Below are 230,686 nucleotides of genomic sequence, written 5' to 3'. Positions count from 1 at the left end.
GGCCGGCGATCGTCAATCCGCTACGCCGGTCCGTGGCGATTTTCGCATCATAAGCCAGCAGAGCCGCTGCCATGGTTGAGGGATGCGGCGCGACGCAGTCTCCGAGATCGAAGGCAACGCCATAGAGATGATTGCCAGTCCGGGCAGGACAGGTGCTGCCACTTTTCTTCAGGCAATTGATGTCGGCACGGCGGAAATACCAGCAGCGTGAACGTTGCGCGAGATTGCCGCCGAGCGTTGCAACATGGCGTACCTGTGGCGTGGCGAGCCCTTGTGCGCTCGCCGCAATACCGGGATAAGCGGCGGCGATACGTGCGTCGGTCGCGATCGTGTCGATGGTGGACAGCGCGCCGATCTGAACGGCACCGTCGGCGTCCCAGGTGATCGTCTTGTCGCCGGTATTTGAGATATCGATCGGCATTCCCTGCGACACGCCGCTGCGACGGCGTTCGCTAAAGTCGGTACCTCCAGCGCGGAATTCAGGCGTGGGGTTGGTGGTGATGACGGCGGCACTCATGCTGCATCCCTCCCCTTCAGCGCGGCGACCAGACGATCCGGCCGGAACGGAATTTCGGTCAGTCTCACGCCGATCGCATCGCGGATGGCGTTGGCGATTGCGGGTGAGGTCGGCACAGTAGCGACTTCGCCGATGCCGACGCTGCCGCCCGGCACGTGCTCGAAACCGGCTTCGTCGAAATGCACCTCCAGTTTCGGCATGTCGGCAATCCCCGGAATGCGGTAATCCTCCATGCTGCCGCTCAGGATGTGGCCGCTCAAAGGATCGGTCTCCCGCGTCTCATAGAGTGCGTAGCCGATGCCCTGGATCACCGCGCCTGCTGCCTGGCTTCGCGCCAGCATCGGGGCGGCGAGCTTGCCGACTGCGAAGCCCGTATAGGCGTTGAGCACGCGCACGTGCCCAAGCCATGTATCGACCTCGACCTCCATCACCTGCACCGAGCTCGGTACGCCGGCGCCGACCACCATGTGGTTCATCAGACGCAGCACCCAACCGAACACCCGGCCCATGATTCCTGCCTCGTGCAGCGCGGGCCGGACGCCGGGCGGCGGCTTGCCGTCCTCCTGGCGTCTCGCCGACACAGCGATATCGGGAGAAGTCGCGATCATTTCGCGCCACGGCGCGTTCGAGCCCGGAGCGGGTGTTCGAGAAGCGGTGCGCTTGATTTCCGCTTTCAGCTTTTCGATGGCAAGCAACGTCGGCGGCACCACCGAGGCGGTGACACGACTGCCGCCGGAGCCTGGTCCGGGCGGCAGGTTGGAGCGGCCGATGCGAACTTCCACATCCCGCGGCTCGAGATCGAACGCCTTGGCGACGGTGTTCGCGATCACGCTGCGCGTGCCCGTGCCGATATCCTGCACCGCGCAGCTTGCCACGATACGGCCCCCCTCAACCGCGAGTTCGACCGAGGAGCCGGTCTGCCAGAGATAGAGCCAGTAGCCGGTGGCGACGCCGACCCCGCGCCTGAAGCGGCCTATCTGCGATGTGGCCGCCTTACGGCTCTTCCAGACGTCGAGGCCGGCAGCCCAGTCGTACAGGCGCTGACGGTTGGGATCGGGATCCCAAAGCTTGCGCAGGTGAATCGGATCGATCTTCATGCGCAGCGCCGCTTCGTCCACCGCCTGCTCCAACGCAAACGCCATCGGCGGACCGCCGGGGCCGCGGAACGGCGCGCCGGGCGGCAAATTGCTGAGCACGTCGAAGTCAACGAGCTCTTTTGCTTCGGCCGGATAGATCAGCCGGGCCAGACCGGCGATCAGCGAATTCACGGCGGCGCCGGTATCGGCATGGGCGGTCAGCGACAGCGCCTTGAGGCGGCCTTCTGCCGAAGGCAGCAACGACAGCTTCAGCTCGGCGGCCGGACGATAGCCCGTGACGGAAAGTTCCTCCTCACGATCGAAGGCGACACGCACCGGCGCCTTCACCGCGCGCGCAAGCTCGATCGCGGCGATGGTCTCCAGCCCAACGCTGCCCTTGGAGCCGAACCCGCCACCGACATGATCGGCGATGACACGCACCTTGTCGTGCGGAAGGCGGAAACGCTTGGCGATCTTCTCCATGCTTTCGTGAATGGCCTGCGTCGAGATGTGCACGGTGAGCTGATCGCCATCGAACCTGGCCACGGCGGCATGTGGTTCGAGGCTTGCGTGCTGTTGCGTCGAGACGCGGAAGGTCTCCTCGACCAGCAGCGGATTGCGTTGCTGGCGCGCCTCGTCAAGCCAGCTCTTGGCCTGCTTAGCTTTTTGCGAGAACGGCGCCGAAGGTCCGCGCACATTTCCCTTCCACGACACCGGAGCGCCGCCGGCGCCCTCGGACACGTTGCCGGCACGCTTGCGATCCTTCTTTTCGAACACGACTGGCGCATCGTCGCGTCGCGCTGCATCGAGCCCGATCACGGCGGGTAGAGGCGATGCCTTGAAGCTGATCGCGGCGATCGCCTTCAGTGCGGTGCGGCGATCCTTGGCCGCGACGGCTGCAATCGGGGCGCCCACGAAGCGGACCATATTGTCGTCGTCGAGTAGCGGAACGACCGCGGCAACGCCGGTAATGGCGCGCGCCGGCGCCAGATCAAGCCCGGTGATCCTCGCATGCGCGATGTGCGCGCGCAGGATGACGCCTTCGAGCTGACCGTCATGGTGGATGTCGACGGTGTAGCGGGCCAGCCCCGTCACCTTGTCGCGGGCTTCCAGTCGCGGCGCGATGGGATCGATGCCGTCGAAGCGGCCCGAGCATGCTTCGGTGACGGCGCGATAGATGCCTTCATAGGCGCCGCAGCGGCAGAGATGTCCCGATAGCGCGGCGGCGATCTCCTCGCGCGAGGGTGTCGCCGTGCCCTTGGTCGCGCGCCAGCTATCGTGGAACGCGGTGGCTTCGACGACAAAGCCGGGCGTGCAGAAGCCGCATTGTAGGGCGTCGTGCGCCATGAAAGCCTTCTGCACCGGATGCAACCCGGCTGCTCCGACGCCCTCGATGGTCGTCAGCGATTTGTCGGCGGCCGCCTGCGCCGGCAAAAGGCAGCTCACGACGGGCGTGCCGTCGAGCAGCACGGTGCAGGCGCCGCAGACGCCGGAGCCGCAGACGAGTTTGGTGCCCGTGAGGCCGCCATCGCGGATCACGTCGATCAAGAGCGCATCCGGATCATCGGGCAGCACCAGAGGCCGTCCATTGATAGTCGTGGTGGTCATTTCCGAACTCCCGTTTTGCGTAGGGACTTCTTTGCGGACGGCGCCATCGCGCCGGCAATCAGCATGCGCAGCATGGTCTGAAGCTGTTTCAGGAACGCGTCGACCGGCTGCATGGAAGGGAAAGCCGATTTTGTGCCGTGAATCGCCATCTCGACGCAGCGCGCGAGCTCCCGCACGCTGACACCGCTTTCAAGCGTGAGCTTTCGCTTGCGGCACACCCGCGCGATCGTGGTTGCAATTTCGTCGGCGAAACGGATGGAATAGCTCTGATAGAGGTCGCGCGCCTGCGCGAGGTGCTCGGAAAACAGCTCCTCGGTATGAGGCGAGTCGTTGAGCGAAGCGAGCATCGACTGCATTCGCGCACCGATCTCGGCAACGAGGATGTCGGCAAGCTCGAAGCCCGCTTCCTCTGCCGCCTTCGCCGCCGCGATTTCGGCAGCGAGCCCTTGCTCGTAGAGCCGCTCGATCACTGCGCGAAACAGCGCCTCCTTGGAGGCGAAGTGATGATAGAGCGCCTGCCGCGTCAGTCCAGCTTCCTCAGCCGCCTGCTCGATCGAGGACCGGCGGAAGCCGTGGCGCCGGAACACGCGCATGGCGGCGTCGAGGATCCGGTCCTGGGGAGGGGCCTTGGCCTGCATTTTGTCAGATTTGACAAATACGAACGAACTGTCAAATCACGGATTGATGACAGTGTTCTTCGGGCAAGAGTCAAAGTCGCTTCCGCGCGGGCGGGGACATCGCCGAATTTCCGTTGGCTGGCCTCATCCAATCGGCTCGTAGCCGCGGTCCGCCGGCAGCATCGACCTCCGGATCTCAAAGGCGAGGGCAGAGCGGCTCTATTTGCCCGAATTAGGCTGCCTAATGTGCACAGGCGCGTGCGCCATTTTGCAGATCGCCTCTATGAGGAGACGTATCGCTCGCCCCTGCCACTCGATTTGATCAATCGGAGCTTCCCAATACTCCGACAGCACGTAGGCCAAATGGCGCGCCTTTATGCTCAGGCCTTTCAAAGTGTTGGCAGGCGTTTCCATGATCGCCCGTTCGATGGGATCAAGGCGGGCCAGCAACGCCTCGTCATGGGCCGTAACGTACTCGTCAGCTCGCTCCGATAGGTCGGAAACGCTGCGATCGAGTTCTGCCGCCAGCGCAATAAGCTGTTGCTCAAGAGCCGTGAGACCAGCGTCTTGGTCCGACGACGTCACAGAATCAAGATTGTTAAACGATATTCGCGTGTCCATTTGAGCTCCGAGAAAGCCGCGGGCGGCGCACCGCCTCACAGCCGTGTATTGCCCCTAGCCGCGTGGCCGTGCGATTCCGATGGTGATTAAGATTCGCCCGCGCTGGTGTTGCCTGTTGTTGCAGGGCCGTTGTGCCGGCCCTCGGTCTCCTCGAGAGGCTGACTTTTTGAGTTTCGCGCCTCTGCATCATCGCTCTGTCTCCGAACTCCAGGGGCATACCCCCAATTCGGAATCCGCCCGACAACTCTAAAAGGAGGTGGCGGTATTTTCGTATTATAGGTTATAACCTATAGAATTTCCAGCCCTGCTTTGGTCCTACCGTCCAGATGAACTGGTCGGACCCAAAGGCGGCGCGCAGCGTTCTCGGGGAGAATGTTAGGCGGCTTCGCAAAGCAAAACGGTTTAGCCAAGAACGCTTGGCCGAGCTCACCGAGCTCGACCAGCCGCACATCAGCGAAATTGAGGCAGGGGTGATCAATCTCACACTCGATAACGTCCAAGCGCTGGCTGTAGCGCTGGGCGTTGAGCCCTCTGATCTGCTGAAGCCGCCATGCTGAACGCTTTGGAATTGCGATTGGCGAGCCGGCAAGGCAGTAAGTCGATCCCTCTCCGAGCAGTACGCGCGCCGTAGTTTGAAGCTCGGCCGGCCACCGACGCGGCTGTTGGTCTGCCCGCTCACCTTCTACGCACCGGCCTCGTTCCGGCTACCTTCAATCTGGCTGATGCTGTTCATATCCCTCGGTTGGACGTGGACATCCCGAACGCATAGTGGCGTAGCACAGCGAAGATTCGGCGATATACCAGCCCGCAATGGCTATGGCACAATGGCCTATGTTGCCGTGCGGCCAATGCAGGAGTGAGTTGCGCAGAACGGCGAATGCGAGATCCGGCAAACTCCTGAACGAGGCGAATACTCATGTGAGCCTCGCGCGTCATCCTGCAGGGAGAGTGGGGTGCCCCCGGCTGGCTGAAGCTTGCAAGGATCTGGACGGACACCCCTGGATGGTCGGCCGCCAGTGACGATCGTCCGTCGCGAGCACAGAGCGCAATTCACCATCGTCCCGAACGCTGTCTTCGCGGATCCCCGCCTATCTGTCGAGGCGAAGGGCGTGCTCGGCTATCTGCTGTCGCGTCCCCACAAATGGCACGTCCGCCTGGATCACGTCGGGCGGACCCTGGTTGTTGGCCGCAAGAAGCTGCAGCGCATCTTTCGAGAGTTAATCGCCGCCGGCTATGTCGCCCGCGAAGCGCAAAGATTCGTCGACGGACACCGGTTCGGCGAGCTCGACTATGTCGTCCATGACGTGCCTGTGCCTGTGGATAAGTCGTTGCGTCCGCGGGGTCGAAAGGGACCTGCGGCTCCGCGGGTCCAAAAGGGACCTGCGTATAAAGACTCGCCGCGGGGCCCTAAGGGACCTGCCTATAAAGAACTAGATAAAAACAGACCCTCTCCACCAGCGGCCTATGCACCTGATGGTTGGTCGAACGCCATCGGCGTGACGCAAGATCGGCTTAACCAGCTCCAGGACGACGAGGCTCGGCTGGATCCGGCGATCGTGGGGCTTTTCGACGACGTCGCTGAAGGTTGGGAATTGGTAGCCGCGCTTCCGGATCAAGAACGGGCTGAGCTGCGCCAACGCTTCAGACGGGGTGAGCTCGATCGGTCGGCGATCATTGAGCTCCGGAATCGATACCTGCATGTGCTGGGTGGCCGTCGGGGTAAGAGGTGATCGCGGCTGTCGGGCTCCAGAGCCTCCTGACCGGTTCTGACCGGTGCGGGGTCGGCAGATGATCCACGCCAGGCAGAGCGCGGGGCGAGGCCGTCGAGTCTCAAACGAAATTTCATCCGACTTGGCGTCTCGCCTCAATGCTCTTGACCATATCCCTAAGGCCGTAGCGCGGGCCTAGGAGACTGGAGCGGCTTCGGCGGGTGTATCTGGTCGCCAAACTCCGTTGAAGCCTCCAGAGGCGCCGGAAGGGCTCAAGAGCCATGGATCCGACAGGAGGGCTGAGGGCACAGCAGTCTGCTGAGATCCGCTGCGTCGCAGGCTGCCTGCGCCTGGGCCGGAGTTGCGGCAAACCGGGTGAGATCGCCGAGCGAATCTGTTTGCCATTCGCCAAAATAGTCGTTGTGGCTCAGTGGCGGAACTCATGGCTGGAAAATTGGCAAACGCCTTGAATTGTTGGCTTTTTCACTCTTCCCTAGGGAGCGCCAGTTCTGCCTTACCCCCGCTGATTTTATTGGCTTTTTGGTCGGTTTTCCCAAACCGGCAGATTGCGTTTGGGGAAAGTCGTTCGCCTTGTGTCCTTCAAGGCGCGCCAGAGCATCGACCGCAAGGCTCGCCTGATCAGCCTCCTCAGTGTATCGTTCAGCCTCTGCAAGAGTGGTGTGGCCAAGGACGGACATGATCATCTTTGCCGTCGCGCCAGCCTCGGCCAGGCGGCGACCGGTCGCCTTGCGCAGGCCGTGTGGCTGACAACCAAGCGGCAGGCCCGCGTCAGTAATGGCATCGCGCATCCATTGGCTAAAGCCATCAACGCTGAAGGACTGGCCGTAAGCGGTCGTGATGATCGAAACGTGGTCACGCTTTGCGACGGACAAGGCCGAAAGCAGGTCACGGTGGAGCGGAATCAACAATCGTCGTCCTGTCTTCTGCTGCGCGACGGCGATTCTGTTTTCGGGCGTGATGTGGGACCACGCCATGCGGACCACGTCCGATCGTCGTTGGCCCGTGTTCAAGAACAGTTCGAACGCCAGCCGCTGTTTGGTCTCCAAAGCCCACTTCTTGCGGAAAAGCTCGATCTCATCCTCGGTCCAAGATCTGATACGCTGAAGCTTGGGTCGCTTTATTCCTATCGATGGGTCGTGCTTGATCCATCCGATGTTGATCGCGTGACGGATCAGAATGCGAAGTTTCTTGAGAGTATCGAGAGCCGCGCCGGGCCGGTCGGCGAACGGCTGAAGAATGCCGGTGATGATGCGCTCGCGAGAAAGTCCAGCGACTGTCCGATGCCCGTGGTCGATTCTGAGGGCCTCGAGGCGCCTGCCGTACCCCTCCTTGCTGGTCTTTCGGAGACCGATGTATTCCGAGCTTCGCATGTAAGAGGCGATCAGCGCAGAAATTGTGCCCTGGACGGGAGAGCGAAGTTCGGGTCTCGATGATGTCACCTGACCGAAAAGGGCGCTTTGGTAGGCCGACATGAACTCAGGGCTGTTCGGGTCATCTGGCAGGCGAATGCGCCCACCCTTGCCGCGTCGAAATGACAGGTACGTGTGCCCCTTAACGTGATTGCGCTCAACGTATGGCGGCAATCTTCGAGGCATCGACATCACTCCACGTCTCGTCAAGGCTAAGATCATTGCCATCCGAAGGCAGCAGATCAATGGCAGTATCTAGTTCTCGGACGTCCCATGCTTTCCGGCGCTCACTGAGGATTTTGGGCCTTGGCATAGTGCCTGCACGCACCATCTGATCGAAGACGTTGGCGGAAACGCAGATGTAGGCGGCTGCCGCCTCGCGAGTAATGAGCCGCGGCTTTAGTGATGACGGGAGAGCCGTCTGCCTTGGCATCGATCGGATACCCTTTCCGAAGCCCTGTGCACCTGCCGGAAAAACGCCGGCCGACGTGTCTAGGCTCTGGATCAGGTAAGAGTGAAGGCTTTTGCGTCTTTCGGAAGTGTCATCGCGCTATCGGAAGCAAAAGGGTCGGGTTTACGGGTTCTATCGCGGGTGCTCATCGTCTGTTTGCGAGGCGTCATCCTGCTCGGACACGAGGATCTCGGAGACGCGAGACACAGCGTCCGAGTGACTGCGAATCATCCCGCTCCACGTTCTGCTCTCCCGCGTCTCGCCGCGAAGTGGACCACCCATAATCGTGGTGATGAAGCCGCAGACCGGGGCGGCGGACACGATGCGCTCGCACGCTAAGCTTGCGACTGTAATGACCACGTTGCCATGTTCAATCGCAGTCACTGCCACGGCACGACCCTGCGGATTTGGTTCGGCGAAACGACGTTGCGACACAAAACCTCCTCTTAGGCCGATCAGGCGTTACATACTTTAGTGGATACATATTATAGTTGATAAAAACCAAGCGCGCAATGGGCTGACGTCTGCCCATGGACATGCGTAGATTGGTTGGCCGCAACGTTCTGCGGATCCGAAAAAGCAAAGAAATGACTCAGGAGCGGCTGGCGGAAGTCTCTGGCTTCAGTCAACAGTACATCAGCGGTTTGGAGAAGGGTCAGCGAAACCCGACCGTCGTCACGATTTACGAGCTATCGGTCGCACTTGATGTGGACTATCTCGACTTACTGAAGCCCGACGCTCAGTCGAAGAGAGAAAAGGAATAGCGATCTCTGCAACAGCTCGCGAACGCCGAGAATGCGAAAGCACGGCGTAAGTGTTCCATTGGACGCCGTTTCCTGACCACGGCACGGCCGGGTATTGGCTTGAACGAGAAAGGGGATCGCAATATCGAGCAGCGCGGTAGGTTCGCCGGCGGCACGACGATTTACCCCTATCCTGACTTGTGCCGTCTGCCCGCGTTCGAAAGGATCGCCTATCCTGGGCATATAGAATGCCTCGTCCGTACCACGACCAAGTTCAGAGATGATTGCGTGCCTCGACAGTCTCTTTGCAGACATCAGTTACGTCAATCCATGTGATTGCAGATTCTGCAGATCTTAGCTCTCGGCCCTTCCACCATCGCTCCTAACGGCGCCTGGCTTGCTGGCCGGCCTGGTCTTTCCCCGCCGAAGAGAAACGATCGAAGGAGGCAAATAACCTTTTGGATAGATCTCGATCCGCGCTGCTCGCCGGCGCCGACGCTTTCCCATCGCGAATGCGCCCATATCGCGCTCCTGCGACAACAGAAATTTCAGAAAGCTTATGTCCATAACTCGACACGACTGAAAAAGACTAAGTAAGACCAGATACTCTGATAGACCTGCTGCTTTAATGCTTCGTCGAACGTTATCTCTGTAGGTGCTGACGTGCTTAATGGCATTCTCGGCCAAATTGTTGTTCCAGGAAACGTCATCATGGCGCAGGAAGGTGAATAGGCGTTCGCGGTTTCGCAGGAGTCTTTGCTGCAGGGCCTTGGATGCCTCCGATTCGTAAACTCGCTCCGCAACTGCACCAAAAAATTCATCTGCGGCCTTTGTATGCTTCTGCAGATGACGCTGTTTGAGACCGTGCTGGTCGATGGTAGTGACAATTGATCTCAATAGGACACCGAATGGCGCTGTGATGGATTGGACCTCCTGGTCGAATGGATTGTCGAGAATGGCCCGGTTCAAATCCCGCATCAGGTGAATAAGGCAACGCTGCTGCAGGCAGGGGAGTCCGTCGTAGGCAGAAAAGAAGTCGGAGACCAGCACGCCTCTGAAATCTCGAAGCATCTGCCGCAGGAAGCCACCCTCGCGCGAGGGGCGGAACATGTATATCGTCGCTGAGTTGCTTGCGAGTACCCATACGTAGCCTTCGCCGTCCTTCAGCTTGATCTCGGTCTCGTCGATGTACAAGACCGGCCCATCGAGGATCTGCTTGAGAAGCCTGTTGTAGGTTTCACTGTACTTGCAAACGAGAAGATGCCGGAAGTCGGCGAACTCCCAGAAATTTATCCGGACACCGAATGTCTCGTAAAATAGTGCCGCCAGCGATTTGATCCCAAGCCTGTGGGTAATGTGCTGATATGCAAACCAGCACATTAGGCCATGAAAGTACCGCTTCAAGCGATCGTAGCGCTCTGGGACGAAACACTGCTGACAGCACTCGCAGCGATAGGCTGCGGTTTTGAACTCGATCACCTTCCGGCGAATTGCTCCCGGTGAAAAGACGAGATCGATTGCGCGCTTCCTTCTTCTTTGTAGGCCCTTTGGCTGCTGCCTCGGAGAGAGCGACGTGATGCGCGTGCTCTTGCAATGCGGGCAGCGGGTGGCCGAAATTCGAATCCGATGCGTAACTCGTAAGTCTCGGTTCTGCCAGCGCCGTCGCTTTTCACCCGAGCCCCGCTTGCGCAAGCTTTTGTGTTTTGTTCGGACGAATACGTGGCGTTGCTGGTAGTCGAAGTAAGCACGCTTGTTCACGAACTCAAAGTCCGGATTTACAAGCTTCGACCAGTTTGTCGTGCGTGATAGCTTGTCGAGCTCTGCAACCGACCTAACCCGATATTCCCCGCCAGACCGGTGTTCTAGTTCGGAGTGTGGCGGCTGACTAATAAAGTCGCAAACTCGGCGCAGCCATTCGCAGTCTTCCAGATTATATTGGATCAGCCTCGACTTCCATGACGCGTCACCCGTCATCTCCCAATTTCTGCGCCAGACCATACTCATGATGCCCGATGCATCGGGATCGCTCCAGTGGCAGCCCAGGTAAACCCCGATCTCTTTTAGGCCGTTCGAGTAGGTTGGGAAGTAAAAGTGCGGGTAAATGATCTTAAGAACGTTGGTGAGCGCCGACAGAACTGTGTCGATAGGTTTCTTGCGTCGAGCTTTGCGTCTCATGCGTTCGAAAAACGTTCGCTCGAAATGTCCGTAGGAGTAAAGGCAGGGGGCGCTATACCGGGAAACGACCTCCAAAAAACGCGCAAAGATTTCGTCTTCTGCCTTCTCGCTATCTGCCCAAAATGAGTGCCGCTCAACGCGCTCGCGTTCGGAAACAATTAAGCCAATCAGGTAGATGAATTGTCTATCCGGATCACCTTCCATATCGATGAAGATGCGCACCTCGGCCGTTCTAACTTCCGGTGAGCCCAGAACGTAGATCGTCTTGTCACGAATCGCGAGTGCGTGCAGTGCATGATCTCGCTGTGTGAGAGGGAGGTCGGCGCGTTTACCGCGGCGCCGTGGTCGGAAGGTGTGCGCCAACTGCGTGAGCGTGAGTATCCCGCTGCGGGCACACCGCTTGATGGTCTTTTCCCCGAGGCCGCGCAAAAGAGTCAAATTGTCTTCACGAACGGCTTGATCGTGGCAGCGGTCGCGAAACGCGCAAATGCGACAATGATCGTTCAACATTAGCTTCGGTGGGTCTTCGGCACGCTGCAGCCGTTCGGCATCTCGGAGGAGGGCCTCCGCTTTGGCCAGCATCGATCCGAACCGAATGCTCGTCCTTGAGCAGCCGGGTCCGACGTAAGCGGTTCCCCCATTTGGGAAGGCGCCCTGAACTCTTGCCAATAGAACTGCACGCGCTGCAAGCCGTTGGCGATCGAAGGCGGTGACTCGCGATGTTGCGCAGAAGAATACTGGCTCATACCGGAATGAACCAAGGGCCGACGGTTTATCTATCTTGCGAAGAGCGTCGAAGTGGACGGCGAAGCGGTCATCTACTTGGGAGGCGCCAAGGATGAATGCGGCACCTTTCCGTAGATCGGCAGATGTGATTCGAAGGTCGGTGAGTAGTTCTGTTTCGCCGCAGTGGCTTCGAACTCTTTCGATGGCCTTAGGCAACAAGCGAGCCCGCTGCTCGATCAGCAGCTTCTCATACTCCGACGGGGCTCCTTGCTCACCACGCAGTTGAAAGTGGGCTTTCAACCGGCAGTGCTGCAGTGCGTCGATGGTGTCGTCAGTGATCCTGGAGGACATCGCGTCCAACCTTTGTCACCGAAAGTACGTACAACATACGCCTGCCGTGAAAGTTGGGCAAGTCTGCTGGGAGGGCTGGGAACGAGACCTCGTACTCGACCAGTTCGCTCAGAAGAACCGAGCGTTTTGGCAACACCGGCTAAGGCCATGGTGGGGAGAAACTGGCAGTCTGGCTTCGTCGCTCCCATGGAGGTTTCTGGGGCGGTTGTATCGGGAAAGACGAGAGTAGTCTTCATAGCCAGTTGATATGGCTATTGGCTATGGCAGCCTCGAACCTGCACCCCGACCGTTATGAGCGGGAGGATATCGGACGGCTTCGTTGATATTGCTGAGTTTTCCTCCGGATTTGATGGCGTTCGTGACCGTTCGCTCGTAACGTTTCTGGCGCGAAACTGGTGCGGTTGAATCGTGCCACGCGACTTGGTTGGGGTTGATAGCTACCAAACCATGATCGATGAGCTCATGGCGCCGGATGTTAGTTCTCGCATCTGAGAATAAAACACGTCACATGCAACGCGGCAGACTCGCGCCGGCCTATGTCAAGCCCCGCAAACTTACCTTACATCTTCGGTGACACATTAGTCATTGTTGGAATTGCCGTCTGACCGTCCGCACAGCGTTGAGTCATAGCGGGAAATAGCCGTGTACCAATCAAAGCAGCGGCTTCAAAAAAGCCGCCGCTGCTGATCTGCCTCACTCTGTTTGTGCGAAAGTTCCGATGGCTGATTATCGAACCGGCTCGATCTCACTCGGCCGCCAGGTCTTGTTGAACCACGGTTCGAGCGGGCCGTAGAGACGCAGAAGCGTGTTCCAACCTTTGCCCGGGACGGTCTGCACCCAATTGTGCTCCTTGCCAGCCGGGGCCTTCGGTCCGAAATAGACATCCACCGAACCGTCTGAGTTGATCAGGATATCCTTGTCCTGGCTACTCACCATCGGGAATCGCTGGTCTGTCTGGAGCATCGAACGCGTCTGGTTGTCGTACAGAATCACCGACCAGAACTCCTTCGCTGGAATGTTCGGCGGCAGGTGTAACCTGTAATTCTTGCTCCCATCCAGGGGCGCGCCCTTGGAGTCCACCAAGCCAACTGCATATTGTGAACCCTGGCCGACCATTTTGGCTTCCATCGCGGGGGTCACGCCGGTTGCATAGAAATAGAAGAACGATGCAGCATCCAGGAACCGCACGCCAGGTTGCGACTCGAATTGGTAGCCGCCGAGCCACTGACGCCAAGTGCTGTTCGGATAGTAGAAGGCTTCCGGTATACGGCTTTTGAAGAGTAGGGCGCGCGCCGTAGCATCACCCACTGCGGCCGCCTCGGTCAGAATCGTCTTCATGCGGGCATCGGGGGCGAACGGCTTGCCCTTCTCGATGCCGATCGAAGCGAAGTAGCCAAGCGTAACCGGATCAAGCGACTCGATTGGCTCGCTCTGAACGACCTGATTGAGATAGTCCCAGACCTTGTTGTCTGCCCGTGCCACCGTGTTGAATGCCCTGCCAGACACGTTTACGAAGGTGTTGGCTGGAGGATTGGCGGCTTTGGACAAGGGATAGATGCGCGTAAGCTTCCTCAGGTTTTCGATGGCCGGCGTCATGTCCCCGTTCACGGCGAAGTTACGCCAGACAAGGATCGATTCGTAGGTAGGAACACGCACGACGAGGTACCCGTCGGGCACGTCTCCCTTGTATCCGGGTGGCAGCAGCAGATACTTGCCTCCTTTGCCTTTGTCGGGGCCGACTACTCCTATGTCTGTGACATAACGAAACCAGAAGTCGTCGATCATGCCCAGCACCATGGGAGGGACCTCGGCGACCAATGGGCCGTCGTGCAGGTTGATCCATATCCACGTGTAGGCAACATTGGCGTTGGCCGTCAAAAACAGCGAACGGGCGTCCATCAGCGTTTCGAAGGTCGGGATCGTCGAGTTGGCAGGCCCAACCTGGAGCAATCCGTCACGCAATCCGGCCATGTTCGCCGCCGGCAACGCCAGCAGATAAGCCTGCACCGCCCGCTGGAAGTCGAGATTGTCGTAGAGCTTTTCGACCGTGGCCTTGTCGGGGAATCCGTCAAAGAATTTCAGCGTGCCGAGGCGCGTCTCTATTCTGTCTGGCGCGGCGATGCCTGGCGGAATAGGAGTTTGCATCTTGTATTGCTGGGCGTTCGCCGGAATTGCCGAAAACACCATCAGAGACAGAGCCGAAACTGCCAATGCTATTGATTTCATGATGCGCACCTCCACTTCAAGCGGCACCTTGTTCCATCTTCAGCGAAATTCTGTTGACCTGCCTCAAAGTACAGATGGCGTCATTGGGGTGGTGGACGGGGAGCCGGGAACGGAGGAAGCCCCAAAATGAACTTCTCGGTCGCAAGCATCTGCCGTTGCTGACAATCAGGTGCAGCTGCAACCACGGGCCAGTGCCGGTGAGCAGTCCTGTCTCGACGTATCAGGAAGCCATCCCTCCTGCAGTGTGTTGGTCCGGAAGTGGCGCGAACTGCTCCAGTCGAGTCAGGCTTGTGAAGCCCGTTGAATTGGGCGGCCAGAAGTCGCCAGCTGAACGGCGAGCCGCTTCTTCAGGCGCATCCGGATGGACATCTGGTCAGAGACAACCTTGATGGAGGCCCCAAGTAAGCCAGCGAAACGGAATCCAGTTGCTATTGCGCGCGCGGCTGGGCAGTTCGGCGAAGTTCTTCAATCAGCGTCGCCAGGCCGTGGTCGGGTGGTCCGATCGTCGCGAGCCGCTCGGCGTAACCGAGCGCCGCCGCAGCATCGCCGGCCATTCGGCTGAACGCGATGAGCGCCTGAAGCACGTCGCGGTCGCTCGGATGGTCGCGCAGGGCTTGCTTCAGGACTGTCATGGCTTCCGCGTAACGGCCGCCGGAATGCAGTGCGACGGCATAGACGTAGGCGTAGCGCGGTTGCTTCGGTTCCAGTTCTGCGGCTTGACGCAATTGGTCGAGCGCGTCCTCAGACCGTCTCAGCCTCGTCAGTGTCAGGCCGAGCGCATGATGCAGGGCCGCGTCGCGCGGTGAAATCGCAAGGGCAGCGCGAAGGACGTCTTCCCCTTCGGCGTCGCGGCCGCGTTGTCGGTCGAGATCGGCGAGATTGATCGCGGCCGTGGCATATTGAGGGCTGAGCATGAGGGCAGCCCTGTATTCCTCTTCCGCCTCCTGCACCTGTCCGCGCTGCGCGAAAAAATTTCCAAGTGCGGTGCGGGCCTCCGGCCTCTCTGCGTTGGCGCGTTGGGCGGCGATGAATTCAGCTGCCGCGCGATCGAAGCGTGCACGATCCGCTGGCGGCTGGCTCACGGATGGGACGCCCGCGAGCAGCGAGGCCGCCCTGATGCGGACGCCGCGGACGGGATCGGACAGCAGCGGGGACCCAAAGGACCAGACCTGATCGGCTGGCACGTTCTCCAGCATGTCGAGGGCGCCTATCCTCACCATCGGATCGAGATCGCTGAGCGTGGCGCGGGCCGTCGCGACATCCTGCCGTGTCACGCGCGACGCCAGTTCGTCGAGCGCGCTGGCGCGCGCCACGGCGGGTGCACCGCGATCCGCGGCAAGGGCGGAAAGCAGCGCGGCGGCATCTGCCTGGTCGGTGCGGGCGGCATGGAATGCCGGACCGTAAGTTTGGAAACCTTTGCGGCCTGGACCGAACCATCGCTCGACGGCCGCAGCCGACCACTGCGGCGGCTTATCACGATGACAGTCATTGCAGGCGTTCGGCGTTCCCAGAGTGACGGAAAGATCGGGGCGCGGGACCCTGAAGGTGTGATCGTGCCTGGCGTCGATCACCATGTAAGTCCGGACCGGCATGTGGCAGGACATGCAGGTCGGTGCCGGGTCGATCCCGGCGTGATGGCGATGTTTCTCGTCGGCATATTGGTCGGACGCATGACATTGCAGGCACACGCCTTCGCCTGGCAGACGAAGCTTTGCGCCGTGCGGCTCGTGGCAGTCGCTGCAGGTGACACCCGCTGCGAACATCTTGCCCTGTTTGAACGGCGTATAGTTATACGGCTCCTCGACATCGCGGATCTGCCCGTCGGCATGATAGGTGTTGCGCGCGAGCGGCTCGACGACATGGGTCTGCGACAGCGATTGACCTGGTATCCAGTCCTCGTGGAAGCCGGACCGCCGTGCGTGACAGAGGCCACAGGTCTCGGCGTCCTTGCGTAGCGTTGCGGGGGGCGCGGACCGTTTTGCGTTTCCGGTCTGAGGATCGATTGGCCAGGTGACGCCGTGGCGCTCGTCGAACCGCACCAGCAATCCCTTGCTGGCGTCCTGGTGCTTTCCAAACGGCCACCAGCTCTGTTGCGCGCGCGCCCAGGCGTCGTGGCGCGAACCCTGGCCATGACAGGCCTCGCAGCCGACGCTGATCTCGGCCCATGTCGTCGCAAAGCGATCTTTCGTGGCGTCGTAGTTCTTGCGCAGACCGGTGGAGTGGCACTCCGCGCACATGAAATTCCAGTTCTGGTTTAATTTGGTCCAGTGCAGGATATCGTCGTGCTTGATCGCTTCATTGGGCGAGAGATGAAACCAGCGCTGCCCGCCCTTGTCCTGGGGCCGGCTGTCCCAAGCGATCGGCAGTGCCTGAATGCGCCCGTCGGGAAAGACGACCAGATATTGCTGCAGCGGATCGACACCGAACGTATATTTCACTTCGAACACGGCGAGCTTGCCGTCAGCGCCGTCGGTCTCGACCAGGAACTTGCCGTCCTTTCGAAAGAAGCGTGAATGCACGCCGTAATAGTCGAAACCGGCATCGTTGAAATTTCCGAGCATGGTCTCGTCCGTGGCGTGCTGCATCGCGGCCTTGTGCTGTGAGACGCTCCACAATCTCGCTTCGGCCTGGTGGCAGCCCGCACAGGTTTCGCTACCGACGTAAGCCGCGGCGGACGGAGATTGGGTCTGCGAATCCGGTCTACTGAGGAACTGGAAGGCGACACCGAAAGCGAAGACGGCGGCTGCAGCGATCACAATCGCGATCCAGATGCGGCGCATCGGCGATTGCGCGGCACCGTGTCCGGTGGGCTTCGGCGACTGCGAAGCCGGTAACGGGGCTCGGACAGGTGCCCTCGGTGTACCTCGATCCGATTTGCGCCGCTTGCGTGCCAACGACTGCCCTTATGCCTCGCGATCATCCAGTGGCCACCCTCGATCAAGATGGCCACACCCATCCTCGGCCACAGCTCTATCAAGTCAAGGCGCTATGGCTCTGAGAGCGATGTCGAAACTGGCGCCTTGCCCGTGCCAGTTGATCAGCCACGGCAGCGATGCCCCGCCTACCTCAGAACTTCAGCTCGATTTCTCCAGGTCTCCGAGCCGGAGCGTCATCTCAGCCAAGGTAACATTAGAAGGGGATCACATAATTGAGGTATGCGCTCATGCGGATCATGACGCGTCGAATTATATGCGTCGGCCTGACGCTGTTGGTATAGATCGCTGCCTCGCCCGTTGCGCCAGCTGGGAGGCGATCAGCGATGGATCGATCATCCATTTGAATACGTACGGCAAACGGTGCGGGCTGAATGTCTAACGGGCGTGCTGCCGTGCCGCTGGTCTGTTGTTGCCCTAGTGCGGTCGCCGGGAGCAAGGCAACCACGCGCCCAGTGTATATTCTTCCCGGCAGAAATTTGAACGCAAGCTCGACCGGCTGCCCCGGGGAGATATGCCGTGCGTAGATCTGCTGCACTTGTACGCCAACGGCAGTGTCTTCCGTTTCGATAAAGGCCATGACGGCACTCACCGGAAACGCAGCTACACGAGCGCCCTTCCGGAGACCGACATTTGTCACGAAGCCGTCCGAGGGCGCCCGTATGGTCGTCTTGTCAAGATTCCAATTAGCCGAGTCGAGTTGCGCACGTACCGTATCGCGTTCGGCCTCACGTTGCTGCACGGCTGCGAGCGTTCCCGACTGCCGTTGTTCCAACGTACCCGCGCGTTCGAGATTTATTTCAGCAAGTTTGAGTTGGGCCTCGAGTTGCCGGACTTGCGCTTCGTAAGGCGCCGGATCGATCCTGAACAAGACGTCCCCGGCTTTGAGTGGCGTATTTGCCTGCGCAGGCACATCGATGACTTCGCCAGCAACGTTCGGCACTATTGCCACGGATTGCCTGAGAACGACGATATCGCCGGATGGCGCGCCCCAATTCATCGGAATGAACAGCATTACGAACAGCAGAACCACCCAGATAGCGGGGGAGATTTTCCAGAACGTGTTCCACGGCACGATCTTGAACCGGACGAGCACAAACAGGAGACCAATGTAAAGGAGTGCGAGAAAGGCAATCACGATGTGCGATCCTTGCGTTCCTGACTAGCACTCCGCGTGTACGCCCAAATCATCAATGCCGGCCACAAGACACCTCCAAAGATCAGACTAAGCCAGCCACCGACTGCGATTGCGTCCGCTTGTGGATGCCCACGGGTGCGCGCGACGCGGCCCGGCAATGCCCCAAGTATCGCGATCATCACAATAGCGGCCAGCAAAAGGACCGTCAGAATGACCAGGGCAAAAACATCGAGAACGGGCATTCGAGTTCCTCCCAGCCAACCAAAGCACGGCTAAAGGACGCAAAATCACGGTGCCACGTTAAGCGGAGCTCGCGATCGCGCTTTTGATGCATCGCAAGGTCGCGGCAGCAGACGCCGGCGAGACTGCCCCTTGTCGTCCCCCGTTGATCCACGTCAACAGGCAGAACGCTCGATCTTGCTATATTTGTCAAATAACGGAGGACGCCAAATGAAGCTATCGATCGCATTATCGGCGCTGCTGACGACGGGCCTCGTCGCCGGCTTCGTTGCCGCAAGCACAGAAAAAGCCAGCGCAGTAGTATACTGCCAATATGTCGAATATCCCGTCGGATGCATCGTCAGACCCGGGGTCGTGCTGCGGCCGCGCCCGGTCGCGCGCGCTGTGGTGACCCCCAGAGTTGGGGTGGTGGGCAGGCCAATGAATCGCGGTGGCCCGGTCAATCGCGTCGGCCGGCGTTGATCTAGCCGTCAGTTGGCGTCGCCGATTCCTGGGATGCGCGAGTGCGCATTCCGGCATTCAACAGTCGATTTCCCGATTTCCTGTTTTCCCTTTCCTTGAGGTGGTTGACATGAGACGTATGATGACGGCGGTCGCCGCGCTGTCCTTGGTCGTGTTGCTGCCGATTCCGGCGAATGCCCAGCAGGTCGCACCGCCCGAGGTCGTGCTCCCGACCGATCGCACTGTGCTGCCGATTCCCGAGCCCGCACATCCGCATAGCACCGTGTTCGATGCGCGCAATGCAACGCCGCCGCCGCGCTTCGAGGTCAAGGCGCCTGCCAGTGCACCCAACGTGCTCATTGTTCTCATCGACGACATGGGCTTCGGTCAGTCTAGCGCCTTCGGTGGGCCTATCCGTATGCCCACGGTGGAGAAACTGGCGAACGAGGGCCTGCGCTACAACGAATTCCATACGACGGCGCTCTGTTCTCCGACGCGATCGGCGCTGCTCAGCGGCCGCAATCATCACATGAACAATTTCGGCTCGATCGCGGAAACCGCGACGACTTTCCCAGGGCAGACCGGACAGCGGCCCAACAGCGTGGCCACGGTCGCCGAGATGCTGCGTTTGAATGGCTATAGCACCGCCCATTTCGGCAAGAACCACGAGACCGCGGCCTGGGAAGTGAGCCCCTCCGGCCCGACCGATCGCTGGCCGACCCGCCAGGGCTTCGACAAGTTCTACGGCTTCATGGGTGGCGAGACCAACCAATGGGCTCCGCTGATCTATGACGGGATGACCCAGGTCGAGCCATCGAAGGATCCGAACTACAATTTCATGACGGACATGACCGATAAGGCGATCGACTGGATGCAGTACCAGAAGTCGCTGACACCCGATAAGCCGTTTTTCATGTACTTCGCGCCAGGCGCCACCCACGCGCCGCACCACGTGCCGAAGGAATGGATCGCCAAGTACAAGGGCAAGTTCGACCAGGGCTGGGACAAGCTTCGCGAGGAGACGCTCGCCCGCCAGATCAAGCTCGGTGTGGTGCCCGCCGGGACGAAGCTCGCTCCCAAGCCGGAGGCCATCAAGGATTGGGCGGCGCTGGATCCTGACGAAAAGAAGCTATTCGCTCGCCAGATGGAGGTGTTTGCTGGCTTTGGCGAATATGCAGACACCGAGATAGGCCGTCTCATCGACGCCATCAAAGCGACCGGTCAGCTCGACAACACCCTGGTCTTCTACATCGTCGGGGACAACGGCGCGAGTGCGGAAGGCGGCATGAACGGGTTGTTCAACGAGATGACCTACTTCAACGGCGTTCAGGAGAGCGTTCAGGACATCCTCAATCATTACGATGACCTCGGCAGCCGGATGACATACAGCCACTATGCTGCCGGGTGGGCTGTTGCAGGCGATACGCCCTTCACGTGGACGAAGCAGGTGGCTTCGAGCTACGGCGGCACGCGTAACGGCATGGTGATTCATTGGCCCAACGGCATTGCGGCGAAGGGCGAAGTGCGATCGCAATGGCATCACGTCATCGATATCGTGCCGACGATCCTCGAAGCCACGAAGATTCCCGAACCGAAGAGCGTGAACGGGACGGTGCAGACGCCGATCGAGGGCGTGAGCATGGCCTACAGCTTTGCCAACGCCACCGCTCCAAGCCCCCATACGACGCAATATTTCGAGATCTTCGGCAACCGCGCGATCTATAGCGACGGCTGGCTGGCCGGTACGATTCACCGGGCGGCGTGGGAAACCAAGAATCGCAGGCCGCTCGAACAGGACATCTGGGAGCTCTACGATACGCGGACAGACTTCAGCCTGGCGAACGATCTGGCCGCGAAGAACCCCGACAAGCTAAAAGAGCTTCAGGACCTCTTTCTCAAGGAAGCAGTCAAGTATTCGGTGCTGCCGCTCGACGATAGAACCCTGGAGCGCCTGAATGCGGCTCTCGTGGGACGGCCCGACCTGATGGCCGGCCGCACCTCGCTGACGGTTCACGAGGGCATGCTCGGGATGTCAGAGAATGTCTTCATCAATGTGAAGAACCGTTCGCACACGATCACCGCCGACGTGGATATCCCAAAGGCCGGAGCCAACGGCGCGATCCTCGCCCAGGCCGGCCGGTTCGGCGGCTGGAGCCTGTACCTGAAGGATGGCAAGCCGACTTACACCTATAACTTCCTCGGTTTGCAGCGGTTTACGATCGCCGCCCAGCAGGCGTTGACCGCCGGAAAATCCACGATCCGCTTCGAGTTCCTCTACGACGGCGGAGGTATCGGCAAGGGCGGCGTGGGCACGCTGCTCGTCAATGGCAAGACTGTTGCCAGTGGCCGGATCGATCGCACTCAATGCTGCGGCTTCTCCGCGGACGAAGGCGCGGATGTCGGCGCTGACGAGGGGACGCCGGTCACCGAGGCCTACAAGGTGCCGTTCAAGTTCTCTGGCAAGATCGGCCAAGTGACGATCGAGTTGAAGGACATGAAGAGGGCCGACAGCGAGGAGGCTGTAGAGGCCCGCAAGGCGGCCGCGTTAAAAAAGGGGTTGTCCGATTGACCAATCACAGCCAAGGATAGGTCTCGTTACTGACTGGTGGAATCAACCGACAATCGATTGCGTTGGGGGCAACGATGATGAAGCGCGGCACAATATCCGGCCACCGGCTCAGCGGCGCTGTCGCTGCCACCGCAATTGCCTTGCTCTGTCCGCAAATGGCCGTCGCCGACGAAAGCGGCATTTCGTTCTGGCTGCCCGGCCTATACGGCAGTCTCTCTGCTACTCCGGGCACACCGGGCTGGTCGATCGCTGCGATCTATTACCATGCGAACGTAGGTGCATCGGGCGCGGCTGCTGCGTCACGGGAATTTCAGGTTGGACGCTTCTCGCGGAACGTCAACCTCGATCTTAATTTGTCTGTGCACGGCCAAGCTGACCTGATGCTCGTCGCGCCGACCTATACTTTCGCGACGCCGGTGCTCGGTGGGCAGTTGTCGGCGACGCTGGCCAGCGTCTACGGCAGAAATTCCGCGAGCCTCGCCGGCACGTTGACAACGGCGGCTGGGCCGATCGTCACCACGCGCAATGGATTTCTCGAGGATGCGCTGGTCTCTTATGGCGACCTCTATCCGACCTTCAGGCTGAAATGGAACAGCGGTGTTCACAACTATATGGTCTATGGCGCGGGCGATATTCCGGTCGGTGACTACAGTCCGAACCGGCTCGCCAATGTCGGTCTCGGCCACGGCGTCATCGATCTGGGTGGTGGCTATACCTACCTGAATCCCGTGACCGGCACGGAGTTTTCCGGCGTCGGCGGTTTCACCTACAACTTCAAGAATCCTGATACGCAGTATCAGAGCGGCATTGATTTCCATTTTGATTGGGGCGTGTCGCAATTCCTGTCGAAGCAGGTCTTTGTTGGTTTCGTCGGTTACGCCTATCAGCAGATTACGGATGACTCGGGCCAACCGGCCGTCCTCGGCGGCTTCCGGTCGCGCGTTCTCGGAGTAGGCCCCCAGATCGGCTATATTTTCCAGATCGGGGACAATCATGCGTTTCTCGGTCTCAAGGGATATGGCGAGTTCGACGCCGCCAACCGGCCGTCCGGTTGGAATACTTGGCTGACGTTCTCGATTTCCGAGGCTGTTGCCGCCAGCGCGACGATGCCGACAAAGCATCTGGGACGAAGATAGTCGCGCGATTGTCATCGGTCTTCCGCTGCAGTGCGTCGCGTAGGTACGTGTAAGGTTCGACTGCGCCGTGGTGATCACCGCACCGCCGCCGTTGCCGCCGACGATCATATCGTTCTTGCGACCAAGTGCGACGGGACGGATCACGCGTTCGACAGGATTGGTGTCCAGCTCGACACGGCCGTCGTTCAGGAAGCGCGTCAGGCAGTGCCTGCGCGACAGTACATATCGGATCGCCTCGGCGAGCGTGCTGCGGCCGGAGACCAGGCGGAGCTGCGCATCGAGCCAGGCGTTCAGAGCGTCGATGATTGGCTTGGAGAAGGTACAGCGTTCGGCAAGACGGAGGGCGGGCGATTTGTCCGCGGCGCGCGCTTCGACGGCGTAGAGTTCGCCAATGCGGCGGAGGGCTTCTGTTGCCACCGGCGATCCGGTGGCCTCGGCCACGCTGTAGAACTTGCGCCGCGAGTGGCTCCAGCACGCTGCGAGCGTGATGCTCCTCCTTGTCAGCAAAATGCTCGAAACGGCACAGATCGATACCGTGACGGTTGAAGATCTGCGACTGCCGATACAGCGGAAGGTGATCGTATGACCAGAGAACGGATCCTTCTTCAGCGTGTCCCGCACCAGCGCCGCAAGCCCATCCATGCCTTTGCGCATGTCGGTGTAGCCAAGCGCCAGGTGCACCTTTACGCCTGCTGGAACGAACATCATGATGCTGTGTCTCCGCTTTCGACTGGCGCTCGGACTGCGTCAGGATTGCTGCCGGCAGGAGCGAACACGCGCCGTCCATCGGGGAGGTCGACGGCCATCATGCCATCCGGTGGACGCAGGAGATCGCGCAGGGCGCGCGCGGCGGGCATGTCGTCGGGCAGCACGACACGGGCGAGCTTGGAGCACTTCTTTTGCGCGATGCCGAACTGCGCGTGACGGCAGAGACCTTGGCGCCTGGTAGCTCGGTTTCCCCGGCGATCGCGAGCTTTTCCTCGTCGCTGAAGAAGCGCCGAACCGGTGCCGGCGGCGCGGCCGGATCGCCGATTTCGGCGGCTGTCAGCGGCGTTCGGGCTGTGAGTTCCTAGCACTAGTGCTAACGGCTGGACGTGCGGAGGGGTGAAGATGGGCGATCCGCTGTCGCGTCACAAATGGCACGTCCGCCTTGATCACGTCGGGCGGACCCTCGTTGTCGGCCGCAAGAAGCTGCAGCGCATCTCTCGAGAGTTGATCGCCGTCGGCTATGTCGCCCGCGAAGCCCAACGAATCGTCGACGGACATCGGTTCGGCGAGCTCGACTATGTCGTCCGTGACGTGCCTGTGCCTGTGGATAAATCTTTGCGTCCGCGGGTCCAAAAAGGACCTGCGTGAAATCCTCAAATTGTCCGAGTGGCCGCAGGGTTGTCATTTTCTCCGAGTGGCTGCGGATGAGCGTTGCCCAGGGGGGCTCAGGCGGGCTCCAGCTTATCGGGGCCTGCATTGCTTCAGAGGCGTCTTCCTTCGCCAATGGAGGCGTGCTTTACGCCGAACGCCGACGGCGGCATCACGGCCGGGCTCCGTGCGGCGCTGGCGCCCAGGTCGGTATCGGGCTGCCATGGTACGCCGACTGGCTTGATTGCGCACGCGGGTAGGATAGGTTCGGTGCCGTTCTACAGCGTTTCGCGTTCACTTAGTGATTGTGAACGGGAAACTTCGTAGATTCCATAGTTGACACATGTCCTTGTCGGCGAACAACGGTTCGCCTTTGCGAACCGGACTCCACTTCGCCGGGACATGCTTTAGAATGGGGAGATGTAACTGCGTCCGACAGTGCATGACGTAGCGCGAAAGGCCCGTGTGAGCCTCGCTACAGTGGATCGAGTACTCAATCAGCGCCCCGGCGTGCGCCAAGAGACGATTGCAAGGGTCGAAGCGGCGATTTCGAAGCTTGGCTATGTCCGAGATCTTTCTGCCGCCAACTTGGCAAAGCGTCAGGCGTATCGCTTCGCCTTCGTCATCCCCGAAGGGGCCAACAGCTTCATGCGCGGCCTGGAGGCCGAGGTCGAAGCGGTCAAGCAGCACTCCGCCGCCGATCGCACGGAAATCTCGATCTACAAGGTCCCGCCCTTCGACGGTCCCGCGCTGGCTGCCACTTTGGATACCCTCGATGCCGCGGACTGTTCCGGTGTCGCGGTGGTTGCAACCGAATCCGTTGCCGTTCGTAATGCCCTGGCCAGGTTGCGCCAGGACAATGTACCTGTCGTGACGCTGGTCTCCGACGTTCCAGCGTTTCAGCGTGATGCATATGTCGGCATCGACAATGTCGCGGCCGGGCGTACCGCCGCGAGATTGATGGGCAACTTCCTGGGTGGCAGGTCCGGCAAGATCGCCCTGGTGGCCGGCTCCATGCTGGTCCGCGACCATGTGGAGCGCCGCATGGGATTCGAGCAAGTGATCCGCATCGACTATCCCCGTCTGCAATGCCTGCCGGTCATCGAGGCAAAGGACGACAATCGGCTCGTCCAGGAATTACTCAGCGAGTGCCTGGAGGCCCACGGCGATGTGGTCGGCGTCTACAATATGGGCGCCGGCAACCGCGGCCTCATTGCAGCCCTGTCCGGCGCCCGTAAGGAACGCGTCGTCGTCGCCCACGAACTGACCGAACACACGCGCCGGGCGCTCATTGCCGGCGCCGTCGACGCCATCATCCACCAAGACGCCGGTCATGAAGTGCGGAGCGCCTTGCGGATCCTGAAGGCGCATATCGACAGGACGGCCCTCGTCGCCGGTCAGGAAACGATCCGCATCGAGATCTACCTGAACGAGAATCTGCCGTAGCGTTGCTCGGCAACCGCCGCTAGCGCCAACCCAGTCGAGGCGAAGAACGTCCGGCGGCCCAGATCGGGGAACGTCAAGCTTCGTGTAGGCTTGAGTGACGTACCGCATTTAGTCGGACCAAATGGCTACTCAGCTAGTCAAATGTGCTCAGGTCGGCCGGGTGGCAAATCGTTCGGCTCCGCCACGAGGCGAGCGCGCATCGTCCGCCTCCAATGCCATCCCCACCATGGATTGCTCCGCCGCGCTATAATATTTGCGGTCTGGCGTTAGGCGACCAATCCGCAGGCCCCGGTGCCTTGCTCAACGCAGCTGCCCCTGCCGCCCGAAGATCTGCAACCAGACAGAGTCTATAACATAGTTGACAACCAAGATCGAAATGAGGTACGTACCGCATATCAGGCTGCGCGTCGCTGATTGTACAGCGTTGGTTCGGTCGCCTTGGGGAATGGCGTCCAGCCGTGCCGATGCGAAGTTTCAGTGTTCGCCTGTGTTGAGCCGACGTTGTCGGAGCCTTCTCGCGGTCCGATCGGACCGAAGACGAGGGCGGCTGGCATCGTCGGGTCGGGGAACGCTGTGTGAATTCGGGCGGCAACAGGCCGAAGCTCTCGATTGTCACATCGCCGCATCAGTGACCGGCGGTCCGGCTTCGCGCCGGCTTGCGGGTGAGCATGCCGTTTGCGTCGGCGCATGGTCGCGCCGGCTCTCGAGTGTCACGCGATCTGCAAAAAATCAAAAAAATCGGGGAGAGCACCAATGGTCAAAATTATCTCGATGCTCACGAACAACGATCTGACCGTCGAAAACGCCAGGGAGATGTTCGAGGCATCCAATCATGCTCCGACCCAGTTCTGGGGTTTCAAGGACACCGGCATCTCGGCTGATCGTGCCGGCGAGCTGGCGAAGCTGATTGCCGACAAGGGCAAGACGATCGTCTTCGAATCGTTCGGCGAAACGGAGGACGACTGTCTGCGTGCAGCCGAATTCGCTATCCGCAACAAGTGCAAATATCTCATCGGCTGCCAATTCCACCCCGCCGTGGTCGCCATTCTGCAGGGCTCGCCCGTGGTCTACTTCCCGACGATCGGGCGTCGTGCGGGAGTGCCGCGCTATCTCTATGGCAGCACCGAGGAAGTCGTTGAGGACGGTCAGCGCGTCCTGGCGAGTGGCGCAGACGGCATCTGCCTGTCGATGTACCGCTACAAGGATGGCGATCCTCATGACCTTGGGGTGGCGGTGCTGAAGTCTGTCGGCCCCCACGCGACCATCGTCAGCGGCAGCATCAACACCTTCGAGCGCCTCAAGCAGGTGCGGAAACTGAGGCCCTGGGGCTTCACCATCGGCTCTGCCCTGTTCGACGAGGCTTTCGGCAAGGGGCTGACCTGGCCCGAGCAGATCTCGGTTCTCGATGCCGTGCTGACCTGCGACGTCGGCGCAGCGCTGAGCGCATGAACCCAGGCGGATCGGTCCCACCCGACCGCATCCGCACTTCGAACACGCCAGAGACCATCGCTCGTGCGCAGCAGATCGATGGCGCCGGCGCAAAAGGTTGGAAGCATCAAAATGAAGTCCATGAAATTCGGCATCATCGTTGGAAGTCGCGGTTTCTTTCCGGGCCATCTCGCGGCGACCGGCCGCGAGCACATGATCAGCGCGCTCGAGCGGGCTGGCCACGGTTGCGTGGTTCTCAGCCCGGCCGATACCGAACATGGCGCGGTGCAGTCCTTCGAGGATGCCCGCAAATGCGCCGCCCTGTTCAAGAGCCGCGCTGGCGACATCGACGGCATCATCGTCACGCTTCCCAATTTCGGTGAGGAACGGCCGATCGCCGACACCTTGCGCCTGTCCGGCCTGAAAGTGCCCGTCCTGATCCAGGCGACGCCCGACGATCCGTCCAAGATGTCGATCCAGTGGCGCCGCGACAGCTTCTGCGGCAAGATGTCGGCCTGCAACAACCTGCGTCAGTACGGCATCTGCTATTCGCTGACCAAGTCTCACTGCGTGGATCCGCTCAGCGACGAGTTTCAGGAGGATCTCGCGCGCTTCTCGGCGATCTGCCGCGTCGTCGGGGGATTGCGCGGGCTGCGCATCGGCGCCATCGGCGCGCGGCCGCAGGCTTTCAACACCGTCCGCTACAGCGAAAAGCTGCTCGAGAGGGCGGGGATTTCCGTAGTAACGCTGGACCTGTCGGAAATCCTCGGCCGCGTGTCGCGACTGGCCGACGACCACGCGATCGTCACCGAAAAGCTCGATGCGATTCGAAACTACATCGATATCAAGGGCGTGCCCCACGCCGCCATCCTCAGGCAGGCAAAGCTTGCAGCTGTCACCGAAGAGTGGATGCGGGAGGCCGATGTTTCCATCAGCGCGATCCAATGCTGGACCTCGCTGGAGGAAAACTATGGCGTCGTCCCCTGCACGATGATGAGCATGATGAGCTCGAAGCTGATGTCGAGCGCTTGCGAAGTCGACGTCTGTGGGCTGATCGGCATGCACATGCTGGCCCTGGCATCCGGGACGCCGAGCGCACTGCTCGACTGGAACAACAACTACGGCTCGAACGCCAACAAGGCCGTGTGCTTCCACTGCAGCAACTTGCCCAAGGAGTTTTTCAAGAACTACCGGATGGACTTCCAGGAAATCATTGCCGGCACCGTCGGCAAGGACAACACCTACGGAACGGTCGACGGCTCGATCAAGTCCGGCCACATGACCTTCATCCGCGTGAGCACCGACGACACGTCCGGGCGGATCTGCGGATATGTCGGGGAAGGCAAGTTCACCGAGGATCCATTGGAGACCTTCGGCGGCGCCGGTGTGGTCGAGATCCCCGACATGCAGAAACTGCTGCGCTATATCTGTGAGAATGGCTTCGAGCATCACGTCGCCGCGAACTTCTGCTCGGCCAGCGATGTCATCGTCGACGCGACGCGCAACTATCTCGGCTGGGATTTCCACCTGCACGAAGGCAAGGCCTGACGCCGGCTCCAGGGGGCCGGCCCCGGCCGGCTTCGATGTCCGCCATCCTCTTTCGGAAAACCGCTGGAGCGGCAGGCGCTGCTCGGGATGAGGTGCCGATGATACAACCGATGCTCAACATGCCGTCGGAGACGACGGACCGCTGGAGTGTGATGCCGGAGCGCATCGCCGTCATCGGCACCGGGCCGCGCGGAATTTCCGTGATCGAGAGGCTCGCCGGCAGGCTAGCGGAGCGCTCAACGCTTCGGTCCCTGGTGGTCTATGCGATCGACAGCGTGGAGGTCGGTTGCGGCCGCCTGTGGCGCACCGATCAGCCCGACTGGTTGCTGATGAACACCCGCTGCAAGAACGTGACCATGTTCCCGAACCCGCCAGACGGAGCGGCCTGGCGTGCGGGATATGGACCGACATTCATGGAATGGTGGCGGCAGATCGACGTCAACTATCCCGGTCCTGCGGGACTGGCACCCCGGGGGCTCTACGGGAAGTACCTGAAGTTCGTCCTCGACGTGGTCGAACTGAACCTGCCCGAGCAGATGCACATCGAACGGGTGCGGGACAGGGTCACTGACATCGCCGAGCTTGCCGGCGAGTATGTGCTGACCTTCGAATCCGGGCGCGACAGTCTCCGTGTCGACCGTCTCGTCGTCTGTTCAGGCTATCCTCTCAGCAAGGCGACATCGGCGAGTCGGGACTCAACGCCATCATCACGGCACCTGACCGCCTTCGACGTGCTCGAGACCTTTCAAAGCGGTTTGTCTCTCCCGCCGGACTTGTCGGGGCAGACCATCGGCCTCAGGGGGCTCGGCCTTTCCTTTTATGACGTGTTGTCGGAACTAACACTCGGTCGTGGCGGCCGGTTTGTTCGTGGCGACGATGGGAATGTCCGATACGTGCGAAGCGGCCGCGAGCCGCGGCTGATCGTGGCCGGATCGCGCAGCGGTTTCCCCTTGCCCATGCGCGGCAGGGACGATCGTCCCGCAGGGCTCGGCTTTGCGCCGCGGTTCTTCACCGAGACACGCATTGCGAAGATTCGTGCCGAGGGTCCGGCATGCTTCCGCACCAGCTACCTGCCCTGGCTCACGGCCGAAGTGAACTTCGCCTATATGGAAAAGACGCTCGAGCCCGATCGCTTCGACAGCTTCTGCAAGCAGCTTGACGCGGGCGACGTCTCCACCGCGACCATCATGCCGTTGATGTCGGAGCTGGCTCACGCCTTCGGTGTGGAAGGTCTGCTCGACCTCGAAGCGATCGCCGCGCCGTTCAGGGGCATGTCGTTCCCGAGCCAGGACGCGTTCAGGCGGGCGGTCGTTGCACTGGTTCGCGAGGACGTCGCCCGCTCCGAGACGGGTGAGTTCACCGATCCGGTCAAGGCCGCTCTCAATGTTCTGCGTTTCATCAGGCCGCATATCCGCAAGGCCGTGGATTTGGGCGGGCTGACCCACACGTCCCACCACGAATTCATCACCCGGATCGGCCCGACCATCGCCTTCCTCTCGACCGGGCCTTCCCTGACACGGGCCAAGCAACTGCTCGCGCTGATCGAAAGCGGTCTGGTGGAATTGCTTGGTCCAGGTGCGAGCTTTCGCGCGAAGGATGGGGCAGGCTTCGTCGCCGCGTCGGATGCAGTCGCGAACTACACTGCGGACATCGATGTCCTCATCGACGCGTATGTGCCGGCGCCGAATGTCGACGTCGACGACAATCCCGCCATTCGCAGCCTGGCCGATGCCGGACTGCTGAGGAGCTTCATGGGAACCGGCGGCGTCCAAGTCACCGCCAAGCCGTTCCATCCGGTCACCAGGGACGGCGAGGTCAAAGACCGCATCCACGTGCTCGGAATACCGACCGAGGCTGCCAGGTGGTTCCTCCATGTCGGCGTGATCGAGCCGGGCGTTTGGGACGAATTCATCGACGACGCCGACGCGATCGCGACGGTCGCCATCGAAAAACTCGTCCCGAGCAATCCGGGGCCGGATGAGCGGGGCAGCGAAAAGACCAGAGGGGGCGCTACGCGGAGCCCGAACAAGTATCTGAGCTGACGCAAACAGCGCTGACGGCGAAGCAACAACAGGGGTGGAGGAGATGCAGAATCGGGTTTTTGGACACGTCGACGGGGGCGACATCCACGAGATCACTCTGCGCTCGGACAATGGCATCGAGGCCAGGATCCTGACATGGGGTGCGGTCGTACGGGACCTGTCGATTCCCACAGCCCGGGGCCGGCAAAGGGTGGTGGTCGGTTACGACACGCTGGAAGATTATGTCGCCGACACGGCCTATGCCGGCGCGATTGCGGGGCGCTTCGCCAACAGGATCAGGAACGGCCGTTTCGACCTCGATGGCCGGGTCTGCCAACTGCCTCTCAATCAGGACGGCAAGCATACGCTGCATGGAGGTGGCGACGGTCAGAGCTTCAGCCGGAGGCCCTGGACGCTCGAAGCCCATGATCCATCGTCGGTGGCGATGTCGCTGCGCTCTCCGGATGGCGACGCCGGTTTTCCTGGCAATCTCGACGTTCGCTGCGTCTATCGTCTGCTTGGTCCGGCGACCCTGCAGGTTGAACTGGCCGCAACGACCGATGCCCCGACGCTCTGCAACCTCGCGAGCCATGGCTACTTCAACCTCGAACTGCCGGCCGGCTTTGCCGACGCTGCTGTGCCGAACGCCATCGACCATGAATTCGTGGCGGAGGCGGATTTCTACACGCCGGTCGACGACGACCTCATTCCGACCGGCGAAATCCGTTTGACCTCCGGTACGCCATTCGACTTCCACCGGCAAAGACCGCTGCGCAATCCGGAAAACGTCACCTATGACATTGGCTTTGTGTTGCGGCGGCAACCCTTGCCGGGAAACGATCTGGTCCACGCCGGAACGCTGTTCGGGCCACGAACGGGAATGGCCCTCGACGTTTTCACGACCGAGCCTCACCTCCAACTCTACGATGGCGGCAGCTTCAAGGGGCCGGCCGTCGGCCTCGACGGCGCGCGTTACGGCAAGCATTGCGGCATCTGCCTCGAGCCGCAACGCTACCCTGACAGCCCCAACCATCGACACTTCTCCGACGCCGTGCTGCGACCCGGCGACACCTATCGGCAGGTGACGGAGTATCGTTTCCGCGCATCGTGACACGTAACGAAGGGCGAGCAAGATGGGATTTTCCTTCACGAACCAGGATCAGCAGACCCTTGTACTGATGCAGGCTGTTGCGGAAGCAACAGCACAGGCGGCCGGCCGCCTGGCTCTGTCATATCTGCGTCAGAACAAGCCGCTCGAGATCGAAACCAAGGGCCCGCAAGACTTCGTCACGGCGGTCGACAAGGCCGTCGAACTGCTGATTCGGAAGCGCCTGGAGGAAGCCTTCCCCTATCACGCCATCCTTGGCGAGGAGTTCGGGCTCGACAGGGAGGGCGAACGGATCGTCTGGGTGCTTGATCCGATCGATGGCACCTCGAACTTCATGCGCGATCGCCCGAGCTGGTGCGTCTCGATCGGGGCTGCGATCGAGGGCCAGCCGGTGCTGGGCGTCATCTACGATCCGGTCAAGGACGAACTCTACAGCGCTGCGGCGGGTCGGGGCGCGACGCGCAACGGCGAGCCCATCACCGTGAACATGGAGAGCTCGGCCGGCAAGTCCGTATTCGGCGTGGGCTTCACCCGCGGCAAGAGCGTTGCAGCACACGCTCGGCAGATCAATCACATCCTCGAACATGGCTGCGAGTACCGGCGGTTCGGTTCATCGGCCATGATGCTCGCCCAGGTCGCTGATGGTCGGCTGGACGGCTATGCCGACGCTCGTACCAGCGTCTGGGACGTGATCGCCGGGCTGGTCCTGGTGCGCGAGGCGGGCGGGGTGATCGAAAGCTTCATTGAAAGCGGCGCGCAGGACGGGGCGATCCTGGCTGCCGCGCCAGCTGCCGCCGAAACGGCGTCACGTCTGCTTGCCATCGACCTTCAACACGACCTGTGGCAACCCGCCTGAAGGTCAGCGGCGGAGACGCCGCAATCGCCAATGCACGGGCAATCGCCTGGAGGAGACATGCAAGGTCAGCAGAGAACCGGTCTGCACAAGCCGGAGACGGCTGCGGAAGCGCTTGCCGCGCTTTCGGACCTGGGTGGCGGCGGGGCGGTCATGGCCGGAGCCACATGGATCATGCGGGCGCCATTCCGTCAGGAACCGATGAAGCCGGCCTATGTCTCGCTTGCGCAGATTCCCGAACTGCATCGCATCGAGGTCACCCAAGCCCATGTGAGGATCGGTAGTGCCGTCACCCACGCCCGGCTCGTACGCGAACTACAGGCGATTCCGGAATTGGGCGGACTGGTGTCGGCGGCCGGAGATTCGGCCAACCCTGCCGTCCGTCAGGCAGCAACCGTAGGCGGCAACTTGTGTACGGCAGATTTCGCTGCCGCCGACCTGGTCCCGGCACTGCTTTGCCTGGATGCCGAAGTCGAGATATTGACGACCGAAGGTCGCCAGCTCCTGAGCCTCGATGCCTTCCTTGCCCTTCGGGAGATGCTCGAACGGGCCTATCTGCTCGTGTCCGTGCTGGTCCCGCGGCGCCCTCTTGCATCCGCCCATGCGCGCTTGCCGCTCAGGAAGGCCGGCGATTATCCAGTGGCGATCGTCAGTGTTGCCGTTGAAAGTCGGCCAGACGGTCACATGCGAGGCGCCGCCATCGCCGTCGGATCGGTCGACGCCGTCGCCCGGCGATGGCGCGGCCTGGAACGGGCGGTTGCGGGCCTGCCGCTCGATGCGTCGCGCATCCACCAGCTTGCCCTCGATCTGGCCGACGAGTTTGTCGGTCGGGACGGGCCCGAGGTGCCCGGATGGTATCGCGTCAAGGTGCTGCCGACCCTGGTGCGTCGCGCCTTCGCAACGCTGCAACAACACTAGCCGGAGCGGAGAGACATGGCGGTGCGCATCAAGGTGAACGGCGAAGAGCGCAGTTTCGACGGAGACGCGGTGACGCCGCTCCTGGATGTTCTGCGCGACAGCTTCTTCCTGACCGGCGCCAAGGACGTCTGCCGGGAAGGCTTCTGTGGCGCCTGCATGGTCCACGTCGACGGGGTGCCCGTGAACTCCTGCCTGACCCCGGTGGGACTGGTCGACGCCAAGAGCGTATTGACCATCGAAGGGCTGGGCGATGGAGGCGAGCTCGTTCCCCTGCAGCGGGCCCTCGAGGAGGGAGACGCGGTCCAGTGCGGCATGTGCTTTCCCGGCATCGTCATGAGCCTCACGAACCTGCTCGCACAGCAGCCTTTGGCCACGCGCGACGACATCAAGCGTGGCCTCTGCGGCAACGTTTGTCGCTGCACCGGCTACGAACGCATCGTCGATGCCGCGCTGAGGCTTGCGGGGAACGAGAGGCGCGCAAATGTCTGAGGCAGAAACCCTGGCTGCGGTGGTCAATTTCGCGAGGCGTGACGCCCGGGACAAGTTGCGTGGACGCACCCGCTACATGGTGGATCAGGTACGGCCAGGGATGCTGCACGGCTTCGTGCTGCGCGCAACCATGCCGTCGGCGCGGATCGTGAACATCGACACGTCCGTCGCGCGCAGGATGCCCGGCGTGAGGGCTATCGTCACCGCAGAGGACGCGCCCGGCAGGTTCGGTATCGGCATTGCCGACCAGCCTCTCTTTGCGAGCGACGTTGTACGCTATCACGGTGAGCCGATCGCCGCCGTTGCGGCGGATACGCTTTTGCAAGCGCGGGAAGCGGCGGCTGCCATCGACGTCAGGCTCGAGGCGATGCCTGCGGTCCTGACCTTGGCCGAGGCTCTGTCCAACCATGCGCACCTCGTACACCGGGATTGGAAACGCTACGAAGTGCTGCTCGAGGCTGAGGGCGGCAGGCGGGGCGGCAATATCGCCTGGGAGGCGACGGTTGCACGCGGAGATGCAGCAGCGGCCTTCGCCCGCAGCGACGTTGAAGTCATCGAAAGCAGCTTCCGGGTCGGCCGGCAGAGCCACATGCAGTTGGAGCCGCGCGGGGCTATCGCCTCCTATGAGGACGGAAGGCTTCACCTAGTCGCCTCGACGCAGGCGCCCTGGACCGTCAAGAACGTGACAGCGCGTGCACTCGGTCTTCCTCCCTCCCGGGTTCGTGTCACCGTGCCGCCCGTCGGTGGTGGCTTCGGAGTGAAGTACGGCTGTTCGATCGAGCCCTATGCGGCCGCGCTTGCGCGCGCGGCGGGGAGGTCCGTCGCCCTCATCAACTCACGACAGGAAGAACTGCAGACCTGCCCGTGCCGGGAAAACGCCGACATCCACATCCGTTCAGCAGTAACCCCGGCGGGAGATATCGTCGGCCGCGAGGCTACGGTGCTGATGGATTGTGGCGCCTATGGCGGCGAGCAAATCTATCTGACGACGATGACCGCGCATACGCTTGGATCGGCCTATCGGCTCGGCGCCGTCAAGATGACCAGCCGCGCCGTCTATACGAACACCGCCCCCAATGGGGCGTTCCGCGCCTGCAACGGGGTCTACAACGTCTTCGCACTCGAACGTCATACGGACGAAATCTGCAGCGCCATAGGCATGGACCCGCTGGAGTTCAGGCAACGCAACGTGCTTGGCGACGGGGACATCGGATCGACGGGGCAGGTCTTCGAGGGAAATGTCCTCGGGCCGATGCTGGACCGCATGGAAGCAATGTCCCGCTCCCAGCCATCCAAGCGAGCCGAGGTCGGGGAGCGCCTCTACGGCAAGGCGACCACGGTGGGAACTTGGTTCGTCTTTGTCGGGCCCTCCGCGGCCACCGTCAACCTCAATCCCGATGGCAGCGCCACGCTGGTGACGGCCGGGGTGGAGATCGGGCAGGGCACCATGATGCAATCCCTGCCGCAGATCGTTGCGGCCAAGCTAGGCATCCGCCCCGAAGATGTCGTGGTCAATGCCGCCGATACCGATGCGGCGGGCTTCGACGTGGGCGTAGGGGGCGGGCGGACCACGGTGTCACTCGGTGCGGCCGCCTCAGTCGCATGCGACGAGGTGCGTCGGAAGCTGCTCGAGGTCGCGAGCAAGATGCTCCAGACGAGCCCCAAACACCTGGTGCTCAAGAATGGCCATGTGGAAATTGTCGGGAGGGCTGGCGGGGGCATCTCGGTCGCCAGGATCGCCGAGCATGCCCAAGCGGTAAGCGGCCCGATCTCCGGCAGCGGCTCGTTCACTCGCGCAGGAGTTCCCGCCATGATGGGTTGCGCGGCGGGTCACTTCCTGGATTCTGTCGACATTCCCGTATTTGCCGTCCACGAATGTGAAATCGCGATCGATCCGGATACCGGGCATGTCGAGGTCCTTGGTTATCGGGTGGTGCAGGACGTCGGACGGGCGCTCAACTCGAGCGCTATTCACGGCCAGATTCAGGGTGGCGTGACACAGGGACTCGGCTACGCGCTGCACGAAGAGGTGACCATCAATCCCGAAGGGCAGATCGCCGAGTCGGGCTTTGGAAGCTACAGGGTCCCGCTAGCGCAGGACGTCGTCCCCGTGGAGATTGCGCTGCACGAAGGCGCCCCTTCGATGGGGCCGTTCGGGACAAAGGGAGCGGGCGAAGTGCCAATCCTGAATGTCGGCGGCACCATCGCCTGCGCCGTCGCCAACGCCACCGGCAAGAGGGTCCAGGAACTGCCGCTGACCCCGCCACGTGTCCTGAGCCTCATGCTCGACAGGACGGAAGAACTCGATCTGCGGCACGCGCCGTTCTAGTCGCCCTTCGCACAGCACATCGAGCAATCGCGATGGATCGCCGGATTGGAGTGTAGAACTGACATGGCCGCGACAAAGACCGCCAAGATCGTGCCGGACAATGATTATGTCGTCCGGTTCCTGAGCTCCTGGACCTATCGCGCCAACGCATTCCGCGTTGCCGATCTGCTGGTAGCCGAAAATATCACAGACCGGACATCCATCCTCGGCGTCGCCAAAGGCGACGAAGTGCTCGCCGAACTCGTCGCCTTCCTGGCGGAGGCGCGGCGCTTCATCCAGACCATCGACCGGAAGCTCAGCATCGGCATCGTCTTTGCGGTGTGGAAGGAGGTTCGGCGCCTCCAGCCGTATTCCGCAGACAATCCGACCGGCGAAGACGCCTTGCGCGCCAAGGTGGCGGAGCTGGAGTGGCTGTTCCGCGACACGCCGGTGACCTGGAGCATCTACATCGTCGACGACGAGTGTCCCGACGGAAGCCTCGAGGTCGCACAGGCCATCGTCGACGAGGCAGGATGGAAGAATATCTTCCTGCTCAAGCTCCGCAACGCCCTGCCGTCCCCGGAGCTGCCCCTGTCCAAGCTCGACGGCGCGACGTCCTCGACGAAGGGCGGGGCGATCCTCCATGGCATGCAGCAGGCCGCGAAGGACGGGCACGACTATGTCATGTACACCGACTGCGACAACAGTAATCATCTGGGCCAGATCGGGCTCTTCCTGCACGAACTGGTGGGCAAAGGGAAAAAGGCGGCGATCGGCGACCGCCGGGCCACGCGCATTTCCGAATGGCAGACGACGCGCGAGAGCGAATCTTACGCCAACTACATCTTGAAGCGCGTCCACGCACTGCTGGATTTCGACCTGCTTCTCGGGGACGTCACCTGCCCGTTCAAGATGTTCGAACGGGAATATCTCTTCGGCCTGCTCGAACGCATGGACGTTTTCGACTTCTGCGTCGATTTTGACATCGTCGGCTATCTAAAGACCAGCGGCGCGCCGGTTGCGATTGTCCCCATCGTTTCGGTAGACTCCGACAGCGAGACGACTTGGATCGCGCTCACCAATGTCAACGTGTGGTGGCAGAAGCTGCACGGCTTCGTCTATGTGATCGAAAAGTACAAGCTGGCTCACAATGAACACGTCGCCAGCCTGGTCCGGGAAAAGCTTTGGACGCAGGAAAACATCAGGAAGGTCCTCGAGGTCGCTGCCGGTGGTGTGACCTCCAATGGCCGCCGCCTAACCGCAGAGGAACAGCTCAAGATGCCTTTCGAGGAGGTCGACGGCTGGATTCGGTCTGCACTGGCAACGATGGTCACAGCCTCCAAAGTGCGAGCCACACAAGCTCAATCAAGCGGTTGTGCCAAGATCGTGTGAGATATCCGGCCAGCGGTGCGCCTGGCCGCATCGGCAGCCCGCCAACAGGCTGATGACGCCCATCAGAACGGCCACGCCGATATAGACCGCCGCAAGGCCGAACTGTCCGCCGACGAAGCCGGTGATCGAGGGCGCCAGCTAAATGCCCGAATCCGATCGAACAAGTCTTTGCCAAGCTCAAGCACCTTCTCCGCAAAGCTGCAGCGCGAACCGTCGATGCTGTTTGCGACGCGATTGCCGAAGCTCTCGACGCCTTCACCGCTGAAGAATGCTTCAATTACCTCAAAAATTCAGCCTACCAAACTCAATGCCATCATGCTTTAGGCTCGGCCTTGGGTCCTCACCAATCTCCTTTGAAGCACTTCAGAGGCGTCCGGAAGGGCTGGAGAGCGATGGAACCGAGGGCGCGGCCAAGGCGCGACAGTCTGAGCATCGTCCGGAGACAGTCAGGACCTGAGCCGGATCTGCCGGCAGCGGTTCGCAGCGAAAATTGCTGATCTGTGCGGAGCGCGCCTGTTTGCCAATCGTCGAAATAGTCATTGTGGCTCCGTGCCAGATTTCAGGGTTAGAAAACTGGCAAACACCTTGATTCGTTAGTCTTTTTTCTCTTCCCTAGGGAGCGCCAATAAATCAACGATTTAGCGTGCTGATCGCCAAGGTCGTCGAATATCCGTCGAATAAGCATTGACGGACGGCAGCGGGCTATCCAGGACAGGCGTCGTTCTCCGGCCTAACGTTCCTCCACAAGTTCCAGCCACTGGGCGACTTCGCGTGCTCGGCCCTCGGACTACGAATCTGAGGGGCGGACGTTCGAATCGTTTCGGGCGCGCCATTCAAATCAAGCACTTAAGGCTGCGTGCTGTATACGCGCCGCGGCTGAAACCGAAGATGAAGATCTCGTCGCCGTCGTCGAAATTCTGGATCAGCCTAGCGTAGGCTTCGATAATCTCATCATCGATGCCCCACCCGGTGACGCGCCTCGCGCAAAATTCGCCGCGTCGGGTGCCAACCCCCTGAGAATAGTAGACGCGCTGGTCGGCGGTATCGGAGGTCGGAGACTTCAGCCGCAGACGTTCGTGTTGTTGTTCAGCGTATTCCAGGTGCCGTCGAGGAAGATCGCAAGACGTTTCATTTGTCCTCCTTGCCGCAGCAGGATCAGTCAACGATCGTCGAAGGCTGATAGCTCTTGTTACCGCGTCGGTCGAAATCGTATTCGTAACTGATGCAGGGAGCGATCGCCTGGTGCTGCTGGCCAAGATAGAAGACCAGCGCATTCGGCGCAGCTGCGAAGACGTGCGTGATGACGTCGATCTCGTTTCGCTTGATCGAGTGCAGATGGTTCGCCACGGATTCCGCGAGCGCCGCAGCGTGCCCGCCCCCAAGCACGGCGCGTTGGCTCGGTCCGAGCGCGAAAACCACTAGGCGACCGACGTTCGGTAGCGACGCCGCGCAGTAGGAGCGGGCGGCGGCTTCTACGGATTGAGCGATGCTGATGGCGACCGCGATCTCCGGTCCGTCGCCGAGCTTGTGCTCCGCGAGTTCGAACGCCTGCGCTTCGCGTTCGGAACCGTCGTCCGCACGCCACACGCGAGATCCGACTCTGCCCTTCTGCACCAGTTCAATCGAAACGCCGGATTTTACATCCAACGTGGCGCCAGCGATGAAGGCGACCGATACGTGGGCGTCCAGTATCAGGCGCAGCAACGAGCTTTGGGGGACTTTGGCACGCAGGAAATCTTCGACTTGCGGGCGGAGGTCACGTTGCCAGTCAACGTCGTCGCGGAGATAGCGCTGCCGGAATGAATCGGTCAGCATCAGCGTGTTCTCGGGCGTTGTGCCCACGATGTCTGATGCCGGCCCCAGGAACGAGCGGATGGCCACAGGCAGGTAGGGGGCCGCCGCCGCGGCGATCTCGGCGAGGATCGATTCATCTTTGCAAAGCTGCCTGAAGGTCTCGCGGATACACGCAATTGCGGCACCGCGCGTGGCTGCATCGCCGGAGCGTGATGCCATGACGAGGCGGCTGCCGATTGTCGTCGCCATGTTTGCCGGTGCGTCGCTCTTGATCGGAGCTGGACTGTTCAGACCTCGTCCGCTGCTTATGTGGAACGCGTCCGATAGCGTGCCGCTAGGGCTCTATGCGGTGCAGCAGGTCCGTCAATGGTACGTCACCGAGCTCGTCGTGGTTCTGCCGCGGGGGGCACTCGCGGAATGGCTGGCTGATGGCGGCTATCTGCCGAATGGCGTGCCGATGTTGAAGCGCATTCTCGCTCTTCTCGGCCAGACCGTTTGCCGAAGCCATCATGCAATCGCGGTCGATGGCGTCGAGGTCGGCGTCGCGCGAGGGAGCGACAGCCGCGGCCGGCCGTTGCCGGACTGGCGGCGCTGCCGGATCATTGGCGATGGCGAGCTCTTCCTCATGAACTGGCAGTCGGACAGCTCGTTGGACGGCCGATATTTTGGTCTAACTGCGACGTCGGACGTCATCGGACGTGCAGTTCCGGTGCGGACCAGGAAGCCATGATGACGCACTCGATCTGCGCTCGGTTTGCCAAGGAACCGTTCGATCTGGAGCATCGCTGCCACGGCGCACGGGCGCTTGGCAGCGCTGACCAGTGTTAGCACGAGTGCTAACGCTTGCTCCGGCGTGGCTTCGGGCGCGACTGACACCGCCGCATGTCAAGTCGCGGTCGATTGGCGGGCCGGGCAACCCAACCCTCGAAGCGCTTGTGCCTTGCACCGTGGGCGCACGCCGGGCGTCGGATTTGATCATGAAACGAGTCGTTGGCCGATCGACGTAGATCGCGGAATCGTGTTCCGCCACGGTCATATCGAGCGAGCTGGAAAACAACTCGCGCGGCGGAATTTTGCTCCCGTTCCGGCTATTTGTTTGCAGCCAATTCAGCTGGTCATAAAATCAGTTGGACGTTGTTGTCCTATCAATCACGACCTTTGGTGGCGAACCACACCGCGACATTTTCCATACCGGTCAGTTGGGCTTCGTGGCGGCTGCCAACCTGCCGTTCCGTCGGACGCCGCGCGCATTGATGGCAGCAAACGTTCTCGGCTTGTTTCGCGATCGCCGTTTCTTCTCCAGAACCGCCTGGAGTACGACATGACGCGCGAATGTGCGAACTAATAGGGTTGTAGAGAGCCAGTCGGAATCTGGCGACGTTTCGGGGCAAGATAAAAGAGCATCGCCGTGCGAACGCCAAGCCATGGACATGGCTTGGGCTCTCCGGTGCTGGCCGGTCAGGGCGCGTGCCGCGCTTTTGCTCGCGGCGAAAACTTAGTGGGCAAATTTACTTGACGTAGTATCGAGCGTCGTTTACAACCTTCGCGACTTTATCGTCGGTGGCCGGAAGATCCCCGATGTCGCAAGTTTGTTTCGCTCCGTCGCTGCCAGATGGCAGGCCTTCAAAGTATGATGTCATCGTCGGCGGGCAATCAGTGTGATGTCCGCTAGCCATGACGTTCAGGGCGTCGGTAAGTGAACGATGAAATCCAGTCTATCGCGGTCGCCGCGATCTTGTGCGCTATAGCTATTTCAGCCAGCGCTCCGCCGACATCGACCGCTGGGGATGTCACACGTGTAGTCGCCTCAAGCGCCAATCTCTTTTTTGGGACCAACCATTGTAGAAACAATACTTAACCTAAGGAGGGTGTCAATTGGCCAAGACAGCAACAATCCTGGGACGGAAATGGCAGCTGATTACCCATTTCATTCTTACCCCGAAAGGTGCACCCTGCGGGACAGATCTTCTGAATCTCGAAGAAATACACAGTCGATTTAACGGCGAGAGTAGCGTGTATGGAAGTGTCGCTGGTGGCCCGGAAGTATTATGGATCTTTCCTTTCGATAGCGCCGCAGCGCTCGACTCTTTCAAACACCCGCTTCAGACAGGAGAAACAGCGAAGCTGGATCTTCACGAACTTGTCGGTTCGGTGACAACCAGCCTCCATACCTTCAAACCGGGAGCAAGTAAGGTTCACGCCAAAGAGCCTGCCGCAGCCCCGGCCTTCCTGTACAACATCAATCTGAAACTTTCGACCTATGGTGTCTTGAGCACTGATCTGGATCTGCTTGGCAAGCTGGGCGGGCTGCATAAACATGAGGTGTATGTTTACGCCAGTACGATCGGAGGCGGGAAGGGCCCGGTCGTAACCTTGCAATTCCCGCTGAAGTCACTGGGAGACCTGCAAAAGATCGATGATCCGCTGGGGACCGTTCTGGCCAATGCCGGCCCTGAGCTGGCGAAGACGTTCACGGCCTCAATTGCCAGCATATCGACGGTGCTATACCGGAAGCTCGTCTAGGAGGTCGCCGAGAAAGCCTCAAGATGCACACGTGGATGGCGGTCATCAGGCAGACGCGAGTGCTGTCAGCCGGTCCTTGGCGCGGCGTTCGTAGCTTCCTGTCAGGATTACAGGTGGAGTTGACATCAGGGAGGGAAGTTGCAGCCTTTCTGCTGATTCCACTTTCTCCATCGTGCTCGTCTCGTCCTGTCCGTCATCCGGCGAATGGGTAATACACCTGTTCCCATCAGTAGCGATCGGCCGGCGCTAACGCTGCCGGACATCGTGCTTTTAAATGCGCAGCGCCAACCCGCGGCTCTCGCATTGCGTTATCTCAATCGCAAAGGAGCCGTAGTTGCCGAATGGTCGGCGGCGGAGTTGTCCCAACGAATAGTGCAGCTTGCCAGGCGCTTGTCCCGCGAAATCAATCCGGGCGCTCGTGTACTTGTTGTCGGTCCCCATAGCCAGTATTTTGCCCTTGCTGTATTGGCCTCAATGGCTGCCGGTCTCGTTCCGGTTCCTGCCGTAACGCCGTCCTCGGAAAGTGCCCTTGGCCACGTCGAGAGAATCGCCAGCGATTGTGAGGCCTCGGCTGTTGTTTCGGCGGGGTTCCGGAGGGAAGGGCTCCCTGGTGGCTTGGCTGGCAGCGTGCTCTCGTCAATGGCATGGGTCGATGCTGACTCTGAAAGCGCACTTGATATCGCCGTACTTCCTGCTTTCAATTCCACAAGCCAAGGCGCCGACATCGCGCTGCTCCAGTACTCTTCCGGTTCTACACGCTTTCCCCGCGGAGTCGTAGTCACGCATCAACAGTTGTTGGTGTGTTTGCAGCAGACGCGGACGAGGCTCAGTACCACGCCCGGTCAAAGCTACCTCGGTTGGCTTCCGCTGTATCACGACATGGGGCTGATCGGCCTTGTGTTCCAGCCTCTCTTTGAGGGGATCCCGCTAACCTTGATGCCGTCGACCGCTTTTTTGGCGAATCCAGGTCTGTGGATGGAGGCAATCAGCGAGTATCGCGCAACCGTAACCCTGGCGCCGAATTTTGCCTACGATTTGTGCGCCCGCCAGCGGCACGCTCGACCACTGGACCTGACATGTCTGCAAACGGCTCTTACCGGAGCGGAGCCAGTACGCGAGCACACTCTGCAACAATTCAATGCTGTTTTTGCACCTTATGGGCTGAGCCCCAACGCGTTGACACCGGCCTATGGTCTGGCCGAAGCGACACTGGCAGTGACGATAGATGCTCCATCGATGCTGTGGAGAACGCATGCAGCGCCAGGCGACGAAAGACAGGTCGTTTCTTGCGGAACGCCGCTGCCAGATTTGCTGCTGAGAATCATTGACCGCGAGCGCAGACTTCCGCTGCCCGATGGCCGTGAAGGAGAAATATGGGTAAGAGGACTCAGCATATCCACGCGTTACTGGAATGATGATCAGGCCAGCCAGCACAGTTTTGGTGGGATATTAGCGGATGGTACTGGACCATTTTTATGTACCGGCGATCTGGGGTTTTTGCACGATGGACAGCTGTTCGTTACTGGGCGCCTCAGCGACATCATCAATATTCGAGGCCGCAACATTCATCCGAATGACATCGAGACAACGATTTCGCTGTCTCACCAGTGTCTTGGTTCGACGGGCGCCGTGGTGGGCAGGCAGGAGGCAGACAGTACAGAAGCGGTAGTGGCGCTGCATGAGCTGGTACCAGGCGCAAGCCTGCATGCGATCGAATCGGCGGAGCAGTGCGCCAGGGCGGCAGTGCGGGAAAATCATGGAATTCTTCTTGCTGACCTGATTCTGGTTAAACGCGGCACCATTCCGAAAACGACCAGTGGCAAGGTCAAAAGGAAGGCCTGTCAAGGGATGCTGTTACGCGGTGAATTCGAATCTTCGCGCCAGAATGTTCCGCCACGGCAAATCGATGCTGAAATACCAGTGCCGGCACCTGCCATTGAAGCGACCGTGGCCGATATGGAAGCATTCCTGCTGAAATGGTTGGCGGACAATGGAAAACACGCAGTGCCAAGTCCGGATGCTCCTATTTCCATCGCAACACTTGGAATGGATTCCTTGAAAGGAGCAATACTGGCAAATGTGCTAGGCGAGCGGGTGAACCGAGACATTCCGCTCAGGCTGATCTGGCAAGCCCGTTCCGTCAGACAACTTGCTCGCGCCATTGCCGATCTGCCCTTGTCAGAGCCGCTTTAACGCCCACCAGGCCGCGACTTTCTCAATCGGGGGCGTCGACAAATCGTGGTCCCCCCATGAATTTGCTGAAGGGGGAAAACAGATCGCGCATTTTTGTCCGTTGGATTTTGCCGGTGAAGGTTTTTTCGATCGGCGAGTTCTTCAGGATCACTACAGAAGGCCGTATGGACGCATGCATGGCCTGGATAAATGCAGTGAAGCTGTCCTTGTTCGTAGTCGTGGCTGCAAACAGCCGGGTGTCTATGCACAGCCCGATATCCTCGCCGGTCAAATCATGCGGGTAACCGACGATGGCGACATAGCCGGCTACGTCAGGGAATGACTGGTAAATCTCGTCTTCTATCGCGGATGGGGAAAATTTGTCGGCATTCTTGATGATGACTTCCTTGTTTCTGCCCGCAATGAAATAGTACCGAGTGCCATGGATGAGTTTGTAAAACCCAGAATCGCCGGATCTCAAGCCCCGTGCACTGAGAGTCGCTGCCGTCACTGCGGGCAAGTTTAGGTATTCCAACATCAGGTACTTTCCGCCTATGACGATCTCACCGGTTGCTCCTTCGCCGAGCTCCTCGTCATCGGGGCCGAGTATTTTCATGTCGACACCGGGCAACGCATGGCCGATGCTCCTGCATTGATCCTGGAACTCATCGCGCCAATGCTGCAACGTGCAACAGGTTGCCCAGCACGTACACTCCGTCATGCCATACGCCTGGATGAGCGGAATACCTGAATGTTTTTCAAACAATCCCGCTGCCTTTTCATTGAGTGGCGCGGAGGAAACGAACACCCCCTTGAGTGTCGGCGCCACCTCACGACTCACTCCCGTCATTCGAAGCAGCGGGAGCAGGCTTGGCACTATGCTTGTCCAGTCGATCTTTTCCCTGGTTACCAATTCCCGCCACTGTTGTGGTTTGAAGGATTCAAGCACATGCAAATGCCCGCCGGTGGTAAGACTGCTGAACAGACCAAAGGTCAAGGCATGTACATGATAGAGAGGGAGTGTAGTTAGCTGATTGCTGCGTGAGAAATTGAAATGATTGGCAATCAACTGGCCGTTATCCAGCAGGGAACCTTGTGGCAGCACGACTCCCTTGGGCTTGCTCGTGGTGCCGGACGTATGAATTATCAGCGAGGGTTGGGTGCCGGCGATGTCCGGCATATCCGCGATATTCAACGTCCCTGGCCCGCCCTCCACCCAGCTTTCTGCAGTGCTGATTTCGACGCCCGGCCCCAGCGAATCGATAGCGAACGTTGGCGAAGACGTGCCGGCAATAATGTACTTAACGCCGGAACTGGTGACGATATAGCGGACGTCAGCCGGGTTGGTGTTGGGATTGATGGGGACGGTCACGGCGCCGGCGGCCATCAGCCCCAGCAGAATTGCAGGAAATTCGGCGCTGTTTTCCATGAATAGCGCCACAACCGGTTGCTCTTCGTTGCAAGACCTTGCCTTCGTCATAACGGCAAGAATCCTTTGTACTAGTATGTTGACGGTTGATTTGGCAACCGAACCATCCGCTCGATGGAAGGAGTAAATTACTTCATCGCCTGGCTGCTGCGCAATTTGGGCCACTAATTTGGAAACAGTCCAGTTGAACGCTGTCATTGATCAGAGTGCCTTTCATAAGGTCGGTCTGACATTTGCAATTCAGCCACACCGCTGAACAGACTCTCCAGGATGCGTTTTTTCTGCACATCCGGCGTTCCCGACGGTGGCTGCGTCAGGATGCTGTCGAGCAACAATTGGCTGATTTCGAACTCTTCGGAACACGCCCTCGCGCCATAGATTGCAGTAGCGGTCAACGCGGACTTGCACGCAAGGTCACTACAAACGTATTTCGCCAACGCTATGGCCCGACAAGCATCCATTCTCCGGTCAAGCAAGCTGGCGGCGTTGTAGGCCGCCATTCTTGCGAGTTCGAGGTTATGGTAGATCTCAAAGATTCTTGACTGCACATCCGGCAACGCCGCGATGCTTTTTCCATAGAGCTTTCTCTCAAGAGAAAACCGGAAGGATTGGGTATATATCCGGTTGTGAATGCCCAGCGCCAACGCCATGAGGCTTGGCCTGCCGTGATTGGCGATGATCTGATGAGCGATTTCCAAGCCCTGACCGAGGTTCCCGATCAGGTTTTCCTCAGGCACGACGCAATTATCGAATTTCAAAGAGCCAAGTGGAAACGCTCGTAAGGCCTGCGTGTGATAGCTGTGTGAGTTGTCAACCTTGCTTTCCAGCGCATCGACGATGAAGGCGGAAATGTCCTGCGGATTGGTTGCTGACCTGGCGTAGACGACATGGAGGTCGGCAATAGGCGCATTACCTATGTAGTTTTTTTCACCACGGAGTACAAAGCCGTTGGTCGTTCTTGTATAGTTCGTTTGAATCGCCCTTATGTGAGATCCGGATGCTTCCTCGGTAATGGCGATCGTGCAGATTCGGTCACCATTGCAAAGTAGCGGCAGCCATTTGCGCTTTTGCTCTTCGCTGGCTCTTTCGATCAAGGCTGCTGTACCCAGTTGCGCTATCTGCAGGACGGCACCCAGATCGGAGCATTCTTTTGCCAAGCCTTCGACGTTCAGGATTCTGGACAGACAATCCAGGCCCTTGCCGCCATAGCGTGTCGGTATCAGTAATCCAAACCAACCTGTCGCTTTCAGGCGGCCCAGCAGGTCGACCGGAATCGTATGCGTCTTTCGTGCGTCGGCGATTGCAGCGGAGTTCGTTTCGCAAAAATCAGCTGTTTCTGCCAGAATATTCCTGTGAGCCTGCTGGAACAGGGGTGAATCGTTTACTTTTGGGCCTGTCCAGGCTTCTTTCATTTTGCACTCTGGCTCAGCGCGAAATGAGGGGGCAGTTCTTGTTGCGACAGGATGCGCAGTCCTATGCAGTTGAGGCAGCTCTTTTCGAAGCAGGAAAAGCGCTTTGAGTTACGGAAATTGGTTATGTCGTTCAGGCTGAACGCACCGCCCTTCATGACACGGTGATGCTTCAGAACCGGATTGTCATGAGGATTGAAGGAAAAACGGTACTCGTCCTCACACCATTCGAAAATATTGCCGGTAATGCACTTCAGTCCGTATTTGGACTCTTCGCCGAAGTCGACCGGCGAAGGGCCTTCGTGCTGGCTGATGACGTACTCGTCCTTGTCGAACCGATTGCCAAGCCCCCACTTCAGGTGTTTCCCACCGCATGCCGCATACTGCCATTCGAGTTCGGTTGGCAGTCGCACTGCACAGCCGAGTCTGGAACTCAGCCAACGACAGTAGTTAGTGGCACCATGCCAGGACAGATACCTGACGGGATGGCGCCCGGCTGTCTGACTGTGTCGATAAGCGCCATCGGCAAAAACGATTGTCGAAGCAGGATCACCGCTCCTGAGATCCAGGATCATGTTGCCGTCATCGTCGACGTTCTTCCCGATGTCATTCAGGAAAATTACAAACTCCTCGTTCGTAATCGGATATCTGCCAAAATAGAAATCGCTCACTTCGCATGCAAAGACAGGCAGCTCGTCAGACAGGCCGTCGCCCCATACGTCGCCCATCGTGAAAGCGCCCCCTGGGACAAAGATCATTTCAGGCGTTGCCGCTCTATTTAGCATTGATGTAGCGACCTACCAGATCCGCGATGGTCGATATCGTACGGAAATTCTCCAGATGCATATCGTTGTTGGAGATGTCCTCGATCTGGTAATGGTCCTGCAGGAATGCGAGCAAACGGATGACGAACATGGAATTCAGCAATCCCGAATCGATCAGCTCCGACGCTGGCGACAAGACGACGCCCTTCCCCTCAAGGAGCTCGTCCTTTATAAACCCGATTATCGTGACGGTGATTTCATCGAGAGACATCGTTGCAACAGTGTTGTCAATCAGACTGAATTCAGTGCAATGCGGAATCCCAGGACTTCACATTTCGCTTCAGGATGGACGCCTGACCGATAGCTTCTCCTCAGGTTGGTAAGGGCATCGGCAAAATGACCGCCGCGCACGACACGGATCGTTCCTTTTGCGGGGCCGCATGGATTCTGCTTGCGCCCGTTCGTATAAGAACCATAACGGTCATGGCACCATTCATTGACGTTGCCGAGCATTTCGTAAAGGCCGAACTTGTTGGGTGTCAGCGTGCCAACCGGCAACGGCGAGGCGTATCGGCTGCTTTCGATGCCGGGAGTTCCCTGAGCGTCCTTGTTGGAGGGTGCAAACCTGCAGCCAAAGCCGCCGATGTTTCGTGCCGCTGCCCGCAGCGTTTTATGAGCACCATCGTAAGCAACAAAATTTACTGTTTCTTCCGCGCCCTGATCGGTTGCTGTAGGAACGCAGGCATATTCCCATTCCGCTTCCGTTGGCAGCCGAAATCCGCTTTTCGACAAATCGGCGTCCAATGTCCGGAGATCGTAGATGTAATCGAAGCCCTGCCGGAGTGAACACCAATTGCAGTATGCAACCGCCCCGTAATAATTAACTTCGTGCATGGGATAGTTTTCGGCTCCCGCCGCAATCTCAAATCGATCGCCGGATTTCAGGATGAAAGTGGGGTCTATGTACTCGCACCACTGTTCCTGAAACCCGCCGTCTGGATCGACAATGAAGTCGTAGTATTCCCGAACAGTAACGCAATATCTACCAAGATGGTAATCACTCACGGTCACTGCCGACGCCGGTCTTTCGTGAACGCGTCCTGTGCCATCCGCGTCACCCATGACAAATGAACCGCCTTTAATCTTAACCAGGTTGTAGGTAGACAAGCAGGTTGCGGTTGCGGTGGTCATCGGTTGTCCTTCTTGGATCTTATACGTTCTTCACCCGCATCGCGGAGGCTCCCAAACTGCGAAGGAAGATGGGATATTCCTGGTCCTTGCGACACGTTCCGCATGACGTGAAGGACAGCAGGTCCTTGGGGACGCTGTCGTACATCCGGTTCAGATCGAGGCCTTGAAATACATTGCCAAGGATCATCGGATGTCCCAATTCACAGATCATGACGCTGCCGTCGTGGTGCAGATGTAATTGTTTCTTTCCCTCGATGCAGGATGGGAAGAAGACATTGTCCTGCTTGCCATCGATACGTTTGTGGAAGTCCATTTTGTCGAAGGGCAAACAGCTGAAATACATCTTCATGTCCGGCTTCTTGTGGACGACTAATTCCACCATCACGTCCTGTAAGGCCTCCTTGCTGATAGTTTCATTCCAGCCGGTGTGGGGCACATAAACACCGTACTGTACTTCATGGTGACGGGCGCCTGCTTCGTAGATGCAATCGGCTATCGCCACAGCCTTGTCCACGGTCTCCTTGAACATGATGGTTTCCACCACTGTGGTGATCTGGTGAGACTGCGCAGACAGTTGGATGGTATCGATCACTTTGTGGAAGAATCTCTCCGCTTTGCGGTAGTAACGCGCGTAGTCGCTGGCGTTGTAGGCATCGAGCGAAACGTGCAGGCAGTCAAGACCGACATCTTCCAGCACGCGAATCTTCCCTGCATCCAGCAAGGTGCCATTGGTATTGATCTGTACTTTTATTCCCTTCGACGAGCAGAACTCGATTACTTTTATACATTCGTCCAAGTGGACCGTCACCTCGCCGCCGGAAAGCTTGACACGCTTGAGGTGTTCGAGATCCTTGATTTTGTCGATGATTGTTTCAGCGGGAAGCAGGCTCTTGCCCAGGACAACATTGCAGTAGTCACACGCGAAATTACAGACGGACGTCAGTCCTATCTCAAGGCTTTCCAGTTTGAAGTCTTCGGCGCGGTGGAGTTCGATATCCTTGAAGCTCATCGTGGCGCTCCCTGTTACGTGAAGTGGTCGCGATTATCGATTGCTTACATACTCTCCAGATTGAAATGGCTGTGTTTTCTTTCTGATCTTGTTCAGTGCGCTTTCAACAATCTCTGCAGGCAGAATGTACTCGTTGGAGTGCAGTACTGGAGCCTGAAATCCCAACTGTTTCAATGTACTCAAACGGTAGCTGCTGTCGTCGACGCGCACGGTACCAATGGTTCTTCCCACGCCGGGCATGTGCTGCTGGATCAACCCAGCGATCACGCAACTGGCTATCTGACCATGAACGGTTGTTGGAACGCCGGCCAGATTGTGATCGGAAAAGACGGTTCTTCCAACGGGGCAAGGCAAGCGTAGTTCCCCTCCTTCAGTGAACAGGATGTCCTGCTGAATCTCAAAGCGGGAAATGGCTTGTTTGTTATCGTAGCAATGCGGGCCGGAATCGTCGATGACGATTGTGTTGGCTTCCAGTTGATCGATATCCAGTACGTTCGGCGCGTTGGTTGCGCCGATGATGATGTGAGCTCGATAGAATTCGGGCGGCACTCTGCCCTCTGTCTGAAGAGTCGTTATCTCTCCAGCATATCCAAAACCTGTTTGCAGTTGTTTCTTTATGAACTCCAGATGATCCCGCTTTTGGTAGACATCGCACAGAATCAGCCGGCGGGGATGTGGGAGATTGGCAAGCAGCAATTCGAGTACGGAAGTGCCGATCGAGCCGATTCCCAGAACTCCGACCGTTTCCTGCCTCAAATCCATGGCGCAGCGTTCAATCAGTGATTTCAGATTGATAGCAACGGCAGCGGCGGTGGTCTCATGCCCAGTGGTCAATATCAACGGATTGGGAACGAAATGCTCGACCGCAGTGCCATTCTTGGTGGCGGATGCCAACAATCCGGTAAGAGATACCGTACCCGCTCCTAGTTCCACGGCCAGCGCAAATGCGTTCTCCAACAGCGCATGAAGTCGCTCCCGCTCGAGAAACAGTTCAGACGCAAATATCGGCATGACGACTATCGCCACCCTGCCGAACTCGCAGTCGATTATTTCGTCCACCAGTGGGGCACCCCGGAAAAAGCCATCAATGAGCCGTTCGCGTGGCAGGTCGATGCGATCCGCAATCTCGTCACGTATGTAGTCGAGCGCAACGGCATCGACGGGTTTCAGGCGACCTGATTTGATAAGGGGGGCCAGGGGAACGGATTCGCAACGAACATCACCTGCCAGATCAGCCGACGGCCCCTGAGGACGCTGCGGAGGCAGCGACGACATCTTGTCTATCCTTATCGTCCTGACATAGCCCGCCAGCGCCTCGATGGTTTGAAGACTAAAGAGGGTTTGCAGTGAGATTGGCGCTGCCAGTTCCTTTGTCAACTTATGCGTCAGCATGATGCTCTTGAGAGAATCGCCGCCCACCTCGAAGAAATTGGAACGGGGTGACAGAGTCGTCTGATCGACACCAAGAACTTCGGCAAATACTTTGGCTACTTCTTCTTGATGTGCGTCGAAGCCAACGGAGTTTGATTTGTCGGCGTCTGGTTGCGGTTTGGGAAGCGCCCTGTGGTCGATTTTCCCATTGCTGTTGAGGGGAATCGCCGCGAGCCATATATAGTGCTGCGGAACCATGTAGCTGGGTAGCTCATCTCTCAGGTGCCGCTCCAGTGCAGCGGCGTCCAGAGCGCAATCCGATACATAGTAGGCGCACAGCTGGTTACTCGTTGAAGCCCGGGCGTCGTAGGTAAGCGCAACTTCACGAATGTGCTGGAAGGCGAGCAGCCTGAGCTCGATCTCCTTCAGTTCCACACGAACGCCGCGGATCTTTACCTGCTGGTCCAGCCTGCCCAGATACTCGATATTTCCATCAGGCAGAAAGCGCGCCAAATCACCGGTTTGATAGTAGCGCTCGGGTGTCAGGTCCAGGAATTGAAGTTCCGGGAACACTGTATCCGTGAGCGCGGCGTTCGCTACGTAGCCTGATCCCAGGCAGACGCCTCCCAGGTACAACTCTCCAGGCACGCCGATCGGTACGGGTCGTCTGTTGGTGTCCAGGATCACAGCCTTGACGTTATCGATCGGCTTTCCTATGGGCAGAAGATCCGTGCGGGCAGCCGGCACTTCGTAGAACACGGTTCCGATCGACGCTTCGGACGGACCATAGGTATTGGTGATGCCGACCTGAGGCAGCATTTCCTTCAAGCGATACACATGATGCGGTGAAATGGCTTCGCCGCCGACCAGCAAGTGGCGCAGTGACCGGATTTGCCGGTGCAGCGCGTGGTTTGCACTCAGCAGATCCACCATTAGGTTGAAAACCGCGGGTACGAAGTCGGTAATGGTCACCCGATGGCGCTCTATCAGGCCGACAAGCTCATGCAAATCGAACTTGTCCCGCTGGACGGGAATGACCACCTGTATGCCATTGATCAGGGGCCAGAAAATCTGCCATACGGCGGCGTCAAAGGCATGATTACTGGTAAGCAACACCACGTCCGTCGGCATGCAGCCATAACGCTTGTTCATGTACAGGAAGCGATTGGTGATCCCTTGATGACGGTTGACGACGCCCTTGGGTTGTCCCGTAGTGCCCGATGTGTAGATGACATAGATAGGACCTTCCATCGAAATCTCTGGCGTCGATGGCTTGCCGGCACGTGCAAGTCCTTCTTTTCGTACTACCAATGCAGCGGCATTGCTAAAACGGTGTTTCTCCGCAGTTGCCTCATTCAGCAAGACGAGCGGATTGCCGAGCTCTGCAAGAATCCGATCCAGCCTGGCAGGGGGAAGTTGAACGTCGAGGGGGACAAAGGCGGCGCCGGCCTTCAAGATCGCCAGCAGGGCAATGCAAAGCTCCGGGCCACGCGTCATCAGGACCGGAATGAAATCGCCTTGCCTGGCGCCCTTCGCCATCAATATCGCGGCAAGTGAATTCGCCTTCCCGTCAAGGTCGCCGTACGTAGTCGCCTTTAAGTCGCAAAAGAGGGCGATCCTGTCCGGATCCAGGGCGGCTTGCCGTTCTATCAACTCATGAATTGGACGCGTATGCCCGTAGTCCACGGCCGTGTCGTTGAAATCATGCAGAACACGCGTCTTTTCAGCCACGGTCATGATGTCGATGTCAGCAATCGACCGTTCGGGACTGCTTACTGCCTGTCGGCAAATGGCGCTCAAGTATTCGAGATACCGCGTTGCAGTATCGACACCGAATAGTTCCGAGTTGAACGTAAGTGCCAGATCGATGGATGTGCCATCGAGAGTGACATCCAGCACCAGGTCAAACTTCGTGGTGTTGCCGTAATACGTCTTGCGATCAATGACATCGACCGAGAGAGGGGTGCTGGCAGAGCGGTCATCAAAGTTGAGTAGGACAGAAAACAACGGATTGTGGTCCGTGCTTCGCTCCGGGTTGGTTTGTCGGACCAACGTTTCAAACGGGTAATCCCTGTGTTCCAGCGCATCATTGACGAGCTGCCATATTTCTCCCAGGTAACCGTCGAAGCTGTTGTCCGCGTGTGGATGACAGCGTAGCGCCAGCGTGTTGATAAACAGGCCGGTGGTTTCCTGGAAGCGGGGCTCTCCCCGCGTCGAGACCGGCACACCTATCACGAGATCATGTTGCCTGGTCAGTTTCTGCAAAAGGATGGAAAAGCAACCCAGGAATAATGCAAAAGCTGTCACGCCCTTTTCGATGGCAAGTGCCGACAAGCCGGAGCAAACACCGGCGTCTAGTGTGAGAAACACCGTCTTACCCTCGAATCGGGAACGCGAACTGCGGGGATAATCGGTGTGGATGTTGAGTGCTTCCGGCACGGTACTGAACTGACCGAGCCAGTACTCTTCCTGTCGCGCAATGTTGTCCTGGTTATATGGCGAGAAATACCAGCTGCAGTAGTCGTAATACGAGAAAGCCTCGCGCGCCGGTTGCTTGTCTTCATACAGGGCGAACAGGGCTCTCACCAGCACGGACATGGAGTGTCCGTCGGCAACGATGTGATGCACGTCTATCGCCAACCAGTACCGTTCTTTCGTGACGATAAGTGCTGCCCGCAGCAAGGGTGCTTCCTGCAGATCGAAAGGCCGCACAACCTTTTCCAGTGCCTGCAACGGTTCGAGGTCGTAAAATGTGTCGAGCTTGAATCTGACGCTCTTGCGTATCCACTGTATTGGCTCATCGCGATCCACCCGAAACGCCGTTCGCAGTATTTCGTATTGCTCGATCAACCTGTTGAAGGCAGCTTCAAGTCTTGCCTCGTTAGGCAGTCCCGCCAACTCAAAATACTCGGTGATGTGGTATTGCGGCGATTGCGGATTCAGGTGACAGAAAAAGAAGATGCTTCGTTGCGCCGGCAACAGGGGCGCCGTGGTGAGCGTCGACCTTATGGGCGAGCGATCGGGAGGTACAGGCAGGCTCTTTTCGATGAGGTGGCGCAGTTCCACCAGATTTGCCGCATTAAAGATATCTTGCATGCGCAATTTGACGCCGAAGCTGCGCTGCACCGCCACGTTCAATGAAATGGCTTTCAGAGAGGTGCCACCCAGGCTGCAGAAGGACCGTTGCCAGTCGATGCTGGAAATTCCCAGATTGTCGATCAGGATGGTTTGAAAGGCGTCGTCGTTCTCATTACGTGCGATGGCTGTTCCGGCGGCTTCCAACGGCAGGCTCTGCAAACTATTTCTGTCGATTTTCCCAGTGGCGGTCAAAGGCAAGCGCGGGACTCTGACGAAGGATGCCGGCACCATGTAGTCCGGCAAACGTTGTCGCAGATAATTCTTGATGCCGTCGTCGGAAAGGTTTTCAGTACCGGAATAATAAGCGCCCAGAAACTCATCATTGGCCTTGTCGACCAACTTGAGTACTGCGCATTGGCTGATGCCTGGCATGCTGTGGAGCTGATGTTCGATTTCCTCCAGTTCGATGCGGTATCCCCTCAGTTTGATCTGGTTGTCCCTGCGCCCGAGAAAGGCCAGGTTTCCATCCTGCTGCCACTTTGCCCTGTCGCCGGTTCGATAGAAGGTCTGTCCCGGCGCTTGTGGATGGCTGACAAACTTCGCGCCGTTCAAATCTCCCCTGGTATAACCGCGAGAAAGCCCCGTGCCGCCGATCCAGAGTTCTCCCGGCTCGTCGACGGAACATAATTCGCCGTCATCCCTCACGACGCGGGCCGTGTATCCCGGCAGAGGTTTGCCGATCGGCATGTCGGACTGCGGGTGTTTGGCGTCAACTGGGTAACGAGTGGCAAATACCGTCGTTTCGGTGGGACCGTACAAATTCTCCAGCGAAGGCAGATTGTCGGAAAGGCGATAGTATCGGGCCGCCAGCGAAACAGTGAGCGCCTCGCCGGCGAGGAAGATGCTGCGCAGCTGGGCAAAGTGCGTGCATTTGCCGAATTCCAGATACTCGATGAACCTGCTGAAAAGGGAAGGCACGAAATTGACGATGGTGACCTTGCTCTCGACAATCGCGCGGTAGATTCGTTCGGGATCCTTTTCGGCCTCCGATTCCAGCACCGACAGTTGCCCGCCGCAGAAAAACCAGCTGAACAATTCGACGGTGGAGACATCGAACACGACGGGTGTCTTCAACAGGAAATGTTCAGTCGCCACGAAGTCGAAAGTCGCCCTAAGGCACTCGAGCAGACTGACGATGGCGTGGTTCTCAACCAGTACTCCCTTCGGTTGGCCGGTCGAGCCCGAGCGTTAAGCGAGGTCGGACGGCGAGCCGACAACTTCTGTTGAATCCTCGTCTGCGCAGAGTGCGACGTCGGCGACGTCGAGCGTAATGTTGCCTGCAGCGCCAAGCCCGTGCAAAAGACCGTTTTCGGTTATCAACAAATCCAGCTTGCAGTCTTCGATAATGAACTTGTTGCGGTCTGCCGGCGCATGGGGGTCGAGCGGTACATAGGCCGAACCCGTTCGCAGCACTGCGAGTACGGCGATGACCAACTCGGCAGAGCGGTTCAGACAAATGCCAACGCGGCCTTTGTGCACGGCGTATCCGGTCTGCAGCACGTTGCCCAGTCGCGTGACTTTTGTTGCCAGTTCGGCGTAGGTCAGGGTTTCGCCGGCGCAATTGATGGCCACGGCGTTTGGAGTGGCTCGTGCCTGGTTGTCAAATACTTGATAGAGTGTCCTGGCGGACGGTTGAGTCGCGTTCCACCGGGTCTGTTGCGGCAACTGACGAGGAATCGTTGGGGGCGCCAATGACATTCAATAATTCCTCTTTTCAAAGGTCCTTTATGAGCCTTTGGCCACTCTCAGCAATCTGGTCGATGATGTTCAGCAACAGTGCAACGGCTGCCTCGATGGTTTCTTGCCTGAATAAATCCAGATAATAGAACTGGTTAATTTCGATGCCGTTCGCATAAGCGTAAATGTAAGTCGAGAACGGATAGAGGGCGTCGCGCACGTCCGCGGTGTGGTAAGTGGAGCTGTCCTTGATCAGGTCGTCTTCACCAAACAGCTGTGTCATGTTCAGCCATGCCGCCAGAATGTCCTTGTGGCTGGCGATGCCGACGTCTTCCAGGCAAAGGCTGAACGGATAGCTTTGGTGCTGGAGAATCTCGACTTCTTTCCGGTAAAGCCTGTCCAACAAGGTATCGACTGTTTCCAGCGGATCCAGAATCGTTCTGAAAATCACGGCATTGGCAAAATAGCCAACGATGCGGTTCAAGTCCTGGTGGCCACGCCCAAGCACCGGACCGCCGAAGGCGATGTCCATATGTCCTGTCATTTTCGCCAGCAGGACGTTATAAGCCGCCAGGAAGATGATGAACAAAGGCAGGTCTTTTTCCTGCGCGCGCTGTTTCAGGGCCTGAGTTTTGTGTTCATCGATCACCACTCGCACTTTGGCACTTCTGGCACTGAAGTCCTTGACGGGGAAATCGTACTTGAACGGTACCCTGGCCGGTGTCCCCCGTAGTTGCTCGCGCCAGAAATCCTGAGGAACGCGCCGCGTTGCTTCGTTGCGCAACAGTGCATTGTGCCATGCTGCAAAATCCTGGTATTGCAGACTGGCGCCGAGCGCAGGCGTCCTGCACTCCTCGTATGCCTGGGACAGTTCCGCGATTTCCTCGGACAGGACTTTCAGCGACAGGCCATCGAAGAAGATGTGGTGGATGGAGAAGAACAACTCATACCGCTTGTCGTCGTACTGCAGCAGGCAACCCCACCATTGCGCGTGCGGTTCGAACAACTTGAACGGCTGCGTGTTTTGCTGCCAAAGCAGTTGTTCCCTGAGTTTTCTTTGTTCGTGCTCGTCCTTGTCCGTCAGCCTGATGAAATCGAGAGTGCGATCGCACGTCTCCAGCACCACCATGCGCATCTCGTCGTCGACAAACCTGAAGTAGGCGCGCAGGCTGGCGTGGCGGTTCACCACTGCTGTAAACGCCCGGATAAACAATTCCGCGCTGAAATTCGCGCCTCCCAATTCGTAATTGACGTTGAAGTTGTATTTGGACGAGGTGGGATCCATCTTGATCATGTCCCAGTGAGCCTTCTGCAGCTCGGATACCGCATAGTGCTCCTGCACGGGCTGGGAAGGGATTGACTCCTGGACCAGCTGCTGTCCCCGCGAGAGTGTCTGCTCGGTGCACTGGGCTATGCCGGCTATCGTGGATTTCTCCATGATGTCCATTAGCGATATCTGGATACCGAAATCGTCCTGTATGGCAGCCTGCATGGAAATTGCCTTCAGTGAATGGCCGCCAAGCCTGAAGAAATTGGCTGACGTGCCGATATCAGCGGCACTCAGTCCCAGTAGTTTTGCCCATATTTGCGCCAGTCGCTTTTCGGTTGGCGTCCGCGGTGCCACGTAGGTGTCTTTTACGTAGGCTGCGGCATCCGGTGGCGGCAATGCCTTGCGGTCCACCTTCCCGCTCGGCATCATCGGTAGAGTTTCCAGCACGACAAAAGCAGCGGGAACCATGTAGTCGGGCAGGAAGCGGCGCAAATGCTGTCGCAATTCCGCGTGATATTCCGCGGCACTGCTGATGCGCGTGAGCAACACGTACGCCACGAGTTGTTGTTCACCCCCACGCTCATGGACTCGCACCGCGCAGGCCTGCACCCACGGATGCCGCGCCAGATGGCTTTCTATTTCGCCGAGCTCCACGCGGAAACCGCGTAACTTGATCTGATCGTCCATGCGGCCGACGTACTCGAGCACGCCGTCGGCGCGCCAGCGCGCATAATCGCCCGTCCTGTACAGCCGCGACCCCGCCTGATCGCTGAAAGGGTTGCGAATGAACTTCGCCGCCGTCAGCTCCGCATTGCGCCAGTACCCGCGCGCCAGCCCGACACCGCCGATATGCAACTCGCCCTTGACCCCGCGGGGCACGGGTTGTCCGTTCTCATCGAGCACGTACAGCGCCGTATTCTGGATGGGGCGGCCGATCGGAATCGTATCCGGCGTCGTGCCTTCATCAGGACAGTGCCAGTAACTCACTTCGATGGCAGCTTCGGTGGGACCATAGAGATTGTGCAAAGGCGCCTTGTTCAAGGCGTAGTGCCGGGCCGGCAGTTCGCTGGGTAGAGCTTCGCCGCTGCAGAACACGTGACGCAACGACGTGCAGTGGCGCCAGCCGTCCTGTTGCAGCATGAGACTGAACATGGACGGGACGAAGTGCACGATCGTCACGGCCTGCTGCTGAATCAGCTCTATCAGATAGTGGGCATCCAGATGGCCCTGCGGTCTGGCGATCACCAGCCGGGCGCCGCTCATCAGCGGCCAGATGAATTCCCATACCGACACGTCGAACGTGAACGGTGTTTTCTGCAGCACCGCATCGCTGCCGGCGAGCGGGTATTGCCGTTGCATCCAGTCGATGCGATTGACCAGGGCGCGATGCTCGGTCATGACGCCCTTGGGCAGGCCGGTGGAGCCCGAGGTGTAGATGACGTAGGCCAGATGCGTCGGCTCGAGTCCGGTGAGCGTTCGGGCAAGCGGCGTGGTGGGCTGGTCGGCCAAAGTGGCGGTTGTCGTGGTGCTGGTCCCGGTGTCGAGGTACAGCACCTGTCGTCCATCGAGCGGCAGGACAGGCGCGAGTTGCGACTGGCTGAGCACCCACGTCACGGCTGCATCCTCGAGCATGTAGCGAATGCGTTGTTCGGGAGTGGCGGGATCGATCGGGACGTAGGCGGCGCCGGCCTTGAGAATGCCGAGCAGACCAATGACCATGTCGAGCGAACGTTCGCAGAATAGCCCGACGAGCATATCGGGTTTGATGCCCTGGCGGTGCAGGTAGTGGGCGACCTGGTTGGCCCGTTGATCGAGCGCTGCATAGCTCAGGCGCTGCTGTTCAAATACCAGCGCAATCGCGGTTGGTGTTCTGGAGGCCTGTGCTTCGATCAATTCATGGATGCAACTGTCGCCAGGATACGGACGCGTCGTGGCATTCCAGCCAGCCAACAGCTGGGTACGTTCTGATGCGCCGAGAATGTCGAGCGCCGCCAGTTGCAGGTCGGGCCGGGCAATGACTTGCCGCAAGCTGTTTTCATAATGCCCGATAAACGCGCTTATCGTTTCCGCTGCGAAGATGTCGGAATTGTATTCCACGACTCCCTGCAGTCCCGTGGAGGTTTCCTGCAGATTGAGTGTCAGATCGAATTTGGCGTGTGTGGTTTCGAATTCCACCGGCGCGATGGACAAATCGCCGAAATCGAGTTCGGGCAGCGCGCCCTGCAAGACAAACAGCACCTGAAACAACGGCGATTGATTAAGACGACGCTGCGGCTGCAGGGCCTCCACCACATGTTCAAACGGAACGTCCTGATGTTCATAAGCAGCTATTGCTGTAGCTTTTATCCGCAACATCAATTCCCGGATAGACGGGTTGCCGGTGAGATCGATACGCAGCACGAGCGTATTCACGAACAAGCCGATCAGGTTTTCGATTTCCTGGCGATTACGATTCGCGACCGGCGTACCAATGGCAATATCCGTTTTCTGGCTGTAACGGTGCATGATGACTGCGAAAGCCGTGAGCAGCGTCATGTAGACCGTAACGCCTTCACGTCGGGAGAAGTCCTGCAGCTGTGCCGTCAATGTGTGAGAAAGAGCGAACCTTGCCGTTGCCCCATTGTGCGCGTTGACCTTCGCCCGCGGTCGATCCAATGGCAGGCCCATTTCTTCCGGCGGATCACTGAGCTGACGTTTCCAATAAGCCAGTTGCGCGTCCAACCGGCCCTCTTTGTGCCACTGGCGTTGCCACCAGGCAAAATCCGCATACTGCAGTGGAAGGTGGGGGAAGGCGGGAGTTCTTTCGTGGCGCAAAGCACTGTAGCCGGATTCCAGCTCATGGAAGAAGATGTCGAATGACCAGCCATCTGAAATGCTGTGATGCAGGTTGAGCAACAACACATGTTCGTCGGGTGACTTTGCCAGCAGATGAATGCGTATCAAGCATTCCGCCGCCAGATCAAAGTTGTGGTTTGCCTCGTGCTCGCAAAGGGATACTATTTCATGGTTTGAGCGAACATTCTTCGTGATTACGGCAAATGTACCGGCGTCATCGACGATCTGGAAAAGTTCGCCGTTTTTCTCCGTGAAACGTGTGCGCAGCGACTCGTGGCGGGCAACGATGGTAGCCAGAGTTTGAATCAGGGCTGACCTGTGCAGCGCGCCCTTGATGCGATAGGCAACTACGAGGTTGTAGTGACTGCTACTGCCTTCCAGGCGGGACAAGATCCAGAAACGCTGCTGGGCGAAGGAAGCCAGTAGTCGTGCGTGGCGGGCAACAGGTTCCAGTTTAAGCGTATCGATGCCTGACTGTCGCGCCGCCAGCAGCGCCGCCAGCGACGAGACAGCGGGATTTTCAAATATGGTGCGCAGCGTCAACGTCACACCGAACTGCTGCTGGATTGCATTCACCAGGCGCATGGCCAGTAGTGAATGCCCGCCCAGTGCGAAGAAAGAGGCATTGACACTGATTTGATCCTGCTCGAGACGCAAAAGCCTTGCCCATATTTGCGCCAGTCGCTTTTCGGTTGGCGTCCGCGGCGCCACGTAGGTGTCTTTTACGTAGGCCGCGGCATCCGGTGGCGGCAACGCCTTGCGGTCCACCTTCCCGCTCGGCGTCATCGGTAGACGTTCCAGCACGACAAAAGCAGCGGGAACCATATAGTCGGGCAGGAAGCGGCGCAAATGCTGCCGCAATTCCGCGTGATATTCCGCGGCACTGCTGATGCGCGTGAGCAGCACGTACGCCACGAGTTGTTGTTCACCCCCACGCTCATGGACTCGCACCGCGCAGGCCTGCACCCACGGATGCCGCGCCAGATGGCTTTCTATTTCGCCGAGCTCCACGCGGAAACCGCGTAACTTGATCTGATCGTCCATGCGGCCGACGTACTCGAGCACGCCGTCGGCGCGCCAGCGCGCATAATCGCCCGTCCTGTACAGCCGCGACCCCGCCTGATCGCTGAAAGGGTTGCGAATGAACTTCGCCGCCGTCAGCTCCGCATTGCGCCAGTACCCGCGCGCCAGCCCGACACCGCCGATGTGCAACTCGCCCTTGACCCCGCGGGGCACGGGTTGTCCGTTCTCATCGAGCACGTACAGCGCCGTATTCTGGATGGGGCGGCCGATCGGAATCGTATCCGGCGTCGTGCCTTCATCAGGACAGTGCCAGCAGCTCACATCGATGGCAGCTTCGGTGGGACCATAGAGATTGTGCAAAGGCGCCTTGTTCAAGGCGTAGTGCCGGGCCGGCAGTTCGCTGGGTAGAGCTTCGCCGCTGCAGAACACGTGACGCAACGACGTGCAGTGGCGCCAGCCGTCCTGTTGCAGCATGAGACTGAACATGGACGGGACGAAGTGCACGATCGTCACGGCCTGCTGCTGAATCAGCTCTATCAGATAGTGGGCATCCAGATGGCCCTGCGGTCTGGCGATCACCAGCCGGGCGCCGCTCATCAGCGGCCAGATGAATTCCCATACCGACACGTCGAACGTGAACGGTGTTTTCTGCAGCACCGCATCGCTGCCGGCGAGCGGGTATTGCCGTTGCATCCAGTCGATGCGATTGACCAGGGCGCGATGCTCGGTCATGACGCCCTTGGGCAGGCCGGTGGAGCCCGAGGTGTAGATGACGTAGGCCAGATGCGTCGGCTCGAGTCCGGTGAGCGTTCGGGCAAGCGGCGTGGTGGGCTGGTCGGCCAAAGTGGCGGTTGTCGTGGTGCTGGTCCCGGTGTCGAGGTACAGCACCTGTCGTCCATCGAGCGGCAGGACAGGCGCGAGTTGCGACTGGCTGAGCACCCACGTCACGGCTGCATCCTCGAGCATGTAGCGAATGCGTTGTTCGGGAGTGGCGGGATCGATCGGGACGTAGGCGGCGCCGGCCTTGAGAATGCCGAGCAGACCAATGACCATGTCGAGCGAACGTTCGCAGAACAGCCCGACGAGCATATCGGGTTTGATGCCCTGGCGGTGCAGGTAGTGGGCGACCTGGTTGGCCCGTTGATCGAGCGCTGCATAGCTCAGGCGCTGCTGTTCAAATACCAGCGCAATCGCGGTTGGCGTTCTGGAGGCCTGTGCTTCGATCAATTCATGGATGCAACTGTCGCCAGGATACGGACGCGTCGTGGCATTCCATTGCACGAGCAAGCGATGACGCTCGGTATCCGATAAGCAGGGGTACTCATCAATTTTCTTTGTCGGATCGTTTATCAGTGCCCGCAGGAGGGCCGTGTAGTGATCCAGCATCACCGCAATGTCTTCGGCGGCAAAGCGGTGGGGATCGTACTTGAGGCTTATTGCAAGGCTGTCCTGTCCTTCAAAAACCTCAAGCTCTAGCTTGAAGCCGGCTTCCTCACGGACATCCTGCGACAATTCGATGTAATTCTTCAGACTGTCGGAGTATTTTCCCACTGCGTCCTGCAGCATCGAACGGTTATGGAAAGCGTACCAAACCTGGAATATCGGAAAGTCATTCTGCTTGCCTGAGAGTTTGAGATCGTTAACCAGCAACGGAAACGGGTAGGCTCCATGGTCGATGCCGTCGACAACGGTGAGGCCCAGTTCCATCAAATGGGAATCGAAGGTTTGGGTCTCATCGACAAAACTTTGGATCGGGATCATGTCAATGAAGTAACCGATCACGTCATGGAACGACAGCTTGGGACGCCCCAGCGCCGGCATGCCGATGATGATGTGTCGCTGCTGGCTGTATTGCTTGAGCAGCAATTGGTAGACCGCAAGAAAAAAGACTGCCGGAGTGGTGTTTTGGCGCGCGCAAAAACCGCTTACCTGCGCAGACTCCGACGCTGACAGGATTTTCTTGCTGCTGACGCTTGCCTGCGGCGCTGCGGCGGTACGGCGGCGCTCTATATCGAGTTCCAGTGCCGGCAAGGGGCCTGGAAACTGCCGCATCCAGTAGTCTCTGGCAATGCGGCTCCTGGCACTCTTCAAATAGTTCTGCTCCCACTCCACGAAATCACGATAGTTGGCCACGGCCGTGGGGGCATCCGGCTGCTGTCCACGCAGCAAGGCATCGTAGGCAGAAAACAGCCGGTCTAGCAATACGGGCACCGAGGCGCCGTCGAAGACGATGTGGTTTATCGCGATGAGAACGGCGTAGAAATCGGGTCGTACCGAATAGATGTGAAAGCGTACTAGCGCATCCTCTGACAATCCGAAGGCAATCCTGGCCTGCTGTCGCAAGGCAGCGTCTACTTCTTCAGGCGACGCACCAGGCATTTCCTGGCATGCAAAGTAGAGCGGACTGTCCGGATAGCGCAGCAGGAACGGTTCGCCATGCTCTTCTACCAGAACACTTGAAAGCAGCGGGGAGTGTTTAAGGACGAACTCGCATGCCTGCCTGAAGAGTGAGATGTCGACAACGGTCTTGATTGTGAAACAGATTGGAAGAGTCTGGGAAACGCCGGCCTTCAGGTCCAGCTTGTGAAATAGCCACAGACCTTTTTGTCCCTCCGACAACGGTTCCAGTTCCAACTGTTTCATCTAGTCAATCTCGGTGACGTTAAGTTGTGAACTTGCGTTGTAAAGCCTCACGCAACGGCATGTCGCGTGGTCAACAAGGACGCAAGAGTGGTCAACAAGGACGCAAGAGATGATAGGAAACATTAGCGGGTCCCGGTTGACGGAACGCCCTTGGACTAAACAGCTTCGCGGAGAGAGAACTACGGCGGGTCTTGTGCTTCCGGTGCTCCTCGCTGACTCGCGCGCCGGACCGACACCGGCGCAGCCCGCTATGTTCGTCTCTCAGTCCTATCGTTGGCGTGCCGGACAGCGAATCCCCCGTCCGCGTTCAGAGGAGCGTTCGATCACGCCACTTCGCCAACAACGCCTCCTCGGGGACCTATGCGGGAGGTCAGACCGCTCCGCCGCGTGCCAAATACTCCCGAAGTCGGGAGCTTTCTCTTAAGTCCCAACCGGCCAGACCAGGTTCAGGTAAAAAGTGTGTCCCAGCTGGAATTCATGTTGACTTCCATCTGCCATCCTAAGGTTGCAATAAAGCACGAATATCACTTCAGCGCAACCTGTGGAGAGCTTTGTCCTCCGTGATTCGGGAAGCGCGTCGCAGGATCACCCAGAGGTCGGCGCCCGTCACCGGATCGCTTTCGATCTTGATGACCCGGTTCGGATCGCCGGTCGCGCGCAGCAGCCGCTGCTTGCTTTCGGACATCGGCGAGGGGGATCCCCGGTCTTTTCTGCAGGTGGACTATCGTCGGAAGAGATTGCGGATGCTCAGGCCTGCGTTCTTGGCTCTATAGATCAGGAAATGCCAGCGTCCAACCAGAGCGTTCTTATCCGGCGGCCGCCTGTAGGGCGGCGCCAGCGTTCGGTCCTGCGACGCCCGATCGACAGCGTGATCGATGCGGTATTGCCAGTCCTTCGCGACGGCGAACAGACGGGCGTAGTAATATTCGACGACGGCGAGGTTGATGCTCGGCCAATCCTTCAGATGCTGATCGTATTTGATCGACTCCGGATATCTGAACGTCTGGCCGGCCGGGTCGACCTCTTCGATATGTCCAATCACCTCTTCGAAGAGCGCGGCATCTTCGGCGGCATGGTCGATGGCCTTCAACAGCTTCTTGGCCTTCTTCCAGTTCCGGAGCAGCGAGTGGCCGGCCTGGTACTGCCGGCCGGTCCCCTGCACCCTACTCAGGTCGGCGATTATGTACTTGACGTAGAGTTCGACGGCGTGCCGGAAATTGAAGCAGATCGGATACACCAGGACGTCGATGGTCGCGCCCGGGGCTTTCGCCGATCTGGTGCGGCTGAAGGCTGGGCCGACGTGCTGCATGAGGCCATTGTCCGCGTTCTTGACGGATCGCGTGTCTGGCCGTTTGGGGGGGGCGATCCGGGCTTTTTTGTCCGGCGTCATGCGCAGCATCTACGACGACTATTGGCGGCGAGTCTGGAGCGAACAACGGTTGCTGGTCAGCCGCGATGATCCGGGCCAGTATGGCGTTCCGAACGATCCCGTTGATGAACTGGCCGATCCCGAACGCGTGGCTGTCGCGGTCGCAGGGTTCGCTGAGGTGTTCCGGCTGTTTGCAGGAGATCCGGTCGTGTTGCAGATCATCGACGGGTTGGCAAAAAATCAATCGGCGTGGATAATCGCCATCTCACCAGACCGGTCATGGTGGACCCGCCACCGTGCAAGCTGCGGAAGATGGGCGACTGATGCGTACGTTTTGCGTTATGACGGCGGCGGCAAGGCGAAGTGTGTCGCCAGCATTTGGTCCGCCGTTTGCAGGGCGCCTTCGACCCAACCTTGCTGATGCGAGTAGGCCTCGCCGCAAATGAAGACAGGCAGGGACGGTTTCGGTTGCAGGATGTCGCGCCCGACCTGCTCGCTGTCGACGTGCAGATGCCAGAAATTGGCGCCACCGCCGAAAGGATCTTCGCTCCAATCGCGGTAGGCGGCTGCATAGGGGAACGGAATGTCCTTACGATGGTCAACCCCGTGGATCTCAAGGAGCTGACGATGCACCTCGTTTACCATCAATTCCGGCGCCTTGTGACTATTCCACTCCGCATCGCCTCCCTCAGTCACCCTCTGTGAATAGGCAGGGCTTTCACGACGCTCTCGTAGTCCGGCCCAATACTCGAGATCGCGCCCGTCGTCATAGATCAACACCACCGCATTGCCGGTGTCCGGGTCGGTAGCCCAGTAATAACATTGCCGCAGCGGAAGATCGGTGATCGAAACGCCCTTGCGGATCGGACGCCATTGCGTACCCTGGTCGGTCACGACGGCCACGGGATCGATGGTCTCCCACCAGGGGAAGCGGTAGCCGAGCGCCAGCTTGAACAGGGGAATCGGCGTCACGGAGCGGATCAAGTTCCGGACACGATCGTTTTCAGGCGCGCGCCCGAGAACCGCGCCGCTCTCGGCAATGAGCTCGAGCGATCTGCGCGGCATGGCCAGGATCAGCTTTCGCGCCTTGATCGTGCATCTCTTGTCGCCATCGACCGCGAATTGCATCTCGATCAGATCCCGATCGCCCTCCCAGCCGACATCAAAGCTTTCCAGCCGATGCTTGAACAGGATTTGGCCGCCCGCATCCTCGAAGCCCTTGGCCAGCTTGGTCGGCAGGGAGGCGAAGCCGGGGGTGATGCCGAAATATTTCACATCGCGGCCGAAATCGTCGAGATTCCATGGAAACCCGTCGGCGGCATTCCACGTATAGAGAATGCTGTTGTATCCGCTGACATCATCGGCGAAGCGCAGCGCTTCGTCGCTCACATTGCGCTGAAGCAGATAATGCAGCGGTAGATCGCGCAGCCTGACGCCGTCATAAAGATATCTCTCGGCCAGATCCTTCCAATCGACCTTTGCGAGATCGACACATCGCTTTTGCATCGACCGCAGCACACGCTCGGCGGAAACCGCAACGAAACCGACATCCAGCGACCGCGGCGTCTGCTCGTCCGACAACAGATTGTAGGGAATGAGAGCCGGCGTCTTCAGATCCTGGTGCCGTAGCCTGTGACCGCGGACATAGCAGATGTTTTGCGGCTCTCGCACGGGAAACGGATGCGTCGGGATGCCGAACTGCTCCAGCAGGACTTTGACACGCGTGTGACTCGAGGTGAAACGCATCCCTCCGAGTTCCACGCGCGTGCCCGGAATGCCCGGCGGGGTGACCGAGAGTAGGCGGCCGCCGACTCTGCCGCTCGTCTCGAACACCTTGGCCTTGAGAGGCGTCCCGCCGCCTTTGCACGATGCCAGGCGCCAAGCACTATAGACGCCGGAAACTCCTGCACCAATCACGGCGACATCGAGAATTTCGGAATCGGAATCTTTGGATGACATCCGTGACTTCCTCGTTACGTCCGTCCTAGTGACGCAGTCACGCGCCGCGCCGCATGCCGGCACTGTGGATCGGCTTCACCTGTGGGTCGTCAGCCAGGTATCGACAGCGGGCAATAGTCGCCCGATGACCTGCAGCCGGAAGGTCAGATCGGCGACGTACCGTTCGGCCGACTTGCGCGAATTCGGTCGCACTTTCTCGGTGATGTAACGTTGCAGCTCCTCGAGCACCTGCGGGCTTCGCGACGCCGCTGTCAAGCTCGGCACGAAGCTGAGCTGCTGCAGTTCGTCCAGTCGCTCGTTGATCTTCGGCAGGTTCGTCAGGGCGAAATGCCAGGCGAGATCGGCGTGGGTGACAGCAACACGCTGTATCATCTTGGGTCCGGTCGTCTTGGCTGGGTCGTCGCCGAGGGCGATATCAAGCGAGCGTTGCGCCAGCGCGGCATCCTCCGTCGAGGCGAGCGCGAGGAACAGCTGGTCCTTTCCAAACGAATCCGTGGTGCTTTTCGCCAGGTCGTACAAGCGGCCGTACAGATTGGTGTCGGCGCTGATCGCTGCCGCCACGAGGGCAGGCCGCCTGATCGCGGCCGGAAGCGTCGACGGATCGACAGGCGGGCCGGCATAGGCGGCGAACCGCCTCTGTGCTTCCAGCTTGACATCGAGATCATCCAGTTGCGCCAGGCCGGTGATGAGAAACTCGCGCAGCACTGTCTCGTTGTCTGTTTCCGTCGTTTTGCGTCCCCATCCAATGCCGGCGAAGACGGCTTGCAGACAGCTCCGTGCGAACGCGCGGAACGCGTTGCGCCGCGCGCCGGGATCATAGAGCGAGTCGATAGCGAGCAGCGTCTCGATCGCCTGCCGCCACACCACGCGATCAGTGGAAGGCGTGAGCTTCAGTGTCAGGTCGAGATAGTTGCTGATGGTAACGGCGCCAGCCTCGCCGATGGCCCAGGCATCATTCAGCAGCCCGAGCTGATCGGCGGGCGCCAGCCGGTCGAGCGCATTCACCAGCTCGCTATATCCGCTGTCGTACTTGACCCGGTAGTAGACCGTCTGGCCGGAATTGAGCTTGATCGGAACCGCGCCAGGGACCAGTAGCTTCGTCTGGTCTCCGTGCACGAGCGTCAGAACCGGATCCCTCGCGCCAATGGCGGACGCATAGACCGGGACGGTCCACGTAGCCGGTTCATCGGCGCTGTCGTCCACGGCAAACCGTCGCTCTCGAACGCAAATCTCGACGCCCCCGGTGCCGGTCGTCTCGCTTTCAACCAGGATCAGCGGAATGCCCGGCTTGGTGGTGAAATCCGCGGCGATCTGCTTGATCTTCTTGCCGGAAGCCTTCTCGAGCTCATCCCACAGGTTGTCGGTGACCGTGTTCTTGTAGCCGTATCGCTTCATGTAAGCCTGCACGCCGCTGCGGAACGCCTCTGGGCCGACGAAGTTCTCGATCATGCGGATGACTGCGCGGCCCTTGCGGTAGGTGATGTCGTCGAACGCTGCCTGCTCGACGCTCACGACCGGCTGCACCACCGGGTGCGTGGTGTGTTTGGCATCCTGACGCATCGCCCGCTGTAGATCGAATTCCGATTGCAGCCAATTCATCCAATCGGGGTGGAATTGATCCGTGGCCTTGCTCTCCATCCAGGACGCGAAGCCTTCGTTGAGCCAGAGATTGTCCCACCACTCCATCGTCACCAGGTTGCCGAACCATTGATGTGCCATCTCGTGCGCGATGACCACAAACACGCGCTGGCGATTCGATTCCGTCGACCATTCCGGGTTCAGCAACAGCTGGTCTTCGAAATAGAGGATTGCGCCCCAGTTCTCCATCGCCGAGAAGCCGCCTGCGCCGGGCGCCGCGATCATGTCGAGCTTGGGCAGCGGGTAAGGTACGCCGAAATAGTCGTTGTAGAACTCCAGCAGCCTAGCCGCGCTATCGAGCGCGAAGCGGCCATCCTCGGCGCTCCCCGCCTTGGCGACGAGGGAGATGACGGTTGCGCCGCTGACGGTGCTGATCCGCTCCAGATCGCCAATGCACAGGAACAGGAGATAGGTCGACATTCTCGGTGTTTTCCGAAACCGGACGTACTGACGATCGTCGTCCAGCGTCGACACGGTTTCGATCGGCATGTTGGAAACGGTCAGCTTGTTGCTTGGCGCTGCCACGGCAACGGTGAAGGTCGCCTTTCGCGCCGGCTCGTCCCAACAGGGCACGAAGCGCCGCGCGTCTCCTGCCTCAAACTGCGTCACCAGGAGACGCTTGCGGCCAGTCGGAGTGTCGTATTCGGAGACGAACAGTCCCTGGGCGCCGAGCGCGATCTTGCCGGTATAGTCGATCGACAAGACGTGCGTGCCGACAGGGATAGTCTGCCCGAATACCAAGGTGGCCGTCTGGTCGACGTCGTTGGTCACGATCGCCGCGCTGTCCTCCCCGTCCAGCAGGGCGCGGTGAAGGGTCAGTTCGGTGGCGTTAAGCATCACCTCGGAGGTCGCCTCAACAACCTCGATCTTGATCTGCACCGCGCCTTCAAATCGTAGCCGCAGGTCGGACTGGACGAAGAATCCAGGGTCGGGTCGAATGTAGATATCGTAGTGCGTAGGGTGAATATTGGATGGGAGTTGGTTCCGCTCCATGTCAGCGCTCCTTCGCGAAGTTCTCAATAAAAGTTGCGTGTGCTCATCTATACGTCTGACGGACCGGCGAGCCGAAGGGAGTACGCGGGTATGCTGTGGTCTTATAGATTTGGTCCCGTTCCAATTTCAGCCAAATCTGAGATGCACCCATGCTCCCGTGAAGCGTTGTCGGGAACAGCTTCTTTTCACGTTCCGACAGAGCTATCTTTCGTAATTCACGTGTCTGCTACCGTCAGCTCCTAATTCATGCCCCGCCATCAGCTTGCGACGGTATCGAAGATGTATCCGCGGATGGCGAGCTTCGTTCCCGGCGGGCGGGACGATGCCGTGCCTCGCCGCTTGAGCAAGATCGGGCTCAGGCGAAAGCGCAAAGAGGCTTCGCGCGATGTCTATTCGTCGACGTCGATCCCGTTTACCTGTATGCGGGTGCAGGAGCGGATTCTGAAAGCGTCCGCCTGCACCTTATCTTGAGGAATATTCGACCGTTGTAGAAGGCTATGCCATCGCGCCCCTCACCGGAACTCTCAATTTATGCGCGACGCATGAGAAGAATCGCACAGCCGACGCAGACTGGGAGATATCCGCTACTTTGTGGCGCTGGCGCACCATCGCTCGCTTTTGGACCACCGCGCGTGCCCTTGACGTCAACCACGCAAAAGTATCCAGGTGCCTGGCCAGCCTCGAAGTTTTTCGTGGCCGCAGATTATTCGAGCCAAGGGCCGAAGTTTGCATAATGCAGACGGCAACGCCGTATTCGACGAAGCGAATGCGATGGCCCGTACAGCGCTTTCAGTGCTGCGCAGGCGGCGGGATCACGGAAGGACACAATCAGCTATCGTGCGCAAGCGCCCTCTTGTTGTGGCGGTTCGGATATAGCTGTGCATTTCTGATCAAGCACCGCGAATTTATAACGAGTTCCCAAGCGGACGACGCGAGCTAACTTGAGCTGTACTGGAAGTAGGCGGGAGATCATATCGTCGCTAGGCTTTGGCGGATGGGGGTGCAGCTCACGCAATTGAAGCGCCGATGCTCGGCTTGACGACAAATGTCGTGCAAGCGATGGACCTTCGCCCGCATGTTCACCAGGACAACACCGGGCGGCGTGTTCAGAACGACCAGCCCTACTGAAATTAATACTGAACGAAACGAATTGGCGACGCCGATGGCCCCGGGGCTATCGGCAAGTTTCGGCTTTCTTTGCCCGAGAGTCACGAAGCGAATTTGGAATGCGAATTGGACAATGAACCTGCAAAACGAGGATTGCGAAATGTCGAACAGGAAGATGTTTCCGAACTCCGTGATCCCGATTCCGGCGTCGGGCGTAACAGCGCGCGGCCTGATCGCGAGCGGCTCAGATGCACGGCACCGCGACGAGAAGATGGATGTGAGTTTCTCGCTCGGCGTTCCGCCGAACCTACAGAAGGAGCTGCAGGCGCGCGTCAACAAGGGGGAGACGATTTCGGCAGAGGAGCTGAAGACGAAATACGCCGCGGATCCGGCCGCCGCAGGCGCGCTGGAGACCTGGCTAAAGAACGAAGGTTTCACGATCACCCAGGTGTCGCCCGATCGCACCACGATCTACGCCAACGCGTCTGCCTCGCAGGTTGAAGCGAGCCTCGGTGTGCACATGGTGCGGGTGACACGGGAGGGGCAGACCTACACCGCGGCGTCCGACGTGCCGAGCCTGCCGGAGAGCATCGCCGGTGCGGTGGTACATATCGGCGGGCTGCAACCCTACCGCCAAGCGCGCAAACATCTTCGCTCGCGCATGCGGTGAGGGCGGAGGCGGCCGTGGAGCCGGCGATCGCCAACGCCCCGCCTTACCTGGGTCCGGAAATCCTGAAGGCCTATGGCGGTGCGGGGCTCGGCCTGAGCGGGAAGGGGCAGGAGATCGCCATCCTGATCGACGCGGTCCCGCTGGACAGCGATATGACGGCGTTTTGGACTGCCAATAACCTGGCTGGCAATCTGGGGCGCATCGCCAAGATCAACGTCAAGGGTGGAACGTTGCCCGCCCCCTCGGGCGAGGAGACGCTGGACGCACAATGGGCCAGCGCCATCGCTCGCCCAGGCGAACGTGCGAATCTATGCTAGCGGCTCGCTCTCATTCATCGATCTCGACCGCGCTCTCGACCGCATCTATGCCGACGCGCTGGCGCAGCCGACGTTGCGGGTCGTGTCGATCAGCCTCGGCCTCAGCGAGGCCTTTATGGCGGAAGGCGAGGTGCACGCCGAGGAGGCCCGCTTTGCCCGGTTTGCTGCACTCGGCGTCAACGTGTTCGTCTCGACCGGCGATGCCGGATCAAATCCGGGGCCGGACGGACACCATGCGAACGGCCCGCTGGCGGCCGAGTGGATGTCGACCAGCCCGCACGTCGTGGCGGTGGGGGGCACGTCGCTGCGGCTGGCGCCGAACGGACAGGTGGCATCCGAGACCGGGTGGCCCGGCAGCGGCGGCGGCAAGAGCAAGTTCTTCCCGCGACGGGCCTGGCAGCAGGGCCCTGGCGTGCCGGCCGGAAATCAGCGGATGGTGCCCGATGTCGGCGCTACCGCAGACCCGAATGAAGGGGGGGCTGGTCATCCTAAACGGCCAACGCCTGCAATATGGCGACACCAGCTGGAGCGCGCCTGTCTGGGCCGCCTTGTGCGCCCTGATCAACGAGGCGCGGGCCAACAACCACCAGCCGCCGCTTCCCTATCTCAATCCGCTGATCTACCCGCTGATTGGCAGCAATTGCTTCCGCGACGTGTTGACCGAAAGTAACGGCGCCTACAGCTGCGGGCCGGGTTTCGACCTGGTCACCGGGATTGGCACGCCGGATTTGAAGCAACTCATGACGAGACTCGCCGGCGTGAGCGCGTAACTCATCGTCGGGCTGATGATGGTGGCTGGCCATTCAGCGGCATGATTGAGGAGGCCCCGGGGCTCATGCCTTCGGGGTCTCTTCTGGCTGCGCGTCCATCGCTTCGAGCGCGGAAGCGTGGGAATGGCCCGCGAAGTGTTGCCGTTCGCGACGGAATATCTCCACGAGATAATCGGCGACCGCGCGGACGCGAGGCACCTTCGTCAGGTCGGGGCGGATCAGAAGCCAGAGCTCGCGCTCCAGCATCGGCCGGTCGCAGTCGATCTCGGCAAGCTTCCGATCGTTATCGGCGAGATAGCGCGGCAGCAGTGCGATTCCGAAGCCTGCTCGCGTCGCCGCAGCTTGCGCGATCTGGCTGTTGGCGCGGAAGGCGAACCGGCGTCCCGGAAAATGCTGCTCGACCCATTCGGCTTCGGCGATGGAGTCGCCATCCCTGTCGAATCCGACAAGCGGCAATCGCGCAAGCGTGTCCGCTTCGGAGTGCATGCCCGCCGCGACGTACAAGCCAAAGTAGATCGTTCCGACGCGTCGCGCGGCAAGCTCGCTGCCCTTGGGGTCACCGAAACGCAAGGCGATATCGGCCTCTCGCCGGGCAAGGCTCAGGAGTCTGACATCTCCAATTAGCTCGAGATCGATCCCCGGATGACGTCGATGGAGTCCGTCCAGCCGGTCGATCAGGAATCCTTCGGCCAGGCTGCGTCCGGCCGTCAGTCGCACGAGGCCGCTGAGCTCTGCACTCGCATCAAGGCGTCGAAGAACCGATAGCGCCGCGCTATCCATTATTTTCGCTTCTTCCAGCACAGCCGTTCCGTCGGCTGTCAGCACATAGCCCTCGGCGCGGCGCTCGAACAAGGGGCATCCCAGAAGTGTCTCGAGGTGGGCAACCCTGCGGGACACCGTTGCATGATTGACGCGCAGCGCGCGTGCGGTTGCGGACAGCGAACGATGCCGCGCAAGCGCCGCGAAATAGCGCAAATCTTCCCAGTCAATGTCGCCTGTGCATTTCTTATCAAGCATAGAGAATTTATAGCGAGTTCCCAACACAGCAGCGAGAGCTAAACTCGCGCAATGGTAGAAAAAATGAAGGTAGGAAGCAAGCGATGCGCCGTCACCTCGCGCGCACGCTTCCTCGTTTATTGCAGGGCGGAATTGCTCCTTTTTCATCTTGCGGCCCGGCCACCTCCCGGCCTGTGCCGCCCGGCGGTGGCACATGATCAATCATCGATTGCTGACGGCCTTCGCGCCGTCCGGTCATGGCCGATGCACATGGCCCGAGACGGCGGACATCGTTCAGCCCCAGGCCTCTGAGCGGCACCGAGTGCGCCGATCGGGGAACGTCTCGCCGCGGTGCTCGTCTCTCCGCAGAGTCCAGATGTCATCGACAGTCCGGCGTACATCTGTCACGCGACTTCGGGTGAGTATCCCGGCAAGGCAGGACCTTGAGCCGGCGTTGGAGGTCGATCGCCATGCGTGAAAAGCCGCGTAACGGCACGGTGGCATCCTATCTGGTGACCCGGCTGGAGGAGCTTGGCATCGAACATCTGTTCAACGTGCCGGGGAGCTATTGCAGTGGATTGCTTGCCTCGCTGACCGGCAACTCCCGGCTGAAGGCTATCTTCACGACGTATGAGATGGAGGCTGCATACGCGGCCGACGCCTATGCTCGCCTCAGGGGCTATGGTGCGATGTGTGGGACATATGGCGTCGGGGCGTTGAGTGCGCTGAACGGTGTGGTCGGGGCTTTTGTCGAGCGATGTCCGGTTGTCGTCATCAATGGCGGTCCTTCCGCAAAGCAGCTCGAACTTGAGGTCGACTATGGCATCATGTTCCTGCACTCGACCGGCCGCCTTAAGACGGACCTGACGATCTATTCGCAGGTGACGGCGGCAACAGCGGTGATCGAGCGGGCGGAGGAAGCGCCGGACAAGATCGACGAAGTTCTGATCGCCTGTATGACCCACCGGCGTCCGGTGTATATCGAAATCAGCCAGGAGTTGTGGGGGCAATCCTGCCCTTTGCCGGTGGGGAAGCTCAGTGCCTCGCTGACGCCCGTCAATACGGACGCGCTGTCGGAATGCCTCGACGATACCGTGGCGCGGATTGCTGGCGCGCAGCGGCCTGTGTTGTGGGCCGGTGAAGAGCTCGACCGCTGGCAATTGCATGACGAGTTCGCCGAATTGTTGCGCGTGAGCGGGATTTCCTACGTCACGACGCTGGCCGGAAAATCGGTATTGGCCGAAACCACGAAGGGTTTCCTCGGCGTCTATGACGGACGGTTCGCCCCGCCCGACCTTCAGGAGTTCGTCGAGAAGGCCGATCTCGTCCTTGCGCTCGGCACAGTGATCACGGATTTCGTCGGCGAAATTGTCGCGAAAGATTACGATAACATGATACTTGCGTCGCAAGGTGGCATCCGCATAGGACATCACGTCTACCCCAATGTCAGGATCAGGGAGTTCGTGGTCGGTCTGACACGCCGGCTCGCAAGCCATGCCGCAGCGCCACACCCGTGGGGCGGAACGGCATTTCAGCGACCCGGCTCCGCCCTTCCTTCCGGCGATTCACTGCTGACGTTCGATCTTCTGTTCGCGCGAATGTCGGATTTCGTGAGCGACAAGCTTGTGATCGCCGACACCGGCCTGTCGCTCTTCGCCTCCGCCGGGCTGCCGATCCTTGCCCAGCAAGGATATGTGTCGTAATCCATCTGGATGTCGATTGGGTACAGTCTTGGCGCATCGCTCGGCGCGGCCTGCGCTGGCGCCAGGCGGCCGGTCGCGTTCGTGGGAGATGCCGCCTTCCGGGAGGGGCCGCAGGTGCTCTCTACCCTGGTTCAGTACAAGCTGCCCGCGGTTATCTGCGTGATGAACAACGGAATTATGGGAATCCAGCAGTTCATGGGTCATCCTCAGTACTACGACAACGCGCAATGTCAGCCGGATTACTACAACACGCTCATGCGCTGGGATTACCGCGCCCTGGCGCAAGCCTTTGGCGCACGGCATGCACGGGCCAAGACGCTGAGCGAGCTCGACGAAGCGTTACGACAGGCGGCCGAGTTGACCGCGTCTCCGATCCTGATCGACGTCGTCCTCGACGAAAGAGACATCCCGAGCGTGATCCGCCACACCGCCGGGCGCGCGGCTCCCGGGGCGGTTCAGGCAAATTCCGAGGCACCGCTATTGCGACGCATCGTGCCTTGAGGTGGCGAGAGCGGCCCGACCGCCAATCATAGCCTGGCCGCAAGGTTGCGCTGTGCGATTCTTATCATTCGTTGAGAAATTATTGCGGGTTCCTCGCGCGCCATTTGCGGCATAGCGTCCTGAGATCAGATCGTGGAAGGCTCGATGGCGCCTGTCGGCGCGCGCGACCGACCACGACTGCTGCGAAGATACTGAATATTGGGACGAGCTAGTTGGCACGCGGACGGGAACGGCCAACATCAGATTTCAACGAGGTCATTCATGAGCATGATGTCTTCCGAAGAATTGTCATCAGACCAACTGTTTATCGACACCGTCGTCTACGGTTCGCGCAAGAATGACTCGATCACGGACGTCACGGAGACTTCGGTCGCCACCCAGCATCAGCTCAAGATCGGTGACAAGACGTACAAGTACACCGCTCGGGCCGGCCATCTGGTCATCGCCGATCTCTACAACGGGCGGCCGGCGGCGAAGATATTCTACGTGGCGTTCCCGGCCAATGTGAAAAGCTCGAAGGAACGTCCCGTCACGTTCTTCTACAACGGCGGGCCTGGCTCGTCGCCCGTGTACCTGCTCGGAGCGGGTATTCGACGGCGCATGGGTCGGACGCCCTACTGATCGTTTCGCAAGAACTTAAACCTGTTTTCCACATCGGGGCTTGTCAGCGCAAGCGAGCTGAGGGCCTTGAGCATCATACGGGCCGCGGAATTATGACTACATTCAGAGTTCATCCAGCCATTGGTATCGCGCGCGTCGGCAACTCCGAGGACTATGTGATCGCGCCGGAGACCATGGCGGGCAGCCCACCCCCCCAGGGAGGTAATCTGACGGGCGGACTTCCGATCCGGCGCGGAACGGAGAGTGACGCCATTCGCAGCAGCGATCTCCGCGATGCGTCGGGTGCGCTGAAGCGTCACGCCGCGCGGTTTCGCCTTTTTGCCTACGACGATGTCATTCCCGAAAGCTGGCCCCGCGGCGATGGCCGCGAGGTGCGGGTCGGCGACGAGATCGACGGGCGAAAGATCGCCGACATCATCTGGACCGTGCATGTCGCGAACAAGAAGACAAACTGGTTCATTCTGGCTGAGAGCGATCCGCAGGGAATCGCGAGCTACGAAGGCGATAATCTCCCGGACATCCGAAATCCGTTCATGGCGCAGACCGGCGTTTCCCAACCTGTCAACAACGAGAAGCTGCGAACGCTCGCTACTCCGGATCGCTTGCGCAAGCTCGTGATCGATCCCGGTCCGCGTGTGGTGTCCGGAGTGTCTGCAGCGCCCGTTCGTTTCGATGCCCAGACGCCCGCAAGATATTTCGACGGCGCTCGCGGCGCGGTCGTCGATATGCCCGACTACCCCAAATCGTTTCCATCCAGCGAGCTCGGGCAACTCGACTGCCCATCTGGCCCGATCGACAGCCTCGGCGAGATCGAGACCGATTCCTGCGGCCGGCTTCTCGTGCTCGGCGGCCGCGGCCGTGCAGTTGCGTGGAAGATTGAGGGAAAATCGCCGCTCGACGACGACGTCAACAACAACCAATGGTTCGACGACACGTCGGACGGGCCGGTCAGTGCGACGATTGTCTTCGAGAAAGGCGAGCCCGCAACCGCGCACGGCGCCTGGGTGACGGCGACCGATCCCTCCTTCGCGCCGCAGACCCTCAATGTCGTCTCGATGTGGGATGACGTCTACGACGTCTGGGTCCGGCAGCTCGCGCTCGCTCCTGACCTCTTCGACCAGGCGACCCAAGCCTACAACGACGCCTACCAGCCTACGTTCGTCGACCAGGTTGCGCCCATTCTCAAGAGCGCGAGCCAGCAGCACCGGGTTGCCAATCTCAGCCAGGCCGGCATCTCCGCGCATGCTTTGCTGGCGAAAATCACGGAAATGACTGATCCGACGCAGACGGCGCTGGCCGGCTTGTCCGCGGTTTTCAGGGATCCGTCGAAGCAGGAGCAGCAGAAATGCAACACCACCTTGATGCCGCTGCACCTCGGCGACGCAGACCAGTCACTATCCTCAACATCGTCGACGACGTTACCAAGGAGTGCCTGGGCGCGATCGCCGACACTTCGCTCTCGGGATGGCGGGTGGCGCGGGAGCTGACCACGATCATCGCCCGGCGCGGCAAGCCGGGCTCGATCGTCTCGGACAACGGCACTGAGTTCACCAGCAACGCGATGCTGGCCTGGTGCAACGACAACGCGATCGACTGGCACTCCATCACACCGGGCAAGCCGATCCAGAACGCGTTCGTCGAGAGCTTCAACGGTCGGATGCGCGACGAGGTCTTGAATGAAACACTGTTCTTCGGCCTCGATGACACCAGGCGCAGGCTCGCTGCATGGGTCGCCGACTACAACAATGAGCGGCCGCACTCCTCGCTGAAATACCAAACCCCTGCGGCCTATGCCGCCACCCTCACCGCAACGGGCGATCGGCTGCGCAACCCCGACCAGCTCCGCCAATCGCTCGTTGCTCCACCCGCGCCACTCGGCGTAAAACCCACTCGGACTCTAAACGCTGCTGGATGAAACTTCGGTGGCAGGTCACGTATTCATGCCCTGGTTCATCGCCTCCGGCAGCCGCACGGATAAAGGCTCGATCAGCCCCACGCGCAGGAGGCCCGTGAGCCCGCGCATCGCAGCCAAGGCTGACGACGACGGATCCTTCACCACATAGCTGATCGTGCTGGTGTCCGGATCGAAGAGCCCGGCCACCTTAGGCTGCACGCGGAGATCGATCGGATAGGGGTATGGTTGCTGCTCCACAATGCCGGCGATCGTCCGCCGCGGGAGGATCGGGAGGCTTGATGCGCGAGTCTCGCGCACACCTCAACTCATAGGCGGTGAAATGCCACTGCTGTGAGGTGGACAACTTGCGGTGGTGGTGCTCTCACTTCTGTTTCCGCGATCATTGCGCGACGATGCGCGCCTTCGCGGTGTTCAACTGCACTCATTAGTAACAATTCGGATCTAATCAGAGAGGACCGGTGCGTTCGGATGTGGCATCGTGAGGTAACGACGGCCATTCCATGTCGCACGGCTCGGAGGAAGGTGACAACTACTGGCCTGGATACGTCGATGCGTTGACGTCCATGGTCCAGGTGCTGGCCTTCGTGATGATGATGCTGGCGATGGCCGTGTTCGTGCTGTCGCAGAGCGTGTCCAAGAAGGCGGTCGAGGCGATCGCGAAAGCCGTCAATGCCGACGTCAAGCCTGGCGCCGACGTCAAGCAGCTCACGCAAGCCGTCGTTGCGCAGATCGACCGGCTGCAGAAGTCTGCGCCGCCGGTGAACGAGACGGAGCAGAGCCCGGCCGCCAAGTCGCAGCCGATCAGCGAGGGCGCGGCGCGCGCCGACAACGATCGCGTGACGACGCTGCGGGTCAGCGGCGCGCAGGTCCAACCCTCGCAGGTCCCCGTCGAGGCGCCGGCGGACGCGCCGCGGCTGACGGTCGATTTCGCCGACCGGAGCTTCAAGATTGCGGTCGATCAGGCGCAAGCGATCGCGAGCTTCCTCGGCGCGCATCAGGTCGGCGGGCAGCACACGATCATCGTCAATGCCTATGCCTATTCCGGCGAAGGCGCCGTCTCGGAAGCGCGGCGGCTCGCCTACTATCGCGGCATGATGGCCCGCAAGCAGCTGGTCGATGCCAAGGTGAAGCCCGAGAACATCCGCATCAACGTCAACGACACCGCCGACAAGTCCAAGGGAATGACGGTCGAGCTGATCGTCGCAGGCAGCGCCCGCTAGTTCAACGTCGGGCGAAGGACCAGGGTCATGGAAAAGCAGATCGCGCAGATCCGGAACAAGATGATCGGCTTGATTGCGATCATCGCACTGGGCAGCGCCTGGCAGTGGGACTTCATCGCCGAGGGCGTCATGGCCCACGTCTACACCACGGGCTCGATCCTCAGCGCCTTCGGCTTCTCGATCGTGATGTCGTTCATCTTCGTATCGAAGCTGAAGAACGAGGTGATCGCCTTCAACGCGCTGAGGGAGATGTGGGACGACATCCGCAAGGGACCCGTCGAGCAGGCCGCCGATCCGCTGTGGCGTCACTACCGCTGCTCGCGGCCGGGGCGGCTGTTTCGCAGGCCGCGGCTGTTGGGACACGCCTACGACCTCGTCACCGAGGAGCTCGCGCGCACCAAGAAGATCCGCATCTCCGTCGAGACCATGAACACGCTGGTTCACAAGATCAGCCAGACGATCGACGACGAGAAGTCGCTGCTCGGCTACATGTCCGGCCTGCTGGTGTTCATGGGCCTGATCGGCACCTTCATCGGCCTCTTGCACATGGTCGGATCGATGGGCGGCATCATCGGCACGCTGGCGAGCTCGACCGGCGGCGGGGGGGCCGGCGCGGATGCGTTCCAGCAGCTGCTGGGGGCGTTGCAGGAGCCGCTCAAGGGCATGGCATCGGGCTTCGCGGCGTCGCTGTTCGGTCTGTTCAGCTCGCTGATCGTCGGCCTGCTCAACCGCATGGCCGGCCAGGCTGGCGGCGTCCTGAAGCACGGATTCGAATCCTGGCTCGCCGGCGTCGTGCAGATCGGCGACCAGGAGCGCGAGGAGGCCATGGGACGCAAGGGCGCCACGAAGCCGCTCGACGGCGCGGTCGCTCAGGCGACCACTAACATGATGGTGGACTACGCCAAGGTGAGCTCGGGCTTCGATGACGCGGTCCGGATGCTGCACGGCCTGCAGACCAGGCAGGACGATCATGCCAGGCTGATGCAGGCGATGATGCAGGCGCTCTCGAAGGTCAGCGCCGGGCTGGACGCGCTGACCGAGGGCGTGACCCGAGGCGTCGCTGACGAATTGTCGGTGACACGGGACATGTTGAGCGAGCTCGCCGGAGCTCACAGGGAGCTCGCCAAGCGGCATGCGGCAAGCTCAGCTCAGCTGGCATCCGCGATCGAGCAGAATGGCCGGACGTCGGAGGCCACGTCCGCGCGGCTACGCGACGACATCGGCGGCCGCATCGAGAAGGAAGTGAGAGAGGCCATCGGCCCGGTCGGACTATCGGTCGCCGAGCAGATGGCCGCGCTGGAGCAGGCGGTCGCGCAGTTCGCGCAGAATGGGCTGGCCGGACATCGCGGCGTCGACGCCATGGATGATGAGCCGCCAGCGCCTCACATCGACGCCGGGATGGAGATTTCGGATGATCTCGGCCGCCTCGATCTCGATGAGGGCGCACCGAACGCCTATTCGGACATTCGGAGGGAGGTGGCTTCGGCGCTCGCCGCGTCCGCGCATGGCGTGCCGTTCGACGGCGGCCGGCGGACGACGCGCGCGGGAATGGTCGTGAGCCACTGACGCCGGACGGCGAGAGAGAAGCAGGAGCCTATCCATGAACCATGCAGCCCGCAAAGGCGCGATCGCGCTGCCCCGGTTCTCGCTGCCGAAGCTGAGGCGCAGCAAGGCTCCGGCCTTCTCCAGGCGCCATAGCCGTCACGCCTGCGTTCTCATCGGGACCATGAAGGTCATCGAGATCGGGGCGGAGTTCGACGGTGCATTGCTCGAGGTCTCACGCGGTGGTTGCACGTTCCGGCAAGCCAGCATGTTCCTGCTCGACCGCGTGAACGAGGTCGTGCTCGTCCATACCGAGTTCTTCGAGATCGAGGGCAGGATCCGCGCGGTCCGCCCCGACGGCTACGGCATCCAGTTCTTCGGCGAGATCGAAGAGAGTGTGGTCGATCGCATCGTGGACGCGTACGGCTTCAATGTCGCCGATTCGTTTCTGGCGAAACGCAACTGACGCGCGATTAGTTCTTTCATTGCTAAAGACGAGACGTGTTTTGCAACTCGCGATACTGTCGCGCGTGCAAACTCGTCTTCGGATATCTAAAAAAATATACGTCATCGGAACAATTGCTGCATCGTGCGGTCGGAATTTTTAGTCGGCATTAAGGGTAATAGAGCACTAACAGCGGGTGGATGGTGTAACCCGTGTCGTGCAGTATGAATGCAGCGTTTTATCTTCTGCGATTGAGTCACGATGCACGCCTGCGCAGTGCTCGCGACGCCCGCAGTCTCTCGATCGTTCGGGTAGACGAATGGGGTGCGTGAGCTCATCGCGTGTCGAGACGCGCAGCCATCGTGCCCACATCGTGCGGCTCGCGGCGATCTGCCTTCTGGCTCTCCAGCTCGCGGCCTGCGTGACGACGTCCTCGGTGCCGAACAGTCCGTTCCTGACGGCCGTGGTCCGCCTCAATCCGCTGGCGCGCCCGCCGGAGTCGGTTGCCAACGCCAACGCCGCGGTCATCGAGGCGCCGAAGGCCCAGCCGGCCGAGGTGCAGAGCGGCACAACAAGGCCAGCCGTGGCGACCGCCGACGTCGAGACGACCTCCGCTGTCCCAAGCACAGAGCGCAGGGAAGTCTATCCTCAGGTCGCGAGCGCTTCGAGCAGACTGGCGACGATCGCAGCTCCCGCTGCGCCTGAGATCGCCAGGGCCAGCGTGACCGGCGGCGCGAGGCCTGCGCTGAAAGGACGAGGAATCCTGCTGGGCGAAGCCGTCGGCGCCGCCGTGCTCAGCCATCCGCTGATGGGCGCGCAGGCGGCCAAGGTGAGCGGCTCGCTCGCGGACGTCCGCACGGCGCAAGGCTCGCTCAAGCCGCAGCTCCAGGTCTATGCGGGCTCCGGCGGCTCGTATCTCGGATCCTACGTGAACTATCCGCGCCAGTTCGGCGACGTCGCCATACCCGGCAGCTCGCGATCGGATGCGGGATTCACGCTGCGGCAGCTCATCTATGATTTCGGTGCGGCAAAGGCGGACATTGCGCGCAGCAAGTCGCTGGTCGATGCCGAGCGCCTGCGTCTGGCGGATCAGGCCGAAGACATCGCGCTTCGCACCGCCAATGCGTATTTCAATCTGCTCGAGCAGAGTGAATTGGTCGCGCTGATCGACAAGGTGGTGGCTGACGACAACAACTTCGCCCAGCTGGTGATGCTCAACGAGAAGCAGGGCAACGGCACCGTCGCCGACGTCAACCGGATCAAGTCCAAGGTGATCGAGGTGGAGGCTGTGCGCACCGACGTCATGACGGCGCTTCGCACCGCCGAGGACGAGTTCTTCCGGCTGACGAAGCTCGACCCTGCCCAGGTTCGGCGGTCGCCGTCGCCGCTCCCCCGCATCCCGTCGTCCTTCGAGCCGGCGCTGGCGGCGGCCAAGCAGTCCAATCCGTCGCTGCTGGCCTTGAGCGCGAACGGCAGCTCGCTCGAACATCAACTGACCTCGCAGAAGGCGCAGCAACTGCCGCGCGTCGACCTGCAGGGCGACGGCCTCGTGAAGCACTACATCGGCAATCAGGCGGCGAGCCAAGGTGTGGTCGATTCGCGCCTGATGGTGATGGTGTCCTACAAGCTGTTCGACGGCGGAATCATGGCCTCGCAGGTCGATCGGATCCGCGAAGACAAGAAGGCGAACGACTTCAGAACGCTCGATGAAAAGGAGAGCATCGAGCTCAATCTGAGGCGGCTGTACCAGGCGCTGTCCGCCAATCGTACCAAGGAGACCTCGGCCATCCAGGGCATCGCCACGGCGCAGAAAGCCAACACGCTCTATCTGGAGCAATTCAAGGCCGGCAAGCGCACGGTGTTCGAGGTTCTGGACAGCCGCATGGTCGTCTTCACCATGCAGAAGACCGCGGTCAATGGAAAATATGAGCAGCTCCGGGCTGCCTACGGAATCCTGCGCAATGTCGGAACGCTGGTGGAAACGGCGGTGCGGTCGCCGGCCGGATCATGAAAGCGGCCCGCGGCGATTCCCGTTTTGATTGTGCATGCTCGCTGCACACGTCGAAGCACGAGAGCTATCAGAAGTCGTAAGTAGCACGCGCTGCTCGCTTTTGGCAGTGCGGCTTAAATATGGATTAAACCAGCCAGCGATCAGCTCGATCTCCGAGTTCCTCGCCGTCCTTAGAAGAAGATTACCTTAATGAAGCACGCGGATGGTGAATGGAATGAGTGACTGCTTCCGTGTCGCCAATTAGTTCCGGTGCTGCTCCCATGGACGTTGCTGAAGTGACATCGAACGGCGCCAAGCCCGCCGCTTCTTCGCAGCCCTCGCATGACGAGAAGGCCGCCGCGTTGGCGCCTGCGCAGGCCGGCGAGGTCATCGTCACCTCGATTCACCGGCCGGCGCCGGGCTCGATCAGCGTCGTCGAAGTGCCTCCAGGCGCGCATCTCAAGCTCGACTTCGCCTCGACCGAAGTCAAAGTTGCGGTGCTCGATGTCGACCTGGTGCTGCTGTTTCCCGACGGCGCCAAGGTCATCCTGCCGGGCTACGCCTTCAGCCTGGTCGCGCCTGACAGCGCGGACGCCAACTTTTCCGACAAGGTCTTCTCCCCCCAGCAGCTGCTTGCTGCGGTTGACGATCTGCATCTGCTGAACGACGAGAGCGCGGCGCTGCTCGGCTCGGGCACGAAGCTTGATCGGCAGAACCAGGACCAGAACCAGGATCAGAAAGACGCCAAGCAGGCCGCAGAGGAGGCGCCGCCCGCGCCGCCACCGCAGCCGGCAACGCCACCGGCGAAGCTCACGGGCGTTGCGGATTTCGACAAGCCGCCGGAGCCGCCCGCCGATCGGTCGTTCAAGCGGCCGCCGTCGGATGATGCGATCGCCGCCTCGTCGGGAGCGCCGCCGTCCTCGCGTCATACGGCCGATGCGGTGGCCAATCCGAACACCAGCACGGACACGGGCAATGGCGATGGCAATGTCAGCGCCGCCCATCTCTCCATCACGTTGTTGGGTGCCTCCGGCGACAAGGTCATGCCGCTGGCGTCGGGCGGAGCGCAGATTCTCGGCGCTGCCTCCGAGATCCCGGCGACCACCGATCCGACTTTCTCCGTTCAGCAGCAGATGCGAACGCTGACGGGAACGGCGCAGAACGACATCATCTATGCGGCGGATCCCAACCGCATGCCGTCGGGAACGACCGAACGCCTGATCGACGTGCACGTCACCTTTCCCGATGCCGGCGTCACGGCGAAGACCGCCACGATCACCAACCTGCCTGCCGGCTATGCGATCCTCAACGGCGTCCAGAACGGCTCGAACTGGACCGTCCAGCTCGATCCGCTCGACCCCACGCATCTGCAGCTCGAGCTTCGCTATGTCCTGCCGACATCGGCGACGCATGCCGATGCCAACGGCTTTCTGGGCAGCTTCAACCTCAACATCCTGTTCGGCACCGTCGATGCCAACGGGGCGACCCGGCTGTATTCCGGCAGCCAGGCCTTCGTCATCCGCGACATCACCAGCGCCGGTGACGTCGAGATCGTTTCGGCGGACGGCCAGTCGACGATCTTCGGGCTGAACGCCACGCCGCCAGGTGCAAACATCGCTGCCGGCGCCGGTGACGATTGGGTCTATGCCGGCCCGGGCCATGACAATCTGGATGGTGGCACCGGCACCAACACGTTGTCCTACAAGTATTCCAACGAAGGCGTCACGGTGGATCTGTCCACCGGTGCGACGCATGGAGGTTATGCTGAAGGCGACGTCGTCAAGAACTTCACCAACATCGAGGGCTCGGCGTTCGCGGACAAGCTGACGGGCACCGCCGGTGACAACATCTTCTATGGCAGTGGCGGCGGCGACATCATCATCGGCAACGGTGGCAACGACACCGTCGACTACAGCGCGTCCAAGACCGGCGTCTCGGTCAATCTGACGACCGGCGCTGGCTCCGGCGGACTTGCGGATCACGACGCGCTGATCGGGATCAGCAACCTGATCGGCTCGGCGACCGGCAACAACACGCTGATCGGAAACAGCGGGGCGAACGTCATCACGGGCGGTGCCGGCAACGATGTCATCGACGGTGCCGGCGGTTCTGACACGCTGATCGGCGGTGGCGGCGCCGACACGATGACCTATCATGGGTCCGAAATCTCGATTGACGGCGGCACGGGGACGAATACGCTCGCTCTCGCCGCGGCCGTGGCCGTCAAGCTCGCCAATGCCGACCAGACCACCGGCGACAGCGTCAACGTCAGCAACTTCCAGAATGTCGACGCCTCCGTGCTGAGCACGGGCGTCTCGATCATCGGGTCGGCCGGGGTGAACGTCCTCACCGGCGGCTCCGGCGCTGATGCCATCGACGGCGCTGGTGGAGCTGATGTCATCCACGCCGGCGCCGGCGACGATACCGTGATCTACCACGGCACGGAGGCCGTGGCCGATGGCGGCGCGGACAACAACACGCTGGTGATGCTGGCGCAGGCCACGGTCAATCTCACCGTCAGCGACCAGACCAGCGGCGATACCACGACGGTCACCAATTTCCAGAACGTCGATGCCTCGGCGCTCATATCTTCGCAAGCCGTCTCGATCACCGGATCGGCCGTCGGCAACGTGCTGATCGGCGGTGCCGGCAACGACACCATCGACGGCGACGGCGGCAGCGATACCATCCGGGGTGGCGCGGGCGACGATACGATCGCCTATCACGGCACCGAGAATACGATCGACGGCGGCAGCGGCAACAACACGCTCTTGATGCTGGCCGCGGCGATCGTCGAGCTCCACAACGCCGATCAGACCGCCGGCGATAGCGCCAACGTCGCCAACTTCGTCAATGTCGACGCCTCGCAGCTGAGCACGAGCGTCAGCATCACCGGTTCGACCGGCGCCAACATCATCAAGGGCGGATCGGGTGATGACGTCATCGACGGCGACGGCGGTGCCGACACGATCAGCGCCGGCGCAGGCAACGACACCGTGATCTATCACGGCTCCGAAACGTCCATCGACGGCGGCGCGGGCACCGATACGCTGGTGCTGGCGGCCTCCGGCGGCATCACCCAGGTGAATTTCGCCGCCGCGGCCGGCGCCGATCAGACCGTCGGCGACACCGTGAACGTGGTGCGCTTCGAGAATCTCGACGCCAGCGCGCTCGCCTCCGATCTCATCGTAACCGGATCGGCGGCGGCCAACGCGATCATCACCGGCGGCGGCAACGACGTCATCGACGGCGGCGGCGGCGTGGACGTGATCCAGAGCGGTGCGGGCGACGATACGGTCGCCTATCACGGCAGCGAAGCCAGCATCGATGGTGGCACCGGCACCAATACGATCCGCCTGTTGGACGCGACCGACATCAATCTCGGGCATTCCGATCAGTCGATCGGCGATTCCGTGCTGGTCTCGAATTTCCAGAATGTGGACGCGAGCGCGCTCGGGAGCGGGCAGGGCGTCTCGATCGTCGGATCGTCCGCCGCCAACGTCATCGCCGGCGGCGCCGGGGCCGACGTGATCAATGGCGCCGGTGGCGCCGACATCATCAATGCGGGCGCTGGCAACGACTCCGTCTCCTATTGGGGGACGGAAATCTCGCTCGATGGCGGCAGCGGCACCAACACACTGGTGTTGCGCGCGGCCGCGGCCGTCAATCTTGCCAATGCCGACCAGACCAGCGGTGACGCCACCAGCGTTTCCAACTTCCAGAACGTCGATGCCTCGGCACTGACGTCGGGCGCGACGATCACCGGATCGACGGGCGCGAACACGATCATCGGCGGCGCCGGGAACGATACGATCGATGGTGGCGGCGGCGCCGATACCATCAATGCCGGCGCCGGCAACGATATCGTTTACGTTCACGGCAACGAGGTCTCGATCGACGGCGGCGACGGCAACGACACGCTGGTGCTGCCGGCCGCGAGCACGGTCACATCGGTCAATTTCGCCGTCGCCGCCGGTCTCGATCAGACCGCTGGCGATACCGCGGTGGTGACGAATTTCGAGAACGTCGACGCCACCGCGATGACGACGGCGCTGACGGTCACGGGATCGCTCCTCGCCAACACGATCCGGATAGGCTCGGGCAACGACATCATCCATGGCGGCGGGGGCGGCGACGTGATCGATGCCGGCGCCGGCAACGATGCGGTGGACTACACCGGCACCGAGATCTCGATCGATGGCGGGACCGGCAGCAACACGCTGGTCATGCGCGCCTCCGCGGACGTCGATCTGTCTGTCTCGGACCAGACCACCAACGATTCGACCGTGGTCTCGAACTTCGTCAACGTCAATGCGAGCGCAGTCTCGACCGGCGTGTCGGTCATGGGTTCGGCTGCCGCCAACATCATCACCGGTGGCAGCGGCGCGGATACGCTCGACGGCGGCGGCGGTGCCGACACCATCAATGCGGGCGCCGGCAACGACATTGTCACGATCCACGGCACCGAGGTCGCGGTCGATGGTGGCGCGGGCTCGGACACGCTGGTGGTCGGCGCGGGCTCGGCCATCTCCGCGGTCGACTTTTCGGTCGCCGTCGGCGCGGACCAGACCTCCGGCGACACGGTTCTGGTTGCCAATTTCGAAAATCTCGATGCAGGCGCCCTGACCACGGCGCTGACCGTCACCGGTTCGGGCGCCGCTAACAGCATCATCACGGGGGCCGGAAACGACATCGTCGACGGCCGCGGCGGCGCCGACGTCATCTCCACCGGCGCGGGTGACGACACGGTCACCTATTACGGCACCGAAGCGTCGATCGACGCCGGCACGGGCCTGAATACGCTCGTGATGAAGACGGCGACCGACATCAACCTAGGTCACGTCGATCAGACCGTTGGCGACGCCGCCACGGTCTCGAACTTCCAAAACGTCGATGCCGGCGCGCTCGGCTCCGCGCAGGGCATCAACATCATCGGCAGCGCCGTTGCGAGTATCATTACCGGCGGCGCGGGCAACGATACGATCGATGGCGGCGGCGGCGCCGACATCATCGACGCCGGTGCGGGCGACGACATCGTGGCCTATCGCGGCACCGAAAACGCGATTGCCGGCGGTGCCGGCAACAACACGCTGCAGCTCAAGGTGGCGACGACGGTCGATCTGGCAAACGCCGATCAGACCAGCGGTGACGCCGTCAATGTCACGGCATTCGAGAATGTCGATGCCAGTGCACTGGGCGTGGCGCAGGGTGTCTCCATCCGCGGCGATGCGCGAGCCAACATCATCACCGGCGGTGCGGGCAACGACGTGATCGACGGCCGTGGCGGCGCTGACGTCATCGATGCCGGCAGCGGCAACGATACCGTGCATTATCACGGCACCGAGGTTCTGATCGACGGCGGCTTCGGCTCGAATACGCTGGTCATCGATGATCCCGGCGGCATTACCCATGTCGATCTCAGCGTTGCGCCAGGCTCCGACCAGACCACCGGCGATGCCGTCGACGTGGCCGACTTCCAGAATATCGATGCGTCGATCCTGACGACGGGCCTCGTCGTCACGGGATCGTCCTCCGCCAACGCGATCACGACCGGCTCGGGCAATGACGCGATCGACGGCGGCGGCGGCGCCGACGCCATCAAGTCCGGCGCCGGCAACGACACGGTCACCTATTACGGCACGGAAGTCTCGATCGACGGCGGCACCGGGAGCAACACGCTGGTGCTGCGCGCGGCGGCTACCGTCGATCTCGGCGCTGCGGACCAGACCACGGGCGACTCCGTCCTTGTCGCCGATTTCAACAGTGTCGATGCGTCTGCGCTCGCTGTCGGCGCGACAATCACCGGCTCGGCGGCCGCCAACACCATCACCGGCGGGGCCGGCAACGATACGATTGATGGCGGCGGCGGCGCTGACATCATCAACGCTGCCGGCGGCGACGACACCGTCGTGGTCCGCGGCACCGAGGCGTCGATCGACGGCGGGACGGGCTCCGACACGCTGGTGCTCGGGGCCTCGAGCACGGTCACGAGCGTCAACTTCTCGGTGGCGCCGGGGACCGACCAGACCACCGGCGATGCCGTCAACATCGTCAATTTCGAGAACCTGAACGCCGGCGCGATGACTACTGCGCTGAACGTCACGGGCTCCTCGGGCGCCAACGTGATCACGACGGGCTCCGCCAATGACACGATTCACGGCGGCGGCGGCGCCGACATCGTCAGCGCGGGCGGCGGTAACGACGCCGTCGACTACTGGGGCACCGAGGTCTCGATCGACGGCGGTACCGGGACCAATACGCTGGTGGTGCGCGCCTCCGCAACGCTCGACCTCTCGGCGGCCGACCAGTCCGCCGGCGATCTCGCCACCGTCACGAATTTCCAGAACGTCGATGCGTCAGGGTTGACGGCGACCCAGGTGGTTTCCGTCAAGGGCTCGTCGGGGACCAACATCATCACCGGCGGCGCAGGCGCCGACATCATCGACGGCAATGGCGGCGCTGATGTCATCAGCGCGGGCGCCGGCAACGACATTGTCACCTTCCATGGCACTGAAGCTTCGGTGGACGGCGGCGCGGGTTCGGACGCGCTGGTCCTGATCGCAGGATCCACCATCACGGCGGTGGATTTTTCCGTGGCGGCGGGCGGCGACCAGACCAGCGGCGACACCACCAGCGTCACCAATTTCGAGAACCTGGACGGCAGCGCGCTGGGCACAGCGCTGATCGTGACAGGCTCGTCCGGCGTCAACACGATCCTGACCGGCGCGGGCAACGACGTCGTCGACGGTGGCGGCGGTCTCGATGTCATCAGCACCGGCGCAGGCAACGATACCGTCTCCTATCGCGGCACCGAGTTGTCGATCGACGGCGGCACCGGCAGCAACACGCTGATCCTGCACGCGGCCACGGACGTCAATCTGGCTCGCGTCGACCAGACCGTCGGCGATGCCGTCACGGTCATGAACTTCCAGAACGTCGACGCCAGCGCCCTCAGCGCGACCGAGGGCGTCAACTTGATGGGAAGCTCGGCCGCTAACGGCATCACAGGCGGCCTCGGCAGCGACGTAATCGACGGCGCCGGCGGCGCCGATGCGATCAGCGGCGGCGGTGGTGACGACATCATCACCTATCGTGGCTCGGAGGTCTCGCTCGACGGCGGTAGCGGCAGCAACACGCTGCAGCTCAAGACGGCGGTGACCGTGAATCTCCTCAACGCCGACCAGACATCGGGCGACGCCGTCAACGTCGCGAACTTTCAGAATGTCGATGCCAGCGCCCTGAACGCGGCGCAAGGCATATCGATCACGGGAACCAACGCGGCCAACAGCATCACCGGCGGTGCGGGGGCTGATACGATCGACGGCGGCGGCGGCACCGACCTGATCCTGGCCGCCGGCGGCAACGATGTCGTCAGGTATTATGGATCCGAGATCGCGATCGACGCCGGTAGCGGCAACGACACGCTCGTGATGACCGCATCCGGCGGCACCAGCCTGGTCAATCTCGGTGTGCCGGCGAATGTCGACCAGACCTCCGGCGACGGCGTCGACGTCTTCAACTTCGAGAACGTCGATGCCTCGGCGCTTTCGACCGCGATCGCGGTCACCGGTTCGGCCTCGGCCAATGTGATCACGACGGGCGGCGGAAGCGATACGATCGACGGCGGTGGCGGCGCGGATGTCGTCTCGGCCGGCGCCGGCGACGATGCCGTGAGCTACTATGGCAGCGAGGTCTCGATCGAGGGCGGCAGCGGCATCAACACGCTGGTGCTCAAGGCGGCCGTTGGCAGCATCAATCTCGGCAATGCCGACCAGACCTCGGGCGATGCGACCGTCGTCACGAACTTCCAGAATGTCGATGCCTCGGCGTTGACGGCGGGCGCGACGATTACCGGCTCGGCCGGCGCGAACGTCATCACTGGCGGCGGAGGATCGGACACCATCGACGGCGGCGGTGGTGCCGACGTGATCAATGCGGCTGCCGGCGACGACACCGTCGTCTATCGCGGTTCGGAATCTGCGATCGACGGCGGTGCGGGCTCGGACACGCTGGTGATCGGTGCCGGCGCGTCCGTCACGTCGGTCAATTTCGCCGTTGCCGCCGGCGTCGACCAGACGACGGGCGACTCCGTCCTGGTGAAGAACTTCGAGAACCTCAACGCGAGTGCGACGACCACGGCGCTGAGCGTCACCGGCTCTGCATCAGCCAACGTCATCGCCACCGGCTCCGGCGACGACGTGATCCAGGGCGGCGGCGGCGCCGACGTCATCACCGCCGGCGCTGGCGCCGACACCGTCGACTTCTGGGGCAGCGAGATCTCGATCGATGGCGGCAGCGGCCACAATACGCTGGTGGTGCACACCTCTGCGATCATCGATCTGACTGCGGCCGACCAGACATCGGGCGATCTGACCACTGTCAGCAATTTCCAGGACATCGATGCGTCCGCGCTCAACGCCACGCAGTCGGTCTCGGTGCTCGGTACGTCGGGAGTCAACACGATCACGGGCGGCGCGGGCGTCGACGTCATCGACGGCGGTGGCGGTGCCGATGTGATCCACGCCGGCGGCGGCAATGATACCGTCACCATGCACGGCACCGAAGCCTCGGTGGACGGCGGAGCGGGCTCCGACACGCTCGTCCTGACCGCAGGCACCAGCGTCACGGCGGTCGATTTCGGCGTGGTAGCCGGCAACGACCAGACCAGCGGCGATTCGGTCTCGGTCACGAACTTCGAGAATCTGCTCGCCGGCGCGGTGACAACGGCGCTGTCGGTGACGGGGTCGGCGGCTGCAAACGTCATCACCACGGGCTCGGGCAACGACACCATCGATTCGAGCGGTGGCGCCGACATCATCGACACCGGTGCCGGCAACGACACGGTTTCGTACCGCGGCACCGAAGTGTCCATCGATGGCGGTAGCGGCACCGACACGCTGGTGCTGAAATCATCGGGCGGCATCTCCACCATTGATCTGAGCGGCGCGCCCGGCGCCGACCAGACCTATGGCGACAACGTCGCTGTCTCGAATTTCGAGAACGTCGATGCTTCCGTGCTGCTCTCGGCGCAGGGCATCACCATCATCGGATCCACCGGCGCGAACATCATCACCGGCGGTGCAGGCGCAGACGTCATCGATGGCAACGGCGGCGCTGACGTCGTCAGCGGCGGTGGCGGCAACGATTCGATCAGGTTCTATGGCACGGAAACGTTGATTGACGGCGGTTCTGGAACGGACACGCTGGTCCTCGCTGCGTCCGGAGGCATGACTGCGGTTGATTTCTCCGTGTCCGGCGGCGTGGATCAGACCGCGGGCGACGCGGTCAACGTCACGAATTTCGAGAATCTCGACGCCTCGGTGGTGGCGACCGCGCTGACCGTGACCGGTTCGGGCGGCGCCAACGTGATCACGACCGGCTCCGGCAACGACCTCATCGACGGGGGCGGCGGTGCCGACGTGATCAACGCCGGTGCCGGCAACGACACGGTGTCCTACTACAACTCCGAAGTGTCGATCGATGGCGGTGTCGGCAACAACACGCTGCTGCTGCGTGCGGTGACGACCGTCAATCTGGGCAATCTCGACCAGACCTCGGGCGACGCCGTCACGGTCAGCAATTTCCAGAACGTCGACGCCTCGGCGCTCTCATCCGGCATATCGATAGCAGGCTCGGCCGGAACCAACATCATCACCGGCGGCAGCGGCAACGACACCATCGACGGCGCCGGGGGCGCGGACACGATCAACGCAGGTGCCGGCAACGACACCGTCACCTTCCACGGCACGGAGACCGCCATCGACGGCGGCGCGGGCGCGGACACGCTGGTGATCACCAGCGGCGCCACCGTGAGCGCGATCGACTTCTCGGTCGCGGCCGGCGCCGACCAGACCACCGGCGACTCGTCGCTCATCAGGAATTTCGAGAACCTCGACGCTTCGGCCGTCACAGCGGGCCTGACGATCACCGGATCGTCGGCGGCAAATATCATCACCACGGGCAGTGGCAATGATACGATCGACGGTGGCGGCGGGGCCGACGTCATCAACGCCGGCACCGGCAACGACACCGTGTCCTACTACGGCTCGGAGGGCGTGATCGATGGCGGCACCGGCAGCAACACGCTTGTGCTCAAGGCGGTGACCACCGTCAACCTGGGCAATGTCGACCAGACCACCGGCGACGCCACCAGTGTCGCGAATTTCCAGAATGTTGATGCAGCGGCACTGTCGTCATCGGTGTCGATCACCGGCTCGACCGCCGCCAACATCATTACGGCTGGTTCGGGCAACGACACCATTGACGGTGCCGGCGGTGCCGACGTGATCATCGCCGGCGCGGGCGACGACACCGTGTCCTACTACGGTGGAGAAGCCTCGATCGACGGCGGCGCCGGCACCAACACGCTGGTGATGCGGGCCGCCGCGACCGTCAACCTAGCCAATGCGGACCAGACCGTCGGCGATAGCGCAGGTGTCGCCAATTTCCAGAATGTCGACGCGTCCGCGCTGTCCTCGTCGCTCTCGATCACGGGCTCGTCCGGCGTCAACGTCCTGACCGGCGGCTCCGGGAATGACACGATCGACGGCGGCGGCGGCGCGGATATCATCAAGGCCGGCGCCGGCGACGACTCCGTCACCTATCACGGCGGCGAAACCGCCATCGACGGCGGCACCGGAACCGACACGCTGATCCTTGCGGCGTCGGGAGGCACCACTGCGGTCAATTTCGCCGTTGCGACCAATGTCGACCAGACGGCGGGCGATAACGTCAACGTCACCAATTTCGAGAACCTGGACGCGTCCGCGGTCGGCTCGGCACTCTCGGTCACGGGCTCGGTGTTTGCCAATACCATCACCACCGGCGCGGGCAACGACACCATCGATGGCGCCAGCGGCGCCGACGTCATCAGCGCGGGCGCAGGCAACGATACGGTCTCGTACTACGGCACCGAGATCTCGATCGACGGCGGCACCGGCACCAACACGCTGGCTCTGAAGACCGCGGCGACCGTCAATCTGGCCGCCGTCGACCAGACATCGGGCGATTCCACTGTTGTCAGCAATTTCCAGAGCATCGATGCCTCGGCGCTGTCGACCGGCGTCACGCTGACCGGCTCGGCGACGGCGAACGTCATCACGGGTGGCTCCGGCAATGATACGATCGATGGCGGCGGCGGTGCCGACGTCATTTCGGCGGGCCTCGGCGACGACACGGTCACCTATCACGGCACCGAGGCGTCGATCGACGCCGGCGCCGGCAACGACACCTTGGTGGTCAGCACAGGTTCTTCCGTCTCCGCGGTCAATTTCTCGGTTGCTTCAGGCGTCGACCAGACCATCGGCGACGCGGTGCTCGTCACCAACTTCGAAAATCTCGATGCCAGCGCGCTCAACTCCGCGCTGACAGTGACCGGCGCGAGCGCGGCGAATGTGCTGACCACCGGCGGCGGCAATGACATCATCGACGGCGGCGGAGGCGGTGACGTCATCAGCGCCGGCGCGGGCAACGACACCGTGTCATACTACGGGACCGAGATCGCGATCGATGGCGGCGCCGGCACCAACACGCTGGTCATGCGCGGCGTGGCTACGGTCAATCTCGGCAACGTCGACCAGACCACGGGCGATTCGAGCGCTGTCGGCAATTTCCAGAACGTCGACGCGTCCGCACTGACCGCCGGCGTATCGATCACCGGTTCGACCGGCGCCAACGTGCTGACCGGCGGCTCCGGAGCCGACGCGATCGACGGCGCAGGCGGAGCCGATTCGATCCTTGCCGGCGCCGGCGACGACACCGTCGTCTATCACGGCACCGAGACCTCGATCGATGGCGGCAGCGGTTCGGACACGCTGGTGCTGGCAGCATCCAGCGGCATCACCGCCGTGAATTTCACAGTCGCCGCCGGCAACGACCAGACCGCCGGCGACACGGCCATTGTCGCAAATTTTGAGAACATCGACGCGTCGGTGATGATTTCGGCCCTGACGGTCACGGGCTCGTCGTCTGCGAACGTCATCACGACCGGATCGGGCAACGACACGATCGATGGTGGCGCCGGGGCCGACGTCATCCGCGCCGGCGCGGGCGACGACACCGTGTCCTACTATAATTCGGAAATCTCGATCGACGGCGGCACCGGCACCAACACGCTGCTGCTTCGCGCGGCGGCGACGGTCGATCTGGCGAGCGCCGACCAGACTGTCGGCGATGCCGTGGTGGTGGCCAATTTCCAGAACGTCAACGCGTCGTCGCTGTCGACCGGCATCTCGATCACGGGCACCACGGATGCCAACACCATCATCGGCGGTGCGGGGGCCGATGCGATCGACGGGGCCGGTGGCGCCGACGTCATCAGCGCCGGTGGCGGCAACGACACCGTCCAATATCACGGAACGGAGACCTCGATCGACGGCGGCACCGGCTCGGACACGCTGATCCTGGCCGCGTCAGGCGGCATCACGGCGGTGAATTTCGCGGTCGCCGCCGGCAACGACCAGACCACCGGCGACGCCGTGGCCGTCACCAACTTCGAGAACCTCGATGCTTCCGTGATGTCGACGGCATTGTCGGTCACGGGGTCCTCCTCGGCGAACGCGATCACGACGGGCGCCGGTAGTGATACGATCGACGGCGGCGGCGGCGCAGATGTCATCAGCGCCGGGGCGGGAGACGATACCGTCTCCTATTACAATTCCGAGGTTTCGATCGACGGCGGTAGCGGCACCAATACGCTGATCATGCGGGCGGCCGTCACCGTCAACCTCAACAATTCCGACCAGACCACCGGCGATACGACGACGGTCTCGAACTTCCAGAACGTCGACGCCTCCGCGCTGAACGCGGCGGTCTCGATCCAGGGTAGCTCGAGCGCGAACGTCATCACGGGCGGCGCCGGCAACGATGTCATCGACGGCGGCGGCGGCGGCGATACCATTGCAGCCGGCGCGGGCAATGATTCCGTCGCCTATTATGGTACCGAGCTTTCCATCGACGGTGGCAGCGGCAACAACACCCTCGTGATGAAGGCGGTTGCGACCGTCAACCTCGCCAATCTCGACCAGACCACGGCCGATGCGACCAATGTCGCCAACTTCCAGAACGTCGATGCGTCGTCGCTGTCGTCCGGCGTTTCGATTACCGGATCGAGCGTGGCCAACACCATCACCGGCGGCTCGGGCAACGATACGATCGATGGCGGCGGCGGAGCCGATATCATCAACACCGGCGCCGGCGACGACACTGTGCTGTATCGCGGCAGCGAGGTGTCGATCGACGGCAATACCGGCACCGACACCCTGATCGTGGCGGCCGGCTCGGCGCTGACCGCCGTCAACTTCGCCGTTGCCTCGGGCTCCGACCAGACCACCGGCGACAGCGTCAGCGTCACCAACTTCGAAAATCTCGATGCGAGCGCGCTCAATTCGGCGCTGATCGTAACCGGGTCGGCATTCGGCAACACCATCACGACCGGCTCGGGCAACGATACGATCGACGGCGGCGGCGGCACCGATGTGATCGCGGCGGGCGCCGGTGACGACACGGTCGCCTATCGTGGCAGCGAAACCGCGATCGACGGCGGCGCCGGCAACAACACGCTGCTGCTCAAGGCTGCGACCACGGTCGTGCTCGGCGCTGCCGATCAGACCAGCGGCGATGCGACCGCCGTCACCAATTTCCAGAACGTTGACGCCTCGGCGCTGTCCTCCGGCGTCTCGATCACCGGCTCGTCCGGCGTCAATACGATCACCGGCAGCTTCGGCGATGACACCATCGACGGTGCCGGCGGCGCCGACGTCATCAACGCCAGCGGCGGTGACGACACCGTCACCTATCAAGGCACCGAGACGTCGATCGATGGCGGCACCGGATCGGACACGTTGGTGCTGGCCGCGACCGGCGGCATTACGGCGGTCAACTTCGCCGTCGCAGCGGGCGCGGATCAGACTACGGGCGACAGCGTCGTGGTCGCGAATTTCGAGAACCTCGATGCTGCCGTTGCGACCACAGCCTTGTCGGTGCAGGGGTCGTCAGCGATCAACATCATCACCACCGGCTCCGGCAACGATATTATCGATGGCGGCGGCGGCGCCGACATCATCAGCGCCGGCGCCGGCGACGACACCGTCTCCTACCGCGGCACCGAGTTCTCGATCGACGGCGGCACTGGCAGCAACACGCTGCTGCTGCGCGCGGCGACGACGGTCGATCTCGGCAGCGCCGATCAGACGCTGGGTGACCTGGTCACCATCTCCAATTTCCAGAACGTCGACGCATCACAGCTGGTATCCGGTGTCTCGATCACCGGAAGCGCCGCGGCCAACTTGCTCACCGGTGGCGTCGGCAACGATACGATCGACGGCGCGGGCGGCGCTGACGTCATTGCAGCCGGCGCCGGTGCCGATACCGTCATCTATCACGGCACCGAGGCCTCGATCGACGGCGGCAGTGGCTCCGACACCTTGCTCATGGCTGCGTCGGGCGGCACGACCGCGGTGAATCTCGCGGTCGCCGCCGGGGCCGACCAGACGACTGGCGACGTCGTCGGCGTGAGCAATTTCGAGAACGTCGATGCGAGCGCGCTTTCGACCGCACTCGCAGTGACGGGATCGAGCTCTGCCAATACGATCAAGACCGGCTCGGGCAACGACACGATCGACGGCGGGGGCGGCGCCGACATCATCGCCGCCGGCGCCGGCGACGATTCGGTCGTCTATCACGGCACCGAGGCGTCGATTGACGGCGGCACCGGCACCAACACGCTGGTGATGAACGCCGCGACCACGATCAACCTCGGCAACATCGATCAGTCCACTGGCGACATCACTGCCGTCACCAATTTCCAGAACGTGGATGCCTCGGCACTGTCCACGGCGATATCGATCACCGGCGATGCCAACGCCAACACCATCATCGGCGGCTCGGGTGCCGATACGATCGACGGCAGCGGCGGCGCGGACATCATCTCGGCAGGTGCGGGCGACGATACCGTGTCCTACCGCGGCACCGAGATCTCGATCGACGGGCAGGCCGGCACCAACACGCTGCTGCTTCGCGCCGCGGCCAGCGTCAATCTCACGAATGCCGACCAGACGACCGGCGACAGCACCGCTGTCGCGAACTTCCAGAATGTCGACGCCTCGATGTTGTCCACCGGCGTCAGCATCACCGGTTCGAACGGCATCAACCAGCTCACCGGCTCCTCCGGCGACGACACGATCGACGGTGGCGGCGGCGCCGATACGATCCTGGCGAGCGCCGGCAACGACACCGTCATCTTCCACGGCAGTGAGGCGACCATCGATGGGGGCAGTGGCTCCGACACGCTGGTGCTGTCGACGGCAGCCGGAATCACCTCGGTCAATTTCGCGGTCGCGGCCGGCACGGACCAGACCAGCGGCGATACCGTCAAGGTATTCAATTTCGAGAACCTCGATGCCAGCGCGCTGAGCTCGGCCTTGCTTGTGACCGGCTCGGCGGCGGCGAACACGATCATGACGGGCTCCGGCAACGATACGATCGATGGCGGTGGCGGCGGCGACGTGATCAGCGCCGGCGATGGCAATGACACCGTCACCTACTACGGCACGGAAAGCGCGATCGACGGCGGCAACGGCACCAACACGCTGATTCTGCATGCGGCGACCACGGTCAACCTCGCCAACACCGATCAGACGTCGGGGGATACGACAGCGGTCGCGAACTTCCAGAACGTGGATGCCTCCTCGCTCGCGGTCGGCGTCTCGCTCACCGGCTCGGCCGCTGCTAATACCCTGACCGGCGGTGCTGGCAACGATACCATCGACGGCGGCGGCGGCGCCGACGTGATTGCCGCCGGCGGCGGCGACGACAGGGTGACCTATCACGGCACCGAAGCGTCGATCGATGCCGGCAGCGGTGTCGACACGCTCGTCATGGTGGCAAGCGGCGGCACGAGCGTCGTGAACTTGACGGCCGCTGATCAGACCACCGGCGACGGCACAGTCGTGGCCAATTTCGAGAACCTGGACGCCAGCGCGCTGACCACAGCCATCTCCGTCATTGGCTCGACATCCGCGAACGTCATCACGACCGGGGCCGGCGACGATATCATCAACGGCAATGGCGGCGGGGATACGATCAGCGCCGGCGCTGGCAACGACATCGTTGCCTATTGGGGCTCGGAGACATCGCTCGACGGTGGCTCCGGTACCAACACGCTGCAGATGAGGGTCTCCGGCACCGTCAACTTGGGCGCCGCGGACCAGACCTCGGGCGACGTCACGACCGTCACCAACTTCCAGAACGTCGATGCATCCGCTCTGGCGGGCGGTGCGTCGATCACCGGTTCGTCGGGCGTCAACATCATCACCGGCGGCGGTGGCAACGATGTCATCAATGGCGCTGGTGGCGCCGACGTGATCGCCGCCGGCGGCGCCGCCGACACTGTCGTGTATCAAGGGACCGAAGTCTCGATCGATGGCGGCTCAGACAACGATACGTTGTCGCTTGCAGTGCTCGGCGGCATCACCGCGGTCGACTTCTCGGTCGCTTCCGGAACCGATCAGACCATCGGCGATACTGTCAAGGTCATCAATTTCGAGAACCTCAACGCCTTTGTCGCCACCACGGCGTTGACCGTGACCGGCTCCGGCGGCTCCAACCAGATCCTGACGGGTTCGGGCGACGACGTGATCGACGGCAAAGGCGGCCTTGACTCCATCTCCGCCCAGGCCGGCAACGATACCGTCAGCTATTACGGCACCGAAAGCGGGGTTGACGGCGGCAGCGGCACCAACACGCTGATCATGCACGCCGCGGTTACGATCAACCTGGCCAATACCGACCAGACCACCGGCGACCTCACCACCGTCACGAATTTCCAGAACGTCGACGCCAGCGCGGTGTCGAACGGGATGGGCATCTCCGGCTCTTCCGGCGCCAATACCATCACCGGCGGCTCCGGCGATGACGTCATCGATGGCGTCGGCGGGGCCGACATCATCGCCGGCGGCGCCGGAAACGATACCATCTTCTATCGCGCCGGCGCGACATCGTATGATGGCGGCACCGGCACCAACACACTGGTCCTGAGGAGCGCCGTCACCGTCAATCTGGCCAACGCCGCCGATCAGACCAGCGGCGACTCGACGACGACTGTCACCAATTTCCAGAACATCGATGCGGGCCAGGTCTCCGGGCCGGTGTCCATCACCGGCTCGTCTGGCGCCAACATCATCACCGGCTCGGTCGGCAATGATACGATCGATGGCGGCGGCGGCGCCGATGTGATCGATGCCGGCACCGGCAACGACACTGTCACCTATCGCGGTACGGAAGTCTCCATCGACGGCAATGGCGGCTTGGACAAGCTCGTGCTGGCCGCATCCGGCGGCATCACGGCGATCGACCTGTCAACCACCGGCGACCAGACGACCGGTGACAACGTCGTGGTGTCAAATTTCGAGAGCGTCGACGCCGGCGTCATGACCACGGCGGTCACGGTGACAGGCTCGTCCTCGGCGAACACCATCACCACGGGCTCCGGCGATGACATCATTCACGGCGGCGCCGGCGCCGATGTGATATTGGCGGGGGCGGGCAACGACACCGTTGACTATTGGGGCTCGGAGACCACGATCGACGGCGGCGCCGGCAACAACACGCTGGTCGTCAAAGCGATCTCAGGCCTGTCGGTGGTCGATCTGTCGGCCGCGGCCGGTTCCGACATCACGACCGGTGACGCGGTGTCGGTGAAGAATTTCCAGAACCTGGATTCGAGCGCGGTCAGCGCGGTTCTGACGGTGACGGGATCGTCTGCGGCGAATTCCATCGTAACAGGCAGCGGCGTTGACACCATCGACGGTGGTGGCGGCGCTGATACCATCAACTCGGGTGGGGGCGACGACGTCGTCACCTATCACGGCACGGAAGTATCCATCAACGGCGGCGCCGGCAATGACACGCTGGTGCTGGCGGCGAACGGCGGCATCACCGCGGTCAATCTCGGCGCCAGCGCAGGGACCGACCAGACCACGAGCGACAGCGTCACCGTCCTCAACTTCGAACGTGTCGATGCCAGCGCAACGTCGGCCGGCATAGCCATCACCGGCTCGTCCGGCATCAACTTCATCACCGGTGGCTCCGGTGCCGACACGATCGATGGCGCAGGCGGTGCCGACACTATCGCGGCCGGTGGCGGCAACGATACGGTGATCTATCACGGCTCCGAAACGACGGTCGACGGCGGCACTGGCGTGAACACGCTGGTGCTGCAGGCTGCCGCGACGGTGAACTTGACGAATGCGGACCAGACCACCGGCGATCTCGTGACGGTCACGAATTTCCAGAACGTCGATGCTTCGGCGCTGTCGACCGGTATCGCGATCACTGGCACGTCCTCGGTTAATACGATCACCGGCGGCTCGGGCAACGACGTCATCGACGGCGGCGGCGGCGCCGACGTCATCGCCGCGGGCGGCGGCGATGATCTCGTCCACTACTACGGTGCGGAAAGCTCGATTGACGGCGGGGCCGGCAACAACACGCTGAATTTGCGCGCTGCAGTGACGGTCAATCTGGTCAATACCGACGTTACCAGCGGCGACGGCATCTCGGTCACCAATTTCGCCAACGTCAATGCGTCGATGCTCGGGACCGGCGTGACCGTCACCGGCTCGTCAGGCGCGAATACGATCGTGGGTGGCGCGGGCAATGACACGATCGATGGCGGCGGCGGCGCCGACATCATCAGCGCGGGTGGTGGTGACGACACCGTCACTTATCGGGGGGGCGAGAGCTCGATCGATGGCGGCGCCGGGAGCGACACGCTCACCTTCGCCGTGGCCGGCAGCATCACTGCCGTTACCCTCGCGGCGGGTGACCAGACCGTGGGCGACAGCGTCACTGTCGCCAATTTCGAGAGCGTCAATGCATCGATATTCACGACAGCATTGACCGTCACCGGCTCGTCGTCTGCCAATACGATCACGACCGGTTCGGGCAATGACATCATCGATGGCGCCGGCGGCGCGGACGCGATCAACGCCGGCGGTGGCAACGATACCGTCTCCTACTACGGCACGGAAACGTCGGTCGACGGCGGTACCGGCACCAACACGCTGATCCTGAACACCTCCGCAGTGCTGAACCTCGCCAATGCGAACCAGCTGTCGTTCGGCGCCGGTACGATCAGCAACTTCCAGAATGTCGATGCATCCGCCGTGTCGTCAGCGGTGTCGATCACGGGCTCGTCAGGCGTCAATGTCATTACCGGCGGCGGCGGCAACGACACGATCGACGGCGGCGGCGGCGGCGATACCCTTGCGGGTGGTGCCGGCAACGACACAATGTCCTACTACGGAACGGAAGTGTCGGTCGACGGCGGCACCGGCACCAATACGCTGATCATGAAGGCGGCCGCGACCGTCAACATCGGCGCCGGCGACCAGACCGCTGGCGACTCCGTCAGCGTCAAAAATTTCCAGAATGTCGACGGCTCAGCGGTGTCGACGGCGATGTCGATGACCGGCTCATCGTCCGCCAACACCATCATCGGCGGCTCCGGCGACGATACGATCGACGGCGCCGGTGGCACTGATGTCATCAATGCCGGAGGCGGCAACGATACGGTCACCGATCGCGGCAACGAGACCTCGATCGATGGCGGCGCCGGATCCGACAGGCTCGTGCTGGCCGCCGGCACCAGCGTCAGCTCTGTCAATTTCGCCGTATCGTCCGGTGCCGATCAGACCACCGGCGATTCGACCACGATCATGAACTTCGAGAGCATCGACGCCAGCGTGCTCTCCACCTCAGTCATTGTCACCGGCTCGTCTTCGGCCAATATGATCATCACCGGTTCAGGCGACGATGCCATCGACGGTGGCGGCGGCGCCGATGTGGTATCAGCGGGTGCCGGCAACGACCTGGTGTTCTACTACGGCAATGAGACCTCGATCGACGGCGGCGCCGGCACCAACACACTGGTGATGCGTGGGGCCAACACCGTCAATCTTGGCAATGCCGATCAGACATCAGGCGATGCCGCCAACGTCATCAATTTCCAGAATATCGACGCGTCGGCACTGTCGTCAGGCGCGTCTCTGACCGGTTCGTCGGGCACGAACACGATCACAGGCGGGGCGGGCAACGACGTGATCGACGGTGCCGGCGGTGCCGATATCATCAGCGCCGGAGCAGGTAACGACAGCGTTACCTATCGCGGCTCCGAGGCTTCGATCGACGGCGGATCCGGCACCGACACGCTGGTGCTGCCCACCTCGGGTGGCATCACGGCCATCAATTTCTCGGTAGCGGGCGGTACCGACCAGACGATCGGCGACAGCGTCGGCGTGACGAATTTCGAGAGCGTCGATGCTTCGGCACTCGGCTCTGCGCTGACCGTCACAGGTTCGTCGTTGGCGAACACGATCACCACCGGGGCGGGCAACGACATCATCGACGGCGGTGGCGGCGCCGACGTGATCAGCGCCGGGGGCGGCAACGACACCGTCACCTACCGCGGCTCGGAAGCCTCGATCGACGGCGGTTCCGGCACCAACACGCTGGTGATGAGCGCGGCAGCCTCGGTCAACCTCGCGAACGGTGATCAGACCTCCGGCGATTCAACTATCGTCAGCAACTTCCAGAACGTCGATGCCTCCGCGTTGTCGACGGCAATTGCCATTACTGGCTCGTCGGCGGCCAATACGATCACCGGCGGCGGGGGGAACGACACCATCGATGGCGGTGGCGGCGCCGATGTCATAGCGGCAGGCGCCGGCAACGACAGCGTCGCCTATTACGGCACCGAGGCATCGATCGATGGTGGCACCGGCACCAATACGTTGCTGCTGAAGACGGCAGTGACCGTGAATCTGGCCAATGCCGATGTCACCTCGGGCGATTCTATCAATGCGATCAACTTCCAGAACGTGGATGCGTCGGCGCTGTCCTCCGCGCTGACGCTGACCGGCTCATCGTCCATCAACACGATCATCGGCGGCTCCGGCGACGACACCATCGATGGTGCTGGCGGCGCCGACGTGATCAGCGCCGGTGGCGGCAACGACGTCGTCGCCTACCGCGGCTCGGAAAGCTCGATGGATGGCGGCAGTGGCAGCGACACGCTGGTGCTGGCTGCCGGCGGCGGCATTACCGCCGTCAATTTCGCCGTGAGCGCGGGATCGGACCAGACCACCGGCGATGGTGTCACGATCAGCAATTTCGAGAACCTCAACGCCAACATCCTGTCGACTGCGGTCAGCGTCACCGGCTCGTCGGTCGCCAACGCGATCACGACGGGTTCTGGGAACGACACGATCGACGGCGGCGGCGGCGCCGACGTGATTGCGGCCGGTGCCGGCGACGACACCGTCTCCTACTATGGCTCGGAGACGTCGATCGACGGCGGCTCCGGCAGCAACACCCTGCTGCTCAAGGCGGCGGCGACGGTGAACCTCGCCAATACCGATGTCACTTCGGGCGACGGGATCAACGTCCTCAATTTTCAGAACGTCGATGCCTCGGCCGTGTCATCGGTTGTCACGCTGTCCGGCTCGTCGTCGGCGAATTCCATGATCGGCGGTTTGGGAGCGGACACGATCGATGGCGGCGGCGGTGCCGACATCATCAACGCCGGCGGCGGCAATGACACCGTCACCGAGCGCGGCGCGGAAGCCTCCATCGACGGCGGATCCGGCAGCGATATGCTGGTGCTGGCGGCCGGCGTCGCCATCGCAGCGATCAATTTCTCGGTCGCGGGCGGATCAGACCAGACCACGGGGGACAGCGTCAGCGTCACCAATTTCGAGAGCGTCGATGCCAGCGTGCTGTCCACGGCCACGACAGTCACTGGTTCGGCATCGGTCAACACGATCACCACCGGCTCCGGCAACGATACGATCGACGGCGGTGGCGGCGCTGACGTCATCAACGCCGGTGGCGGCAATGACACCGTCACCTGTCACGGGTCGGAAAGCGCGATCGATGGCGGTAGCGGTACCGATACGCTGCTGATGAGTGCCGCAGCGACCGTCAATCTCGGCAATGGCGACCAAACCTCCGGCGATGGTGTTGCGGTCACCAACTTCGAGAATGTCGACGCCTCGTCCCTGTCGGCGGCACTGTCGATCACTGGTTCCTCCGCCGCCAACACTATTACGGGCGGTTCAGGCGACGACATGATCGACGGCGCCGGCGGGACCGATGTGATCGCGGCCGGTGCCGGCAACGATACCGTGTCCTACTATGGCACGGAGACATCGATCGACGGCGGCACCGGCAGCAACACGTTGCTGCTGAAGGCGGCGGCGACGGTGAACCTTGGCAATGCGGATGTCACCTCGGGTGACGCGGTCAACGTCACCAACTTCCAGAACGTCGATGCCTCGGCGGTGTCAGCGGCGGTCACGCTGAGCGGCTCGTCATCGGTTAATTCCATCATCGGCGGTTCGGGAGCGGACACGATCGATGGCGCCGGCGGCGCTGACGTGATCAACGCCGGCGGCGGCAACGACACCGTCACCGACCACGGCACGGAAGCCTCCATCGACGGTGGGTCCGGCAACGACACGCTGGTGCTGGCGGTCGGTGCCGCCATCACGGCCATCAATTTCTCTGTCACGGGGGGATCCGACCAGACCACGGGGGATAGCGTCAGCGTCAGCAACTTCGAGAGCATCGACGCCAGCGTGCTGTCCACGGCCGCGACAGTCACCGGCTCGTCGTCGGTCAACACGATCATCACCGGCTCCGGCAACGATACGATCGACGGTGGTGGCGGCGCTGACGTCATCAACGCCGGTAGCGGCAATGACACTGTCACTTATCGCGGGTCGGAAAGCTCGATCGATGGTGGCACCGGTACCGATACGCTGCTGATGAGTGTCGCTGCCACGGTCAATCTCGGCAATGCCGACCAAACCGCCAGCGATGGTGTCGCGGTCAGCAACTTCGAGAATGTCGACGCCTCTGCGCTGTCGGCGGCATTGTCGATCACAGGATCCTCCGGCGTCAACGCCATCACCGGCGGCTCGGGGAACGACACGATCGACGGCGCGGGCGGGGCCGATGTCATTCGGGCCGGCGGCGGCGATGACGGCGTGACCTATCACGGCACCGAGACGACGATCGACGGCGGCGCTGGAAATGACACTCTGGTGCTGGCGGCGTCCGGCGGCATCACAGCGGTGAATTTGTCGGTTGCGGCCGGTTCGGACCAGACAACCGGCGACACAGTCAGTGTTACCAATTTCGAGCATCTCGATGCGTCATCGGTCAGCTCGGCCCTGACCGTCACAGGATCGTCCTCCGCCAACATCATCACCACGGGCTCGGGTAACGAAACGATCGATGGGGGCGGTGGCACTGATACGATCAACGCAGGCGCCGGGGACGACACGGTCACCTATCACGGCACCGAGACCTCAATCGACGGCGGCAGTGGCACCAACACGCTGGTGCTCGACGCAGCGGCAACGGTCAATCTCGGCAATGCCGATCAGACCGCCGGCGATTCGACGGTGGTCAGTAACTTCCAGAACGTCGACGGCGTTGCGATGTCCTCGGCGCTGAGCATCACCGGCTCCTCGGGGAACAATACCCTGGCGGGCGGTTCCGGCAACGACACCATCTCGGGCGGCGGCGGCACGGACCACCTGTTCGGCAATGGCGGCGACGACATCTTCATCATCGACCATACGTCGCTGGCGGCGGGCTCGACCATCGATGGTGGCAGCGGCAACAACACGGTCAACATCTCCGCCAATTCGGGAACGATCAGCGACACCGAGCTGCTCGCCGCATTGACGAACATCGAGACCATCGATTTCACCGCCACCAACGTCAACGCCTCGGTCAGTCTGTCAGCCAGTCAGATCAGCCAGATGGATGGCGGTTCCGCCAATACGCTGACCATGATGGTCAATGCCGGCGACACGGTGAACATCGCCGATCCGGCATCGCACTACACGACCTCGGTCGCCGGCAACACGACGACCTACACGATCTACGACGATGCCGCGCATACCAACGTCATCGCGCATCTGTCGCTGGTGGCGTGATGGTCACGAGAAGCCCGTGAGACGATGTTGCCGGCGCCGAGCCGGCACTCGACGGCTTGCCGCTATTGCCTCAGCGCGTTGTCCTTGATCCGGCGCAGCGGCCGCAGCAGGGCGCCGAGCACGCTCTGTCGGTGTCCGATGACATCGACGTCGGCCAGCATGCCCGGCAGCACCGGATGGTCCGGCCCCAGCGCTGCCGCGTCGGCTTCGAGGCGCACCTTGAAATAGGGTACGCCGCGCTCGTCCTGATGCGCGTCGGGTGAAATGTCGGAAACCCGCGCACTCAATCCGCCATAGACGGAGAACTCGTAGGCACTGATCTTGACGATTGCGCGCTGGCCCGGCCAGACATCGGCGCGGTCGGCCGGCGAAAGCTTCATCTCGACATCGATCAAGCCATCCGACGGAACGATTTCGGCGAGCGGCTCTCCGGGTTTGACCACGCCGCCGATAGTTGTCACGTTCAGCTTGTTGATGATGCCGCTGACGGGTGCGCTGACGTCGGACCGGCTCATGCGGTCCTGCAGCGCCTCGATGCTCTTGGTGAGCTTCTCCAGCTCCGTCGATGTCTGTGCCCGTTCCTTTTCGGCGTCGGCCTGGAAGCGGGAGGTGACCTCGGCTTTGCGCTTCTCGAGCTCCGACAACGCGGCTTCCGCGCGCGGGATCTCGTGTGCAAGGTCGGAGAGGCGTGCGACCGCCTGCTGCAGCACCCGCTCGGCTTCGAGCTGCTCATTGTTCGAGGCTGCGCCTGCGGCGGTGAGCTTGCGCAAGGACGCCAGGCGCTCGTCGGAGATCTGCCGCTCGCGGGTGACGGAAGGCAGGCGTGAGCGTAGCTCCGACAGCTCGATCTCCTTTTGCCGCTGCTGCTGGGTGACGATCGAGAGCTGCTCGTTCAGGTTGGCGCGACGGCGTTGAAACAGTGATAGCTCGTTGTCGATCACCTGCTGGCTGATATTCAGGGCCGCCGGCGGAAACGACACCTCGCTCGCCCCGGTGGTCTCCGCCCCCAGTCTTTTCAGGCGGATTCGCTTCGCGGCCTGCTCGATCGCAGCCTGCGCCAGCTCCGATTTGAAGAAGCTGTTCTCCACGCGCATCAGCGGCTGGCCCGTGACCACCCGGTCGCCCGGCTTGACCATGATCTCGGCGATGATGCCGCCTTCGAGATGCTGCACCTCCTGCTTCATCTGCTGGGTGACGATGCGCCCCGAACCGCGCGTCACCTTGTCGATCTGGACGATCGCCGACCAGAGCAACGCTGCAAGCGTGCACAACCCGACGATCACAACGAAGCGCCCCTGGGCCTCGGTGGCGATGCGATCGATGCGGCGAGGAAATACTGCCAGTTGCCCTGTGGCAGAAGTACTCGCATCGATGGCAGGCGAACGCAGTGCCGCCGTTTCAACACCTGCAGGGATCTGATGGGCGCGGAGGGGATGCAATGCCGTCTCGGTCCGGATGAGCTGATTCACATAAACCGAAAGCGGTGCACGAACAATTAAGGCTAATGAATTAGTACGAGAGTCCTTCCGCCTTGCGGGTGCATTGCAGATCCCATGTTCCAGAGCAGCATCAAGTCTGAGCGTCACGCCGCGGTCGTCGACGCGGCGGTCGGGCGCCTTGCAACAATCGGCCTTGCGCAACGACCCGATCCGGAGCGGCTCGACGTGTCGCAGCTGCCCCCGCCGGATCACCTTGCGAGGCTTCTGGCGGAGATCGCCTCGATCTGGGATCGCCAGCGCGGCGAGCCGGTACGCGCCGGCGCGAGTGCAACTGATGACATCGACAGCCCTGAGACGCTGATCTCGTTCGCCGCGACCAACGGCATCGACGTCGTGTTCGAAAACCGCCTGGTGGCCTCGCTTTCGGCAGAAGATCTTCCCGCGGTCATGCTGACCAACGAGGGCATGGGGCGCATGCTCCTCGCGCGTCGCGGTCGTGAATTCATTGCCCAGCACGGCAGCCGGAACTATTCGATCGACAAGGATGCGCTCGCGGCCGAAGAGGCCGGCACGCTGTTTCTGGTGCGGCCGCGCGGCATCGTGCCGCCGGACAATCCCGTCGAGACCGTGGCGGAGCCGGCGTCTTCGGAGAGCAGCGATCCGGTTCGCGGAATCCTCGCGTTCATGACCGGCCGGCATCGCAAGATGCTGATCGAACTTCTGGTCGCGGCGGCTTTTTCGAACCTGATGCTGCTGGCGCTGCCGGTCTATTCGGGCCTGGTATTCGATCGGGTGATCCCGCACTCCGCGTTCGACACGTTGTGGGCGATTTCGATTGGCGTCACCATGGCGTTGCTGGCGGACCTCGCCGTTCGCTGGGTTCGCATGAAGATCCAGGATTCGCTTTCGAGCTCGGCCAGCGCCGCCATTCAGGGCTCGGTCATCAGGCGGCTGCTGCAGGCGAAAATGGGCGAGGCGCCGCGCTCGTCCGGCGCGATTACGCTCCGCTTGCGCAATCTCGATGCAATGACGCAGCTGATCCCGCAGCTCGTCACCGGCGTGCTGATCGACGTTCCCTTCCTGTTGATCGTCTTCACGCTGCTCTGGCTGAACGGTGGTGCGGTCGTGCTGGCGCCGTTGCTGGGCATCGGCGCGCTGGCAGCGCTGCATCACTGGACGAGCCTCGGCTCCGAGGCCGAGCAGAAGCGCTCGACCACATTGATGCAGCTTCAGACCAATCGCCTGAATGAAGCGGTGGAGGTGCTCGAGACGATCAAGTCGACTCGGACCGAGCTCCGCGTCCTGAACCGCTTCGAGCGGATCTTCGACGAGTACGCCTATTCGACCCATGTGTCGCGGCTGTATCAGGGGTTCGCGGCCTATGCGAACGTCACGATCGGGCAGATGATGGTCGCGGTCGTGCTGGTGATCGGCGTCTATGAGGTCTCCGCCGGAGACATGACGATCGGCGGTCTCTCCACCTGCTCGCTCTTGATCGGACGCGTCATCAGTCCGATCGGTCAGCTGATTGCGGTCTTGCATCGGACGTTGCAGAGTCGCGCGCTGCTGAGGTCGCTGGCGAACGAAACCCGACATCAGAGCGAGACCGCCGGCGACGAAAGCGGCGCGCTGCATCAGCCCGCGCAATGCGCGTTGCGCCTGCAGAGCGTTGCCTTCTCCTATCCAGGCCAGAGCACGCGGCAGATCGACAATCTGACCACGACGATCAAGCCGGGCGAGCGCGTGGCCATCGTCGGCCGGTCGGGGTCGGGAAAGTCGACGCTGCTGCGGCTGATCGCCAGGTTCGCCGAGCCTGATCGCGGCTCGATCCTGCTCGACGGGTTCGAGGTGCGCCAGTATGAGCCGTCGGAGCTCCGCAAAGCGCTGGGCTATATGGGCCAGGGCCCGGGTATCGTCGAGGACACCCTGATGAGAAACCTGATGCTGGGCCAGCAGCAGGTCGATCCGGAGCATTTTCATGAGGTCATGAAGCTGACCGGAATCGCCGATTTCGCAGCGACGCATCCGCAGGGCTTCGGCATGAACGTCGGCCCTCGTGGCGAGCGGCTGTCCGGCGGCGAGCGCCAGTCGGTGGCGCTGGCGCGAATCCTGCTCTCTGATCCCAAGGTGCTGCTGCTCGACGAGCCGACCGCGTCGATGGACACGATGCTCGAGGCGCGGCTGGTCAAGAACATCGGAAAATTCATCGGCGACCGGACGCTGATCGTCGCGACCCATCGCGCGCCGGTGCTGCAACTGGTCGATCGCCTGATCTGGCTGGACGGCGGCAAGGTCGTCGCCGACGGGCCGAAAGGCGAGGTGTTGAAGCGCATGTCCGGCGCGGCTGCCTGACGCGCCTCGGCAGAGCGAAGTGGGTAGAGCGGTCCGACGGCTCACCAGCTTGTTAACCCCTTCGCGTCAAATCGCGCGCTGCGTTATCCGGTCGCAAGCACCACGCGCCAGACTGAGGCGGTTTGTCTCGGAGGTCGCGAATGAGGCGCTTCACGCCGGAACAAACATTCCTGGCCGGCAAGATTGTCTTCAATATCGGCCAATCGTCGCTCGATCGCGTCGTACGCCGGATGTCGGAGGAGGGAACGACGCTCCAGCTCGAGACCGGTCTTGGCGGCTTTTCCCTCTTCCCTAGGGAGCGCCATTCCCGGCGCTTCCTCTTATCTCTGGCCTGGCGGCGCGGCTTCGCAGCCTCGCGGCGCGTTTTCGCGTCCGAGCTTTGCTCTTCGGGGCCCCCTTCATAGAGAAGGGCGCAGGGAAGGCCGGGTGCAGGCCGCACCCATGGCCCGCCTGCAGAAAAAAAGCAGGCGGCAGTCACCACAGGCTTGGCCGAACATCCGGCCTTCCCTGCGCGGCGGGCTTAACGGCTGCTCCGTGCTCTCCCAGGGGACCGGGCTTGCTTGCCCCCGTCATCGGGATGTCGCCGACCAAGACACCAGCGTCGGGGTGTCGGGACCACACGTCTTGACCGTCCGCCTCGGGTTCGTTCGTCCGCACGCGAAACGCGCACTGCGAGCCCAAAGCGGCCACCGCATCCCACGCTCCACGGTCCGTGACGATCGCGAAACGCCCCTTCAGTGAGCGCGAGACGGCGAAGTACATAACACAATTTCCGGAAAAAAGAAATAGTAATCTTGCTAAGCTGGACAGGCCGATCCACATTTCGTTTGGCGTGACAAAAAAACAGACCGAAAAGCTCGCTACTGATCAATTGTCGTGGATCAAATCCCCGGAATTGGCATTCGACTTGCCGGAGTGAGGGAGCCCGTCTAAGTTGAGCAACTCACGGAGGGGGTGGGCATGTGGAGCCGCCAAAGGACGGCTACGGCGATTCATATCTGTTTATGAACGGGGCAGCTATGGCTCTTATTGAGTGTCCTGAGTGCGGCGCTCGTGTGAGCGACCGCGCAGCCGCCTGCCCGCAATGCGGCCAGCCGATCGCTGAATATCCGTCGTCCGATCCACTGACTGCCGCACGTGCTCAGCGATGGCTCAAGAGCGAATCTGCTCACGGGGCCGAACGCCCGTTACCCAAGAAGGCCAACCGAGGATGCGCCAGTGTTTTCGTGCTCTTGCTCGTTTTTATCGGTATCGGCGCGATCATGGGAGGTCGCGACGACGAAAAAGAGAGTGCCAATCCTTCTTGCAAATCAGATTGGCGCCGATGTTCAGACAATGCTGATCTCGTGAATAACTTCCGAGACATTTCGTTCGGTCAGGCGTCATGCAAGATCGAGGCACAGAAGCTTGCAAAGTTCGGCGAACCAAAATTTCCATTCCTCGCTTTCAGCACGTTCTACAAGGGAGACAACTACGTGAAGAGCGGCATTGTGACCCTGGTCGAGAAGGAAGCCCAGTTCCAAAATGGATTCGGTGCGATGGTGCACAGTACGGTCGTCTGCAAATATGACCTTAATATCAAGCAAGCTGTAGAGGTTAAAGTGAGCGGCAATTGACGTCATGAAGATGGTTGCGGCGATCTTTCCGCATTGTCTTGTCCGCTGGACTGATTAACCGGTGAGGAAGCGTTTCTGACGCCATCAGCGTCTTGACAGTGACGTTTTTTGTTGTGTTCGGAGGTGGGGGAGCAGGGGGGGAGGTATGTCGGAAGGTCCGATTGTGGCGCCTACTTTATCTTCTAAGGAAGAGTTAGAGCTCGAAAAGCTGCGACTTGATATCCGCTTTGCTCGTCGTAGTTTTGCTCTGCAGCTAGCCAACTTCATTTCGCTCGTCTGCATGGCGCTGGTCGTATTTTACTTTTTTCAAAGGCCGCAGGTGCAAACGATGGAGGCTACGCGGGTCGCGAGTGAAAAGCATCAGGTGGCGCAACTTGTGATCGCAGCGCAGGCGATCTCGAATGAGCCGGAGCGGCTTCGTGTTCTCGACATGCTCGCCGAGCAATATCCGAGTCACACGTTCGTTGTGCGGATTGCCCGAAGTGTGAAGTCGATTGCTGAAGCGAGCACCCAAACGCCTAGTCAGCGTGATTCGCCAGCTCCCATGCAGGCAGGTCCTCAGTTTTCTGGAGGTGGAATGCGCTTGGGAGGGGATGGAAGTGTAGTGAGTACAGTAATCGCAGACTGCGGGTGGGCGCCAGCTATACAAGCGTCCCTCTCGGGTCATCTGCGGAGCCTGACCGGGCAGCTCGAAGACGAGCGGTCGCGTTCGAATGGCTCACCGGGCGACGTTGCGACGATAGGTGCCCTGCAAATCGCAATAGCTAACGTAGAGTCAAGGATCAAAAGCAGATCTGGCAGGTGTGCGGAAACTGCAAAGGAGATTCCAAGAATGCGTGGAACGTCTCCGCCGGCGTCATCGACAACCAAGCTCTTGCCCACTCCAACTCAAATGCCGCCCACTGTGGCCCTCGACTAAGACGTCATGACGTGAGCATTCTAGCGTTTCTCGGCCGGCGCGGGGAGCGATGAAATTGGTGCTGACGCGGCACTACCAATGTCAGCTGATCGTCGCTACTAAGAGTCTTCGGGTTGAAACTCTCGACCGATAGGAGCAATCGCGCGAGTTGCAGTGCGGCAGGAGCTGCGGTGGATAGACCGCAAGCGTCGCGATTTCCAGTACTCTCCCTGGTGGCTGGGCCTGCTTGCCTCCGCCATCGGCATCTGGATACAGTAATCATCAAGTTGGCGTAAATCGCCGCTAGAGCGCCGCCATTCCTACTGTTTTGGTAGTCTCGTATGAGGCTAGTAACTCCTCTATGCCGACCGGAATCTCACGAATGTTTTGGAGGATTCGGTGGACTGCGCATTGCCGCTTTGGCCAAAATCAGTCTGATTGGTCCGTAGTCGTCATCGGCGGACTTTCTGCAGTCCGAATCGTTCCTCGGAGGCTGATTGCGCCGACCCCATGCGTTCCTGGGGTGGCCGGTGGGCTGTGCGCCCGCTCAGCAGAAAGGAGGCAAACCATTGAGCATGGCAGGGGCCCAAAAGAGTACGTTTGTCCGAGTGTATTGGCGGTGGTGCAATGGGCGGCACGAGCGCGTCTGCAGTGCAACGCGTGGATCGTGGCGCCCCTTAAGTCAGCGGCAATCATCGGATCAACTCGATTTTGAGTTTTGATGGCCGGAAGCAGGGCTTCTCGGTCATTGGCGGATGATGGCTACTCAGTTTAGTGTTCGGGCTGCGGAGTCGGGTTTTGATGTCTCTTCAGGCGAGCTAGGTGATGCAATCAGCCAAAATGACCGCGGGGAGGGAGACCGTTCTTCGGAAAGCCAAGCTATTGGTCGATGTCTCGCACGAGAATCGACTTGTGATGACGATCTTGCAGTATGCGCGAAGCGGTCACGCGACAGATTTGATGGTTGAGCAGGCGATAGCGTTGGTGAACGGACAAGTCTCTGCTGCTCAAGAAGAAGGAGACGATGGTTGGCTCCGGTCAGCTCTTGAATTGAAGTTTGAACTTGAGAAGGCCCTCAAACTAAGCGTTAAATCACTGCGCCAGACGCAGGGGGGCTGGTGATGAGATGATAAGGGTGGAGACACCTTTGGCCCGAGCCCGTATTGCGCTTGGCCACCAGATTCGTCGTCAACCTCGCTGCTCTGGTGGAGTTGTCGATATTTTCGACTTGACGACTGATGAATTGATTGAATGCAAGGCTAAGGGGTCAAGCTCTGCTCTGGGCGAGGCGGCTGGACAGCTGAAGCGATATGCAAAGTCATTCCCGGGCACTAAATTGAGTGTCGCGGTTCCCGTTATCCAACTGGAGGCTGGTTGGCTGGCTGGCATCCTACGCCGGGAGGGCATCGATATAATTGAGGTTGAGAACTGAGTTGAGCGATTGAAAAGCTATAATCTTGGGCTACTCAGTTCGGGATGGATCATGCAAGGGTGCGCCTTCTGCTGTGCTCCGTTCGACTCCTATGCCAGCACGTGCCTAACCTTAATGATGGTGCCAATTTCATCTCATGTCCATCTCCGTCAAGACACTGAAGATGCTTTGGGGGTGAGCCGCAGGGCGATGCTCATTTCCTAATTGTAAGATGGATCTTTATCAGGATGAGACTCAAGCGGACGATCCAACGCTAGTTGGAGAAAATTGTCATATAGTGGCAGAGAGCGACGAAGGTCCTCGAGGGTCTTCATTAATGTCACTGGACCAGCGCGATAGCTACAAAAACGTGATCCTTCTTTGTCGTAATCATCATAAAATAATAGATGCGCAAGAGGGAAAGTACACAGTTCAGTACCTTCTCGATATGAAATCGGTCCATTAAAAGTGGGTTAGTTAGCAGTTGGGATTTGATGCCAAGAAGCAAAAGGACGATGAGTACTATGCTGATATAGTTGATAAGTGGGAGAAGGCCGCCAATTTGGATCATTGGCATGCTTGGACGAGTTTTGTTCTTGGTGGCGGTCAGCCTTCGATCGATCAATCAATAGATCGGCAATTGACGCAACTTAGCAAGTGGCTCCTCAGTCGCGTTTGGCCAGAGTGCTACACAGAGTTAGAGAGTGCGTTCTCTAATTTCCTTCGCGTGGCTAACGATTTTTGCAATGTTTTTCATAAGCATACGGAAACGAGTTCGTCGGACCACGTATACACTCGAAAATTTTACCAGATTGAGGAATGGAATCCGCAGCTGTACTCGAAGTTGTCAAAACAATACGATCATCACGTCGATCTAGTACAGGATTTGCTTCTTGAACTCACTCGGGCGGCAAATTTGGTTTGTGATCGGGTCAGGAAGGATTTGATGCCGAGTTATCGGTTGGAGGAAGGTAGGCTTTTGGTTTCAAGTGGTCCGACAATGGACCTCAAAATTCATACGTTCAGCCCGCAGTATAGTCGGGAGGAGAAAGAGCTGGAGCGCCCGTATCCCGGGCTTGAGAAGTTTATGGATGTACGTGAGCGACGGGACATCAGGTTTGGCAAAGGGCCGGCACCCTCCTAGCGCGAGGGCTTTACTGCAGGTAATTAGTCGCCGTTGGGAGCGTGCCCCCATCAAGCTGCGACCGAGTCGATTGCAATAGTCCGATACGCAACAGAACCTCATCCTACTGCAACCTCATCGGCAAATTCAGCGGCCCCCTGAATCCAAATCCATGCCACCGCACGCTGGCCGCATCCGGCAGGGTCATCCTCGGAAATCGCTCGAACAGCATCGGCAGCAGGATGGCGCCGACGGTGCGGCGGGAGAGGTGGGCGCCGGCGCAATGGTGTGGGCCGTTGCCGAAGGCCTGGTGGGGATTGGGGTCGCGCAGCGCGTTGTAGGTCTCGCCGTCGTCGAAGAGGTCCTCGTCGCGGTTCGCCGAGGCCTGGATCGTCATCACGGTGTCGCCCTTCGGGATCAGGCAGCCGCGGATCTCGGTGTCCACCATCACGAGGCGTGAGCTCGCCTGGATCGGCGCCACCCAGCGCACCCCTTCCTCGAAGGCGGAGCGCCACTTGTCCTCTGCGCGCACGGCGGCAAGCTGCTCCGGGTTGGTCAGGAGGCCGTAGAGGATCGTCAGGAGCGCGTCGCGCGGCTCGTTGATGCCGCCGCCGATCGCGATCTTGATGTTGGCGATGATCTGGCTGTCCGCAATCGGGGTCTTCGCGTTCACCATGAAGGAGAGCGCGGACGAATCCGGTTCAGTGCGCACGCGCTCCATATTGGCGCGGATGCAGCGGTCCATCTCCGCGTTCGCAAGGTCGGTCGCGTCGAACGGCCCTGGCGTCCAGCCGAAATTTCCGGCGCCGTCGATCAGGGCCTGCGACCAGCGCTGCATGTCGGCATCGCTGGCATTGGGAATGCCCATCACATGCGCGAGGATGCGCGCGGCCAGCGGGCCGGCAAGCGCAGGGAAGAGATCGACCACCTCGCCGCGCGGCAGCCGGTCGAGATAGTCAGCGGCGAATTTCGTGTAGAGCGGCTCCCAGACGGCTTCGATCGTCTTCGGCATCAGGGCCGGCATCATCGCCATGCGCTCGGCCCGGTGCTCGTCGTGATCCTTGCGCATCAGCGTATGCGCGAGGAAGGCGCGCTTCATCGGCGTGTTCGGATCGTTGGACGAGAACAGAGCCGCATTGTCCTTCACGTATTTGGTATCAGCCGCCTTGGTGAGGAACGTCCGGCCCACCGACTTGACCCGCAAGACGGGAGCTTCGCGCCGCAGGCGCTGGTAGATCGGATAGGGATCGCGCGTCAGCTCCGCGATCTCGATGGTCTCGTCCAGGGGAGCCAAGCTCGCGGTCGGCATGAGGCGCTCCTGTTGGATGCGGGCCAGCGCGTGTCGTGCCTGAGGATAGTGGCAGGGACGAAGCAGTCAATGCTGGTCCGATGCCCCGAGCAAGGACAGGCGTCTCTTCTGACCAAGGTCTGACCTCGCCAGTTCCGCGATGTGCGATTCCGCGGTTTACGGTGGCAGTGCACCAAATGCGCGACCGGAGACCGGCGCAGGGGAGAACGATCCCGATCGTGTCTCCGTCTTGAAGTCGTTCCGCTCCGACCACCTCTCCCCCCTCGCACCGGCGTCATCGCAGATGGCGGCTTGAGGTCTTCGCGGATCTGTTTCCGGGGCACAACGCCGTCGTATCGGTTTCAGCGGTAGCGCGATGTCATCGCGGGCGAAATCGTCGCGTAGCCGGTTTCTCCTATCCCACTGCATGCGCGTGTTCGCAATGTCACCGCGAGAGGAGAATGATGATGTCAATCAGACCTGGTGTGACCACCGTCGTAGCCACGTTGTTGTTCTGGCCGGCTTCGAGTCTCAGGGCAGGAGAGAACAAGGGCCCCCTCACGACGTTTGCCTCGCCCGCTCATCCTGATCCAACACGGTTCGCGGACGTTTTCCGGCAAGCGCCTATTGGGCACCGGCAGCCGCGGCCCGGCGGCATGTCTGATCCCCTGCAGGTCTCACCCGTCGACGTCACGCAGCGACGGGTCGACGCCGAAATCGATCGCAAGCTGATCATCTGCCGTGGCTGCTGATCATGCCGACAAGCGGCGGGCCTGTGCCTGGCCCGCCGCTTGTACGCGCGTGAGAGAAACATCCGCTACGTTGGCGTTCAACACCCTGGCTTCGACTCCCTTACAGGAACAGCCATGCCGAGCCATCAGTTCGCGCGAAACAGTAACAGCAATTGCCGTGGCGCGGGTCGGGTTACCCGCTAAGCCGCGGAATCAGCCGGAGTGCAGTGCCGTTGCCGATCGCCTTGAGGTCGGAGGTGGTCAGCCCCAATCGCTCCAGGTCGCGCATCTGATCCAGCCGGAAGTACGGATAGTCCGAGCCGTAGGTCACCTGCGACGTCGGGACCAGCTTCAACAACGCCCCGATCGATGGCGCGCTGGTCGCATTGGCCGTGTCGTAGTAAAGGCGCCGCAGTTCGCCCGTAATGCCGTCGGGCGCGAATTGATGCAGATCGGGCCGCGCCCCATAGAAGGATTCGATGCGGCCCGCCATCATCGGCATCGTGCCGCCCGCATGTGAGAACAGCCACCTGATGTTGCGCCAGCGCGCGAAGCCGCCCGACAGAAGCAGGCTCGTGATCGTGCGCGTGGTGTCGTGCGGCACCTCGATCACCGCCGGGAAAGTGCCCACGCTCAAAGCCGCGCAGCAATTCGCGACCAGCGGATGCACATAGACCAAGGCTGCGCGCCGGTTCAATTCCTCGAACACCGGCCGGTAACGCGCATCGCCCAGCCAGGTGTCGCCGTAATTGGTTTGCAGACCGACGCCATCGGCCTTGAGCGTGTCGAATACGTAGTCGATCTCGCGGAGCGTCCGGTCGGCATCGAGCATCGACAAGGTCGCAAGCAGCCCGAACCGGCCGGGACTATCCCGCATCATCTCGGCGGCGAAGTCGTTGCACTCGCGCGCCAGTTCGCTGGCCTTGTCCGGCCCGAGGTCGAACCAGACGCCGGGCGTCGACGCCAGCGACAGGATGGCGGTGCGGATTCCGGCCGCGTCCATATCCTCGATCTGCTTCTGTCGCGTCCAGGCGACCTGACCGGGAAAATGCGGCAGCTTGCGCGCGTCTTCCCAGTCCAGCCAGAGCTTCTGGTAGCGCGGTGGATAGAAATGGTGGTGGGTGTCGATCAGGCTGCGGTCTTGCGCAAGAGCGCGCCTGCCGGTCATGACGGCCGTCGCTCCCACCGCAGCCGTTCCGGCGATGAAGCTGCGGCGCGACAGCGCCCCCGGTGCTGCACAGCAGCCGCAACCCGGGCGGTGACGTCCATCCCAAGATCCAAGCATCGCGTCCTCTCCTCTGTTCGTCGCTTGACCACGCGCATTTCGAACTTGTCCGGCGCGGGCCTGTCGCTCAATGCAGCGGCGATCTCCGCGGCGTCAGGTAACGCTCCGCAGCCGGTGGACCGACGTTGTTGCGCTCCGACCCGCTCGCGAGCGTGATCGCAATTTCTTCGGCTACCAGTGGCCAGCGCACGACATCGAAAATGCCGGCCGCTACCAGGGTATCGGCGCCGATCTCGATCGCCGCTTTGGTGGCGAGGACGATCGGCACCCGTGGCAGCGCATCATGCAGGGCGGCAGCCGTCTGCAGCGAGGCTGAGCCGGAGTCGCAATGGCCGACCACGATCATGTCGAAGCAGTCCGCTCGGACACGGGCGGCTGCCAGCGCGGCTTCCGGACTGGAGAAGCCGACCGGCTCGTAACCGAGGGCTGCGAGCAGCTCTTCGTCGCGCAGCACGCTCGGATTGCTATGGGCGACGAGCAAGACAGTCTCGCCATTGCCCTTGGGAAGCCCGATATGCCGCGTCGACGCCGGCGCGGCCGCGGACACGCGTGGCAACCAGATCTCGAAGCGGGTTCCTTCGCCTGCCGTGCTTTGCACATTGAGCCCTCCGCCGTGCTCCCGGACGATTTCGCGCACCGTCGCGAGCCCAAGCCCGTTTCCGGACGGTCGTGTGGTGAAGAATGGCTCGAAGATCCGTTCCAGCAGGTGGGACTCGATGCCGTGGCCGGTATCGGTTATCGCGATGCAGACGTAGGGTCCGGGGGGGACGCTTTCTTGACTGAAAGTGCGTTGGGTCGTGACCTCGTGCAGCTCTGTTGCGATCTCGATGCGGCCGCCATCCGGCATCGCGTTGGCCGCATTCCTGCAGAGATTGAGAATGACCTGCTGCAGGGTGACGTGCTCGCCGGCGACGATCGCGGCGGTCGATGGTTGCCTGATGACGAGGTCGATATCATCCGGCAGCGAGACCTCGAGCAGCAAGGCTGATTCGGCGACCAGCGCGCCGATGCTCAAGGCCTTGCTGCCGGCGTTGCGGGCGCGTCCGAACAGGAGAATCTGGTCGATCAGATCCCTGGCGCGCTCGGCATTGCGCCTGATCGCGCCGAGATTGCGCACGAGCTTCGCATCTGAGCCGACATGCTCCTCGATGACCTCGGAATGCCCGAGGATTCCGCCGAGAATGTTGTTGAAGTTATGAGCGATGCCGCTGGTGAAGAAACCGATCTGCTCCATCCGTTGCGCCTGTTGCAGGCGCACTTCGAGCCGCGAGCGCTCTTGCTCCATGGACTGCCGCTCGACGGCGAGCACGATCGAATCGAGGGCCATGCGCAGGAGCGGAAGCTCGCCCTGCTTGGCCTGGCAGGGACGGCCGACGGCATCGAATCCGAGCGCTGCCGTGATGCCGTCATCGGCCTCCCGCGTGGCGCAGGCCCATCCGCCGAGACCGAGGCTCATGCACAGCGTTTTGGCCTCTCCCATCGGCATCCGCCCTACGCGCGGGATCTGCACCGTTCCGTTTGTATCAACTCCGAGCTGCATGGCAAGTTCGGGCGCCCGCGCTGGCCAGTCGGGCGGAAATTCGATGCCGGGTCTCTGCCATACCCGCACCCGCGGCGTCGGGCTGGTCATGACGAAATAGGCGCGGTCGGGCCCGATGAAGCCGCACATGTCGGCGAGGGCACCGTCGATCTCGCCGCCGAGTTCTTGCGGTGCGGCATTGATGAAGCGCATCGAGATGCGGGCGATGATGTGCTCGAACTCCGCGCGGCGCCGCAACGCCCTTGCGTGCGACTTCAGGAGCAGGCCGAGATAGACCAGGAACGCGACGATCACGAGCGAGGTGACGTAGAGCAAGACACGATATCGGCGCGCGGATGCGCGTGACGCCGTCTGCTGGTTGAGAAGCGTTGCACGAAGCTGATCCTGCTGCCAAGTCTGCGACAATCCATGCAGGCTCTTCAGAATGTTGTCGACGGATGGAAGAAGCCGGTTGAGCAGCCGTCCATGTGCAAGAAGCGCATCCGTGGAATCTGAAAGATCCGCTTCGCGCGCCTGTCGCTCCAGCTCATCGAGGCGATCGCGAACATTGCTGACCGTCGGTGGCGATGTATCGAGTGCCAGGCGCAGGACGGCCGCGACGGCGCTACTGATCGCCGGATCCAGTTCCGAGGTGTGAGGCTGCCCGCCGAACCGGCCGAAGAAGGCCAGCGAATTCTGCAGCAGCGCATTTTGGGTCTTGAAGTGTTCGACCAGCTCTTCCTGGCTCTCGACAGAGGCCACGAGCCGGTTGACGATCGCCGCCGCGGCGGCATCGGTGGATTGCGTCTCCTGCAGCTTCTGCAGCGAATCGTGCAGCGCATTTATGTCGTCGACCAGCGGATCGTAGTTGCGCAAGACGCCGACGCGCGCGGTGAAGACGTGCCGGTACAGCGCATTTTCGATCATGCCGAACCGGTTGAGTTCGGTGAATGCCCGGTCGAACCGCTCTGCTTGCGGATTCAAGGCCTGTAGCGACAGCCAAGTCAGCACGTACAAGAGAACGGCGACGATGGCAGCCGCCCAGCCCGGTCTCATGGTCTTGCTCCGGCGACAACGGGTGAGCCGCGGTAATTTCCCGTCAGCGTCTTGAGGAATGCCACGATCACGGCGATCTGCTTGTCCGTCAGCGTGCGGTCCAGCTGGGCTTTCGCCATCCTGCCGACAGCCTCTTCGAGGGTGGCAGCGCTGCCGTCGTGAAAATAGGGCGCGGTGGTCGCGACGTTGCGCAGGCTCGGCACCCGCACCACCTGCGGGCCGGTCGAGACCAGCGGCTCGAACACGCCTTGGCGCTGGAAGAGATTGCCGCCGACATTCACACCCTGATGGCAGGAAATGCAGCCGTATGATTTGAACAGGAGGTAGCCCTGGTGTTCATCCGTCGAAAGCGCCGATTTGTCGCCCCTGAGCCAGAGATCGAAGCGGCTGTCGGGCGTCAGCAGCGAGTGTTCGAACGTGACGAGGGCATCCAGCAGGCTGTCTCGATCCGCCTCGTGTCCATAGGCGGCGCGAAATTGCTGGACCATGTCCGGATCGGAATTGAGCTTGCGCACCACCTCGCTCGCTCTGCTCCGCATGCCGTGGGGGCTTTCGATCGTGGCATCGGCCTGTGCCGCCAGGGTGCGGAAATTGCCTTGCCAGCCGAACCGGAAGCTCAGCGCGGCATTGAACACGGTGAGGACATCCAGCTTGGCGGACAGATCCGGTGCGCAGCTCGATTGCTGATGCCCGGCGTCGGCGGCACCATTGCTGCGGATGTCGTGGCACGATTGGCACGAGAGATCGCCATTGGCCGAGAGGCGCGCATCCTGGAACAGCCGCTCGCCGAGCCGCAGCTTGCGGGGATCGGCCGGCGGCGGCTGCGGGATAGGTGTGATCGGCGCCTGACCCTCGACCGGACTGATCTCTGCCCAGGCGGGATCAGCCGAGGGCTGTGCCATCGCCGGCGTCCCAAGGCGGTCGGAGAGACCGATCCCGAGCCCGCACGCAGCAAGCAGAGCGCTCGTGATGATGGTCAGGGCGGATGGGCGCATCATGCTGGCCGGGGCTTGGGCTCTTCGACTGTGCAGCCGGAGCTCGCATTGCTGGCCACCGGGACCAGCTTGGGCGCGCGGGCGCGCCGCGCGCGGAGGTCATGGTCTTGTTCGGCAATGCCCTCTTGCTGAAGCTCGTCCTGCGGATCGGCCGGGATCTGAATCGGATGCATTGCCTGGGCGTAGGCGGCGCAGCCTTGAAGGAATTCCGAGATCACGAAGGATATGATCGCAGGCAGCAGATGCGGACAGGCGTCCTGGACGTCGAAGGCCACGCGTCCGACTGCATGCCAACTGCGTTCGATCCTCGCCCGAACAGAACGGGCAGGCTTACTACGACCGCCGGCGTGCTCGGCAGCGCGTGCAGGCACAATAGGTGCAGGTGCATGCGGCGTTGCGCGAAGTTGGACTAAGGGGTTCACGGACGACATGGATTTCTCCCGAGCGATGATCGGCAGAATGATCCTATGGCGTGCATGTTTCAGCGGCATTCCCGTTCGCCGCGTTCGGGTTACCGTTGCAACGCGAACGGTCGCGCGTGCGGAGGCGCGGCTGCAGCGCAGCGCGGCGATATCGCCTGCGCTCGATCGCTGCGCCACTACAGCGGCTCGACCGGAAGCGTGAAGACATAGCCCACGCCGCGCTCGGTTCTGATGACCGAGGGCGCGCTCGGATCGGTTTCCAGCTTGCGGCGCAGGCGCAGCACCTGCACATCGATGCTGCGGTCGAACACGTCCTCATGGATGCGCGTGGCCTGAAGCAGATGCTCGCGCGAGAGCGGCCGCTGCGGGGCGTCGAGGAACGCGACCAGCAGCGTATATTCACCCTTGCTGAGCGCGACCGGCTCGCCCTGAGCATTCGTCAGGCGCCGGTTCCTGCGATCAAGCTGCCAACTGCCGAACCGGCAGCGTCCCTTTTCGATCTCGCGCTGCGCCGCGACCCGGCCCGCCTCGCGGCGTCTCAGCACCGCACGGATGCGCGCCAGCAGTTCGCGCAGCCCGAACGGCTTGGTGATGTAGTCGTCGGCGCCGAGCTCAAGGCCGACCACGCGATCGATCTCGTCGCGGCGGTGGCCGGTCGCGATGATGATGGGCACATCCGAGCTGGCGCGAATCTCGCGCAACAGATCGAGCCCATCGTCCTGTCCCAGCCGCAGATCGAGCACCACCAGGTCGGGATTGGCGCGCGTCAGCAGGGCCGCCACCTCGTCGCGCCGTGTCGCCGAAACCGCCCTGATGTCGTGATCTTCGAGATAACTGGTCACGAGGTGACGCATGGTGCTGTCATCCTCGACCACCAGGCAAAGGGGGAGGCGCCGCTCCTGATGTCCCGGCGGTGTCGATTCGGCGAGAGCCGCGCCCCCCTTTCTCTCGACGTGGTTGCTGGGGTCAGTGCAGCTCGCCGGACCTTCGGTCCTTTCGCTCATCTACTATCTCCGTCGCCCCGGTACTGGCATACTAGGTGCAATTTTGCGTTGCAGCACAATTTTCGGAGAGGACGCCGCTGTTGTTACGGCTGTAACGCAAAAGAGAGAATCGAAAATCCATTTGAATGGCGCGGCGGCCGACCTCTGGTTGTGGCGGGCTGTCGCCTCTGAGCGGCAGTGAACGGCCATGGTTCCACCCAAGCCGATCTCGCGGACAGCCTCCTCCTCGTTGCTCGATCGTTACGCAAATGCGGCATTCGAGGGCGCCTTGGCCGACGCGCCGAGGCGGTCCCTACGTGAATCGCGTGTATTGGTGTGTCGCCGTTGTGTTGCAATCGTAACCATCTGGCGCAGCCGCGAAATGACGGGGTAACGCCATCCCTCCATTCCTGATTGCCGCCGGATGGTCGCTGACAGCCCGCAGCTCCTCGGCCATCAGAGGAATGGATCCATTCGCGCGCGTTCGCGAACCCGCTTGCGGCGGTGTGAGTTTCGGCATCATCATTCCGGGGTGGCCCGCAGAGCCGAGACCGGAATGACGTCGCTTGCCCGTTACTTCTTCGTGGCCTTGGCGCGCGCGATGCTCTTGTTCTAGTTGCTTTCGGCCTCGTCTCGAATCCCGATCTCCCGCCCGAGACGAACAACCTCGCGCACCAGGAGACTGAGATCGGAGCGCCGTGTGCGATGATTGTTGATCGCGACCCTCAGGCAGTGCTTGCCACGAACGGTCGTGTCTGAAACCGCGGCGATACCGTCTTCTTGCAGTCGGATCATGATTTCGACATTGAGACGCTTCAAGGCAACTTCGTCGAGGCCAGGCGGACGATAACGAAAGCAAACAATATTGATCGTCGCCGGCGCGACACTTTCGAGCAGTGGCTCTAAGGCAATCAAACCGTCGAGGTAATGACCCTGGGCGATATTCTGATCGATGAGCCGCCCGAATTTCTCCACGCCGTGCTCCTTCAGCGCCATCCAGACCTTCAAGGCGCGAAAACCGCGGCTCGTCTGTAACCCGTACTCATAGAGCCACTCGGCGGACGCGATCCCACGCGTCGTCTTCTCCAGATACTCCTGCGCCACTGAGAAGCTCGCAAGATGAGCAGCGGCGTCGCGAACCAGGACGCATCCGACTTCGAAGGGAGCATGCAGCCATTTGTGCGGGTCTAGTGCGACGGAATCAGCATGCTCCAGACCTCGAACACGATGGGCGTTCTTCGGTGCAATGGCGATGAGAGCCCCAATGCAGCCGTCAACATGGAACCAGAGATTCTCCTTCTTTGCCAGATCGGCAAGAGCTTGAAGATCATCGATCGCCCCGGTGTTGACCGTCCCGGCGTTGCCGATCACGCAAGCCGGTTGAAAGCCGGCCATTCGGTCCTGCGCGATCGATGCCCCGAGCGCATTGAGGTCGATGCGGAGATCGCTCCCTGTCGCAATCCGTTGAAGCGCGCCGTTTCCCAGCCCCATCGCTTCGATAGCCTTGCGATGACAACTATGGATCTGGTCCGAGCCGTAGAATCGAAGTGGCTTCTCGATGGCCGCAACCCCGAGTTCACGCACGTCGATACCCGCCTTGACATTGCGGGCGACGATCAGGGCTACGGTATTGGCCATCGATCCACCGCTGACAAGCGTGCCGCTCGCCGAACGTGGAAAGCCGATCATCTCCTTGCACCAGTTGACAACCTGTTCGTCCACCTTGGCCGCGGCGTGATCCCCGCCGCCAAGGTTTGATCCCTGAACTGCCGCCAGAAAGTCCGCCAGTGCTCCCGTGAAGTTGCTCGACCCCATATACCAGGCCCAGAACCGCGGATGGATGTTGCCCATTGGATAGGGCATCACCGTTTCGGCGACTTCGCGGTAGACGTCCGACAGCGGCATGGACAAACGGGGGAGGGGCGTCTCGAAGGAGCTCCTGACCTCGCGAGGCATATCCCGCCATACCGGACGATCCCGAATATCGCGCAGATAGGCGATCGAGTCGTCTACAGCGCGATGTGCGAGCGCTCGCGCATCGGCCCAGTCCCGGGGATCGAGCGTTTCTTCGTGCGCACGGTTTGCGGGCGGAGGCTGTACTTTCATTTTCAGATCTCAGGCCGCCGCGAACCGGCAACTCGGGGTCGAACGGGAGAGCGCGAGTTCCTCCTCATTCATTTCCGCTGCAATGGAATCGAACAGCGGCGTGCTGAGGTATCTTTCCCCGGTATCCGGCAACATGCATAGGATCACCGATCCGGCCGATGAACGTTCGGCTATCCGGCGCGCGACTGCAAAGGTCGATCCACCTGAAATTCCTGTGAAGATGCCCTCCTTGTGGGCGAGCTGCCTGGTCCAGGCTATGCCGTCAGCGCCGGCGACCGAATGGATTTCGTCATAAAAGCTGGAATCGATGCTCTCTTGCAGCACGGCAGGAATGAAGTCCGGGGTCCAACCCTGGATCGGATGCGATTCCCAGGCCGGATGGCTGCCCGACGGTGCTCCGTCCGCAGTACGCCGTTGCACAGCAGCGCTGCCAACCAATTGAGCGTTCGCAGGTTCGCACAGCACGATACGAGTCTCGGGTCGTGCGCGCCTCAGCACGCGAGCAACGCCCGTGATCGTTCCCCCGGTCCCGTAGCCGGTGACAAAGACGTCCAGGCGCTGACCAGCAAAGTCATTGATGATTTCCCGACCGGTCGTGCTCTCATGGATGTCGGCGTTTGCCTTCGTCTCAAATTGCCGAGCGAGGAACCAGCCGTGGGTTTCGGCCAACTCGACCGCCTTCTGATACATGCCGAACCCCTTCTCGGCCCGCGGCGTCAGCACCACTTTGGCACCGAGCATGCGCATAAGCTTCCGTCGTTCGACCGAGAAGCTGTCTGCCATCGTCACCACGAGAGGATAGCCTTTCTGGGCGCACACCATCGCCAGCCCGATGCCGGTGTTGCCGCTGGTGGCCTCGACAACAGTCTGGCCGGGCTTGAGAGCGCCGGCGTGCTCGGCCGCCTCGATCACGTTCAGCGCGAGCCGATCCTTGACGGACGAGGCCGGATTGAAGAATTCCGCCTTGACGTAAATTTTCCTGCCGTCGACACCGAGATTGTTCACTCGGATGACGGGGGTGTCGCCGACCGTGTCAAGGATGCTGTCGAAAAGACGGCCACGGCCCTGCGTGCTTCTGATGGGTGTTGCAGCCGGCATAGTTGTCTCCTGTCTGGCTGGCGAGGCAGCCGGCGCAATGCCGGGTGCGGCCGAACGAATTCAATGATACAAGCTCCTGGCGTTCTCCGCCGTGGGAGCGACCGTGGAAATGACTATGGAATTGGGTTTGTTAGGAGATCATCGCGAGATCGTCGACATTCGGATCCGCATGCTGGGCCCGCTCGCAATTGAGCGCAGGGACAGGCCGCTGGAACTACCAGCCTCACGCAAGACGTGCGGCCTCCTCGCTTATCTCGCGCTGACAGGCCGCCCGGCGCAGCGTGGCCGGCTGTGCGAATTGCTGTGGGATGAAGCAGCCAACGATCCGAGGGGCGAGCTACGTTGGTGCCTCAGCAAGCTGAGGGGCCTGTTCGGAGACCCGGGCGGAAAGATCGTCGTGACCGCCGGTGACGCGGTCGCGCTGCAACTCGACGGTTGGTTCGTTGACGCCATCGAAGTCGCTTCCGCTATGGAAAGCGGGGTGGAGAGGTTGAGCGTCGAGCAACTGCAGGCTCTGTCGGAACTGTACAGGGGCGAACTGGTCGAAGGGCTCGCCATCGAGCGGTGCCCCGAATTCAACCTGTGGCTGACTGGGCAGCAAAGCCGATACGCCGCATTCCGCGCTACGCTCCTTCAACGGCTGGTCGAGGGCCTGCCTGCAGATTCCACCGAGGGCCTCGCCGCGGTTGAAAAATGGGTCGTTGTCGCTCCGTTCGACCCCAAGGCGCAGATCGAATTGCTGCGCCGCCTTGCTCTGCGCGGTCGCATCGATGCGTGCAAGCGGCAGCTGGCCGCGGCGGCGCGGCTGTACGAATCCGAGGCTCTCGATTTTGAGCCGGTCCGGAAAGGGTGGCGGGAGGTATCGGACGCGCCTGCTGCGGCTCCGAGCACCGTCATCGCGGTCTCATCTGCAGCTCCGGCGGTTGGCACAGGGGCCGACAACGGCTCGAGAGCGGCGCGCCGACCGTCGCTGGCTGTGATGCCTTTCCATGCGCTGCCAGACCGGCGGGAAGGTTCCGGCGAAACGGCTGACGGCCTGACGCATGACATCATTACGCGTCTCGCCAAGCTGCGGAACTTCTTCGTCATTGCCGAGGGGTCCGTCTTTGCGCTCGGCGGCCGACGCATCGGACCAGAAGAAGCTGGCCGACGGCTCAATGTCGACTACGTGGCCAGCGGATCGGTTCGCCGGCGGCTCGGCCGGCTTAGCGTAAGTGTAGAATTGATAGAGACCGCCACGGCGAGAATCCTCTGGACGGAGGATTTCGATTGCAAGCAGGACGACGTCTTTTCGGTCATCGACGACATCGGCAACCGGATTGTCGCGTTGATCGCGAGCGAGATCGAAACAGTTGAGCGCAATCGCGCGGTGCTGAGGCCACCGGACTCGCTCGATGCGTGGCAGGCTTATCACCGCGGCCTTTGGCATATGTACCGCTTCACCCAGAGGGAGAACGAAACCGCCAGGCAGTTCTTCGAGATGGCTGTGCGGCTCGATCCAACGTTCTCACGTGCCCATGCCGGCCTTTCGTTCACCCATTGGCAGAGCGCATTCCAGCATTGGGGCGATCGCGAACAGCAAACGATCCACGCCTTGGAGACCGCGGGGCGCGGCCTGATCGTTGACGAACACGATCCCGCGGTGCATTGGGCGATGGGGCGGGCACTTTGGCTCAGCGGCCGGCACGACGACGCGATCGGCGAGTTGCAGCACACCGTAGACCTCAGTCCGAATTTCGCGCTCGGTCACTACGCGCTCGCTTTCGTACATTCGCAGTCAGGCGATCCGCTTGCCGCGATCAAGGCTGCCGACCACTCGCGCCTTCTGAGTCCATTCGATCCACTTCTGTTCGGCATGCTGGGAAGCAAGGCGATGGCCCATGTGCGGCTCGAGCAGTTTGACGAGGCCGCCGCCTGGTCGGCGAGGGCGGCGATGCAACCGAACGCGCATGTTCTGATCCTCGCGATCGCCGCCTTCTGTCACGCGCTCACAGGCCAGATCGAGCAGGCGCGTGCTTACGCGAGCGCAATCCGCAAAGTGCGGCCTCTGTTCACCGTCGATGATTATTTGAACGCGTTCCAGTTCTCCGCCGATGCGGCCTTGCTGTTTCGCAAGGCCGCCGAAACAATCGGTTTAGCTTGAGGCCCGCTATACTGGCGCGCTCAATGGGCGATCGAAAATACCTGACGGCGGATGAAGTCTCGGTGCGCTACCGTGGCGTCGTAAGCGTCGGGACGCTGCGTAACCGGCGAGTACTGCGGGTGGGCCCGGCATTCGTCAAGATCGGAAAAGCAGTCCTTTATCCGCTTGATGAACTCGACGGGAGCGCCAGTACCGGCGCTTGGAGGTGTCCTTGTCGGAGGTGGTCACACCTGTGTGGGGCGAGGACCCGCTTCAACTCGTGCGCTACAACGGCTATCCCGCGGCGCCCTGTCTCGCATCATCGTCTCGCCGGCGGGGAACCGCGTCCATGGTCCATGGCCTGCGCCTTCAGCCAGGCGCGCGTTTGATCGAGCACTTCGTCGGACAGCACCGGGTCATCAATCGCGCACGCCAGGATCATCGCCCCGACCATCGCCGCTGGCGCATTTGGCGCGCATGTCGTCCAATCGTGACTTTCCAATACTATTGCGCCAACGTTGTCAGACGCGGAGTTCTGGCGTGCCAACGCGCGCACCTGGGAGAGCGCTGTCGTGACCTCATCCTGGTGACGCTCCACAACGGAGCGAAGTCAGGCGGCTATGCGAAGCGGCGCGGCAGCGGGACCGTTGCTCGCGCCACCATGCCGCCCGGCAACACCGCCGACCACGCTATTTCATGAGAGGTCGGAGGTTGCAGTCGCCGGAGCCGTCCCATTCTCGAGCGTTTGTGCGGAGCCCGGCGACGCCGAGCAGGTTGATGGCGCGGCAGGCGATTTGCTCCACGACGTCATCGAGCGACTGCGGCCTCAGGTAAAATGCCGGCAGTGGGGGCGCGATGATTGCACCAATCTCGGAGGCCTGCGTCATCGCTCGCAGATGGCCGAGATGCAGCGGGCTCTCGCGCACCAGCAGGATCAGCCGGCGCCGCTCCTTGAGCTGGACATCGGCGGCGCGGACCAGGAGATTGTCGAGCTGGCCCCAGGCGATCGCCGACAGGGTGCGGATTGAGCAGGGCGCCACGATCATGCCGGCTGCGGAAAACGAGCCGCTGGCGATGCAAGCACCGATGTCGGTGACGTCATGAACATGCGTCGCGAGATCGCGCAGCCGCGCCAGGCTGTCCGGGCCGACCTCCGCGTGCAAGGTGCGCGCGGCAGCGCCCGACACCACGAGATGGACCGCGCATTGCGGCTGCTCAGCGAGCCGTTCGACGATGCGCGCGCCGATCGCGGCTCCCGAGGCGCCGCTGATGCCGACGATGATGTGGCGCTGCCCGCTCATGCCGAGGCCGCTCGACCGGCTCCGGCCTCGGTGAGGCCGAGGCTCGGCCACATCGCGTCGACCCGCGCCGCCACGCCGGGGTCCATCGCCAGCACCTCGCCCCAGGCGCGCTCGGTCTCGGCGCCGAGCTTGGTCGTGGCGTCGATGCCGAGCTTCCCGCCGAGGCCCGATTTCGGCGAGGCGAAATCGAGGTAGTCGATCGGCGTGTTTGCAAGCGGCAGCAGGTCGCGCGAGGAGTCGCTGCGCGTCGCCACGGCCCACATCACTGCGCGCCAGTCGCGGACGTCGATGTCGTGGTCGACCACGATGAGGAGCTTGGTGTAGCTGAACTGCGGCAGCATCGACCATAGGCCGAGCATGATGCGCCGCGCCTGGCCCGGATAGCGCTTTTGGATCGCCACGATAGCGATCCTGTAGGAACAGGCCTCCGGCGGCAGATAGCAGTCGACGACTTCCGGGAATTGTTGTCGGATCAACGGAACGAACAACGTATTCAGCGCCTCGCCGATCCGAGACGGCTCGTCCGGAGCGCGCCCCGTGAATGTCGAAAGATACAATGGGCTACGACGCGTTGTGATCGCGGTGACCCGAAGCACCGGAAAGCTCTCGACAGCATTGTAGTAGCCGGTGTGGTCGCCATAAGGGCCTTCAGGTTCAGTTTCGGTTGCTGAGACGAATCCTTCGAGCACGATCTCAGCCGTCGCTGGGACCGATAGCGGCACCGTGAGGCACGCGACGAGCTCGGGTCGTTCGCCGCGCAATATGCCCGCGAAGCGCAACTCGGAGACGGTCTCGGGTAACGGCAGCACGGCGCTGAGGATGGTGGCGGGATCGGCGCCGATCACGATCGCGATCGGCATGTCGCGCCCCTGCGCCTGCCATTGCTGATGGTGGCGGGCGCCCCCGCGATGCGCGAGCCAGCGCATGATGGCGCGGTCCCGGCCGAGCACCTGCATGCGGTAGACGCCGACGTTTTCCTGCTCGCCGGCGGACGCGTCCGGTGGGACGGTGATGACGAGCGGCCACGTCAATAGCGGCGCCGGCTCCCCGGGCCAGCAGATCTGGGCCGGCAGCGTGGTCAGATCGATGTCATCACCCATCGTGACACATTCATGCACCGGCGCGGCTGAGCGCAGCCTCGGCCGGGTTGACAGCGCTGCGCGCGCCAGCGGCAGCTTTTGCAGCGCCTGCCTGAGGTCGCGCGGCGGCTGCGGGGCGCGCAGCTCTGCCATCATCTCGCCGAGCTCCGCCAATCGTTCCGGCTCCACGCCCATCCCCCAGGCCACCCGCTCCACGGTGCCGAACAGGTTGGTGACGAGCGGCATCGTCGAGAGCGAACCGCACGCCTTGATCGGCCGTTCGAACAGCAGCACCGGTCCTTCGGCCGAGATGACGCGGCGATGGATCTCGGTGATCTCGTGGACGACCGAGACGCGATCGCGAATGCGTCGCAGCTGCCCCCGCTCGTCGAGAAAGCGCAGGAAATCCGATAGCTCGCGGAAGCGAGGGACATCACGTCGCACCGAAAGGGCTCCGTTCAAAAAGCACCTCGTAGCTGGAACAATCGCGGTGATCTTTGTTCCGGGTCAAATACTTCCGCCACCGATCCGGCCAGAGCTTGCACCATGAGCTCTCTTCAGGACGCGTCCTCGACGTCATTGCCACTCTTGCCGCCGCTGCTCAGGCAGGTGCTGCGGCCGTTGCCGTTGCTGCCCCTGCAGATCGCGCTCGGCGCCGTCCTGCGCGGGATTCTGCGCCGCCATCCGCATCTGTTTGACCGGCTCGGGTCTCATCGCGGAAAGCGCTTTGGCATCAAGCCGACCGATTTGCCGTTCGCCTTCGTGATTCAGGCAGGGCCAGGGCAGCCGCAACTCGCGGCGGTGCGCGAGCTGCCCACCGACGTCGATGCTGCCATCTCGGCCTCGATCGTGAGTCTGCTGGCGCTGGTCGAGGGCCGGCTCGACGGCGATGCTCTGATGTTCGCGCGCCAGCTCGTGATCGAGGGCGATATCGAGGCGGTGCTGGCGCTGCGCAACGCGATTGATGATGCAGGTCTGGACTTGGTCGGTGAGATCGCGGCGCTTTCGGGTCCGTTCGGCGAACCCGCGCAGCGCCTGCTCGCGGCCGCGCGCGACTCGCTCCTGAAATCGACGACGAACGAAGGCGGGATGCGACGATGGAGCTGATCTGTCCGGCAGGGACGCCAGCGGCGCTGAAGAGCGCGGTCGAGGCCGGCGCTGATGCTGTCTATTGTGGATTCGCCGACGAGACCAATGCACGCAACTTTCCGGGGCTGAATTTCAGCCGCGAGCAGCTGCGCGATGGGATCGCGTTCGCGCATCGGCGTGGCGCCAAGGTGCTGGTCGCGATCAATACTTTCCCGCGTGCCGGCGCCGTCGACGTGTGGCGCCGCGCGGTCGACGATGCCGCGGAGGCGGGAGCCGACGCCCTGATCCTCGCCGATGTCGGGCTGATGGACTATGCCGCGCGGCGTCATCCGGAACAGCGACTGCATGTCTCGGTGCAAGCGGCGGCGGCGAACGTCGATGCGATCGCGTTCTATGCCGAGAATTTCGGCGCCCGCCGCGTCGTGCTGCCGCGCGTGCTGAGCGTGCCCGAGATCGCCGAGATCACCCGTGAGACAGCTTGTGAGACCGAGGTGTTCGTGTTTGGCGGACTGTGCGTGATGGCCGAAGGACGCTGCTCGCTGTCATCCTACGCCACCGGCAAGTCGCCGAACATGCAGGGCGTGTGCTCGCCGCCCAGCCACGTCGCCTATCAGGAGACGCCACAGGGAACGACCTCGCGGCTCGGCGGCTTCACCATCAACCGCTTCGGACGCAACGAGCCGGCGGGCTATCCAACGCTGTGCAAGGGCCGCTTCTCGACCGCGCAGGGCGCTGGCTACATCTTCGAGGATCCGGTCAGTCTCGATGCCACGACCTTGCTCGCCGGCCTGCGCGAGGCCGGCGTCACCGCGCTCAAGATCGAGGGACGGCAGCGCGGCCGCGCCTATGTCGATGGCGTGGTGCGGCATTTCCGCAGCGTGCTCGCCGCGCTCGATGCCGGCCGGTCCGCCGACGGGCCCGATCTCACGGCGTTCACCGAAGGGCAGGCCACCACGCAGGGCGCCTACCGCAAGACCTGGCGTTAGGACCAAATGACAGCGGCGGATCAAAGCGTGCAGCAAATACAACTCACTTTGGGGCCTGTGCTCTACAACTGGCAGCCGGAGCGCTGGCGGGACTTCTACTTTCGTATCGCCGACGAGGCGCCGGTCGACCACGTCGTGGTCGGCGAGGTCGTCTGCTCGAAACGCGCGTCGTTCTTCGAGCCCTATTTGCCTGAAGTCATCGAGCGGCTTACGGCGGCCGGCAAGCAGGTGCTGCTGGGATCGCTGGCCCTCGTGTCGTTGCGGCGCGAGCGCCGGCAGACGGCAGGACTCGCCGAGTTCGGCGGCGGTCTGGTCGAGGTCAACGACCTCACCTGCCTCAAATCGATCGCCGGCCGGCCACACGCCATCGGTCCCTTCGTCAACATCTACAACGAGGCCAGCGCCGCGTTTCATGCCGCCAAGGGCGCCACCCGGATCTGCCTCCCGCCGGAACTGCCGCTGTCCTCGGTGGCCGCCATTGCCGGCGCCTTGCCGCAGGTGGCGATCGAAGTGTTCGCCTTCGGCCGTGTGCCGCTGGCGATTTCCGCGCGCTGCTATCACGCCCGCTTGCACAAGCTCGCCAAGGACAATTGCCGCTTCGTGTGCGAGCAGGACCCGGACGGGCTCGTCGTGACGACGCTGGAGAATCAGGCTTTCCTCAACATGAACGGCGTGCAGACGCTGTCACACAGTTGCGCCAACCTGCTCGGGGATCTCGATCGTCTGAAGCAGAGCGGCGTGAGATCGCTGAGGCTGTCACCTCAGGCTTGCGACATGGTCGCGGTGTCCAAGCAATTCCAAGCGGTCCTGGCGGGCCGATTGGAAACCGAAGCAGCAACGGACCGCTTGCGCGAGATCTATCCGGACGTTCCATTCAGCAACGGATTCTTGTACGGCGCCCCCGGTGCGTCATACGTCTCGGGGTAGGTACTGTCGTGTTCCAATGGTGGCGGTCCAGACGACGGAATGCACGCTGCTACAACGCCGGAGGCTTCGCGGATCTTCGCAGATGTTCGGATGGCAGGAGATGCGACCGATTCCTCGCGTCATGCGTCATTGGGGCGCGCATCTATATTGTGTTGCGCGAGTCTCCGCTATCGCTGCTGAAGGCAACGACTGCGACCTTCTCCCACGCGTTGACCATTTGTTTGCCCGCGGCGACGACACGGCTCCTCGGCGCCGCTCCGACCCGATCCGCCTTGCGCACTGGATGACGGTGACGCGTCAGTGTCATCAGCGACTGCATGATGCTTGTGACGCCGGCGGGGCTCTATTGCGCAGGTAGGCCGGCGTCGACCATGAGCTGAATGATCTGCGCGGCCACCTCGCGATATACTGGACTGGTGTTCTTCATCGGCGGCGCAATGTTGAGCGCCGTCGTGCCGGGGCGCATCTTCAGTCCTTTCTGGATCGCCGCTTTCGCCTCCTCGGTCTGGCCGGCCTTTTGGTAGGCTGCGGCCAACAGCATGTAGGGACGTCCGGTCGCAGCCGTGATGGCGATCGAGCGCTGCAGCCACGGCAGGGCGTCGTCGGCGCGATCCATCATCAGGTATGCCCATCCGACGCCGAGCAGCCAGGTCCACCGCGAGACCGGTGGCGTGTCATAGCGGTCGGCCTGCTGGAAGGTCGCGAGCGCATCCTCGAAGCGGCCAAGATGCAGCTGTCCGAGACCGACGAGATACAGCGCGAGCCCGTCCCAGGGATCGAGGCCCAGGGTTCGGGCGCAGATAACGAGGCTTTCGACGAAACGGTTGGTCGCACTGAGGAAGCGGCAATAGGTCTCGAGCGCCGCAATCGAGTTCGGCTTGGCGCGCAAGGCGCGCTCCAGATTCGCGGCTGCCTGGGCCTCGGCGGCGACGGCGGCATCGGGATTGTACCAGACCATCTGGATGCCGCGCATCTGCAGCGCTGCAAGCGCGACCGCCGCGTCGATATTGTCGGGCTGGTCGGCGAGCGCATTCTGCAGCATCGTCTGCGCCATGCCGAAGCGCTCCTGCGTGACACTGTTGATCGACGCGGTTGCCTGCTCGATGGCGGCCTTGGCGCCGCCCGCCGTGATGCCGCCATCTGCTGCAGCGGTTCCGGTCTCGGTCAGCTGGTTGAGACGGCGCGCCAGCACATCGCCAACGCCCGCGGCGAGCCGCGTCTGCTGCAGCCGCGGATCACGGTCGTCGGCGTCGACGGAAATGGTCGCGACCGCCTGAACCTTGCCGGTGGCGATCTGGACCAGGCGGGCTCGCAAGATCCAGGATGGCCCGCTGCGCTGCAGCTCACCGCGAATCTCGAAATCGGGCGATGCCGCGGGCGCGGCAGCCTGCTCCGGGTGCGGTGCCGGCGGTCGCGGTGCGACCACGCTGATCGTGTCGATCCTGGCGAAGCCGTCGGTCAGCCGGCCGGCGATCTCCGCCGCCATCGCCGCTCCGCGCGGATCGTCGCTGGCATCGGTTATCGCCATCACCTCGACCACCGGCGGCGGGCGCTTGAAAATGAGGTCCGATCTCAACAGCGGCGCGGCGGCCGCAAACCCGACGATGGCGCAAAGTCCGGCGACGGTTGTGATCGCCTTCCGCCCGCCCAGGGCCGAGAACCATGATGATCTCACCGGCTCAGTCGCCGGTTCGGCCGGAGCGACGACGTCGAGGTCGGAGGCGACCGCCGGCGCGCCCTCCGGACAGTTCACATCGCGCGATATGGCCGAGATCTCGACCGTAAAGATGTATCCACCTCCGGACGCCAATTTGATTGTCTGCCGCCGGTCGTCGCCGAGCGCGGTACGGATCTCCCGGATGCATTGAAAGAGGCTGTCTTCGCCGACATGGACGTCCGGCCAGACCGCCTCCATCAGCTCCTGCTTGCTGAGCAGGCGTCCAGGGTTGGCGACGAACAGCCGCAGCATTTCGAACGTCTTCGGGCGCAATTTGACCGGCGCGCCGTCAGGTCCGCGCAGTTCGGCGCGCGGCAGGTCCAACTCGAATCCGGCAAAGCGGAATTTCATTCATCTACTCCCAGATCGCCGGCTGTCCGGGCAGCATCGAGGTACCAATAAGTCGCCAGACCATGGACCGAAATCGTGTTGAGGCGAAAATTTCAGAAAACCTCAGAAACGAAAACCTTATCTAAATACCACACTTTCGATAACGTTAAACGACTTGGGCGTTTGTCCGGCGGCTCCTGCACGGCGACCGCGTGTCGTCGCTCGCAAGCCGCCTGTCGTGAAGCCGCCCGCCCTGCAAGCCGGCTGCGGAGCAGGTTCGTCTGGCGAGAGCGTAGCGTTGGCGCGGCATCCGTCGACAGCGAAGCGTTGCCGGCCGCGCACCGAGGTCCGTGTTCTCCGCAGTCAGGCCGGGCCCGCCGTGCCCATGTCGCTGTGACGCCGCCTCGCATGGCGGGTGTGCTCCGGTCACGGGTGGATCGGAAGGCTCACGCGGCGGGCATCAGACAATTTGAGAAAATTTCAGAATCCAGCTGCCGGCCTCATCAGGACTTCCCGTCGTCCAAATGAGACACGAATGCCGGAAGGAAGCGCTCGACAGTCCCGGCGATAAATGACCTGGACAGGTTTGGTGAGGCCTTCGCCGACGCAACGACGACTGCAGAAGCATGGCGCTGACCACAGACGAGATTCTTGATCATCCTGCCCCGGAGCCGAGCGTTCGCGGCCAGACGCAAGTCCTGCTCGCGAAGCACGTGGCCGCTTCCGCCATGGCATCGCTCCTTGCGACCCGGCGGCGCGGGCTGGTGGCGCATTCTGCGCTCGCGCGCATGAGATCGGATTCCGCGTCTGCCCCCTCTTGGAGACGCGGGCCGCGCGGCCTGCCCGGCGCTGAGGGCGCTCGCTGCCGCTCACATACGTCCTGGACGCACCGTCTCACGAGGAAATTTTGATGTCGGAAACGACGATCGGGACAGCTTATCATTTTTCGTCGGATACGTCGCAGATCTCATCGATTGCGGATTCAACAGCCGTTGGAGCGAGCGCGCTGACGGATCCGCGCTCCGTGCTTGAGGCCGGACATGCGGGCGCGAACCAGCATCCTGCGATTCCGGTTGGCAGAGCCGACGTCACCGGCCGACATCTGCCGCCAGACCATCCTTCCGCCCGGCCGTCTACCTACGTAGCGCGGAGCGACGATCGCTTCATCACCATCGCTGGCTTCCAGGAAGCCGCTGGACAGGCCACAGCGAATGCGCCGCAACAGGCCACGCAAGTCATCGGACGCGTGGTCAACACCAAAGGTCACGCGGTGGTCGTCCGCAATGGCGTCGCGGTTACGCTCAATGATGGGGACGCGTTGCGGAAGGGCGACATCGTTCAGACCGATCGCGATGGCGGGGTCAGCCTCATCTTCAAAGACGGCAGCGTGTTTCAGCTCGGGCACGATTCGCACCTCGTGCTGGCCGAGTTCAGCTACGGCCAGCATGGCGCGGCCAACCTGGAAGTCTTCAGCCTGCTCCAAGGATCTTTGAGCTTCGCCTCCGGCGCGATTGCGCGCACGGGGGACATGCGCGTTGGCGTAGCGTCCGCTTGGGCCAAGATCCTGGGCGGCATTGGTGATGCCGACATTGCAAAGCATGACGGGGTCGTCACGCTGTCCATTTTCCATCAGGATCGCGGCCTAAACCAAGCAACCGTCTACGACCGGAACGGTGATCCTATCACGGCGATCAGCGGTGACGGCGGCAAGCTGACGCTGACGCCGATCAGTTCGTCGCATCTCGTGACCGACGAGCAGGCCAAGTCGGATGCCGATAGGGCCTTCGAGTTCGACGCGCTCAACAGCATCCTGCAGATCAAGACTCTCGCGGGAGAGTTCGTCGACTCCGGTCGAATCGGGGCGCACGGCTCGTCATTTGCACCGATTGGCGCCGATGGTCGCGGCCAGAGTGAATCCTGGTTTCCTCATTCGTCTTTCGAAAACGCTCCGCCCGTAAATTTTCCAGGTGCCGACAGCTTCCCGCATGGCGGAGACGGCTTCCCCGGAAATCAGCCCGCAAGCCCGCCCGCCACGTTCGGGCCGATCAACCACGCTCCGGTGCTCGACCTCCACGCCGGAGCGATCCCGGTGGCGGCTTTCGAGCAGGTGCCGATTGCTGTCTTGCCGCACCTGACGTTGACCGATGACGACAGCGCGACGTTGCTGCAGGCGACGGTCAAGATCTCCGGCCATTTCGAGCCCGGCAAAGACACCCTGTCCTTTACCGGCACGCCCTCGATCGAAGGCAGCTTCGATGCTGGCACCGGGACTCTGACGCTCCGCGCCGTGCCGGGCCACGCGCCGAGCCTGGCCGACTTTCAGGCTGCGCTTCGCACGGTCAGCTACACCTATGCCGGCGACGCGCCTTCGACGTCGCCGCGCACGCTTACCATCACCGTGCAGGATCCCGACGGCACGGCGCATGGCGGCCACGATCTCGCGTCCGATTCCATCACGCTGACGGTCACCGGGGTCAACGACGCGCCGACGCTGACGTTGGGCGAGGTCTCATTCGTCGCCGCCGAGCAGACCGCGACCGCCGTGGCACCGCGCTTGTCGCTGTCGGACGTCGACAGCACGACGCTCGATCATGCCTCGATCCGGATCACCGGCAACTATCTGCACGGCGAGGACGTGCTGTCGTTCGTCGACACGGCGCGCATTCACGGCGCCTTCGATCCGGTCTCGGGAACGCTGACCTTGACCGCGCACGCCGGTCAGTCACCGACGGTTGCCGATTTCGAAGCCGCGCTTCGTTCGGTCGCCTATACCGACACCAGCGATAATCCGTCGCCGCTGCCCCGCACGCTGACCATCACCGTGCAGGATGTCGATGGCACTGCCAATGGCGGGCACGACACGACAGTGCGCACCGTCACCCTGACGGTGACACCGGTCAACGATCCGCCTGCAATCACCGGCGAGACCGATCCGGCCGCGGTCGCTGAACTCTCGGATGCGCATGCGCAACTGCTCGGGCCGATCACGGGCACGCTGTCGGCGAGCGACCGCGATATCGGCGACGTCCTGACCGGGCACGTGGCGGCGTCCGCCACGGTCAGCTACAGCGCTGGCGCGCTGCCGGCCGGCGTCGATCTCGACGCGTTGCGCGATGCGGCAGCGATCTCGTTCGACAGCGCCACGACCACGATCAGCGGCGGCGCCAACACGCTGACATGGACCTATCATCCGGCCGCGGCCAACCTGGACTGGCTGGCCTCCGGCGAGACGCTGACCATCACCTATCTCGCAGACGTCACCGACGGGACGGCAGGCGTCGGCAGCCAGCCGCTCACCATCACCATTACCGGCACCAACGACGCGCCCACCATCGGCGCGGCACAGACCGCGGCCTCGGTGACGCAGGATGTCGCTGTTGATGCGCAGGGACAGGTGCATGCTGGCGGCAGCTTCGATTTCGTCGACCTCGATTACTCCGATGCGCATTCCACCTCGGCCACGCTGCTGAACACGACCGCTTCCGGCGGCGTGGCGCTCGGAACCATGAGCGCACTGATCGCCACCGATACGGTCAATGGCGTCGGTGGCGAGGCGGCGTGGAGCTACCACGTCGACAACAGCGCGGTGCAGTTCCTGGCCGCGGGCGAGAGCGTGGTCGAGACCTACCGGGTCACGGTGCGCGATGGCCATGGCGGAACGGTGAGCCGCGACGTCAGCGTCACCATCACTGGCGCCAACGACGCCCCCGTGATCACCGCCGCTCAGACGACGGGCGCAGTGACCGAGGACAGCGCTGTCGATGCGCACGGACAGCTGCAGGCCGGCGGCGTCATCGGCTTCGGCGATGTCGATCTGACCGACACGTACAGCGTCTCGGTCGCCCTCGTCAGCTCCAGCAACGCTGGAGGCGTTGCGCTGGGGACGATGAGCCCGCAACTGACCGCCGAGACGAGCCATGGTCTTGGTGGCGAGGTCGCGTGGACCTACCAGGTCGACGACAACAGCGTTCAGTTCTTGCGAGCCGGCCAGACCGTCACCGAGGTCTATGCCGTGACGGTCAGCGACGGTCATGGCGGACAGGCGACGCAGAACGTGACGGTTACGGTCACCGGCACCGAGGATGCGCCGGTGTTGACGGCCGGTGGCTCGGGCGCCGTGACCGAAGCTGCCGATGCCTCCGCACAGGACATCGCGCCGATCACCGGCTCGCTCGGTGTGACCGACCGCGACGTCGGGGACGCGCTGGCAGCCTCCGTCATCGGCTCCCCCGCCGTCACGCTCGACGGCCACGCCTTTTCACTGCCGGCGGGGGCCGCCGCGCTGATCGATCACGCGCTGTCGTTCCAGAATGGAGTTGCATCGAACGGCGGCGCAGCGAGCATCGGCTGGAGCTACGATCCCTCGGCTGCCAATCTCGATTTCCTGCGGGAAGGACAGCAGCTCGTGCTGACTTACACCGTCGCGGTCAACGACGGGCTCACCGGCAGCGGCACGCAGACCATCGCGATCACCATCACCGGCACCAATGACCTGCCGAGCATCACCGGCGGCGCGGCCGCGGTCGACGAAGCAGGCGATGCCCACGCCCAGACGATCTCGCTGGGCGGCACGATTGCGGTCACCGATCGCGACGTCGGCGACACGCTGACCGCGTCGGTCGCGGGCGCGCCGACCGTCGCGCTGGACGGCCACGTCTTCACGCTGCCGGCCGGAGCGGCTGCGCTGATCGACAGCGCGGCTTTGTCGTTCGACAATGCCGGACACCTGTCGAATGGCGGCACCACCGGCATCGCCTGGACCTACCAGCCCGGCGCCGCGGATCTGGACTTCCTGAAGCAGGGCCAGACGTTGACGCTCACCTATGCCGTCGACGTCAGTGACGGCACCGGGACCAGCGCGCCGCAGACCGTGACCATCACGATCAACGGCACCAACGACGCGCCGGTGGCGGTCGCTGACAGCTACACGACGGCCGAGGACACTGCGCTAACGATCCAGAACGCAGGCGTGCTCGGCAACGACCACGATGCCGAGGGCGACGCGCTCAGCGCCATCCTGGTCGATGGCCCCACCCATGGCACGCTTGCGCTGAATCAAGACGGCTCGTTCACCTACACGCCGTTTGCCGACTACAACGGCGTCGACAGCTTCACCTACAAGGCCAATGACGGCCTCGCCGATTCCGGCACCGCGACCGTCAGCATCACGGTCACGGCGGTGAACGACCCGGCCGTGATCTCGGGCGTCAGCAGCGGCTCGGTCGCCGAGGCCGGCGGCGTCAACAATGCGATCGCGGGAACAGCGACCGCGACCGGCGTGCTCACCGATACCGACGTCGACAATCCCGCCAATACTTTCAGCGCGGTCGCGACGCCTGTGGCGAGCGCCGGCGGCTACGGCACCTACACCATGACCGCAGGCGGGGCATGGACCTACCATCTCGATGACGGCAACAGCGCGGTTCAGGCGCTCAACGCCGGCGCTGTTCTGACCGACACGTTCACGGTCACGACCATCGACGGCACGGCGCAGGTGGTGACGATCACCATCAACGGCGCCAACGACGCCGCGGCGGTGTCGGGCAGCACCAGCGGTTCGGTGACCGAGGCGGACGGCATCAACAACGGCGCGCCGGGAACACCGACCGCGACCGGCATGCTGACCGACAGCGACGTCGACAATCCCGCCGACACGTTCACGGCGGTCGGGACGGCAACGGCGAGCGCCGGCGGCTACGGCACCTACACCATGACCTCGGGTGGCGTGTGGACGTATGCGCTCGACAATAGCAATCCTGCGGTGCAGGCGCTCAACGCCGGCGCTGTTCTGACCGACACGTTCACGGTGACGACCATCGATGGCACCGCGCAGGTGGTGACGGTCACCATCAATGGCGCCAACGACACGGCCGTGGTGTCCGGCACCATCAGCGGTTCGGTGATCGAGGCAGGCGGCATCAACAACGGCACGCCGGGAACGCCGACCGCGACCGGCACGCTGACCGATACCGATGTCGACAATCCGGCCAACATTTTCGCGGCGGTCGGGACGGCAACGGCCAGCGCCGGCGGCTACGGCACCTACACCATGACCTCGGGTGGCGTGTGGACGTATGTGCTCGACAACAGCAATCCCACGGTGCAGGCGCTCGACGTCGGTGCGACGCTGACCGATACGTTCACGGTGACGACCATCGACGGCACCGCGCAGGTGGTGACGATCACCATCAACGGCGCCCACGATACGGCCGTGGTGACGGGCGCGATCAGCGGCGCGGTGACCGAGGCCGGCGGCGTCAACAACGGCACGCCGGGGACGCCGGTTGCCACCGGAACGCTGACGGTCGCAGAGGGCGCTTTCGTCGCCGTCGCTGCCGCCACGGCCAGCGCCGGCGGTTATGGCACCTACACTCTGGGGTCATCCGGGGTCTGGACCTACACGCTGAACAACAGCAATTCGGCGGTCCAGGCGCTCAATGCGGGCGCGGTTCTCACCGACACCTTCACGGTCACCACGACCGGCGGCAGCACGCAGGTCGTCACGATCACCATCGCCGGCACCGATGATGCGCCGGTGCTCTCCGGCGATGCGTCAGTCGCGCTGCTGCAGGGAACGTCGACGGCGATCACCACTGCCGACCTGAACGTCACTGATATCGACAATACGGTCAGCCAGCTCACGTTCAACGTCAGCAGCACCGTGCACGGCTACGTCGCGCTGTCGGGCGCGCCCAGTGTCGCCGTCACCAGCTTCACCCAGACCCAGCTCGCGTCGGGGCAGGTGATCTTCGTTCACGACGCGACGCAAAACCCCGCCGCGAGCTTTACGGTCACCGCGACCGACGGCAGCCTGACCACGGCCGGGATGGCCGTCAACGTCGCCGTCAGCAGCGACTTCGTCATCACCAGCAATCTCGATCTCGGCGTCGTCTCCGAGACCATCCACAGCCTGAGCCAGTCCGCCGGCACGCTGTCCGGCACGGGGGCGCTGACCGACGCCAACGGCGCGACGTTCACCGGCGGCACCGAGAGCGGCAGCGGCACCACGGTCGTCAATGGCCTGGCGACGTTCTTCGATGCCAGCAACGAGACCTTCACGCTCGACGGCCGGACGCTCGAGCTGCATGGCTCCGCGCAGAGCGGGGCGTTTTCCGGCGATACGCTGCGTCTCAACAATGGCGCGGTGCTCAAGATCGACGCCGGCGTCACCTTTACCGATGCGTCCGCCAGCGGCACCGCCTTCAACATTTCCTCCAGCGCCGGCACCGGCACGGTCAATGTCGCCGGCAGCTATGAGAAGACCGGCGGCGGCACCACGGCGATCTCGACGGCGCTGACCAACACCGGAATGATCGACGCCAAGGCCGGCACGCTCGATCTCGCCGGCAACGTCACCAATTCCGGCACGCTGAAGGCGGAGGGCGGCGGCACGCTGCTGGTGGCCGGCAACGTCACCGGGTCGGGCGCCGTGATCGTCGACAGCAACGGCACGGTCGAGTTCGGCGGCAATGTCGGCACCGGGCAGACGATCACGTTCAGCGGCTCGTCGGGCACGCTGAAGATCGATCATCCCGCCAGCTTCGCCGGCACCATCACCGGCTTCAGCGGCGCGACCGATACGATCGACCTCGCGGGTATCAACCACAATTCCGCGCAGTATTCGCAATCGTTCAACGCGTCCACCGGCATCCTGACGGTGACCGACGGCGTCAACACCGCGACGCTGCATTTCGGCGGCGCCACCTATGGCTTCGCGGCTACGAGTGACGGCGCCGGCGGCACCCTGATCAAGCCGGCCAACGTCTACACCGTCCACAACGCGGCCGAGCTCAATGCGGCGCTGCTGGCCGTCAGCCAGGGCGGCTCGGCGGCCGCCGCCAACACCAGCTACTCGATCGAGCTCGCCGCCGACATTTCGATTGCCTCGCTCGGCGCCGATCTGACTGCGATCAATCTGGCGAGCGGCAGCTCGCTCGTCATCCACGGCGGAGGACACACGCTGGATGGCGGCAACGCCTATCGCGGCCTGTTCGTGTACGGTGGCAATGTCACCATCGACCATCTCGCCATCAATCACACGCTGGCGCAGGGTGGCGCCGGCGGGACACAGGGTGGTGGCGGTGGCGCCGGATTGGGTGGCGGCCTGTTCGTTGCAACCGGCGCCACGGTGTCGATCAGCGACGTCAGCTTCAGCGGCGACAGGGCGGTCGGCGGCAAGGGCGGTGGCCTCGATGGTGGCGCTAACTGGGGGGCCGGCGGCGGCGGCATGGGATCGGCCGCCAGTGCCAACGCCGGACAATATCGGCACGACTACTCGGCCCCGAACGGCCATGGCTACGTCGCAACAGCGGTGAACGGCACCTCCGGGGGCGGTATCGGGCTCAACGTTCCCGGACAGCCAGGTCTCGTGCATGGCGGTGCCGGCGGCGCGTGGACCGGCGGAAGCCTTCGCAGCTACACGGCGGCCGGGATGGGCGGGTTCGGCGGCGGCGGCGGCGGCGGCTTCTATGCCTATGCAAACAGCAGGGAGAGCACCCCCCAAGGTTCGGTCGATCATATCTCGAGGGTGGGCTCCAACGGCGGCAATGGCGGCTTCGGCGGCGGCGGCGGTGGCGGGGCGAGCGGCTCGGCCCAATTGCACAGCACCGGCGGCGCCGGTGGGTTCGGCGGCGGTGGCGGCGGCGGATATTCTGGCGGTGCCGGCGGCTATGGCGGCGGCGCTGGTGGTGGCAAGGTCAACTCCGTCCTGCTCGGCTCCGGTGGCGGCGGCCTCGGCGCCGGCGGCGATATCTTCGTCCAGGAAGGCGGACACCTCATTGTCGGCGGTGGCTCGCTGTCCGGAGGAACCGTTGCCGGCGGTGCCGCAGGGAACGTCGGTACGTCGGCGCAAAACGGGCAGGCGCTCGGCTCCGGCATCTTCATCCAGGGCAACCAGACGGTCACCTTCGCGCCGGCGTCTGGCGACGATCTGACGATCGCCGACGTCATCGCCGATCAGCATGGCAATGGCGGCACCGGCAATGTCGAGATCTCCGGTGCCGGCAACGTGCATTTCACCGCTGCCAACAGCTATGTCGGCGCGACCATCGTCGATGCCGGCGCCACGCTCGACATCGATGCCGCCGGCGGCCTGGGAACGGGCGCGGTCACCGACAACGGCATCCTCAACGTCAATGCGGCGACGACGTTTGCCAGCACGGTCAGCGACGGCGGCGTTCTTAACGTCAACGCGGCAACGACCTTTGCCGGCGCGGTCACCGACAGCGGCGTTCTCAACGTCAATGCGGTCACCACCTTCGCGAGCACGGTCACCGACAACGCCACGTTGAACGTCAACGCCGCGACGACGTTCGCGAACGGAGTCACCGACAACGGCGCGCTGAACATCAACGCGTCCGCGATCTTCCAGGGCACGGTCGTCAACAACGGCACCGTCACCATCAATGCCGCGAACGCCGATTTCGCCGGATCGATCACCGGCAACGGCACGATCAATTTCGGGACCTCGGGCGGGACGGCCGTGTTCGAGCATGGCGTGCCGACCCAGACCATCACGGGCTTCGCCAATGGCGACGTCATCGACCTCCGGTCGGTGGTAGCGACAACGGCCGTGGTCGGTGCGAACAATGTCGTGACGTTGAAGGACGCCGGCGGCACTGCGGTCGCGACCCTGCATTTCGATCCGGCGCAGACGCTCGGGCCGTTCGGCGTGACCAGCGACGGCCAGGGCGGCACCAAGGTCGTCGCCATCCAGACCAGCTTCAACGTCAGCTCCGCCGCAGATCTCAACGCAGCGCTGACCGCGATCAGCCAGGGCGGCACGTCCTACGCGAAGAACGTCGCCTATACGATCCACTTCGCCAGCGACATTTCCCTCGCCTCGCTCTCGGCCTCCGCGCAACTCGCCGCGATCAACCTCGACACCGGCAGCTCGCTGCTGATCGACGGCGCCGGCTTCACGCTCGACGGCGCCAATGCCCATCGCGGCTTCTTCGACTATGCCGGCAATGTGAGAATTCAGAACCTCGCGATCGCGCACACGCTGGCGCAGGGCGGCGACGGCGGCATTGGCGGTGGTGGCGGCGGCGCCGGGCTCGGCGGCGGCCTGTTCGTCGCGGCCGGCGCGTCGGCGACCATCGCCAACGTGACCTTCCTCGACAACGCCGCCCACGGCGGCGACGGCGGCGGCGTGAACCCGGCCGGCCGGATTTATCAAGGTGGTGCGGGCGGCGGCGGCATGGGCATCGATGGCGCCGCTGGCTCCACGACCGGGGTGTACCATCTCAATCACTACAGCGTCTTTTCCGGCTGGGGCTATGCGGGCGGCGCCGGCGGCGGCCCAGGCCTGTCGAATCTTCCGGACGGCGGCGGCGCAGGAGGGACGTCGTATCGCGGATCGTCCCCGGCCTCCGGCGCATTTGGTGGTGGCGGCGGCGGCGGCAGCGCCTTTAAGGCCCCCGCGGAAGCCGGAACCACCGGTGCACAGGGCGGCTTCGGCGGCGGCGGCGGGGCTGGTGGCGGCTTCAACACGAACACTGCCAGCTACGGCAACGGCGAGAACGCTGCCGGCGGAAATGGCGGCTTCGGCGGCGGCGGCGGCGGCGGCGGGCTCCGCGGTCACGATGGCCTCGGAGGATTTGGTGCCGGCAACGGCGGCGTCTCCTTCGCCTATCGTGCCGGCGGGTATTATCAGTCAAAGATCGGCAATGTTGGCGGCGGCGGGCTCGGTGCCGGCGGCGGGGTCTTCGTCCAGGAAGGCGGCACCCTGATCCTCGAGAGCGGGTCGCTGTCCGGCGGCGCCGTGGCCGGAGGCGCCGCGGGCGCCATCCAGGCGGCCCATCAGTTGTACGACATGCCCGGCGCCGGCCAGGGCCTCGGCAGCGGCATCTTCCTCCAGGGCAACGAAACGCTGACGTTCGCGCCGCTTTCCGGCGCGACGGTGACGGTCGCCGACGTGATCGCCGATCAGGGCGGCAATGGCGGGCGCGGTGCGGTCGACATCAAAGGGGCGGGCATCGTCGAGTTCGACGCGGCCAATACCTATTCCGGCGGCACCACGATCGAAGCCGGCGCGACCCTCAAGCTCGCGGGCCATGGCAATGTTAGCAGCGGGCCGGTCACGGACAATGGCGACCTGCTCCTTGCATATTCCGTCACGCTGTCCGGCACGATCAACGATAACGGCACGATCCATCTTGGTTTCCATGACGGCACGGCCGTCTTCAGCGGCGCTGTCACGCTGAGCGGCTCGTTCAACTTTGGCGACGGGACCAATGAGGCCGACTTCAACGGCGGTTTGAACGGCACGGGATCGATCAATTTCGGCACTGGCGATCAGACGCTGAAGATCACCGGTGCGATGCCGAGCGCCGTCATCCACGGTTTCGGAGCCGGCGATGCGATCGACCTTGCCTCGATCTCCGCAACGGCTGTCGGCAGCTTCAGCAATGGTCTGCTCTCGCTGGTCGGAGCCGACGGCATCACCGTCGTCGCCACGATCCATTTCGATCCGTCGCTGCAGGCGCCCGATGGATTCGCCGTGGTATCCGATAACAGCGGCGGCACGATCGTCGTGCTCGACGAAGTGCCGGTGTTCCATGTCGCATCGGCAGCCCAGCTCGCGCGCGTGATCAACGAGATCAGCGTTGGCGGTGCGCTGTCCCGGACCAACCAGCACTACGAGATCGACATCAGCACTGATTTCTCGATCGATCTGGTGCTGCCCGCGATCAAGCTGGCGTCCGGCGACACCCTGACCATCCAGGGCCAGCACCACACGATCAGCGGTGCGGTCAACGGCGTTCCCACCTATGCCGGATTGGATCTGGAATCGGGCAGCGCCGAGATCGATGACCTCACCATCGCCGATTTCGTCGCGCGCGGCGGCGATGGCAGCTCGCCAGGTTTCACCTCGCTCCAAGGCGGCAATGGCGGCGGCCTCGGCGCCGGCGGCGGCTTGTTCATCGGGTCTAGCGCGTCAGTGACCCTCAGCGGCGTGGCGTTCAGGCACGATCAAGCCGTCGGCGGCAATGGCAGCAGCGGCGGCTCCTACCAACAGGCCAACGCCACCAGTTTTCCGGGCCGCTATCACCTCTATGGCCCTGACGACCCGCATCGCGGAACTCCAAGCCACGCTCCGCAGACGTTCGGTTATGGTGGCTATGGCGGCCGGAAGGGCTCGGTCGGCGGCGCCGCTGGTATTGGCGGTGCCGCTGGTTTTGGTGGCGGCGGTGGCGGCGGCGGCGCCGGTTACTTCAATGGTGGCTTTCTCAAAGCGGGCGGCTCCGGTGGGGCGGGCGGCTATGGCGGCGGCGCCGGCGGTCATGGCTCGCTCGACGCCTTCAATGGAAACACCACCGGAGGTGGCGGCGGCGGCGCGGGCCTCGGCGGCGCTGTCTACGTTGCGTCCGGCGGTCACCTCTATGTCAGCGACTGGAATTTCTCGAACAACACCGCGACCGGCGGCGCGGGTGGCCTCGGCGGCAGCGCAGGCCAGGGCATCGGCAACGATCTGTTCAGCCATGGCGGCACCGTCACCCTGACCGCCACGCTGGGCCAGACCGTCACCGTCAATCAGCTCATCGCGGGCACCAACGCGCAACTCGCCGCAGGTGTCACGGACACGTTCAACGTCGGTGGTGCGGGCACCGTCGTGTTGGGGCAAGGCATCACGGCCGATGTCCTGAACATCGCTGGCTCGGGCAATGTTTCGGTGCTGACCCACATCGACGTTGCCAACATCAACGTCTCGGGATCCGGCAACGTCGTGCTCGAAGGGGGATTCTTCGGCCACGAGGTCATTACGCATACCGGCACCGGCAGCCTCACGGTCAAGCCGATCTACAACGTGTCGACCACGGCCGAGCTTGCGGCAGCCATTCAGGCGATCGACGCCAATCCGATTTCCGGCACGGCCGTCAACTATGTGATCAACCTGACCGCCGATATCGCGCTGAGTGCGCTGCTCCCGATCCTCACCATTGCAGCGGGCGATACCCTGACCCTCCAGGGCAACGGCCACGTCATCGACGGCGGCAACAATTTCGGCGGGTTCTATCTCCGGTCGGGCAATGCCTCGTTCTCTGATTTGACGATGCGGCATATGGTCGAGCGCGGCCAGGATGGCGGCTTTAGCGTGACCGGCTATGTCGTGACGGGCAAAGGCGGTGGTGGCGGCGGCGGTCTCGGGGCAGGCGGTGCCCTGTTCATCGGCAGTGGGGCCTCGGCCACGATCAAGGACGTCAATGTCACCGGAAATGGCGCGGTCGGCGGCAATGGCGGAAACACCTACGGGCACAGCGGGCGTTATGCCTTTGCCGGCGGTGGTGGCGTCCTCAATGGAAATGGATATCAATCTGGCGGCGCCGGTGGCGGCGTGTCGGGTGGAATCCATGGGCAGAACGGCGGTTTTGGCGGCGGCGGTGGCGGCGGCTACGGCGCTCATCGATTAGGAAGGGTCGCTTTCCTCTATGGCAACACGTCTCGCTACGGCGCTGGTTCGGGCGGGTACGGCGCCGGCAACGGCGGTAACCCGGTTTTTGTCGGCTATGATCCGGGTAGTGGCCAGCCGATCGTCTTTGGAGGCGGTGGTGGCGGCGGTGCCGGGCTCGGTGGCGGCATCTTCGTCGCCACGGGCGGATCGCTGACGATCGCTGGAGGCGAGACATTTTCCGGAAACTACTCTCGCGGCGGCAGCGGTGGCCTGAGCGGCGGCGGAAATGACGGCGGCAACGGGCAGGGCCTTGGGGCCGGCCTGTTCGCCGCGTCGAACAATGTCACGCTGGCGCCCGATGCCGGCAAGACGCTGACCATCTCCGATTCGATCGCCGGCGCCATGACCGGCGTCCTCCACATCGCCGGCGCCGGCAGCGTCGTGCTTGGCGATGTCAGGGCGACGACGATCGCCCTCGACGGCGGCACGCTGACGATCAATGGGACACTCATCAACGACTCGCTGACGGTGTCCGGCTCGGCTGCGTACACGCTGACGACGAGCCTGCAGGGCAGCGGTTATGCCGGCGTCTCGAACTATGGGTTCCTGCTGCTCGACGCCGCCAGCACGATCGATGGCGGTGTGCAGCTCGCAGATCATGGCGTCATCGAGCTCGGTGCCGTCGGTGCGGTCGGCAGCGGACATATCACCTTCGCGCAAGGCGCCATGGCCACGCTGATCATCGATCAGGGCGATACGCCGGCCAATCAGATCGACGGCTTCCTTCCCGGCGACACCATCAAGCTCGCAGGCTTCGCCGCAAATGCGACCGTGACGCTCGGCGCCGGCAACGTGCTCACGGTGAGCGACGGCACGAACACGGCCCAGCTTCATCTCAATCCGAATCTTGATTACTCGACCGCCCAGTTCGGCGTCGTTGCCTATAACGGTGGCGTCGCCGTGACTGAGACGATTGCGCCGAAGATCACTCTCGTCGGTCAGCCGCAGAACGGCAATCAGGTTCTGCTCAGCGGCACTGGAATGCCGGGCAGCACCATTGCGATCTTCATCGACGGCAACCAGGTCGGCACCGCCACGCCCAATGCCAGCGGACATTTCAGCTTTACCACGGCGGCGCTTCCCGATGGCGAGTACAGCGTAATGGCGACGCAGGTCGGCGGAGGCCAGACCCTGACCACCACGCCGCTCGTCGTCGACGTGCTGCCGAGCGCGCCGTCGCTCGCGCTGGCGCCCGGACAGACGACGCTGGCCACCAATGTCGGCGTGCATCTGCAGGGCAGCGGCGAGCCGAACCAGACCGTCACGCTGCATCTCAGCGGTCCCGGCGGCAGCTCCCTGACATACACCACGGCAACCGACGGCAACGGCAATTACGACTTCGTCACGCCGAACCTGCCTGACGGCCACTACACGCTCAATGTGACCGAGACCAACGCGCAAGGCCTCGTCAGTCCGTTGTCGGGCGTGCTCGCCTTCGACGTCCATCCCAAAGCCCCGACGATTGCCGTGGTCGGGCAGCCGCTCGACGGTGGCAGGATCGAGGTGGCAGGCAGCGCCGATCCCAACATCACGGTCAACATCTGGGTCCGCAATCAGTCCGGCGACCAGTTCGTCGGTTCCGGCAGGGCCGATGCCACGGGCCACTTCGATTTCACGGCGAGCCAGCCGATCGGTCATGGTAACTACACGCTGCTCGCATTGGCGCAGGATTCCGCAAACCTGATCAGCGACCAGGCGATCCCGTTCACGTTCCACGTCGATCCGCAGGCGCCCGTGATCACCTCGATCGTCGGGCAGAGCGTCAACGGCGGCACGGTCGAGATCAAGGGCACTGCGCTGGCGGGCAGCACCGTCACGCTCTATGAGGGTAGCACTGTGGTCGGATCGGGCGTCGCCAATGGCGCCGGCGTGTTCGATATCGTCACCAGCGCGACGTTCGCCGAGGGCGTGCATTCCTTGCGGGCGACGGCAGCGGACGCCGACAGCCTGACCAGCCCGCTCTCCACCGCGATCAACGTCACCGTCCTGCCGACTGCGCCGGTGGTCTCGGCCGTCATCGCGACGGCGCCGCAAACGATCGAAGTTCAAGGCACCGGCGAGGCGGGAGAGACCATCAAGGTCTATGCCGATGGCACGACGCTGCTGGGCTCGGGTGTGGTCGATCAGACCGGGCATTTCGATTTCAGCGTTGATGCGCCCGGCGGCCGCCATGTCTTCACCACGACCGAGACCAACGGCGACAATCTGACGAGCGCCGCCTCCGCGGGGGTCGCGATCGACGTGACGCCGAGGGCGCCCGTCATCACATCTGTGGCGCCACTGGTGGCGACACAGATCGACGCCAGTCACGACTTCATCGTCAAGGGCACCGGCCAGCATGTCGGCGAGACCATCACGCTCTACGCCGATGGCGGCACGACTCCGATCGGCGCGGGTGTCGTTGCAGCCGACGGCACCTTCACCATCACGACCACGGTAGCGCTCGCGAACGGCACCCATACCTTGACCGCCACCGATGCGGCCGGCGCCGACGTCAGCGCGCCGTCGACCGGCTTTGCGGTGTATGTCGATCCGGCGCCGGTCACCAACATCAGCCAGGTCGGGGTCGCCGCGGATCACGGCGTCATCGAGCTCCAGGGCACGGGGCAGCCGGGCGATACGATCACGCTGATGCTTGGTAACACCGTGATCGGGACCGGCGCGGTCGACGCGGCAGGCCATTTCGACGTGACGACCGATCCGGCGGCGGGCGCGCTGCTCGGCCCCGGCCACCAGCACGTCACGGTCATCCAGACTGACAGCCTCGGTCACGCCAGCCCGGCTGCCACGTTTGATGCGAGCGTGGCCCCGGCCGCGCCCGTCGTTGCGTCGGTCGTGTCGGTGCCGGACTCGGTCGGCCGCGTCGAGGTGAAGGGCAGCGGCGAAGCCGGCACCATCATCAAGCTCTATGCCGACAATGGCACCACGGTGATCGGCACCGGCACTGTCGACGCGTCCGGCCACTTCGACATCACCAGCGGATTTCAGTCGGTCAGCGGCGGCGCGCACAGCATCACGGTGACCGCGACGACCATCGGCGGCATCACGGGACCGGCATCGGCGGGTGCTGATGTCACGATCACGCCGGCGGCGAATACCTGGACCATCACCTCGGCGGCCGATCTCGCCAAGGCGATCGCAGCGATCGACGTCTCCGGCGCGAGCGCGCAGACCGGCGCGCACTACACGTTCGACATCGTCGGCGATCTGCAACTCAGCGATCAGTTGCCGGCCTTCAATCTTCCGCCGGGTGCCTCGCTCACGATCTCCGGCCATGGCCACGTGCTCGATGCCCACGGCCTGCCCGGCCTGTTCGTCTACGCCGGCAGCGTCGAGATCGACGATCTCGGTATCATCAATGCCGTAGCAAAGGGTGGCGACAGCAATTTCGGCGGCGGCGGCGGCGCAGGTCTCGGCGGCGGATTGTTCATCGCATCGGCCGGCACGGTCACGCTGTCCAACGTCAATTTCGCCAATGACAAGGCGATCGGCGGCAACAGCAGCGGCGGCACGTTCGGCTATTTGGGTGTTGCGCTTTATGGCGGCGGCGGCGGACTCGGCGGTGCTGGTGGTTTCCAGGGCGGCGGCGGAATTGGCATTCATGCATCCGGCGCCAACCATCCGCGGCCCTACGACACCGGAACGACCGCTGGTGCCGGCATCGCACTGGGCGCCGCCACAGGTGGCGGACAGGTCGTCGGTACGAACCCGGTTTATCTTGGCGGAGCCAATGGCGGCGGCGGTGGCCAGGGTGTCGGATTCTACACCAGCGCGGTCTATTTCGGCCTTTCTGGATACGGCAGGCCGGGCGGCGGCGGCGGCATCGGGGGCGGTGTCGGCATCGTCAGCGGCATGATCGCCACGGGCGGTGCGGGCGGCTTCGGCGGCGGCGGTGGCGGCGGCGGGTGGGCCCCGTCGGTTTCGGCCGGTGGATATGGCGGCGTCGGCGGCTTTGGTGGCGGCGGCGGCGCCGGCCGGCACGGCGGCGGCGCCGGTGGTTTCGGCGGCGGCGGCGGTGCTGGGGGCTATGGCACGGTTGGCGCGGGTGGCTTTGGCGGTGGCGCCGGAGGCACGGGCGGCTATGGCGGCGGCGGTCTCGGCGCCGGCGGCGCGATCTTCGTGCAGCAGGGCGGCACGCTCATCTTCGCCGGCTCCGGCAGTGATCAGAACGGCGGCGTGACTGGCGGCGCCGCCGTGACCGGAGCCGGAGCCCATGCAGGCTCGGCGTTCGGCAGCGGCGTCTTCCTGCAGGGCGACCAGACCATCACTTTCGCACCCGACGCGACGCATATGATCACGATCAGCGACGTGATCGCCGACATGACCGGCTCGCATGATGCCAGCGGTCAGACCGGCGCGGGACATCTGCTGCTCGACGGCGGCGGCACGCTGGCACTGGGGGCGGCCAACACCTTCACCGGTGGCATCACGATCGAAAACGGCACGCTCGACCTCACCGGTCATGGCGCGGCCGGGTCCGGCGCGATCAGCTTCTCTCCGGCCGATCATGCCGCGCTGGAATTCAGCGCTGCCAACGCGCCAAGCAACGCGATCGAGAATTTCGGCACGCGCGACCAGATCATCGTCGATGGCTTCCATGCGACCAGCGAAAGCTACAGCAACGGCGTTCTGGTGCTGAACAGCGCGACCGGCTCGGTCAGCCTCACGGTTGGTGGTTCAGACTTGCACGCGCTGTCGGACTTCCACTTCGCCTTCGACGCAGGTACGGGCAATACGATCATCACCGGCGGACCCGACCGCTCCGGCGCCGATGTCATCCATGGCGGCCCTGGTGCGCAGATCCTGACCGGCGGCACCGGTGACGACGTGTTCTTCTTCCGCGCCACTGATCTCGCGGCCGGCGTCACCGAGAAGATCACCGATCTGTCGTGGGCGACCGGCAGCGGCGAGCACGACCGCATCCATCTCGAGGGCGTCGATCCGAATGCGGTCACGGTCACCAGCATCAATGGCGGCCATGACACCGACATTGCGATCGGTGTCAGCGGCGGCACGGCGCACATCCTGGTCCAGGGCAGCGGCTCGGCTCCGCTCGAGATCGAATTCCAGAACACGAATCCGACCAGCGATGCGGATCTGAACACGCTGCTGATGCCGTCGACGGCGAACGAAACCGTCGGCCAGTTCACGACCGGAGCCAACCAGCCTTACATAAAATCTCTGGTCAGCTATGGCGCCGATGGCGCGGCGATCGCGACCGACGTCACCAACAATGACGGCTCGCACACCATCACGGTGCAGGCGCCGAATGCGGCGCTGACGGCCTCCGCCGCCAGCGACACCTTCGTGTTTCAGTTCGCCGCGCAGCCGGCCGGCAGCGCGACGATCGGTAATTTCGATGTCGCGCACGATGTCCTGCAACTCAGCCACAGCGTCTATGCCGATGCCGCGGCGGCGCTGGCCGCGATCGCCGCGGATCCGCACAACGCCGGAAACCCGGCCGACACGACCATCGCGATCGACGCCAATCACATCGTCACGCTGACGGGTGTGAACCCGACCCAGCTTACACAGCACGATATTCTGCTAGTGTAAGGTCTCGCAATTCTTGGGCTTTTGAGGATTCATGCAGGGCGACATTCACTTCATCTCCGGACTGCCGCGCGCCGGCTCGACATTGTTGTCGGCCATTCTGCGGCAGAACCCGCGTTTCCGCGCCGGCATGACCGGACCGGTCGGCTCGCTGGTCGACGCCATGCTGCGCAGCATGAGCATGAGCAACGAGACCTCCATCTTCATCACCGACGCACAGCGCAAGGCGCTGCTGCAAGGCATCTTCTCATCCTACTACGCCGACGTTCCCAAAGGCGACGTGGTGTTCGACACCAACCGCAATTGGTGCACCCGCCTGCCGCTGCTGACCGAGCTGTTTCCCCGCGCCAAGGTCATCTGCTGCGTGCGCGACGTTCCCTGGATTCTCGACTCGGTCGAACGGCTGATCCGCAAGAACAAGTTCCAGCCGTCGGGCATCTTCAACTTCGAGCCGGGCGGCACGGTGTATTCGCGCGTCGACGGACTGGCCGCGCCGAATGGCATGGTCGGCTTTGCCTGGAACGCGCTGCGCGAGGCGTTCTGTGGCGAACAGGCGGATTGCCTGCTGGCGCTGACCTATGAGACGCTGACGAGCCGGCCGCAGCAGGCGATCGCAGCGGTCTACGACTTCATCGGCGAGAAGCCGTTCGCGCATGATTTCGACAACATCGAATTCGACGCCGAGGAGTTCGACCGCAGGCTCGGCACCCCCGGCCTGCACAAGGTCGGCCGCCGCGTGGAATCGCCGGGCCGCAAGACCGTGCTCCCCGGCGATCTCTGGCGCAAATACGAGAACGACGCGTTCTGGCGCGATCCCGCCCGCAATCCGAACAAGGTGCGTGTGGTCTAGCGTCAATGACCTCGGCGGCCCCCGCTGATGGGGATCGAAGCGCGTGCCGGTCGTGGCGCTGGGCGCAAAAGGGAAACGGCCAGTCCGCAGTGTCCAGCTTGGACCGAATTGGCGCACCCGAACACGATCCGAACGGTGGCTTTCGCCTTCGGCGCAGCTTGACATCGGTTTCTCAGGGGCGATGTGGCAGTGCCTGGTTGATCTCGCGCAAGGATCGCGACCAGAACTGTGGAATTCTTACATGATCGCTTCGGGGAGGAGTACATGCGTAGCTTCGCTCTGCTCGCCGTTTCTGCCGCGATCCTGTCGGTCGGGACCATCCTGCCCAGCAATGCCGAGGCCGGCTGCCACCGATTGGGCGAGACCGGCTATGGTATCGTTATTGTTGGGGGCCGCGTTGGATCTACCCGCACCATCGCCTCTTCCGGCACGGCCATTGTTGGTACCGTTGATATTGCCGGTGTCGGGTCTGGCAGTTTCAAATGACCCCCATTTGCGCTTGCCGCTCGATTGCGAGCCAGGCGCGGTGTCCGCGCTTGGGGCCGCTTACAGGCTTAGGGTCGTTGTCGACGACAGCCTGGAGGATGAACCTGGAGGGCGGCGACCATGCCGGCCTGATTCATGCGAGCGGACGCACATGTCAGGACTTCTGGCTGATGGTCGGCGTGAGCAGTTCACTGAATCAGCTTAGACATCCGCTCGCGACAGACGCAGGTTGCACGCGTGCAACTCAGTCGTCTGTTTGGCTCACGCAATCCTCGGAAAGCGTGACGAAAGGACGAATCCGCGATGTCGATGAAGGAATTGGCGCTAGGCAAGGTCTATCAGTTGATTGAGCCGGGCCCGGTGGTCCTGCTGACCACCGCACGCAACGGCCGCGCCAATGTCATGACGTTGTCCTGGCACATGATGGTCGAGTTCGAGCCGCCGCTGATTGCCTGCGTCGTCAGCGATGCCGATTACAGCTTTGCCGCGTTGCGAGAGACGAAAGAGTGCGTCATCGGTATTCCGGCGACGCGTCTTGCGCGAAAAGTCGTGGACGTCGGCAATTGCTCTGGCCGCGACGTTGCAAAGTTCGAAAAATTCGGGCTGACGCCGATATCGGCCAAGCGCGTTGCAGCGCCCCTGATCGCTGAGTGCTTTGCCAATCTCGAATGCAAAGTGGTCGATGGTCGGCTGGTGAACATGTACAATCTGTTCGTTCTCGAGGTGTTGAAAGCCTGGATCGATCCAACACAAAGAAATCCGAAAACGATCCACCATCACGGATACGGCAAGTTTGTCGTCGATGGTGATGTGATCAAGCTCAAGTCGAGAATGCGATGATCGCCGGCTTCTCGACCGGTATTGGCCGCGGGGATATCCGACCGTTTGTGCGAACGTGACGAACTCCTGATCCATAGTTCTCGTAATACTCGCGCCGCCGTGGGCTGCGATAGCGCAGGCGATCGCTCCAAATGCAAACCCATCATGGCCGCTCCCGCAGCGCTTCCTCCGCGGTGGTTCCGGTGATGGCGGCGCGAACTGAAGTCCGTAGCGTCGCTCGATGTTGCGGTTGTTGAGATGCCCTGCGAAGCTCGCGACGCCGGGTTCGCTGTGGGAGATGGCTGCGAAGTTGTGAGGATTAACGCTGGGATCGTCGCCAATACGATGGTTCGCCGAGCCATCGAAAGCAATCCGTTGCGTACGGCATCTCTGCTCCTCCCGTCACCCCGCAAGGAAACTTACAAAGGGACGGTCAATTCGAATTGATCGAGGTCAACGACGTCGCGCGGATCCAGGGTCCTTCGCCGGCGTTGACTAAGGGGTGTTTTGATGCTCCGCCCATCGAGGGCGAGATCAGAGCGTCTAGCGCCGGTCGAGAAACGGTCGTTGATCGGCGAGGATCTTCTGCCGGGCGAGGGAAAGACAAAACCATGTCGTCCGATCGATTTCCGGAAAGGACGCGCTACCGCTGGTTCGTGGCGGCCATTCGATGGCGATTTCATTGCTACGCACCGCGCTGACATCGCGCGCGCCTCCCAGCGCGTGGCCCACGACCGTCTAGCTGCGACTTTGGCGGACTTGGCCGGGCGGACGAAGCGGTCCCGTCGCTTCGACGCCGAGTTCCTCTGCGAATCCCTGGCGCGCTGTGGCCGGGATGGACCGGGAGAACAACAGGACCGCTATCGCCCTGACGGTACATCAGCATACCTGCGCTTGTGGTTGTATGCGGACGATCCGGAATGCGAGTATAGTGTCCACAAGTTGATCTGGCTCATGCCAGCCGCGACAAGGCAGGGATTCCTATCACACATGGATCGGCATCTCGGAAGTCAGTTTTCGTACGCATCGTTGTTCTGGCCGGCGCTGGCTGCTGTGTCATTCAGCGAAACCGCGTCGGCGCTTGCAGCGCAAATGATGGGTTTCGGCGCCGATCGCGACCACGCCGCGCAAGAGCCGGGAGGCGCTACTCCAAGCAAGATGGCGCTTGAGTTGCATGCGGTCCGGCTCTGCGACTTTTCCACAGTCGCGAGCGGCGTTCCCACCCTGCTCTGTACCCCACTCGCGCTGCACGGAAGCCGTATTGCCGACCTCGCCACCGGGCACAGCCTCGTTGCCGCGCTCTGCGCCGGCGGAGTCGACAGGTTGTTCATGGCCGAATGGCGTTCGGCCAGTCCCGACATGCGGTTTCGCGGGATCGATGACTATCTTGCCGATCTCAACGTCCTCGTCGATCACCTCGGCGGTTCGGTTGATCTCATCGGGCTGTGCCAGGGTGGCTGGCTCTCGCTGGTCTATGCCGCGCGTTTCCCGGGCAAGGTCCGCAAGCTCGTCATGGCGGGAGCGCCGGTCGATATCGCCGCGCGGTCATCTGCTTTGTCAGCTGTTGCGGCGACCACTCCGCTCAGCATGTTCCAGGGTCTCGTCAATCTCGGCGGCGGCCGCGTCATCGGCCGCAATGTTGCGCAGTTCTGGGACGTTGATGGCGTCGACGCAGACTATGTTCGTGATTCGCTGCAGACGCTTCAGCCAACGGGCTCGCCGGAATTCAACCGGCTCAAGGCCATCTTCGAGAGCTGGAATGCCTGGACCATCGATGCCCCCGGAACATACTATCTCGAAGTCGTGCAGAAACTTTATAAGCGTAACGAGCTTGCCACGGGAGACTTTGTCGCCTTGGGACAGAAGATCAATCTCTCCCACCTGCGAGTTCCAATGTATCTCCTTGCCGGGAGTCTCGACGAAGTGGTGGCCTCGGAGCAGTTGCTGGCGGCGGAACGACTGGTCGGAACCAGGCCGGAGGATCTCCACCACAAGGTGGCGTCGTCCAATCATCTCGGACTGTTCATGGGCCGGCGCTCACTTGAGGAATACTGGCCGATGATTGCTCGCTGGCTGAAAGAGCCCGTCCTTAAGGGAGCTCTCTGACGGCATTGACTTGTATCAACGCTGCGCCCAACGGAGATAGGCAAGCTATGAGTTCATGTTGAGGAGGCCGATCATGAATGAACTGAAATTGCGTGACGATATCCGCGACGAGCTTGCCTAGAACCAATCGTGGATGCAGCTGATATCGGTGTGTTGTCGGAGGGGCACGCTGACTGGACAAGTCGAGAAACGTGCGACAGAGAGTTCGGCCTGGTCGCCCCCCGTGAAGAATGTCGGAGACCGGCTTGCGATGGAGTTCCAGTGATGACTGCGCTGCGCCGGAGCAAGATCACCTCCGGGAGGTGAATACCGAGCACTGAATGCTCTGCTGTGGTCCGCGCGTCAATTCGATGGAGTGAAGGTCATGCAGACGCCGATGGAAATAGAATATCAGGGTCTGGTTTCTACTCCCGCGGTTCAGGATCTCATCGCGGGCCACGTGATGAAGCTTGAAGCGCGTTACGGACGCATCACCGCATGCAGGATCATCGTCAAAGGTCCCGGAATGCGTCACCGGACCGGCGGGCTTTACGAGATCAATATTCGCCTGGCGCTGCCGGACGGCCGCGAGGTCATTGTTGATCGAACCCCGAAGGCGGATGAGCGTCATTCCGATTTGACGTTTGCCGTCAACGATGCGTTCAAGCGGGCGGGCAGGCAGCTGCAGGACGAGGCGGGACGAATGGAAGGAGTGGTCAAAAGTCATGAAAGGCCACCGACCGGAACCGTCGTGCGCCTGGACCCTGGCGGTGAATTTGGCTTCCTTCAATCAAGCGATGGTTCGGAAATCTACTTCCATCGCAACAGTGTCATTGACGGGGAGTTTGCCGGTTTGGCCGTTGGCTCCCGGGTCGTGTTCGTCGACGAGATCGGCGAAAAGGGCGCTCAGGCGACAACGGTAAGACCTCTCGGGAAACATGGATTGCGGGTCTGAGCTGATCAGAGAATATCGCCGCGCCGAACACGGGTCCGTATCGACAGGTGGCTGACGTCGTCAAGATCGAGCCGGTCATGCCGTTTCAGCTCGGGGCCGAAACTCGCTGAACAGCCCGGGGGTCCATCATGGAGTTTCAGCGGGATCATGCTGTCCGATCAGCCCGTCGGGCCGCTACGTCCGGCTTGAAGACCGGCAGCGATAACCGGCAGACTGAAGTCAAATGGCGTGCCCTTGAAGCCCCCGACTTTACCTGACTTTGCCGGGGGATATTCTAGAAGGCAATGTGCATTCAGGCAGTGGTGTCGTCAGAATGAGACCAGATGCAGAAAGCTCTCGCGGCAGGTCGCACCGAGCGCGTGTTGCATCTTTAGGCAGGGTGCTTGGAATAACGCTTCTTCTTGCGCTTCCGATCGCTGTGCTGGATTCGGCCTTTGGTCAGCGCCTTGACGGCTTCAACATCGTGGCGACACCGGACTATCCCTTTGGCAGCCTGTCGGCTGGTCGCGCGCTAAGCAATGCCAGGCAGCTTGGCGCTACCGCCATAGCTGTGATTCCGTTCTTGTGGCAATCGAGCCCGTCGGCATCCGACCTTGTGGCGGGAAGCGATATGTCCGACGGAGCACTGCGCGCCGCAATCCGCGAGGCACGGGGGCTGGGCTTAGCGGTTATCGTGAAGCCGCACATCTGGGTGCCGGACAGCTGGGCCGGCGCGATCGAGCCGACCTCCGAACAGGCTTGGCGTACGTGGTTTATCCGATACCGTTTGCAGCTTGAACGTATCGGTCGAATCGCCAGCGAGGAGGGCGCCGATGCCGTTGCCATCGGCACCGAACTCGCCAAGACCTCCGGACGTCCAGAATGGAAAGATGTAATCGCGGCCGCCCGCGCAGCTTTTCCGCGAACTCTGCTTTACGTCGCGCACAACACGGACGAGGCCGAGGCTATCACGTTCTGGCCGATGCTTGATGCTATCGGCGTGTCCTTGTATCCGCCGCTTGGTTCCGACGACGACCGTGCCGGACGGCTTGCCGCGATGGCAGCGGTTGCCGTACGTCTCGATGCTTTGTCGAGCCGATGGGGCAAACCCGTGCTGGTCGCCGAAATCGGGTTACGCTCGGCCAAGGGCGCGGCCGCCAAGCCATGGGAGAGTGCCGAGGAGCGCACTGCCGCTGCCGATCCGCAGCTTCAGGCCGATGTGATCGCGGACTGGCTGGCTGTACTCAACCGGCCGTCGATTCACGGAGTGCTGATCTGGCGCTGGTTCACCGACCCTGCCGCGGGCGGGCCCAACGACACCGATTTTACGGTTCAGGGCAAGCCGGCGGAAGCCGTACTGTCTTGCGCCTGGACCGGCATCTGCCGGAAGCCCTGAATCAGAATTTATACCAGGCGCCGATCACGAGGCCGTTTTCCTGCAATGCGTTCCGGCCCCAATAGGTCGAGTAGCCGCCGAGCTGCAAGGAAAGTGTTGGCGTCAGGGCATAGACCGCGCTGAGCTGGAATTTGTGATAGGCGAAGCTGCCGTAGCCCCAGCTTCCCGCGCCTTCTGAAAGCACGTTGAACGACTGCGCCAGCAGCATCCATTTTTCGGCCGGCCGAATGCCGAAGGTGATGTCGGCACGAAATTCGTTGGGCGGACCGCCCAGGCGATAGCGCTGTGCCAGCTCCAAGTCTACGAAGGCTGGAAGCGCCCCCGCCTTGAAACTGTGTCCGGCAAGGCCGCGGAGCTCGATCTCGGGATCGGTGTATCCGATCGCCGCCGGGTTGGTCTTGTCGAAGACGCCGGGTATCCGGACGATCGCCTGCGCGGATACGACCCAGGAGGCGTCGGACCAGATTCGAGCCCGGCCTCCGATATCAGTATAGCCCAGGCCGCTACGCCGTGCGCTGAATGGAGCGGCAATATCGACATGCTGCAGTGAAGGCTGGAACATGGCGGTGAACCAGTTGGTCACGCCATATTCGATCAAGGCCTGCGCCTCGTCCTTGCTGTAGCGCGGGATGGGTTGCAGCTTGCTGCCGCTGTCAAACGCGCTATTCGACTGCATCGCCGTGCCGGTGAAGACCACGGCACCCGTTCCTGCATCAAGTGTCCAGGCTCCGGCCAGGGCTGGCGTTGTCGAGCCCATCAGGCCGATCGCAAGGATGCACCGGATATTCCCCCGCGTGGCCCATGCCCTGATAGGGTTTGATGTACGCACCCCCGCACTCAAGAAAGCTAAGCACATTGGGGTACAACACGATCGCCGCCTGCTGCGGCTATTTCCGAAACTGCCGCGACTGCGCGGGTCAGCAGATGGATGCGACCGGCACCGTTGACCCGCCCTGTGACGACGGCGACGCTCGCGGTCACATGGTGTGCCGCTATCGCTTCCGGATTGGCTATCCCGAGACTCGCGACCGAGGCGCGCAACGTCTCCGCCAATTTTGCGGCGGACGCGCGCGATTGATCGGGGAGCACGAGGATGATTACTCCATCGCGGTAGATCGCTGCGACCACGCCGACAGTTGCTGCGGTTGCGCGCATCGTTGCTGCGACCCGGGCCATGATACCCGGCTCCGCACACCGCTTCGTCGTCTGATCTGCGCCGAGCCGGTCGAGCTTCAGTGCGATGATGGAGGTTTCACTGCCTGAAGGAAAATTCACGTCGGCGAGCAGGTAAGCCTCCGCCATCTCGCCGACAAACAGGCCAGTCGCAGAGTCGATCCAACTCGACGCGCGGCGGTCGCCTGATCTTGATGCCAAACTCACCAACTCGGCCTCGCGCGCTTCGCGGCGGTCGAGTTCAGCCTTCAACTTCAGCGCTGATCGAACGCGCGCCAGCAACTCGACCCGGTTCACCGGCTTGGTGATGTAGTCGGTGGCGCCAGCCACGAACGCATTGGCCAGACTGTCGGTATCTCCGAGTACCGTCACCATGATGATGGGGACGCTGCGATAGCGCTGATCGCTGCGGATGCGAGCGCACGCTTCGATGCCATCGACGTCGGGCATGACGATGTCCAGCAGCACCAGATCGACGGCCACCGGCTCCGTCGCCGCTGCGCCGATCCCCAGAAATCGATAGGCTTCGTCAGCCGAACCCGCTGTACCGACCTGTTCATATCCTGCCGCCAGAAGCATCGCTTCTGCGATGTCCCGTCCGTCTTCGGAATCGTCAATAACCAGAATACGCATGGTGAACTCCTGTTGAACCCTGATCGGTTCGATGCGTCGTGGGCGTGGCTTGCTACAATGCCGTCTGGGTCCGCGCGAACAATCGCCAGCCGGCCTTGTCGTAGATGAGCCGATACCCCGGGACACCACGCCGATAGAGCAGAGGGAAAGCCTTGTTCAGCCGATCCTGTGCGCCAACGCCGATCTGCGGATCCGGTACGGCCACAAACGGAGCGTCGATATGGGAAAACAAGATCCCAAGGCTGAACGCTTCATCGGATGGTGACAACAATCCGCGGGCCCCGCCGCGGCCCACGACCACCGCCGGCGTGTTCAGCGTATCGGCGAGAATGCCGTCATGTCCCAGCGTGGCCTTGCCAAGTTCAAACGCCGCGGCGCGTTCGGCGTCGACGTTGCCTCCTTCGAATGCAATTGCAACGTTGACCGTGCCGCTCGGATCGGCAATCGCGAGACCGGCTATGCCTCCGAACCAACCGAGGACGAGCATCGCCAACACGACGCCCAATCGCCTGCGTATCGGCGGCATATGAATGATTGCGACCGCCGCGAGGATCGGCGGCATCACCGCAATCGCGGCGGGATCTCCAAACAAGCCGGTCGTGACCGCGAGACCGGCTGCCAGCACGGCCATCGCAACAAATACCACGGTGGGCGAGAGCAGCGGCCTGAGCCGCCAAATCGAGACCGTCGCGACTGGGACGATGGGGGCGCCGATCAGCGTCGCTACGATCACCACGATTCCAGCATCGAGTGCGAGCGAACCGGTCAGTCCGCGTCCGAACAGATTGGCAGAACCCGCTGCCCACGTGGCGATGCCTTCGGTCGGCGCGACCAGGAAGGTCCAGCCGCTGCCGGGAAATATCCAGGACATGTAGGAGAAAGCCGCAACGCAGAATAACGTCGGAAACAGCAACGCGAGCAGAAGGTTCAGTGGATTCTTCGAAAGAAATCCTGGATGGATCGAGAGCGCGAAAAGCGGAACAGCGGCGCAGGCCATCGCCGCCCCCATCGGATGAGAGAAGCTCAAGCCGAGCAAAGACAGGGCGACGGCCATCACCTCAGGTGCACCGCTGCGGGCGCGCAGGGCGAACAGTGCGCTGCCGAGCAAGAACAGAAAAGCCGCGAAGATCATTTCGGCGGGGCCGGCGATCGCGGCGCGCAGCACCGCGGGGTGCAGGGCGATCAGAAAGACCATCAGCGTCCGGGCGACGCCCGGCACGCCGATGCGCCGAAAGGTGGCGAGCAGCCCGCCGGCGAACAGCGCAAGAACGATGGCGGTCAGCAAGACGGGGGTCGGTGTGCCCGCCGGCGTCAGGGTATCGAGCAGCGTCGTTGTCAGGAAGGGAATGGTCGGATAGGCAGCGAGCATGCGGCCGATCGACATCTGACCTTGGCCCGCTGTCATCGCACTGGCCCACAACGTCACCGCGTCATTGGGAACGAGACCCGCCGTCGCCGCGCTTCGCGAGACGGCGAACACGACAGCGCAGGCGATGAGCATGACTAGTGTGACCGGAAGGGCGTGCTTCATGCGACCGCCTCCCGCGCTTGAGCCAGTTCACGGACGACATGCTTTGACACGCCATGGTGCGTCTTCTCCCAATAGAACGGGTTGCGCAGCAATTGCCAAAGTCCGCGATAAGTGGCTATCGAGAGAATGGCCCAATAGCCGAACGCAGTGAGGCTGTAGGGGATCAAGTCGAGCCAGCCGCGCCGTATTGGCGCCAGCATGTTGAGAAACATCAGCGCGCCGTTGCCGGCGAGGAGATTGAACAGGCTCAGAAACAGCAACGGCTCCGGGAAAACGGCTTCAAGGCCGCTGACCGCGGCGATCATCCAGGCAATATAGAGCAGCCAGAACAGCGGATTGAGCAGGCCGGAAAGCACGGTGCCGCCGATGAAGAAGACGAAGCCGAGGAAGCCAAGCGGCCCAATCATACGCATGAAGCGGAGCGGACGCCGGGTATGAACCAGAAAGGTCTGCATATATCCCTTCATCCAGCGCGAGCGCTGCCGAATCCAGTTGCCGGCGTGGCAACTTGCCTCCTCGAACGTTGTGGAATCCACGATGCCGACGCGGTAGCCTTTCTGCGTGAGACGCACCCCGAGATCAGCGTCCTCCGTGACGTTGAAGGGATCCCAGCCGTGCAGTTCGCGCAGCACTTCGATCTTGAAATGGTTGGACGTGCCGCCAAGCGGGATCGGAATGTTAAGGCGGTCCAGACCTGGCAGCATCTGGTCGAACCAGAGGCCGTAGTCGAGCGTGAACATGTGCGTCAGCCAATTTTCGCTGAAGTTGAAGTAGCTCAGGCTGCACTGCAGACATGCGGTGTTGGCTGAGGATTTCCGGAACGTCGCGACCACCTTGCGAAGCTGGTCCGGTTCTGGCCGGTCCTCGGCGTCGTAGATCACGAGGAATTCGCCGCGGGCGAACTGCAGCGCGAAGTTGCAGGCCTTCGGCTTGGTTTGCGGGTGCGATGGCGGCACGCGGATGATCTCGAATATGCCTTCGAGGCCGAGCTTGGCCGCGACCTCGATGGTTTCGTGGTCGCTCGCCTCCAGCACCAGCTTGATGTCCAGCTTACCGAGCGGATAGTCGAGCTCGCGCAGCGCCTGCGCCAGCATCGGTAGCATCGCCGGTTCCTTGTACATCGGCACCAGGACGGTGAAGACCGGCAGTTCTTCGTCGCTGAGCGCGCGCGCCTCGATTGCGATGGTTTCGTCGGCTGCGCGCGCCCCTCCGAATAGGACAAGAACGCCCTTGAAGACGAAGTTTCCAAGGTAGAACACGCTCATCGCCACATTGATCGCAATGAGTGTCGTGACAGGTGACAGCGCTAGACCAAGCAGGGTCAGGCTGAGCAAGGCATAACCGAAGATGACTTGCGCGGGGGTGAAGACGCGCTGTGCTGAGAGCTCCGGGCTGAGTTCAGCGAGTTCATAGATGGCACGAGCAGATAGCGCTTCGTCGAAGGCGGCCTGCACCGCCCAGATGATGTCGAACTTGGTCGCCACAACAAACGTGACATCGGTCCCCCACCGTTCTCTTGCGAAGAGCACGGTGTCGGGTCCTGGTGCGGCGGTCGCGATCAGCAATCGTCCGTCACTGCGCTTCCAGGGGATCATCAGTTTGCGGGCGTAGATGTCCGCATCTGCCTCCAACACGAGGTCGAGATCCGGCGGCTCGCGGATCAGATCGACAAATTTCAGATCATAGTGATACGCGACGGCCTGGTAATACACCGCCGGCTCGGCCCAGTTGCGCGACAGGATGGCGTTGCCGAGGCCGACCTGCCAGGCTTCGGAGAGGGCGATGGCCTCGTCGAGTTGACCGAGGGTGAGCACACGGCGCGCGACGAGGATGTCGCCCAGCGCGCGGTCGGAGGATGATATCGGCTGCATCTGGAAGGCCTATTCGCCGACATTGCCGGAGACTCGGCGGCGATACATGCGCTGAGCCAGGATCAACAACGCAATAGTCGCAAGCACCCAGGTAGCGCCAACGATCCAAGGCCAGAAACGGTCGAGCTTGGTCGTCCACGATCGCTGATCGAGGTAGGCAACCCGCAGCAGAGTATCGCGATCGGTCGAGAGCGCGAGCGCGACGCCGCTGCTGTCGAGGAATGCGACGTCGCCGCGGTCAAGGTTGGTTGCGGACGCCGTCGATAGCGATCCATCGCTGGTAAGGGGGTGAATCCACAATCCCGGATGGTTATTCGAGGTGACGATCTGTGCAACCGCACCTGTAATAAGTCCGCCTACATCGAGCAGAACGCGGTCGTTGCGGTCGGCGATCGCCACCCGGCCGCGATCGAAGCGCATGCGCTGCACGGCCCCGGCGGGAGGCAGGTTGCCGATCGAAATGAATGGCGCAGTTGGTACGGGAGACGTTTGGGAGTCCACATACCTCACTTCGATCGGCGTCGTCCGGTTCGAGAGGGCGCTCAACACGTCCGACAACGAGCCCAGGAAAGACAATGGGTATTCTGCTGTCGACGCCGGCAGCAGCACCTGGATGCCGGCGGCCCACAACGTTGCCAGATCGGAGAAATCCCGCGCGACCGGTCCCGCTTGCGACAGAGCAAGCCGACTGGAGCCGAGGATCTCTGCCGGGTAACCTTGCGGTTCGAAGCGGCAATCGCCTTGCGAACTGCGGCGTTGCACGACCGCCCTGATGTTCGCAACCGAGCCGACCAACCCATCAGGAAGCGCAAAATCGAGTCGCGTCGGCTCACCGATCGCGGCGACGGTGCTCGCGAGCAGGCGTTCATTGACGAAGACGCTCACGACCGCCTTTTCGCCGGCACCATCGGGCGCAACCATGATATCGAGTGCAATGCGCGACGGTCGGGTACCGCCGGGCAATGAACGGGTGGCAATGGCAATCGCAAGCTCGGTGCGGCCGAATACCTCAGCTTGCGGCGGCGTCAGGCCCAGTGCATCGAAGCTGATCCAATCGGTCGCCGGTCTGGACGCCGAGACCTGACCCACAAGGGCCGATGATGTTTCGCGCAATGCCGCGAGCGAAGGATTTCCGAGCAGTTGGCCGACGCGATACGACGCAGAATCCGTGACGAGCAGGATCGGCACGCCGCCGATCCTGGCAGCAGCAAGCGTGCTCTCGATGGGAGCGCCGGCAGTCGTGCTGACGAGCGTCGTGACCGGTGCATCGAGTTGATCCGCGATTCTATCGAAGGCGCCCACTACGATCAGCCCGCGCGTCCACCGTCGCTTGTTGTCGCGCTCGACCAGGTCCGGCACGGCGTTACGGCCATGAAAGAAGGTCACTTGCCGTCCGGTCGCCGTCAGCGCGCGCGAAATGGTGAGTGCGGCGGCGATATCCGATGCTGGCGGTGAGGGGTTGGAAAGCAGTACAACGACCTCTTTCGGCATCATGGCGGCGGTGGCCGCGATGTTGGGCGTACCGAAAACGCCGATCGCGAATTCCATCGTCGACTCAGGTCGTATGGTCAGGCTATCGCCGACATAGCGGACGTCGATACAGCGGTCCTGCGTCGCCGCGCCTGAATACACGAACGAGAGTTTGAGAAAGCCATCCCGCACGGTCGCATTCACAAGTGAGATACGCGCGGTACGGCCAGGACTCTTGCCGTCCAGCGCAAGCGCAGCTACGGAACGGTCGTTGACCAGGATTTCGAGGCTGCGCCGGGCTTCGTGGGCGCTTACATCGTCATAGGTGAGGACCAGTTCGGCAAGACTGAGTTCAACGCCTTGAGGCACTGGGATATAGACCTCGCGACGGCCGCCAAGATTGGACAGCCGGAAGCCATTGGGAAAGCCGGCGTTCGCGAACGGCATGCCAACCAGCAGGGACTTTTGCGTCAACCCTGGGATGGCGCTTTGCGGCAGCGCTCCGACTGCAGCGGCGCTCTGAATTGGTGAGACAAACCGAACCGGCTCGGTCGGAGCGACATTCGGCCGCTTTTGCTGCGCCTGGGCCGACGATGCCAGCGCTGCGATGAGCGCCGCCAAAAGGACATGTACGAAATACGCCACAATACTAACTCCGATTGATAACGCCAATATAGTTCACTGCACAGTCGTGATCCGCAGCCGCAGTTTCATTTCAAATCATTCGGTCTCTGTTCTCCAAGTGTTGATCAACGGTCGGCTGCAAAAGTTACTTTTGCCCGCACGGCTGGTTACGTACGACTACATAGTCGGAGCGACGTGCGGCCGGTCTTGATCTCTGACTGGGTAAGCGAGCGGACGTTTGAGGCGTCATATGTGAGGCGGGAGCCGGCGCGCAGCACCTTCCGGCCGACTACGTGCTCGTACCTAAACGAGCTTTATCGCCTCGTTAAGCCGTCGTTCGTTCGGTGGGCCGTGGCAGGTGGATGTCGAGGTCGACGGTGACGAATCCCTATTACCTCATCACCGATAGGTCGAATGCTGATGCTTCAAGACAGTCGCAACGTCAAAATGGAGAGCGGGCAACGGTAAAACTGAGATCGAGCAATCCCACTCCAAGAAGTCTTCTGGTGGACGATGACTCCCGGGTTCTTCCGGTGGCCGCCGGCGGAAGCGTCCGGATGGGATTCGATGTTCAAACCGCGACCAACGGACTCCGGGCCCCGATCACGTCCGGCGAGTAAGAGCCAGACAGTCTTCTTATGTGCACTTGGCTTAGCTGGGCGGTCTCTGCACGCTCGCTTGCCTTTATGAAGTCGGCGAGAAGAAGCCGAGACGTCATCTTACATGCAGAATGGTGACGCCGACCGCACGTCTGCGCCGCCACCTCGAGCTTGAAGCGGCTTATCCGGGAGCGAGCAAGCATCTCGTGGCTGGTCGCGACGGATCTCGGCGCTTGATTTCCATGCTCAACGTGCTGGCGCACGGGACCGTGTTCGGACGAGGCGACACGTCGCTCATCGCAGCGCTTACCGACGCTGTGCCCGCGAGATCGATCAATCGACGACGCTTGGAGCGGTCGGCGATGCGAGGCGGCGTCGGCCCGGATCCACCATGTCCTAGGGATCAAGATCCCCAGCACGACTGGCGAGCGCGATCAGTGCCCGCGCTCATACATTAACTTCAGCTCCGATGCGGCGATATCCCGAAGGTGCTCGAGGGCCGTCTTCAGGTTCTGGACCTCTTCATCCGTGAGTGCACGCTTTTCCTGGTAGGCCTGCATCAGGGCGGATTCAGCCGCGCGAGCGGCGTCGCCGGTCGCCGCAAACCCGACCGTCGGTCCGACTCCGCAAATGTTGTGAAGACAGCGATAAGAGTCCTGAACATGATCGATCTCGCTGCCTTTGCCACCTGACATGCGATCGGCCGCGATCATTGCGACCTCGATCTTGTTTTCCAGCGACGTCGCGAATCGCTGTCGCACCTTTGCGATGCGCAGTTCGAATTCGTCAGCATACATGCGTCCCTCCTTCGCAAGGTCGCGGTGGCATCGTTTGGATCGATAGTCTTCTCGGCAGTCATTAAGTGCCGGTCACGTTTTGTAGTTAATGTGATGCGCGAAAAGTACCTAGGTGTTAGGGCGGGTGAAGCGACGGATACCTGCAGCGTCTTTCCTCCAGCGCGAAAGATCGCAGCTGCGTCGCGCAACTTTCCGGAAAGACGGATCAGCTATGAGCCGTCTACGGGTTTGTACGGAAGGAAAAATTAACTGGCTGAAGAGGGCGTAACGGCAGATTCATGTGAGCAACGAAAGCAGGCAGACCAGTGGGTAGCCCGTTACTTCATGTTGGCATTGAGATGCGCAAGCCTGCGAGACCACTCACGCGTGTCCTCGTCATCGACGATGATTGCAGCGTCAGCACCGCGATCCAGGCCATACTGGCAGGTCGTCACTGCGAGACGGCAATTGCTTCGCGCGCCTACGCCGGCATTCGCGCGCTGCAGCAATCGATTTTTGACGTGGTGATGCTCGATATTTTCATGCCCGGGCTGAACGGACTTGACGTTATCGAGCACATCAGGCGCAGCTCGCTGATCCCAATTATTGTCATGTCGGGCTTTCGACTCCGAAGCTCGACGGAGTCTGTGGACTACCTCGGCCTGGCAAAGCAGCGCGGCGCCACATTATGCATGCCAAAGCCATTTCAGGCTGTTCAATTGATCGAGGCAGTTGAGTCGACTCTGTGTTCGCCGTGTCTTGCCGAAGGACCTCGATCTTGACGCAGATGGAAAAGCCGGCGGCCCTGCGGCTGATCCAGGGGCCCGAGGGTACCACGGGATTGTCGGACGATTTCGGCATTGGGAATCTCTCCTCTGTACGCGCGCGGACTTCCAGTGAGGTCGGTGCCGCGATGGTGCACAAGCTCAACGGGCCCATGACGGCTTTGATGCTTTACATTGGGGTCATTCACGAAAACAGAGAACGAATCTGCGTCTCGGACCGTGAAAGTGAATGGTTGAAGCGGCTCATTGATAACGCCTTCCGCGAAGCCGAGAGGATTTGTAACCTTATCCATCATATGGGGGACTGTTTCGAGGCGCCGATCCCCAAAGAAGAAGCAATTCCGGTCGCTCGCGATGCGATCGCGTGGTGGTCGAGGACGGGCACTCCAGACAGCAGATCGTCGCTCGGCGCCGATAGCCCGGCGGGCGAAACCAATCCTTCCGCTGCGACGCCGCTGACGCCACGCGAGCGACAGGTGCTGCGGCTTGTTGGCGAGGGTTGTTCAAACAAGGAAGGCGCCAAGCTGATGAATATCAGTTACCGCACATTCGAATGCCACCGAGCACAGGTCATGCGAAAGCTGGGAGCCAAGAATGCGGTGGAGCTTGTCCGGATGATGATGCTGCGGGGAAATGCACCGAGCGGCTCTGCCGAAGCTGGGCGATAGGCGGGGCGGGATGCAGGAGCGCTCGATTGCCGCGAGCAGGGCCTGCACCACCGAGCTTGGTTTAGGCGAGCAGTCATCCCGGCGGTTCGTCAATGAAGAGTCTAGCGATATTGGCGAGGGGACCGTGATCGATCGCATCGGCAAGCGGCGGCCGTCGATGGGGTTCGTGTGGCCGCTTCTAGATGCGTTTCACAAATCCGGAGGCCGTACGCGTCCAATGCGGTCGCGGCTTATCCGAATTGTCTTTATCCCGGCTGCACCCGCCCTCGTTGGCCTGATACTCCTCACAATCGGTCTCTATCACAGCGAACGCGAACAATTGTCACAAAGCATGTTCGCATCGGCCACGACACTGGCCTCGGCACTCGATCGCGATCTGGTTGGAATCATAAGTGCCGCTCAGGTTCTTGCCAGCTCACCGTCGCTCGCGGCCGACGATTTGGCGGGCTTCAATCGCGAGGCCAAGGCGATCCTTCCGCGACTCAATGGGTACGGCCTTGTGCTCACAGACGCGACCGGCCGGCAAATCGTCGATACGATGAATCCCATTGGAGATGCGTCGACGGAGCACGCCGATCTTGCGAGCCGGAAAAAGGTGTTCGAGACGGGCGAGCCGTCTATCTCCGACCTCTTTATCGGACCGATCACAAAATCGCCGGCGCTGTCCGTCGATGTACCGGTGTTTCGGGACAATCAAGTCAGATATGCCCTGGGTGTGGCCGTAGCACCGGCCCGACTGGACGATTTGCTGCATCGTCTGGCGTTGCCGCGGGGGTGGGCCGCGACTGTCATCGATTCATCGGACGTCATTGTCGCGAACTCGCGTGACCCGGCGGTGATCGGACGACTTCCACCGGCACGACCGCCGACGGCGGATCAGTCGCAACGTGGTTTGATTGAGACCTATCGACCCGACGGCTCGCTCGTATTCGTGGGGTTTAGCAAGTCGGCCATATCGGGATGGCATGTCGCGATCAGCGTGCCGGTCGACGAATTTTCGCGACGCCCTAACGCGATTCTTCTTATCGGTGGTATCGGCATGCTCGGCATCCTGCTCGTTGGATTGATGCTGGCCGCGTATGAGTCGGCCCGTATCGAGCGCGCTGTGGGGAATCTCATCATCCCGGCGCTCGCGTTGGGTCGCGGTGATACGCCCAGGGCTTCGGTGTCCGGCATCAGCGAAGTCGACAATGTGGCGCAGGCCCTCGATCAGGCGCATCAGCTTCTGCAGCAGCGAACGGACGAACGTGACAGCGCCAAGCTGAGCATCGCGGAACGAAGTCTCGCCGACGAAATGTTCAGGCTGGCCGTCGAGGCCTGCCCGAACGGCATGGTGATGATCGGCGGCGACGGCAACATCATGATGGTCAACAGCGAGATCGAACACCAGTTTGGCTACTCGCGCGGAGAGCTCATTGGGCTGAGTGCCGAGGTTCTGGTGCCGGAGCCGCTCCATGCGCAGCATGTGCTTCACCCCTCCAATTCGGTGCGTCAAAAGGGATCCCGTCCGATTGAGGACGGCTGCGATCTGTTAGGAATACGGAAGGACGGTACCGAATTTCCCATCGAGGTCCGCCTCAATCCGATCCAGGATGGTGCGCATCTCCTGGTGCTTGCGGTGATCGTCGACATCAGCGACAGCAAGCGCATGGAGCGGCTGAAGGATGAGTTTGTCGCGACCGTCAGCCACGAACTGCGGACGCCGCTGACGTCGATTGCCGGATCTCTCGGTCTGCTGGTCGGTCAATGGTCCGACAGCCTGCCGGAGTCCGCGACACGTCTGGTCTCGATTGCGCACAAGAACATCCAGCGGCTGGTGCGCCTGATCAATGATATCCTCGACATCGAGAAGCTCGAGTCAGGGCGTGTGATATTCAACCTCAGTCGTGTAGGAATAGGGCAGGTCGCGGCGCAGGCGATTGAGGATAATCGCGGCTTCGCCCGGGAATACGGGGTACAGATTCGGCTCGGTGCGCGGTCGGCCGACGCCGAAGTCAATGCCGATCCGGATCGTCTGACTCAGGTCATCACGAACCTGCTTTCGAATGCGATCAAATTCTCTCCGAAGGGGTCGGAGGTGGTCGTCAATGTGGAAAAGCGGGGCGATGTCCATCGGGTTTCGGTACGCGACCATGGTTCGGGAATTCCGGATGAGTTCAGACTGGACATTTTCGAGAAGTTCGCCCAAGCCGATGGGACCAATTCGAGGAGCAAGGGAGGGAGCGGGCTCGGCCTCAGCATCGTCAAACAGATCGTCGAGCGGCTCGGCGGTCATGTCGGTTTCGACGATGCGCCCGGCGGTGGCACGGTGTTTTATGTCGACCTGCCGGCATGGGACGGCAGCGGCGACGAAAGCGATGTCGAGGTGGAGGCGTCACCGCCGCGGCTCCTGGTCTGCGACGACGATCCCGCCGCCGCGAAGGCGATCCGCGCGCGGCTGCGCCGGGTCGGATTCATGGTGGATTTTGCCCACACGCCCGAGACGGCGATCCTGCGCACCGCCGCAACCCGATACGCAGTGATCCTGATCGACCTGAAGCTTCGTGACGCCGACGGCATTGATCTGATCGTGCAGATGCGAGCCCAACCGTCCCATAGCGTGACGCCGATCGTTGTAATCTCTGGCGATCCCGACCGCGGGCGCAGCGATGCGCGCGCGGCCGGATTGAATATATCGGAGTGGTTCCAAAAGCCGATCGACTTCGGACGTTTGACCCGAACCCTGTTGGTCGCGGCCTCACCGACGGCCCACGCGGTCGCCAATTCTTCATTTCGATGACGACCACGATGTGCTCGATCTGGTAGGTGGCAAGCTGAGCGCCATGGCGGAGGTGATATCCGCCGACAGCATGGAGAATGCGCGTGCTTGCTCAAAAGCGTTTATGTTCACCTCGTGGTGCCCGACATCGGACCAGGCGAGAATTCCGGCCTCGATCTCGTGCCGGATTGTCGCGATCTGACCGGCAGCGCAATTGCGGTCATCATCTTTTCCGCGCATGCCGCGAGTGTGTCCTGTGACCAGGTCGACCCCGCACTACCGATGAGAGGGGACCGCTTGAGCGTCTGGCGGAGAAGGTTCGTGATCGTCTGGCGCTCCTGCCAGGATAGGTTCAGAGGGGCATTCAATGACCAATATTCGGACTCTCCACGTCGATGATGAACCCGATATACGCGAGGTGGTCGAGATTTCGCTCAGTCTCGATCCAGCTTTCCTTCATCGAAGCTGCGAATCGGGTGCGGACGCGCTTGCGGCAGCCGAGGAGTGGGGCCCAGATATCATCCTTCTCGATGTCATGATGCCCGTCATGGACGGTCCGGCGACATTGAGAAGGCTGCAACAAAATCCAGAGACCGCGGGGATTCCTGTCGTCTTCATGACGGCGCGCGCTCAAAGCCGCGAGATCGATCACTTCCGTGCGCTCGGCGCCGTCGGCGTGATCGCTAAACCATTCGATCCGATGACGTTGGCCGCAACGGTGCGCAGCTTCTTGCAGCCGCCGACCTGTCATCCGCTAAAGGATCGTAGGGCCGGTTTTCTGTGCCGCGTCCAGCGCGATTTGGCTTTACTGCTCGAGGGCCGCGATGCGCTGAAGGCGGGGGCTGCGACGCCACATATGCTGGACCAGATAAGACATATCGCTAACGGCCTGTCAGGTGCTGGCGGCATTTACGGATACGTTGAACTCAGCAACGCAGCGGCGGCACTCGAAGATGCGGCTATCGCGGAAATTGCCGGCGATGGCTCGGACGCCACGCTTTCGAGCACGCTCGACGAGCTCATCGTGCGTGCTGGAGCTGGAGATCTTGAGGCGGCAGGAGTTCGACGTCATCAAGGCCATGCACCGGGCGCTGGAACGCGAACGCCTGGCGGGAGGATCGACATCCCGACCGCTACGTAGCGCGCCGTGAGAGCACGACCGAGCGCATCATGGCGCCAAGCTTCGTTCTGACGATCACGCGGCTCAGAGAGCGCCAGGTACCGCGAAATCGATGCGCGTCCCGGATCACGTGCATATTGTGGTCGACCACAGCGGCGGTCGAGATGCTCACTCTTGTCGCTCGGAGGACGGCGTCCTGGTCGCGAGGAACCAATTGCCCGACAACGAGGTTGCTATCAGGTCGGACTGGCCCCACTATCCGGCGACGCCGCACAGGAGCCCCCGAATGAGCAAGCGTAAGTCGAATAGCTCCCATAAGCCGGCCGCCGCGAGACCTAACGTCGCGAAGCCCGCATTGATGCCGAAGCGCGCCGACTCGGTCGCCGGACTCGCAAGCTCGGAGGGAGAGGAACTCCCGGTGGTTCCGGAGACCGAAACGAGGCTGCAGGAACGCCCCGGCCAGGAGAGTGAAACGAGACTGCCGCCGGTTCCACCTCTGGAGCTCGATGCCGAGACAGCGCTCCCTTCTCAACTCGCCGAGCTGAAGCCCGACGTCGTCCCGCCGCCTGTCGAAGCTTTGGCAGAATCAAATGAATCCGAGCGCACTGCGACGGGTGAAGACAGGACGGCCGGTGCCTCGCCGAAGACGGACGGACCGCGGCGGCCGGCCGCCGGCATCGAGGCCTACCAGGCACTGTTGATGGAGATGACGCGGCACAATCTCGACTTGGCTGCCAGCTTCGCCTCGATGCGCTCGCCCCTCGACCTCCTCGGTGTCGCGACGGAGTTCGCCGGCAGACGGATCGACATGTACGGCAGGTTCACGAAGGCTGTCGCCGACATCGCCACGGCGCCGGATGCCAAAGCTCGATGACCTGACCAGTCCCTGGATGCCGCGGCCGGCCTGCACGGATTTGCGCGCTTCTGAAAATGCGATCGTGCTCTCACGGCGCGTCACACGCCCGCCAAGGTGTAAGCGACGGAATTTTTGACGCTGCACCTCGACGCTGCACCTAATTGCCGATCCGACTGGCTTCGCCTTGCTTAAATGACATGTGAACCGGCCTCCGGCGGTTCGGCGCATATGCCCCCGTTATCGCCGCTGGTCTGACGAATATCGGCTTTTGGCGGGGGTCACCAATGATACGCATTCGCTTTCGGGGACTGGAGCTAGGGCGTCCAACTCGCCGGGCCCAACAAGGTCGGAGGAATGATGGCGCCAGTCATTCCGTCGATGAAATGGAATCTCATGCAGGCCCGGCAGGTGACGGTCTCGAACCGCGAGAAGCCCTGCGGCCGTTGTAAGAAGCCATCTACCTCTGCCCCCGTTTGGGGGCACCGAAACGTGATCGGAGAATCCATCATCCCACCTGCAGGCTCGTAAGCCGAGTGCGTGCACATGTTGCGCATGATTTCCCGGCATGACTGAGCAATATTGACCAGTCGCGCGCGTCTGCCGCTGGCAGTCTGCTCCAGCGATTGCAATTCGAGGTGAGCTCAAAAAGCCACTTCGCCTCGCGTCAAAGCCAAAGATGCGGGTCGGGAGTCCGTTTCCGAAGGCCGGATCCATCACCGCGCTTTTGCTTGTGGCCGGCGCGAACGCAGAGCACTCCCAAATTGTCGATTCCAGCGCTTCGAATTTGAAGCTCTGATGACGAGCGTGCCGGGGAACTGATCAGGACCCCGAATTCGTCATACGACGTTTGGCCGGTGCTTCAACCGAGGAGACACGGATGCTGATCGATGTCAGGATCGACGGTAACATCAATGGCGGTGAGCAGCTGTCAGAGGACGTGAAAGCGTCGCTACATACGGTGCTTCATCATTACGAAGATCGGGTCAGGCGGATCGATGTGCATCTCGGCGACTCGGTCGGTCACAAAACTAGTCGCGACGACAAGAATTGCACCATCGAGGTTCACCGTGACGGCAGCGAACTCATCGTCGTTGCGCATCAGGACAGCTTCATGGAGCAGGCTGTTCGTGGGGCAATTCACAAGTTGAAGAGAGCGCTCGACCATGCCTTTGGCAAAGAAGCGGTGGCCGATCATCTTCGGGATCGTCACTAGAAGAATTGCGGCCAAGCCCCGCGCGATTTCAATGTGGGAGGAATGGCTCGGAGGATGCGATGCGATATGGATCGCCTGAGCTCGACGGGTGTCGCGCTCTCATCGAATATCGTACCCCACGTATATGGACATTGTCGCCGAGGCCGATCGTGACGACAAGCCCGCGGCATGGTCGGTGCAATCGAAGCATGCGCCCGATCAGCACGGGTGAGCGATCGAGCTGCAAGGACTGAGTGTTTCAGCTGATCGCGGAAAGCGTATGGGCTCGCACGGCCGGACGATGTCCGTTGTGTTCGGGAGACGCGGCACGTGGCTGTTGGAGAGCCGCACCCGCGGCTCTATCCCGCCGAATGCGTCCGGAAACGGAGAGGCCCGGGGATCACCCCGGGCCTCCCGTGTCTCGTTACTTCTGCTGCTGGCTCTTCGAATGAGCCTGGTCGCTGTGCTGGTTGGCCGTCTGCGAGTGCTGTTTCGCACTGCTCGCGTGCTCCTTGCCCTTCGCGTGGTCTCCCTTGCCGTGATGTTCGGCGGCTGAACGATGGGCCTTGGCCGCGTTGTCGTGGTGCTCGGCTGCCTTGTTGTGCTCGTCTCTCGCCATGGAATCCTCGTTGGTTGTCAGCTCCCCAGCCAGGACAAACTCACGGCACTCCAAAGAGGTTCCGGCCGGTCGCGCGGGCGACCGCGCCGTCGTCGCTCTCGCTTGCGGCGGCGGTGCTCGCGATGGTCACCGGCGCGGGGCAGTTCGTTCATGTCACAGGCGACTATTTAGACTATTTATGAGAGCAGCCGGCTGGCGCTGATCGACAGCCGGGCGCCGTTGGCGCAGGCATGGGCGGCGTGCTCATCGTCGCCGCGCCGTCGCTGGATCTCGTGCTCTACAGCGGTGAGTGCGAACGAGGTCATCCGATTAGGGGACGTTCTGGGGACGGTCCAGTGATATCGGTTGACCCGATCAAGCCGCTGCCGAAAACGGCGTGCTTCGTCGGACAGGAGGGATGGATGTCGTCGATGTCGACGCCCCCCGGGACGTTGCGAGGCTTCCCGATGCGGAGAGTGGTTGATTCCCTTGTTTCGGGCGATCGGCGCTGCGTCAATGTCAGAACACTTCTTGTTGCGATCAGCCACTTCAGGTCGGCGCAAACCAGCTCGGCTTCGACTTCATTGACGCGCGACGCTGGACGTCCGGACGTGATAAAGAGGTCGTTCAGGACAGCAACTTGTCGTTCGACCCACACGGACGGTCGGAGCATGGCTGGCATGATCACCATCGGAATGGCTGGTCAGGCCTCGTTTACGGTACGTCGCGGTGCGACCGCTGACGCCTTGGCCTCCCAATGCGAGTCCGGAACGATGTCCCCTACAGCGATCCAGGAACGTTCAATCCCGGCGGAGCTACGCAATCTGAAAACTCAAGGAGAGGTTTCATGCCCAACGCTCGAAGGTTTCCATTATCTCCGGTGCTCGGGTCCTTGGTGTGCGCTCTTCTTACATTCCTGCCGGCGATGGCCAGCAGCGAGCCGCTGCCGGCCGACTTGATCGACCATCTGCGGTCGGGCGGGTATGTCATCGTGTTTCGTCATGGCGCGACCGTTTCGGTCCAGGCCAAAGCGGACTCGATGAGCAGGCCGAATGCCCCGGCGCAGCGTCAACTCAACGAAGAAGGACGCGCGCAGGCCAAATCGATTGGAGAGTCGATGCGCAAGCTGAGGATACCCGTGGCTCTGGTGCTGACCAGCCCGGTCCAGAGGGCCGTCGATACCGGGAAGCTTCTGGGCTTTGGCGAGGTCAGCGCCAGCCCCGACCTCGCTGAGAGCGGGCCGGAGAGCGCTCCGGACGATAACAATCGGCGGGCACAGGCGCTGCGCAGGCTCGCCACGGAGCGCCCGCCGGCCGGCAGCAACGTCGTCATCGTGTCGCACAAGCCGAACATCGTTGACGCCTTCGGGCCCGACTGGTCCGACGTGCGCGAGGGCGAGGCATCGGTCTTCGAATCCGACGGCAACGGCGGCTACAAGCTCGTCGTCCGCATCCAGGCGAACGCCTGGATCGAGCTGGCCCGGGAAGCGAACTGAGCGGCGGCGTTTTCTTCGTCAGGGTTCGTCATCGCGAGCCATCTGGTCGTGCTTCGCGCGGACCAAATGAGCGACGCGATCCCGTCTTTCTTTCTGGTCCTGAGGTGGAATTGCTCGGCTGCGCTCGCAATGATGGATGTGGCCGAGGCCGATGCCTGCGTCGTCCGGATGCGCAGTGACCGTACGCAGCCTGTCGGCGGTCGCTTTGTCCTACCTTGCGGACTCGAGCTGTGAATGCGCCGTCTTGACCTGGTTGCGACGACAGTACGCCTCGTTGCTCCGTCATGCTCTTGCGCGCATGTCATTCGGTGAGCCGGCTTCGACAGCCGGGCCTCGGATGAGGAGGAGGGTGCACTCAAGGGGAGAATCAAATACCCATTCCATCCCAGGGCAACTTGAGGTGGCGCAATGGGTGGTCGCAAGGACCAGAAGGCAGTCGAGCGAGATAAGGCCGCTCAAAACACACCCGACTCGCTGGTTCAGTTGCATAACGCCGCCATCGCTCACATGCGTGCCGGCCGACATCTCGACGCCCAGCTGTGCTGCCAACAGATCCTGGCGCGCGACCCTGGTCGTGCCGACACGCTGCACCTGATGGGGTTGCTGTGCATCCACACCGGACAGCTCGATCATGCGGTCGAATGGCTTGCTGGCGCGATCAGGCGCGATCCGAAGCCGCTCTATCTCACGACGCTCGGGACCGTGCTGCTGCAGCAGGGACGCGGCGCAGAGGCGCTCAAGGCGTTCGAAAAGGCCGTCGAGCTCGAGCCCGAAAACGCCGAGCGGTGGCGAAATCTCGGAATGGTCCCGGCGCAGCTGCGGCGCAATGACGATGCGATCCTCAGCTTCCAGCACGCGCTCAAGCTGGAGCCCCGTTCCTGGGACGCTGCGAACAAGGTCGCGATCCTGCTGTATCAGGCAGCGCGTTTCGAGGACGCACGCGTCCACCTCGATCTGTGCGAGACGCTGAAGCCCAACGATATCTAGACGCTCGGCTTGCGCGCGGCAGCGCTGCTAAGTCTCGGACGACACGCCGAAGCCCTCAGCGACCTCGAACGTGTCCGTTTGCGCGATCCGACGAATGCGGACACCTGCAATCAGATGGGGAACTGTCTCTCGGCGCTCGGCCGATACGACGATGCGCTGTCCTCGTACGACAAGGCCGCTGCCCTCGGTGACAAGCATGCTGTGAAAAACAAGGCCATCGCGCTCGAACATCTCGGCCGCTTCGATCAGGCCATGGACGGATATCGGCGGGCCGTGGCCGAGGATGCCAACGACGCTCACGCCGAATGGAATCTGGCACTGCTTCAGTTGCTGACCGGGGACTTCGAAGCCGGCTGGGCGGGACGGGAGGCGGCGCGCTGGAAAATTCCTGTTCTCGTCGCCGGCTATCCGAAGCTGTCCGGACCGCTCTGGCGAGGAACCGAACCCATCGATGGCAAGACCATTCTGGTCTGCCCGGATGAAGGCCTCGGCGACGTCATTCAGTTCGTGCGTTACGTCCCGATGCTGGCGGCACGCGGCGCGCGCGTGATCCTGATCGTCCAGGATGAGCTGGTCCCGCTTCTCTCTCACCTTCCCGGCGTCGCGCAGTGCCTGCCGAAATCGGCAACGACGGTGCCGTCCTATGATTTCCATTGCCCCCTGACCAGCCTGCCGCTGGCTTTTGGGACCCGCCTCGCCGCGATACCGGCCGAAACGTCCTGTCTTCCCGTTCCGCCGCCCGATCGCGTTGCGACGTGGGACCAGCGTCTCGGCCCGCATGACCGCCCGCGGGCCGGCCTCGTCTGGTCCGGCAATCCGCGACATCCGCGAGATCGTGCCCGTTCGATGCCGTTCCGGACCATGGCTCGTCTCCTCGATGTCGATGCGATCTTCGTCAGCCTGCAGAAGGATCCGCGCGCGGACGACAAGCCGGCGCTGCTGGAACGGACCGACGTCATCGATCTGACGGCGCATCTGACCGATTTCGTCGAAACGGCCGCGCTCGTGTGCTGCCTCGATCTCGTGATCACGGTCGATACCAGCGTTGCGCATCTTTCGGCGGCGCTCGGCCGCCCGACCTGGATCCTGTTGCCCTACGTGCCGGACTATCGCTGGCTGCTCGATCGCGACGACAGTCCCTGGTATCCGACCATGCGCCTGTTCCGGCAGGACCAGCGTCGCGACTACGGCCATGTGATCGAGCAGGTCCGCACTGAACTGAATGCGGCTTGTCGCGGCGGGTCGTTCCGGAGCAGGACCCCCTGAGCGGCAACGGGGCGAAGCTGTTCTGCCGTCGCCATCGGGGCCGCGAGGAGTGGCGACACATTGTCCTCGGGCAGAGCCGCGCGCGCCCCGCGCCTCGCCGTGAGCCGCCCGCCATCCGACCGGTGGTTGCAGCCTGACCAGTGCCTCCAGACCGTCGTGCAGAATGTTGATGATGATCCTGATCCGCCGCAAGGCGGCGATCGCGGCCGTGGTAGAGGTCGGATCGATCCAGGGGGACGAACGGTCGAACAAGCTGTCCGCGTCTCGCTTGCCGCCGGAGGCAAGGAACGACGCAGAAGCATGCATGCTGCTGTGTCGTCAGCGCCGACAGCTTGCGGAGGGGCCTTCGCCTCTACGCCAGTCCCGACAACTCCAGGTCACCATCACCTTGACTCCGGTTGCCGCACTCGTCAGCCGGTTACGGCCCTACTCACAGCATCTCTACGAAATCTGTGGTCGGAGTATGCCGGGGTCTGGCCGCGGGTGCGCCCACCTCGAATGCGACAAAGAACGGCGCAACTCTGGCTCCTGCCCGGATACGAACAGGTTTTGGTCGCGGTTCGTCCGCGCTGGTTGAACAGTGGCGCCACATGTGCAGCAAGATGACGGCAAAACGCGCGGTTGTTAGGCCGGGGAGAGTTGGTAGCAGCGATCTGCAGCGCTCGCACGTGCACCTCGCGTGTGCGACGGCGTCGGCAGGGCCAGGCCCCGAGGGTGATGTCAGGAATGACCGGGGCGCGCCAATGGAGGCCGCGCTGACTACGTCGTGGTGGCCGTGCCGGCGGTCTCCATGCGCGCGATGCAGCGCGTCTACCTGAACGGCGGTCGGGTGCCACGGATCGAAGGCGCGAGTATTGTCGGAGATGCACGCGGTACGAGAGGTGGCCTTGACTGGCTGTTCGTCGCTGGCGAGCCGTGGGTGACTGCGCAGCGCTGCTGGCCGATGTCGATGAAGGTCTTCGTCGACAGCAGCAGCGCCCGTGTCGACGATGCGAGCTGATGCGGCTTTCGGTCGTGGCGTGGCGCGACGTCGCTCCCTCTCCTCTCTCGCCTTTCGTCGCGCGCGGCGACGGTGATGAAGCGATCGCTGTTCGGCGCATTGCTTGTTCTCGCCAGAAAACTGCATCCCTGATGCAACACTCAATCCTGAATCTCGATCGCGCAGGCGTCGCGACGCGCATTCCATCCGGCTGACATTTTTCAAATCATTTCGCGACACATTCTGACCCTCCTGATGCGGCCGTCGTTTGTTGCGGCACGTGTTCAGGAGTTGTGAGTTCGATGCGTCGCGTATTTGGCGTGTGCCTTTGCCTATCTACTTTCGCAGGAAGTACGACAACGGTCTGGGCGACTGATCTCGCCCTCCCCCCACTACGCCCACCACCGCCGACCGATATCGTCGCCTACAGGTGGGGCGGTTGCCACGCCGGAGCCAACGCCGGCTATGCGTGGTCACGCCAGCAGCAGACGTGGAATCAGGGCGCCAATGCCGCTCCGGCACAGCCGGCCGGCAATGCCAACCCTCCCGTCGCCAACCCACCTGTTGTTGCGAACCCTCCGCCCCCGAAGCCGCCCGTCAACAACCCGCCCGGCAATGGCGGGTGGAAGCCGCCGTACAAGCCCCCTGTCTATGGCCATCACGGTGACCACGACTGGTGGCATCCGGGTAAGCCATATTATGGCGACAAGGACCACAAATGGTCGCACTACGGCGACCACCAGAAGCACGATCGTGATGACGATCATCGTTGGCCGCAGATCGGTTCAAAGGGTGGCTACGACAAGCACGGCGATCATGACTGGCCGTGGCAGCAGCAAGCGCATGACAAGTCGGGCCAGGGCTGGTCGCAACTGCATTCGAACGGTTACTCCGACAGATACGACTGGTTGCGCCACGACCAGAAGGATGACCACGGCAAATATGCCGCCACCGGCTGGGCCGGCAAGCGGCAGGACGACGATGACGGCAGGCAGGGCGGCTACGGCTGGGCGAAGCAGCCGTCGAAGGGCGGGTATGACAGCTACGCCTGGCTGCAGCCCGATCAGAAGGACGCGCACGACAAACATGCCGCCACCGGCTGGCCCGAGAAGCGGCCCTCCGACGACAAGGACAAGCCGGGCGGCTACGACTGGCAGAAGCAGACCGCGTACGAGAAGCACGACAAGGACAACTGGCAAAAGGACGATTGGCAGAAGCACGACGGCAAGCATGACCACGACGGATACGCGTGGAAGCCGGTCAAGCCCGGTTGGCCGCCGAAGAATCCGCCGCCGCCCAACAATGGCGGCGGGCAGCAGAATCCGCCGCCGGTCCAGGGCAATAATGGCGGAGGACAGCCGCCGCAGCAGACCCCGCCCGTCACCGGCGGCGCCGTGTCGCCGCTGCCCACCACCGTGCTGCTGCAGACGCCGACGACGGCCTCCAGCAATGGCAGCGACGTGATCGGCGGCCTGCAGATCGGCTGCGACACCCAGATGGACCGCTTCGTCCTGGGTATCCAGGCGATGGCCGATCTCGGCGTCATCAACGCGTCCAGCAACGTGGGACCGCAGCTCACGCTGAATGCGACGACGCGGAACCTCTATACCGCGACGTTGCGGGCCGGCTATCTCGTGACTCCGGAGATCCTGGCCTATGTGAGGGGTGGTGCGGCGTGGACGCGTACCAGCGTCTCCATCGTCAACAACGCTACCGGTCAATCTGCCTCGGCGGCCTTCAACCGCAGCGGATGGACGGTCGGCGCCGGCCTCGAATGGATGTTCGCGCGCAACTGGTCGGCCTTCGCCGAATACGACTACGCCGATTTCGGCACGGTGACGGGCACGGTGCCGGGCGCGGCGGCGGTGACCGGAGGACCGAACGTCGTCAGCCAGAAGACCCAGATCCATACCGCTCTGGTCGGCGTCAACTACCGGTTCGAAATGCTCTCGCGCGGGGGCCGCTGAGAACGCGGCGCTGCCCGCTCACGTCATGCAGGACAACAAGGCCGCCTGGTCGATCCAGGCGGCCTTTTTCGTTTGGCCGGCTGTCGCGCGGTATCCGGTCAATTATCCGATTGCCGTGATTGCCTCTCAGCTCGCCCGCACCGACGTCAGGAATTTGCTGACTTCATCCCTGAGGCGGCCACTGTCCCGCGACAGCAATCTCGCAGCCGAAAGCACCTCGGAGGAGGCCGTCCCGGTGTCGGTTGCACCACGCTGCACGTCGGTGATGTTCGACGAGACCTGCTGGGTGCCCTGGGCCGCCTGCTGGACGTTGCGCGAGATCTCCTGCGTTGCCGCCCCCTGTTCCTCGACGGCGGCGGCGATCGTGGCCGAAATCTCCGACAGGCGTTCGATTGTCTCGCTGATCTCCCGGATCGCGCCCACCGACTCCTGGGTGGCTGTCTGGATGCCGGCGATCTGCTGGCCGATGTCTCCCGTCGCTTTCGCCGTCTGCTCGGCGAGCGCCTTGACCTCGGTGGCGACCACCGCGAAGCCGCGTCCGGCATCGCCCGCCCGCGCCGCCTCGATGGTTGCGTTGAGGGCGAGCAGATTGGTCTGGCCGGCGATCGTGTTGATGAGCTCGACCACGTCGCCGATCCGCGCCGCCGCCTTCGAAAGCTCGCCGACCCGCCCGGTCGTGGTCCGCGCCTGAGTGACTGCCTCGTTGGCCATGCGCGCGGATTGCTGCACCTGACGGCTGATCTCGGTCACCGAGGACGCCATCTCCTCGGTCGCCGAGGCGACCGACTGCACGTTGGTCGACGCCTGCTCCGATGCCACGGCGACCGTTGTGGCAAGCCCCTGGGCCTGCTCCGCGGTTGCGGTCAGCGTTCCCGCCGACGTCTCCAGCGTGTTCGATGCTGTGGACACCGTTTCGACGATGCCGCCTACCGACGCCTCGAACTGATCCGCCATTTCGTTCATCGCGCGGCGTCGTTGCGCGTCTGCGGCGGCCTGATCCTCGGCCCGCTGCGCGATGCTCTGCTTCAGATCCCCCTGCATGGCTTTCAGGGAGGTGGCGAGTGCTCCCACCTCGTCGGCCTGATCAATGGTCAGGGTCTGATTGAAGTCACCTTTGGCGATGCCGTTGGCGAATATGGCGCAGTCCCGGATCGGACGCGCAATGCTCCGCGCCGCCGCCCAGATGAGGAAGATCGCGAGCGCGGTGATCACAGTGCCTACACCAAGCTGCCAGAACGTGTTGGCGGTCGAGCGGCCGCTCAGGGAGGCGTCGAGCTGCCTTGCCGAGGCCAGGACGACATCGCGCGGGATCGAGATCACGACCGACCATGGCGTGTCGGTGAGACCGAACTTGATCGGCGCGTAGATGTCGACGTTGGGATTGGTGGGCTCGTCGAGAACGGTGCCCTTGCCCGCGCGGACGATGGCGGCGCTGTCGGTCCAGCGCGCATCGGCTTCCGAGGCGGACTTGCCGATGACGGCCTGATTGGCGCTGTCGGCGACCACCAGGCCGGTGTCGTTGAGGATCACGACCTTGCCCTTGCCGTCGAACAGGGACGTATTGATCTTGACCGCCAGGTTCTGGACGAATTCGAGGTTGTAGTCGGCGCCGGCGAGGCCGCGGAATTTGCCGTCGATCATGACGGGCACCGACATCGTGGCCAGGAACACCGGCTTGCCCTGGACGATATAGGGCAGGGGTCCGAGAATGTTCTCCTTTCCGGTGGCGCTCGGATTGATGTACCAGGCGCCCTTTACCAGGCCATTCTGGTGACGTTCACTGCTGTCGTACTCGACGAGCGGTTGAACGGCAATCGCGCCGCTGGCGCTTCGGGTCCAATAGGGCAGGAAGCGGCCGGTATGATCCGATCCGACCTCCTTGCGCGCCTTGAAAGCAGTGTCGTTGCCGTCCAGCGCATCGGACTCCCATGCCGAGTAGGTGCCGTTGAAGGCCGGATTGAGCTCCAGGACGCGCCGCAGAACGCCGTTGAGTTGCGCGCGGCGTGCGCTCACGGGGGTGCCGTTCTTGTCATCCGCCAACACCGCAAACGACTGCGCCATCGTCCGCGCCGCATCAAATCCCACCTCCAGCTCGGCCTTGATGACGTTGGCCTCGGCGGAGGCCCGGTTCATCAGGCTCTCCTTGGTCTGCCGATCGACCAGCTGCATCACTTCGTGATTGACGTACTGGTTCATGCCCTGCGTCGAGAACAGGCTGTAGCCGATCAGGATGACGCAGGTGAGCGCGAGGCAGACGCCCGCAATTAGGGCAATCTTGGTCTGGATGGAGCGTATTGCCGCAAAGGATAGGCGCATGTTTTCCTCTCATGGTCGCCAGCGCGAGACCGCCAATGAAGCTCGTCCGTGCGAAGCGCATGCGGGAACCATCCGGAATTGGGATTAACGCGGTTTGACGAACTGGTTTCGTTCGGGGGCCCTCGGTCCCGTTCGGGCGAGAGAGTGTCGCAGCGTTGCGACATCCCGTAGTCATCCGGGGCATTGGTGCCGGTGCGATTGCCGTCACCGGGGGGGGGGAGGGACGTTCCCGATCCGCGTTCCTTGACGCCGGTCAAACTGCGGTGCTGTAGTTGCGCTAGTCTGGTAATAAGCTGCGCAAACCGCGGTAGGAAAGCCGGGAGGAGGGAGATGGGGCGTTCGCCCGGGAATGCCCATTCAGATCGCATCCTGGACATCCTGGCCAAGGGCGATGCGAAGTCTGACGACAGGCCTGCGACCAGCGCTGACAGCAAAGCAGACAAAGGCACGCCGGCGGTCTCGGCGCTGGCGGCATCATGGCGCCGCTCCGGCCATCTCCATGCGCTCGATCCCGCCACGCCGAAGCTGCCAGCCCGCCTGACGGCGGCCGAAATCGCGGACGCGCGCGCCCGGCTCGGGCGGCTGCTCGTGATCGCGCAGGCGAGCCTCGAGCGGCTGTTCCTGGCCGTCGGCGGCGTCGGCTGCTCCGTGCTGCTCGCCGATGCCGATGGCACCGTGGTCGAGCGCCGCGGCGCGCGCGGCGACGACGCCACGTTCGAATCCTGGGGGCTGTGGACCGGCGCAGTGTGGAGCGAGCGGCACGAGGGCACCAACGCGATCGGCACCTGCCTGGTCGAGAAGCGGCCGCTCACGATCGACCGTGATCAGCATTACCTCGCCCGCAACGCCCGGCTGTTCTGCACAACGGCGCCGATCTTCGACGAACATGGCCAGCTCAGGGCCGCGCTGGACGTGTCCTCCTGCCGCACCGATCTCACCGAAGGCTTCGGCCGTCTGATCGCGACCACGGTGGCGGATGCCGCGCGTATGATTGAGGCGGAGAATTTCCGTCAGGCCTTTCCCGATGCGCGCATCGTGCTCACGCCGGACAGCGAGCGCGAGGTCAACTCACTGCTCGCGGTCGATCGCAACGACCTGGTCATCGGTGCGACGCGCTCGGCGCGCCGCACGCTCGGTCTGTCCACGCTGGTGCGTCCCGTTCCCGCCGGCGATCTCATCAAGGGAACGCGCGCTGAGGGCGATGACATCGACGCGGCCGAGCGCGCCGTGCTGAAGCGCGCGCTGGCGCGTGCCGGCGGCAACGTCTCCAAGGCCGCGAAGGAGCTCGACCTGTCGCGCGCGACCCTGCACCGGAAGATGAAGCGGCTCGGGTTCGAGCGGTGATGCCCCTGCGATCGCCGATCGGGTGCCAACCTGTCGCAGAACTGCGACACTTCCGCGGATGCGGTCGTCCCGGCCTCTGGTCTCCGAACGCCGTTTGATCGAGCCTCTCCCCAACGCCGTGTGCATCGGCGTGAATGGGAGAGAACAATGACCAAGGTTGACGTCAATGCGGCGCTCAAGCCGCCTTTCGCTGCGCGTTACGACAACTTCATCGGCGGCGCCTGGAAGGCCCCCAACGCCGGCAAATACTTCGACAACATCTCGCCGATCACCGGCCAGCCGGTGTGCGAGATCGCGCGCTCCGATGCGTCCGACATCGAGGCCGCGCTCGACGCCGCGCATGCCGCCAAGGACGGCTGGGCGCGCACCAGCGTCACTGAGCGCGCGATGGTCCTCAACCGGATCGCAGACCGCATGGAGGCCAATCTCGGCACGCTCGCGCTCGCCGAGACCTGGGACAATGGCAAGCCGATCCGCGAGACCACCGCGGCCGACATCCCGCTTGCCATCGATCACTTCCGCTATTTTGCCGGCGTGATCCGCGCCCAGGAAGGCTCGATCGCAGAGATCGACCACGACACCATCGCCTATCATTTCCACGAGCCGCTCGGCGTCGTCGGCCAGATCATCCCCTGGAACTTCCCGATCCTGATGGCGGCGTGGAAGCTCGCGCCGGCGATCGCCGCCGGCAACTGCGTCGTGATGAAACCGGCCGAGCAGACGCCGGCCTCGATCATGGTCTGGATGGAGCTGATCGGCGATCTCCTGCCTGCCGGCGTGCTCAACGTCGTCAACGGCTTCGGCCTGGAGGCCGGCAAGCCGCTGGCGTCGTCCAACCGCATCGCCAAGATCGCCTTCACCGGTGAGACCTCGACGGGGCGGCTGATCATGCAATATGCCTCGCAGAACCTGATCCCGGTCACGCTCGAGCTTGGCGGCAAGTCGCCGAACATCTTCTTCAAGGACGTCTGCGCGGAGGATGACGACTTCCTCGACAAGGCGATCGAGGGCTTCGTGATGTTCGCGCTCAACCAGGGCGAGGTCTGCACCTGCCCGAGCCGCGCGCTCATTCACGAATCGATCTATGAGCGATTCATGGAGCGTGCGCTGAAGCGCGTTGGTGCGATCGTGCAGGGCAGCCCGCTCGATCCGGCGACCATGATCGGTGCGCAGGCCTCCGCCGAGCAGATGTCCAAGATCCTGTCCTACATCGACATCGGCAAGAACGAGGGCGCGCAGCTCCTGATCGGCGGCGAGCGCAATGTGCTCGGCGGCGATCTCGCCGGCGGCTACTACGTCAAGCCGACGGTGTTCAAGGGGCACAACAAGATGCGCGTGTTCCAGGAGGAGATCTTCGGACCCGTCGTCTCGGTCACGACATTCAAGACCGAGGACGAGGCGCTGTCGATCGCCAACGACACGCTCTACGGCCTTGGCGCCGGCGTGTGGAGCCGCGACGCCAACACCTGCTACCGCTTCGGCCGCCATATCCAGGCCGGGCGCGTCTGGACCAACTGCTACCACGCCTATCCCGCGCATGCGGCGTTCGGCGGCTACAAGCAGTCGGGCGTGGGACGCGAGACCCACAAGGTGATGCTCGACCACTATCAGCAGACCAAGAACATGCTGGTCAGCTACAGCCCGAAGAAGCTCGGCTTCTTCTAAAAGGCTGATAGCCGAGCGCCAAGCCGGTCGGACATGAGCGCTCCGGCCGGCTTGAGCGTCAGCTCAGATCCTGGTCCGCATCCGGCTCGGCGAGACCCTCGCCGGGCTCATCGGCGTGTCCGGTGGACAATGGTCGAGACGAGAGCCCATGCGCGCCGCGCAGCCGGATCACCATGTCGATCACGTCGACCTCGGCCTTGGCGAGGTCCAATTCCCGCGTCAGCTCGCGCACTTCCTGGCCCTTGCGCGCGAGCTCATCGGAAAGCGTGACAGCCATGTTGCGCTCGGTCACGTTGCCGGAGCTGTTGACGAACGCCTTGGCCCGCATCCATTCCAGCCGTGCGCGCTGCGTGTCGCGCGCGAATTTCTGTTGCACGAAACGCCGGCGGGCATCGGCATAGGCGGCGATCAGGGCCGGCTCTGATAGGCCCAATAATTCCTCGGTCGAGAGGTCCATCTGGCTCGAGTCCTCCGGCACATCGGTCGGTCGTGCGGACGTGGCGTAAGTCAGACGACGATATAGCCGAAACTTCACTGCGGACGAACTGCGTTGTCCTGGCCGCCCTGCTGATTCAATCCTCTATCTTGACGCCGGCCGCGACATTCAGTCCAACTGCGCCAGCAGCGCCTCGCGGGCTTCCGAGATGCGTCGATACCATTCGTTGCTGCCGCCGGCGTCGGGATGTGCGGTCTTGGCGAGCCGGCGGAATGCCACCTTGATGTCCACTGCCGTCAGCCTGCCTTGCAGCGGCAGATCGAGGATGGTGCGAAAAGCGTCGTCATCCTCGTCGCGATCGAGCTGATCCCACAGCGCGCGACGCGCGGCCCGCGCTGCGATCCGCAGCGCATCCTGATCCTCGCGCCAGCGTCGTTGCGACATGACGAGGCATGCGCCGAAGACGATGCGGCCGTGGGTCTCCAATTCGTCGAGGCTGAATGGCCCGACGACGTCATAGGGCGGCGCCAGCCGCACGGGCCGCCCCGTTGCGTCGTCGACGACGGGGCCGAGCCGGACCGTGTCGACGATCCCCATCGACCCGTTCCAGATCACCCATTCCCCGGCGCTCGTCATGCTGCTGAACTCGTCGATACGGCGTCCCGCCCATGGCGCGTGCAGCGGTTCGGCCGGCGTTCGGCCCAATCCTCTGTGTGCGCGATCAGGCCGGCGCGCGGGCTGGCTTGACCGGACCGACGTCGACCTGGATCTCGCTGCCTTCGACCTGCAGGGGATAGGCGTGCAGCGCGTTGCGGACCAGATGCGTGACGCACTTGCCGGTCCCGCCGTCGAAGCCCCATTGATGGTGCGGGCAGGTGATGGTCTTGCCGTCGAATGTCGCGTCGGTCAGCGGCACGTCGGCATGCGGGCAGCGACCGCGATAGGCCTTCAGCTCGCCGCCATGAGGCCAGAGCAGGAGCACGCTCTTCTTGCCGACCTGGTACAGGCCCATGCCGCCTTCGGTCATGGCGCTTGTCGGACAGACTGCGGTGAAAGCCATCGGATCGCCTGCTGATTGGTATCGTCAGCGAGGCTCACGCAAATTCCGGACCAGCGGAAAGCAGCAACAAACAGCGGGTCGTTGTCGCAAACGCGACATGGCGGTGGACGCGCGGTCCTATTTGCGCCCGAGCGCGGCGAGGAATTCCGGCTGCGGAATGAACAGCCCCTGCGCACGTACCAGGCCGCGGCCGAGATCGCACAACAGGTCGCCCTTGCCGAACAGGCTCTCGGCGCCGGGCTCGTCGAGCACGATCTGCGCATTCACGGCATTGGCGACCTTGAGGCAGACCTTCAGCGGCAGGTTCGATTTGATCAGGCCGGTCACGACGGCGCGGTCGGGGCGCTGGGTCGCCAGCACGAGATGGATGCCGGCGGCGCGGCCCTTGCCGGCGATGCGCGCGACCAGGGCCTCGAACTCCTTCTTGTCGTCGCGCCCGGCCAGGATCAGGTCGGCGAATTCGTCGAAGATCAGCACCAGGAATGGCAGGTCTGTCTTGCCAGACTTGATGTAGTCGCCGAGATTGACGACGCCTGCGCCGTTCAGGACCTGGTAGCGCGCGTCCATTTCCTTGACTGCATCGCGCAGAATCCTCAGCGCCTCGGCCAGTGTGGTGGCGACCGGACGCCACAGATAGGGACTGCCGCCGACTCCCGAAAACGTCAGGATCTTCGGATCGATCAGGGCGATCTTCACCTGCTCAGGCGAGCCGCGCAGCAGCATGCTCGCGACCATTGCCTTCAGCCATTCGCTATTGCCGCTGCCGGTCGAGCCGGCAACCAGCGCGTGGCAGGTGTTGGGATCGGCGAAGTCAGCAACGATGGGATTGCCTTCGACGTCGATGCCGATCGGAAAGCTCACCGTGCTTTTCAGGGCAGCGGCGAGCGGCCCCGCCAGTGCGTCCTTGAGCAGGCAGGGCTTCGGGTCCGGCCGCGGCAGATCGAGAATGACAAAACCCTTGCCGGCCTTGATCAACGGCGGCTCGGCGAGCCCGAGCTTCACCTGAAGGTCTGCGGCGCGGTTGGCCAGCGACGACACCTTGACGCCGGGACCCGGCGTGAGCCGCAGCCGGATCAGCTGCGGTCCCTCGATGACATCAGCGCATTCGACGGTGAGATTGAAGCTGCGGAATGCGTCGACCACCGACGTTCCCAACGCGTTCGGGTTGGGGCCGGCAGGCGGTGCCGGATTTGCGGCAGGCGGTGCGGCGACCGCGGTGCCCGGATGGGAGATATTGGCTTTGCCGGCGAACATCGCCTGCAGTACTGGCGCGACCATGCCGGTGAAGATGTCCTTCAGCTCGTCCGGTGAGACCGCAACTTCCTGGAACTCCGGCAGGTAGTATTCCAGCGTGCCTGAGAATTCGCAGCCCGGGCGCCAGATCGGCAGGAGATGCGCATAGATCGCGAGTTGTACGAGGTCGGCCTTCTGCCGCGCGCCCTGGCTCAGCTTGTAGTCCACGACCTCGAGATGACGCTCCGGATGAATGCGGATGGCGTCGACGCGGCCGCGGATCTCCACGGTGCCGTCGCCGACCGGCACGGCAATGCGCGCCAGGTCCTGCTCGGCGCCGACGAAGATGTCCTGCCAGTTCTCGAAGCTGCGGGTCTGCTGCCTCAGCGCGATCAGGCGCGCGCAGAAATGGCGCATGCGCTCGGTGAACGCGGCAGCGTCCTCGCCGCGCCCGGCCGCGAACAGCTTGTCAGTCAGCTCTTGCAACGACGTGGTCCAGACGTGATCGACCAGGGCATCGACCGTATCGATCCGCGCCGCCGTTTTCAGACTGCCGCGGGCCGTCAACCAGCCGACCAGCTTCTCGACCTCCTTGTGGAACTGCACGCCCATCGCACGCGCCGTTCCCGCCGGCGCGAAGCTCTTGGTCGACGGCTTCTCGTCCCTGAGCCACCGGGCGCGCCATTCCGGATCGAGGACGGCAAAGGTGAGCTCGGTCGCCGTTATGCTGTAATGCGCCATTGCAGGAAGATGGTCTTGGGCCCCGGATGTGCCTTCAGATTGGGATGCGCCTCGACGCTGCGCAAGAGCGGATCGCGCAGCTCCGCGCGTCCGAGCCTGTCGAGGACGACGGAGATGTCGACGATGCGCTGCTCACGGACGAGATCGAGCACGCGGCGCAGGCTGTCGCCGTCGAGGTTGTCGGACGCGGCGGTGGTCTGTTCAATTTTCGGCTGTTCCTTCGCGGCCGGTCCACCAGCATCGACGCTGCGGACCTCGATCGGCAGTCCTGCGGTGGCGATATCGGACAGGAACGGTGCGAACCGCGTCTGCAGCCAGGCCAGCGTCGCGGGGCCGGAAAAGGCAATGTTGCCCTGGAGCGCATTCGAATAGAGCTCACGCGCGGCATGCAGCTCGCAGACCTGGTCGATCGTCAATTCAACGATGCGAAAGCCGTGGCTGCTGGCTTGGTCCATGGTCGCCTTGGCAACCGCCCATGACGGCCGTGGCACGCGGGCGAGATCCGGTGTGCGGAACACATAAGCGAGGATGCGGCGTTCGCCCTGCGCCTTGGCCATCGTGATGGCTTCGTCGGCAATCGCCTTCCAGCGCCGCCAATGGTCGCCGCCTTCGAAGGCGAAATAGACGCTGCGGCCCGGCCAGCTCCATTCGAACGAGAAGTAGCGCCGTCCCGACGTCCGCGTGACCTTCACACCCGTCATGGCCTGGCCGACGTCCTTGGCGAACCACATCAAGCAGTCCTGATTGTAGGCCTGCAGCGCCTTCTGGGAGCGGATGCCGTTGAGCTCGACCTGGAAGAGATCGTCGAGCGTCTGCGGAGGAAGTGGCGCAGCATTGGGGCGTGCCAGCACTCTGAACCGGTCTTCCGCGCGCGCATCAGCAGCGCACGGACACCGAGTTCGACCAGGGTCGAGAACAGATCTTCGAGCCAATTGTCCGCGAAAAATTGCGCGATGCCCTTGGCCGGCATTCCGCAATCCTTCAGACGCGCCTCGATCAGTTCGCGTGCGCCGGCCTTGTTGATGCCTTCAAGAGCAATTTCCGGAGAGAAGCGGTCCCGATGCGGAGGCTCCAAATGCGGCTTGATATCGGCGACCCAGTTTCTCTGATTGGCCGTCACGACGGTGAGATGATTGCGAAGCTCCGCATAGAGCTGCTCGATGCAATTTCCGAGCGCCTTGATCAGCATCGGATCGCTTGCATAACACTCGGTCTGGTCGAAACAGAAGATGAAGGGACGATAGTAGGACGCCAGCTGACACAAGCCCTGCAGCCGGCGGAAGCTCAGGGCATTGATCTCCTGCGGGGTGACGTCGCCGCGTCCGTCGTTGTCGGCCTGATCCAGCCGGAGACGCTCGACTTCCTCCGGCTCCAATGGTTCGGCCCGGAGCCATTTGAGTGCGGCGCTGCGGCGTTCGCCGTCGGCTTCATCGAACGCACAGGCGACCAGAACTTTCAGCCATGCCTTCTCATGTCCCTGCAGATCGATGTGCCGGTTCCTCAGGAGACCGGACAAGCGATTGATCGGGCCGTTGCCGGCAAAGAGCTCGCGAAGCCATGCCAGCCTGCCCGGCAGCTCCGCCGCCGGAAGCGTTCCGCTTGCCAGACGTCGCAACGCGGGCACCGCTGCAGTGATCTCAGGTTCTCCGCTCTGAGCGAAATCCGCGACGATATGCGCCAACGTTCCAACGGCCAGGGAGGCGAGCTGGCTCGGGGATCCAGCGGTCTCGTCGTCCGGACGATCGAGCTCCTGTAGGGTGAGGAGCAGAATGGACTGCCAGGCCTTGTATGGATCCTGGAACGGACGGAGATAGACCTTGGTGGCCTTACGGCCCAAGGCTGTGAACAGCCGCCCCAATAGATGCGATTTGCCGTAGCCGCGATCCGGCGACACCACGAGTTGGGCTCGGTCGGGTTTGACCGGAGTGCTGCGCGGTAGTTCGCCGCGGTCGAGCGCGGCGAACTTGGTCAGAACGCGGTTCAGGGGGGCGTCGTTCAGGCCGTCGACCGAAAACGTGACCTCGCGAGGCTCGCGGACAATGGCGTCCTCGAATGGATTGATCTGCATGTCGGCGTAAGGGTTGGTCATGGCTCGTTCTTGACCACGACGGTCACGAAGGGCTCAGGGAAACCGGCCAGCCGAATGCCGGCGTCCATCTCCTCTGCGGGGAGGTCGATGGTGGTCGTCGGGTGGATCGTGACACGTCCCGCCTTGGTCTCATCGATCAGCAGGCGGTGCAGGTCCTCTTTTGTTTCGCCGCTCGCCTTCATGAGATCAAAGATCTTCACGGCCGAAAAGCCGCCCTGTTCGGCCTTGAGCCGGCGATAGGCCGGGAGCAGGTCGTCCAACGTCAGCACGGAAGCCGCGACAGGCTCTCCATCGCGCGGCCGCAGCAGAGCCGGTGCTGGCTCGGACGTCGTCGCCTCGAAGCCGAAATAGTCCGCGGCGACGTCGCGATGCAGATAATATTTCGAGCTACCGCAGGTCAGTTCGACAATGGCCTGGCTCGCGACGGCGTGTTTGAGACCGTCGGAGAAGAACTTCTTGTTCATCCCCGTGACCTTCTTGTCCAAGCCTGGCTTCGAGATTAACTTGACGCCGGACGACGCGACCAGGGTCACGATCGCGCGGCTCGCCGTCTCGATCGAAGGACCGCGCCCGCTGGCGAAATATAACTGGGCGACGCCCTGCTTCAGCGGTCCCCAGATCGCGCCTTCGCGACCGAGTGTCGCGAGCTTCTCGCGCAGTTCCGGCGACACTTTCTTCGCTGCCGCTTTGCCGCCGAATGTCGTCCTGATCTTGGCAAGGCTCAGTCCGGCATCGCCGGCCTTGATCATCGCGGGCAAGAGATCATCGAGCGTCGCAGCCATCGGCATTCATCCCCCGAGGAGAACCGCCAGCTTCAACCTCACCAGCGCAGATTGAATTCCCCGTCGAGGCCGTTGTTTGCCATATCTGATGCTGGCGCGCGAGTCCGTCATCCTCGGTCTTTCGCGGCATTCAGCCGGAACCGCAAGGGTGCGGCACACGGTGCAAGCAAAACGCCGCCCGGGAAGGGCGGCGTTCTCAATACGATCAATCGCGATGCTGAGCGATGGCGGCAGCCTACTCCTTCCGATCCGAGGTCCAGCCCTTGTACTCGCCGACATTGTCGCGCGTGATCAGCTTGGACGGCAGCAGCTCGACGGTCGAGGCCGGCTTCTGGCCATTGAGGATGTTGACGCCGATCTGCACGGCGCGGCGCGCCATGAAGAACGGATCCTGCGAGGCCGAGGCCTGGATCTGCTGCGAGGCCGGATCCTTCAGCGCGGCTTCGATGTCGGGTGCGCCGTCGACCGCGGTGATGATGATGCCGGTGCGCTGCTGCTGGCGCGCGGCGAGATCAGTGCCGATCGCCTGGGGATCGTTGATCGCGAAGATCGCGTCGATCTTCGGGAAGCGGGTGAGATAGCCCTGCGTCACCGTCAGCCCGCCCTCGCGCGAGCCCTTGGCATCCTGATCGCTCGACAGCACCTTGATGCCGGACGCTTTCGCGAACACGCTCTTGCAGCCGTTGACGCGGTCGATCACCGCCGAGACTTGCGGACCGTTCTCGATGATCACATCGCCTTTGCCGCCAAGCTTGTCGACGATGTACTGGCACGAGATCTCGCCGGCCTGCACGTTGTTGGTGGTTACGGTCGCGTCGGCGCCCTCGGCCGCAGTGTCGACTGCGACGACGATGATGCCCGCCGCCTGCGCCTTCTTGATCGCGGGCCCGACCGCCTTCGGATCGCCCGGGTTGAGCAGGATCATGTCGACGCCGGCGGCGATGAAATTGTCGATCTGGGTGACCTGCTTGCCGAGGTCGTATTCGAAGCCGACCGCGGTGATCTTGACGTTGGGGTTGGTCTTCTTGGCTTCGAACTCGGCGCCCTTCGACAGCGCGACGAAGAACGGATTGCCGAGCGAGCCCAGCGACACGCCGATCGATTTCAGCTCCTTGGCCGACGACGGCGCGGAGCTCATGACAAGCGCCAGCGCGGCACCGGCGAGCGATATCGTCTTCAACATTGGCTTCCTCCCTGGTCCTTCCTGTTCGTCTACGCACGGCGGACCAGTGGCCGTGGAAGAAAGCGTTGCGGCGAGGCGCCGATGGCGCCCGCCGATGGATCCGTCAGGTGCGGGCCGAGCCCTGCAGCCGGTAGCGGTCGAGCGCGACGGCGCCGATGATCACGAGGCCCTTGATGACGTATTGCCAGATGTCGGACACGCCGACGAGGATAAGCCCGTTCGACAACACCGCGATGATGAGCGCGCCGACCAGCGTGCCCCAGATCGAGCCGATGCCGCCGACGAACGACGTGCCGCCGAGAATGACGGCGGTGATCGCGTCGAGCTCGTAGGACTGGCCGAGTTGCAGGCCGTTCGCGGCATAGAGCCGCGCCGCCTGCATGCCGCCGCCGAGGCCGGCGAGCAGACCCGACATGCCGTAGACGAAGATCAGCACCGCCCAGACCTTGATGCCGGCGAGCCGCGCCGCGCTCTCATTGCCGCCGACGGCATAGATGTGCACGCCGAGCACGGTGCGACGCAGGATCAGCCATGACACCAGGATCACCAGCAGCGCGATCACTGACAGCCACGGGATCGACACCACGCCCGGAATGAGCGTCAGCGAGGCGTTGCCGATGAAGGCGTAAGGGATGGAGGGATTGAACACCGTGGTGTCGCTGCCCATCAGCCGCGCCAGCCCGCGCACGGCGGTGAGCGATCCCAGGGTGACGATGAAGGGCGGCAGCCGCAACAGCGCGATCAGCGCGCCATTGATGACGCCGAAGGCGAGGCCGGTCAGCACCGCGGCCGGCAGCCACAGCGCGCCCAGATCGGGCAGCTTGGACATGGTGAGCCCGGCCATCGCCGCGGCGGCGAGGATCGAGCCGACCGAGAGGTCGATGCCGCCGGTGAGGATGACGAAGGTCATGCCGGCCGCGAGCACGGTGTTGACGGCGGCCTGCTGCAGAACGATGCCGAGATTCTGTCCCGTGAAGAAGCGGCCGTCGGCCAGAAAGTGAAATCCGAGACACAGGATCAGGAGCACCGGCAGCATTCCTACCGCCCGGATCATCGTCCGGACGCGCTGCGGCTTGTTGCCGGACCCGGCCGGCACGACGGGCGCGGCAGCGACCTTGGCTTGAGCTTGGCTGTTGTCAGGCATCCACGTGCTCCGTCCCGGTGGCCAGCGCCATGATGTCTTCCTGGGTGATGGGTGAGGCTGCGCTCTGCTGAAGCTCGCCCGCGAGATGGCCGGAGCGCATCACGAGCACGCGGTCGCAGATGCCGAGGATCTCCGGCAGGTCCGACGAGATGACCAGGATCGCCGTGCCGGACTTGGCGAGATTGTCGATGATCGAATAGATCTCGGATTTGGCGCCGACATCGACGCCGCGGGTCGGCTCGTCCAGGATCAGGACCTTCGGCGCGATCGCAAGCAGGCGCGACAGCAGCACCTTCTGCTGATTGCCGCCCGACAGTCCGCCGACCGTCACGCCCGGATTTGGCGCGCGGATGCCGAGCGCGGCGAACGCCTCGTCGGCACGCGTCCGTCCCTTGTCGCGGTCGAGAATGCCGCCGAGCCTGGCGTCGCGTCCGATCACGGCGAGATTGATGTTGTCGGCGCAGGACATGTCGAGGAACAGGCCGAGCGCCTTACGGTCCTCGGTCAGATAGGCGATGCCGGCATCGAGCGCGTCGCGCGGGGTTTCGATGTCGACGCGCTTGCCGTCGAGCTCGAGGTGTCCCGTCGTTTTCGGTGTCGCGCCGATGATCAGATGCGCGAGCTCGGTGCGGCCGGCGCCGATCAGTCCGGCGAGCCCGACGACCTCGCCGGCGTGAACCGTGAGCGAGCAGCCGTTGACGCGGTGCCCGTCGCCGAGATCGACGGCCGTGAGCACGGGGCGGTCGCGCTTGGCATGCGGGTCGTGATCCTTCTTGTAGAAGGACGACACATCGCGGCCGACCATCATGCGCACGATACTGTCGGCGCGCATCTCCGGCTTGTCCAGCGAGCCGACCAGCCGGCCGTCCCGCAGCACGGTGACGCGGTCGCCGAGCGCATAGACCTCGTCCATGCGGTGCGAGATGTAGATGATGGCGAGCCCCTCGGCGCGCAGCTGGCGGATCAGCGCGAACAGCTTCTCGCTCTCGCCCGCTGACAGCGATGTCGTCGGCTCGTCCATGATCAGGATCTTGGAGCGCGCATGCAGGGCGCGGGCGATCTCGACCAGCTGGCGCTGGCCCATCGACAGCTCCGCCACCAGGGTCGACGGCGTGAAATCGGCGCCGAGCCGGTCCAGGATTGGTCCCACGCCCTCGCGCATGGTGCCGCGCGCCAGCAGGCCCGATTGCGACAGCTCGCGTCCGAGATAGATGTTTTCTGCCACCGTCAGGTTCGGCGCCAGCGACAACTCCTGGTAGATGATGGAGATGCCGGCGGCCCGGCCACCGAGCGGCCCCTCGATGCGCGCCGGCTTGCCCTCGATGCGGATTTCCCCGCCCGGATCGAAGCGATAGGCGCCGGAGAGAATCTTCATCAGGGTCGATTTGCCGGCGCCGTTTTCGCCCATCAATGCATGGACTTCACCGGCATGGACGGTCAGATCGACCTTCTGCAGGGCCTTGATGCCGAAGAAGGACTTCGACACCCCGCGCATCTCGAGGATCGGACCGCTCATCGTGCCTCCCGGCGCACGTACTCTTGTCACCCGCTGCTCGTTGACGTCAGGCGCGGGGTAGTCATTAAACTAGAGGCTGTCGCCGAATACAATATGGAAGCGACGCAGACGCAACACGTCGACGCGATCAGTCGACCATGGTTTCAGGAGAGATCTCACGTCGCGGACGATAGAGCTGGCGCCACCGTGGCAGCCGCTCGGCATAGGCGGCCGCGAGCCCAGGCTCCGGTTTGAACGTCGCCGTGCGGGCCGGTGCCGTGCAGACGGTGGCGATCGCCTCGCCGGTGACGGCGAGCCGCGCCAGCCGCGCCGCGCCGAAGGCGGCGCCGGTCTCGCCCTCCGCCAGCCGATGGATTGGGATGTTCAGGACGCTGGCCAGGATCGCGAGCCAGAGATCGGAGCGCGATCCGCCGCCGATCGCATCCGCGTCCGAAATCACGAGACCCGTGTCCGTCAGCGCGTCGCGGCAATCGGCCAGCGCGAAGGCGACGCCTTCGAGCACGGCCTGCACCACCGCGTTGCGATCGGTCGCGTGGCTGAGGCCATCGAGCAGCCCCCGGGCGTTCGGATCATCGTGCGGCGTTCGCTCGCCCGCCAGATAAGGCAGGAAGCTCACAGGGGACGGCGCCGCGGGCCGCACGCCGAGCGGCGCCAGCAGCTCGGCCTCGGTCGCCCCGAGCAGCCGCGCGATCCAGGCGAGGCAGGAGGCCGCCGACAGCATTGCGCCGGCCTGCAGCCACATCGCGGGGATCGCATGACAGAAGGTGTGAACGACGCGGTCGGGATTGGCGGTGACGGCGTCGACCGGCGCGATCACGGCGCCTGACGTGCCGAGCGTAAGGAACGTGGCGCCGGGCCGGATTGCACCGATGCCGACGGCGCCCGCCGGATTGTCGCCGGCGCCGCCCGCAATGATCGGCCGCTTGGTCATGCCCCAGCGTTCCGCCAGGTCGCTGCGCAACCGACCCGCGGGAGCGCAGCCCTCGACGAGCCGAGGCATCTGCGCGCGCGTCAGGCCGGTCGCAGCGAGGCCGTCATCCGACCAGTCGCGCTTGACGACATCGAGCCACAGCGAGCCCGATGCATCCGAGACATCCTCGATCGCCTCGCCTGACAGCACACATCTGACATAAGCCTTCGGCAGCAGAACGAGGCGCGTGGCCGTGAAGATCGCCGGCTCGTGGGCCGCGACCCACACGAGCTTCGGCGCGGCGAAGCCGGGCATCGCCTTGTTGCCGGTGATCACGCGCAGGGCAGGCCAGCGCTGTTCCAGCGTGACGCATTCCGCCGTCGAGCGGCCGTCGTTCCACAGGATGCAGGGGCGCAACGGCTTCATGTCGGCGTCGAGCAACACCGGGCCATGCATCTGGCCCGATAGTCCGATGCCGGCGACTTCCCCCATCTCGCGTGCATAGTCGGCCTTCAGCGCGTCTAGGGTCGCGAACACGGCAGCGATCCATGCGGCCGGGTCCTGCTCCGCCCAGCCCGGTCGTGGCACGTCGATCGTCAGGGCATGACTGCGGTTCGCGATCACGCGCTGCGCATGATCGACGAGGATCGTCTTGACGGCCGATGTGCCGAGATCGATGCCGAGATACATGACGGCTCACGCCTGCGTGCGCAGTGACGGAAAGGAGTGGAGCGATATCAGACTCCTGATAGCTTGGCCATCCGAACGCGATGGCGGGACAGACTGCTGAAGCGAGTTCATTTCGAGGAGTTGAGACATGCAGGCATCCGATCGGTCGAACGAACGCGCATCGCGTCTCGTCGGCCACTACGCGCTGGTGACAGGTGCGGCGCAAGGCATCGGACGTGCGATCGCGGTGCGCTTCGCCGAGGAGGGTGCGCATGTGGCGCTGAATTTCGGTGGACCGTCGCCGTCGGCGGACGAGGCCCTGGCTCAGGTTCGGGCGGCGTCCGTGGCGCGCGGACACGGTCCGCGCGATCACTTCACCGTGCAGGCCGATATCGGCGTGGAAGCCGACATCGCTGACATGTTCAAGACCATGCTTGCGCGCTGGCCGCGGCTCGACTGCCTCGTCAACAACGCCGGCTTCCAGCGGGAATCGCCGAGCGAGGCGCTCGACGTCGAAACCTATCGCAAGATCCTCGAGGTCAATCTCAATGGCGCCGTGCTCTGCGCCCAGCACGCGCTCGCGCATTTCGTTGCGCGCGGCGAAGGCGGCAACATCATCAACTGCTCGAGCGTGCACCAGATCGTTCCGAAGCCGGGCTATCTCGCCTATTCGATCAGCAAGAGCGCAATGGCCGGTCTCACCCGGACTTTGGCGCTGGAATTCGCCGGCCGCGGCATCCGTGTCAATTCCGTCGGTCCCGGCGCGGTCGATACGCCGATCAATGCAGCCTGGACCGGCGACCCGGTCAAGCGCACGGCCGTCGAGTCTCATATCCCGATGGGACGCGTCGCCACGCCCGAGGAGATCGCCGGCGTGTTCGCCTTCCTCGCCTCCTCCGAGGCGAGCTACATCACCGGGCAGACGATCTATGCGTGCGGCGGCATCACGCTGTTCGGCGACTTCCGCGAGAACTGGGCGAGCTGATCGTCGATGACATCGCGCGCCGCCTGTAGCGGCCGCCCTTCGCTCGAATTGTGGTCGCCCTGGTCAAGATCTCTTAATCATCATCCGCGCATGGCAGCTCTTCGCAGGTGCGGCGATATTTCATTAAGGGGCGGGTCCGATATTGCGCCGCGTTGGCGAACTGGAATTGCGATGCATCGATTGGACCCGGATATCCGTCGCGAGCTGGCCCATCTGCTGTACAGCTCGATGCCGCTGGTCGGGACGATCTCGGCCGCGGCGGTCGTGATCGGGACCGTGATGGCGTGGGTTGCGCGCGATCCCGGCTATGCCCTGATATCAGTCGCATTGTTGTTGGTCGGCACGTTCCGTGTGGTCAAGCTCGTGATGTTTGCCGCGCGGTTCGATCGCCTCGATCATCACGACATCATTCGCTGGGAGCGCCTGTACGGGCTCGGCGCCGCTGCCTTCGGTCTTGCCGTCGGCGCATTGTCGGCACGCGCGTTCCAGATCGGCGACGGTCCGGGCATCTGGATGTGCTTCGGCCTCTCGATGGCCTTCTGCGTCGGCATCGTCTCCCGCGTCAGCCCCTGGATCGTGATGACCTCCTCGGCCGTCCTGCTGATCCCGACCGTGATCGCCTGCCTGCTGCAGCCCGAGCCGGTCTATCGCATGGGCGCAGCCATGGTGGTGCTGTTCTGGATTACGTTGCGCGGCACCTCCTACCGGCTCACCGCGGCTTTCACCGAGCGGATCACGGCGCAGCAGGCGCTGGCGCGCCAGGCGCATCGGGATTTCCTCACCGGCCTGCCCAACCGTGCCGCCTTCATCACCGCGCTCGGCCGCTGCGATCGTCCGGTCGCGATCATCGCGGTCGATCTCGACGGCTTCAAGCTCGTCAACGACCGCTTCGGTCATCAGGCCGGTGACGAGCTGCTGTGCCAGGTAGGGCTGCGGCTGCAGGATTGTCTCGGTGAGGCCGGCCTTGCGGCGCGGTTCGGCGGTGACGAATTCATGCTGCTTCTGCCTGCGGCCGGACGCCGTGCCGCGCTCGAACTCGCCCAGGCCGCCGTGACGGCGCTGGCACAACCGTTCACGCTGGCCGGGGCGCGGGTTGAGATCGGCGCGAGCGCGGGCATCCTGATTGCCGATGATCGGCAGGCCGAAACCGAATCTCTGCTCGACCAGGCCGATCGCGCGCTCTATGCCGCCAAGCGCGCCGGCGGGGGACAATGGTGCTGGGCCGACGAGGAGATCGGCATCGCCGCCGAATGGGCGCGCTGCGGCGAGGTGCCGGCGCTGGCGCCCGCGGACTAGGGCGGTCGATCTGAAGTTCCGTTTTTTTGGCGCGCGTTGCGCTGACGGTGTGATCATTCCCCACGCCTGACTCTGGCAAGGCCGTCGCGCGGCCGCTATCGTGCTGGCTCAAGAGCGACAATCGAAGAAGCAATCAGGAGGAGCCGCCGAATGCGGAGCATCAGGATCGGCGCGGGCGCCGGGTATTCGGGTGACCGCATCGAGCCGGCGATCGAGCTCGCCGAAAAGGGTGGGCTGGACTATCTCGTGTTCGAATGTCTCGCCGAACGCACGATCGCGCTGGCCCAGCAGGCACGGTTGAAGGACCCGAATGCCGGCTACGATCCTCTGCTGGCCGCGCGGATGCAGGCCGTGCTGCCGATCTGCCGCGCCAACAATATTCGGGTCGTCACCAACATGGGCGCGGCCAACCCGCCAGCCGCGGCCGAAGTCACGCGCACGCTCGCGCGCAAGCTTGGACTGGCCGGGTTGAAGATCGCGGCCATCACCGGTGACGACGTGCTGGGCCAGTTGAAGACGGAGGATGTCGCGCTCGACACCGGCGACACCATCGCTGGCCTGGGCAACCGCATCGTCTCCGCCAGTGCCTATGTCGGTGCGCGCGCCATCGCCGAGGCGCTTGCGGCGGGTGCCGATGTCGTGATCACCGGGCGCGCCGCCGATCCGGCGCTGTTCCTCGGCCCTCTGATCCATGAATTCGGCTGGGCGATGGATGATTGGGACCTGCTGGGCAAGGGCACGGTGGTCGGTCATCTGCTCGAATGCGCCGGGCAGATCACCGGCGGCTATTTCGCCGATCCCGGCTTCAAGGACGTGCCAGATCTCGCCAGGCTCGGCTTTCCCATCGGCGAGGTCCGCGAGGATGGCGAGCTGATCGTGACCAAGGTTGCCGGCTCCGGCGGCCGCGTTACGCTGGCGACCGTGAAGGAGCAGCTGCTCTACGAGATCCACGATCCCGCGCAGTATTTCCAGCCCGACGTGGTGGCGGATTTTTCTGAAGTCACCGTCGAACAGCTTGGCCCCGATCGCGTCCGGGTCGCAGGCGGGCGCGGCAAGCCCAAGACGGGATTGTTGAAGACCTCGGTCGGTTACCTCGACTCCTATGTCGGCGAAGGCCAGATCTCCTATGCCGGTCCTGGTGCGGTCGCACGCGGCCGCTTGGCGCTCGACATCGTCCGCGAGCGGCTCGCGCTGACGGGCGTGCCGGTCAGCGAGCTTCGTTGCGAGCTGATGGGAATGAACGCGCTGCATGGCGATGCCTTCGGGCATGGGACCGAGCCCTACGAGGTGCGCGTTCGCGTCACCGGGCGCGCCGAGACCATGGCTGACGCGGTCAGGATCGGCAACGAGGTCGAGACGCTCTACACCAACGGACCGGCGGGTGGCGGCGGCGTGTGGAAGTCGGCGCGCGAGGTGATCGCCGTCGCATCGTGCCTCATGGCCGAGAACGCGGCGCAGCCCTGCATTGGAATGCTGGTGGCCTGAATTTTCAAGGACTTCACGGATCGCGTCCGACGGCGCAAGGTGGCCGTCCATGATTGCGATACTCCGGACGTGCGAGAATTCATCCGATGTATGACGTTATTGTCGTGGGCGGCGGCTCTGCGGGAGCGGCGGTCGCTGCGCGCCTGTCCGAACGGCCCGGGACGCGGGTTCTGCTCTTGGAGGCGGGAGCGGATTGGCGGGCCGACGACGTGCCCTGGGAGATCGCGACGCCCAATCCGATTCCGATCATCCACGATCGCGCATTCCAGGAGAAATGGCAGTGGCCGCAACTGATGTCGCGCCGGGTCGCGGGGCAGGAGATGCGGTTTTATTGGCGCGGCAAGGGGCTCGGCGGCAGCTCGATGATGAACGGCCAGATCGCCATCCGCGGCGTCGCGGATGCGTTCGACGAATGGGCGGCCGGCGGCCGTACGGGATGGTCGGCGCGCGAGGTGATGCCACTGTTTTCGGTGATCGAAGACGACGCAGCGTTGGGTGATGTCGCGGGGCATGGCCGCGGCGGGCCGCTGCCGGTCTATCGTGCGCCGCCCGAGACGTGGGGACCGATCGATCGTGGCTTGCGCGATGCGGCGCTGGCCAGCGGCTATCCCTGGTGCGATGACGTGAACGGGGCGGATGGCGAGGGCGTCGCCTGCTATCCGATCAACAGCCGCGACGGCCGCCGCATCTCGACCAACGAAGCCTATCTGGAGCCGGCGCGTGGCCGTGCCAATCTGGAGATCCGCGGCCGGGCATTGGTCGATCGGGTCCTGATCTCGGATGGTCGCGCCACCGGTGTGCGTGTTCACATCGAAGGGCAGGGGGTGACCGAGATCGCCGCCCGCGAGATTGTGCTCTGTGCCGGCGCGATCCACAGCCCTGCGATCCTGCTGCGTTCGGGCATCGGGCCCGCTGAAGAATTGCGGGCGATGGGACTTGCCGTCGTGCGTGACCTGCCGGTCGGCCGTCACTTCTTCGATCATCCGCTGTTCCGAACGACCATCCAGCTGCGCGAGGATCTGCGTCCGACCGATCGCGATACGCGCCACACCAATTGCTGCGTCACCTATTCGTCGGGTCTCGCCGATGGCGGCAAGCGCGACATGATCCTGATCGCGTTCAATCACCGCGGCATCGGCGTGCCCGGCGCGATCGGTGCGGGCCTGTTCAACGCCTTCTCACGCGGCACGCTGAAACTCGCCTCGACCGACCCAGACGTGGATCCGATCGTGGAGGAGAACATGCTGGCCGACCCGCGCGACATCGCGCGGATGCGGGACGCGGTGAGGCGGCTGGCGACGATCACGGTGCAGCCGGCGCTGCGCGACATCGCCGACTGGATCCGGCTTGGCGATACGGATCTCACGTTGCCTCAGGCGGCTGCGCTGCCCGATGTCGAGCTCGACGCGCTGCTGCGCCAGGTCACCGGCGACATCCAGCATGCGGCCGGGACCTGTCGCATGAGCGGCTTCAATGATGATGGCGGCGTGGTCAATCCGGACGGCACCGTCAAGGGGATCGCCGGCTTGCGCGTGGCCGATGCCTCGATCATGCCGTCCGATTGCCGCGCCAACACGCACTTCACGACGGTGGTGATCGGCGAGGCGATCGCGCGCATGATGCGACAGACGCGGTAAGCCTCAAGCAATGGCAAAGCGCAGTCCGGCGCGGGCGCGGCCGCCGGAGATCGCGATCGGCGTGCCGTCGGCGCGCCAGCACGCCGCGCCCGTCAGCGTGCCATCATCGCCGAACGCGATCGCGTTCATGCCGCCGGCGACGATCGGCTCGCGCTTGATCTCGTGCCCGCGCGCGGCAAGAGCGTGCGCCACGCTGTCGGGAAAGCCCGGCTCGAGCTCGAGCACGCCGCCCTGCGTCCACAGCCGCGGTGCCTCGACCGCCTCCTGCAGGGACATGCCGTGGTCGATCAGGTTGACCAGCGCCTGGAACGCCGAGGGGAAGATGCGCAGCCCGCCGGGCAGGCCAAGCGCGTAGCGCAGGCGTCCGTCTCGCAGCGCCATCATCGGCGCCATCGAGGTGAACACGCGCTTGCCCGGTGCAATCGACAGCGCGCGCCCCGGATGCGGATCGAAATTGTACATGTAGTTGTTGGCGGTCATGCCGGTGCCCGGGATCTGCACGCAGGCGCCGAACAGGCCGTTGATGGTCTGGGTCGCGGCGACGACATTGCCGTCGGCATCGGCGACCGTGACGTGGGTGGTGTTGGCGGATTCGGTCGGGGAGAGTCCGGGTCCGAAACTTTGCGCGCAGCTCATGTCGATCTGCGGCCGCCGCTCGGCGGCGTAGGCCTTGGATGTCAGGCGCTCGATCGGCACGTCGACGAACGCCGGGTCGGCGGTCGCGACCGCGCGATCGGCAAACGCGACCTTCAGCGTTTCCGCAAGCAGGTGCGCGCCGTCGGCCGAGCCGAAGCCGAGCGCACCGACGTCGAAGCCTTCGAGGATATTGAGCATCTGCACGATGTGCACGCCGCTGGAGGAGGGCGGCGGCGGACCGATGATCTCGTGGTCGCGATAGGTGCCGCGCACCGGCTCGCGCTCGATCACGCCGTAGGCGGCGAGGTCCGCCGCAGCGATCAAGCCGCCGCTCTTTGCCATGTAGTCGGCGAGCGCCGCGCCGAGCGCTCCGTCGTAGAGCGCGTCCGGGCCTTGCGCCGCGATCAGCCGCAGCGATGCGGCGTACTCGGTCTGGACGACGCGCATGCCTGCCTTCACCGGTTCGCCGCCGGGCAGGAACAATGCGGAAAGATGCGGATCACGCGCGAGGTCCTGGGCGACCAGCCGCACGCAGTCATTGAGATAGGGGCTCGCGATGAAGCCGTGCTCGGCGAGCCGGATCGCCGGCGCGATCACCTCGGCCAGCGGCAGCCGGCCGTAACGTGCCAGCGCCGCGCACCATCCCTTCAGTGCGCCGGGTACGGCAACGGCGAGTGCGCCCACGACGTTGCGGCGGCCGCGCGTCTCGCGCGCCAGCGCGATCTCGTCGGAGACCGGATCATACATGCCGGGCGCGGCACGCAACGGCGCGGTGCTCAAGCCGTCGAGCACGATGTGACGGCCATCGGCGAGGCGGATGTGCGCCAGCCCGCCGCCGAGAATGCCGACCATCATCGGTTCGACCACGGTGAGCGCAAACAGCGCCGCAACGGCGGCGTCGATTGCATTGCCGTCACGCATCAGCATTTCGGTGCCCGCGCTCGATGCGAGCGGATGGTTGGTCACCACCATGCCGCGCGAGCCGATCGCAGGCTGCTTCTCGCACGTGAAGCGAGCAACACGGTTCGAAGAGACAGAAGAGGTCACGCACGGCTCCGGCAGGTAGGATGCAAATGGGGCTCCCGCTGATCCTGACCGATCGCAGCGACGCTGAAAACCCGCGCGGCAGGCGCCGCAGCCCTGCGTCATGCGCTGTACGGAGGGCATGGACCCGCTGGGCTCATTTCCCATCGTTATCGGCCTATGTTAGGCGTGACGTAGTGTCCTGACGAGCGAGCCTGTTGAATTCATGCCCCATTACGATCTGATCATTCGCGGCGGTCGCGTGCTCGACCCGGAAACCCAGCTCGACGCGGCGGCCGACGTCGCGATCAAGGATGGCGCGATCGCCGCCGTTGGTGACGTCGCCGGCGCAGCAGATCACATCGTCGATGCGGCGGGCCTTGCCGTCGTGCCCGGCTTCATCGATCTCCACGCCCACGGCCAGTCGCTGCCGGCCGACCGCATGCAGGCGTTCGACGGCGTCACCACGACGCTCGAGCTCGAGGTCGGCGTGCTGCCGGTGGCGCGCTGGTATGACGAGCAGGCCGCGATCGGCCGAACGCTGAATTATGGGGCAGCCACGGGCTGGGCCTTCGCGCGCATCGCGACCATGACCATGCAGCAGACCACGTCCAATATTTCGGGCATGGGCGAGGCGATGCGCGACAAGCGCTGGGTCGAGGAGGTCGCGACGGCCGCCGAGACGGCAGAGATCGTCGCGCGGGTGCGGCAGGGCCTGGAGCAGGGCGGCCTCGGCATCGCCTTCCCGAATGCCTATGCGCCAGGGACTGGGCTCAAGGAGCTGTCGGAGCTGTGCAGCCTGGCTGCGAAGCACGACGTGCCGACCTATACCCACATCGCCTACATGTCGAACGTCGATCCGCGCAGCTCGGTCGATGCGTATACGCGGCTGATCGGGCTCGCCGGCTCGACCGGCGCCCACATGCACATCTGCCATTTCAACAGCACCAGCCTGCAGGATGTCGAGCGCTGCGCCGAGCTGGTGCAGACCGCGCAGGCACAGGGCCTGAAGGTCACGGTGGAGGCCTATCCCTATGGCACCGGCTCGACGGTGGTCGGCGCCGGATTCTTCGCCGATCCGGCGTTCTGCCAGCGCATGGGGACCGGCTATGACGCCATCGAGATGGTGGCCGAGCGCCATCGTCTGGGCAGCCGCGACGAACTGCTCGAACGCCAGGAGCGCGACCCCGGCGCGCTGGTGCTGATCCACTTCCTCGACGTCGCCGTCGACCAGCGCCATCGCGAGCTGCTCGACGTCTCCGTGCTGTATCCGGGAGGCGCGATTGCCTCCGATGCGATGCCTTGGATCCTGACGAACGGCGCACAATACACCGGCGACGCCTGGCCGCTGCCGGACGATGCGGTGTCGCATCCGCGCTCGTCGGCAACCTTCACCAAGTTCCTGCGCGAGTGGGTGCTCGATCGCAAGACCGTACCGCTGATGGACGGCATCGCCAAGTGCACCTTGATCCCGGCCCGGATTCTGGAACCATCGACGCCGGCGATGCGCCGCAAGGGGCGGCTGCAGGCCGGCTGTGATGCCGACATCGCCGTGCTCGATCTGGCGAGCCTGCACGACCGCGCCGACTTCCTCAACATGAACCGGCCGTCCGAAGGCGTCAGGCATCTTCTGGTCAACGGCCGTGCCGTCATTGCCGACGGCAATCTCGTGCGCGACATCCGGCCCGGGCAGGCGGTGCGCCGGCCCGTGCTGTCATGATCGTTCCGGTCCTGCTGGTCGCCGGCTCGCTCGGCGCCGGCAAGACGACCTTGCTCAATCACCTGCTCGCCAATCCGGACGGCCGGCGCATCGCCGCCGTCGTCAATGATTTCGGCGCGGTCGACATCGACGCGCAGCTGCTTGGGACGGTCTCGGAGGGGGTGATCAGCCTGAAGAACGGCTGCATCTGCTGCTCGCTGCAGGGCGATCTCCTGCGCACGCTGTCCGCCGTCATCAAGCGCGATCCGGCGCCGGATGCGATCGCGATCGAGACGTCCGGCATTTCCGATCCCGCCGAAATCATCCGCAATCTGATGGACCCGGTCATCTTCAAGGTGGCGCCGCTGGAGACGGTGGTGACGCTGGTCGATCCGCAGCGACTGCGCGACGATCCTGATCTGGAGCAGGATGCGCTGTGGCGGTCGCAGCTGCGCGCCGCCGATTTCGTGCTGCTGACGAAGTCGGATCTGCTCGACCGTGCTGTGCTCGACGAGGTCCGTGCCATCGTCGGCCGTACCAAGCCGCAATCTGCAATCTTCGAGATCGCGCACGGCGTCGTCGCGCCGGACCTGTTGTTCAGCCGCGACATGCGCGCACCGCGAACGCCGCCGCGGCAGCTTCCCACCACGTCGGAGCCGTTCGCCACGATCACCTGGACCTCGCAGGCGCCGCTGTCGCTGCAGCGTTTTCAGCAGGTGATCGGCCAGCTCGCGCCGCACACCCTGCGCATCAAGGGCATCCTGCTGTTCGCCGAACATCCCGCGCAGCCGATCCTGTTCCAATCGGTGGCCACGCGCGGCACCCTGGCGCCCTCGCCATTGCCGCCGGCCGACGGGCTGACGGCGCAACTCGTGCTGATCGGACGCGCGGGAGAGTTGGATGCCGGAGAGATCGACGAGCTGCTTGGCCGCATCGTCGTGTCCTGAGCATTGAAGGGCTGCTCGCGCGCTCAGCCCGCCTGCCGCAACGCGCCGGCGCCGGACTCGGCCCAGCTGCAGCGGCCTCCGCCGGCGCGCTTGGCGGCATAGAGCGCATCGTCGACCCGGCGGAGCAACGCGTCGACCGCGCCGTCCGTCAGGGGCTGGTCGTTCACGAGCAGGCCGGCACTGGCGCCGATCACGACCGGAATGTCCGACAGCAGATACGGCACCGACAAGCTCTGAACGGCTTCGCGCGCCAGCGCCAGCGCCTCGTCGCGCCCCTGGGCGCCGCTGGCCACCGGCTTCAGCAGCATGAACTCGTCGCCGCCGAATCGTGCCGCCAGTCCACCGCTGCCGACACAGCGCGACAGCCGCGTGGCGACCTCGCGCAGCAGATCATCGCCGGCGTGGTGACCGTGCCGGTCATTGACCGGCTTGAAGCCGTCGAGATCGATGGCGACGATTGCGACATGGCCGAGGGCAGTCTCCAGCATCTGGAGAAAGGCGGCGCGGTTGGGCAGGCCAGTCAGGAAATCGTGGCTGGCCCGGCGCGCCAGCGCGTGCTTGGCCTCGAGCCGTTCGATGAAGGCGGTGCTGAGATGGCGCGACGCTTCGCGAATCGTGAACCAGAACAGCACCAGCATGGTGGCGCCGAGCTGATAGGGCAATTCGGGGCGCATCAGGCCGCCGATCAATGTCGGCGTGAACAGCAGGGCGGTCGTGGTGAGCACGACCCAGGGGCGGATCGCCGCCCGCGACACCATGCCAACGCAATAGGACATCGACAGGCCAAAGGCGATCCAGGCCCCCGGCGCGTCATCGAGCTGAAACGCGCGGAACGACAGGGCACCCAGCGCGAGGCCGAAGGCCGATGCGCCAGCGGCGTAGACGTTTTCCCAGAGGATCACGTCTCTGTCCGACAGGCGTGCGGAATGCTGCTTGTAGCGAAGCAGGCTCACGACGCGGCCGATCGCGTTGACGATGATCGCAAAGGCGATCGCGATGTAGCCGGGATCGCGATGCAAGACCGCAAGCGTGACCGATCCGGTGATTGCGGCCGCGTTGATCGACATCACCTGCGGCAGGGACGTGTAGAGGAGATCGACGAGCTCGCGCCGGATCGCCGGGTTCGGATGGATGAATGTCGAGAGCAGCCCATGTCCCATGGCGTCACCATGGGACAGCTTTCCTAACAGTTGATGGGTGGAGACAGTTCGCGCGACGAAGAGGTTCGCGATTACCTTAAATCTTCGTCAATAGACCTCGTAATGCCTCACGGGGCGCGGCTGGGGTCACTGGTCGCATAGACCGGCGTCGCTGACGACATCCGCGGCGAGATCGGAGCCGCCGCCGCCACTTTTGGCGGATCCGCCTTCGGCATCTCCACCTTGGCCACCTCAGCCTTCGGCGGCTCGAGCTTCAAGGGCCGCAGCGGCTGCCGCTTTGCCATCGCATCCAGCACGGCCCGGTTCGCCTTGTCGATCCGCTTGGCGGCTGCAACGTCGGCAAAGGCGCGGTCGAACTTGCGCATCCGATAGAATACGATGCCGCGATCGATATAGGCATCCTGGTAGCGCGGGTCGAGCTGGATCGCTGCATCGAGATCGGCCAGCGCCGCGGCAAAATCGCCTTTCTGGAACGAAGCCATGCCGCGGTCATGATGCGTGCGTGCATCGTTCGAGGGCGTATTGCCGGGGAACGCCACATCGGAACTGCACGGAGCAGCTGCCGACGGTCCGCAGGACGGACGATCCTGGTCGGTGGAATAGACCGCGTCGACCTTGCTGACCCGCAGCGGCAACTGCTCGGCCGAGGCCTCTGCGCCCGCTGCATTGGCGGTCGTCTCGTTGCCGGCGTTCGGGGCTGCATCGCCGCTCGTCGCCACGTCCGGAATGACGGAAGCCGTCTCGATCGGCTTGGCAGGCACCTCGTGAGGCTTGACCCGGTTGGTCGAGACCACGATCGGCTTCAGCGGCACGACGGAGGCTGCAGACATGTGCGTGAACAGCAGGTAGCCCGTCAGCGCCACCGCCGACGCGCCAGCCAGCGCCATCACGCCGGATGCGACCTTGTGCACCTTGGCGACGACGGCGAGCTTGGACTCCTGCTGCTGCTCGTCATGCGCCGCTCCGAGCAGACGGTCGTAGGCCGCGCGCTGCTCCTTGTCGCCGAGAATGTCGTTGGCGCGGACAATCTCTCGAAATCGCAGCGCGGCGTCGGGGTCTCCCGGATTGACGTCGGGATGGTTCACTTTGACAGCCTTGCGGAAGGCGGCCCTGATGTCCTCAGCGTCATCGTCCGGAAGAGCTCCGAGCAAATCGTAAAGCGTCTTCATCGTCGCTCTCGCTGCAGAATTCCCTCGTCTCCGATCGAAATTCCTACGGCGAATTTACGCTGGAGCACTCGTACTAACTCTTTCCGCCTTGCATGATGATGGCCCAATCCGGCGGAAAAATGACTGAAAATGGCGGAGCTTGCAGCCATTTCTGCCGAGCATGGAACCATTGCGCGCATTTTCCCTCGTCTTGGGCGCTCGCAATCCTCGATTGAGTGCGGCTGTCCGGTCGCCTCCAGCCGCATCACCCGGGCGCATGGTGACGAAAAAGTTTGAAGCGGGATTTAACGGAGCAGCTCATTACCGTTCACATCATGTGACATCAGGCACATCAGCTCGACCGCCGCTCTCCTTGAGAAGCCGGGCACTCCTCGAGGAGGCGGATTGGACTTTTTTCCCGATCTCGGGAAAGGCAGCCATTTCGCCACTGGAAATGGTGGGGCAGGCGGGACGCCCGGGGCTATCGCGGTCGGCTCGCCTGCTTGCGGAGGCGGCGGCCCGGCCGCTATACCGGCCGCATGATTGATTTTCATGGTGTCTTTCCCTATCTCGCTTCACCGATCGGCGCGGATGGCGTGATCCGGACCGGCGTGCTGGGCCGGCTGTGCGACGATCTGATCCATGCCGGCATTCACGGGCTGACGCCGCTCGGCTCGACCGGCGAGTTCGCCTATCTCGATCGCGCCCAGCGCATGACCGTGGTGGAGACGACAATCGATGCCGCACAGGGGCGCGTGCCCGTCATCGCCGGCGTGGCCTCGACCGCCATTGCCGACGCGGTGGCGCAGGCCAAGGCCTATCAGAAGCGCGGCGCGGACGGCATCCTCGCGGTGCTCGAGGCCTATTTCCCCGTCAGCGACGCCGGCATCGAAGCCTACTTCCGCGCCATTGCCGACGCTGTCGACATTCCAGTCGTCATCTACACCAATCCGCAGTTCCAGCGCTCCGACTTGTCGCTCGACGTCATTGCACGGCTCGCCGAGCATCCACGCATCAACTACATCAAGGACGCGTCCACCAACACCGGGCGGCTCTTGTCGATCATCAACCGCTGCGGCGACGCCATCAAGGTGTTCGCCGCGTCGTCTCACATTCCAGCGGCCGTGATGCTGATCGGCGGCGAGGGCTGGATGGCCGGGCCCGCCTGCATCATCCCGAAGCAGAGCGTCGAGCTCTACAATCTGTGCAAGGCGTCCTGCTGGGATGATGCGCTCAGGCTGCAGAAGAAGCTATGGCGCGTCAACGAGGCGTTCGCGCGTTTCAATCTCGCCGCCTGCATCAAGGCGGGTTTGTCGATCCAGGGCTACGACGTCGGCGATCCCGTGCCGCCGCAGGCGGCGCTGACGCCCGGGCAGCGCAAGGTGGTCGAAGAGGTTCTGCACAGCCTGGGGTGATGCTCGAACTGCACGCGCCCGTCATTCCGGGGCGACGCGACCGGCGTGTGGAGCGCGGCCGGGTGGCATCGAACCCGGAATCGCGAGATTTGCGGGGGGCGTCTCTGCGAGGCACCCCGGAATGACGATTCGTCATGACGCACCGGCTCAAACACGCCTTGGCCACCGCAACGTCAATCCGCTAGAACGCACCACAATTGCATCTGAACTGATCGAGGATTCACGAATGAACATTCTTCCCGGCAACATGCGGTTCGGTGCGGGCCAGCCCGTCAAGCGGCTGGAGGATCAGCGGCTGCTCACGGGGAAAGGGCAGTTCATCGACGACAAGCCGGAGGACGGCGCGCTGTGGCTCTACGTGCTGCGTTCGCCGCATGCCCACGCCAAGATCCTGTCGATCGATAGCGCTGCGGCCCGCGGGATCGCAGGTGTGCAGGCGATCTATACCGGTGCGGATCTCGTCGCCGACGATGTCGGCACCATCCCGACGCTGGCGATCTTCAAGCGGCCGGATGGCAAGCCGATGACCGTGCCGCCGCGCCGGCTGCTCGCCCACGAGATCGTCCGCTTCACCGGCGAGGCGGTCGCCGCCGTGGTCGCGACGTCGCGCGTGATTGCGCAGGAGGCCGCGGAAGCGATCGTCGTGGACTATGAGGTTCTGGCCGCGGTGACCGACCCGGTGAAGGCGCTCGAGGCGGGCGCGCCTGTCGTGTGGGCTGAAGCGCCCGACAACATCGTAGCGGCGATGAGCTACGGCGATGCCGCCAAGGTCGAGGAAGCTTTCGCCAACGCTGCGCACAAGGTGTCGCTCGACATCGTGAGCCAGCGGCTCGTGCCGTCGGCGATGGAGCCACGCTCGACCATCGCCGAGATCGAGAAGAAGACCGGCCGGCTGCTGCTCTATGTGCAGTCGCAGACGCCGGCCTCGACCCGCGACGTGCTGGCGGAGGCCGTGCTGAAGCGGCCGAAGGAGAGCGTGCGTGTGCTGGTCGGCGACATCGGCGGCGGCTTCGGCCAGAAGACCAACCTCTATCCGGAGGACGGCATCGTCGCCTACGCCGCGACCAAGCTTAACAGGAAGATCCGCTGGCGCGCCGAGCGCACCGACGAGTTCGTCGGCGGCACCCATGGCCGCGATCTGACTTCGACCGCGGAGTTCGCGCTCGATGCCAAGGGCAAGGTGCTGGCCTATCGCGTGCGCTCGATCGGCGCCACCGGCGCCTATTCGTCGGGGGCTGCCAACATCATCCCGCTGGTGCTCGGGCCATTCGTGCAAACGGGCGTCTATGACCTGCCGCTGGTGCATTTCGAGGTCAAGACTGTCATGACCCACACCGCGCCGGTCGGTGCCTATCGTGGCGCCGGACGCCCCGAAGCGGTGTTCATCGTCGAGCGCCTGTTCGACGCGGCGGCACGCCAGATCGGTATCGATCCGCGCACCATCCGCAAAGCGAACTACATCAAGCCGGCGCAGCTGCCCTACACCAACGCCGTCGGGCAGGTCTATGATTCCGGCGCGTTCGCCCACATGCTCGAGCGCGCCTCCAAGCTTGCCGACTGGGACGGCTTCAACGCGCGCAAGCGCGAGGCCAAGAAGCGCGGCATGCTCTACGGCCGCGGCCTCACCAGCTACATCGAATGGACTGGCGGCCGCGCCCATACCGAGAAGGTGTCGCTGCACGCGACCTCGGAGGGCCGCGTTATCCTGCATTCCGGCACCATGGCGATGGGGCAGGGCCTGCAGACCACCTACAGCCAGATGATCTCCGACACGCTCGGGATTCCGCTCGACAAGATCGACGTCGTGCAGGGCGACACCGATCTCGCCACCGGCTTCGGCAGCGTCGGCTCGCGCTCGCTGTTCGTCGGCGGTACGGCCGTGGCCGTGTCGTCGAACGATCTCATCAGCAAGGCCCGCGAGAAGGCGTCGAACCTCTTGGAGACCGCGGTCGAGGACATCGAATATCGCGACGGTTTCCTGACCGTCGTCGGCACCGACCGCCGCATCAGCCTGTTCGAGATCGCCGGCAAGGAGAAGCAGGCCAAGCTGTCGGTTGACAGCGAGGGCGAGGTCGATGGTCCGAGCTGGCCGAACGGCACGCATATCTGCGAGCTCGAGATCGATCCCGAGACCGGTATCAGCCGCGTGGTGCGCTACACCACCGTCGATGACGTCGGTGTCGCGGTCAACCCGATGCTGGTGGCGGGCCAGATTCATGGCGGTGTCGCACAGGGCATCGGCCAGGCGCTCTACGAGAATGTGTCCTATGATTCCGAGGGGCAGCTCCTGACCGCGACCTATCAGGACTACTGCATTCCGCGCGCCGACGACGTGCCACCGATCACGGTCACGCTCGACGGTTCCGCGCCATGCAAGACCAACCCGCTCGGCGCAAAAGGCTGCGGCGAATCCGGCGCCATCGGCGGCCCGCCCTGCGTCACCAACGGCGTGATGGACGCGCTGTTCGAGCTCGGGATCACCAATTTGCAGACGCCGCTGACGCCGGAGAAGGTGTGGGCGGCGATCCGGGATGCGAAGGCGGCGAAGGCTGCGGCATGAGCTTCGACGTTGCGGAGGTGTTGAGCCGCGTCCGTTAGTTGGGCTCGAAGTCTCACCGCTTGCGCAGTGTCACCTCGCCCCGCTTGCGGGGAGAGGTCGGATTGCATCGTCAGATGCAATCCGGGTGAGGGGGTACAGGTCTTTCCGCTGACACTCCCCGTGCGTCTGCCTCTCACCCCAGCCCTCTCTCCGTCAGGACGGGGAGAGGGAGTGCACCGTCGCTGGGGCGGCTACTTGCGCTCCAAGGGCAATTCGATCGCCGCACTGAAATCGCCTGCGCCTCCGGCAAACCGCAAGCTCCCGCCATGGGCCTGTGCGACTTCGGCTGCGATGGCCAGGCCGAGGCCGGAGCCGTGGGAGCCGTCGCCCTTCTGGAACGGCGTGATCAGCCGCTCTTGCGCGCCCGCCGCGATGCCCGGTCCGTCGTCCCACACGATGACCGCGACATGCGTCGCCGATCTCTCCACCTTCACCATCAGCCGCCTCTGCGCGCCATGCGCCAGCGCGTTGTGGATGAGATTGGCGAGCGCTTCGCGCAGGCTGATCACATCGGCTGCGACGATGGCCTCACTCTCCGAGGGCACGAAGCTGATGGAGACCTCACGGTCGAGTGACAACGGCACGCTCTGTGACAGCACCGACTTGGCCAGCGCATTGATGTCGGTAGCTGCGAAACGCGGCGCCTGGGCGCGGTGCTGGATCATGGCGTGATCGAGCAGCTGGCTGGTCAGCCGCGCGAGGTCCGAGATGCGGCCGCGCAGCCGGTCGAGCGCGTTCGGGTCCCTGGTCTGATCTGTCAGCAGCTCGACCTCGGCGTCGATTGCCGCCAGCGGTGTGCGCAGCTGATGTGTGGCGTCGGCGATGAAGCGCTGCATCAGCGTGATGCGCTCGGACAGGCGCTGTATGAAGCCGTCGATCGCGCCGACCAGGGCGCGCACCTCGCGCGGCGGCGTCATCGCGATCGGACTGAGGTCATCGGGACGCCGCTGCGTGATCTCCGACTCGATCCGCGTCAGCGGTGCGAACACCAGCCGGAGGCATAGCGCGGTGGCCGCCAGCGCCAGCACGCTCATCGCGGCGATCAGGCCGATCGCCTTCGAGGCCAAGTCCCAGGTCAGCGCGTCGCGGGCGCGCAGCGTCTGCGCCAGCACGATCTCGCTCCAGCCGTCACCGAGCGCGCCGTCGAGCTTGCGCGCGACGGCCGCGATGCGCACGGCCTGGTCACGATAGAGGCCGTCGCGCAGGACGACGCCCTCACGCAGCGCCTTGGCGGGCGCGGTGACGGCAAGATCGTCATAGCCGGCGACGACGACCCCGCGCGGATCGGTGACGCGGTAGAACACGAGATCATAGGCCGACAACGTCGCGAACGCCGCCGCCGGCGGATCGAGCGTTACGACGCCGCCCTGCATGTAGATGTTCTCGGCGATCTGCACGGCGCCGCCGGCCAGCAGCTTGTCGTAGGCATCGCGGGCGGCGGTGGCGGCGTATTGCCAGGCGGCGAGGCTGAGCACGACCGCACCGACGGCCAGGATCGCGCCGATCGCGATCAGCAGCCGCGCGCGCAACGAGGCGCGGAGTTCACGAAGCCTGGAGCTGATAGCCAAGGCCGCGCTCTGTCTTGATTTCGACGGACGTGGCCGCCAGCTTGCGCCGTAGCCGCGTGATGAACTGCTCGACGGCATTCGGGCTCGGATCCTGGTCGAAGCTGAACAGCTGCTCGATCAGCTCCTCCTTGGCGACGTAGCGCCCCGGCCGCGCGGCCAGGATCTCCAGCACGGTGAGCTCGCGGCGTGTCAGGTCCAGCGGCTGGCCGGCCACGCTCGCCGTGCGCCCGGCACGGTCGATCACCAGCGGACCCAAGGTCAGCAGATTGTCGGACTGGCCGGCGGCGCGGCGCAGCAGCGCGCGCGCCCGCGCCTCCAGCTCGCGATAGTCGAACGGTTTGACCAGATAGTCGTCGGCGCCGAGGTCGAGCGCGCCGATGCGGTCGTCGACCGCGGAGCGCGCGGTCAGCACCAGCACCGGCGTGCGTAGCCCGCGCCGGCGCAGATGTTTGAGCACAGCGAAGCCGTCCATGTTCGGCAGCATCACGTCGAGCACGATCAGATCGTAGGTCTGGACCTCGATCAGTTCGCTCGCCGTGCGGCCGTCCTTTTCCCAGTCGACGGCGTAGCCGATCCGTTCGAACCGGCTGGTCACGGCGGCGCCGATTTCGGGGGTGTCTTCCACCAGCAGGATGCGCACGGCGCCTTGAGAACTCCGAGTCAGGTTCGCGTCAGTCTCCTGCTCTATCACTTCACATAAGGGCGCCGAAGTGCACCGGGCGAAATTTCGCACTGCAATATAAAAGAGGGGAGGACGCATGACCGTCCATCAATCGCAATCTCAGTTCGAGCCACTGCTCTCCGTCGAGGGCGTGACCCTGCAATACAAGACGCCGGACACGCTGGTGACGGCGACCTATCGCGTCGATTTCAAGGTCTTCGACGCCGACCGCTTCGTGCTGCTCGGGCCCTCAGGCTGCGGCAAGTCGACGCTGCTGAAGGCGATCGGCGGCTATCTGAAGCCGACCGAGGGCCGTATCCGGCTGAAGGGCCATGACGTCACCGAGCCCGGCCCCGACCGGATGATGGTATTTCAGGAGTTCGACCAGCTCCTGCCCTGGAAGACCGTGCGCGAGAACGTCGTGTTCGCGCTGACGGCGAGCGGCCGGCTCAGCGCGGCGGAGGCCAACGAGCGCGCCAGGTCCTATATCGACAAGGTCGGCCTGACCAAGTTCATCGACTCCTATCCGCACATGTTGTCCGGCGGCATGAAGCAGCGCGTCGCGATCGCCAGGGGCATGGCGATGGAGCCGGACGTGCTGCTGATGGACGAGCCGTTCGCCGCGTTGGACGCGCTGACCCGGCGCAAGATGCAGGATGAGCTGCTGCAATTGTGGCAGGACACCCGCTTCACCGTGCTGTTCGTGACGCATTCGATTGAGGAGGCGATCAAGATCGGCTCGCGCATCCTGCTGCTGTCGCCGCATCCCGGCCGCGTCCGCGCCGAGCTCAACAGCGTGCCGCCGGGCACGATGGGCTCGCCCGAACAGGTCGCGCTCGAAGGGCGCATCAACGACATGCTGTTCGGCCAACACTGAGACGAGGAGAGCATCCATGAGCGAGACGCTGGCGCTGCGCCCCGAAATCGTCAATGCAGACACGCCCCTCGGCGACATCAAGGTCGAGGCGAGCCTGTCCATCATCGAACGCATCTACCACATCGGTGCGGTCCGCAAGGCCATCATCCTGGTGGCGCTGGCCGCGCTGTGGCAGGCCTACGGCCTGTGGCTCGGCAATCCCCTGCTGTTTCCGACCTTCACCGACACGCTCACGGCGTTCTTCGAGAACATCGGCAACGGCGTCATCCCGGCGCGGACCCTGGTGTCGCTGGAGACGCTCTTGATCGGCTACGGCGTCGGCATTGCGCTCGCCGCGGTGCTGACCACGATCGCGATCGGCTCGCGGATCGGCGCCGACATGCTGGAGGCGCTGACCTCGATGTTCAACCCGCTGCCGGCGATCGCGCTGTTGCCGCTGGCGCTGATCTGGTTCGGGCTCGGCAAGGGCAGCATCATCTTCGTGCTCGTGCATTCGGTGCTGTGGGCGATCGCGCTGAACACCCATTCCGGCTTCCGCTCGGTGTCGAACACACTGCGCATGGTCGGCCTGAACTACGGCCTGCGTGGCCTGAAGCTGGTGCGCTACATCCTCATTCCGGCTGCATTTCCGGCCATTCTCACCGGCTTAAAAGTGGGCTGGGCCTTCGCCTGGCGCACCCTGATCGCGGCTGAGCTGGTGTTCGGCGTGTCCTCGGGCTCGGGCGGGCTCGGCTGGTTCATCTTCGAGAACCGCAACCAGCTGGAGACGGCGAACGTGTTCGCCGGCCTGTTCACGGTGATCTTCATCGGCCTCGTGGTCGAGAACGTCGTGTTCGCCACGATCGAGCGCAAGACGGTGCGGCGCTGGGGCATGCAGCACTGATCTGGGCTATAAGCAAAACAACAAGGGATAAGGAGACGAACATGTCCTGGAGCAAATCATTCGCGGCGGCCGCGATCGGCCTCGCCACGCTGCTCGGCGCCACCAGCGCGTCGCAGGCCGAGGTCAAGGAGCTCAGGCTCTCCAAGGGCTACGGCATCCTCTATCTGCCGCTGATCGTGATGGAGGATCAGAAGCTGATGGAGAAGCAGGCCGAGAAGGCCGGGCTCGGTGCGCTCAAGGTGAGCTGGCTGCTGCTCGATGGCGGCAACATCATCAACGATGCGATGATGGCCGGCTCGCTCGACATCGCCGGCACCGGCGCGCCCGGCTTCATCACGCTGTGGGCCAAGGCCAAGGGCATTCCGGCGGTCGAGGTCGTCGGCGTCAGCGGGCTGAGCTCGACCTCGTTGTGGATGAACAGCAATAATCCCGAGATCAAGTCGCTGAAGGATCTCAAATCCGGTGACAAGATTGCGCTGCCCGGCATCAAGACCTCGCTGTCGGCGGTCATGCTGCAGATGATGGTGGCGCACGAATTCGGCAAGGAGAACTATGCCAAGCTCGATCCGATGACGGTCGGCCTGCCGCATCCGGAAGCGGTCGCGGCGCTGATCTCGGGCAAGACCGAGATCACGGCGCATTTCACCTCGCCGCCGTTCTCCTACATCGAGCTGAAGGATTCCAAGATCCATCGCGTCGCCAATTCGGCCGACGTGCTCGGACGGCTGACCATGGACGTCGTGTTCGCGCCCAAGCGTTTCGTCGACGCCAATCCGAAGGTCGTTCAGGCGTTCCTGGATGCGCTCGACGAGGCCTGCACGCTGATCGCCAATGACAAGGCCGCGGCCGCCGAGATCTATGCCCGCACCGCCAAGGTTAAGACCACCAAGGAGGAGGTGCAGGAGATGCTGCAGGACAAGGACACCTGGTTCTCCGCGACGCCCGAAGGCGTGCTGAAGATCGCCGAGTTCATGCACGGCGTCGGCTCGATCAAGGTCAAGCCGGCGAGCTGGCAGGACATGTTCGTGACCCAGCTGCGCGACCGCAACGGCAGCTGAGCACAGCCGCAAACGCATGCGGGGCGAACGACTCGCATCCGCAAGGCCTGACCGGAACTCTCGCTGAACCCACCACACGGCCGCCGAGACACATGTCCGGCGGCCGCGTGCCGTCATTGCGTCGCCGCCCAAGCTGTGCTGTGACGAGGCGGCACAACCGGGAGAAGGGGACGCGCGATGCGGAGATTGCTGACCGTGCTGGCGGCGCTCATGACGCTGAGCCTGACCAATTGCGGCTACAACGCCATCCAGACCAATGATGAGCAGGTCAAGGCGGCCTGGTCCGAGGTCGTCAACCAGTATCAGCGCCGCGCCGATCTGGTTCCCAACCTCGTCAACAGCGTCAAGGGTTTTGCCCAGCAGGAGAAGGACGTGCTGCTCGGCGTGACCAATGCTCGCGCCAAGGTCGGCAGCGTCCAGGCCACGCCCGACGTCGTCAACGATCCCGCCGCGCTGCAGAAGTTCCAGGCCGCCCAGAGCGAGCTGACCGGCGCGCTGTCGCGGCTGCTGGTCGTCACCGAGAACTATCCGCAGCTGAAATCCGACGCGCTGTTCCGCGACCTGATGTCCCAGCTCGAAGGCACCGAGAACCGCATCACGGTGGCGCGCAACCGCTACATCAAGTCGGTGCAGGAGTATAACGTCGGCATCCGCACCTTCCCGAACAACCTGACCGCGATGGCGTTCGGCTACAAGGAGAAGGCGAACTTCACGGTCGAGAACGAGCGCGAGATCTCGGTCGCTCCGAAGGTCGACTTCAACGTGCCCGCGCCTGCGCCGTCGAAATAGCGGAGCATCCTGCCTTGCGCGCGCTGTCGGTCGTCAAGGCCCTGCTTGCGACGCTGTTCGTCTGCCTGGCAGCGATCGCGCTTGCCGACGTCGCGGTGCCGCAGCTCACCGGCCGCGTCGTCGACCAGACCGGTACGCTGTCGTCCTCCGACATCGCGGGTCTCAGCCAGAAGCTGAAGGACCTGGAGACCCGCAAGGGCAGCCAGGTCGCGGTGCTGATCGTGCCGACGACGCAGCCGGAGACGATCGAGCAATTCTCGATCCGCGTTGCCGAAGCCTGGAAGATCGGCCGCAAGAAGGTCGACGACGGCGCGCTGCTGGTGGTCGCCAAGAACGACCGCAAGCTGCGCATCGAGGTCGGCTACGGGCTCGAAGGCAGCCTGACCGACGTGACCGCGCGCCGCATCATCGACGAGGTCATCACGCCGAAATTCCGCAGCGGCGATTTCGCCGGCGGCATCGACGCCGGCGTCGACCGCATCATCGGCGTGATCAATGGCGAGGCCCTGCCGGTGCCGCAGCCGCAGGCATCGCATGGCGTCGATCTCGACATCGATTCCATCTCCTCGTTCGCGCCCGTCGCCTTCTTCGGAGCGATCTTCCTAGGTGGCGTGCTGCGCACCCTGTTCGGCCGGCTGCTCGGCTCGCTGGCCACCGGCGGCGCGATCGGGATTCTGACCTGGGTCCTGGTCGGATCGATATCGCTGGCGCTGCTGTCCAGCGTGGCCGGCCTCGTCATCGCGTTCATCGCCGGCGGCTTGTCCTCGACGATGCCGTCGTCGGGCGGCCGCCGCGGCGGCTGGTCGAGCGGCTCGTCCTCGGGCGGCTGGAGCAGCGGCAGTTCGAGCGACAGCGGCAGCTTTTCCGGCGGCGGCGGCAGCTTCGGCGGCGGCGGCGCCTCGGGCAGCTGGTGAGGACAGGGCGCGCGACCATGGGCATCAAGCGGATCGGCCGGCACCTTCTGCATCACCACTGGAAGCTGAAGCGCATCTTCACGCCTGACGTACTGGCGCGCATCGAACAGGCGATCAAGGACAGCGAGCGCACGCATGCCGGCCAGCTGCGCTTCGTCGTCGAGGGCGCGCTCGACGGCCCGCCGCTGTGGCGCAACCAGTTGCCGCGCGAGCGGGCGCTCGACGTCTTTTCCAACTTGCGGATCTGGGACACCGCGCACAACAACGGCGTCCTGATCTACCTGCTGTTGGCTGATCGCGACGTCGAGATCATCGCCGACCGCGGCATCCATGCAAAGGTCGGCGCGGCGCGCTGGGAAGCGATCTGCCAGGCGATGGAGGCCGAGTTCCGTCAGGGGCGCTTCGAGCAGGGCGTCATGCAGGGCATCGCCGCCGTGTCCGGCGAACTGGCCAAGTACTATCCGCCGCACGCCAGCGATATCAACGAACTACCAGACGCGCCGGTGGTGCTGTAGCTCGTCGTTCTGCCGACCTGCTCAATCCCGGCTCGATGTTGCCTTGCGCAGCTCTCACCCCGTCATTGCGAGCTCAGCGAAGCAATCCAGAATTCCCCCGCTGGGACAGTCTGGATTGCTTCGCTGCGCTCGCAATGACGGGGATGGAGCAGTTGTCTGCAATTCATAGCGTCGTCGCAGAGCCGCCGTAACGTTCCGCCATCGCCTGCGAGACCTCGGCCATCTTCGCGCGCAGCTCGGGTGGGGCCAGCACCTCAACCTCGGCGCCGAAGCGCAGCAATTCGGACGCCGCGTGCCACAATGTGGTGCCGACCGGCATCGTCGCGACGCGCCAGCCGTCGGCATCGCTCTCGTCGGCAAGGCACGTGCGCGTCCTGACATAAGGCTGGCTCAGCGCCTCCAGGAGCTTCACGCCGAGCGGCGACAGCCGCACCGTCGCCTCGTTCGGATGCAGCTCCGCTTCCAGCCGTTCGGTCGCGGCGCGCCAGTGTGCGGCGAGATCGAAATCGGCGGGCCGCGTGAAGGTCTCATCCGTCACGGCGCAGTCGAGCACGCGGGCGACGCGGTAGGTGCGCACGCTGCGCTCGACCTGGCCGGCGAGATACCAGCTGCCGCCTTTCAGCACGAGGCCGAGCGGCGCCACGCGGCGGCGCTTCTCGGCGCGCCACGTCTGATAGCGGATGTCGATCAAGAGATCGGCGAGCAGCGCATCGGCGATCAGGCGCAGATGCTGTGGTTCCTCGGCCTCGCCGAACCAGCCGGGCGCATCGAGATGGAAGCGCGCCTGCATGCGGCTGGCGTTGGCGCGCAGGCTCTGCGGCAGCGCCGCGACGAGCTTGGTCTGCGCCGCATTCATGCCGTCGAGGCCGAGCGCGGCGGCCGCGCCGGGCAGCCCCGCCATGAACAGCGCGTCGGTTTCCGCGGGCGACAGTCCGTTGAGCCGCACGCGATAGCCGTCGAGCAGGCGGAACCCGCCCTCGGCGCCACGCTCGGCGTAGACAGGAATGCCCGCCGCCGCGAGCGCGTCGACGTCGCGATAGATCGTGCGCACCGAGACCTCGCAGGCCTCCGCAAGCTCGGGCGCCGTCACTTGGCCCTTGGCCTGCAACGTGGTGAGGATGGATAAGAGCCGGCTCGCACGCATGCCCCCTTAAAACATACCTGACACGGGATGTCAGGTATGGTGTGCGACAAGCCCGGCATCGCAGCGACCATGGGAGGAGACCATCATGACCACCGACGACCGCATCACGCTGTATTATTCGCCGCAGACCCGCGCCGCCGGCGCACGCATCCTGCTGGAGGAGCTCGGCGCGCCCCATGATCTGCATGTCCTGAACATGAAGGCGGGCGAGCAGCGCAAGGCCGACTACCTCGCAATCAATCCGCTCGGCAAGGTGCCGGCGATCGGCCATCGCGGCCAGATCGTGACCGAGCAGGTCGCGATCTTCATCTATCTCGCCGATCTGTTTCCAAACGCGGGGCTGACGCCGGCGCTCGACGATGCCATGCGCGGGCCTTACCTGCGGTGGATCGCCTATTACGGTTCATCGTTCGAGCCGGCCGTGATCGACCGTTTCATGAAGCGCGAGCCGGCCCCGGTCACGCAGTCGCCCTACGCCGACTACGACACGATGCTGGGCGCGCTCGAGCAGCAACTGGCCAAGGGGCCCTATCTGCTGGGCGAGCGCATGACCGCCGCCGACGTGCTCTGGGGCGTCGCCCTCAACTGGACCATGATGTTCGGGGTCGTGCCGCGCAAGGACGTGTTCGCGCGCTATGCCGAGCGCATCACATCGCGTTCTGCGTTCCAGCGTGTCACGGCCGCGGATGTCGATATGGCGGCGCAGCACGCGGCAGCTTGCGGCTGACGGCGATTGCGTCCTGCCGCACGCGAGCGGGCGGCGTAAGTCACCTCGTCGGCGGTGGCAGGAGCGGGGCGGAGGCGGCTGCCCCGCAGACGTCGCGGCGACGGGCGCAAGCACGCGGCCCGCCGCATCGTGAGGTGTCGTCTTGCAGTTGTGCGCGATCCATGATGCAATTCCGCCGGCGGCGCCTTGTTGCGCCGCGGTTCGAGCCACGCGCCGGCACCGCATCGTTGTTATTGCCGGCGTCATCGCTACCGGCATTTTCAATTTTTACTGACATGTCATTTGGAGGAAAGTCATGGTGCGCCCACAGCCGCAGATCGACCTCTCCGCATTCCAGGCCGAGGATGATTTCGCCCATTTGTCGCTGAAGAATCTCGTCGATGCGCGCGAACTGTTCCACGTTCATCTGATGCGTCATCCCAATGTCGTTGCGACCGCGCTCGGCCGCTATCGGATTCGCAGCAGCGACAGCTGGCCGCACGACAAGGTCAAGCGCCACGGCGCGGGCGTGCGCCGGCTCGATAATTCACAGGTGCGTTCCTATTCGTGGCCCTGCATTCTGGTGTTCGTGTCCGAGTGGCAGGATCCCAAGGAGCTGTCACGGCCGGGCGAACTGATCCCGAGCACCGTCTTCATGCCCGATGGCTCGCGCGTTCCGATCTGCGTGGTCGAAGCGCCGAAGGAACAGGTCACGCCGATCGAGGCGCCCAACCGGATCGTCTACCCCATCAACAATATCGGTCCGGGCAATCCGCTGATCGCGACCGTGCAGGGCCAGCAATATGTCGCGACCATCGGCGCGCTCGTCAGCGACGGCCATCTCGTCTACGCGCTCACCAACCGTCACGTCACCGGCGACGAAGGCGAGGTGGTCTCGGCCATCATCGCCGGCGCCGAGGAGCGGGTGGGCGAGAGTTCGGACAAGCAGCTCACGCGGCTGCCGTTCTCGGCGCTGTACCCGAACTTCGTGGTCAGCGACACGTTCGTCAATCTCGATGTCGGCATGGTCGAGATCGACGACATCTCGCGCTGGACGACGGCGATCAAGGGGCTCGGGCGGGTCGGGCCGATGGCGGATTTTTCCGGCATCAATCTCTCGCTGTCGCTGGTCGGCTGCTATGTCCGCGGCATCGGCGCGGCCGGTGGCACCATGCTCGGCGAGATCCACGGGCTGTTCTACCGCTACAAGAAGCAGGGCGGTTTCGAATATGTCGCGGACCTCATGATCGGCGCGCGCACGCAGAGGCGCGGCAGCAAGGAGCGCCCTCCCGGATTTGCGACTTTTCCTGGCGATTCCGGTGCCCTGTGGCTACTGGAACCGGCCGAGCGGATTGACGATGATGGGCGAGCGCATCGCAATGGCGGCAGGAATGGCGCGCATCGCAACGGCACGAGCAAAAAGCACGAACCCGACGCCAGCGAGTTCATGCCGCTGGCGATGCAATGGGGCCGCAACATGTTCCGCTCGACAGACAAGGCGCCGCCGCAGAGCTTTGTCCTCGCGACCCTGCTGTCGCGCGTCTGCGCCATGCTGGAAGTGGATTTCCTGCAGGACTGGAACATCGACCAGCCGGACACGTGGGGCGCGCTCGGGCACTTCTCCATCGCCTCGCGCGCGCTCGGCGCGTTGTCGAACCGGCTGCCGAAGTTGAAGGCGCTGATGGACAACAATCTGCAGATCATCAGCCATGATGATGCAAAATTGAAGCAGGGCGAGTTCAAGGGCATGGGCAGCGAGGATTTCGTGCCGATGGCTGATGTGCCCGACTTCTTCTGGAAGCCGCGTGTCGGCAAGCAGGGCTTTGCCCGCAAGTTCGAGGGCAGCAATCATTTCGCCGACATGGATCAGCCCGGACCCGGCGGCAAGACGCTGCTCGATCTGACCAAGGATGATGCCAATGTCGATCCGGACATCTGGGAGCGCTTCTACGACAACGTGACCGACATCCTGAGCGGCGACAAGATCAAGGAGGATCGCCGTGGCCTGCTGCCGTTCCGGGTCTGGCAGATCTTCGACAAGATGTGCGACTACGCCAAGGCCGGCAAGGCCGA

At 62.9% G+C, this 230,686-nt stretch carries 144 protein-coding genes and 10 pseudogenes (2 of these 154 cut by a window edge); 83 read left to right on the top strand and 71 right to left on the bottom strand.

Annotation, left to right across the window (positions count from 1 at the left end):
• From LQG66_RS17995 to LQG66_RS17975, 5 genes and pseudogenes are all read right to left on the bottom strand, one after another.
• Positions 1 to 517: the 5' portion of an FAD binding domain-containing protein gene (locus LQG66_RS17995; protein ID WP_231327514.1), read on the bottom strand. 404 nt of this gene lie to the left of the window's left edge; only the first 517 of its 921 coding nucleotides appear in the window; it begins with the start codon at positions 515 to 517; its stop codon lies beyond the left edge, outside the window.
• Positions 514 to 3,201, bottom strand: a complete 2,688-nt coding sequence (locus LQG66_RS17990) for a molybdopterin-dependent oxidoreductase (protein ID WP_231327513.1) — start codon at positions 3,199 to 3,201, stop codon at positions 514 to 516. Before LQG66_RS17990 ends, LQG66_RS17995 begins: the two co-directional genes overlap by 4 nt.
• The gene (locus LQG66_RS17985) at positions 3,198 to 3,671 is read right to left on the bottom strand and encodes a TetR/AcrR family transcriptional regulator (RefSeq protein ID WP_231328098.1); all 474 of its coding nucleotides are present in this window, start codon (positions 3,669 to 3,671) and stop codon (positions 3,198 to 3,200) included. The genes LQG66_RS17990 and LQG66_RS17985 overlap by 4 nt, the downstream gene beginning before the upstream one ends.
• A gap of 9 nt (positions 3,672 to 3,680) precedes the next feature.
• Positions 3,681 to 3,839, bottom strand: a pseudogene (locus LQG66_RS37260) (helix-turn-helix domain-containing protein); the annotation flags it as partial.
• Between the two features lie 198 nt (positions 3,840 to 4,037).
• Entirely contained in the window at positions 4,038 to 4,439 is a 402-nt protein-coding gene (locus LQG66_RS17975) for a hypothetical protein (RefSeq protein ID WP_231327512.1), read from the bottom strand.
• A gap of 326 nt (positions 4,440 to 4,765) precedes the next feature.
• On the opposite strand from LQG66_RS17975, the gene LQG66_RS17970 reads away from it, so the two are divergent.
• On the top strand, positions 4,766 to 4,996 hold the full coding sequence (locus LQG66_RS17970) for a helix-turn-helix domain-containing protein (protein ID WP_231327511.1): 231 nt from the start codon (positions 4,766 to 4,768) through the stop codon (positions 4,994 to 4,996).
• A 459-nt stretch (positions 4,997 to 5,455) separates the two neighbouring features.
• Positions 5,456 to 6,169, top strand: a complete 714-nt coding sequence (locus tag LQG66_RS17965; protein ID WP_231327510.1) for a helix-turn-helix domain-containing protein — start codon at positions 5,456 to 5,458, stop codon at positions 6,167 to 6,169.
• A gap of 419 nt (positions 6,170 to 6,588) precedes the next feature.
• Here LQG66_RS17965 and LQG66_RS17960 read toward each other — a convergent pair whose 3' ends face one another.
• Positions 6,589 to 7,770, bottom strand: coding sequence for a tyrosine-type recombinase/integrase (locus LQG66_RS17960; protein ID WP_231327509.1), 1,182 nt, complete (start codon positions 7,768 to 7,770; stop codon positions 6,589 to 6,591).
• 789 nt (positions 7,771 to 8,559) lie between these two features.
• Between LQG66_RS17960 and LQG66_RS17955 the strand changes: the two genes are divergently transcribed.
• Positions 8,560 to 8,793, top strand: a complete 234-nt coding sequence (locus LQG66_RS17955) for a helix-turn-helix domain-containing protein (protein WP_231327508.1) — start codon at positions 8,560 to 8,562, stop codon at positions 8,791 to 8,793.
• Between the two features lie 333 nt (positions 8,794 to 9,126).
• Here LQG66_RS17955 and LQG66_RS17950 read toward each other — a convergent pair whose 3' ends face one another.
• From LQG66_RS17950 to LQG66_RS17930, 5 genes are all read right to left on the bottom strand, one after another.
• Complete coding sequence (locus LQG66_RS17950) at positions 9,127 to 12,024, bottom strand: TM0106 family RecB-like putative nuclease (RefSeq protein ID WP_231327507.1); 2,898 nt, start codon at positions 12,022 to 12,024, stop codon at positions 9,127 to 9,129.
• A gap of 726 nt (positions 12,025 to 12,750) precedes the next feature.
• Positions 12,751 to 14,277 carry a DUF1254 domain-containing protein gene (locus LQG66_RS17945; protein WP_345778949.1) on the bottom strand — a complete coding sequence of 509 codons (1,527 nt, stop codon included), beginning with the start codon at positions 14,275 to 14,277 and terminating at the stop codon, positions 12,751 to 12,753.
• A gap of 401 nt (positions 14,278 to 14,678) precedes the next feature.
• On the bottom strand, positions 14,679 to 17,030 hold the full coding sequence (locus LQG66_RS17940) for a tetratricopeptide repeat protein (protein ID WP_231327506.1): 2,352 nt from the start codon (positions 17,028 to 17,030) through the stop codon (positions 14,679 to 14,681).
• A gap of 349 nt (positions 17,031 to 17,379) precedes the next feature.
• Positions 17,380 to 18,321, bottom strand: coding sequence for an efflux RND transporter periplasmic adaptor subunit (locus tag LQG66_RS17935; RefSeq protein WP_231327505.1), 942 nt, complete (start codon positions 18,319 to 18,321; stop codon positions 17,380 to 17,382).
• Positions 18,318 to 18,563, bottom strand: coding sequence for a DUF3302 domain-containing protein (locus LQG66_RS17930; protein ID WP_231327504.1), 246 nt, complete (start codon positions 18,561 to 18,563; stop codon positions 18,318 to 18,320). Before LQG66_RS17930 ends, LQG66_RS17935 begins: the two co-directional genes overlap by 4 nt.
• 208 nt (positions 18,564 to 18,771) lie before the next feature.
• On the opposite strand from LQG66_RS17930, the gene LQG66_RS17925 reads away from it, so the two are divergent.
• The 3 genes from LQG66_RS17925 to LQG66_RS17915 all read left to right on the top strand — a co-directional run bounded on the left by LQG66_RS17925 (position 18,772) and on the right by LQG66_RS17915 (position 22,707).
• A complete protein-coding gene (locus LQG66_RS17925; protein WP_231327503.1) occupies positions 18,772 to 19,023 on the top strand; it encodes a hypothetical protein in 252 nt (83 codons plus the stop codon).
• A gap of 121 nt (positions 19,024 to 19,144) precedes the next feature.
• Complete coding sequence (locus tag LQG66_RS17920) at positions 19,145 to 21,571, top strand: arylsulfatase (protein ID WP_231327502.1); 2,427 nt, start codon at positions 19,145 to 19,147, stop codon at positions 21,569 to 21,571.
• A gap of 77 nt (positions 21,572 to 21,648) precedes the next feature.
• Complete coding sequence (locus LQG66_RS17915) at positions 21,649 to 22,707, top strand: SphA family protein (RefSeq protein ID WP_231327840.1); 1,059 nt, start codon at positions 21,649 to 21,651, stop codon at positions 22,705 to 22,707.
• A gap of 22 nt (positions 22,708 to 22,729) precedes the next feature.
• On the opposite strand, the pseudogene LQG66_RS17910 reads toward LQG66_RS17915, so the two are convergent.
• Positions 22,730 to 23,193: pseudogene (locus LQG66_RS17910) on the bottom strand (IS66 family transposase); the annotation flags it as partial.
• A gap of 93 nt (positions 23,194 to 23,286) precedes the next feature.
• Positions 23,287 to 23,412: pseudogene (gene tnpB, locus LQG66_RS37430) on the bottom strand (IS66 family insertion sequence element accessory protein TnpB); the annotation flags it as partial.
• A gap of 405 nt (positions 23,413 to 23,817) precedes the next feature.
• Here tnpB and LQG66_RS17905 point away from each other — a divergent pair.
• The 12 genes and pseudogenes from LQG66_RS17905 to LQG66_RS37425 all read left to right on the top strand — a co-directional run.
• Positions 23,818 to 24,063, top strand: a complete 246-nt coding sequence (locus tag LQG66_RS17905) for a hypothetical protein (protein WP_231327501.1) — start codon at positions 23,818 to 23,820, stop codon at positions 24,061 to 24,063.
• 426 nt (positions 24,064 to 24,489) lie between these two features.
• Positions 24,490 to 25,509: a LacI family DNA-binding transcriptional regulator gene (locus LQG66_RS17900; protein ID WP_231327839.1), complete on the top strand. Its 1,020-nt coding sequence runs from the start codon at positions 24,490 to 24,492 to the stop codon at positions 25,507 to 25,509.
• Positions 25,510 to 26,262: 753 nt separating this feature from the next.
• On the top strand, positions 26,263 to 26,958 hold the full coding sequence (locus LQG66_RS17895) for a hypothetical protein (protein ID WP_231327500.1): 696 nt from the start codon (positions 26,263 to 26,265) through the stop codon (positions 26,956 to 26,958).
• Between the two features lie 111 nt (positions 26,959 to 27,069).
• Positions 27,070 to 28,485, top strand: coding sequence for an L-fucose/L-arabinose isomerase family protein (locus LQG66_RS17890; RefSeq protein ID WP_231327499.1), 1,416 nt, complete (start codon positions 27,070 to 27,072; stop codon positions 28,483 to 28,485).
• Between the two features lie 110 nt (positions 28,486 to 28,595).
• Complete coding sequence (locus tag LQG66_RS17885) at positions 28,596 to 30,527, top strand: FAD/NAD(P)-binding protein (RefSeq protein WP_231327498.1); 1,932 nt, start codon at positions 28,596 to 28,598, stop codon at positions 30,525 to 30,527.
• A gap of 43 nt (positions 30,528 to 30,570) precedes the next feature.
• Entirely contained in the window at positions 30,571 to 31,617 is a 1,047-nt protein-coding gene (locus LQG66_RS17880) for an aldose epimerase family protein (RefSeq protein ID WP_231327497.1), read from the top strand.
• 22 nt (positions 31,618 to 31,639) lie between these two features.
• The gene (locus tag LQG66_RS17875) at positions 31,640 to 32,470 is read left to right on the top strand and encodes an inositol monophosphatase family protein (protein WP_231327496.1); all 831 of its coding nucleotides are present in this window, start codon (positions 31,640 to 31,642) and stop codon (positions 32,468 to 32,470) included.
• 57 nt (positions 32,471 to 32,527) lie between these two features.
• On the top strand, positions 32,528 to 33,385 hold the full coding sequence (locus tag LQG66_RS17870; RefSeq protein WP_231327495.1) for an FAD binding domain-containing protein: 858 nt from the start codon (positions 32,528 to 32,530) through the stop codon (positions 33,383 to 33,385).
• A 15-nt stretch (positions 33,386 to 33,400) separates the two neighbouring features.
• The gene (locus LQG66_RS17865; protein ID WP_231327494.1) at positions 33,401 to 33,874 is read left to right on the top strand and encodes a (2Fe-2S)-binding protein; all 474 of its coding nucleotides are present in this window, start codon (positions 33,401 to 33,403) and stop codon (positions 33,872 to 33,874) included.
• Positions 33,867 to 36,203, top strand: a complete 2,337-nt coding sequence (locus tag LQG66_RS17860; RefSeq protein ID WP_231327493.1) for a xanthine dehydrogenase family protein molybdopterin-binding subunit — start codon at positions 33,867 to 33,869, stop codon at positions 36,201 to 36,203. The genes LQG66_RS17865 and LQG66_RS17860 overlap by 8 nt, the downstream gene beginning before the upstream one ends.
• A 63-nt stretch (positions 36,204 to 36,266) precedes the next feature.
• Positions 36,267 to 37,574: a glycosyltransferase family protein gene (locus LQG66_RS17855; protein WP_231327492.1), complete on the top strand. Its 1,308-nt coding sequence runs from the start codon at positions 36,267 to 36,269 to the stop codon at positions 37,572 to 37,574.
• A 149-nt stretch (positions 37,575 to 37,723) separates the two neighbouring features.
• A pseudogene (locus LQG66_RS37425) lies at positions 37,724 to 37,873 on the top strand (IS630 family transposase); the annotation flags it as partial.
• A 534-nt stretch (positions 37,874 to 38,407) separates the two neighbouring features.
• On the opposite strand, the gene LQG66_RS17845 reads toward LQG66_RS37425, so the two are convergent.
• Both LQG66_RS17845 and LQG66_RS17840 read right to left on the bottom strand, forming a co-directional pair.
• Entirely contained in the window at positions 38,408 to 38,737 is a 330-nt protein-coding gene (locus LQG66_RS17845) for a phospholipase effector Tle1 domain-containing protein (protein WP_231327491.1), read from the bottom strand.
• Complete coding sequence (locus tag LQG66_RS17840) at positions 38,730 to 39,617, bottom strand: SAVED domain-containing protein (RefSeq protein ID WP_231327490.1); 888 nt, start codon at positions 39,615 to 39,617, stop codon at positions 38,730 to 38,732. The genes LQG66_RS17845 and LQG66_RS17840 overlap by 8 nt, the downstream gene beginning before the upstream one ends.
• Between LQG66_RS17840 and LQG66_RS17835 the strand changes: the two genes are divergently transcribed.
• The 3 genes from LQG66_RS17835 to LQG66_RS17825 all read left to right on the top strand — a co-directional run bounded on the left by LQG66_RS17835 (position 39,586) and on the right by LQG66_RS17825 (position 44,084).
• Positions 39,586 to 40,098 carry a S26 family signal peptidase gene (locus LQG66_RS17835; RefSeq protein ID WP_231327489.1) on the top strand — a complete coding sequence of 171 codons (513 nt, stop codon included), beginning with the start codon at positions 39,586 to 39,588 and terminating at the stop codon, positions 40,096 to 40,098. The two genes, LQG66_RS17840 and LQG66_RS17835, sit on opposite strands and share 32 nt — an antisense overlap.
• Before the next feature lie 1,145 nt (positions 40,099 to 41,243).
• The gene (locus tag LQG66_RS17830) at positions 41,244 to 41,891 is read left to right on the top strand and encodes a hypothetical protein (RefSeq protein WP_231327488.1); all 648 of its coding nucleotides are present in this window, start codon (positions 41,244 to 41,246) and stop codon (positions 41,889 to 41,891) included.
• A 204-nt stretch (positions 41,892 to 42,095) separates the two neighbouring features.
• A complete protein-coding gene (locus LQG66_RS17825) occupies positions 42,096 to 44,084 on the top strand; it encodes an AMP-binding protein (protein WP_231327487.1) in 1,989 nt (662 codons plus the stop codon).
• A gap of 22 nt (positions 44,085 to 44,106) precedes the next feature.
• On the opposite strand, the gene LQG66_RS17820 is transcribed toward LQG66_RS17825, so the two are convergent.
• The 12 genes and pseudogenes from LQG66_RS17820 to LQG66_RS17770 all read right to left on the bottom strand — a co-directional run bounded on the left by LQG66_RS17820 (position 44,107) and on the right by LQG66_RS17770 (position 65,131).
• Complete coding sequence (locus LQG66_RS17820) at positions 44,107 to 45,690, bottom strand: class I adenylate-forming enzyme family protein (protein ID WP_231327486.1); 1,584 nt, start codon at positions 45,688 to 45,690, stop codon at positions 44,107 to 44,109.
• Positions 45,687 to 46,904: an acyl-CoA dehydrogenase family protein gene (locus LQG66_RS17815; protein WP_231327485.1), complete on the bottom strand. Its 1,218-nt coding sequence runs from the start codon at positions 46,902 to 46,904 to the stop codon at positions 45,687 to 45,689. Before LQG66_RS17815 ends, LQG66_RS17820 begins: the two co-directional genes overlap by 4 nt.
• A complete protein-coding gene (locus LQG66_RS17810; protein WP_256460628.1) occupies positions 46,901 to 47,659 on the bottom strand; it encodes a formylglycine-generating enzyme family protein in 759 nt (252 codons plus the stop codon). Before LQG66_RS17810 ends, LQG66_RS17815 begins: the two co-directional genes overlap by 4 nt.
• A gap of 16 nt (positions 47,660 to 47,675) precedes the next feature.
• Positions 47,676 to 47,936, bottom strand: coding sequence for a hypothetical protein (locus LQG66_RS17805; RefSeq protein WP_231327483.1), 261 nt, complete (start codon positions 47,934 to 47,936; stop codon positions 47,676 to 47,678).
• A 20-nt stretch (positions 47,937 to 47,956) separates the two neighbouring features.
• Positions 47,957 to 48,856 carry a formylglycine-generating enzyme family protein gene (locus LQG66_RS17800; RefSeq protein WP_231327482.1) on the bottom strand — a complete coding sequence of 300 codons (900 nt, stop codon included), beginning with the start codon at positions 48,854 to 48,856 and terminating at the stop codon, positions 47,957 to 47,959.
• 19 nt (positions 48,857 to 48,875) lie between these two features.
• Entirely contained in the window at positions 48,876 to 49,865 is a 990-nt protein-coding gene (locus LQG66_RS17795; protein ID WP_231327481.1) for a radical SAM protein, read from the bottom strand.
• 33 nt (positions 49,866 to 49,898) lie between these two features.
• The gene (locus tag LQG66_RS37255) at positions 49,899 to 54,518 is read right to left on the bottom strand and encodes an amino acid adenylation domain-containing protein (protein WP_345778964.1); all 4,620 of its coding nucleotides are present in this window, start codon (positions 54,516 to 54,518) and stop codon (positions 49,899 to 49,901) included.
• A gap of 42 nt (positions 54,519 to 54,560) precedes the next feature.
• A pseudogene (locus LQG66_RS37345) lies at positions 54,561 to 55,547 on the bottom strand (amino acid adenylation domain-containing protein); the annotation flags it as partial.
• A gap of 15 nt (positions 55,548 to 55,562) precedes the next feature.
• On the bottom strand, positions 55,563 to 56,072 hold the full coding sequence (locus LQG66_RS17785) for an AMP-binding protein (RefSeq protein WP_231327480.1): 510 nt from the start codon (positions 56,070 to 56,072) through the stop codon (positions 55,563 to 55,565).
• Between the two features lie 16 nt (positions 56,073 to 56,088).
• The gene (locus LQG66_RS17780; protein WP_231327479.1) at positions 56,089 to 63,822 is read right to left on the bottom strand and encodes a non-ribosomal peptide synthetase; all 7,734 of its coding nucleotides are present in this window, start codon (positions 63,820 to 63,822) and stop codon (positions 56,089 to 56,091) included.
• 529 nt (positions 63,823 to 64,351) lie between these two features.
• Entirely contained in the window at positions 64,352 to 64,507 is a 156-nt protein-coding gene (locus tag LQG66_RS17775) for a hypothetical protein (protein ID WP_231327478.1), read from the bottom strand.
• A gap of 36 nt (positions 64,508 to 64,543) precedes the next feature.
• The gene (locus LQG66_RS17770; protein ID WP_231327477.1) at positions 64,544 to 65,131 is read right to left on the bottom strand and encodes a HEPN domain-containing protein; all 588 of its coding nucleotides are present in this window, start codon (positions 65,129 to 65,131) and stop codon (positions 64,544 to 64,546) included.
• Here LQG66_RS17770 and LQG66_RS17765 point away from each other — a divergent pair.
• Entirely contained in the window at positions 65,130 to 65,612 is a 483-nt protein-coding gene (locus LQG66_RS17765) for a hypothetical protein (RefSeq protein WP_231327476.1), read from the top strand. The two genes, LQG66_RS17770 and LQG66_RS17765, sit on opposite strands and share 2 nt — an antisense overlap.
• On the opposite strand, the gene LQG66_RS17760 is transcribed toward LQG66_RS17765, so the two are convergent.
• Positions 65,531 to 67,213: a flavin monoamine oxidase family protein gene (locus tag LQG66_RS17760; RefSeq protein ID WP_231327475.1), complete on the bottom strand. Its 1,683-nt coding sequence runs from the start codon at positions 67,211 to 67,213 to the stop codon at positions 65,531 to 65,533. The two genes, LQG66_RS17765 and LQG66_RS17760, sit on opposite strands and share 82 nt — an antisense overlap.
• Before the next feature lie 12 nt (positions 67,214 to 67,225).
• Positions 67,226 to 69,781 (bottom strand): M1 family metallopeptidase, encoded by a 2,556-nt coding sequence (locus tag LQG66_RS17755; RefSeq protein WP_231327474.1) that lies wholly within the window; start codon positions 69,779 to 69,781, stop codon positions 67,226 to 67,228.
• Positions 69,782 to 70,856: 1,075 nt separating this feature from the next.
• Between LQG66_RS17755 and LQG66_RS17750 the strand changes: the two genes are divergently transcribed.
• The 3 genes from LQG66_RS17750 (at position 70,857) to LQG66_RS17740 (ending at position 72,645) form a co-directional block, all read left to right on the top strand.
• Positions 70,857 to 71,558: a protease pro-enzyme activation domain-containing protein gene (locus LQG66_RS17750; RefSeq protein ID WP_231327473.1), complete on the top strand. Its 702-nt coding sequence runs from the start codon at positions 70,857 to 70,859 to the stop codon at positions 71,556 to 71,558.
• Between the two features lie 14 nt (positions 71,559 to 71,572).
• Positions 71,573 to 71,875 carry a S8/S53 family peptidase gene (locus LQG66_RS17745; protein ID WP_231327472.1) on the top strand — a complete coding sequence of 101 codons (303 nt, stop codon included), beginning with the start codon at positions 71,573 to 71,575 and terminating at the stop codon, positions 71,873 to 71,875.
• A gap of 443 nt (positions 71,876 to 72,318) precedes the next feature.
• Entirely contained in the window at positions 72,319 to 72,645 is a 327-nt protein-coding gene (locus tag LQG66_RS17740) for a S8/S53 family peptidase (RefSeq protein WP_231327471.1), read from the top strand.
• 63 nt (positions 72,646 to 72,708) lie between these two features.
• On the opposite strand, the gene LQG66_RS17735 is transcribed toward LQG66_RS17740, so the two are convergent.
• The gene (locus LQG66_RS17735) at positions 72,709 to 73,809 is read right to left on the bottom strand and encodes a LysR family transcriptional regulator (protein WP_231327470.1); all 1,101 of its coding nucleotides are present in this window, start codon (positions 73,807 to 73,809) and stop codon (positions 72,709 to 72,711) included.
• A gap of 302 nt (positions 73,810 to 74,111) precedes the next feature.
• On the opposite strand from LQG66_RS17735, the gene LQG66_RS17730 reads away from it, so the two are divergent.
• From LQG66_RS17730 to LQG66_RS17710, 5 genes and pseudogenes are all read left to right on the top strand, one after another.
• Positions 74,112 to 75,344 (top strand): thiamine pyrophosphate-binding protein, encoded by a 1,233-nt coding sequence (locus LQG66_RS17730; protein ID WP_231327469.1) that lies wholly within the window; start codon positions 74,112 to 74,114, stop codon positions 75,342 to 75,344.
• 9 nt (positions 75,345 to 75,353) lie between these two features.
• Positions 75,354 to 75,845, top strand: coding sequence for a thiamine pyrophosphate-dependent enzyme (locus LQG66_RS17725; protein ID WP_231327468.1), 492 nt, complete (start codon positions 75,354 to 75,356; stop codon positions 75,843 to 75,845).
• 261 nt (positions 75,846 to 76,106) lie between these two features.
• Positions 76,107 to 76,466 carry a hypothetical protein gene (locus tag LQG66_RS17720; protein WP_231327467.1) on the top strand — a complete coding sequence of 120 codons (360 nt, stop codon included), beginning with the start codon at positions 76,107 to 76,109 and terminating at the stop codon, positions 76,464 to 76,466.
• Between the two features lie 92 nt (positions 76,467 to 76,558).
• Positions 76,559 to 77,464 (top strand): annotated as a pseudogene (locus LQG66_RS37420) (LodA/GoxA family CTQ-dependent oxidase); the annotation flags it as partial.
• Positions 77,465 to 77,820: 356 nt separating this feature from the next.
• Positions 77,821 to 78,381 (top strand): annotated as a pseudogene (locus LQG66_RS17710) (integrase core domain-containing protein); the annotation flags it as partial.
• Positions 78,382 to 78,399: 18 nt separating this feature from the next.
• Here LQG66_RS17710 and LQG66_RS17705 read toward each other — a convergent pair.
• A pseudogene (locus LQG66_RS17705) lies at positions 78,400 to 78,618 on the bottom strand (hypothetical protein); the annotation flags it as partial.
• A 263-nt stretch (positions 78,619 to 78,881) separates the two neighbouring features.
• Between LQG66_RS17705 and LQG66_RS17700 the strand changes: the two are divergent.
• From LQG66_RS17700 to LQG66_RS17680, 5 genes are all read left to right on the top strand, one after another.
• On the top strand, positions 78,882 to 79,601 hold the full coding sequence (locus LQG66_RS17700) for a hypothetical protein (RefSeq protein WP_231327465.1): 720 nt from the start codon (positions 78,882 to 78,884) through the stop codon (positions 79,599 to 79,601).
• Between the two features lie 27 nt (positions 79,602 to 79,628).
• Complete coding sequence (locus LQG66_RS17695; RefSeq protein ID WP_231327464.1) at positions 79,629 to 81,167, top strand: hypothetical protein; 1,539 nt, start codon at positions 79,629 to 79,631, stop codon at positions 81,165 to 81,167.
• Positions 81,168 to 81,201: 34 nt separating this feature from the next.
• A complete protein-coding gene (locus tag LQG66_RS17690; RefSeq protein ID WP_231327463.1) occupies positions 81,202 to 81,609 on the top strand; it encodes a PilZ domain-containing protein in 408 nt (135 codons plus the stop codon).
• A 307-nt stretch (positions 81,610 to 81,916) separates the two neighbouring features.
• On the top strand, positions 81,917 to 83,599 hold the full coding sequence (locus tag LQG66_RS17685) for a TolC family protein (protein WP_231327462.1): 1,683 nt from the start codon (positions 81,917 to 81,919) through the stop codon (positions 83,597 to 83,599).
• A gap of 260 nt (positions 83,600 to 83,859) precedes the next feature.
• A complete protein-coding gene (locus LQG66_RS17680; protein ID WP_231327461.1) occupies positions 83,860 to 107,583 on the top strand; it encodes a calcium-binding protein in 23,724 nt (7,907 codons plus the stop codon).
• A gap of 62 nt (positions 107,584 to 107,645) precedes the next feature.
• On the opposite strand, the gene LQG66_RS17675 is transcribed toward LQG66_RS17680, so the two are convergent.
• Positions 107,646 to 109,223 carry an HlyD family type I secretion periplasmic adaptor subunit gene (locus tag LQG66_RS17675; protein WP_231327460.1) on the bottom strand — a complete coding sequence of 526 codons (1,578 nt, stop codon included), beginning with the start codon at positions 109,221 to 109,223 and terminating at the stop codon, positions 107,646 to 107,648.
• 24 nt (positions 109,224 to 109,247) lie between these two features.
• Between LQG66_RS17675 and LQG66_RS17670 the strand changes: the two genes are divergently transcribed.
• From LQG66_RS17670 to LQG66_RS17650, 6 genes are all read left to right on the top strand, one after another.
• Positions 109,248 to 111,374 carry an ATP-binding cassette domain-containing protein gene (locus tag LQG66_RS17670; RefSeq protein WP_231327459.1) on the top strand — a complete coding sequence of 709 codons (2,127 nt, stop codon included), beginning with the start codon at positions 109,248 to 109,250 and terminating at the stop codon, positions 111,372 to 111,374.
• A 140-nt stretch (positions 111,375 to 111,514) separates the two neighbouring features.
• A complete protein-coding gene (locus LQG66_RS17665) occupies positions 111,515 to 111,778 on the top strand; it encodes a hypothetical protein (RefSeq protein ID WP_231327458.1) in 264 nt (87 codons plus the stop codon).
• Positions 111,779 to 112,336: 558 nt separating this feature from the next.
• Positions 112,337 to 112,990, top strand: a complete 654-nt coding sequence (locus LQG66_RS17660; protein WP_231327457.1) for a zinc ribbon domain-containing protein — start codon at positions 112,337 to 112,339, stop codon at positions 112,988 to 112,990.
• 1,723 nt (positions 112,991 to 114,713) lie between these two features.
• Positions 114,714 to 115,010, top strand: a complete 297-nt coding sequence (locus LQG66_RS17655) for a hypothetical protein (protein ID WP_231327456.1) — start codon at positions 114,714 to 114,716, stop codon at positions 115,008 to 115,010.
• Positions 115,011 to 115,531: 521 nt separating this feature from the next.
• Positions 115,532 to 115,765 (top strand): HNH endonuclease signature motif containing protein, encoded by a 234-nt coding sequence (locus LQG66_RS37415; protein ID WP_425601319.1) that lies wholly within the window; start codon positions 115,532 to 115,534, stop codon positions 115,763 to 115,765.
• An 18-nt stretch (positions 115,766 to 115,783) separates the two neighbouring features.
• Positions 115,784 to 116,443, top strand: coding sequence for a hypothetical protein (locus tag LQG66_RS17650; protein WP_231327455.1), 660 nt, complete (start codon positions 115,784 to 115,786; stop codon positions 116,441 to 116,443).
• Positions 116,444 to 116,546: 103 nt separating this feature from the next.
• Here the strand turns inward: LQG66_RS17650 and LQG66_RS17645 are convergent, their stop codons facing one another.
• From LQG66_RS17645 to cysK, 8 genes are all read right to left on the bottom strand, one after another.
• The gene (locus LQG66_RS17645) at positions 116,547 to 117,731 is read right to left on the bottom strand and encodes a cytochrome P450 (RefSeq protein ID WP_231327454.1); all 1,185 of its coding nucleotides are present in this window, start codon (positions 117,729 to 117,731) and stop codon (positions 116,547 to 116,549) included.
• Between the two features lie 903 nt (positions 117,732 to 118,634).
• Positions 118,635 to 119,726 carry an amidohydrolase family protein gene (locus tag LQG66_RS17640; RefSeq protein WP_231327453.1) on the bottom strand — a complete coding sequence of 364 codons (1,092 nt, stop codon included), beginning with the start codon at positions 119,724 to 119,726 and terminating at the stop codon, positions 118,635 to 118,637.
• A 67-nt stretch (positions 119,727 to 119,793) separates the two neighbouring features.
• Positions 119,794 to 122,301: a two-component system VirA-like sensor kinase gene (locus LQG66_RS17635; protein ID WP_231327452.1), complete on the bottom strand. Its 2,508-nt coding sequence runs from the start codon at positions 122,299 to 122,301 to the stop codon at positions 119,794 to 119,796.
• A complete protein-coding gene (locus tag LQG66_RS17630) occupies positions 122,298 to 123,299 on the bottom strand; it encodes a cytochrome-c peroxidase (protein ID WP_231327451.1) in 1,002 nt (333 codons plus the stop codon). Before LQG66_RS17630 ends, LQG66_RS17635 begins: the two co-directional genes overlap by 4 nt.
• Positions 123,296 to 123,571 carry a hypothetical protein gene (locus tag LQG66_RS17625; RefSeq protein ID WP_231327450.1) on the bottom strand — a complete coding sequence of 92 codons (276 nt, stop codon included), beginning with the start codon at positions 123,569 to 123,571 and terminating at the stop codon, positions 123,296 to 123,298. Before LQG66_RS17625 ends, LQG66_RS17630 begins: the two co-directional genes overlap by 4 nt.
• A 323-nt stretch (positions 123,572 to 123,894) precedes the next feature.
• A complete protein-coding gene (locus tag LQG66_RS17620) occupies positions 123,895 to 124,722 on the bottom strand; it encodes a response regulator (protein WP_256460627.1) in 828 nt (275 codons plus the stop codon).
• A 591-nt stretch (positions 124,723 to 125,313) separates the two neighbouring features.
• Entirely contained in the window at positions 125,314 to 126,807 is a 1,494-nt protein-coding gene (locus LQG66_RS17615; protein WP_231327449.1) for a pyridoxal phosphate-dependent decarboxylase family protein, read from the bottom strand.
• A 9-nt stretch (positions 126,808 to 126,816) separates the two neighbouring features.
• On the bottom strand, positions 126,817 to 127,905 hold the full coding sequence (gene cysK, locus LQG66_RS17610; protein ID WP_231327448.1) for a cysteine synthase A: 1,089 nt from the start codon (positions 127,903 to 127,905) through the stop codon (positions 126,817 to 126,819).
• Positions 127,906 to 128,020: 115 nt separating this feature from the next.
• Here cysK and LQG66_RS17605 point away from each other — a divergent pair, with 115 nt between their 5' ends.
• Entirely contained in the window at positions 128,021 to 130,048 is a 2,028-nt protein-coding gene (locus LQG66_RS17605) for a transcriptional regulator (protein ID WP_231327447.1), read from the top strand.
• A gap of 23 nt (positions 130,049 to 130,071) precedes the next feature.
• A pseudogene (locus LQG66_RS17600) lies at positions 130,072 to 130,227 on the top strand (DNA-binding protein); the annotation flags it as partial.
• Between the two features lie 119 nt (positions 130,228 to 130,346).
• On the opposite strand, the pseudogene LQG66_RS17595 reads toward LQG66_RS17600, so the two are convergent.
• From LQG66_RS17595 to LQG66_RS17585, 3 genes and pseudogenes are all read right to left on the bottom strand, one after another.
• Positions 130,347 to 130,487, bottom strand: a pseudogene (locus LQG66_RS17595) (TetR/AcrR family transcriptional regulator); the annotation flags it as partial.
• A gap of 229 nt (positions 130,488 to 130,716) precedes the next feature.
• Positions 130,717 to 131,328, bottom strand: a complete 612-nt coding sequence (locus LQG66_RS17590) for a UbiX family flavin prenyltransferase (RefSeq protein WP_231327446.1) — start codon at positions 131,326 to 131,328, stop codon at positions 130,717 to 130,719.
• The gene (locus tag LQG66_RS17585) at positions 131,325 to 132,851 is read right to left on the bottom strand and encodes a UbiD family decarboxylase (protein ID WP_231327445.1); all 1,527 of its coding nucleotides are present in this window, start codon (positions 132,849 to 132,851) and stop codon (positions 131,325 to 131,327) included. The genes LQG66_RS17590 and LQG66_RS17585 overlap by 4 nt, the downstream gene beginning before the upstream one ends.
• 144 nt (positions 132,852 to 132,995) lie before the next feature.
• Here LQG66_RS17585 and ubiT point away from each other — a divergent pair, with 144 nt between their 5' ends.
• The 3 genes from ubiT to ubiV are packed head-to-tail and all read left to right on the top strand — an operon-like array spanning position 132,996 to position 135,409.
• Positions 132,996 to 133,514, top strand: a complete 519-nt coding sequence (gene ubiT, locus LQG66_RS17580) for a ubiquinone anaerobic biosynthesis accessory factor UbiT (protein WP_231327444.1) — start codon at positions 132,996 to 132,998, stop codon at positions 133,512 to 133,514.
• Positions 133,505 to 134,482, top strand: a complete 978-nt coding sequence (gene ubiU / locus LQG66_RS17575) for a ubiquinone anaerobic biosynthesis protein UbiU (RefSeq protein ID WP_231327443.1) — start codon at positions 133,505 to 133,507, stop codon at positions 134,480 to 134,482. The genes ubiT and ubiU overlap by 10 nt, the downstream gene beginning before the upstream one ends.
• 36 nt (positions 134,483 to 134,518) lie before the next feature.
• Positions 134,519 to 135,409: a ubiquinone anaerobic biosynthesis protein UbiV gene (gene ubiV, locus LQG66_RS17570; protein WP_231327836.1), complete on the top strand. Its 891-nt coding sequence runs from the start codon at positions 134,519 to 134,521 to the stop codon at positions 135,407 to 135,409.
• Positions 135,410 to 135,752: 343 nt separating this feature from the next.
• On the opposite strand, the gene LQG66_RS17565 is transcribed toward ubiV, so the two are convergent.
• On the bottom strand, positions 135,753 to 137,477 hold the full coding sequence (locus LQG66_RS17565; protein ID WP_231327442.1) for a winged helix-turn-helix domain-containing protein: 1,725 nt from the start codon (positions 137,475 to 137,477) through the stop codon (positions 135,753 to 135,755).
• 961 nt (positions 137,478 to 138,438) lie between these two features.
• Positions 138,439 to 138,861, bottom strand: coding sequence for a hypothetical protein (locus LQG66_RS17560; protein ID WP_231327441.1), 423 nt, complete (start codon positions 138,859 to 138,861; stop codon positions 138,439 to 138,441).
• Between LQG66_RS17560 and LQG66_RS17555 the strand changes: the two genes are divergently transcribed.
• The 7 genes from LQG66_RS17555 to LQG66_RS17525 all read left to right on the top strand — a co-directional run bounded on the left by LQG66_RS17555 (position 138,844) and on the right by LQG66_RS17525 (position 163,032).
• Positions 138,844 to 156,465 carry a beta strand repeat-containing protein gene (locus LQG66_RS17555; protein WP_231328097.1) on the top strand — a complete coding sequence of 5,874 codons (17,622 nt, stop codon included), beginning with the start codon at positions 138,844 to 138,846 and terminating at the stop codon, positions 156,463 to 156,465. The two genes, LQG66_RS17560 and LQG66_RS17555, sit on opposite strands and share 18 nt — an antisense overlap.
• 31 nt (positions 156,466 to 156,496) lie before the next feature.
• Positions 156,497 to 157,312, top strand: coding sequence for a sulfotransferase family protein (locus LQG66_RS17550; protein ID WP_231327440.1), 816 nt, complete (start codon positions 156,497 to 156,499; stop codon positions 157,310 to 157,312).
• 264 nt (positions 157,313 to 157,576) lie between these two features.
• Complete coding sequence (locus tag LQG66_RS17545; protein WP_231327439.1) at positions 157,577 to 157,798, top strand: hypothetical protein; 222 nt, start codon at positions 157,577 to 157,579, stop codon at positions 157,796 to 157,798.
• Positions 157,799 to 158,107: 309 nt separating this feature from the next.
• On the top strand, positions 158,108 to 158,638 hold the full coding sequence (locus tag LQG66_RS17540) for a flavin reductase family protein (protein WP_231327835.1): 531 nt from the start codon (positions 158,108 to 158,110) through the stop codon (positions 158,636 to 158,638).
• Positions 158,639 to 159,607: 969 nt separating this feature from the next.
• Entirely contained in the window at positions 159,608 to 160,723 is a 1,116-nt protein-coding gene (locus tag LQG66_RS17535) for an alpha/beta fold hydrolase (protein WP_231327438.1), read from the top strand.
• A gap of 364 nt (positions 160,724 to 161,087) precedes the next feature.
• A complete protein-coding gene (locus tag LQG66_RS17530; RefSeq protein WP_231327437.1) occupies positions 161,088 to 161,657 on the top strand; it encodes an HPF/RaiA family ribosome-associated protein in 570 nt (189 codons plus the stop codon).
• Positions 161,658 to 162,075: 418 nt separating this feature from the next.
• Positions 162,076 to 163,032: a glycoside hydrolase family 113 gene (locus LQG66_RS17525; protein WP_231327436.1), complete on the top strand. Its 957-nt coding sequence runs from the start codon at positions 162,076 to 162,078 to the stop codon at positions 163,030 to 163,032.
• Position 163,033: 1 nt separating this feature from the next.
• Here LQG66_RS17525 and LQG66_RS17520 read toward each other — a convergent pair whose 3' ends face one another.
• The 6 genes from LQG66_RS17520 to LQG66_RS17495 all read right to left on the bottom strand — a co-directional run bounded on the left by LQG66_RS17520 (position 163,034) and on the right by LQG66_RS17495 (position 171,730).
• Positions 163,034 to 163,789: a hypothetical protein gene (locus LQG66_RS17520; protein ID WP_231327435.1), complete on the bottom strand. Its 756-nt coding sequence runs from the start codon at positions 163,787 to 163,789 to the stop codon at positions 163,034 to 163,036.
• Between the two features lie 89 nt (positions 163,790 to 163,878).
• Positions 163,879 to 164,838, bottom strand: a complete 960-nt coding sequence (locus LQG66_RS17515; protein WP_231327434.1) for a response regulator — start codon at positions 164,836 to 164,838, stop codon at positions 163,879 to 163,881.
• 52 nt (positions 164,839 to 164,890) lie between these two features.
• Positions 164,891 to 166,369, bottom strand: a complete 1,479-nt coding sequence (locus LQG66_RS17510) for a hypothetical protein (protein ID WP_231327433.1) — start codon at positions 166,367 to 166,369, stop codon at positions 164,891 to 164,893.
• Complete coding sequence (locus LQG66_RS17505; protein ID WP_231327432.1) at positions 166,366 to 168,240, bottom strand: glycosyltransferase family 2 protein; 1,875 nt, start codon at positions 168,238 to 168,240, stop codon at positions 166,366 to 166,368. The genes LQG66_RS17510 and LQG66_RS17505 overlap by 4 nt, the downstream gene beginning before the upstream one ends.
• A gap of 9 nt (positions 168,241 to 168,249) precedes the next feature.
• Positions 168,250 to 170,355 carry a cellulose biosynthesis cyclic di-GMP-binding regulatory protein BcsB gene (locus tag LQG66_RS17500; protein ID WP_231327431.1) on the bottom strand — a complete coding sequence of 702 codons (2,106 nt, stop codon included), beginning with the start codon at positions 170,353 to 170,355 and terminating at the stop codon, positions 168,250 to 168,252.
• Positions 170,356 to 171,367: 1,012 nt separating this feature from the next.
• Positions 171,368 to 171,730, bottom strand: coding sequence for an Hpt domain-containing protein (locus LQG66_RS17495; RefSeq protein WP_231327430.1), 363 nt, complete (start codon positions 171,728 to 171,730; stop codon positions 171,368 to 171,370).
• Between the two features lie 338 nt (positions 171,731 to 172,068).
• On the opposite strand from LQG66_RS17495, the gene LQG66_RS17490 reads away from it, so the two are divergent.
• Genes LQG66_RS17490 through LQG66_RS17480 form a run of 3 tightly spaced genes read left to right on the top strand, consistent with a single transcriptional unit; the run spans position 172,069 to position 175,941 of the window.
• The gene (locus LQG66_RS17490; RefSeq protein ID WP_231327429.1) at positions 172,069 to 172,491 is read left to right on the top strand and encodes a response regulator; all 423 of its coding nucleotides are present in this window, start codon (positions 172,069 to 172,071) and stop codon (positions 172,489 to 172,491) included.
• 5 nt (positions 172,492 to 172,496) lie between these two features.
• On the top strand, positions 172,497 to 173,162 hold the full coding sequence (locus LQG66_RS17485; protein WP_231327834.1) for a helix-turn-helix domain-containing protein: 666 nt from the start codon (positions 172,497 to 172,499) through the stop codon (positions 173,160 to 173,162).
• A gap of 10 nt (positions 173,163 to 173,172) precedes the next feature.
• Positions 173,173 to 175,941, top strand: coding sequence for an ATP-binding protein (locus tag LQG66_RS17480; protein ID WP_231327428.1), 2,769 nt, complete (start codon positions 173,173 to 173,175; stop codon positions 175,939 to 175,941).
• Here LQG66_RS17480 and LQG66_RS17475 read toward each other — a convergent pair.
• The gene (locus LQG66_RS17475) at positions 175,930 to 176,160 is read right to left on the bottom strand and encodes a hypothetical protein (protein ID WP_231327427.1); all 231 of its coding nucleotides are present in this window, start codon (positions 176,158 to 176,160) and stop codon (positions 175,930 to 175,932) included. The two genes, LQG66_RS17480 and LQG66_RS17475, sit on opposite strands and share 12 nt — an antisense overlap.
• 127 nt (positions 176,161 to 176,287) lie before the next feature.
• On the opposite strand from LQG66_RS17475, the gene LQG66_RS17470 reads away from it, so the two are divergent.
• The 3 genes from LQG66_RS17470 to LQG66_RS17460 all read left to right on the top strand — a co-directional run bounded on the left by LQG66_RS17470 (position 176,288) and on the right by LQG66_RS17460 (position 179,109).
• Complete coding sequence (locus LQG66_RS17470) at positions 176,288 to 177,061, top strand: response regulator (protein WP_231327426.1); 774 nt, start codon at positions 176,288 to 176,290, stop codon at positions 177,059 to 177,061.
• A gap of 337 nt (positions 177,062 to 177,398) precedes the next feature.
• Entirely contained in the window at positions 177,399 to 177,914 is a 516-nt protein-coding gene (locus LQG66_RS17465; RefSeq protein WP_231327425.1) for a hypothetical protein, read from the top strand.
• Positions 177,915 to 178,773: 859 nt separating this feature from the next.
• Positions 178,774 to 179,109: an HPF/RaiA family ribosome-associated protein gene (locus LQG66_RS17460; protein ID WP_231327424.1), complete on the top strand. Its 336-nt coding sequence runs from the start codon at positions 178,774 to 178,776 to the stop codon at positions 179,107 to 179,109.
• A gap of 403 nt (positions 179,110 to 179,512) precedes the next feature.
• Here the strand turns inward: LQG66_RS17460 and LQG66_RS17455 are convergent, their stop codons facing one another.
• Complete coding sequence (locus tag LQG66_RS17455) at positions 179,513 to 179,707, bottom strand: hypothetical protein (RefSeq protein ID WP_231327423.1); 195 nt, start codon at positions 179,705 to 179,707, stop codon at positions 179,513 to 179,515.
• 826 nt (positions 179,708 to 180,533) lie between these two features.
• Between LQG66_RS17455 and LQG66_RS17450 the strand changes: the two genes are divergently transcribed.
• The 6 genes from LQG66_RS17450 to LQG66_RS17425 all read left to right on the top strand — a co-directional run bounded on the left by LQG66_RS17450 (position 180,534) and on the right by LQG66_RS17425 (position 186,380).
• Positions 180,534 to 181,181, top strand: coding sequence for a histidine phosphatase family protein (locus tag LQG66_RS17450; RefSeq protein ID WP_231327422.1), 648 nt, complete (start codon positions 180,534 to 180,536; stop codon positions 181,179 to 181,181).
• Positions 181,182 to 181,688: 507 nt separating this feature from the next.
• Positions 181,689 to 182,168 carry a tetratricopeptide repeat protein gene (locus LQG66_RS17445; protein WP_231327421.1) on the top strand — a complete coding sequence of 160 codons (480 nt, stop codon included), beginning with the start codon at positions 181,689 to 181,691 and terminating at the stop codon, positions 182,166 to 182,168.
• Between the two features lie 9 nt (positions 182,169 to 182,177).
• Positions 182,178 to 183,434 carry a tetratricopeptide repeat protein gene (locus tag LQG66_RS17440; protein WP_231327420.1) on the top strand — a complete coding sequence of 419 codons (1,257 nt, stop codon included), beginning with the start codon at positions 182,178 to 182,180 and terminating at the stop codon, positions 183,432 to 183,434.
• Positions 183,435 to 184,224: 790 nt separating this feature from the next.
• Positions 184,225 to 184,434 carry a hypothetical protein gene (locus LQG66_RS17435; RefSeq protein ID WP_231327419.1) on the top strand — a complete coding sequence of 70 codons (210 nt, stop codon included), beginning with the start codon at positions 184,225 to 184,227 and terminating at the stop codon, positions 184,432 to 184,434.
• Complete coding sequence (locus LQG66_RS17430; RefSeq protein ID WP_231327418.1) at positions 184,434 to 184,628, top strand: hypothetical protein; 195 nt, start codon at positions 184,434 to 184,436, stop codon at positions 184,626 to 184,628. Before LQG66_RS17435 ends, LQG66_RS17430 begins: the two co-directional genes overlap by 1 nt.
• An 87-nt stretch (positions 184,629 to 184,715) precedes the next feature.
• Positions 184,716 to 186,380 (top strand): outer membrane protein, encoded by a 1,665-nt coding sequence (locus tag LQG66_RS17425; RefSeq protein ID WP_231327417.1) that lies wholly within the window; start codon positions 184,716 to 184,718, stop codon positions 186,378 to 186,380.
• Between the two features lie 126 nt (positions 186,381 to 186,506).
• Here LQG66_RS17425 and LQG66_RS17420 read toward each other — a convergent pair whose 3' ends face one another.
• Complete coding sequence (locus tag LQG66_RS17420) at positions 186,507 to 188,696, bottom strand: methyl-accepting chemotaxis protein (RefSeq protein ID WP_231327416.1); 2,190 nt, start codon at positions 188,694 to 188,696, stop codon at positions 186,507 to 186,509.
• Positions 188,697 to 189,026: 330 nt separating this feature from the next.
• Here LQG66_RS17420 and LQG66_RS17415 point away from each other — a divergent pair, with 330 nt between their 5' ends.
• The gene (locus tag LQG66_RS17415; RefSeq protein WP_231327415.1) at positions 189,027 to 190,040 is read left to right on the top strand and encodes a helix-turn-helix domain-containing protein; all 1,014 of its coding nucleotides are present in this window, start codon (positions 189,027 to 189,029) and stop codon (positions 190,038 to 190,040) included.
• Between the two features lie 147 nt (positions 190,041 to 190,187).
• Entirely contained in the window at positions 190,188 to 191,705 is a 1,518-nt protein-coding gene (gene adh / locus LQG66_RS17410; protein WP_231327414.1) for an aldehyde dehydrogenase, read from the top strand.
• Between the two features lie 58 nt (positions 191,706 to 191,763).
• On the opposite strand, the gene LQG66_RS17405 is transcribed toward adh, so the two are convergent.
• From LQG66_RS17405 to xylB, 11 genes are all read right to left on the bottom strand, one after another.
• Complete coding sequence (locus LQG66_RS17405) at positions 191,764 to 192,162, bottom strand: hypothetical protein (RefSeq protein ID WP_231327413.1); 399 nt, start codon at positions 192,160 to 192,162, stop codon at positions 191,764 to 191,766.
• A gap of 147 nt (positions 192,163 to 192,309) precedes the next feature.
• The gene (locus LQG66_RS17400; RefSeq protein WP_231327412.1) at positions 192,310 to 192,777 is read right to left on the bottom strand and encodes a J domain-containing protein; all 468 of its coding nucleotides are present in this window, start codon (positions 192,775 to 192,777) and stop codon (positions 192,310 to 192,312) included.
• 85 nt (positions 192,778 to 192,862) lie between these two features.
• Positions 192,863 to 193,201: a Rieske 2Fe-2S domain-containing protein gene (locus LQG66_RS17395; protein WP_231327411.1), complete on the bottom strand. Its 339-nt coding sequence runs from the start codon at positions 193,199 to 193,201 to the stop codon at positions 192,863 to 192,865.
• A gap of 117 nt (positions 193,202 to 193,318) precedes the next feature.
• The gene (locus LQG66_RS17390) at positions 193,319 to 195,175 is read right to left on the bottom strand and encodes a DNA translocase FtsK (protein ID WP_231327410.1); all 1,857 of its coding nucleotides are present in this window, start codon (positions 195,173 to 195,175) and stop codon (positions 193,319 to 193,321) included.
• The gene (locus tag LQG66_RS17385; protein ID WP_231327409.1) at positions 195,157 to 195,906 is read right to left on the bottom strand and encodes a hypothetical protein; all 750 of its coding nucleotides are present in this window, start codon (positions 195,904 to 195,906) and stop codon (positions 195,157 to 195,159) included. Before LQG66_RS17385 ends, LQG66_RS17390 begins: the two co-directional genes overlap by 19 nt.
• Positions 195,906 to 197,264 (bottom strand): hypothetical protein, encoded by a 1,359-nt coding sequence (locus LQG66_RS17380; protein WP_231327408.1) that lies wholly within the window; start codon positions 197,262 to 197,264, stop codon positions 195,906 to 195,908. Before LQG66_RS17380 ends, LQG66_RS17385 begins: the two co-directional genes overlap by 1 nt.
• Positions 197,261 to 198,046 (bottom strand): hypothetical protein, encoded by a 786-nt coding sequence (locus LQG66_RS17375; RefSeq protein WP_231327407.1) that lies wholly within the window; start codon positions 198,044 to 198,046, stop codon positions 197,261 to 197,263. The genes LQG66_RS17380 and LQG66_RS17375 overlap by 4 nt, the downstream gene beginning before the upstream one ends.
• Positions 198,047 to 198,281: 235 nt before the next feature.
• Entirely contained in the window at positions 198,282 to 199,229 is a 948-nt protein-coding gene (locus LQG66_RS17370; protein WP_231327406.1) for an ABC transporter substrate-binding protein, read from the bottom strand.
• Between the two features lie 103 nt (positions 199,230 to 199,332).
• Positions 199,333 to 200,373 (bottom strand): ABC transporter permease subunit, encoded by a 1,041-nt coding sequence (locus tag LQG66_RS17365; protein ID WP_231327405.1) that lies wholly within the window; start codon positions 200,371 to 200,373, stop codon positions 199,333 to 199,335.
• Positions 200,366 to 201,889 (bottom strand): sugar ABC transporter ATP-binding protein, encoded by a 1,524-nt coding sequence (locus LQG66_RS17360; protein ID WP_231327404.1) that lies wholly within the window; start codon positions 201,887 to 201,889, stop codon positions 200,366 to 200,368. Before LQG66_RS17360 ends, LQG66_RS17365 begins: the two co-directional genes overlap by 8 nt.
• A 127-nt stretch (positions 201,890 to 202,016) precedes the next feature.
• The gene (xylB, locus tag LQG66_RS17355; protein ID WP_231327403.1) at positions 202,017 to 203,489 is read right to left on the bottom strand and encodes a xylulokinase; all 1,473 of its coding nucleotides are present in this window, start codon (positions 203,487 to 203,489) and stop codon (positions 202,017 to 202,019) included.
• A 127-nt stretch (positions 203,490 to 203,616) separates the two neighbouring features.
• Between xylB and LQG66_RS17350 the strand changes: the two genes are divergently transcribed.
• From LQG66_RS17350 to LQG66_RS17335, 4 genes are all read left to right on the top strand, one after another.
• Entirely contained in the window at positions 203,617 to 204,453 is an 837-nt protein-coding gene (locus LQG66_RS17350) for an SDR family oxidoreductase (protein WP_231327402.1), read from the top strand.
• Between the two features lie 171 nt (positions 204,454 to 204,624).
• Positions 204,625 to 205,749: a GGDEF domain-containing protein gene (locus tag LQG66_RS17345; protein WP_231327401.1), complete on the top strand. Its 1,125-nt coding sequence runs from the start codon at positions 204,625 to 204,627 to the stop codon at positions 205,747 to 205,749.
• Positions 205,750 to 205,899: 150 nt separating this feature from the next.
• A complete protein-coding gene (locus tag LQG66_RS17340) occupies positions 205,900 to 207,234 on the top strand; it encodes an acyclic terpene utilization AtuA family protein (protein ID WP_231327400.1) in 1,335 nt (444 codons plus the stop codon).
• Between the two features lie 86 nt (positions 207,235 to 207,320).
• Complete coding sequence (locus tag LQG66_RS17335; protein ID WP_231327399.1) at positions 207,321 to 208,871, top strand: GMC family oxidoreductase; 1,551 nt, start codon at positions 207,321 to 207,323, stop codon at positions 208,869 to 208,871.
• A gap of 3 nt (positions 208,872 to 208,874) precedes the next feature.
• Here LQG66_RS17335 and ggt read toward each other — a convergent pair whose 3' ends face one another.
• Positions 208,875 to 210,479: a gamma-glutamyltransferase gene (gene ggt, locus LQG66_RS17330; protein ID WP_231327833.1), complete on the bottom strand. Its 1,605-nt coding sequence runs from the start codon at positions 210,477 to 210,479 to the stop codon at positions 208,875 to 208,877.
• A 277-nt stretch (positions 210,480 to 210,756) separates the two neighbouring features.
• Here ggt and LQG66_RS17325 point away from each other — a divergent pair, with 277 nt between their 5' ends.
• On the top strand, positions 210,757 to 212,250 hold the full coding sequence (locus tag LQG66_RS17325; protein ID WP_231327398.1) for an amidohydrolase family protein: 1,494 nt from the start codon (positions 210,757 to 210,759) through the stop codon (positions 212,248 to 212,250).
• Positions 212,247 to 213,176 carry a CobW family GTP-binding protein gene (locus LQG66_RS17320; protein ID WP_231327397.1) on the top strand — a complete coding sequence of 310 codons (930 nt, stop codon included), beginning with the start codon at positions 212,247 to 212,249 and terminating at the stop codon, positions 213,174 to 213,176. The genes LQG66_RS17325 and LQG66_RS17320 overlap by 4 nt, the downstream gene beginning before the upstream one ends.
• 23 nt (positions 213,177 to 213,199) lie before the next feature.
• On the opposite strand, the gene LQG66_RS17315 is transcribed toward LQG66_RS17320, so the two are convergent.
• Both LQG66_RS17315 and LQG66_RS17310 read right to left on the bottom strand, forming a co-directional pair.
• Positions 213,200 to 214,336: a GGDEF domain-containing protein gene (locus LQG66_RS17315; protein WP_231327396.1), complete on the bottom strand. Its 1,137-nt coding sequence runs from the start codon at positions 214,334 to 214,336 to the stop codon at positions 213,200 to 213,202.
• Between the two features lie 107 nt (positions 214,337 to 214,443).
• Positions 214,444 to 215,505 carry a J domain-containing protein gene (locus LQG66_RS17310; RefSeq protein WP_231327395.1) on the bottom strand — a complete coding sequence of 354 codons (1,062 nt, stop codon included), beginning with the start codon at positions 215,503 to 215,505 and terminating at the stop codon, positions 214,444 to 214,446.
• A gap of 518 nt (positions 215,506 to 216,023) precedes the next feature.
• On the opposite strand from LQG66_RS17310, the gene LQG66_RS17305 reads away from it, so the two are divergent.
• Positions 216,024 to 216,899, top strand: coding sequence for a dihydrodipicolinate synthase family protein (locus LQG66_RS17305; protein ID WP_231327394.1), 876 nt, complete (start codon positions 216,024 to 216,026; stop codon positions 216,897 to 216,899).
• Between the two features lie 226 nt (positions 216,900 to 217,125).
• Positions 217,126 to 219,459 (top strand): xanthine dehydrogenase family protein molybdopterin-binding subunit, encoded by a 2,334-nt coding sequence (locus LQG66_RS17300; RefSeq protein ID WP_231327393.1) that lies wholly within the window; start codon positions 217,126 to 217,128, stop codon positions 219,457 to 219,459.
• A 230-nt stretch (positions 219,460 to 219,689) separates the two neighbouring features.
• On the opposite strand, the gene LQG66_RS17295 is transcribed toward LQG66_RS17300, so the two are convergent.
• Both LQG66_RS17295 and LQG66_RS17290 read right to left on the bottom strand, forming a co-directional pair.
• The gene (locus tag LQG66_RS17295; RefSeq protein ID WP_231327392.1) at positions 219,690 to 221,066 is read right to left on the bottom strand and encodes a sensor histidine kinase; all 1,377 of its coding nucleotides are present in this window, start codon (positions 221,064 to 221,066) and stop codon (positions 219,690 to 219,692) included.
• Positions 221,041 to 221,706: a response regulator transcription factor gene (locus LQG66_RS17290; protein ID WP_231327832.1), complete on the bottom strand. Its 666-nt coding sequence runs from the start codon at positions 221,704 to 221,706 to the stop codon at positions 221,041 to 221,043. Before LQG66_RS17290 ends, LQG66_RS17295 begins: the two co-directional genes overlap by 26 nt.
• A 118-nt stretch (positions 221,707 to 221,824) precedes the next feature.
• Between LQG66_RS17290 and LQG66_RS17285 the strand changes: the two genes are divergently transcribed.
• The 6 genes from LQG66_RS17285 to LQG66_RS17260 all read left to right on the top strand — a co-directional run bounded on the left by LQG66_RS17285 (position 221,825) and on the right by LQG66_RS17260 (position 226,763).
• Positions 221,825 to 222,604, top strand: coding sequence for an ABC transporter ATP-binding protein (locus LQG66_RS17285; RefSeq protein WP_231327391.1), 780 nt, complete (start codon positions 221,825 to 221,827; stop codon positions 222,602 to 222,604).
• A gap of 16 nt (positions 222,605 to 222,620) precedes the next feature.
• Entirely contained in the window at positions 222,621 to 223,487 is an 867-nt protein-coding gene (locus LQG66_RS17280) for an ABC transporter permease (protein ID WP_231327390.1), read from the top strand.
• Between the two features lie 41 nt (positions 223,488 to 223,528).
• A complete protein-coding gene (locus LQG66_RS17275) occupies positions 223,529 to 224,545 on the top strand; it encodes an ABC transporter substrate-binding protein (protein ID WP_231327389.1) in 1,017 nt (338 codons plus the stop codon).
• Between the two features lie 177 nt (positions 224,546 to 224,722).
• The gene (locus LQG66_RS17270) at positions 224,723 to 225,334 is read left to right on the top strand and encodes a LemA family protein (RefSeq protein WP_231327388.1); all 612 of its coding nucleotides are present in this window, start codon (positions 224,723 to 224,725) and stop codon (positions 225,332 to 225,334) included.
• 14 nt (positions 225,335 to 225,348) lie between these two features.
• Positions 225,349 to 226,248: a TPM domain-containing protein gene (locus tag LQG66_RS17265; protein ID WP_231327387.1), complete on the top strand. Its 900-nt coding sequence runs from the start codon at positions 225,349 to 225,351 to the stop codon at positions 226,246 to 226,248.
• A 17-nt stretch (positions 226,249 to 226,265) separates the two neighbouring features.
• Positions 226,266 to 226,763, top strand: a complete 498-nt coding sequence (locus tag LQG66_RS17260; protein WP_231327386.1) for a TPM domain-containing protein — start codon at positions 226,266 to 226,268, stop codon at positions 226,761 to 226,763.
• A 163-nt stretch (positions 226,764 to 226,926) separates the two neighbouring features.
• On the opposite strand, the gene LQG66_RS17255 is transcribed toward LQG66_RS17260, so the two are convergent.
• Complete coding sequence (locus tag LQG66_RS17255; RefSeq protein WP_231327385.1) at positions 226,927 to 227,907, bottom strand: helix-turn-helix transcriptional regulator; 981 nt, start codon at positions 227,905 to 227,907, stop codon at positions 226,927 to 226,929.
• Between the two features lie 85 nt (positions 227,908 to 227,992).
• Between LQG66_RS17255 and LQG66_RS17250 the strand changes: the two genes are divergently transcribed.
• Together LQG66_RS17250 and LQG66_RS17245 are read left to right on the top strand one after the other, a co-directional pair.
• Positions 227,993 to 228,634: a glutathione S-transferase family protein gene (locus tag LQG66_RS17250; protein ID WP_231327384.1), complete on the top strand. Its 642-nt coding sequence runs from the start codon at positions 227,993 to 227,995 to the stop codon at positions 228,632 to 228,634.
• 295 nt (positions 228,635 to 228,929) lie between these two features.
• Positions 228,930 to 230,686, top strand: the 5' portion of a protein-coding gene (locus LQG66_RS17245) for a phospholipase C/P1 nuclease family protein (RefSeq protein WP_231327383.1). 751 nt of this gene lie beyond the right edge of the window; the window shows 1,757 of its 2,508 coding nt (coding positions 1-1,757); the start codon lies at positions 228,930 to 228,932; the stop codon falls past the right edge of the window.

This window comes from Bradyrhizobium ontarionense (genome assembly GCF_021088345.1).
GTDB classification, from domain to species: Bacteria; Pseudomonadota; Alphaproteobacteria; order Rhizobiales; family Xanthobacteraceae; genus Bradyrhizobium; species Bradyrhizobium ontarionense.
Note: the sequence above shows the minus strand (reverse complement) of the source record. Positions and strands in the feature narration are given on the sequence as shown.

Excerpts from the sequence above, each read along its gene's own strand:
- LQG66_RS17310 (WP_231327395.1), bottom strand. The coding sequence starts at position 215,505 with ATGAAGACGCTTTACGATTTGCTCGGAGCTCTTCCGGACGATGACGCT.
- LQG66_RS17370 (WP_231327406.1), bottom strand. The coding sequence starts at position 199,229 with ATGTTGAAGACGATATCGCTCGCCGGTGCCGCGCTGGCGCTTGTCATG.
- LQG66_RS17460 (WP_231327424.1), top strand. The coding sequence starts at position 178,774 with ATGCTGATCGATGTCAGGATCGACGGTAACATCAATGGCGGTGAGCAG.
- LQG66_RS17915 (WP_231327840.1), top strand. The coding sequence starts at position 21,649 with ATGAAGCGCGGCACAATATCCGGCCACCGGCTCAGCGGCGCTGTCGCT.
- LQG66_RS17430 (WP_231327418.1), top strand. The coding sequence starts at position 184,434 with ATGCGGCTTTCGGTCGTGGCGTGGCGCGACGTCGCTCCCTCTCCTCTC.
- LQG66_RS17475 (WP_231327427.1), bottom strand. The coding sequence starts at position 176,160 with ATGCGCGGAAAAGATGATGACCGCAATTGCGCTGCCGGTCAGATCGCG.
- LQG66_RS17975 (WP_231327512.1), bottom strand. The coding sequence starts at position 4,439 with ATGGACACGCGAATATCGTTTAACAATCTTGATTCTGTGACGTCGTCG.
- LQG66_RS17305 (WP_231327394.1), top strand. The coding sequence starts at position 216,024 with ATGATTGATTTTCATGGTGTCTTTCCCTATCTCGCTTCACCGATCGGC.
- LQG66_RS17775 (WP_231327478.1), bottom strand. The coding sequence starts at position 64,507 with ATGTCCGAAAGCAAGCAGCGGCTGCTGCGCGCGACCGGCGATCCGAAC.
- LQG66_RS17350 (WP_231327402.1), top strand. The coding sequence starts at position 203,617 with ATGCAGGCATCCGATCGGTCGAACGAACGCGCATCGCGTCTCGTCGGC.
- LQG66_RS17750 (WP_231327473.1), top strand. The coding sequence starts at position 70,857 with ATGTTCACCAGGACAACACCGGGCGGCGTGTTCAGAACGACCAGCCCT.
- LQG66_RS17345 (WP_231327401.1), top strand. The coding sequence starts at position 204,625 with ATGCATCGATTGGACCCGGATATCCGTCGCGAGCTGGCCCATCTGCTG.
- LQG66_RS17920 (WP_231327502.1), top strand. The coding sequence starts at position 19,145 with ATGACGGCGGTCGCCGCGCTGTCCTTGGTCGTGTTGCTGCCGATTCCG.
- LQG66_RS17820 (WP_231327486.1), bottom strand. The coding sequence starts at position 45,690 with ATGACAGCGTTCAACTGGACTGTTTCCAAATTAGTGGCCCAAATTGCG.
- ggt (WP_231327833.1), bottom strand. The coding sequence starts at position 210,479 with ATGGTGGTGACCAACCATCCGCTCGCATCGAGCGCGGGCACCGAAATG.
- LQG66_RS17940 (WP_231327506.1), bottom strand. The coding sequence starts at position 17,030 with ATGCGCCGCATCTGGATCGCGATTGTGATCGCTGCAGCCGCCGTCTTC.
- LQG66_RS17415 (WP_231327415.1), top strand. The coding sequence starts at position 189,027 with ATGGGGCGTTCGCCCGGGAATGCCCATTCAGATCGCATCCTGGACATC.
- LQG66_RS17860 (WP_231327493.1), top strand. The coding sequence starts at position 33,867 with ATGTCTGAGGCAGAAACCCTGGCTGCGGTGGTCAATTTCGCGAGGCGT.
- LQG66_RS17565 (WP_231327442.1), bottom strand. The coding sequence starts at position 137,477 with ATGAAATTCCGCTTTGCCGGATTCGAGTTGGACCTGCCGCGCGCCGAA.
- LQG66_RS17825 (WP_231327487.1), top strand. The coding sequence starts at position 42,096 with ATGGGTAATACACCTGTTCCCATCAGTAGCGATCGGCCGGCGCTAACG.
- LQG66_RS17770 (WP_231327477.1), bottom strand. The coding sequence starts at position 65,131 with ATGCAGCACGTCGGCCCAGCCTTCAGCCGCACCAGATCGGCGAAAGCC.
- LQG66_RS17720 (WP_231327467.1), top strand. The coding sequence starts at position 76,107 with ATGAGCATGATGTCTTCCGAAGAATTGTCATCAGACCAACTGTTTATC.
- LQG66_RS17735 (WP_231327470.1), bottom strand. The coding sequence starts at position 73,809 with ATGAAAAAGGAGCAATTCCGCCCTGCAATAAACGAGGAAGCGTGCGCG.
- LQG66_RS17325 (WP_231327398.1), top strand. The coding sequence starts at position 210,757 with ATGCCCCATTACGATCTGATCATTCGCGGCGGTCGCGTGCTCGACCCG.
- LQG66_RS17260 (WP_231327386.1), top strand. The coding sequence starts at position 226,266 with ATGGGCATCAAGCGGATCGGCCGGCACCTTCTGCATCACCACTGGAAG.
- LQG66_RS17630 (WP_231327451.1), bottom strand. The coding sequence starts at position 123,299 with ATGATGCGCCCATCCGCCCTGACCATCATCACGAGCGCTCTGCTTGCT.
- LQG66_RS17280 (WP_231327390.1), top strand. The coding sequence starts at position 222,621 with ATGAGCGAGACGCTGGCGCTGCGCCCCGAAATCGTCAATGCAGACACG.
- LQG66_RS17635 (WP_231327452.1), bottom strand. The coding sequence starts at position 122,301 with ATGAGACCGGGCTGGGCGGCTGCCATCGTCGCCGTTCTCTTGTACGTG.
- LQG66_RS17885 (WP_231327498.1), top strand. The coding sequence starts at position 28,596 with ATGCTCAACATGCCGTCGGAGACGACGGACCGCTGGAGTGTGATGCCG.
- LQG66_RS17360 (WP_231327404.1), bottom strand. The coding sequence starts at position 201,889 with ATGAGCGGTCCGATCCTCGAGATGCGCGGGGTGTCGAAGTCCTTCTTC.
- LQG66_RS17800 (WP_231327482.1), bottom strand. The coding sequence starts at position 48,856 with ATGACCACCGCAACCGCAACCTGCTTGTCTACCTACAACCTGGTTAAG.
- LQG66_RS37415 (WP_425601319.1), top strand. The coding sequence starts at position 115,532 with ATGGATCTTTATCAGGATGAGACTCAAGCGGACGATCCAACGCTAGTT.
- LQG66_RS17880 (WP_231327497.1), top strand. The coding sequence starts at position 30,571 with ATGCAGAATCGGGTTTTTGGACACGTCGACGGGGGCGACATCCACGAG.
- LQG66_RS17805 (WP_231327483.1), bottom strand. The coding sequence starts at position 47,936 with ATGTCTCTCGATGAAATCACCGTCACGATAATCGGGTTTATAAAGGAC.
- LQG66_RS17605 (WP_231327447.1), top strand. The coding sequence starts at position 128,021 with ATGGAATTGGGTTTGTTAGGAGATCATCGCGAGATCGTCGACATTCGG.
- LQG66_RS17730 (WP_231327469.1), top strand. The coding sequence starts at position 74,112 with ATGCGTGAAAAGCCGCGTAACGGCACGGTGGCATCCTATCTGGTGACC.
- LQG66_RS17780 (WP_231327479.1), bottom strand. The coding sequence starts at position 63,822 with ATGAAACAGTTGGAACTGGAACCGTTGTCGGAGGGACAAAAAGGTCTG.
- LQG66_RS17375 (WP_231327407.1), bottom strand. The coding sequence starts at position 198,046 with ATGGCTGCGACGCTCGATGATCTCTTGCCCGCGATGATCAAGGCCGGC.
- LQG66_RS17390 (WP_231327410.1), bottom strand. The coding sequence starts at position 195,175 with ATGGCGCATTACAGCATAACGGCGACCGAGCTCACCTTTGCCGTCCTC.
- LQG66_RS17620 (WP_256460627.1), bottom strand. The coding sequence starts at position 124,722 with ATGAGCGAAAGGACCGAAGGTCCGGCGAGCTGCACTGACCCCAGCAAC.
- LQG66_RS17905 (WP_231327501.1), top strand. The coding sequence starts at position 23,818 with ATGGGCGATCCGCTGTCGCGTCACAAATGGCACGTCCGCCTTGATCAC.
- LQG66_RS17535 (WP_231327438.1), top strand. The coding sequence starts at position 159,608 with ATGGATCGGCATCTCGGAAGTCAGTTTTCGTACGCATCGTTGTTCTGG.
- LQG66_RS17890 (WP_231327499.1), top strand. The coding sequence starts at position 27,070 with ATGAAGTCCATGAAATTCGGCATCATCGTTGGAAGTCGCGGTTTCTTT.
- LQG66_RS17435 (WP_231327419.1), top strand. The coding sequence starts at position 184,225 with ATGCGCGCGATGCAGCGCGTCTACCTGAACGGCGGTCGGGTGCCACGG.
- LQG66_RS17250 (WP_231327384.1), top strand. The coding sequence starts at position 227,993 with ATGACCACCGACGACCGCATCACGCTGTATTATTCGCCGCAGACCCGC.
- LQG66_RS17505 (WP_231327432.1), bottom strand. The coding sequence starts at position 168,240 with ATGCAGCCGATATCATCCTCCGACCGCGCGCTGGGCGACATCCTCGTC.
- LQG66_RS17930 (WP_231327504.1), bottom strand. The coding sequence starts at position 18,563 with ATGCCCGTTCTCGATGTTTTTGCCCTGGTCATTCTGACGGTCCTTTTG.
- LQG66_RS17315 (WP_231327396.1), bottom strand. The coding sequence starts at position 214,336 with ATGGGACATGGGCTGCTCTCGACATTCATCCATCCGAACCCGGCGATC.
- LQG66_RS17470 (WP_231327426.1), top strand. The coding sequence starts at position 176,288 with ATGACCAATATTCGGACTCTCCACGTCGATGATGAACCCGATATACGC.
- LQG66_RS17405 (WP_231327413.1), bottom strand. The coding sequence starts at position 192,162 with ATGGACCTCTCGACCGAGGAATTATTGGGCCTATCAGAGCCGGCCCTG.
- LQG66_RS17510 (WP_231327433.1), bottom strand. The coding sequence starts at position 166,369 with ATGAAGCACGCCCTTCCGGTCACACTAGTCATGCTCATCGCCTGCGCT.
- LQG66_RS17960 (WP_231327509.1), bottom strand. The coding sequence starts at position 7,770 with ATGTCGATGCCTCGAAGATTGCCGCCATACGTTGAGCGCAATCACGTT.
- LQG66_RS17680 (WP_231327461.1), top strand. The coding sequence starts at position 83,860 with ATGGACGTTGCTGAAGTGACATCGAACGGCGCCAAGCCCGCCGCTTCT.
- LQG66_RS17810 (WP_256460628.1), bottom strand. The coding sequence starts at position 47,659 with ATGATCTTTGTCCCAGGGGGCGCTTTCACGATGGGCGACGTATGGGGC.
- LQG66_RS17655 (WP_231327456.1), top strand. The coding sequence starts at position 114,714 with ATGCAATCAGCCAAAATGACCGCGGGGAGGGAGACCGTTCTTCGGAAA.
- LQG66_RS17840 (WP_231327490.1), bottom strand. The coding sequence starts at position 39,617 with ATGGCGACGACAATCGGCAGCCGCCTCGTCATGGCATCACGCTCCGGC.
- LQG66_RS17420 (WP_231327416.1), bottom strand. The coding sequence starts at position 188,696 with ATGCGCCTATCCTTTGCGGCAATACGCTCCATCCAGACCAAGATTGCC.
- LQG66_RS17755 (WP_231327474.1), bottom strand. The coding sequence starts at position 69,781 with ATGGAGCGGAACCAACTCCCATCCAATATTCACCCTACGCACTACGAT.
- LQG66_RS17590 (WP_231327446.1), bottom strand. The coding sequence starts at position 131,328 with ATGAGCGGGCAGCGCCACATCATCGTCGGCATCAGCGGCGCCTCGGGA.
- LQG66_RS17550 (WP_231327440.1), top strand. The coding sequence starts at position 156,497 with ATGCAGGGCGACATTCACTTCATCTCCGGACTGCCGCGCGCCGGCTCG.
- LQG66_RS17785 (WP_231327480.1), bottom strand. The coding sequence starts at position 56,072 with ATGTCATTGGCGCCCCCAACGATTCCTCGTCAGTTGCCGCAACAGACC.
- LQG66_RS17385 (WP_231327409.1), bottom strand. The coding sequence starts at position 195,906 with ATGTGGTTCGCCAAGGACGTCGGCCAGGCCATGACGGGTGTGAAGGTC.
- LQG66_RS17690 (WP_231327463.1), top strand. The coding sequence starts at position 81,202 with ATGAACCATGCAGCCCGCAAAGGCGCGATCGCGCTGCCCCGGTTCTCG.
- LQG66_RS17700 (WP_231327465.1), top strand. The coding sequence starts at position 78,882 with ATGTCGCACGGCTCGGAGGAAGGTGACAACTACTGGCCTGGATACGTC.
- LQG66_RS17495 (WP_231327430.1), bottom strand. The coding sequence starts at position 171,730 with ATGTATGCTGACGAATTCGAACTGCGCATCGCAAAGGTGCGACAGCGA.
- LQG66_RS17365 (WP_231327405.1), bottom strand. The coding sequence starts at position 200,373 with ATGCCTGACAACAGCCAAGCTCAAGCCAAGGTCGCTGCCGCGCCCGTC.
- LQG66_RS17615 (WP_231327449.1), bottom strand. The coding sequence starts at position 126,807 with ATGAAAGTACAGCCTCCGCCCGCAAACCGTGCGCACGAAGAAACGCTC.
- LQG66_RS17340 (WP_231327400.1), top strand. The coding sequence starts at position 205,900 with ATGCGGAGCATCAGGATCGGCGCGGGCGCCGGGTATTCGGGTGACCGC.
- LQG66_RS17425 (WP_231327417.1), top strand. The coding sequence starts at position 184,716 with ATGCGTCGCGTATTTGGCGTGTGCCTTTGCCTATCTACTTTCGCAGGA.
- LQG66_RS17870 (WP_231327495.1), top strand. The coding sequence starts at position 32,528 with ATGCAAGGTCAGCAGAGAACCGGTCTGCACAAGCCGGAGACGGCTGCG.
- LQG66_RS17955 (WP_231327508.1), top strand. The coding sequence starts at position 8,560 with ATGGACATGCGTAGATTGGTTGGCCGCAACGTTCTGCGGATCCGAAAA.
- LQG66_RS17270 (WP_231327388.1), top strand. The coding sequence starts at position 224,723 with ATGCGGAGATTGCTGACCGTGCTGGCGGCGCTCATGACGCTGAGCCTG.
- LQG66_RS17455 (WP_231327423.1), bottom strand. The coding sequence starts at position 179,707 with ATGGCGAGAGACGAGCACAACAAGGCAGCCGAGCACCACGACAACGCG.
- LQG66_RS17395 (WP_231327411.1), bottom strand. The coding sequence starts at position 193,201 with ATGGCTTTCACCGCAGTCTGTCCGACAAGCGCCATGACCGAAGGCGGC.
- LQG66_RS17285 (WP_231327391.1), top strand. The coding sequence starts at position 221,825 with ATGACCGTCCATCAATCGCAATCTCAGTTCGAGCCACTGCTCTCCGTC.
- LQG66_RS17480 (WP_231327428.1), top strand. The coding sequence starts at position 173,173 with ATGCAGGAGCGCTCGATTGCCGCGAGCAGGGCCTGCACCACCGAGCTT.
- LQG66_RS17855 (WP_231327492.1), top strand. The coding sequence starts at position 36,267 with ATGGCCGCGACAAAGACCGCCAAGATCGTGCCGGACAATGATTATGTC.
- LQG66_RS17795 (WP_231327481.1), bottom strand. The coding sequence starts at position 49,865 with ATGAGCTTCAAGGATATCGAACTCCACCGCGCCGAAGACTTCAAACTG.
- LQG66_RS17485 (WP_231327834.1), top strand. The coding sequence starts at position 172,497 with ATGGAAAAGCCGGCGGCCCTGCGGCTGATCCAGGGGCCCGAGGGTACC.
- LQG66_RS17645 (WP_231327454.1), bottom strand. The coding sequence starts at position 117,731 with ATGCCGACCGCGAGCTTGGCTCCCCTGGACGAGACCATCGAGATCGCG.
- LQG66_RS17335 (WP_231327399.1), top strand. The coding sequence starts at position 207,321 with ATGTATGACGTTATTGTCGTGGGCGGCGGCTCTGCGGGAGCGGCGGTC.
- LQG66_RS17970 (WP_231327511.1), top strand. The coding sequence starts at position 4,766 with ATGAACTGGTCGGACCCAAAGGCGGCGCGCAGCGTTCTCGGGGAGAAT.
- LQG66_RS17445 (WP_231327421.1), top strand. The coding sequence starts at position 181,689 with ATGCGTGCCGGCCGACATCTCGACGCCCAGCTGTGCTGCCAACAGATC.
- LQG66_RS17835 (WP_231327489.1), top strand. The coding sequence starts at position 39,586 with ATGACGAGGCGGCTGCCGATTGTCGTCGCCATGTTTGCCGGTGCGTCG.
- LQG66_RS17925 (WP_231327503.1), top strand. The coding sequence starts at position 18,772 with ATGAAGCTATCGATCGCATTATCGGCGCTGCTGACGACGGGCCTCGTC.
- LQG66_RS17465 (WP_231327425.1), top strand. The coding sequence starts at position 177,399 with ATGCCGAAGCGCGCCGACTCGGTCGCCGGACTCGCAAGCTCGGAGGGA.
- cysK (WP_231327448.1), bottom strand. The coding sequence starts at position 127,905 with ATGCCGGCTGCAACACCCATCAGAAGCACGCAGGGCCGTGGCCGTCTT.
- ubiU (WP_231327443.1), top strand. The coding sequence starts at position 133,505 with ATGGAGCTGATCTGTCCGGCAGGGACGCCAGCGGCGCTGAAGAGCGCG.
- LQG66_RS17665 (WP_231327458.1), top strand. The coding sequence starts at position 111,515 with ATGAGGCGCTTCACGCCGGAACAAACATTCCTGGCCGGCAAGATTGTC.
- LQG66_RS17530 (WP_231327437.1), top strand. The coding sequence starts at position 161,088 with ATGCAGACGCCGATGGAAATAGAATATCAGGGTCTGGTTTCTACTCCC.
- LQG66_RS17815 (WP_231327485.1), bottom strand. The coding sequence starts at position 46,904 with ATGAAAGAAGCCTGGACAGGCCCAAAAGTAAACGATTCACCCCTGTTC.
- LQG66_RS17255 (WP_231327385.1), bottom strand. The coding sequence starts at position 227,907 with ATGCGTGCGAGCCGGCTCTTATCCATCCTCACCACGTTGCAGGCCAAG.
- LQG66_RS17990 (WP_231327513.1), bottom strand. The coding sequence starts at position 3,201 with ATGACCACCACGACTATCAATGGACGGCCTCTGGTGCTGCCCGATGAT.
- LQG66_RS17865 (WP_231327494.1), top strand. The coding sequence starts at position 33,401 with ATGGCGGTGCGCATCAAGGTGAACGGCGAAGAGCGCAGTTTCGACGGA.
- LQG66_RS17320 (WP_231327397.1), top strand. The coding sequence starts at position 212,247 with ATGATCGTTCCGGTCCTGCTGGTCGCCGGCTCGCTCGGCGCCGGCAAG.
- LQG66_RS17520 (WP_231327435.1), bottom strand. The coding sequence starts at position 163,789 with ATGGGCTCGACAACGCCAGCCCTGGCCGGAGCCTGGACACTTGATGCA.
- LQG66_RS17640 (WP_231327453.1), bottom strand. The coding sequence starts at position 119,726 with ATGCTTGGATCTTGGGATGGACGTCACCGCCCGGGTTGCGGCTGCTGT.
- LQG66_RS17725 (WP_231327468.1), top strand. The coding sequence starts at position 75,354 with ATGTCGATTGGGTACAGTCTTGGCGCATCGCTCGGCGCGGCCTGCGCT.
- LQG66_RS17450 (WP_231327422.1), top strand. The coding sequence starts at position 180,534 with ATGCCCAACGCTCGAAGGTTTCCATTATCTCCGGTGCTCGGGTCCTTG.
- LQG66_RS17380 (WP_231327408.1), bottom strand. The coding sequence starts at position 197,264 with ATGACCAACCCTTACGCCGACATGCAGATCAATCCATTCGAGGACGCC.
- LQG66_RS17875 (WP_231327496.1), top strand. The coding sequence starts at position 31,640 with ATGGGATTTTCCTTCACGAACCAGGATCAGCAGACCCTTGTACTGATG.
- xylB (WP_231327403.1), bottom strand. The coding sequence starts at position 203,489 with ATGTATCTCGGCATCGATCTCGGCACATCGGCCGTCAAGACGATCCTC.
- LQG66_RS17490 (WP_231327429.1), top strand. The coding sequence starts at position 172,069 with ATGCGCAAGCCTGCGAGACCACTCACGCGTGTCCTCGTCATCGACGAT.
- LQG66_RS17765 (WP_231327476.1), top strand. The coding sequence starts at position 65,130 with ATGAGGCCATTGTCCGCGTTCTTGACGGATCGCGTGTCTGGCCGTTTG.
- LQG66_RS17540 (WP_231327835.1), top strand. The coding sequence starts at position 158,108 with ATGAAGGAATTGGCGCTAGGCAAGGTCTATCAGTTGATTGAGCCGGGC.
- LQG66_RS17740 (WP_231327471.1), top strand. The coding sequence starts at position 72,319 with ATGTCGGCGCTACCGCAGACCCGAATGAAGGGGGGGCTGGTCATCCTA.
- LQG66_RS17400 (WP_231327412.1), bottom strand. The coding sequence starts at position 192,777 with ATGACGAGCGCCGGGGAATGGGTGATCTGGAACGGGTCGATGGGGATC.
- LQG66_RS17275 (WP_231327389.1), top strand. The coding sequence starts at position 223,529 with ATGTCCTGGAGCAAATCATTCGCGGCGGCCGCGATCGGCCTCGCCACG.
- LQG66_RS17300 (WP_231327393.1), top strand. The coding sequence starts at position 217,126 with ATGAACATTCTTCCCGGCAACATGCGGTTCGGTGCGGGCCAGCCCGTC.
- LQG66_RS17895 (WP_231327500.1), top strand. The coding sequence starts at position 26,263 with ATGGTCAAAATTATCTCGATGCTCACGAACAACGATCTGACCGTCGAA.
- LQG66_RS17950 (WP_231327507.1), bottom strand. The coding sequence starts at position 12,024 with ATGTCCTCCAGGATCACTGACGACACCATCGACGCACTGCAGCACTGC.
- adh (WP_231327414.1), top strand. The coding sequence starts at position 190,188 with ATGACCAAGGTTGACGTCAATGCGGCGCTCAAGCCGCCTTTCGCTGCG.
- LQG66_RS17515 (WP_231327434.1), bottom strand. The coding sequence starts at position 164,838 with ATGCGTATTCTGGTTATTGACGATTCCGAAGACGGACGGGACATCGCA.
- LQG66_RS17695 (WP_231327464.1), top strand. The coding sequence starts at position 79,629 with ATGGAAAAGCAGATCGCGCAGATCCGGAACAAGATGATCGGCTTGATT.
- LQG66_RS17545 (WP_231327439.1), top strand. The coding sequence starts at position 157,577 with ATGCGTAGCTTCGCTCTGCTCGCCGTTTCTGCCGCGATCCTGTCGGTC.